This window comes from Hymenobacter sp. DG01 (assembly GCF_006352025.1).
Lineage (GTDB): Bacteria > Bacteroidota > Bacteroidia > Cytophagales > Hymenobacteraceae > Hymenobacter.
Window position 1 is genome coordinate 3,783,395 of sequence record NZ_CP040936.1, and the last position, 226,043, is coordinate 4,009,437.

The 226,043-nt window shown below is 60.0% G+C and carries 201 protein-coding genes, 2 tRNA genes, 1 pseudogene and 1 riboswitch (2 of these 205 running past the window's edge); of the genes and pseudogenes, 96 read left to right on the top strand and 108 right to left on the bottom strand.

From position 1 onward, the window contains the following. Positions 1-493: the 5' portion of a hypothetical protein gene (locus FGZ14_RS16065; RefSeq protein WP_139925223.1), read on the bottom strand. Its footprint begins 71 nt before the window's first position; 493 of the gene's 564 nt are visible here — the first part of the coding sequence; the start codon lies at positions 491-493; its stop codon lies off the left edge, out of view. A 511-nt stretch (positions 494-1,004) separates the two neighbouring features. Here FGZ14_RS16065 and FGZ14_RS16070 point away from each other — a divergent pair. Then, entirely contained in the window at positions 1,005-1,304 is a 300-nt protein-coding gene (locus tag FGZ14_RS16070) for a hypothetical protein (RefSeq protein WP_139925224.1), read from the top strand. Between the two features lie 139 nt (positions 1,305-1,443). On the opposite strand, the gene FGZ14_RS16075 is transcribed toward FGZ14_RS16070, so the two are convergent. The 6 genes from FGZ14_RS16075 to FGZ14_RS16100 form a co-directional block, all read right to left on the bottom strand. Then, positions 1,444-2,145 (bottom strand): hypothetical protein, encoded by a 702-nt coding sequence (locus FGZ14_RS16075; protein ID WP_139925225.1) that lies wholly within the window; start codon positions 2,143-2,145, stop codon positions 1,444-1,446. A gap of 225 nt (positions 2,146-2,370) precedes the next feature. Then, entirely contained in the window at positions 2,371-2,910 is a 540-nt protein-coding gene (locus FGZ14_RS16080; RefSeq protein ID WP_139925226.1) for an SHOCT domain-containing protein, read from the bottom strand. Between the two features lie 300 nt (positions 2,911-3,210). Next, positions 3,211-3,813: a hypothetical protein gene (locus FGZ14_RS16085; RefSeq protein ID WP_139925227.1), complete on the bottom strand. Its 603-nt coding sequence runs from the start codon at positions 3,811-3,813 to the stop codon at positions 3,211-3,213. Between the two features lie 173 nt (positions 3,814-3,986). After that, positions 3,987-5,165 carry a DUF4062 domain-containing protein gene (locus FGZ14_RS16090; RefSeq protein ID WP_139925228.1) on the bottom strand — a complete coding sequence of 393 codons (1,179 nt, stop codon included), beginning with the start codon at positions 5,163-5,165 and terminating at the stop codon, positions 3,987-3,989. An 80-nt stretch (positions 5,166-5,245) separates the two neighbouring features. Further along, entirely contained in the window at positions 5,246-7,627 is a 2,382-nt protein-coding gene (locus FGZ14_RS16095) for a ribonucleoside-diphosphate reductase subunit alpha (protein WP_139925229.1), read from the bottom strand. Positions 7,628-8,005: 378 nt separating this feature from the next. Continuing rightward, positions 8,006-9,724 (bottom strand): CotH kinase family protein, encoded by a 1,719-nt coding sequence (locus tag FGZ14_RS16100; RefSeq protein ID WP_139925230.1) that lies wholly within the window; start codon positions 9,722-9,724, stop codon positions 8,006-8,008. 434 nt (positions 9,725-10,158) lie between these two features. Between FGZ14_RS16100 and FGZ14_RS16105 the strand changes: the two genes are divergently transcribed. Beyond that, entirely contained in the window at positions 10,159-11,286 is a 1,128-nt protein-coding gene (locus tag FGZ14_RS16105) for a metallophosphoesterase (protein WP_139925231.1), read from the top strand. 84 nt (positions 11,287-11,370) lie between these two features. On the opposite strand, the gene FGZ14_RS16110 is transcribed toward FGZ14_RS16105, so the two are convergent. Beyond that, a complete protein-coding gene (locus FGZ14_RS16110; protein ID WP_139925232.1) occupies positions 11,371-12,333 on the bottom strand; it encodes a ribonucleoside-diphosphate reductase small subunit in 963 nt (320 codons plus the stop codon). A 448-nt stretch (positions 12,334-12,781) separates the two neighbouring features. Here FGZ14_RS16110 and rplU point away from each other — a divergent pair, with 448 nt between their 5' ends. From rplU to FGZ14_RS16160, 10 genes are all read left to right on the top strand, one after another. After that, a complete protein-coding gene (gene rplU, locus FGZ14_RS16115) occupies positions 12,782-13,087 on the top strand; it encodes a 50S ribosomal protein L21 (protein WP_110976236.1) in 306 nt (101 codons plus the stop codon). A 98-nt stretch (positions 13,088-13,185) separates the two neighbouring features. Beyond that, positions 13,186-13,470, top strand: coding sequence for a 50S ribosomal protein L27 (gene rpmA, locus FGZ14_RS16120; RefSeq protein ID WP_139925233.1), 285 nt, complete (start codon positions 13,186-13,188; stop codon positions 13,468-13,470). Between the two features lie 501 nt (positions 13,471-13,971). Continuing rightward, complete coding sequence (locus FGZ14_RS16125; RefSeq protein WP_139925234.1) at positions 13,972-15,255, top strand: site-specific integrase; 1,284 nt, start codon at positions 13,972-13,974, stop codon at positions 15,253-15,255. Continuing rightward, positions 15,248-16,348 carry a hypothetical protein gene (locus FGZ14_RS16130; RefSeq protein WP_139925235.1) on the top strand — a complete coding sequence of 367 codons (1,101 nt, stop codon included), beginning with the start codon at positions 15,248-15,250 and terminating at the stop codon, positions 16,346-16,348. The genes FGZ14_RS16125 and FGZ14_RS16130 overlap by 8 nt, the downstream gene beginning before the upstream one ends. A 126-nt stretch (positions 16,349-16,474) precedes the next feature. Beyond that, complete coding sequence (locus FGZ14_RS16135; protein WP_139925236.1) at positions 16,475-16,786, top strand: helix-turn-helix domain-containing protein; 312 nt, start codon at positions 16,475-16,477, stop codon at positions 16,784-16,786. A gap of 465 nt (positions 16,787-17,251) precedes the next feature. Beyond that, positions 17,252-17,716, top strand: coding sequence for a hypothetical protein (locus FGZ14_RS16140; RefSeq protein ID WP_139925237.1), 465 nt, complete (start codon positions 17,252-17,254; stop codon positions 17,714-17,716). A 252-nt stretch (positions 17,717-17,968) separates the two neighbouring features. Then, a complete protein-coding gene (locus FGZ14_RS16145) occupies positions 17,969-18,610 on the top strand; it encodes an HNH endonuclease (RefSeq protein WP_139925238.1) in 642 nt (213 codons plus the stop codon). A 2-nt stretch (positions 18,611-18,612) separates the two neighbouring features. Beyond that, on the top strand, positions 18,613-18,834 hold the full coding sequence (locus tag FGZ14_RS16150) for a hypothetical protein (RefSeq protein ID WP_139925239.1): 222 nt from the start codon (positions 18,613-18,615) through the stop codon (positions 18,832-18,834). A 202-nt stretch (positions 18,835-19,036) separates the two neighbouring features. Then, positions 19,037-19,321 (top strand): hypothetical protein, encoded by a 285-nt coding sequence (locus FGZ14_RS16155; protein ID WP_139925240.1) that lies wholly within the window; start codon positions 19,037-19,039, stop codon positions 19,319-19,321. Positions 19,322-19,618: 297 nt separating this feature from the next. Next, positions 19,619-19,978, top strand: coding sequence for a hypothetical protein (locus FGZ14_RS16160; RefSeq protein ID WP_139925241.1), 360 nt, complete (start codon positions 19,619-19,621; stop codon positions 19,976-19,978). Positions 19,979-20,349: 371 nt separating this feature from the next. Here FGZ14_RS16160 and FGZ14_RS16165 read toward each other — a convergent pair. Beyond that, positions 20,350-20,422: transfer RNA gene (locus FGZ14_RS16165), tRNA-Met, on the bottom strand. 215 nt (positions 20,423-20,637) lie between these two features. Between FGZ14_RS16165 and FGZ14_RS16170 the strand changes: the two genes are divergently transcribed. Continuing rightward, entirely contained in the window at positions 20,638-21,792 is a 1,155-nt protein-coding gene (locus FGZ14_RS16170) for an alpha/beta hydrolase (RefSeq protein WP_139925242.1), read from the top strand. 101 nt (positions 21,793-21,893) lie between these two features. Here the strand turns inward: FGZ14_RS16170 and FGZ14_RS16175 are convergent, their stop codons facing one another. Beyond that, positions 21,894-23,687 (bottom strand): BamA/TamA family outer membrane protein, encoded by a 1,794-nt coding sequence (locus FGZ14_RS16175; protein WP_139925243.1) that lies wholly within the window; start codon positions 23,685-23,687, stop codon positions 21,894-21,896. A gap of 359 nt (positions 23,688-24,046) precedes the next feature. On the opposite strand from FGZ14_RS16175, the gene hemW reads away from it, so the two are divergent. From hemW to FGZ14_RS16195, 4 genes are all read left to right on the top strand, one after another. Next, the gene (gene hemW, locus FGZ14_RS16180; protein WP_139925244.1) at positions 24,047-25,180 is read left to right on the top strand and encodes a radical SAM family heme chaperone HemW; all 1,134 of its coding nucleotides are present in this window, start codon (positions 24,047-24,049) and stop codon (positions 25,178-25,180) included. 183 nt (positions 25,181-25,363) lie between these two features. After that, a complete protein-coding gene (locus FGZ14_RS16185; protein WP_139925245.1) occupies positions 25,364-25,846 on the top strand; it encodes a hypothetical protein in 483 nt (160 codons plus the stop codon). 105 nt (positions 25,847-25,951) lie between these two features. After that, positions 25,952-26,611 carry an alpha/beta fold hydrolase gene (locus FGZ14_RS16190; protein WP_139925246.1) on the top strand — a complete coding sequence of 220 codons (660 nt, stop codon included), beginning with the start codon at positions 25,952-25,954 and terminating at the stop codon, positions 26,609-26,611. A gap of 46 nt (positions 26,612-26,657) precedes the next feature. Further along, positions 26,658-27,434 carry a cyclase family protein gene (locus FGZ14_RS16195; RefSeq protein ID WP_139925247.1) on the top strand — a complete coding sequence of 259 codons (777 nt, stop codon included), beginning with the start codon at positions 26,658-26,660 and terminating at the stop codon, positions 27,432-27,434. A gap of 146 nt (positions 27,435-27,580) precedes the next feature. Here FGZ14_RS16195 and FGZ14_RS16200 read toward each other — a convergent pair whose 3' ends face one another. The 7 genes from FGZ14_RS16200 to FGZ14_RS16230 all read right to left on the bottom strand — a co-directional run bounded on the left by FGZ14_RS16200 (position 27,581) and on the right by FGZ14_RS16230 (position 40,508). Beyond that, positions 27,581-27,856, bottom strand: a complete 276-nt coding sequence (locus FGZ14_RS16200; RefSeq protein WP_139925248.1) for a hypothetical protein — start codon at positions 27,854-27,856, stop codon at positions 27,581-27,583. A gap of 429 nt (positions 27,857-28,285) precedes the next feature. Continuing rightward, positions 28,286-29,455: a galactokinase gene (gene galK, locus FGZ14_RS16205; protein WP_139925249.1), complete on the bottom strand. Its 1,170-nt coding sequence runs from the start codon at positions 29,453-29,455 to the stop codon at positions 28,286-28,288. Positions 29,456-29,579: 124 nt separating this feature from the next. Next, on the bottom strand, positions 29,580-32,093 hold the full coding sequence (locus tag FGZ14_RS16210) for a DUF5686 and carboxypeptidase-like regulatory domain-containing protein (RefSeq protein ID WP_139925250.1): 2,514 nt from the start codon (positions 32,091-32,093) through the stop codon (positions 29,580-29,582). A gap of 311 nt (positions 32,094-32,404) precedes the next feature. Then, positions 32,405-33,358 carry an NAD(P)/FAD-dependent oxidoreductase gene (locus FGZ14_RS16215; protein WP_139925251.1) on the bottom strand — a complete coding sequence of 318 codons (954 nt, stop codon included), beginning with the start codon at positions 33,356-33,358 and terminating at the stop codon, positions 32,405-32,407. A 141-nt stretch (positions 33,359-33,499) separates the two neighbouring features. Continuing rightward, positions 33,500-36,823: a T9SS type A sorting domain-containing protein gene (locus FGZ14_RS16220; RefSeq protein WP_139925252.1), complete on the bottom strand. Its 3,324-nt coding sequence runs from the start codon at positions 36,821-36,823 to the stop codon at positions 33,500-33,502. Positions 36,824-37,155: 332 nt separating this feature from the next. Then, on the bottom strand, positions 37,156-39,894 hold the full coding sequence (locus FGZ14_RS16225) for a 4-alpha-glucanotransferase (protein ID WP_139925253.1): 2,739 nt from the start codon (positions 39,892-39,894) through the stop codon (positions 37,156-37,158). 188 nt (positions 39,895-40,082) lie between these two features. Further along, positions 40,083-40,508, bottom strand: a complete 426-nt coding sequence (locus FGZ14_RS16230) for a carboxypeptidase regulatory-like domain-containing protein (RefSeq protein WP_180754379.1) — start codon at positions 40,506-40,508, stop codon at positions 40,083-40,085. A 202-nt stretch (positions 40,509-40,710) separates the two neighbouring features. On the opposite strand from FGZ14_RS16230, the gene FGZ14_RS16235 reads away from it, so the two are divergent. After that, positions 40,711-46,206, top strand: coding sequence for a translocation/assembly module TamB domain-containing protein (locus FGZ14_RS16235; protein WP_139925255.1), 5,496 nt, complete (start codon positions 40,711-40,713; stop codon positions 46,204-46,206). Between the two features lie 69 nt (positions 46,207-46,275). Next, positions 46,276-48,714, top strand: a complete 2,439-nt coding sequence (locus FGZ14_RS16240) for a BamA/TamA family outer membrane protein (protein ID WP_139925256.1) — start codon at positions 46,276-46,278, stop codon at positions 48,712-48,714. 82 nt (positions 48,715-48,796) lie between these two features. Here the strand turns inward: FGZ14_RS16240 and FGZ14_RS16245 are convergent, their stop codons facing one another. The 3 genes from FGZ14_RS16245 to fdhD form a co-directional block, all read right to left on the bottom strand. After that, on the bottom strand, positions 48,797-51,349 hold the full coding sequence (locus tag FGZ14_RS16245) for an FdhF/YdeP family oxidoreductase (RefSeq protein ID WP_139925257.1): 2,553 nt from the start codon (positions 51,347-51,349) through the stop codon (positions 48,797-48,799). A 326-nt stretch (positions 51,350-51,675) separates the two neighbouring features. Next, positions 51,676-51,999 carry a hypothetical protein gene (locus FGZ14_RS16250; RefSeq protein ID WP_139925258.1) on the bottom strand — a complete coding sequence of 108 codons (324 nt, stop codon included), beginning with the start codon at positions 51,997-51,999 and terminating at the stop codon, positions 51,676-51,678. A gap of 104 nt (positions 52,000-52,103) precedes the next feature. Continuing rightward, positions 52,104-52,979: a formate dehydrogenase accessory sulfurtransferase FdhD gene (fdhD, locus tag FGZ14_RS16255; RefSeq protein WP_257883250.1), complete on the bottom strand. Its 876-nt coding sequence runs from the start codon at positions 52,977-52,979 to the stop codon at positions 52,104-52,106. A 414-nt stretch (positions 52,980-53,393) separates the two neighbouring features. Here fdhD and moeB point away from each other — a divergent pair, with 414 nt between their 5' ends. The 3 genes from moeB (at position 53,394) to FGZ14_RS16270 (ending at position 56,176) form a co-directional block, all read left to right on the top strand. Continuing rightward, positions 53,394-54,488: a molybdopterin-synthase adenylyltransferase MoeB gene (gene moeB / locus FGZ14_RS16260; RefSeq protein ID WP_139925259.1), complete on the top strand. Its 1,095-nt coding sequence runs from the start codon at positions 53,394-53,396 to the stop codon at positions 54,486-54,488. A gap of 179 nt (positions 54,489-54,667) precedes the next feature. Continuing rightward, positions 54,668-55,831 carry a putative sulfate/molybdate transporter gene (locus FGZ14_RS16265; protein ID WP_139925260.1) on the top strand — a complete coding sequence of 388 codons (1,164 nt, stop codon included), beginning with the start codon at positions 54,668-54,670 and terminating at the stop codon, positions 55,829-55,831. A 6-nt stretch (positions 55,832-55,837) separates the two neighbouring features. Further along, entirely contained in the window at positions 55,838-56,176 is a 339-nt protein-coding gene (locus tag FGZ14_RS16270; RefSeq protein ID WP_139925261.1) for a hypothetical protein, read from the top strand. A gap of 9 nt (positions 56,177-56,185) precedes the next feature. Here the strand turns inward: FGZ14_RS16270 and FGZ14_RS16275 are convergent, their stop codons facing one another. From FGZ14_RS16275 to moaA, 7 genes are all read right to left on the bottom strand, one after another. Next, positions 56,186-57,004 carry a DUF2490 domain-containing protein gene (locus FGZ14_RS16275; protein ID WP_139925262.1) on the bottom strand — a complete coding sequence of 273 codons (819 nt, stop codon included), beginning with the start codon at positions 57,002-57,004 and terminating at the stop codon, positions 56,186-56,188. A 77-nt stretch (positions 57,005-57,081) separates the two neighbouring features. Further along, entirely contained in the window at positions 57,082-58,272 is a 1,191-nt protein-coding gene (locus tag FGZ14_RS16280) for a glycoside hydrolase family 88 protein (RefSeq protein ID WP_139925263.1), read from the bottom strand. 68 nt (positions 58,273-58,340) lie between these two features. Then, on the bottom strand, positions 58,341-59,039 hold the full coding sequence (locus FGZ14_RS16285) for a ClpP family protease (RefSeq protein WP_139925264.1): 699 nt from the start codon (positions 59,037-59,039) through the stop codon (positions 58,341-58,343). A 90-nt stretch (positions 59,040-59,129) separates the two neighbouring features. Next, the gene (locus FGZ14_RS16290) at positions 59,130-59,426 is read right to left on the bottom strand and encodes a hypothetical protein (RefSeq protein WP_139925265.1); all 297 of its coding nucleotides are present in this window, start codon (positions 59,424-59,426) and stop codon (positions 59,130-59,132) included. 6 nt (positions 59,427-59,432) lie between these two features. Further along, positions 59,433-59,978, bottom strand: a complete 546-nt coding sequence (locus tag FGZ14_RS16295; RefSeq protein WP_139925266.1) for an RNA polymerase sigma factor — start codon at positions 59,976-59,978, stop codon at positions 59,433-59,435. Positions 59,979-60,079: 101 nt separating this feature from the next. Then, positions 60,080-60,886 (bottom strand): alpha/beta hydrolase, encoded by an 807-nt coding sequence (locus FGZ14_RS16300; RefSeq protein WP_139925267.1) that lies wholly within the window; start codon positions 60,884-60,886, stop codon positions 60,080-60,082. Between the two features lie 39 nt (positions 60,887-60,925). Continuing rightward, complete coding sequence (gene moaA, locus FGZ14_RS16305) at positions 60,926-61,933, bottom strand: GTP 3',8-cyclase MoaA (protein WP_139925268.1); 1,008 nt, start codon at positions 61,931-61,933, stop codon at positions 60,926-60,928. Positions 61,934-62,091: 158 nt separating this feature from the next. On the opposite strand from moaA, the gene FGZ14_RS16310 reads away from it, so the two are divergent. Both FGZ14_RS16310 and FGZ14_RS16315 read left to right on the top strand, forming a co-directional pair. After that, entirely contained in the window at positions 62,092-62,334 is a 243-nt protein-coding gene (locus FGZ14_RS16310; RefSeq protein WP_139925269.1) for a MoaD/ThiS family protein, read from the top strand. Positions 62,335-62,479: 145 nt separating this feature from the next. Beyond that, positions 62,480-62,899, top strand: a complete 420-nt coding sequence (locus FGZ14_RS16315) for a molybdenum cofactor biosynthesis protein MoaE (protein WP_139925270.1) — start codon at positions 62,480-62,482, stop codon at positions 62,897-62,899. 164 nt (positions 62,900-63,063) lie between these two features. Here FGZ14_RS16315 and FGZ14_RS16320 read toward each other — a convergent pair whose 3' ends face one another. Both FGZ14_RS16320 and moaC read right to left on the bottom strand, forming a co-directional pair. Continuing rightward, the gene (locus FGZ14_RS16320; protein WP_139925271.1) at positions 63,064-64,251 is read right to left on the bottom strand and encodes an NTP transferase domain-containing protein; all 1,188 of its coding nucleotides are present in this window, start codon (positions 64,249-64,251) and stop codon (positions 63,064-63,066) included. After that, complete coding sequence (gene moaC, locus FGZ14_RS16325) at positions 64,241-64,729, bottom strand: cyclic pyranopterin monophosphate synthase MoaC (protein WP_139925272.1); 489 nt, start codon at positions 64,727-64,729, stop codon at positions 64,241-64,243. The genes FGZ14_RS16320 and moaC overlap by 11 nt, the downstream gene beginning before the upstream one ends. 166 nt (positions 64,730-64,895) lie before the next feature. On the opposite strand from moaC, the gene FGZ14_RS16330 reads away from it, so the two are divergent. After that, entirely contained in the window at positions 64,896-65,990 is a 1,095-nt protein-coding gene (locus FGZ14_RS16330; protein ID WP_180754380.1) for an RtcB family protein, read from the top strand. A 109-nt stretch (positions 65,991-66,099) separates the two neighbouring features. Further along, positions 66,100-67,350, top strand: a complete 1,251-nt coding sequence (locus FGZ14_RS16335) for a molybdopterin molybdotransferase MoeA (RefSeq protein WP_139925274.1) — start codon at positions 66,100-66,102, stop codon at positions 67,348-67,350. Between the two features lie 23 nt (positions 67,351-67,373). Here the strand turns inward: FGZ14_RS16335 and FGZ14_RS16340 are convergent, their stop codons facing one another. After that, complete coding sequence (locus FGZ14_RS16340; protein WP_139925275.1) at positions 67,374-69,902, bottom strand: response regulator; 2,529 nt, start codon at positions 69,900-69,902, stop codon at positions 67,374-67,376. Between the two features lie 403 nt (positions 69,903-70,305). On the opposite strand from FGZ14_RS16340, the gene FGZ14_RS16345 reads away from it, so the two are divergent. Beyond that, the gene (locus tag FGZ14_RS16345) at positions 70,306-70,716 is read left to right on the top strand and encodes a hypothetical protein (RefSeq protein ID WP_139925276.1); all 411 of its coding nucleotides are present in this window, start codon (positions 70,306-70,308) and stop codon (positions 70,714-70,716) included. Positions 70,717-70,805: 89 nt separating this feature from the next. On the opposite strand, the gene FGZ14_RS16350 is transcribed toward FGZ14_RS16345, so the two are convergent. From FGZ14_RS16350 to metH, 11 genes are all read right to left on the bottom strand, one after another. Further along, positions 70,806-71,945 carry a DUF692 domain-containing protein gene (locus tag FGZ14_RS16350; protein WP_257883251.1) on the bottom strand — a complete coding sequence of 380 codons (1,140 nt, stop codon included), beginning with the start codon at positions 71,943-71,945 and terminating at the stop codon, positions 70,806-70,808. A 27-nt stretch (positions 71,946-71,972) separates the two neighbouring features. Continuing rightward, on the bottom strand, positions 71,973-72,137 hold the full coding sequence (locus tag FGZ14_RS21795) for a hypothetical protein (protein WP_180754381.1): 165 nt from the start codon (positions 72,135-72,137) through the stop codon (positions 71,973-71,975). A 168-nt stretch (positions 72,138-72,305) separates the two neighbouring features. Beyond that, positions 72,306-72,728, bottom strand: a complete 423-nt coding sequence (locus FGZ14_RS16355; protein ID WP_139925277.1) for a DUF2007 domain-containing protein — start codon at positions 72,726-72,728, stop codon at positions 72,306-72,308. Positions 72,729-72,830: 102 nt separating this feature from the next. Then, on the bottom strand, positions 72,831-72,986 hold the full coding sequence (locus FGZ14_RS21800) for a hypothetical protein (protein WP_180754320.1): 156 nt from the start codon (positions 72,984-72,986) through the stop codon (positions 72,831-72,833). Positions 72,987-73,021: 35 nt separating this feature from the next. Continuing rightward, positions 73,022-74,425, bottom strand: a complete 1,404-nt coding sequence (locus FGZ14_RS16360) for an OFA family MFS transporter (protein WP_139925278.1) — start codon at positions 74,423-74,425, stop codon at positions 73,022-73,024. Between the two features lie 413 nt (positions 74,426-74,838). Continuing rightward, positions 74,839-76,392: an N-acetylmuramoyl-L-alanine amidase gene (locus FGZ14_RS16365; protein ID WP_180754382.1), complete on the bottom strand. Its 1,554-nt coding sequence runs from the start codon at positions 76,390-76,392 to the stop codon at positions 74,839-74,841. A gap of 162 nt (positions 76,393-76,554) precedes the next feature. Further along, complete coding sequence (locus FGZ14_RS16370; protein WP_139925280.1) at positions 76,555-77,085, bottom strand: hypothetical protein; 531 nt, start codon at positions 77,083-77,085, stop codon at positions 76,555-76,557. 127 nt (positions 77,086-77,212) lie between these two features. Next, on the bottom strand, positions 77,213-77,779 hold the full coding sequence (locus FGZ14_RS16375; RefSeq protein ID WP_139925281.1) for an energy transducer TonB: 567 nt from the start codon (positions 77,777-77,779) through the stop codon (positions 77,213-77,215). A 287-nt stretch (positions 77,780-78,066) separates the two neighbouring features. Continuing rightward, the gene (locus FGZ14_RS16380; RefSeq protein ID WP_139925282.1) at positions 78,067-78,546 is read right to left on the bottom strand and encodes a hypothetical protein; all 480 of its coding nucleotides are present in this window, start codon (positions 78,544-78,546) and stop codon (positions 78,067-78,069) included. 108 nt (positions 78,547-78,654) lie between these two features. Beyond that, a complete protein-coding gene (metF, locus tag FGZ14_RS16385; protein ID WP_139925283.1) occupies positions 78,655-79,611 on the bottom strand; it encodes a methylenetetrahydrofolate reductase [NAD(P)H] in 957 nt (318 codons plus the stop codon). 219 nt (positions 79,612-79,830) lie between these two features. Then, positions 79,831-83,541: a methionine synthase gene (metH, locus tag FGZ14_RS16390; RefSeq protein ID WP_139925284.1), complete on the bottom strand. Its 3,711-nt coding sequence runs from the start codon at positions 83,539-83,541 to the stop codon at positions 79,831-79,833. 71 nt (positions 83,542-83,612) lie between these two features. Continuing rightward, positions 83,613-83,726: riboswitch (SAM riboswitch) on the bottom strand. A 225-nt stretch (positions 83,727-83,951) separates the two neighbouring features. Here metH and FGZ14_RS16395 point away from each other — a divergent pair. The 3 genes from FGZ14_RS16395 (at position 83,952) to FGZ14_RS16405 (ending at position 88,304) form a co-directional block, all read left to right on the top strand. Next, a complete protein-coding gene (locus FGZ14_RS16395) occupies positions 83,952-85,085 on the top strand; it encodes an alkene reductase (RefSeq protein WP_139925285.1) in 1,134 nt (377 codons plus the stop codon). 289 nt (positions 85,086-85,374) lie between these two features. Further along, positions 85,375-86,817 (top strand): pitrilysin family protein, encoded by a 1,443-nt coding sequence (locus FGZ14_RS16400; RefSeq protein ID WP_139925286.1) that lies wholly within the window; start codon positions 85,375-85,377, stop codon positions 86,815-86,817. 11 nt (positions 86,818-86,828) lie between these two features. Further along, the gene (locus FGZ14_RS16405; protein ID WP_139925287.1) at positions 86,829-88,304 is read left to right on the top strand and encodes a pitrilysin family protein; all 1,476 of its coding nucleotides are present in this window, start codon (positions 86,829-86,831) and stop codon (positions 88,302-88,304) included. A gap of 127 nt (positions 88,305-88,431) precedes the next feature. Here FGZ14_RS16405 and FGZ14_RS16410 read toward each other — a convergent pair whose 3' ends face one another. Then, the gene (locus FGZ14_RS16410; protein WP_139925288.1) at positions 88,432-89,949 is read right to left on the bottom strand and encodes a catalase; all 1,518 of its coding nucleotides are present in this window, start codon (positions 89,947-89,949) and stop codon (positions 88,432-88,434) included. Between the two features lie 139 nt (positions 89,950-90,088). On the opposite strand from FGZ14_RS16410, the gene FGZ14_RS16415 reads away from it, so the two are divergent. The 3 genes from FGZ14_RS16415 (at position 90,089) to pulA (ending at position 93,759) form a co-directional block, all read left to right on the top strand. Continuing rightward, complete coding sequence (locus FGZ14_RS16415; protein WP_139925289.1) at positions 90,089-91,018, top strand: LysR substrate-binding domain-containing protein; 930 nt, start codon at positions 90,089-90,091, stop codon at positions 91,016-91,018. A 65-nt stretch (positions 91,019-91,083) separates the two neighbouring features. After that, entirely contained in the window at positions 91,084-91,698 is a 615-nt protein-coding gene (locus FGZ14_RS16420) for a TlpA disulfide reductase family protein (protein WP_257883252.1), read from the top strand. 51 nt (positions 91,699-91,749) lie between these two features. After that, positions 91,750-93,759 (top strand): type I pullulanase, encoded by a 2,010-nt coding sequence (gene pulA, locus FGZ14_RS16425; RefSeq protein ID WP_139925290.1) that lies wholly within the window; start codon positions 91,750-91,752, stop codon positions 93,757-93,759. Between the two features lie 199 nt (positions 93,760-93,958). On the opposite strand, the gene FGZ14_RS16430 is transcribed toward pulA, so the two are convergent. From FGZ14_RS16430 to ruvX, 6 genes are all read right to left on the bottom strand, one after another. Then, on the bottom strand, positions 93,959-96,295 hold the full coding sequence (locus FGZ14_RS16430) for a patatin-like phospholipase family protein (RefSeq protein ID WP_139925291.1): 2,337 nt from the start codon (positions 96,293-96,295) through the stop codon (positions 93,959-93,961). Positions 96,296-96,488: 193 nt separating this feature from the next. Then, entirely contained in the window at positions 96,489-96,860 is a 372-nt protein-coding gene (locus tag FGZ14_RS16435) for a DMT family protein (RefSeq protein WP_139925292.1), read from the bottom strand. 308 nt (positions 96,861-97,168) lie between these two features. Further along, entirely contained in the window at positions 97,169-98,038 is an 870-nt protein-coding gene (locus FGZ14_RS16440) for a zinc dependent phospholipase C family protein (RefSeq protein ID WP_257883253.1), read from the bottom strand. Positions 98,039-98,179: 141 nt separating this feature from the next. Continuing rightward, on the bottom strand, positions 98,180-98,920 hold the full coding sequence (locus FGZ14_RS16445) for a DUF4241 domain-containing protein (protein ID WP_180754383.1): 741 nt from the start codon (positions 98,918-98,920) through the stop codon (positions 98,180-98,182). Positions 98,921-99,083: 163 nt separating this feature from the next. After that, on the bottom strand, positions 99,084-99,683 hold the full coding sequence (gene def / locus FGZ14_RS16450; RefSeq protein WP_139925294.1) for a peptide deformylase: 600 nt from the start codon (positions 99,681-99,683) through the stop codon (positions 99,084-99,086). Beyond that, complete coding sequence (gene ruvX, locus FGZ14_RS16455; protein ID WP_139925295.1) at positions 99,680-100,090, bottom strand: Holliday junction resolvase RuvX; 411 nt, start codon at positions 100,088-100,090, stop codon at positions 99,680-99,682. Before ruvX ends, def begins: the two co-directional genes overlap by 4 nt. A 423-nt stretch (positions 100,091-100,513) precedes the next feature. Here ruvX and FGZ14_RS16460 point away from each other — a divergent pair, with 423 nt between their 5' ends. After that, a complete protein-coding gene (locus FGZ14_RS16460) occupies positions 100,514-102,196 on the top strand; it encodes a S41 family peptidase (protein WP_139925296.1) in 1,683 nt (560 codons plus the stop codon). Positions 102,197-102,371: 175 nt separating this feature from the next. On the opposite strand, the gene FGZ14_RS16465 is transcribed toward FGZ14_RS16460, so the two are convergent. Continuing rightward, a complete protein-coding gene (locus tag FGZ14_RS16465) occupies positions 102,372-103,361 on the bottom strand; it encodes a transglutaminase-like domain-containing protein (RefSeq protein ID WP_139925297.1) in 990 nt (329 codons plus the stop codon). A 253-nt stretch (positions 103,362-103,614) separates the two neighbouring features. Between FGZ14_RS16465 and FGZ14_RS16470 the strand changes: the two genes are divergently transcribed. Together FGZ14_RS16470 and FGZ14_RS16475 are read left to right on the top strand one after the other, a co-directional pair. Further along, entirely contained in the window at positions 103,615-104,823 is a 1,209-nt protein-coding gene (locus FGZ14_RS16470; RefSeq protein ID WP_139925298.1) for a homogentisate 1,2-dioxygenase, read from the top strand. Positions 104,824-105,055: 232 nt separating this feature from the next. Beyond that, entirely contained in the window at positions 105,056-105,586 is a 531-nt protein-coding gene (locus FGZ14_RS16475) for a hypothetical protein (protein ID WP_139925299.1), read from the top strand. 182 nt (positions 105,587-105,768) lie between these two features. Here the strand turns inward: FGZ14_RS16475 and FGZ14_RS16480 are convergent, their stop codons facing one another. The 4 genes from FGZ14_RS16480 to FGZ14_RS16495 all read right to left on the bottom strand — a co-directional run bounded on the left by FGZ14_RS16480 (position 105,769) and on the right by FGZ14_RS16495 (position 109,584). Continuing rightward, positions 105,769-107,325, bottom strand: a complete 1,557-nt coding sequence (locus tag FGZ14_RS16480; protein ID WP_219601030.1) for a hydroxymethylglutaryl-CoA reductase — start codon at positions 107,323-107,325, stop codon at positions 105,769-105,771. An 84-nt stretch (positions 107,326-107,409) separates the two neighbouring features. Beyond that, a complete protein-coding gene (locus tag FGZ14_RS16485) occupies positions 107,410-107,940 on the bottom strand; it encodes an energy transducer TonB (protein ID WP_139925300.1) in 531 nt (176 codons plus the stop codon). Further along, positions 107,937-108,734 carry an energy transducer TonB gene (locus FGZ14_RS16490; RefSeq protein WP_139925301.1) on the bottom strand — a complete coding sequence of 266 codons (798 nt, stop codon included), beginning with the start codon at positions 108,732-108,734 and terminating at the stop codon, positions 107,937-107,939. The genes FGZ14_RS16485 and FGZ14_RS16490 overlap by 4 nt, the downstream gene beginning before the upstream one ends. A gap of 73 nt (positions 108,735-108,807) precedes the next feature. After that, positions 108,808-109,584 carry a WG repeat-containing protein gene (locus FGZ14_RS16495; protein WP_139925302.1) on the bottom strand — a complete coding sequence of 259 codons (777 nt, stop codon included), beginning with the start codon at positions 109,582-109,584 and terminating at the stop codon, positions 108,808-108,810. A 226-nt stretch (positions 109,585-109,810) separates the two neighbouring features. Between FGZ14_RS16495 and FGZ14_RS16500 the strand changes: the two genes are divergently transcribed. Together FGZ14_RS16500 and FGZ14_RS16505 are read left to right on the top strand one after the other, a co-directional pair. Next, complete coding sequence (locus FGZ14_RS16500) at positions 109,811-110,626, top strand: phytanoyl-CoA dioxygenase family protein (protein ID WP_139925303.1); 816 nt, start codon at positions 109,811-109,813, stop codon at positions 110,624-110,626. A gap of 170 nt (positions 110,627-110,796) precedes the next feature. Then, positions 110,797-111,582, top strand: coding sequence for an SDR family oxidoreductase (locus tag FGZ14_RS16505; RefSeq protein ID WP_139925304.1), 786 nt, complete (start codon positions 110,797-110,799; stop codon positions 111,580-111,582). Between the two features lie 71 nt (positions 111,583-111,653). Here the strand turns inward: FGZ14_RS16505 and FGZ14_RS16510 are convergent, their stop codons facing one another. Next, positions 111,654-112,289 carry a phosphatase PAP2-related protein gene (locus FGZ14_RS16510; RefSeq protein WP_139925305.1) on the bottom strand — a complete coding sequence of 212 codons (636 nt, stop codon included), beginning with the start codon at positions 112,287-112,289 and terminating at the stop codon, positions 111,654-111,656. Positions 112,290-112,459: 170 nt separating this feature from the next. On the opposite strand from FGZ14_RS16510, the gene FGZ14_RS16515 reads away from it, so the two are divergent. Both FGZ14_RS16515 and FGZ14_RS16520 read left to right on the top strand, forming a co-directional pair. Next, on the top strand, positions 112,460-113,773 hold the full coding sequence (locus FGZ14_RS16515; RefSeq protein WP_139925306.1) for an amidohydrolase: 1,314 nt from the start codon (positions 112,460-112,462) through the stop codon (positions 113,771-113,773). Positions 113,774-114,021: 248 nt separating this feature from the next. Then, positions 114,022-114,897 (top strand): RimK family alpha-L-glutamate ligase, encoded by an 876-nt coding sequence (locus FGZ14_RS16520; RefSeq protein WP_139925307.1) that lies wholly within the window; start codon positions 114,022-114,024, stop codon positions 114,895-114,897. Positions 114,898-115,072: 175 nt separating this feature from the next. Here the strand turns inward: FGZ14_RS16520 and FGZ14_RS16525 are convergent, their stop codons facing one another. Continuing rightward, positions 115,073-115,858 carry an SDR family oxidoreductase gene (locus tag FGZ14_RS16525; RefSeq protein WP_139925308.1) on the bottom strand — a complete coding sequence of 262 codons (786 nt, stop codon included), beginning with the start codon at positions 115,856-115,858 and terminating at the stop codon, positions 115,073-115,075. 288 nt (positions 115,859-116,146) lie between these two features. On the opposite strand from FGZ14_RS16525, the gene FGZ14_RS16530 reads away from it, so the two are divergent. Continuing rightward, positions 116,147-118,636 (top strand): M4 family metallopeptidase, encoded by a 2,490-nt coding sequence (locus tag FGZ14_RS16530; protein WP_139925309.1) that lies wholly within the window; start codon positions 116,147-116,149, stop codon positions 118,634-118,636. 137 nt (positions 118,637-118,773) lie between these two features. On the opposite strand, the gene FGZ14_RS16535 is transcribed toward FGZ14_RS16530, so the two are convergent. Both FGZ14_RS16535 and FGZ14_RS16540 read right to left on the bottom strand, forming a co-directional pair. After that, positions 118,774-119,529: an outer membrane beta-barrel protein gene (locus FGZ14_RS16535; RefSeq protein ID WP_180754384.1), complete on the bottom strand. Its 756-nt coding sequence runs from the start codon at positions 119,527-119,529 to the stop codon at positions 118,774-118,776. An 81-nt stretch (positions 119,530-119,610) separates the two neighbouring features. Beyond that, entirely contained in the window at positions 119,611-120,333 is a 723-nt protein-coding gene (locus tag FGZ14_RS16540; RefSeq protein ID WP_139925311.1) for a hypothetical protein, read from the bottom strand. Positions 120,334-120,499: 166 nt separating this feature from the next. Between FGZ14_RS16540 and FGZ14_RS16545 the strand changes: the two genes are divergently transcribed. Then, the gene (locus FGZ14_RS16545) at positions 120,500-121,399 is read left to right on the top strand and encodes an alpha/beta hydrolase (RefSeq protein ID WP_139925312.1); all 900 of its coding nucleotides are present in this window, start codon (positions 120,500-120,502) and stop codon (positions 121,397-121,399) included. 10 nt (positions 121,400-121,409) lie between these two features. Here FGZ14_RS16545 and FGZ14_RS16550 read toward each other — a convergent pair whose 3' ends face one another. Continuing rightward, on the bottom strand, positions 121,410-121,919 hold the full coding sequence (locus FGZ14_RS16550) for a methylated-DNA--[protein]-cysteine S-methyltransferase (protein WP_139925313.1): 510 nt from the start codon (positions 121,917-121,919) through the stop codon (positions 121,410-121,412). A 247-nt stretch (positions 121,920-122,166) separates the two neighbouring features. On the opposite strand from FGZ14_RS16550, the gene FGZ14_RS16555 reads away from it, so the two are divergent. Next, positions 122,167-123,774 carry a PA14 domain-containing protein gene (locus FGZ14_RS16555; RefSeq protein WP_180754385.1) on the top strand — a complete coding sequence of 536 codons (1,608 nt, stop codon included), beginning with the start codon at positions 122,167-122,169 and terminating at the stop codon, positions 123,772-123,774. A gap of 120 nt (positions 123,775-123,894) precedes the next feature. Here the strand turns inward: FGZ14_RS16555 and FGZ14_RS16560 are convergent, their stop codons facing one another. From FGZ14_RS16560 to FGZ14_RS16570, 3 genes are read right to left on the bottom strand one after another with little or no spacing between them, the layout of a single operon-like run. Continuing rightward, the gene (locus FGZ14_RS16560) at positions 123,895-124,617 is read right to left on the bottom strand and encodes a phospholipase D-like domain-containing protein (protein ID WP_180754386.1); all 723 of its coding nucleotides are present in this window, start codon (positions 124,615-124,617) and stop codon (positions 123,895-123,897) included. Between the two features lie 5 nt (positions 124,618-124,622). Continuing rightward, the gene (locus tag FGZ14_RS16565; RefSeq protein ID WP_139925316.1) at positions 124,623-125,822 is read right to left on the bottom strand and encodes an amine oxidase; all 1,200 of its coding nucleotides are present in this window, start codon (positions 125,820-125,822) and stop codon (positions 124,623-124,625) included. Positions 125,823-125,870: 48 nt separating this feature from the next. Continuing rightward, positions 125,871-126,827: a cation diffusion facilitator family transporter gene (locus FGZ14_RS16570; protein ID WP_139925317.1), complete on the bottom strand. Its 957-nt coding sequence runs from the start codon at positions 126,825-126,827 to the stop codon at positions 125,871-125,873. A gap of 97 nt (positions 126,828-126,924) precedes the next feature. Here FGZ14_RS16570 and FGZ14_RS16575 point away from each other — a divergent pair, with 97 nt between their 5' ends. Then, positions 126,925-128,322: an APC family permease gene (locus FGZ14_RS16575; RefSeq protein WP_257883254.1), complete on the top strand. Its 1,398-nt coding sequence runs from the start codon at positions 126,925-126,927 to the stop codon at positions 128,320-128,322. A 640-nt stretch (positions 128,323-128,962) separates the two neighbouring features. On the opposite strand, the gene FGZ14_RS16580 is transcribed toward FGZ14_RS16575, so the two are convergent. Both FGZ14_RS16580 and hemB read right to left on the bottom strand, forming a co-directional pair. Beyond that, positions 128,963-129,475 carry a GNAT family N-acetyltransferase gene (locus FGZ14_RS16580; protein WP_139925319.1) on the bottom strand — a complete coding sequence of 171 codons (513 nt, stop codon included), beginning with the start codon at positions 129,473-129,475 and terminating at the stop codon, positions 128,963-128,965. Positions 129,476-129,561: 86 nt separating this feature from the next. After that, a complete protein-coding gene (hemB, locus tag FGZ14_RS16585) occupies positions 129,562-130,554 on the bottom strand; it encodes a porphobilinogen synthase (RefSeq protein WP_180754387.1) in 993 nt (330 codons plus the stop codon). A 790-nt stretch (positions 130,555-131,344) separates the two neighbouring features. Between hemB and FGZ14_RS16590 the strand changes: the two genes are divergently transcribed. Beyond that, complete coding sequence (locus FGZ14_RS16590) at positions 131,345-131,665, top strand: hypothetical protein (protein ID WP_257883255.1); 321 nt, start codon at positions 131,345-131,347, stop codon at positions 131,663-131,665. 206 nt (positions 131,666-131,871) lie between these two features. Here FGZ14_RS16590 and FGZ14_RS16595 read toward each other — a convergent pair whose 3' ends face one another. The 3 genes from FGZ14_RS16595 to rocD form a co-directional block, all read right to left on the bottom strand. Continuing rightward, a complete protein-coding gene (locus FGZ14_RS16595) occupies positions 131,872-132,408 on the bottom strand; it encodes a hypothetical protein (RefSeq protein ID WP_139925320.1) in 537 nt (178 codons plus the stop codon). Between the two features lie 154 nt (positions 132,409-132,562). Next, on the bottom strand, positions 132,563-132,781 hold the full coding sequence (locus FGZ14_RS16600; protein ID WP_139925321.1) for a hypothetical protein: 219 nt from the start codon (positions 132,779-132,781) through the stop codon (positions 132,563-132,565). A gap of 212 nt (positions 132,782-132,993) precedes the next feature. Further along, positions 132,994-134,259 (bottom strand): ornithine--oxo-acid transaminase, encoded by a 1,266-nt coding sequence (gene rocD / locus FGZ14_RS16605; RefSeq protein WP_139925322.1) that lies wholly within the window; start codon positions 134,257-134,259, stop codon positions 132,994-132,996. Between the two features lie 217 nt (positions 134,260-134,476). Between rocD and FGZ14_RS16610 the strand changes: the two genes are divergently transcribed. After that, a complete protein-coding gene (locus FGZ14_RS16610) occupies positions 134,477-135,379 on the top strand; it encodes an LEA type 2 family protein (protein ID WP_139925323.1) in 903 nt (300 codons plus the stop codon). Between the two features lie 19 nt (positions 135,380-135,398). Here FGZ14_RS16610 and FGZ14_RS16615 read toward each other — a convergent pair whose 3' ends face one another. After that, positions 135,399-135,869 (bottom strand): hypothetical protein, encoded by a 471-nt coding sequence (locus FGZ14_RS16615; protein ID WP_139925324.1) that lies wholly within the window; start codon positions 135,867-135,869, stop codon positions 135,399-135,401. Between the two features lie 132 nt (positions 135,870-136,001). Here FGZ14_RS16615 and FGZ14_RS16620 point away from each other — a divergent pair, with 132 nt between their 5' ends. From FGZ14_RS16620 to rimO, 8 genes are all read left to right on the top strand, one after another. Continuing rightward, entirely contained in the window at positions 136,002-136,187 is a 186-nt protein-coding gene (locus tag FGZ14_RS16620; RefSeq protein WP_139925325.1) for a DUF5522 domain-containing protein, read from the top strand. Between the two features lie 96 nt (positions 136,188-136,283). Further along, complete coding sequence (gene rpmB / locus FGZ14_RS16625; RefSeq protein ID WP_110976335.1) at positions 136,284-136,523, top strand: 50S ribosomal protein L28; 240 nt, start codon at positions 136,284-136,286, stop codon at positions 136,521-136,523. 221 nt (positions 136,524-136,744) lie between these two features. Beyond that, a complete protein-coding gene (locus FGZ14_RS16630) occupies positions 136,745-138,394 on the top strand; it encodes an aminopeptidase P family protein (RefSeq protein WP_139925326.1) in 1,650 nt (549 codons plus the stop codon). Positions 138,395-138,562: 168 nt separating this feature from the next. After that, positions 138,563-138,745: a 50S ribosomal protein L33 gene (gene rpmG, locus FGZ14_RS16635; protein WP_045689232.1), complete on the top strand. Its 183-nt coding sequence runs from the start codon at positions 138,563-138,565 to the stop codon at positions 138,743-138,745. Positions 138,746-138,752: 7 nt separating this feature from the next. After that, complete coding sequence (locus FGZ14_RS16640; RefSeq protein ID WP_110976337.1) at positions 138,753-138,914, top strand: DUF4295 domain-containing protein; 162 nt, start codon at positions 138,753-138,755, stop codon at positions 138,912-138,914. Between the two features lie 176 nt (positions 138,915-139,090). Then, positions 139,091-140,068, top strand: coding sequence for a signal recognition particle-docking protein FtsY (gene ftsY, locus FGZ14_RS16645; RefSeq protein ID WP_110976338.1), 978 nt, complete (start codon positions 139,091-139,093; stop codon positions 140,066-140,068). A gap of 134 nt (positions 140,069-140,202) precedes the next feature. After that, positions 140,203-141,360, top strand: a complete 1,158-nt coding sequence (locus FGZ14_RS16650) for an acyltransferase (protein ID WP_139925327.1) — start codon at positions 140,203-140,205, stop codon at positions 141,358-141,360. 176 nt (positions 141,361-141,536) lie between these two features. Next, the gene (rimO, locus tag FGZ14_RS16655) at positions 141,537-142,850 is read left to right on the top strand and encodes a 30S ribosomal protein S12 methylthiotransferase RimO (RefSeq protein ID WP_139925328.1); all 1,314 of its coding nucleotides are present in this window, start codon (positions 141,537-141,539) and stop codon (positions 142,848-142,850) included. Positions 142,851-142,912: 62 nt separating this feature from the next. Here rimO and FGZ14_RS16660 read toward each other — a convergent pair whose 3' ends face one another. Next, positions 142,913-144,049: an acyltransferase gene (locus FGZ14_RS16660; RefSeq protein ID WP_139925329.1), complete on the bottom strand. Its 1,137-nt coding sequence runs from the start codon at positions 144,047-144,049 to the stop codon at positions 142,913-142,915. Between the two features lie 161 nt (positions 144,050-144,210). Here FGZ14_RS16660 and FGZ14_RS16665 point away from each other — a divergent pair, with 161 nt between their 5' ends. The 4 genes from FGZ14_RS16665 (at position 144,211) to FGZ14_RS16680 (ending at position 147,999) form a co-directional block, all read left to right on the top strand. Beyond that, complete coding sequence (locus tag FGZ14_RS16665) at positions 144,211-145,020, top strand: phytanoyl-CoA dioxygenase family protein (protein WP_139925330.1); 810 nt, start codon at positions 144,211-144,213, stop codon at positions 145,018-145,020. A gap of 104 nt (positions 145,021-145,124) precedes the next feature. After that, positions 145,125-146,717: a bacillithiol biosynthesis cysteine-adding enzyme BshC gene (gene bshC / locus FGZ14_RS16670; protein WP_139925331.1), complete on the top strand. Its 1,593-nt coding sequence runs from the start codon at positions 145,125-145,127 to the stop codon at positions 146,715-146,717. Positions 146,718-146,793: 76 nt separating this feature from the next. Next, the gene (locus FGZ14_RS16675; RefSeq protein WP_139925332.1) at positions 146,794-147,369 is read left to right on the top strand and encodes a 5-formyltetrahydrofolate cyclo-ligase; all 576 of its coding nucleotides are present in this window, start codon (positions 146,794-146,796) and stop codon (positions 147,367-147,369) included. Positions 147,370-147,465: 96 nt separating this feature from the next. Beyond that, positions 147,466-147,999, top strand: a complete 534-nt coding sequence (locus tag FGZ14_RS16680; protein WP_139925333.1) for a biopolymer transporter ExbD — start codon at positions 147,466-147,468, stop codon at positions 147,997-147,999. A 63-nt stretch (positions 148,000-148,062) separates the two neighbouring features. Here the strand turns inward: FGZ14_RS16680 and FGZ14_RS21805 are convergent, their stop codons facing one another. The 5 genes from FGZ14_RS21805 to mnmD form a co-directional block, all read right to left on the bottom strand. Continuing rightward, on the bottom strand, positions 148,063-148,206 hold the full coding sequence (locus FGZ14_RS21805) for a hypothetical protein (protein ID WP_180754388.1): 144 nt from the start codon (positions 148,204-148,206) through the stop codon (positions 148,063-148,065). A 108-nt stretch (positions 148,207-148,314) separates the two neighbouring features. Further along, positions 148,315-148,908, bottom strand: coding sequence for a GDYXXLXY domain-containing protein (locus FGZ14_RS16685; RefSeq protein ID WP_139925334.1), 594 nt, complete (start codon positions 148,906-148,908; stop codon positions 148,315-148,317). Beyond that, positions 148,905-150,125, bottom strand: a complete 1,221-nt coding sequence (locus FGZ14_RS16690; RefSeq protein WP_139925335.1) for a DUF2157 domain-containing protein — start codon at positions 150,123-150,125, stop codon at positions 148,905-148,907. The genes FGZ14_RS16685 and FGZ14_RS16690 overlap by 4 nt, the downstream gene beginning before the upstream one ends. A 46-nt stretch (positions 150,126-150,171) precedes the next feature. Further along, positions 150,172-150,720: a hypothetical protein gene (locus tag FGZ14_RS16695; RefSeq protein WP_180754389.1), complete on the bottom strand. Its 549-nt coding sequence runs from the start codon at positions 150,718-150,720 to the stop codon at positions 150,172-150,174. A gap of 15 nt (positions 150,721-150,735) precedes the next feature. Then, entirely contained in the window at positions 150,736-151,422 is a 687-nt protein-coding gene (mnmD, locus tag FGZ14_RS16700; protein ID WP_139925336.1) for a tRNA (5-methylaminomethyl-2-thiouridine)(34)-methyltransferase MnmD, read from the bottom strand. Between the two features lie 211 nt (positions 151,423-151,633). On the opposite strand from mnmD, the gene FGZ14_RS16705 reads away from it, so the two are divergent. Beyond that, positions 151,634-152,071, top strand: coding sequence for a thioesterase family protein (locus tag FGZ14_RS16705; RefSeq protein WP_139925337.1), 438 nt, complete (start codon positions 151,634-151,636; stop codon positions 152,069-152,071). A gap of 348 nt (positions 152,072-152,419) precedes the next feature. Further along, positions 152,420-153,487: a 23S rRNA (adenine(2503)-C(2))-methyltransferase RlmN gene (gene rlmN / locus FGZ14_RS16710; RefSeq protein WP_374221715.1), complete on the top strand. Its 1,068-nt coding sequence runs from the start codon at positions 152,420-152,422 to the stop codon at positions 153,485-153,487. Positions 153,488-153,573: 86 nt separating this feature from the next. On the opposite strand, the gene FGZ14_RS16715 is transcribed toward rlmN, so the two are convergent. The 5 genes from FGZ14_RS16715 to FGZ14_RS16735 form a co-directional block, all read right to left on the bottom strand. Beyond that, positions 153,574-154,284 carry a hypothetical protein gene (locus tag FGZ14_RS16715; protein WP_139925339.1) on the bottom strand — a complete coding sequence of 237 codons (711 nt, stop codon included), beginning with the start codon at positions 154,282-154,284 and terminating at the stop codon, positions 153,574-153,576. Positions 154,285-154,475: 191 nt separating this feature from the next. Next, positions 154,476-155,444: a YihY/virulence factor BrkB family protein gene (locus FGZ14_RS16720; protein ID WP_139925340.1), complete on the bottom strand. Its 969-nt coding sequence runs from the start codon at positions 155,442-155,444 to the stop codon at positions 154,476-154,478. A 142-nt stretch (positions 155,445-155,586) separates the two neighbouring features. Continuing rightward, positions 155,587-156,318: a DUF3891 family protein gene (locus FGZ14_RS16725; protein ID WP_139925341.1), complete on the bottom strand. Its 732-nt coding sequence runs from the start codon at positions 156,316-156,318 to the stop codon at positions 155,587-155,589. 130 nt (positions 156,319-156,448) lie between these two features. Continuing rightward, a complete protein-coding gene (locus FGZ14_RS16730; protein WP_139925342.1) occupies positions 156,449-156,934 on the bottom strand; it encodes a hypothetical protein in 486 nt (161 codons plus the stop codon). 32 nt (positions 156,935-156,966) lie between these two features. Further along, complete coding sequence (locus tag FGZ14_RS16735) at positions 156,967-157,959, bottom strand: NAD-dependent epimerase/dehydratase family protein (RefSeq protein WP_139925343.1); 993 nt, start codon at positions 157,957-157,959, stop codon at positions 156,967-156,969. A 240-nt stretch (positions 157,960-158,199) separates the two neighbouring features. Here FGZ14_RS16735 and FGZ14_RS16740 point away from each other — a divergent pair, with 240 nt between their 5' ends. Next, positions 158,200-159,252 (top strand): patatin-like phospholipase family protein, encoded by a 1,053-nt coding sequence (locus tag FGZ14_RS16740; protein WP_180754390.1) that lies wholly within the window; start codon positions 158,200-158,202, stop codon positions 159,250-159,252. Between the two features lie 13 nt (positions 159,253-159,265). On the opposite strand, the gene FGZ14_RS16745 is transcribed toward FGZ14_RS16740, so the two are convergent. Then, positions 159,266-159,760 carry a hypothetical protein gene (locus FGZ14_RS16745; RefSeq protein ID WP_139925345.1) on the bottom strand — a complete coding sequence of 165 codons (495 nt, stop codon included), beginning with the start codon at positions 159,758-159,760 and terminating at the stop codon, positions 159,266-159,268. Between the two features lie 100 nt (positions 159,761-159,860). Here FGZ14_RS16745 and FGZ14_RS16750 point away from each other — a divergent pair. Both FGZ14_RS16750 and kbl read left to right on the top strand, forming a co-directional pair. Then, positions 159,861-160,606: pseudogene (locus FGZ14_RS16750) on the top strand (IS5 family transposase). A 61-nt stretch (positions 160,607-160,667) separates the two neighbouring features. Then, entirely contained in the window at positions 160,668-161,915 is a 1,248-nt protein-coding gene (kbl, locus tag FGZ14_RS16755; RefSeq protein WP_139925346.1) for a glycine C-acetyltransferase, read from the top strand. 55 nt (positions 161,916-161,970) lie between these two features. Here kbl and FGZ14_RS16760 read toward each other — a convergent pair whose 3' ends face one another. Genes FGZ14_RS16760 through folP form a run of 3 tightly spaced genes read right to left on the bottom strand, consistent with a single transcriptional unit; the run spans position 161,971 to position 164,346 of the window. Next, positions 161,971-162,597 carry a hypothetical protein gene (locus FGZ14_RS16760; RefSeq protein ID WP_139925347.1) on the bottom strand — a complete coding sequence of 209 codons (627 nt, stop codon included), beginning with the start codon at positions 162,595-162,597 and terminating at the stop codon, positions 161,971-161,973. 25 nt (positions 162,598-162,622) lie between these two features. Beyond that, positions 162,623-163,462 carry a diadenylate cyclase CdaA gene (cdaA, locus tag FGZ14_RS16765; RefSeq protein ID WP_110976369.1) on the bottom strand — a complete coding sequence of 280 codons (840 nt, stop codon included), beginning with the start codon at positions 163,460-163,462 and terminating at the stop codon, positions 162,623-162,625. After that, a complete protein-coding gene (gene folP / locus FGZ14_RS16770) occupies positions 163,459-164,346 on the bottom strand; it encodes a dihydropteroate synthase (RefSeq protein WP_139925348.1) in 888 nt (295 codons plus the stop codon). Before folP ends, cdaA begins: the two co-directional genes overlap by 4 nt. Positions 164,347-164,501: 155 nt before the next feature. Here folP and FGZ14_RS16775 point away from each other — a divergent pair, with 155 nt between their 5' ends. The 7 genes from FGZ14_RS16775 (at position 164,502) to FGZ14_RS16805 (ending at position 171,804) form a co-directional block, all read left to right on the top strand. Then, positions 164,502-165,074, top strand: coding sequence for a DUF1599 domain-containing protein (locus tag FGZ14_RS16775; protein WP_139925349.1), 573 nt, complete (start codon positions 164,502-164,504; stop codon positions 165,072-165,074). Positions 165,075-165,202: 128 nt separating this feature from the next. Beyond that, positions 165,203-166,309, top strand: a complete 1,107-nt coding sequence (locus FGZ14_RS16780) for a BT_3928 family protein (RefSeq protein WP_139925350.1) — start codon at positions 165,203-165,205, stop codon at positions 166,307-166,309. An 87-nt stretch (positions 166,310-166,396) separates the two neighbouring features. Further along, on the top strand, positions 166,397-167,458 hold the full coding sequence (locus tag FGZ14_RS16785; RefSeq protein ID WP_139925351.1) for an ABC transporter permease: 1,062 nt from the start codon (positions 166,397-166,399) through the stop codon (positions 167,456-167,458). A gap of 82 nt (positions 167,459-167,540) precedes the next feature. Further along, positions 167,541-167,840: a hypothetical protein gene (locus FGZ14_RS16790; RefSeq protein ID WP_257883256.1), complete on the top strand. Its 300-nt coding sequence runs from the start codon at positions 167,541-167,543 to the stop codon at positions 167,838-167,840. Then, the gene (locus FGZ14_RS16795; RefSeq protein WP_139925352.1) at positions 167,830-168,414 is read left to right on the top strand and encodes a shikimate kinase; all 585 of its coding nucleotides are present in this window, start codon (positions 167,830-167,832) and stop codon (positions 168,412-168,414) included. Before FGZ14_RS16790 ends, FGZ14_RS16795 begins: the two co-directional genes overlap by 11 nt. A gap of 68 nt (positions 168,415-168,482) precedes the next feature. Continuing rightward, the gene (locus FGZ14_RS16800; RefSeq protein ID WP_139925353.1) at positions 168,483-169,157 is read left to right on the top strand and encodes a sterol desaturase family protein; all 675 of its coding nucleotides are present in this window, start codon (positions 168,483-168,485) and stop codon (positions 169,155-169,157) included. 214 nt (positions 169,158-169,371) lie between these two features. After that, on the top strand, positions 169,372-171,804 hold the full coding sequence (locus FGZ14_RS16805; protein WP_139925354.1) for a T9SS type A sorting domain-containing protein: 2,433 nt from the start codon (positions 169,372-169,374) through the stop codon (positions 171,802-171,804). Positions 171,805-171,889: 85 nt separating this feature from the next. On the opposite strand, the gene FGZ14_RS21810 is transcribed toward FGZ14_RS16805, so the two are convergent. From FGZ14_RS21810 to pheS, 7 genes are all read right to left on the bottom strand, one after another. Continuing rightward, positions 171,890-172,066, bottom strand: coding sequence for a hypothetical protein (locus FGZ14_RS21810; protein ID WP_180754391.1), 177 nt, complete (start codon positions 172,064-172,066; stop codon positions 171,890-171,892). Between the two features lie 373 nt (positions 172,067-172,439). After that, complete coding sequence (locus FGZ14_RS16810; RefSeq protein WP_139925355.1) at positions 172,440-172,850, bottom strand: response regulator; 411 nt, start codon at positions 172,848-172,850, stop codon at positions 172,440-172,442. Between the two features lie 38 nt (positions 172,851-172,888). After that, positions 172,889-175,162, bottom strand: a complete 2,274-nt coding sequence (locus FGZ14_RS16815) for a PAS domain-containing protein (protein ID WP_257883419.1) — start codon at positions 175,160-175,162, stop codon at positions 172,889-172,891. Further along, positions 175,107-175,421, bottom strand: coding sequence for a PAS domain-containing protein (locus FGZ14_RS22355; RefSeq protein WP_139925357.1), 315 nt, complete (start codon positions 175,419-175,421; stop codon positions 175,107-175,109). The genes FGZ14_RS16815 and FGZ14_RS22355 overlap by 56 nt, the downstream gene beginning before the upstream one ends. A gap of 553 nt (positions 175,422-175,974) precedes the next feature. After that, positions 175,975-176,048: transfer RNA gene (locus tag FGZ14_RS16825), tRNA-Asn, on the bottom strand. Between the two features lie 97 nt (positions 176,049-176,145). Beyond that, complete coding sequence (locus FGZ14_RS16830; RefSeq protein WP_139925358.1) at positions 176,146-176,583, bottom strand: hypothetical protein; 438 nt, start codon at positions 176,581-176,583, stop codon at positions 176,146-176,148. Positions 176,584-176,770: 187 nt separating this feature from the next. Then, positions 176,771-177,808 (bottom strand): phenylalanine--tRNA ligase subunit alpha, encoded by a 1,038-nt coding sequence (pheS, locus tag FGZ14_RS16835; RefSeq protein WP_139926146.1) that lies wholly within the window; start codon positions 177,806-177,808, stop codon positions 176,771-176,773. A gap of 278 nt (positions 177,809-178,086) precedes the next feature. Between pheS and FGZ14_RS16840 the strand changes: the two genes are divergently transcribed. From FGZ14_RS16840 to FGZ14_RS16850, 3 genes are all read left to right on the top strand, one after another. After that, the gene (locus FGZ14_RS16840) at positions 178,087-178,614 is read left to right on the top strand and encodes a hypothetical protein (protein ID WP_139925359.1); all 528 of its coding nucleotides are present in this window, start codon (positions 178,087-178,089) and stop codon (positions 178,612-178,614) included. A gap of 123 nt (positions 178,615-178,737) precedes the next feature. Next, entirely contained in the window at positions 178,738-179,082 is a 345-nt protein-coding gene (locus tag FGZ14_RS16845) for a hypothetical protein (RefSeq protein ID WP_139925360.1), read from the top strand. A 193-nt stretch (positions 179,083-179,275) separates the two neighbouring features. Then, entirely contained in the window at positions 179,276-179,929 is a 654-nt protein-coding gene (locus tag FGZ14_RS16850) for a hypothetical protein (RefSeq protein WP_139925361.1), read from the top strand. A 91-nt stretch (positions 179,930-180,020) separates the two neighbouring features. Here the strand turns inward: FGZ14_RS16850 and FGZ14_RS16855 are convergent, their stop codons facing one another. Both FGZ14_RS16855 and FGZ14_RS16860 read right to left on the bottom strand, forming a co-directional pair. Then, positions 180,021-181,307 (bottom strand): pitrilysin family protein, encoded by a 1,287-nt coding sequence (locus FGZ14_RS16855; RefSeq protein WP_139925362.1) that lies wholly within the window; start codon positions 181,305-181,307, stop codon positions 180,021-180,023. A gap of 123 nt (positions 181,308-181,430) precedes the next feature. After that, positions 181,431-183,932: a SusC/RagA family TonB-linked outer membrane protein gene (locus FGZ14_RS16860; protein ID WP_180754393.1), complete on the bottom strand. Its 2,502-nt coding sequence runs from the start codon at positions 183,930-183,932 to the stop codon at positions 181,431-181,433. Between the two features lie 293 nt (positions 183,933-184,225). Between FGZ14_RS16860 and FGZ14_RS16865 the strand changes: the two genes are divergently transcribed. The 4 genes from FGZ14_RS16865 to ytxJ all read left to right on the top strand — a co-directional run bounded on the left by FGZ14_RS16865 (position 184,226) and on the right by ytxJ (position 187,489). After that, on the top strand, positions 184,226-186,262 hold the full coding sequence (locus tag FGZ14_RS16865) for a thiamine pyrophosphate-dependent enzyme (RefSeq protein WP_139925364.1): 2,037 nt from the start codon (positions 184,226-184,228) through the stop codon (positions 186,260-186,262). 62 nt (positions 186,263-186,324) lie between these two features. After that, positions 186,325-186,642 carry a hypothetical protein gene (locus tag FGZ14_RS16870; RefSeq protein ID WP_139925365.1) on the top strand — a complete coding sequence of 106 codons (318 nt, stop codon included), beginning with the start codon at positions 186,325-186,327 and terminating at the stop codon, positions 186,640-186,642. A gap of 151 nt (positions 186,643-186,793) precedes the next feature. Beyond that, positions 186,794-187,132 (top strand): hypothetical protein, encoded by a 339-nt coding sequence (locus tag FGZ14_RS16875; protein WP_139925366.1) that lies wholly within the window; start codon positions 186,794-186,796, stop codon positions 187,130-187,132. A gap of 12 nt (positions 187,133-187,144) precedes the next feature. Then, positions 187,145-187,489: a bacillithiol system redox-active protein YtxJ gene (gene ytxJ, locus FGZ14_RS16880; protein WP_139925367.1), complete on the top strand. Its 345-nt coding sequence runs from the start codon at positions 187,145-187,147 to the stop codon at positions 187,487-187,489. Positions 187,490-187,753: 264 nt separating this feature from the next. Here the strand turns inward: ytxJ and FGZ14_RS16885 are convergent, their stop codons facing one another. Continuing rightward, complete coding sequence (locus FGZ14_RS16885) at positions 187,754-188,158, bottom strand: OsmC family protein (RefSeq protein WP_139925368.1); 405 nt, start codon at positions 188,156-188,158, stop codon at positions 187,754-187,756. 132 nt (positions 188,159-188,290) lie between these two features. Between FGZ14_RS16885 and FGZ14_RS16890 the strand changes: the two genes are divergently transcribed. Further along, positions 188,291-189,067: a hypothetical protein gene (locus tag FGZ14_RS16890; RefSeq protein ID WP_139925369.1), complete on the top strand. Its 777-nt coding sequence runs from the start codon at positions 188,291-188,293 to the stop codon at positions 189,065-189,067. A gap of 202 nt (positions 189,068-189,269) precedes the next feature. Then, positions 189,270-190,172 (top strand): lipoyl synthase, encoded by a 903-nt coding sequence (gene lipA / locus FGZ14_RS16895; RefSeq protein WP_180754630.1) that lies wholly within the window; start codon positions 189,270-189,272, stop codon positions 190,170-190,172. A gap of 127 nt (positions 190,173-190,299) precedes the next feature. Here the strand turns inward: lipA and FGZ14_RS16900 are convergent, their stop codons facing one another. Then, positions 190,300-190,908: a DUF4136 domain-containing protein gene (locus FGZ14_RS16900; RefSeq protein ID WP_139925370.1), complete on the bottom strand. Its 609-nt coding sequence runs from the start codon at positions 190,906-190,908 to the stop codon at positions 190,300-190,302. A gap of 213 nt (positions 190,909-191,121) precedes the next feature. Between FGZ14_RS16900 and FGZ14_RS16905 the strand changes: the two genes are divergently transcribed. After that, positions 191,122-191,418, top strand: a complete 297-nt coding sequence (locus tag FGZ14_RS16905; RefSeq protein WP_139925371.1) for a hypothetical protein — start codon at positions 191,122-191,124, stop codon at positions 191,416-191,418. 96 nt (positions 191,419-191,514) lie between these two features. On the opposite strand, the gene gcvP is transcribed toward FGZ14_RS16905, so the two are convergent. Beyond that, positions 191,515-194,430: an aminomethyl-transferring glycine dehydrogenase gene (gene gcvP / locus FGZ14_RS16910; protein WP_139925372.1), complete on the bottom strand. Its 2,916-nt coding sequence runs from the start codon at positions 194,428-194,430 to the stop codon at positions 191,515-191,517. A gap of 412 nt (positions 194,431-194,842) precedes the next feature. On the opposite strand from gcvP, the gene FGZ14_RS16915 reads away from it, so the two are divergent. Further along, the gene (locus FGZ14_RS16915; RefSeq protein WP_139925373.1) at positions 194,843-196,057 is read left to right on the top strand and encodes an NAD(P)-dependent oxidoreductase; all 1,215 of its coding nucleotides are present in this window, start codon (positions 194,843-194,845) and stop codon (positions 196,055-196,057) included. A 166-nt stretch (positions 196,058-196,223) separates the two neighbouring features. Here FGZ14_RS16915 and FGZ14_RS16920 read toward each other — a convergent pair whose 3' ends face one another. Further along, entirely contained in the window at positions 196,224-197,051 is an 828-nt protein-coding gene (locus FGZ14_RS16920; protein WP_139925374.1) for a DUF1206 domain-containing protein, read from the bottom strand. Positions 197,052-197,098: 47 nt separating this feature from the next. Further along, entirely contained in the window at positions 197,099-197,557 is a 459-nt protein-coding gene (locus FGZ14_RS16925) for a hypothetical protein (protein ID WP_139925375.1), read from the bottom strand. A 481-nt stretch (positions 197,558-198,038) separates the two neighbouring features. Here FGZ14_RS16925 and FGZ14_RS16930 point away from each other — a divergent pair, with 481 nt between their 5' ends. Next, positions 198,039-199,574: a hypothetical protein gene (locus FGZ14_RS16930; RefSeq protein WP_139925376.1), complete on the top strand. Its 1,536-nt coding sequence runs from the start codon at positions 198,039-198,041 to the stop codon at positions 199,572-199,574. Between the two features lie 231 nt (positions 199,575-199,805). On the opposite strand, the gene FGZ14_RS16935 is transcribed toward FGZ14_RS16930, so the two are convergent. Further along, entirely contained in the window at positions 199,806-200,135 is a 330-nt protein-coding gene (locus FGZ14_RS16935) for a hypothetical protein (protein WP_139925377.1), read from the bottom strand. A gap of 189 nt (positions 200,136-200,324) precedes the next feature. Between FGZ14_RS16935 and FGZ14_RS16940 the strand changes: the two genes are divergently transcribed. Continuing rightward, the gene (locus FGZ14_RS16940; protein ID WP_139925378.1) at positions 200,325-200,774 is read left to right on the top strand and encodes a DUF6799 domain-containing protein; all 450 of its coding nucleotides are present in this window, start codon (positions 200,325-200,327) and stop codon (positions 200,772-200,774) included. Between the two features lie 14 nt (positions 200,775-200,788). On the opposite strand, the gene FGZ14_RS16945 is transcribed toward FGZ14_RS16940, so the two are convergent. Continuing rightward, positions 200,789-202,861, bottom strand: coding sequence for a WG repeat-containing protein (locus FGZ14_RS16945; protein WP_180754394.1), 2,073 nt, complete (start codon positions 202,859-202,861; stop codon positions 200,789-200,791). A gap of 146 nt (positions 202,862-203,007) precedes the next feature. Between FGZ14_RS16945 and FGZ14_RS16950 the strand changes: the two genes are divergently transcribed. Together FGZ14_RS16950 and FGZ14_RS16955 are read left to right on the top strand one after the other, a co-directional pair. Further along, positions 203,008-203,409 (top strand): hypothetical protein, encoded by a 402-nt coding sequence (locus tag FGZ14_RS16950; RefSeq protein WP_139925380.1) that lies wholly within the window; start codon positions 203,008-203,010, stop codon positions 203,407-203,409. Between the two features lie 147 nt (positions 203,410-203,556). Then, positions 203,557-204,576, top strand: coding sequence for a hypothetical protein (locus FGZ14_RS16955; protein ID WP_139925381.1), 1,020 nt, complete (start codon positions 203,557-203,559; stop codon positions 204,574-204,576). A gap of 15 nt (positions 204,577-204,591) precedes the next feature. Here the strand turns inward: FGZ14_RS16955 and FGZ14_RS16960 are convergent, their stop codons facing one another. Continuing rightward, on the bottom strand, positions 204,592-205,119 hold the full coding sequence (locus tag FGZ14_RS16960) for a hypothetical protein (protein WP_139925382.1): 528 nt from the start codon (positions 205,117-205,119) through the stop codon (positions 204,592-204,594). Positions 205,120-205,569: 450 nt separating this feature from the next. On the opposite strand from FGZ14_RS16960, the gene FGZ14_RS16965 reads away from it, so the two are divergent. From FGZ14_RS16965 to odhB, 3 genes are all read left to right on the top strand, one after another. Then, entirely contained in the window at positions 205,570-206,769 is a 1,200-nt protein-coding gene (locus FGZ14_RS16965) for an SMP-30/gluconolactonase/LRE family protein (RefSeq protein ID WP_139925383.1), read from the top strand. Between the two features lie 206 nt (positions 206,770-206,975). Further along, a complete protein-coding gene (locus FGZ14_RS16970) occupies positions 206,976-209,822 on the top strand; it encodes a 2-oxoglutarate dehydrogenase E1 component (RefSeq protein WP_139925384.1) in 2,847 nt (948 codons plus the stop codon). 131 nt (positions 209,823-209,953) lie between these two features. Continuing rightward, entirely contained in the window at positions 209,954-211,639 is a 1,686-nt protein-coding gene (gene odhB, locus FGZ14_RS16975) for a 2-oxoglutarate dehydrogenase complex dihydrolipoyllysine-residue succinyltransferase (RefSeq protein WP_139925385.1), read from the top strand. Between the two features lie 231 nt (positions 211,640-211,870). Here odhB and FGZ14_RS16980 read toward each other — a convergent pair whose 3' ends face one another. The 3 genes from FGZ14_RS16980 to yedA form a co-directional block, all read right to left on the bottom strand. Continuing rightward, positions 211,871-212,239 (bottom strand): group III truncated hemoglobin, encoded by a 369-nt coding sequence (locus FGZ14_RS16980; RefSeq protein WP_139925386.1) that lies wholly within the window; start codon positions 212,237-212,239, stop codon positions 211,871-211,873. 150 nt (positions 212,240-212,389) lie between these two features. Continuing rightward, positions 212,390-212,782 (bottom strand): group III truncated hemoglobin, encoded by a 393-nt coding sequence (locus tag FGZ14_RS16985; protein WP_139925387.1) that lies wholly within the window; start codon positions 212,780-212,782, stop codon positions 212,390-212,392. Between the two features lie 182 nt (positions 212,783-212,964). Continuing rightward, the gene (yedA, locus tag FGZ14_RS16990) at positions 212,965-213,891 is read right to left on the bottom strand and encodes a drug/metabolite exporter YedA (protein WP_139925388.1); all 927 of its coding nucleotides are present in this window, start codon (positions 213,889-213,891) and stop codon (positions 212,965-212,967) included. A gap of 180 nt (positions 213,892-214,071) precedes the next feature. On the opposite strand from yedA, the gene FGZ14_RS16995 reads away from it, so the two are divergent. From FGZ14_RS16995 to FGZ14_RS17020, 6 genes are all read left to right on the top strand, one after another. Next, the gene (locus FGZ14_RS16995; RefSeq protein ID WP_257883258.1) at positions 214,072-215,736 is read left to right on the top strand and encodes a M1 family metallopeptidase; all 1,665 of its coding nucleotides are present in this window, start codon (positions 214,072-214,074) and stop codon (positions 215,734-215,736) included. Positions 215,737-216,086: 350 nt separating this feature from the next. Continuing rightward, a complete protein-coding gene (locus FGZ14_RS17000; protein WP_139925390.1) occupies positions 216,087-216,794 on the top strand; it encodes a Crp/Fnr family transcriptional regulator in 708 nt (235 codons plus the stop codon). Between the two features lie 448 nt (positions 216,795-217,242). Further along, complete coding sequence (locus FGZ14_RS17005; RefSeq protein WP_139925391.1) at positions 217,243-217,620, top strand: hypothetical protein; 378 nt, start codon at positions 217,243-217,245, stop codon at positions 217,618-217,620. Positions 217,621-217,789: 169 nt separating this feature from the next. Beyond that, positions 217,790-218,239, top strand: a complete 450-nt coding sequence (locus FGZ14_RS17010; protein WP_139925392.1) for a hypothetical protein — start codon at positions 217,790-217,792, stop codon at positions 218,237-218,239. 72 nt (positions 218,240-218,311) lie between these two features. Next, a complete protein-coding gene (locus FGZ14_RS17015) occupies positions 218,312-219,001 on the top strand; it encodes a carboxypeptidase-like regulatory domain-containing protein (RefSeq protein ID WP_139925393.1) in 690 nt (229 codons plus the stop codon). Between the two features lie 37 nt (positions 219,002-219,038). After that, complete coding sequence (locus tag FGZ14_RS17020) at positions 219,039-219,491, top strand: hypothetical protein (protein WP_257883259.1); 453 nt, start codon at positions 219,039-219,041, stop codon at positions 219,489-219,491. Positions 219,492-219,610: 119 nt separating this feature from the next. Here the strand turns inward: FGZ14_RS17020 and FGZ14_RS17025 are convergent, their stop codons facing one another. Next, positions 219,611-220,360, bottom strand: coding sequence for a glucose 1-dehydrogenase (locus FGZ14_RS17025; protein WP_139925394.1), 750 nt, complete (start codon positions 220,358-220,360; stop codon positions 219,611-219,613). 275 nt (positions 220,361-220,635) lie between these two features. On the opposite strand from FGZ14_RS17025, the gene FGZ14_RS17030 reads away from it, so the two are divergent. Then, the gene (locus tag FGZ14_RS17030; protein ID WP_139925395.1) at positions 220,636-221,001 is read left to right on the top strand and encodes a helix-turn-helix domain-containing protein; all 366 of its coding nucleotides are present in this window, start codon (positions 220,636-220,638) and stop codon (positions 220,999-221,001) included. Positions 221,002-221,364: 363 nt separating this feature from the next. Beyond that, positions 221,365-222,771: a dihydrolipoyl dehydrogenase gene (gene lpdA / locus FGZ14_RS17035; RefSeq protein ID WP_139925396.1), complete on the top strand. Its 1,407-nt coding sequence runs from the start codon at positions 221,365-221,367 to the stop codon at positions 222,769-222,771. 56 nt (positions 222,772-222,827) lie between these two features. Here the strand turns inward: lpdA and FGZ14_RS17040 are convergent, their stop codons facing one another. The 5 genes from FGZ14_RS17040 to FGZ14_RS17060 form a co-directional block, all read right to left on the bottom strand. Continuing rightward, on the bottom strand, positions 222,828-223,397 hold the full coding sequence (locus tag FGZ14_RS17040; RefSeq protein ID WP_139925397.1) for a hypothetical protein: 570 nt from the start codon (positions 223,395-223,397) through the stop codon (positions 222,828-222,830). Positions 223,398-223,690: 293 nt separating this feature from the next. After that, complete coding sequence (uraH, locus tag FGZ14_RS17045; protein WP_257883261.1) at positions 223,691-224,107, bottom strand: hydroxyisourate hydrolase; 417 nt, start codon at positions 224,105-224,107, stop codon at positions 223,691-223,693. A 99-nt stretch (positions 224,108-224,206) separates the two neighbouring features. Beyond that, positions 224,207-224,734, bottom strand: a complete 528-nt coding sequence (locus tag FGZ14_RS17050) for a heme-binding protein (protein ID WP_139925398.1) — start codon at positions 224,732-224,734, stop codon at positions 224,207-224,209. 340 nt (positions 224,735-225,074) lie between these two features. Then, positions 225,075-225,851 (bottom strand): suppressor of fused domain protein, encoded by a 777-nt coding sequence (locus FGZ14_RS17055; protein WP_139925399.1) that lies wholly within the window; start codon positions 225,849-225,851, stop codon positions 225,075-225,077. A gap of 171 nt (positions 225,852-226,022) precedes the next feature. Beyond that, positions 226,023-226,043: the 3' portion of a DUF5694 domain-containing protein gene (locus tag FGZ14_RS17060; RefSeq protein WP_139925400.1), read on the bottom strand. 828 nt of this gene lie beyond the right edge of the window; 21 of the gene's 849 nt are visible here — the last part of the coding sequence; its start codon lies beyond the right edge, outside the window — the gene reads right to left on this strand; it ends in the stop codon at positions 226,023-226,025.

Consider the following 226,043-nt stretch of genomic DNA (forward strand, 5'->3'; position numbering starts at 1 on the left):
GGTTATAAAGCACGTTCAGGACGCTCAGCAACACTGCCCAACCAGCCTGACCGCGCCCAACGGCGTAGCCGCTGATCAGCAGGAAAAACACGAACAGCACCACATGAAACCGCTCCATGTGGTAGCTACCCCCAACAAGCGCCCGCACCGATGCCCGCGTGCCCACGTGCCGATACCGGGGGTAGCGCGCCCGGATAAGCCGGTTAATGAAGGTGCCGTGCTGGGTGAAGTGGTTTACTGCCGGTACGCCCAGACGCCGGTAAGCCGCCGGCCCGCAACTGAGCTGCCACGTCGGGAACCAGCGCCTGGGTAGGCCGTACCCCAGCAGACTCACCGCCAGCAGGCCGTACAGCCACGGCCGCTCTACCTGCGTGTAGCAGAACCAGGCCAGCGGCGCCAGGCCCAGCACCGACCAGAACACGCTGGGCAGGGCGTTGTACAACGCCAGGACCGCTGGCGAAGGCATGGGAGTGGGCTTTCCGGGTGGCGACATCAGCAGAAGAGCTTATCCAGGAAGGAGCGGTATTGCCAAGCGGTAGTCGCCCGTTTGGCCTGTTCACAGCAGGCAGGTTTAGGCCTGGTGTTCTGCATATTAGCAAAAGAGTGCGACGCCTAAAATGAGCTGATGAAAGATTGAATAGCTTCCGATGAGCCCATCGGAGGGTCATGTAGAGCTTGCTGAGACATCTCTCGTGCTGACGTGGGGTAGGCGCGCAATGGCTCAGGCGCGCTGCTTTGCTTCTGGTCTGATGCGCCATCGGTGCCCCGGTGTGCTTATGCCGATTTCCGGAAGACCTGTGCCAGACCATCCCAGGGCGAAACAAGAGCACAACATGGCGTAAAGCGCAAGGCGCTGAAACACAGCACTACCACTATTCCAACAGGCGCTCTGGCTTAATCTTTGAAGACAACTGTTGAGCCGGCAACGCGGCGGGCTACCTGGCTTTAGGTTCCTCACGCAATCTGGCGGCTCCTTGTCTCTCTCCCACTTTACCAACTCCCACATGCTGAAAGCTCTTCCCTTTGCTGCCTTCCTTGCCGGCGCTACCCTGCTGCTGCTGGATGCGGCTCCGGCCCAGGCCCAGGTAACCATCAACATTGGGCGGCCTGCCCCGCCTCCGCCGGTAGTGGTGGTGCGCGAGGCCCGCCCGGCCCGCCACTGGAAGCACCGCCGCCACTACTACCAGCCCCGCCCCGTCATGCTCGTACCGGCTCAGCCCGTGTACTACGCCCCCCGCGGCCACGGACATGGCCACGGCCCCAAACATGGGCACGGCCGGGGCCACGGCCGCGGACGCCACTAGTCGCCTACCCCCCTCCAAAAGCCAAAAGGCTCCTGCACCAGCGGGAGCCTTTTTTATAGGCGCATCATCAGCCTCCGGAAGCTGCTGCAAGAGCCGGGCAAACCTGGGGCTTGCCTACCCCCTCGGATGGCCTGAACCCTTAGCCGGCGGGCTCCGCATCCGGAGGCGGAGAGGGCAGGCTATGCCGGACGCTGTCGAGGCGGGTGTGTTGGAAGCGGCCCTGGGGCGTGAGGCGGTAGGCCGTTACCACGGAATCCTGGTAGTCGGTAACGTAGCTGGAGGGCTCGGAGGCGTCCTGCACCAGGGCGGTAACCCGCAGCCGGCCATCCGGGTCCAGCCGCATGCCCGCCCGTGCGTACCAGCCTTCGTCGGCCCCGATGGTGGCTACCTGGGTCCAGTCGAGGAGCTGGCGCCCATCCGGGCTGAAGGTGACGTAGTAGAGGTAGGCATAGTAGTCGTACCCCTGGTAGAGGTAGGATACCAGCCGAAACTTCGGGCAGCTCACCGTATCGAGGGCGTAGAGGTTCAGGCCGTCCTCCGTTTTTCGGAACATCTCCGGCAGCCGAGGGTACTGGCGGACCAGCCGCGCCACCGCCTTATCGGGCAGACTCTGCTCCTCCGTCAGCCGGTTGTTCAGGGCCTCCATATCGTACACTGGCAAAGAGCAGGCGCCGGACGCGGGGGTAGGCGCCTCAGCGGTAGCCGGTTGCGCCACCGAAGCTGCCGAGGCCACCGGCGGCCCTTGCCCTATCTGCTGCTCCGGCGGCGAATTGCTACACCCCGCCGCTCCAAGCCCTGCCAGGTACAGCAGAAACCGCCTCGCCTTTGTCTGTATATTCATGGGAGGCAAGATATCCTGCGGCGGCAACAGTTGCCAAATGCCGTTGTGCCCGCGCACCAACTGTTTCTTATGGGTATTGGTAGTAAGTAAGGCACCAATGGTAAGCCACGTGACATAAGCAAAATAAGCCGCTAGGTGGCTACCACATTAAACAACAAAGCTCCTATAGACTACAGGAGCTTTGTTGTTTAATGTGGTAAGATTCCCCAAAGGACCAGGAGTCCCTTACTGTCCAGCCAGGATTTTTGCTTTCTCACTCTCATATTCTGTTTGAGTGAGGGTGCCATTATCCAATAAGGCTTTAATCTTGTTAAGCCGGTCGTATTTATCGGGTTGTGGTTGGGCTGCCGTTTCTGGTGCCGCTGATTTACAGGCAGCTACTTCGCATGAGGCTATAGCCTCCTCAATCAGGAGGTTGAAGTTGGTTATCGTTCCGGCCCCTACTGTAAACGTGGTGGTAGCTTGCCCATGTAACCGGCGGGTGTTTATTTTCTTTACCACCACCGCCAAACCCGCAAGGGAGCGTTTGGCATTGTAGAAGTCCCGGTTACCGGTGGGGTTATTGGCCATAGCCGCTCCCCAGCCACCTACCTGCAAATACCGAAAATCACCATTGGGTGCGGAGCCGCGGCCAAGGCGAATTGTGTCGCCGGGATGATAGGTTATGTTATTGGAGGCCTTATACTCTTCCGGTTTTTGAGCGTGCGCGTGGGTAGTAGCCAGCAGCCCTAAGCCGGCGGAGATGATAGTTCCCAGGAACTTCATAATCTGGATATAAATGAAATTGATTTACCTACTAAGTAAAGGTACTGTCCTGCTAACTTCCAAACAGCCTTCATTAAGGCTTCTGCGGGGCGCAGCAGGGCACTAAGTAGAATATCCGGCTGGTGCTGCCTGACCTACCTGCTGCTCCGGCGGCGAAGTGCTGCACCCCGCCGCCCCAGGCCCTGCCAGATAACAGAAGAAACGGCTATATCCGGCGGTGGCAATAGTTGCCAAACACTACTACACCCTCCAAGGAGGCACAAGTATCTCCTCCGGAGCGGTTAGAAGTGAGCTAACAGGCTATTCTACCTGCTTCAACGGCACGTTGGCGAAGGTGCCCGTGACGGTGATGTCGCACTTGCGCTTGGGGAAGGTACCGTAGGACACGGTTGGGTCGCTGGCCCCGGTTAGGGTGGCGGTATAGGTGCCGCTCAGGAGCTGCCGCTTGGCATCGTAGCTGCTGATGGCGAGGCTGCCCGTAACGTACTGCATGCTGCTGGGGTAGATGATGGTACCGCCGCCCCGGCTTTCGGGCAGGTCGTAGTAGTAGTTTACATCCGCATCCAGGGTCCCGTTACCGATGGTTTTGAGCGTATAACTTCCGGTGAGAGTGGCAGGCAGTTTGGTACGCTCCAGCGCGAAGTTGATACCCTCGGTAGTGGTGGCGGGTTGTACGCCTACGGATAGGCTCTGGGCGCTCTGGGTCACGAAGGCCTCTAACTGCTTCGCCTGAAACGTGGTATCCCGGTGCTGGCCGTTGTCCTGGTACACAATGGAGCGGCTATAGGTAACTGCGGGCTCCGGCAGTGGCTCGGGCGTCTGTTCCCGGTCATCCTTATCACAACCAGCGGTAAAGGTCAGCGTCAGGCCCAGCAGTAGCGAGAGAGTAGCGTTGTATTTCATAAGGAATAGAGCAGTGTAGAAACGCTATATAGACAATTGTGCCAAGTCGTGCCGCTGACTTTGTGGTTCCTTCTTGAATGAAAAACGCCGCCCGGATTTTTCCAAGCGGCGCGGTTTCGGTTTGCCGCGTTGCAAGTTACGCTACGTTATGTTAGAATCGTGCTAAATGGGTGTTAAAAAGGCAAGTCATTATCATCGTCTGTAGGAATATTTGCAGCATTATTTATTTTCATATATTCCCCTATTTTTATTTCCTGAAGTTTTAATGGTATTAAGAAGTGTTCTTTTGTTAAGTATAAATCTTCGATGGCATCGTATATTGATTCTCTTATCTTAAGATTTAATTGCTTGAAATCGTCCCACTCTTTTTCTATTCCATTTACTGTCATGTAATATATGCTTAAATAAAACTTATTGTCATTCCTTACTAATGCAACTCTTTTATTTGAATACCTGTCTAATACACGAATATCTGCAACTTCTTTCAATTCGATTATCTTGAAGTCGCCTAATAGTTCCGGTAAACTAATAATTGAAGTAGTAATTAATGATTTATAATTAATGTTTTCTTCTTTCAGTGATAGTAAAAACTCTATTACTCTTCTGAATTTAACAGCGCCTTTCGCTATTTCCTTTACATCAGTATTCTGAATTGAGGTCATGATTGCAGTTTGTATATCTGCTAGCTGACTAGACAAAAACTGAATTTGTTTTTCCTCATTGTGCTTTTGCCGTTGTTCAGCCAATAATCTTTGAAATAATCCTGACCATTGTTTTCGTAGATGATTCTCTATGTCCTCAGATTTAGAAAATCCCTGAATGCTATTATTATCCGTTAATTGGCGAATGAAGTTTATAAATTCGAATATGTATACAGCTGTTTCTGGTTTTTCTATTGAAGGAAATTCTATCTTAGATAAAATATTTTTATTCTTATTTTTTTCATAGACTAAATGATCATGCATTACTCTATTGTCTATGAATGTAAATATTGGTATTTTATGTTCGATAGCCTTCATTACTTCTAGTTGTGTAATAGATAACTCTGATGGATTTTCTAAAAGTTTTTTATTGCGACTAGCATCCCTTACCTTTTCAATATCAATATATTCAAGCGCTTTGGGTATTATTTTGCCGCCAAATCTAGATCCTATGATAACGATAGCTACATCGCAGTTAGAAACTTCCTGTACACAGCTTGTGTGAGTGTGCATCCTAGGGTCATATAGAACATCTGAGTTTTCGCTGGTTATTGGATCATAGCCTAAGCTGGAACAAAAGTTTCTTAGCTGTGAACGTAGTAACCCTAAATCATAAGAAGTAGAAGAAACAAATATCTTAAGGCTGGCCATTTAATTTCTTATTAAGAAGAACTAAATAAAAGAGAGGGCAACATAATTGCCCTCTCTTTTATTTGAATTTGCGAAAATATTTACGAACCACACGCCTCGCAGGCGTCTGGATTATCCAGGGAGCAGGCCATGTCGGAGGCGTTCTGGGCCGATACGTTCAGCGGCTCCAGGGTCTCGGCGGCTTGCTTTTGCACCGTGAACTTGATGGCATCCACGGCAGCTTTGGTGCGCAGGTAGTACATGCCGGTTTTCAGGCCCTTCTTCCAGCTGTGGAAGTGCATGCTGGTGAGCTTACCGAAGTTCACGTTCAGCACGTGCAGGTTCAGGCTCTGGCTCTGGCAGATGTACGCGCCGCGGTCGGCCGACATATCAATAATGCGGCGCTGCGAAATCTCCCACACCGTCTTGTACAAGTCCTTGATGTTCTGCGGAATGTTCGGGATGTCCTGCACCGAGCCGTTGGCGGCAATGATGGCGTTCTTCATCTGGTCGTTCCACAGGCCCAGCTTCACCAGGTCCTTGAGCAGGTGCTTGTTCACCACCATGAACTCCCCGCTCAGCACGCGGCGCACATAAATGTTGGAGGTGTAGGGCTCAAACGACTCGTTGTTACCCAGAATCTGGGCCGTAGAAGCTGTGGGCATGGGCGCTACCAGCAGGGAGTTACGTACGCCGTGCTCCATTACCTGAGCACGCAGCGTTTCCCAATCCCAGCGGCCCGACTCCGGCGTTACGCCCCACATATCGAACTGGAACTGGCCCTTGCTCAGCGGCGAGCCGGGGAAGGTTTCGTAGTGCCCGTCCTTGATGGCTAGGTCCTTGGAGGCCGTCATGGCCGCGAAGTAGATGGTCTCGAAGATATCCTTGTTCAGGCCCGCTGCCTCGTCGCTCTCGAAGGGCATGCGCAGGGCAATGAACGTATCGGCGAGCCCCTGCACGCCCAGCCCGATGGGGCGGTGGCGGCGGTTGCTGCGTTCAGCTTCGGCTACGGGGTAGTAGTTGATGTCGATGACCTTATTGAGGTTCATCGTGGCGTGGTAGGTTACCTCGTAGAGCTTCTGGTGGTCGAAGATCAGGTTACCGGCTTCGTCGGGGCGCACGTAGCGGGGCAGGGCCAACGAGGCCAGGTTGCACACGGCTACCTCGTCCTTGTCGGTGTACTCCATAATCTCGGTGCACAAGTTCGACGACTTAATGGTACCGAGGTTTTTCTGGTTGCTCTTGTTGTTGGCGGCGTCCTTGAACAGCATGTAGGGCGTGCCGGTCTCGGTCTGGCTTTCCAGAATGGCAAACCACAGGTCCTGGGCCTTAATGGTTTTGCGGCCGCGGCCCTCACGCTCATACTTCTGGTAGAGGCGCTCGAACTCCTCGCCGTAGCACTCATCGAGGCCGGGGCACTCGTTGGGGCACATCAGCGTCCAGTCGCCGTTGGCTTCCACGCGCTTCATGAACAGGTCGGGCGTCCAGAGGGCGTAGAACAAGTCGCGGGCGCGCATCTCCTCCTTGCCGTGGTTCTTTTTCAGGTCCAGGAAGTCGAAGATATCGGCGTGCCAAGGCTCCAGGTAAATAGCGAAAGCACCCTTGCGCTTGCCGCCGCCCTGGTCCACGTAGCGGGCCGTATCGTTGAACACCTTCAGCATGGGTGTGAGGCCGTTGGAGGTGCCGTTGGTGCCTTTGATGTAAGAGCCCGTGGCGCGCACGTTGTGCACGGCCAGGCCAATACCACCGGCGCTCTGCGAAATCAGGGCGCAATTCTTCAGCGTGTCGTAAATGCCCTCAATCGAGTCATCCTTCATCGTGAGCAGGAAGCACGAGCTGAGCTGGGGCTTGGGCGTACCGGCATTGAAGAGGGTAGGCGTAGCGTGGGTAAACCACCGCTCGCTCATCAGGTTATATGTTTCAATGGCCGACGCAATGTCTTCCTTGTGAATACCCACGGCCACGCGCATCAGCATGTGCTGGGGCCGCTCTACTACCTTGCCATCGAGGCGCAGCAGGTAGGAGCGCTCCAGGGTCTTGAAGCCGAAGTAGTCGTAGTTGTAGTCCCGGTCGTAGATAATGGCCGAGTCGAGGGTAGCCGCGTGGGCATGCACGATTTCCCATACGTCCTGGGCAATCAGCGAGGCGTTTTCGCCCGTCTTGGGGTCCTCGTAGGTGTGCAGCCGCTTCATGGTGCTGCTGAACGACTTGCTGGTGACCTTGTGCAGGTTGCTCACGGCAATGCGCGCGGCCAGAATGGCGTAGTCGGGGTGCTTGGTCGTGAGCGAGGCCGCCGTTTCGGCTGCCAGGTTATCCAGCTCCACGGTAGTTACGCCGTCGTAAATGCCGTCGATAACCTTCTTGGCTACCTCAATCGGGGAAATGAAGTTCTGGTTGAGCCCGTAGCAGAGCTTTTCGATGCGGGCCGTGACTTTATCGAATTTCACGGACTCGCGGCGGCCGTCGCGTTTGATTACCAACATAGGCGTAGCAGGTTGATGTGGTAGTAGAAGTATGAGTACGGCCGGAGCAGGCCAGCCAAACAATTCAGGTAAACACTCGGGCGCTTCCCTACCCCCGGAGGCAAGGTCAACGGTTCCGAAGATATCCGTCTGGAAAGGTCAGGACAAACCTATTCTTTGGAAGTTTTCCACATACCGCTAAAAGGCTAGTGCTTAGGCGGTTTTTGTTATTTGCACACGGCTATATAGCCGACTAAAACAGTTGGAAATTGAGTTGCTGATTTCCGGGAGAAGTGGTATTGGCGGTGGCCGCCACCAGGGCCCTGGGCGAAAACAGAACCGGCCCGCTCCTTCGGGAGCAGGCCGGTTAGGCAGGCGCGGCAGCGGCAGGGTGCGGCGCTAGTTAAGCACCAGCTTTTCCGTCCGGATCAGCGCCCCTGTTTTGATAGTAGCCACGTACAGGCCCTTGCGCAGAGCCCGGACATCTACCCGGTTGCGCGGGCCCTGCAGGGTAGCCTGCAGCACCACTCGCCCACTCAAATCCCGGATGCTCAACTCCTGGGTGCCTGCCCCGGCTTCCACCATCAGGTAGTCCTCGGCGGGGTTGGGGTAGAGCTTCAGGGCGTTGGCAGCCGCAGAGGGGGTAGCGGCCAGAGCCGGGCTGCACGACTGACTGAAAGTGGCATCCAGGAAGCGCAGGCGGTTCTGCAGCCAGGTAGCGGTGTACTCCAGCTGGTCTTCCTTGGCCTCGAACTGGGCCCAGGCCAGGTTTTCCCGCTCGTAGGCATTGTTGGCCGCCAGGTAGCCCATCGTCGTCCGGAACTTGTCCATGATGTGAGTCTCCGTGATAACCGAAGTCCGCAGCTCGGCCCAGCGGCTGCGCAGGCGCGCCCGGAATCCGTTGGGCGAGCAGTCTTGCTGCAGCCGGTCGTAGAAGCCGTTGGAGAGAATATCGTCCACGGTACCGGTTTCATAGCCCCGCCAGTCCGTGCCGAACACACCATCCAGGTCCCAGGGCACGTAGTAGTACGGCTCGCCCTGCTTGTACTTGGCGATGTAGAGGTTCTTGGCCGTGTTGTCGGTGGCCCGCGTCAGGTTCAGGAGAATGAAATAATCGACGGCGTTATTGAGGTTGAACTTCTGCTGGTAGCCGGCGAAGAAATCCTGGTCAGAACTCTTGTGCACAAACTCCACGAAGCGGTGGAGGTTGGTCCAGTCTATCTTTTCCTCAGGGTGCTTGTATTCAAATCCGCCCCAGATTTCGCTGGTGTTGCTGAACGGGGGCAGGCCCGTGAAATCAGTGCCTTCTTCGCGGGCTCCGCCCTTGTACAGCTCACCGGTAATACCGTTGTTGTATTTCTTAAGCTTGAGCTGCTTGCGGTCAATCCGCTCACTCAGGGCGTAAATGCCCCGGTACTCCTCGTTGATGAAGACCTCCACGTACTGAATGGCAATGCCGTTTTTGGCCTCGGGCTCCTGGTTCTTGTAGTAGATCTGGTGTATCTCCTGCCACAGCTCGTTGGCCACCTTGCTGCGTAGGCGCAGGGGCTCGTTGTACATGGCCTGCAGGTTGTACTTATTGTCGGTGCGCATGCCCAGCAGGCTCACGTCGGCCGAGCTGGCCCCCGTGGTGTCGGCCCAGAAGCTCAGCTCGAATGACTTTTTGGGGTAGGTCTGGCTCCAGCCCCCGCGTATTTCTATGCCCATGCCGGATTCCGTAACCTTGCCACTGGGCTCTACCAGCGAGAACTGCGCGTACACCGACGGGCTGTCCACGATATCCTTCCGGGTAGCAACGCGCAGAATCGGGAGCTGGGTAAAGTACACCGTATAGGCCGTGTTGGCCAGCCGGACTTTATAGGAAGAATCCGTCTGGATGCTTTGCACGGGCTGCTCAAACACGTACGCGTCATCCAGCGCGAGGTGGCTTTTGGTGTGGGTGCTTTCCGTGTTAATCAGGTCCGTGTTCTGATTAACGATGATGATTTTCTTTTTAGCGTCAATGTGATAAAACCGGGAGGCAATGGAGAGGGTGTCGGCCCCGTGTACGGCGCTGGTGCCCAATGCAGTGGCAATACCGGCAAGTAGAAATACACGTTTAGTAAAGAGTTGAAGCATACAATGGTTGATATGGTTAATTAATCTGAAATGAAACCCTACCCCCGTAGGGAGGGTAAAGGCCGGAACTTTGAGTTACGCAGGCTGTTTAGCTTTTCGGCAGAGGCTTCCGGCCGCTCACAGCCAGGCATACCGGCCGGTCAAAGGCTGCTCATCCTGAGCTGCCCCAGGCGGGAAGTAATGCCGAAAGTTTGGATTTAATTAGGGTGCTCCGCACAAGCCCCGCCGCTAGGGAGAAACCCGCCGCAATGGCGCGCAGCAGGTGGTGGCTTATCGGAGATGCTTATTGATTAAAGTGAAGTCAGGTGAAAAAAGAGCAAGTCAAATAGGATCTATTTTATAAATAGGGGGTGCGAATTACGTACAAAAAACCAGGAGTAGCTAAGACCGCGTCAGGTTCTTTGGCCAATAATATTTTTCATAGTTCAAGTCCAATGAATTTCCAGTTCCGCGGTATTTTCTGGTGCGTTTGGCTCCTGCTGGTTTCCGGCCTGCTGCCCCTTTCAGCCCACGCACAGCGCTTTGCCGCCATCGGGGATTATGGCTATGCCGGCCCGGCCGAGCGCGACGTAGCCGACCTGGTAAAAAGCTGGGACCCGGATTTCATCATTACCCTCGGCGACAACAACTATGATTATGGCGACTCTCTGACCATTGACCAGAACATTGGTCAATACTACCACGCCTACATTCATCAGTACAAGGGCCGCTACGGTCCCAGCGCTTCTACCAACCGGTTCTTTCCCTCCCTCGGCAACCACGACTACTACACGCGCAACGGCGAGGCCTACCGCGACTACTTTACGCTGCCCGGCAATGGCCGCTACTATGATTTTGTGCGGGGCAACGTACACTTCTTCGCGCTCAACAGCGACCCAAACGAGCCCGACGGCATTGATGCCGATTCACGGCAGGCACAATGGCTACGCACGGCGCTGGCGGCTTCCAAATCACGCTGGAAAGTGGTGTATCTGCACCACGCCCCCTACTCCTCCGGAGCACACGGCAGCTCCCAGGTAATGCAGTGGCCTTTCCAGCAGTGGGGCGCTTCCATGGTACTGGCTGGCCACGACCACCACTACGAGCGGCTGATGGTGGATGGGCTGCCCTACTTTGTGAATGGCCTTGGGGGCCGGAGCTTGTACCGGGTGAAAACCCAGCGCCTGCCGCAAAGCCAGCTTGTATTTAACGCCGATTACGGAGCCATGCTCCTGACCGCCACTTCCGACAGTCTGGCCCTGCAGTTCTTTACCCGCAAACGGACCCTGATTGACACCTACGTGCTGCACCGGGCCCCCAGTCCCGTTGCCAAGCTCTACCTTACTGGCCCCAACCCCTTCCAGACGGATACCCGCCTGGAGTTTTATCTGCCAGCGGCCTCCGTGGTTAAGCTGCGGGTTATCAATGCCATCGGGCAGGAAGTGGCCCGCCTCTACGATGGCCCCGCTACCCGGGGCTGGCACGAGCTAAACTGGCTGCGCAACTCCCTGCCGGCCGGGCTGTACTACCTGCAGCTAACGGGCAATGGCCTCTCGCAGGTAGAGCAGGTCGTTATACAGTAAACAACGAGGGCCGGCAGATAACTGCCGGCCCTCGTTGTTTATTTGGGTTTGGTGGAGCCGCTGTAATAAGCGGCCGCCCGACGGTTAAAAGTCCTCGTCCAGGGAAAAGGCGTTCGATGTCCGCTCGCTCAGGACGCCGGCCTTCTGGTACTCACCCACACGCTTCTCGAAGAAGTTGGTTTTGCCCTGCAGCGAAATCATCTCCATGAAGTCGAAGGGGTTGGTAGCACCGTAGATCTTGCTGTAGCCCAGGGCATCGAGCAGGCGGTCAGCCACAAACTCAATGTACTGCGACATGAGCTGGGCGTTCATGCCAATCAGGTTTACGGGCAGTGCGTCGGTCACGAACTCCTGCTCAATCTGCACCGCGTCGCGGATGATTTCGTGCACGCGGGCTTCGGGCAGCTTGTTTACCAGGTGGTCTTTGTAGAGCAGGCAGGCGAAGTCGCAGTGCAGTCCTTCGTCGCGGGAAATCAGCTCGTTAGAGAAAGTCAGCCCCGGCATCAGGCCACGCTTCTTCAGCCAGAAGATAGAGCAGAACGAGCCCGAGAAGAAGATACCTTCCACGGCAGCAAAGGCAATCAGGCGCTCTGTGAAGTTCTCCGAGTTGATCCATTTAATAGCCCACTCGCCTTTCTTTTTCACGCACGGTACTGTTTCCAGGGCGTTGAAGAGGTGGTCTTTCTGTTTGGCGTCCTTGATGTAGGTGTCAATCAGCAGGGAGTAGGTTTCCGAGTGGATGTTTTCCATCATCACCTGGAAGCCGTAGAAGCAGCGGGCCTCGGCCATCTGCACCTCCTGCATAAAATTCACGGCCAAGTTCTCGTTCACGATGCCGTCGGAGGCAGCGAAGAAGGCCAGCACATGGCTGATGAAGTGCCGCTCCCCGTCGTTGAGCGAATCCCAGTCCTTCTGGTCCTGACCCAGGTCAATTTCCTCAGCCGTCCAGAACGAGGCCTCGGCCTTCTTATACATCTGCCACACATCGTTGTGCTGAATGGGGAAGAGGACGAAGCGGTTAGGGTTCTCAGTAAGCAGAGGTTCCATGGCAACAAGAGTAAAATGATAAGTGCAAAAGCGTCCGGCCGCGAGGCCAGCGGTGGGCTAACCCACCCGCAAAGCCGAATGTTTAGACTGTTGCGGTCCAGCCGAAGCCAAAGATAAACCCCACTGTCGGGAAGCTAGGACGTAGCACCGCTTTTTTGTGTGTTAATTTTTGTGTATAACTCTAAGCTCCTGAACATTGACCCTAGGGCGTGCAAAGCGGCTTTTGGAGAGAACCGGCCTGGGATAAGAAAAGTTATCCACATTTTGCTTGTGGATAATTGCGGTTGTCCACAAAAAAATTATTCGCGTACCCGCCAGCGCGTTCCTGCTTATGCTCCGCAGAAGCCTCGGGAAGGCGGGAGCAATGAGGTTTAGTGAGTTAGGTTTGGATTTGTAAAATCATCCTTCTACTTTTGCCTTCCATTTTTCAGAAACCGCGAAGACGCCGATGTACGCAATTGTCAACATAGCTGGGAAGCAGACCAAGGTCGAAGCCAATAAATTTGTATACGCCCACCGTTTGGCTGGCAACGTCGGCGACACCGTGGAGCTGGGCAAGGCCCTGCTGACCGATAACGAAGGAACCATCACTATTGGCGCTCCTGAGCTGGACGTTACCGTAACCGGTACCATCCTGGCTCACGTGAAGGGCGACAAGGTTCTTGTATTCAAGAAGAAGCGCCGTAAGGGCTACAAGAAGCTGAACGGTCACCGTCAGCAGTTCACCAAAGTACTGATCAACAGCATCGGGTAATTAAGCTGCCTGTGTGTGTTGCTAGTTGCCAGTCTGTGTAAGATGTGGCAACAATAGCCTAGCAACCGGCAACTGATAACTCTCAACTTAACAATACCATGGCACACAAGAAAGGCGTAGGTAGCTCTAACAACGGTCGTGAATCGCATTCCAAGCGTCTCGGCGTGAAAATCTTCGGTGGTCAAGGCATCATCGCCGGCAACATCATCGTTCGTCAGCGTGGCACCAAGCACCACCCCGGCCAGAACGTGGGCATCGGCAAAGACCACACCCTGTTCGCTATGATTGACGGCACGGTAGAGTTCCGTAAGGGCCGCAAAGACCGTTCGTTCGTATCGGTAGTTCCCGTTACAGAAGTAGCTGAGGCAGCCGTAGCCGAGTAGTCGCGGAGCGACTGATAGAACCTTCGGATTATCCGGAATTTTGAGCAGAAGGGACCGTCCGCAAGGGCTGTCCCTTTTTGCGTTGAGCTTCCTTCATCGGGTGCTGTAGGGAATTTTCTCCTGCGTTGGAAACCACAGGGTAGCCTTTGCGCAGGGGCCTAGAAGTAGGCAACCTTGCACGGGTAGTGTGTTAAGACCAAGCATAGAGCCGTGCCCAATCGTACTCCGCCTCTCTGGGATAGGGGTAAAAAACAGCGACCCGGCTGCCGTGGAGGCAACCGGGTCGCTTGAGGTAGCGGGGACTGGATTGCAACCTATAATCTAGCCCTATACCAAGTCAGACATAAAAACGCTTTCAAGCCGCTATAAAGGCTGTTTTGTGTGTTTGCGTTGTCGGAATAAGTGGGACAAAATCGGATTAAATCGGATTTATTGTCCTATATACTGTCCTACATAGGACAAAGCCACATACCTTAGGAGTGGCAATAAAGCTGCTCCAATATGTCTAAAATATCGTTCCTGCTCTCTGCTCCCGGTGCAGACAAACCTACCCCTATCTTCTGCTTCCTCAGCTTCAATGGGCGACGTGTGAAGGTATACGCCAACCGCTCTATTCACCCCAAACAGTGGGACGCGAAGGAACGCCGCGCCCTGACTAGAGGCTACCCACGCAACGGCGCAATAAACGATTGGCTGGAACTGCTGACGAAGCGGCTTACTACCTGCTACGATACCCACGCCGCCGCTGGCACCGCACCCACGGCGGCCGAGTTGCGGGCACTTGCCGAAACTGAGGAAGCAGAAGAACCCGCGCCGCTAGCTGATGCACCTCAGAAGTTCTGGCAGCAGTACGACGAATGGGTAGCCTACACTCGCGCCGCTGGCACCGTGCGTACAGCACAAGCTCACGCCACGGCGGGCCGCCACCTTCGGGAGTTTGCCGAGGCCAACGGCTACGCTATTGACTTTGATACCCTCACCCCAGCAATGGGTGACCGTTGGTCTGCTTACCTGCTGAACGTGGCCCGCCTGACTGATAACACCATCAACAAGCATCTAGGGCGGCTCAAAGCCTTTATGAAGTGGGCCGGTAAGCGGGGCTATACCGAAAGCACCGCACTTGACCGGGTAAGTTGGGCACGTAGGGAGCCAGACGTAATAGCCCTGAGTGCCGCCGAGCTGGCTGCTTTGGAATCCTTACCGCTGCCTGCTGGCTCCCGGCTGGAAAAGGGCCGTGCTTGGTTTCTGCTGGCCTGCTACACTGGCCTGCGGTATTCCGACCTAGTGAGCATCCGGCCCCAGCACCTACGGCCCGCCACCGAGAAGCTGCCGGCTCATCTGCGCCTGACTGCCAAGAAAACCCGCGCCGTGGTGAACGTGCCCCTGAGCGCCGCCGCCCTGGCAATCGTAAACCGGCTGCTGGCAGGCGAACTAGATACGCTGAAAAATCAGCCTATCACCAACCCGGTACTGAACCGCTTTCTGAAAGAGTTGGGCCAACTGGCCGGGATTGATTCGCCGGTAGAGGTTATCCGCTACCGGGGAGGGGTGGCGGATGTGACGACGTGCCCTAAGTATGAGAAGCTGACGGTACACACGGCCCGCCGTACGTTCGTAACCCTAAACTTGGGCAAGGGTATGAGTGCCGAGTTCGTAATGAAGCTGACCGGCCACACGTCGTACAAATCATTCCAGCGGTACGTGAACCTCACGCCTCAGCGAGTGGCTGAGGAGTTTGCCCGATTCCACGAAATGCCAGCTTTGAAAACGTCTCCCAATGAGTGATTACCTGCAAAGGCTACAAGAGCGGCAAGCTGTTGCGGAGGATTTCGACCGGGCAATGGTTGAACGCTATGGAACTGCCGCGCACGACTGTACCACTTGGGAGGATTTTGCAGCGCAGGATTATTTGGACTGGCGAAGCAACGCCGTTAATCCAAACTTCAACCAAGCAAAAGGACGTCCTTTTGAATTTTGTATAGATGAATACACAGGCAAATTAGCTGAATTCCCGTCCCCACTGCCACACAGCCCCAAGTTCTTGCACCGCTTCTGTGAGTTGATAACTGGCCGTTCCGTAGATATTATCCCGACGCTGGAATGGCTATTTGACGCGAAAGACGAAGCGGATACAGACTATATCTTGGGGTTAGTGTCTGATATAGAGAAGGCGGTGAGAGATTCCCAATGGCTTTATTCTGCTAATGGGCTGGGAAGGCTTTGCCCTATTATAATGGACTTTTCAGGCGAATTGAGCCCGTTGCCAACTCGTGCAAAAGCATCTTTAGTCTTGAGTAAGACAGCCGCTGAGGACAAGCGGAATAAAGACAGTATTGGGGCTGCTTATGCTTGGCAGTATATGCAAAGCGGGGTGCCGTTGTTCGATTGTCAGGAGTTGAGGGACGGGATAGGAACCGTACGCAATTGGCTGAGTAGACAAAAGAAGGAATCAACTATACCGGATTCTACCGATGCTCCAAGCTCAGGCCCGACTTACGGAAACTTCTACGATGCGCTTATAGGTGGATTTACTCCCGAACTCCTGAACGCATTATTAGGCAGCCAGCACTTAGGCATGTATGACTTTGAAAATCATCGACCTACACTCGCCGCAAAATCGGGGGCTTGGGCTAGTTTGTTTTGGGCATTAAAGCTTCGGAGTCTAATATCTTGGGAGCTGTCTGCTGCGGAAGGCGCAAACCTACTTAAAAGTACGTTTGGAACTGGTCCAAGTAAGACTAGGATTACTGATGTAGGCCGCGACAATGTTGATACTGTAACCCAGTCCCCAGTCAAAGGCACAAAGGTTGACCAGATATATACAAAGCTGGGAGAGCCAGCAATGCAACCGCAAAAAACACCCTCATCCGATAAGTAAACAGGCCGGAACAGGTCTTTTCAGTTCGGCCCATTTTGACCCATTGGATGGGCTCAGATTGCGTCGTCATTACTGCACAGCCCTACCGGACGCTCCGAACGGGTATTCCTCAGGATGACGGTATAAATGCAAACTGTGATTACGGCCGGTATCACCCCGGCAGAATTAGTAGAGCTATTCCGCCCGATGTTGCGGTTTGAGCTGGGTCAGCTTCTGGCAGAATCTGCGGCCCCAGCCCCCGAGGTCGAAGAATTGCTTACGGTACGCGAAGCTGCAAAGCTGCTCGACGTGTGCCAGCAAACGGTACACGATTGGAAGCGTCGTGGGATGCTGCCGTACCACAAGATGGGCGGGCGCACCTACCTGAAACGCGCCGACCTGCTGAACGCGCTGCAAAGCCACCAGCGCACGGTGAAGCCTAGCCGCAAGTCTGCGTAAAGGCCGATGTACGACAACCTGAACGCCCGTTCTTCCTTGCCCGACGAGGAAGCGGAAAAGGCCCTTGCTTGCTCCCCTGCCTTTGCGGGCCACGATGGGGAAGCCAACGCCAAAGGCTGGCTTACAACGGAGTACAGAGGGTTACGGATTGGCTACAGACGGGAAAACAGGATGGTTCGAATCCGTGGCTCTCTACAGACTTTCCACCACGGCCACAACATGGGCCAGTTCTCTGCCGATCAAGTGCGGCAAGCCTGCACCGAACTAGCCGCAGTCGTAGGACTGGCACCGGAGGCGCTGCAAATTGCGGGGCTGGAAGCGGGTGTAAATCTACCTTCTGCCGTTTCCCCGAGGCCGTTTCTAGAAAACCTAGCCAGTCACAAACGCTCCCCCTTTACCGCGACCAAGCCACCAAGAGGGGTCACGCGCCCGCTGGAATACGGGGCCTTTCACGGCGACTACTGGGTGAAGGCATACGACAAAGGCAGGTATAGCCAGCTACAGGGCCGGCCACTGCCCGCCACGGCCCCGCCGCACCTGCTACGCTTCGAGGTAGTGTATACCCGCGCCCGGCCCCTGCTACGCCTGACAGGGTTGCCCGTCCTCACGCTGGCCGACCTGCCAAAGCCCGAGGTAATGGCAGCTATCCGGGAGAACATTCTTATCCACTGGAACGCCACCGAACACCGACACCTGATGCAAGAATCCGATTTTACTGGCCTGAGCCTCTCAGATGCTGCGCTGCTGGCCCTCGCTGATAACACCGCCTTCTGGGAAGCCATGAAGAAGGAGCAGCCCGAAAGCACTTACAAGCGCAACCGGCGACGGGCAAAGGACCTGCTAGGGCAGCGGGCAACGGCCAGCCCCTACACCGACACGCTACACCAGGAGCTGGCTGGTATGGCACCTACCCCCGAGGCTCATATTTGACCCCTGTTTCCACGCATGTAATCATCTGGAATCCCTCACCCTCCGCTACCCCGGCTAAGCCCTTCCCACAGCAAGGAGAATGGGCCACCCACAGCGCAGCGAGTACGTGGTAAGCGCAGCGTAAAGGCTTGCTGACTTTGCTTCCGTTGTGTAATCCGCCCCCGTAGCCCACGCGCTACACCCCATCCCCTGATTTATTGATTCACCCATCGGAGCCCCCAAAACGGGCACCCTGGCCTAACCATGCCTTTTATGTACCTACTTCCCAATGTTCCCAGCATTACCCACAAGGGCCGCACCTTCTACCAAATAGACGAGGCCAAAAGCTACTACGTCAGCTCCTGCGGGGCCGTGTATTCCTCGCTCAAAGAACGCTGCCTAGCCGTTGCAGATAATGGCATTGGGTATCAGCAAGTCTTTTTAAAGCTGGATAATGGCCTAGATAAGTGGCGAAAACTGCACCGCTTGGTTGCTGGCCGGTTCATTCCCAACCCAGAGAACAAGCCTGACGCGAACCACTTGGACGGCAACAAGAAAAACAACGACGTGAGTAATCTGGAATGGGTGACCAAGAGCGAGAACACCCGCCATGCTTACGCCACCGGCCTGATGAAAGCAAAGAAAGGCCCAGCCCACCACCATTACGGCAAGTCATTCAGCGCAGAAACCAAAGCCAAGATGTCAGCCCAAAAGCAGGGAGAGAATCACCCCAAGTTCACCGGCTGGTATGTAACGCCGCTTGATACCTTCCCATCCGCCCGCGCAGCGGCCGAAGCAATGGGTACCTACGCAAAGCAGATTGACCGCTGGTGCAAAAGCGGGAAGAAGCGGGCCGAGGGTTATGACTTTATTCCAGCCACCTCAGAGGGCCAACAGTCAGCCCTAGCCGCCTAAGCATGAAAACGCCTATGCTACTGCCCTGCCCATTCTGTGGTGGCCCTGCCGCCGAGGATAACAACCTGCACCCGTTGACCTTCCCAAAGGTGCCTGCTGAACACTTCGTGAGCTGTGCCAACGAGGGCCACACCTGCCCGGCTACCGTGGCCTTTGTTGGCCCTTGCCCTACGCTTGAAGAGGCCACCAGCCGCTGGAATACTCGCGCCAAGCCGCCCGATTAGGAGGACGCCCCAAAAGTGGACCGTCTAAAGGTGATGGGCGCCGATTAAATTCCGAAGCGAGCAAGCTACACACAGGCAATAGGCCATACAGCCCGAAACACCCTTTCGCTACCTGCCACCCAACAAGGCCCTAAGCCTATCCAGAATAATGATAAACAGCCACTTAAAATTATTGGCCGTGTGTTTGGGGGCTCAGGCTGCCATGCAGAAAACATCCATTGAGCACGGGGTGAAACCGGGCCAGGTGCGGGTGTTGTGGGCTCTGCAACTGCTTACCCGCTACACTACCGTCCCGGTAGCCGAGCTATACGCGACCCGCCTACAAGCTCCCACACGGCTGCGGGCGGCGGTTGGGGCCTTGGTGGCGGCCGGGCTGGTTGCCCGCTCCCGGAATCGCCAGCGTCAGCACGTAGTGCGCATCACGCCGAAGGGGGAGAAGCTGCTACAGGATTCGGTAGCTCACTTACTGAACCATGTATGGGGGTAATTGCCGGGTTTTGCAAACGGCCTACACTCAGGTACCTCACGGCCAGTTGACCACCCCTTGCCTCATTAACCCGAAACGGAACCTAATAAACCGGGTAGGGTCGCGAAGCCACGCCCCCGGCCTAGTATTATATGAATTTATCCCTGCGCAGCCAGTGATGCCGGCGAGAAGTATTAGCGCAGATGCTACCAAAGAATCTTCGATAGCAATTTGATTATTGGGAGAAGATGCAAAACAGGCTTGGGTTTCATCATCCAAGCCGCCACCTTTGAGCCACGTCGCTATATCACCTTTTCTATGCTCACGCTCCCCTCTTCCTGGCCGGCCCACACCCCCAGACAGTACGCGCCGTGGTGGCGTCGGTGGCAGTTGAAAACGAATGCAATGGCCCCAACCATCCCGGCCGACGCTGAGTTCTTTGCCGAAGAAGCGCACCCCCACGACTGGGCACAGGTGCAAGACCGGGTAGTGGTAGTGCAAACCGTCGAAGGCTCTATGCTTTGCGGCCGGGTGCTGGAAAACGAACTTGCCACAACCAGCGGGCTGCTGCTGCATTTCGACGGGGCGCACAAGCCACGGCAGCAATACTTGCCGGCCGAACAGATAGCGGGCCTGTGGGTGGCGGTCTGCTTGGTTGAGCGGCAGAAAGTCCGGTAGCCAGCGTAAATCTGCGTCCGCGCGGAGCACCAGCAGTGCCCCCTTCTTTTGCTTACCCCAACACAACACCGAACTATGATAGAGCGCGTTTACAGAACCTTATTGTTATTGCTGCTGGCTGGGCTGCTCATTGTCTGCTATCGTTGGTCAGAGAATGGCAGATACCTACAGATGAACGATACAATAGGCCTGCTTGATACTCGAACGGGTATAATGTATGCGCCGAGAGCAGCGGGAGAAGGCCCCAGCCAATGGAAGCCCGTAACAGCGCAAGTCCAGTGATAAAGTGGTGAGGTAGTCCCAATTTGTCCTACAAACTGTCCCAAGCATAAAAGAAAAGGGCGTTTCCAATATGGAAACGCCCTTTTAGGTAGCGGGGACTGGACTCGAACCAGTGACCTTTGGGTTATGAGCCCAACGAGCTACCAACTGCTCCACCCCGCACTGTTTGGTAATACAAATGTAGGAGGGTTTTCGGGATATTGGTGCGAACGACCCGAAAATAATGCTTGCCAGGGTGCTTTGTGCTGATAATCAGAAGTAAAATTTTATCAAAGCGTAACAGCTGCCCTGGAACTGTGTAGGATTTGGTGCGAGCATGGCCTTTCTGGAAGCTCAAGCGTAGAAGCAGCCTCTACCTGCCTTACTAAAGTAACCTGATGAACCTTCTGCCTTTCTCCCAGCGGCTGCGCTGGGCCCTGCCTGCGCTGGCTGCCGTGGCACTGACTTCTTGCAACGCCTCCCAAACCACTGAGGCTACCACTAGCACCGCCACAGTGGCCGATTCTATGATGACGGCACCGGCAACTGCCTCGGCGGCTACCGCGCCCAAAGCCGTGCAGCCTACGGGGGCCAAGCCTGCTTGGGGGCCAACCATAGCCCCGGAGATGCAGACGGTGATAGAGGCCCTGGCCAGCCTGAACCCCAAGCCCATTGAAACACTGTCGGCCCAGGAAGCGCGCCAGCAGCCCACCCCGGCCGACGCCGTGATGAAAGTAATGCGCGACAGCAACATACCCGTGCCGCCTTCCAGCGCCGATACCATGAGCCGCCAGGTGATGCCCGGGGTGAAGGTGCGCATTTACACGCCCAAAAATGCCAGCGGCACGTTGCCGGTGGTGGTGTACTACCATGGCGGGGGCTGGGTGATTGCCAACCTCGATACATATGATGCCTCCGTGCGCGGCCTGGTGGAGAAAACCGGCGCTATTGTGGTATCGGTGGCGTATCGGCAGGGGCCGGAGCACAAGTATCCAATGGCCCACAACGATTCGTTTGCCGCCTACCAGTGGGTGCTCCGAAATGCAGCTTCCTTCAATGGCGACCCGCAAAAGGTAGCCGTGGCCGGGGAAAGTGCCGGCGGTAACCTGGCAGCGGCCGTGAGTATGATGGCCCGCGACAAGAAAATAGCGCTACCCCGCCACGAACTGCTGGTGTACCCCATTGCCGGCTACGACCTGAACACGCCCTCCTACCAGAAAAACGCCCAAGCCAAGCCCCTCAACAAGCCCATGATGGCGTGGTTCTTTGAGAAATACCTGCGCGGCACGGCTGATGGCAAGAGCCCGATGATTTCATTGGTAAACGCCAACCTGAAGGGGCTGCCGCCAACTACCATCATCACGGCCGAAATTGACCCGCTGATGAGTGACGGCAGCCTGCTGGCCGATAGGCTGAAGGCCGCCGGCGTACCGACCAAGTACCAGAACTATACCGGTGTAACCCACGAGTTCTTCGGGATGGCCGCAGTAGTACCCCAGGCCGCCCAGGCCCAGGACCTGGGTGCAGCGGAGCTGAAAAAAGCCTTGCAGTAAACAGCCCTGGCATAATGTAAGGCCTGCCCTGTACTCAGGGCAGGCTTTTTCTTGTATGAACACTTTTGCCTGGGGGCAGGCGCTGCGCAGGGTGGCGAGAACTAAAACCGGCTAGTGATGCCGAAGTGAATTTTGCCGGCGTTCAGCGCGAACTTCTGCTGCTGGTCGCGGCCGAGGGCATACACGAACTGGAACTGTCCGGCGCCGGTACGAAAGCTCAGGCCCGCGCCCAGGCCCGTGGGCGTATCGTGGGGAAGCGGGTCGGCCGGCAGGTCGCGGCGCAGATAGCCCTGGTCCACGAACAGAAACACGTAGGCATCGGGGCCAGTGAACTGCCGGAACTCGGCCGTGCCTACCGCGTACTGGCTGGCGTAGTAATTCAGCTCATTGAAACCCCGGAGGGTGGCCAGCCCGCCTACCCGGAACAGGTCGTTGAGGAACAGGCGCTCATTCACGAGTGCTTCGCCGCGTAAGCGGGCCAGCAGCACTCCGCTCCGCCCTACCCGGAAATACTGCTCTACACGCAGCCCCAGGCTGACCTGGGTGGAGCGCAGGGCCAGCCCGTCGTAAAGAGCCTCGCTGAGGTTGGCGTTCTTGCTGATGCGCTTGGTTCCGATAGAGCCCTGCCCGGCAGCCAACAGGCCGCGCCGCGGAAAGTAGGGGTCGTCGAGGGTGCTCCAGGTGTAGGCGAGGCCGTAGGAGGTAAACCGGGAATCGATGTTGGCGGGCAGCTGCCGCAGGGTAGTATCGGTGGTGAGCAGGCGGGAATTGCGCCACTCCACAAAAAACGACAGCCGCCCGGCATTAGCCAGGGGGTAGGCCAGCTGCAGGCGGGGGCGCGAGGTCAGAAACAGGGTATCCTGCTTGAGCAAGTTAAAGGAGCCATCCAACTCCAGCGGGGTGCCAAAGAAGGCCGGGTGCGCATACTGGGCATCCAACAGCTGCGAGTTAGCATCGAGCTTACGCCACTGCACCCCAATGCCCTTGCCGCCCCCACTGATATTGCGCAGGTTAATGGTCACGTCGCCGGTAATCTGGATGCGCTTCTGGCCGATGCCCGGGTTGGGGTTGGGCAGCACGCCCACAATGGCATCAAACTGATTGGAGGTGCGGTCTTCGAGCAGGAAATACACCCGGGCCCGGCCGCGGGCAAAGCGCACTTCGGGTTCGGCCTTGAGCTGGAGGTAGGGCAGCTGGCGCAGGCGCCGGGCCGCTTCCTGCACGCGCTGCTGACTAAAGGGCTGGTTGGGCTCCAGCTGCAGATACTTGGTCAGGAACCGGGCCCGGGTTTTGGTTTTGCCCACTATCTGTAGGGAGTCGAACACCACGGCCGGGCCGCGCCGCAGCACAATGCGGCCCTCCACATCGGCCCCGCGCAAGGCCACGGAGTCCAGCCCGATGGTAGCGAAGGGGTAGCCCTGATTTTCGGCCTCATGGAGAATGTTCTGCTGCAGGCGGGCCCACTCCTGGGGCTGCAGGGGCTGCTCCCGAAACAGTTTCTCGCGGTAGCCGGCCCGGGTGAGCAGGCCGTCGCCGAGGTTGCCGTTGCGCAGGCGGGCCCAGCGGAATTTCTCGCCCACGTACAGCTGCACCCGCAGCGTGTCGCGGTGCCACTGCACCTCGTCGGCCGAGGCCGTGAGGTAGGCATCCGCCTGCAGGGCCAGCACCAGGGTCCGCACCTCGCGCAAAGCCGACAGCGAATCGGGTAGGGTGGTGCGGTAGCGGTATGGGCGCAGTAGGGAACGGTCGGAGGCCTCCGTCAGCAGCTGCACGACCACCGGCCGCGCCGGCCGTAGCACAGCGGCCGGAGCCGGCGGCATGGGCGGCGCGGGCAGGTTCAGGGCGGGCGCCTGCTGGGTCCGGGCGGCACTGCCGGGGCATAGCGCAACAAGCAACAACCAGAAAACGAGGACGCGGGCGTACATTTGAAGTCTGAAACGCGAAACCCCGCGTTTAATTTCCCGAAAGTACGGGGCTGGAGAACTTACTGCCTGAAATGAAGCGGCCCCGGGCGGAACCACTGTTTTGAGTGGCCCGCAACTTCTTCGGGGCGGCCCGGGTTGTGAGTGGCTGCCCTTCAACCAGAAAACGGCGGGCGTGTTCCCGTCTTGAGGTCGGAACCGGTTAAGTTGATGCCCGCGCCGACCGCCTACCCCCCGCTGCAGGCCCAACCCTGCCGGCTGGGCATTGGCCTGCCCGGACGGCTACGCCATGAGACTGGGGTAGGGAGCAACGCTTTTATTGATTTTCGCGCATGTCTGGTCTGTACCTTCATATTCCCTTCTGCAAGCAAGCCTGCCACTACTGCGACTTCCATTTCAGTACCTCCATGGCCCTGAAAAGTCGGTTTGTGGAAGCCCTGACCCGGGAGCTGGCCCTGCGTCGCGACTACCTTGGCGCCGATGCTACGCTCAGCACCATCTACCTGGGCGGAGGAACACCCTCCTTGCTGACGGAGGCCGAGCTGAATACGATTTTCGAGGCGATACACCGGTACTTCCGCGTGGCGCCCGAGGCCGAAATTACCCTGGAGGCCAACCCCGACGACCTGACCCCAACCAAGGTGCGCGAGCTGGCCGCCTCGCCGGTTAACCGCCTGAGTATAGGGCTGCAGAGCTTCCATGAGCCTCACCTGCGCCTAATGAACCGCGCCCACTCGGCTGAGGAGTCGAGGGCGGGGGTGTTACGGGCCCAGGACGCGGGCTTCCAGAATATTTCCGTGGATCTGATTTACGGCGTGCCGGCCCCTGACCACGGGCTGTGGGAGGCTGATATGGCCGCTGCCTTTGCGCTTGACGTGCCCCACCTTTCCTGCTATGCCCTTACCATTGAGCCTGACACAGTATTCGGGCGGCAGCTGAAGAAGGGCCGTTTTGTGGCCCCGCCCGACGACTTTGTGGCCCGGCAGTTTGAGTTGCTGCTTCAGGAAATGCACCGCCACGGCTACGAGCAGTACGAAATCAGTAACTTCTGTCGGCCCGGCCACGAGTCGCGCCACAACTCGGCGTACTGGCGCGGGGTGCCCTACCTGGGTCTGGGCCCCAGTGCCCACTCCTTCAACGGTCATAGCCGGCAGTACACCGTTGCCAACAACCCGCAGTACGTGGCCGCCGTGCTGGAGCGGGGCGAGGTACCGGCCACCGTAGAAATCCTCAGCCCTCAGGACCGCGCCAACGAGTACCTGATGACCAGCCTGCGCACGGCCCGGGGTTGCGACCTGGCTCACCTGCGCGACGCCCTGGGTACCGATGTGTCGGGGCAGCGCGCTGCCTACCTGCAGGAGTTGCAGCAAACCGGGCTGGCCACGCTCCGGGGCGAGGTGCTGCAGCTTACGGATGCGGGCAAGCTCCTGGCCGACCACATTACCCTGGAGCTATTTCAGGGGTAGGATGGAAAAACGCGGGTCCGGAAAGTGTCAAAATGGGCCAGTGGGTGCCAGACTCCGGCCGGAAACTGCTAATTTCCCGGCCTACCCATTCCTTATCCCCTGCACCGGTAGGCAGGCTACTACTCCCTCGCTTCGGGCAGCAGACTGGGTAGCCGCCTGTTTAGCTTGTTTAAATCCGTGATTATGAGACGACTGATTGACGCCCTGGCCGACGACACGGATTTTTTTATCGAACAGGTACAAATCACGGCCATCGTGTTCGATACCTCTGACGACGTAACCATCTGGGCTACCACATACTTCGACCAGGAACCCCACTTTTTTCATTTGGGACTCCCATTTCAGCAGCTTGATTTGTTGCTGCGCCTGGCTGGTTCCCGGGCCGAAGCCCTGCAGGAAGACGTAGCCGATGCCCTGGCTACCGTGCGCGAGTGGCCTTGCCTGCTGGAGTACACCACCGACGCCGACCCGCCCGTGCCCTTGCCCAACGTGGCCCTTAAGCTTTCCTGTACCTACCCCGCCGACGAGCCCTACGAGGAAGGCGAAGAGGATGAAACCTTCGATATCAGCATGGCCGCCGATACCGAGGAAGGTGAAGACTACGAAGGCAGCCAGCCCCATAACATTTTCTACCTGGAAGGCGTGTTCCTGCGCGTTGAGCCGTAGAGGCGTAATGGTGAGATGGTGAAATAGGGAGTTTGACGTTCGGCTACCCTCTCACGACCAACGGAACCTCAACCGCACCCTTTCACTATCTTCCTACTTCACCACATGTTCTACCTTCTTCCCGGGCTGGGGGCCGATGAGCGGGTGTTCCGGAACCTGCTACCCCGGCTGCACGGCCAAACCCGGGTGATGCCCTGGCTGACGCCGACACCTGATGAAACCCTGCCCCACTATGCGGCCCGGATGGCTGCCGACATTCCTCCGGAGGCCGAAGGCCTGCTGGTGGGCGTGTCGTTTGGGGGCGTAGTGGGGCTGGAAATCAACCGCCTGCGGCCCCGGCTGAGGACTGTGCTCATCAGCAGTATCCCCGACTCCAGCTGCCTGCCGCCTCTGCTCCGCCTGATCCGGGCCAGCGGGGTGTACCGGCTGTTTCCGCCGCAGTGGCTGAAGCTGTTTCCGCGGGCGGGGCAGTGGTATTTCGGGGTGAAGGATGGGGAGGAGTACCGCCTGTTCAAGGAAATTCTGCGTGATATGGAGCCCGTGTACACCCGTTGGGCCATTCACCGCCTGCTGCACTGGGACAGTACCCACGTAGGACGCAGCATCCAGATTCTGGGCACCCAAGACCGGGTTTTTCCGCCCGGCCCTACCCCCGTGGAGTACCTGATTAGGGGTGGCGGCCACTTTATGGTGCTAAGCCACGCCGAGGAAATCAGCCAGATTCTGAACCGGTTAGCGCAGCAGGAGAGGGTAGCAGCATTCTAGCCCACCCTCACGCCCGCCTACCCTCTTATCCTCACACCCCATCCTTATGCTCGCTACATACCCGTACCAGGGCCGCACGTTTGCCTTCGACCCGGCGGCACCGCTGGATATTTCTTTGCCCCTGGCTCCCGGCGCGGGGCAGGTGAACTGCTTCTGGGCCGAGCCGGTGCAGTTCGAGGTGATTCGGGTGGGTAGCTTCGTGGGCAGCGTGGCGCAGGGCGGCAGCACCAACTACCAGCGCGTGCACCTCACGCCCCACGGCAACGGCACCCATACCGAGTGCTACGGCCACATTTCCGCTGACCCCCAGGCCACCCTTGACCGGTGCCTGCGGCGGTTTCTGTTCGTGGCCCGGCTGGTATCGGTGCAGGCCCGGCCCCAGCCCAACGGCGACGAGGTGGTGCTGCTGGAAGACGTGCGCCGGGAGTTGAAAAGTGGCCCCGATGCTCACCTGCGGCCCGAAGCCCTGGTGCTGCGCACCCTACCCAACCATAAAAGCAAGCGTAGCCGGCAGTACTCGGGTACCAACCCTACCTACCTGGAGCCCGCCCTGTCGGAGTATCTGGCCGCTCACCACATCGAGCACCTGCTGCTGGATTTGCCCAGCGTGGACCGGGAAGAGGACGGCGGGCAGCTGCTGGCGCACCACGCCTTCTGGCAGTACCCAGCGGCCACCCGCACTGCGGCCACCATCACGGAGCTCATCTTCGTACCCGACGAGGTGGAGGATGGCCTCTACCTGCTCAACCTGCAGGTTACAAGCCTGACGCTGGATGCCAGCCCCAGCAAGCCCATCCTGTACGCGTTGTATAGTGGTGGGTAGTAGGTAGCTGGATTGGTGATGAAAGCGTCGTTCTGATAAGCAGGTCCTTGTTCACATTCTACTACCAATTACGCATCACCCTACAACGTTAACGGCCTCCGCTGCAGCTGCAGCGGAGGCCGTTAACGTTGTAGGGTGATGGGGGCTTAGTTCAGCCACACCGTCAGGAGCATTTCGAAGCGGTGCGGGCCGTAGGCGTTGTAGTAGGGCGCCTCGCCCTCGAAGCCGAGCACGTGCACCAAGGGCATGCCCTCGGTGCGCGAATCAACTATACGCACGGGGTAAAGCCGACCTTCCTCGGGCCAGTCGCCCACGTGGTTGTAGGGGCGCTGGCTGGCGTCGATGCAGCGGGCGTAATCGATGAAAGGAGCATGGCGGGTAGCTTCCGCCAGCGTCAGGTTGGCAACTTCGTACTTAGGCATACGTGGGTCGGGATGGAGAAAACAGCTGCTACCCCACGGTGTCCGGCCAAAGCCGGGTGAGCAGGGGAGCCATTCGGTGAGAAGAGCTGAAAACGATGCGCTCAATATGCCAAAGGTACAGTCTCCAAACAAGACCTAGTACCTTGGCCGATGCTAGTTGTCCAACGCCCGGCACTTTCGGATTGTTCTATTAAAGAGTAAGAAAATGCCTACCCCACGCCAGAACCCTTGTATTGTGCAAGCGGCTCTTTGCTAATGTAAACTGGTGAATATACGGGCGCAGCATCCAGTCCCGGTACGCCCCGAAAAGTTGCCGTCGCGCGGCTTAAACCAAGCTAGCTCTACGTAGGTTTAGTGTGGTAAAACCCTGTGCTGGATATGGTTAGCTAATGCGCTGGCGCCTTTCGTTCCTGCATCCCGGCAGGGTGCCTACCCCTCCGCCGGAGCCGGATACTCACTGACGCCGGCCACGATGGAGGCCGTGTAAGTTTCGAGGGAAAGGCCCAGCTGCTGCTGGTAGGCCGCCGTTTGGTGGGCAATAAAGGACTCTACCTGGGCCGGCGCCACCAAGTTAATAGTACAGCCCCCGAAGCCACCACCCATCATGCGGGCCCCGTACACGCCGGGCGCCGATTGGGCCGTAGCCACCAGCACGTCTAGCTCCCGACAGCTTACCTCGTACTGGTCGCGCAGGCCGGCATGGGAGGCGTACATTTCCTGGCCAAAAGCCTGCAGATCGCCGGCCAGCAGGTGCCGCCCGGCTGCCTCTACCCGCCGGTTTTCCTCCGTCACGTAGCGGCAGCGCCGGTACACCACGTCGCCCAGCTCGGCCGCGTGCTGCTGCACCTGCTCGGGGGTAGCGTCGCGCAGGGTTTCAAGGGTAGGGTAGTGCTGGCGCAGTACAGCCACGCCCTGCTCGCACTCTTGGCGGCGGGTGTTGTACTCGGAGCTGGCCAGGGAGTGTTTCACGCCCGAGTTGCAGAGCACCACCTGTGCCGCCGTCGTGTCGAAGGGGAAGTACTCGTACTCTAAAGAGCGGCAGTCGAGGCGCACCACCTGGCCTTGGCGGCCGAAGAGGCTGGCAAACTGGTCCATGAGGCCACACTGCACCAGGGCAAACTCGTGCTCGGCTTTCTGGGCCATGTGGGCCAGAGTCATACGGTCGAGCTGCGTACCCAGCAGGTGGTCCAGGGCAAAAGCCAGCCCGCACTCTACCGCCGCCGACGACGACATACCCGCTCCCATCGGAATATTGCCCCCGAACACGCAGTCGAAGCCTGGCACCACTATGCCCCGTTTCTGAAACTGCGCCACCACGCCCAACAAGTAGTTAGCCCAGCCCGTGGAGGAGCGCTGCACCCCGGCCGCCGCTACCGAAAACCGCTTGTTCAGGTCGTGGGCTACCAGCCGGATGGTGTCGGTCTGGTTCAGGCCCACGGCAAAGAAAATTTCCTTGTCCACGGCTGCTGGCAGCACGAAGCCGGCGTTGTAGTCGGTGTGTTCCCCAATTAGGTTGACGCGGCCGGGTGCCCGCACCAGCAGGGGCTCATGCTGAAACTGTTGGCGAAACGAGGTGGCAATGGCGTGGGCTAGCTGCATAGCAAGACGGGGGCTGAAGTTCGGGGAAGAGGTAGGGCCGCTGCCTGCAGCGGTGAAGATATTGGTACGAAGACCAGCTATTTTTTGCCGTGGAAGATGTTGGCCTCGCGGCTCGCACCTCATCTTATAGCTTGAACTGAAAGCTCACCTTTACGCCGAAGGTGCGGGCGCCGGGCGCATCACGGTAGGTAAGCCGGTGCAGGAAATCGACCCGCGCCACCTTGAAGATGTTCTCGATGCCGTAGCCTACCTCGGCATAGGGCGTGCGGCCCAAGGGCCGAAACGAGGGGAGGGGTCCGCCATTGACGGGGTCTTCCTGGGGAATGATGCGCCGGTTGGCCTCCCGGACGCTGCCCCAAAGCAGGTTGCCGGTAGCCACCAGCCGCCAGTTCAGCTGCTTAATGGCCGGCAGGGAGTTTAGCAGAAAGCCATCGAACTGGTTTTCCAGCCGGAAAGCCACGTACTGGTCGCTCACGAACTCAAAGTAGCGCATCAGGTTGAAGGCCCCGGAGTTGTAGAAGGGCGACTGATTGCCCAGATGAGTTTTCAGCACGGGGTAGGGCACTGTGCTCGGGATGTAGCCCGCGTCGAGGCGGTAATCGGTGCGGCCCAACTGGCCCAGCCGGATGCTCTGGTCGATGAGCAGGTTGAATTTCTGGTAGCGGAAATCCGAGCCCAGCACGTCGTCCACGCCCAGGGTGTAGCGCAGGGTAAACACCGGCCAGCGCTTCAGGCCAATGGCCGTGCGGCGGTTCTGGTTGTTTTCTACCAGCACCTCGTCGCGGGCGTAGCGCGATTCCAGCACGATTTCCGACAGGTCGAAGTGGTCGTTGGTGGGCGCGCCGGGGCGAGTTTCCTGGGTGTAGTAGGCAAACGGGTACAGGGGCCGGAACTGCTGGTGGCGCAGCATCACGCGCTGGGTGAACCCCCGGAACAGGTCTGACTGCAAAGCCACCGTGGTCAGGTCGCGGCGCAGGGGCCGGCTGCTGCTGATATTGCCCAGGCGGGCCGAAGCCTCAAACAATGGGTTTTCCAAGGCATAATCGTTGTCGAGCAGGGCTACCTGGTCCAGGTCCTGGCGGTGCTCGAAGTTGGCTACGGTCCAGCGGCGCCGGTCCAGCACGCGCTGCACCCGCAGGCCGTACTTAAAGCGCCCGTCGCGGGTACCATAGGCCAGGTAGGTACGCAATAGCCAGTCGCGGCTCAGCTCGGGGGTAGTCCGGAAGCCCACCCGGAAGCGGTGGCCCTCAATGCTGTTGAAGCTATACGCCGTCAGGATAGGGCCCAGGTCCACCTTGCCCACGCGGTAGTAGCCGTTCACGGCCACATCGGCCAGCTCCAGCAAGGAGCGTACGGCCGGCAGCTGCCGCACCGAGTCGAGCACCATCAGGGTCGCCTGCTCCTCGCGGCTCAGGGAGTCGGGGCGGTTCTGGTCAAAGAAATCCTTCGGGCCATTAAAGGCCGAGGCCAGGGTTTCCAGGGGCCGGTCGTAGAACGGCAGGGGCTTGGGCTGATTCACCACGAAGCCCGAGTTGACCGTCGTGAACCGGGCCAGTACACCCGTGCTGCCCTTGGTGGGCTTGATGCCGATAACCACCCGGGTACGGCGGGGCAGCTCGCCGCCCGCAGGGGTAGGGGCCATTTCCTGGTACACCCGTACCTGCTCCACGAAGTTAAGATTGGCCTCGGGGCTAACGGCCAGGTCCAGCCGGCGCAGGGCGTAGGTATCGGTGGTAATCCAGATGGTGCCCGTGAAGGCCAGATCCTGGGGCCGCCGCGGCTTCACCCCAATCTGGTAGCAAAAGTTCGGCCCGAGCATTACGGAGTCCTGCAGCTCGTACTCGTACGTGAACTTCCAGCCGTCGGCAATGGGTGAAATAAAGTCCTTACCCAGCAGCTGCTGCCAGTTGCGGTAGAAGTCCCAGTCCTGAAACGAGGAGCCCATAATCTGCGACACCACTGAGCCCTCGCGGGGAGCCGCACCGCGCATCTGGGTGCGCACAATTTCTTCGCGCTTGCGCAGAGGCTCGTTGTTCTGGTAAAAGCGTGAGAGAACTTCGGAGGCGAAGATGGGCACCACGGGCTTGCCCTGAGCATCACGCGAAATGCCCAGGCTGTCAGCTACCTGGGTCATCTGGCGCAGCACCTTGCGGCGACTAATCTGGTCGGGCAGGTTGTTGAGTGATACTTCCGTACGGTTGTAGCTCTCAAACTCGAAAGCCCGCAGGTTGCGCTTATCGTTGCGGGCCTTGTGCTGCTGTACCCGGCGCAGAATAACGTAGGCCGGATTCTCGCGGGGCCGTACTACTACCTCTCCCAGTGATACGCTGCCGCTGCCCAGGCTGAAGTGGACAGTTTGCTGCGCGGGGGCAGAGGCTACCCCACGCTTCTGAGCCGCGAAGCCGATGGCGGAGGCTACCAGGGTATCAACCGGGCCGGTTACAATCAGCTGGTAGCGTCCGTGGTCGTCGGCGGTGGTGCCCTGGCTGGTGCCGCGCACAAACACGGAAGCAAACGGTACAGGCTGCCCAGTGGCTGCTTCTGTTACGCGGCCGCTGAATAGTATTTTCTGCGCCCAGGCCACCGGCGCGCCCAGCAGGAGCAGGAGCAGACAAAGCAGCAAAGACACGGATTTCATACACACAGCTTATACGGACACTCAGGCGCAGGTTCGGTAACAAGATACTGCTAACCCCGCACCAAACGCATGGGCCGCCAAAACTTGCTCCTGCAGGCACGGTGCGTGCCTCCCCGGTCCAACGCCGCAGGCCTCCGATCAGTTAACGTTGCTGGCCTCCGGCTAGATTTGGCGCTCCTAAAGGGGGAGGCTACTTCGTGGAGGCACCGCCGGTATCAACCGGCCGGATACCTACGGCGTCGGACTGGGGTAGGGGCGCAGGTGTCTTTATGAAATGGCGCAGTAGTATAGGCCAAGGCATCAAGCTTAGGCTACTTCGGACATTCTTCCCGGGTCAGAGTCTCATTGATGCTGATGGCGGTGGCGCTACCCTCGGCGGCAGCCAGAATGGCCTGCTGGGTACCTGGCGTAATGTCACCGGCGGCGTAGAGGCCGCGCACTGTAGTCTGCTGCTTTTTATCAACCCAGATGGCGCCCTTGCTGGTCAGGCGGCACCCCATCTGCTCGGCCAGGGTGCTGCGCTGGTGCTGATGGGCATGGATGAACACAGCTGTGCGGGCCAGCTTCTCGCCCGAGGCGAATACAATGTACCGCAGCTCACCCTCCGTGGTACCTTCCAGCCGTACAACCGGCTCTTCGCGCACCTGGATTTTCTGCTGGCGCAGGCGGCGGCGGGCATTTTCGGTCAGGAAGCCAGGCCCATCAATACAGGCCACCACATCCTTGCTCCAGCGACTCACCAGCAAAGCCAGGCCGGTTACCATTTTGGCGCGGCCGTACACGGCCAGCGGCTGGTCGCGCACTTCCCAACCGTGGCAGTAGGGGCAGTGTAGCACCCCACGTCCCCACAGGTCGCGCATACCGTCAATGGGTGGTAGCTCATCTTCCACGCCCGTAGCCAGCAGTACCTTCCGGGCCGTGAGGGTGGAGGTGCGGCCTGTGGTGCCTTCCAGGGTCAGCTCGAAGAAAGGGCCTAGTGGGGTCAAGCTCACCACCCGAGCTTCCCGGATTTCGACGGTAGCATAGGCCGCCAGCTGTTCCCGACCCAGGCGTAGTAAATCGGCGGGCTGGGTTCCGTCACGGGTGAAGAAGCCCTGCACGGCGGGCGAGGGCGTGTTGCGCGGGGCACCCCCATCCAGCACCACCACCTTGCGCAGGCAGCGACCCAGCACCAGCGCGGCGCTAAGGCCGGCGCTGCCGGCACCTATAATAGCAACGTCGATATCGGGGAGAGACTGGGCAGGCAGGCGGTGACGGGGAGGCATACGCAGAGTATTTTCGTCTGCCTATACCGGCAAAGCTGCCTGGGGGTTAGGCTCAGGTTTAGGGATACGAGTAAGTAGTCCAACAAAAAAGCCTTTCCCGGCTGGGAAAGGCTTTTTTGTTGGACTGACTGATTTCGCAGACTACTCTTTGATCAAACGCTTAGTGAAGGTTTGACCATTGCCCTGAATGGTGAGCAGGTAAGTGCCTTTGGGCAGGTTGTCGAGTCGGATAGACTGAGTAGTACTGCCTTGCTGCGAGAGGATACGTACGGTGCGGCCTGCCAGGTCAGTTATCTTAACCTGATAGGTACCACTCGACAAAGCTGTCAAGTTCAGGAACGTGGTAATGGTAGCAGCCGCTGGGTTGGGGTACACGGTTACATCGGTAGCGGACGTGAAGCGCACCGTTTGCACATCGCTGAGGATAGAGCTACCATCAAAGTCAACTTGACGCAAGCGGTAGTACATCGTGCCCCGGGCCTGATTAGCTGCCTTGGCATCCACGAAGCTGTAGTCGTGCGCGGATGTAGTAGTCCCTTGGCCTTTCACCTCGCCAACCTTCTGGAAGGTAGTACCGTCCAGGCTACGCTCCACTACAAACCGGTCGTTGTTGAGTTCCTGGCTCGTGTTCCATAATAGTCTGGCGTCCTGACCGTTAGTCTGAGCCTTGAAGCTTACCAGAGTTACGGGCAGAGGGGCAGCCGCAGTGTTTCGACGGAAGAAAGCATCGGTTGTTGCGTTCAGGTAGCCGGGGCCCGTAGAAGCGCTACCGCTGTAGGCAGGGTCATAGATATCAACTAGGCCGTTGAAGTTATCGTCATGATAATACGGAGAGGTGATATCGAGGAAGTTCGGAATACCGTTACTGTTAGCGTCCTGTAGGAATTGTGAGAGTGTGGTAGCACCGTAGCCGGAGCCATTGGTAGTCACCGGATAATAAGCGCTTTTCTCCGGGTTATTGAGGGCAAACTGGCGGGCCAATGCTACGATGTCATCGCCGGCAGCTCCACTGCCATTCAAATCAAATCCTTCCGACCAGTCAGACGTTTGAGCATAAATGGGACGAGTTGTGCGGGTAGCGTTGTCGTTGTCAGAGTCCAGATCGAACATATCTGGCGTGCTATCCCCATCGGTATCAGCCCGGAGGGTAATGGAGTTGCCCCCCGAAACGTTACCATCATAAGCATCACGGATACCGTCTCTGTCAGAATCAGTGTTGAAGTTAGCCTGATTCTTACGGGTATTATAGGTAACAGAGGGTAATGCCTCCATTTCATCCGTAATGCCATCATTATCAGAGTCTAGGTCCAGGAAGTTGTAGTTACGTGCCGTCTGACCGTTGGCCGTGAAAGCTTCTTGGTCATTGTCAGGCAGAGTGTAACGCACGGTGTTTACTTCTGTGCCTCCCACTCGGGCGTTAGCTGTTCCTCCCGTACCACGGTTTTCTACGGCGTTAGGTAGTCCGTTGGCACCAACTGAGTTGGCTATTGTCCCGACAGAAGTAGTGCCGTTAGTGATGGAGTTGATGAAACGACCTTGAGCGGTGCTATAACCGCTAGACTGCGTGGCAGTAGCGTCGTTGGTCCAAATAAGGGAGGTCAAACCCGCTTCAAACGAGTCTGTTAGCCCATCATTATCAGAATCTAGGTCGAAGTGATTGGGGATTCCATCTCCGTCTGTATCGAAAATATCGTTCACCCCATTGTTATTCAGGTCGCGGAATGCTCCGAAGATTGGGTGCACGTAATCTACGTCTAGGTAGCGAACAGGGGAGTTGGCGTCAGCAAATGCACTGGGGTCAACGCTGGTGGTCCCTGAAAACGACTCGACTACATCCAAAATACCATCATTATCGTCGTCAATATCTGTATCATCGGTTACGCCATCACCATCATTGTCGCACACATAGATGGTAGTATAAGTGAGGTTGTTAGCGGCACTTACGAAACCATATGTCCATGTGTTTACTGTTACCGCGTTGCCGGGCGTGGAGGTAGTATTGTTACCCCAGGCATGAGCCGGGCTGACAGTACCATTCAAACTAGAAGTGTTTAGCGCTGCGATGTTTGTATCATCCCAGTACAAAACATCTGTTCCTGCAGAAGAAGGGCGAACATTCCGAACAGAAAATCCACCTTCATTATTCTCAGCGTCGTAGAGTGGGAAATTGACTGCGGCCCCTCGGTTGGTGAAACTGTAGGTGATAGGCTGGCCTGCTGGTACCCGAACATTGTTTACTAATCCGTCCCAAATGATGGTCGCCGATGAACCACCAATTACATCAGTAGTCAACGTGCGGGTGTTGCCACTGTAGGTGATAGTTATATCAAAGCGGCCAGTTTCGGAAGAGGTAGTAGTAAAAGCTACTTCGGTATTACCACTGCGGCAATAAGGCTGGGGTGTAATGGATACTGTCGGAACAGTAGTGCTGGGCCAGATGCTAGGGTCAGGGTCGTTAACAAAGCTAGGATACTGTAAGTAAGCCTTATTGCCATTCTGGCTTTTACGCCGCTCCGCTATGGTATTACGGGTTGCATTGGCTGTAGAGCCGAACTCATTGGTAACGAAAAAGAAGGCATAAGGACGGAGCCCTGCCAAATCGATGGCTTTTATATAGTACGTGTTAGGGTTGCTGCGGCTTTCCACAAGTGGGTACAGCGTGAATTTGCTGGAAAGCAGGTTAGCGGCAGACAACGTAGAAAACGACCAGAACTTGCTGAATAAGCGGCCATTTTTCACCAGATTATCGGTGCCCGTTACGGTAAAGTCCCATATGTCGTATACACTGTACAACTTGTTATTGGTCGTTCCGTTGCCGAACGTGGTACTAGGAGTTTTTAGGTCATTAAAACTACCTTGAGTGCCTTGGCTCGTATATTCACCTACCTGAGTGAATTCAACGAAGAAGTCCTGGGTGGAGCCTGTGTTGTTCGTGTAAATCAGTGGGATATATCCACCGGCAGCAGGACTTGGGCCCGCCGCCGCTTGCGCATATGTATCAATCACCCCTGCTTGACCTGACCGTAGTTGATACGTATTCGTGGTGGTACTATTGCGAGCAAGGGTAGTTTGCTGCACAATAGTACCATCGCCTACGCCATAGCGGAGCGTAAGTATTAAATCTTTATACGTGTATCCAGCAAGTACCGGATCAGCCCGCCGTACACCATACGACAACTTCTCTCCAGGCTTCAAGCGTATGAACATACGGTAATCAGCCTTGAAAGGAGCACCCGCTGGGCTTACCCAACTAGCAGGTTTGAGAAAGCCGTAGGAAATATCTACCCCTCCTGAAAGGGAATCAGAATTGTGAACAAGAAAGCCGGCTCGGTCATTGGTAGCGGTAGTGAGGCCGTCTGTATTGGTGCCAGGTGTTAGATTTTTAGAACCTTCAGCCTTTGCTTGGCCCCAACCGAGCATCAGCCACGCTAACAGCAAGACTGCTAATCGTAAGTGTGTTTTCATGCAAAAAATGTGAGTATGGAAAGTGTTAAAAAGCGGATGTGGTTGGTGGCGGGCGCCTTATCCTAGCGCGCGATTACAAAGCTAGAATGGCCTGGAAGCGTACTGCCGGGTTTTCGCCGAATGGCCGAATCATCTCGGTGAATGCTCTGGATCCAGGCTCTAAGACCTTGCCTGGAATTATCCTATGTTGAGCGCATTGTACAAAGGCGCAAAGGTCCGTGAGCTAGTACGAAGTGAGCGGTTGCGTTGGATTTTGTGGGCAGGGAACGGAATGCTACCAACCGGTAGCACTCCGTTCTTTGAACAGAAATCACCTCCTGCTACCGACCCCACTAATACACCCGGTCCCGGCCGCTTTGCTGCACTAGCTGGCCTACTTCCTGGTTGAAGCCGGCTTCCTCGCGCAGGTCTTCCAGGGGGATGTGGAAGCGGTACTTCCAGAAGTGGGTGGGGTTGGCGGGCACGTTGATTTGCTCCTCCAACGGGTCGGGGCGGCGCAGGCGCTGGTCCATGGCCAGCAGGTCCTGGAGGGGGAAGATGGCCCACATGGCGGGGGAATGCAGGTGCTGCACCGTTACCTCGCGGGCTACCCAGGGCTCACAGTGCAGGGGCGCCTGCTGGCCCCAGTGGCCCAGCAGATGCTCGAAGAAGCGCTGGGTTTTCTCGCGGTCCTCTTCCCACCAGCCGCGTACCGTGCTCATGTCGTGCGAGCCGGGGCTGACTACGGAGAGGTAGGGGGCTACGGCCGGGTTGCCAAACTCCACGCTGGGGTCAGAAGGCATGCGCTGGATGTTCAGGCCCAGAATCCCCAGGGCCTTCATTACGCCCGGCACCGATTCGGGCACCATGCCCAGGTCTTCGCCGCAGATCAGCATGTCGGTGGCCCAGCGCACGGCCGGCAGCTTAACTAGGCCCTGCCGCCGCCAGAAGTCCTCGTGGCGGCGGTAGAAGAAGTCGATATAAACCTCGTGCAGGCGGGCACGCGTCTGGTCGTCAAGCTCCCGGAACGAGCGGCTCAGGTGCAGGGTAATGCGCGGGTGGTAGAAGTCGGGCTGCTGGTCGTCGGGTACCAGCAGCACTTCGTTCACCAGCTTGTATAAGCTCGTGCGCAGCCAGCGGTAGTGTTCGGCATTGGCCGGGTCCTGGCTGATCTTCGACTCGATAACTGCCTCAATCTGGCGCTGGGTCCGGACGTGCTGCTGCAGGCGGATAGCCCCGTAGCCAGCGTCCTCCATAAACTCATCGAACACAGATTGGGCCTGGCCGTGGAAAATTTCCTGCACGATGTGCCAGCGGATGTAGGGCTCGCAGAGGCGAGCGTAGTCAAACCAGCCGATGCGCTCCTCGATTTCGTGGCGGTGCAGGGGTAGGGCCGGGGAGAAGTGGCCGAGCAGACCCTCCACCGAGTGGCCTGGAATTTCCCAGATACGAAAGAAGCCCAGGATGTGGTCGATGCGGAGAGCATCGAAGTAGCGGGCCAAGTGGCCCATCCGCTGCTGCCACCACTGGTAGCCGTCCTCAGCCATCCGCTCCCAATTGTAAGTAGGGAAGCGCCAGTTCTGGCCCGTTACCGAGAAATCGTCGGGCGGGGCGCCGGCTTGCTGGTGCATATGGTAGAGCTCGGGCTGGGTCCAGGCATCCACGGAGTGGCGGTAGATGCCGATGGGCAGGTCGCCTTTCACCACTACCCCCCGCTGCCGGGCGTACTCTACGGCCTCCAGCAGCTGCTTATCGAGGTGGAACTGCGTGAACAGGTGCAGGCCGAACTCATCAAACTCCGGGCTGTCTTCGCGCAGCAGCTCGGCTACCCGGGTCGGGGTGCGGAACTCCTCGGGCCACTGGGTAAAATCGGCCGTGCCAAACCGGTCGCGCAGGCCGGAGAAGGCGGCGTAGGGCAGGAGCCAGGCCTGCTGCTCTTGGCGGAAGGCCCGGAAGGCCGGGTCGGCCAGGAAGGCGGCTTTCTCCTGCTGATACAGCTGCCGGATAAACTTCCACTTGGCGTTCATGACCGGCTCGTAATCCACGAAATCCCGACCATTCAGCTCCTCGCGCAGCTGCGCCAGCTCCTGGCGGGCGGCGGCATCGCGCAACTCAGCCACGGCATCGAGGTTGAGATACTGCGGGTGCAGGGCAAACACCGAAATGGCGGCGTAGGGGTAGCTGTCCACCCAGGTGTGGGTAGCCACAGTGTCGTTGATGGGCAGCACTTGCACCAGCTTGAGGCCGGTAGCCACGGCCCAGTCCACAAGCAGCTTCAAATCAGGAAACTCGCCCACGCCCAGGCCGCGGCGGCTGCGCAGGGCAAACACCGGCAGGGCCACACCTGCCCCGCGCCAATTACCGGTGGGGTAGCGGAAGTGGTCATCGGCCTTCACGCGCAGGGTGCGGCGGTCGGGCGAGCCGTAAATCAGGCGGTCTTCGCCGGCTTCCAGATGAATGATTTTCTGCTCCGCCGGGTCCCAGATACCATACTTATACTGGGTTGTCTGCTCGGGGTGGGCCAGGGCCACTTCCGCGCGCCAGGTGGGGTAGTCGGCATCGGACAACACAACGGCCTTGCGGGCATCCCAGCTGCCCAGGGCCGGGTCGGAGCCGAGCACGCATAGCTGGTGGTTGGAATCGACGCGCGGGGCCGAGAGCTGAAAGCGCACTACGCCGTTGGCCTCACCCGCTGGGGCAGGTGCCGGCGCAGTCGGGGCCGGGCGGCGCATCAGGGCTTTGGTGAAGGCGGCCGTATGCAGCTCGTTTTCGGGGAGGGCCGGGGCCCGCCAGAAGTCTTCCAGCACGATGCGGGTAAAGCCGCCGGCCGCGTTGAGGCCGATGGTGCGGTTAGGGCCCCACTCCCAGTGCTGGCCTCCGTCGGCCTCGTCCAGCAGCACATACTTATACTCCACGCTACCCACCTCATCATCGGGCAGGCTGATTTCCTGGGTCCAGAGGCCTTTTTCGGGGAGGTAGTGCAGGTTCAGAGCTTGATTGAGGTTCCAGTGGCCCAGGCTGGGCAGGGAACCGCAAACTACCAGGCGCTGGCCCCAGGCCGTGCGGAAGGGTAGCGTAAAGCGAAGAATCATTGAGGGCTGAGTTACTTGGGAAGTGGGGCCGAAGATACGGCGTAAACCGCGGACCCGAAGCCGCTCTGAGAGCCTTATCCGGTGCAATGCAGGCTATTTTTTGGCGGTTTTCATGCGGCTAATGGCGGGTTGACCGTTGGTTGGTGCCCGATTGATTCGGGGCCGTAGGCTCACCTGCTCGCGGCACTTCAGCCCCGCCGACCTTTGCTCCGCTTCCGGCTCGTTTTGGTTGGCTCGGCCTGCTGTTGCTGCAGGGTAACCACCAGGTTCTTCTCAGCCTCGGGTGCCCGCAGCTCTACCTGCTGGGGCAGGTGGCCGGGGTAGGCAACCAGAAACCGGACCGGCACGCCCGCCGGCAGGGGCAGCAGAAAAAAGCCCTCGGCGTTGGTAGTGGCCAGCTGGGTGGGTTTGCCTACCACCGAGACGGTAGCGCCGGGCAAAGGCTGCCCTGCCTCGCTGAACACGGCCCCGGTGAACTGCACAAGGCGCGGTGTGGTGGCCGAAACGGTTTGGGCCGCGGCCAAGGGTAGGCCCCCACCCGGCAGTACCCCCCAGCTTGCCAGGGCAAACAGGCAGGCAGCAGCCCGGTACCGAAAGAAACAGGTCAGAAGCAAGGCGGGCAGGGATAAAGCGGAAGGAAAACCAAATGGTATTCGGAAACTACGCTATTTCCGCGAGGCCACCGCATGTTCCTCGATAAGGCTGGGCCGCAGGCCGGTAGAGCCGGACAATGCACCGGTAAAAACAAAGCAAGGCCAACCTGAGCGGGCATTTTCCCGTTTGGCTGACTGAGTTTCATTTCTACCGGTCTGTCGTTTGCCTCTCTACCTGCGTCGTATTCTGTACGCCCTGCTCGGGCTCATTGGGCTGGTGCTGCTGCTCGTGGCCGGCATCTTCGTGTTCCTGCAAACCAATGCGGGCCAGGATTTTGCCGCCCGCAAGGCTGAGCAATACTTACGGGATAAACTGCAAACCGACGTGCGAATCGCCAAATTTCGCACGGACCTCAAGCACGTCATCAGCCTCGATGGGGTCTATATCGAGGACCAGAAAGGCGATACGCTGCTCTCGGTGGGGCACCTGGGCGTTGACCTGGATTTGTGGGCCCTCACCAAGTCGCAGATTAACCTGAAGAGCCTGGAGCTGAACAACGGGCGCCTGGCCATCACGCGCACTGAGCCCGACAGCATCTCGAACTACGATTTCATTGTAAACGCCTTTGCCAGCGGCGACACCAGCACCGTGGCGACTACCCCCGCCGACACTACGGGCGCGGGCTTTCAGTACAACATCGGCGACCTGCGCCTGACCAATGTGCTGCTGACCTACAACGACCAGGTGGACGGCATGAACGTGCGCACCCGGGTAGGCGAGCTGGCCGTGAATATGGACGAGGTAAACGTGGACGGCTCCACGTACCGCATTGATCAGGCGGCCCTGCGCAACACGGGCATCAACATCCGGCAAACCAAGGTGCCGCCAGATACCCCCCAGGATACGGCCGCCCTCAAGCTGGAATTCGGCCTGAACCGGGCCCAGCTGGAAAACGTCAGCCTCACCTACCGCAACGACCCCTCGGCCCAGTTTATCAGTACCCGCATTGGGGAAGCCGACGTAACGGCCGACAACATTGACCTGGTGAACAGCCGGGTAGCCCTGAACACCCTGAAGCTGCGCAACACCAGCTTTGCCTACGCCCAGAACGAGAACGTACCAGTAGAGCAGCGGGTAGTAAACCCCGCCGAAGCCGTGCGCGACCTGAACAAGTCGGTGGAAAACGCTACCGGCCAGGAGGCCAGCTGGGTAGTAACCCTGAAGCAGTCCGACATCAGCGGCGTGGACGTAGCCTTCGACAACTTCAACCAGCCCCGGCAGAAGACGCGCATCCAGGGCATGGACTACAATCACCTGAAGTTCACGAACCTGGTACTTAACACCGAGAACCTGCGCTACTCCGCCGATAGCACCACCGGCCGCATCACGCAGCTGGCGGGCCAGGAGCAGAGCGGCTTTGCCATTACCCGCGCCGCCGCTCAGCTGCACTACGACGACCACCGTATTCAGCTTAATGACCTGGACCTGGTGACGCCCCACAGCCACCTGCGCCGCCGCATCGGCATTGGCTACAAGGACCTGGCCGGCATTGCCGACGACCTGCCCAACCTGCAGCTGAACGGCGACCTGCGCCAGACCCGCCTGGGCTTCCGCGACGTGCTCTACATCACCCCCAGCCTCATCGACACGCCCCCGTTCAGCAGCGGCCCCAACCAGTCATTCCTGATTTCGGGACTGGTAAACGGGCGCCTGGGTGATTTGCGTGTGCAGAACCTCGACTTCGTGGGCTTCCGCAACACCGTGGTACGGGGTGGGGGCCGCATTCAGGGCCTGCCCAACACCGATGACCGCCTGATTCTGGATCTGAACCTGGGCTACGTGCGCACCACTGAGGCGGACATGCGCAGCCTGCTGCCGGCCGGCACCCTGCCTGAGCTGGGCATCGACCCCAATGACCCCATTACCATGAGCGGGCAGATCCGGGGTCGTATCAGCAACCTGGCTCTCAACAACATCACCCTGCAAGGGCTGAACGGCACCCGCCTCCGCACTACGGGCCGCATCCAGGGCCTGCCCAACACCGACCGCCGCCTCTACGCCGATTTCAACGTGCAGGAGTTTACTTCCACGGCCGCCGATATCAAGGGCCTGCTACCGCCCGGCACTCTGCCTGCTGGCTACTCCCTACCCCCGCGCATGTCGGTAACCGGCACGTTCCGGGGCCGGCCCACGGCGCTGGTGTTTGATACCGATTTGCGGGCCACAACTTCCTACGGCAACGTAGCGGCCAAAGTCAACGTGGGCGAAGGGCCCGTGGGGCAGGAGCCGGTGCGTGCTACTTTCAGCACCCAAAGCCTGGACCTCGGCAAGTTCATGGGGGATCCTACTATTGGTAAGATAACGGCCAATGGCACCCTCACCGGCCGTGGTGGCCTCGACCCCAACCAGCTGCGCGGCCAGCTCAACGCCCGGGTGCAGCAGGCTACCTACAACGGCTATACCTACCGCGGCATCACGGCGAAGGTGGATATTGACCGCAACCGTTACGTGGTGGACGCCAGCAGCAAGGATGACCCCAACCTCAACCTCGATTTGCTGGCCACCATTGACCTGCGCAATGCTGCCAACCCCACTTATACCGTGGACCGCCTGAACCTGCGCGGGGCCAACCTGACGGCCCTGGGTTTCTATACCGGCGGCGACCTGCGCGTGCAGGGCGACCTGACGGCCAACATCAGCGGCTCTGACCTGAATACCATCAACGGGACCTTCTCGGGCAACCGCATCGTCATTGTGAATAATAACCGGCCCTTTGCCCTCGACTCGGTGAGCGGGCGCATTGTGCAGCGCACCGGCCGCACCGAGGTGGACTTTGCTTCCAGCGTAGCCGACCTGACCTTGCGCGGTAATACCCGCCTCGGCGACCTGGCCACGGAGCTGCAGCGCCACATTGACCGGTACTTTGATTTGCCGGGTGTGCAGTACCGGCCCAGCTCGGAGTATCGGCAGTTTACCTTTGAGGCCAACCTGAAGCAGCCGCGCCTGGTGCAGCAGCTGGTGCCCGACCTCAAGCGCCTCACGCCCTTCAAGCTCACTGGCTCCTACGACAGCCGCCAGGCCGACCTGCGCCTGAACACCCGCATTGGCCGCATTGTGTACCTGGGCTACGCCCTGGACTCTCTGAAGCTGGCCGTGCAGTCGGACCCCCAGAAGCTGGACTATGCCCTGGGTCTGCGCCAGATCAGCCAGGACACCAGCCTGGTTATCCCCAACCCCAGCCTGCAGGGCAGCATTCAGAACAACGAAATCGGGACGCGCCTGCGCATAGCGGAGTCGGATAGTGCCGAGAAGCTGAACCTGGCCGGCGTGTTGCGGGTGCTGAACGGCGGGGCTACCTACGCCTTTAGCTTCGACCCTCGCCTGATGCTGGACCAGAAGCAGTGGGACATTACGCCGGGCAACGAAATCCGCTATAACTCGGCCACCGGGGCTATTTTTGCTCAGAATCTGGTCATCAGCCGCAACCAGCGCCGCCTGACCCTGCAAACCCTACCCGGGGCACAGTACCCGCTGCAGGTGTCCATGCAGGAGCTGGATATCAACGGGCTGGGTCGGGCCGCCGGCTTCCAGGATTCCCTGATTGCGGGCACCCTGAACGGGCAGGCCGTGGCTTACAGTCTGGGCCAGCCCCGGCAGGCGTTTACGGCCAACGCCAACCTTACCGGCTTCGTGTTCAATAAGGCGGCCATCGGCGACCTGGCCGTGCAGGCTACCAACCCCACCCCTGACCGCTTCAACGTAGATGCCCGCCTGACCAACCAGCAGGGCATGGACGTGCGGGCCGTGGGCTACTACCTGGCTACCCCGCCTTCGCCTATTCAGTTTGATGTGAACGTGAACCGGCTCGACCTCCGGATTATTGAGCCGTTTGCCCTGGGCCAGCTTCAGCAGATGGGCGGGGGCGTGACCGGGCAACTGGCCGTAACGGGCAGCGTGGCCCAGCCTACCATCAACGGCACGCTCACCACTACCCCCGACGCCACCTTTACCCTCACCCAGCTGGGCGCCCCCTACTTCCTGGCTTCCCAGGACATCCGTTTCAGCAACGAGGGCATTGGGTTCCGCAACTTTGTGGTGAAGGACTCGGTGGGCAACGAAGCCGTGATTAACGGGGCAGTGCGCACCACCAATTACACTTCTGACTTCCGCTTCGATCTGCAGGCCACTACCACCAACTTCCTGGCCATCCAAAGCTCCCAACGCGAAAACAACCTGTTCTGGGGCAAGCTGCTGGTTGATTCCGACTCCCGTATTACCGGCACTCTGGATCTGCCCATTGTGCGCACCCGCGCCCGGGTGGCCGATGGCTCCAACTTCTTTGTGGGTATCCCGAACGAGGACCCGGTGGAAGTGGCCCGCGAAGGCATTGTGGAGTTTGTGGATAAGAGTGCCCCCATTAACCCCATGCTGGCCGAGCAGGTTGCCGTGGATTCCGCTGAAACCACCGCTGGCTACGATATCCAGGCCATTGTGACGGTTACCGACAACACGCCCTTCACTATTGTGGTGGACGAGGCCTCCGGCGATAACCTGCGCGTGCAGGCCAACGGCACCCTGAATACGGCCATTGATGCCACGGGCAACATCACCCTCACCGGCCGCCTCGACGTGGCCAAGGGCAAGTACCAGATGTCGCTCTATGACCTGGCGGCCCGCGAGTTCGATATTGCGCCCGGCTCTTCCATCACCTGGAGCGGCGACCCCTATAACGGGCAGGCTGACGTAACAGCCATTTACAAGGTGCGCGCCGCGCCCGCCGAGCTGATTTCGTCGCAGGGCGGCACCGATGAAACCCAGAACGCCCTGGCCCGCAACCAGCTGCCTTTTGAGGTGGATCTGAAGGTAGCTGGTCAGCTGCTCAAGCCCGTTATCAGCTTTGATATTCGCCTGCCCGAGGAAGCTCGTTCCGATTTGCGCGGCCCCATTGAAGCCCGCCTTACCCAGCTGCGCCAGCCTTCGCAGGAGAGCGAGCTAAACAAGCAGGTATTCTCCCTGCTGGTGCTTAACCGCTTCCTCGCCGACGACCCCTTCCGCAGCAGCAGCGGCAACCTGGTAGCCGAGCAGCTGCGCGGCTCCGCCAGCCAGGTGCTCACCCAGCAGCTCAACAACCTCACCGGCTCCTACCTGTCTAACCTGGGTGTAGAGCTGGGCGTGAACTCCTACGCCGACTTCAGCAGCGGAGCCGAGAAAACCCGCACCGACCTGAACGTGGCCGTGCGCCGCCAGCTGCTCAACAACCGCCTCACCGTACGCCTGGGTACCGATGTGCCCCTGGGCGGCGGCAACCAGGGCAGCACCGGCCAGAGCCAGTCGGGGGTAAGCGCCTTTGCCGGCGACGTGAGCGTGGAATACAATGTGCTGGCTAACGGCCGCATCCGCCTGCAGGCCTTCCGCAACAATGCCTATGGCGACATCGACGGGCAATTTGTGCGGACCGGCGCTTCCCTCATCTTCCAGCGCGACTACCGCGACCTGGCCGACCTGTTCCGGGGGATTGATGAGAACGTGAAGGAGGAAGTGAAGCTGGAGCGCCAACAGCGCCGCCGCGACCGGAAAGCCGGTCGCGACTCGACCAACGCTGCCCCCAATGCTCCGCGCCGCGACTCCACCCGCCTTCGCCCGAACGCGGCCCGGCCCGATTCGGTGCGGCGCACCAGTGCCCGCGCTGCGGCTCGCCCCGACTCTACCCGGCGCTAACATCTACCGGCTTCCTACCCCCTCGCGCTACGCCAACCTTCCGCTTTTCCTTTTCCGAAATAGTTCTTCATGCTGCCTCATCTGCCCTTCTTTCCGAATACCAAGGACGCCGCCGATACCCATCGTCAGGCTTCCCCGCCGGGCCGGGGTAGGGGCTGGGGGGTAGGGCTGTCGCTGCTGGCGCTGCTGGCTTCCTGCTCCGGCCTCAAGTACATTCCGGAGGGTAGCAAGCTCTACACCGGCAGCACCGTGAAAGTGAAGTCGGAGAGCCCCGTTCCGCGGGAGGCCGAGCTGACCACGGAGCTGGAATCGGTGATTACGCCCAAGCCGAACACGTCCTTCCTGGGCATTCGGCCCAAGCTGTATTTCTGGCACCTGGGCGAGGGCAAAACCAAGGGCCTGGGCCACTGGCTGGCCAATAAGTACGGCGAGAAGCCCGTGCTGCTCAGTGAGGTAGATACCCAGAGGGTGAAAGGCCTGATGACCAACCGCCTCTACAACAACGGTTACTTTCAGCCGGTGGTGCACAGCCGCATCCAAACCAAAGGCCAGGCCGCCAGCGTCGATTATACTGCTACGGTGGGCAAGCCCTACACCATCAAGGAGATTTTCTTTCCCGAAGGCGACTCCTTGCTACCCCAGGCGGTGCGCGCAACCCAGCCCGGCTCCCTGCTGAAAGTGGGGGAGCCCTACAACCTGCAGACGTTTACCAACGAGCGCATCCGCATTGATGGGGCGCTGAAAAACCAGGGCTTCTACTTCTTTAACCCCGACTACATCCTGTTTCAGGTGGACAGCACCCTGAACAACCAGGTGAACGTGTACCTGAAGATTAAGGAGCGTACCCCGGAGCAGGCCGCCAAGCCCTACATTCTGAACCGCATCCGCCTCAATACCAGCTACTCGCTGAATGATACTACGCTGAGCGAGCAGCCCATCCGGTACCGGGGCTACATTTACTACCCTGATGAAAAGGTGTTCAAGGCCAAGGCCATTACCAACGCCACCTTCATCTACCCCGACAGCCTCTACCGCCGCCGCCGCCAGGACCAGACCCTGAGCCGCCTGATGAGCCTGGGTACTTTTAAGTACGTGGACGTGGGCTTCCGGCCCGCCCGCCAAAAACCCGACTCGGCAGGCTACGGCTTCCTGAACTCCTACGTGCGCATGACCCAGCTACCCAAGAAAAGCCTGCGGGCCGAGGTGCTGCTGGTGAGTAAGTCGAACGGGTTTGTGGGGCCGGGCTTCCGGGTGCAGTTCCGTAACCGCTCGGCCCTGCGCGGAGCCGAGCAGCTGCTGATTAACCTGACGGGCTCCTTCGAAAACCAGCGCCGCAGCAACCAGAACACCATCGGCCTGACCAGTTACGAGCTTGGCGCCGATGCCCAACTGCTGGTACCCCGCCTCATTACGCCGCCCTTCGATATCCGGCTGGTAAACTCTGACTTCCAGCCGCGTACTACCTTCGGGGTAGGCGTACGGTCGGTAACCCGCGTCGATGCCTTTACCCAACAGGGCTTCAACCTGAACTACGGCTACACCTGGAAAACCAAGCTCACCAACGAGCAGGAGCTGCGACCCATTGATATTCAGTACCTACGCCTCTCGGATACCAGTAGCACCTTCAGCGCCCTGTTGCGTGAACGGCCTTTCCTGAACAACTCCTTCCGGCAGCAGTTCGTGCTGGCCAGCTCCTACCGCTACACCTATAACCAGCAGACCCAGGAGCAGCGCCGCAACCAGATTTACTTTAGCGGTGGCATTGAAGTAGCCGGCAATCTGGCCTACCTGGTCAGCTCCCTGACGGGCCAGCAGAGGGTAACCAATCCGGATGGTAGCCAGTCGTACACCATTCTGAACCAGCCTTTCTCGCAGTACACCAAAGTTGATCTGGAGCTGCGCAACTACTTCCGCACCAGCTCCAACCCCAGCAGCGGTAACAAGTTTGCTACCCGCCTGCTGCTTGGAGTGGGCCTGCCTTACCAGAACGCCCGGGTGCTGCCCTACCTGAAGCAGTACGGCATTGGCGGCCCCAACAGCGTGCGGGCCTTTGCCGCCCGGGGCCTCGGGCCCGGCACCTACCGCACCCCCGCCAACCGGGAGAACAGTTCCTTCTACGACCAGGTGGGCGATATGCGCATTGAGGCCAACGCCGAGTACCGCCAGGACCTGTTTCCGTACGTGAAAGGCGCCTTGTTCATTGACGCCGGCAACATCTGGCTGATCAATGACGACCCCAGCCGCCGAACCATTGATGAAAACGGCAACCCCGACGGCAAAAACGGACAGTTCTCCTTTAACTCCTTCCTCAAGGAGCTGGCTGTGGGCGCCGGCGCCGGCCTGCGCATCGACGTGCAGTTCTTCGTGCTGCGCTTCGACTACGCATACCCCCTGCGCCTGCCTTATAGCAACACGGAAATCCGGAATCCGCTGAACACGGAGGAGGTGTTGTACAGAAAAACCCCCGATACTGGCCGCTTCAACATTGCCATTGGCTACCCCTTCTGAACCAGCCAACCCAACAAAAAAGCCCGACCGTGTAAACGGTCGGGCTTTTTTAGGTTTAGCGAAACCAGAGGGGTAGGGCGCGTTACGCCTCTACCGCCAGACGCTCTTCCAGGGGGGCACCTACGGTCTTGCGCGTGGGTACTACAGTTACTACCACGTACTTGGAAGTAGGCGTGTTGCTGACTTTGGCCACGCTGCCCACCGGCACCAATGGGTTGGCCTCGGGGAAGTAGGCAGCCACGTTGCCTTTCGGAATTTCATAGGGCACGGCAATGAACTTCTCCACAGTGCGCTTCTCGCCCTTGAAGTGGCTGGTAATGTCGATGAAGTCCTTGGCTTTGATGCCCCGGTCGGCCATGTCCTGAGGGTTCATAAACAGCACCCGCCGTTCGCCGTACACGCCCCGGTACCGGTCGTTGTAGTCGTAGATGGTGGTGTTGAACTGGTCGTGGCTGCGCACGGTCATCAGAATCAGCTGGTCGGGCTCCACCTGGTATTTCTCCAGCTCGGTGGTGGTGAAGTTGGCCTTACCGTTCTTGGTCGTGAATTTCCGCTCGCGGGGGCCGTTGGGCAGGTAGAAGCCGCCGGGCTGCCGCAGCTGCTCATTAAACTTCTCGAAGCCCGGAATTACCCGCGAAATATGGTCCCGGATAACGTCGTAGTTCTCCGTCATGGCCACCCAGTCGGCAATGTTGGTCCGCTCTCCGAGGGTAGCAATGGCCACCCCGCAGAGAATAGCTACTTCGCTCATCATCTGGCCCTCCACGGGTACCAGCACGCCTTTGTTCTGGCTTACTACCCCCATGGAGTTCTCGCAGGAAGTCATCTGGTGCCCCGACTTCTGCATGTCGATGTCGGCGTGTGCGAAGCAGGGCAGTAGCAGGCTGGTTTCGCCGGTGGTCAGGTGGCCGCGGTTGAGTTTGGTGCCCACAAACACGGTCAGCTTTTGCTTGCGCATGCCTTCGGCAATAATCTCGGTATCGGGGCCGGCCGCCAGCAGGTTGCCGCCCAGACTGAAGAACACCTTGGTCTTGCCTTTGTACATGGCCTTGATGGCCTCTACGGTATCGTAGCCGTGCTCGTAGGGCGGGGTGAAGTTGAACTCCTTGCCCAAGGCATCCTGGAATTCCTTGGTGGGCTGCTCCCAGATGCCCATGGTCCGGTCGCCCTGCACGTTGGAGTGGCCGCGCACCGGGCAGGTGCCCGCGCCGGGCTTGCCGATGGCGCCCTTCATCAGGTGCAGGTTCACGATTTCCTGGATGGTTTGCACGCCTTGGCGCTGCTGCGTTACGCCCATGGCCCAGCAGGTAATAATCTTCTGCTTGCGGGCAATCAGGTTGGCCGCTTCCAGCAGCTTCTCGCGCGAAATGCCGCTCAGCTCCTCAATGTCTTCCCAGGCCGTGTTGCGGATGTTCTGCTCAAACGACTCGAAGCCCGTGGTGTGCTCCTTGATAAAGCCACGGTCCACTACCTGGCCGGGGTTCATATCCTCGGCCTCAAACAGATGCTTCATGATGCCGCGCAGCAGGGCCATGTCACCATCTACGCGCACCTGCAGGAACAGGTCGGTAATCTGAGTGCCGTCGCCGAGCAAAGCCCCCAGGGCCTTGATGGGGTTCATGAAGTCCTGCGGGTTCTTGAAGTTCATCAGGCCGGCTTCCAGCAGCGGGTTCACGCTGATGATTTTGGCCCCGTTCTTCTTGGCCTTCTGCAGGGCCGTGAGCATGCGCGGGTGGTTGGTGCCGGGGTTCTGCCCGATAATCAGGATGACCTCGGCCTCATAAATGTCATTGAGCGTGACGGAGCCTTTGCCTAGGCCCAGGGTAGGGCTAAGGGCGGCGCCGCTGCTCTCGTGGCACATGTTGGAGCAGTCGGGCAGGTTGTTGGTGCCCAGCATCTTGGCGAAAAGCTGGAACAGGAAAGCCGGCTCATTCGGTACCTTGCCCGAGGTGTAGAACACCGCCTCGTTAGGCGAGTCCAAGGCGTTCAGGTTGTCGGCAATAATCTGGAAAGCCTCGGGCCAGGCAATGGGCGAGTAGTGGTTGTCGCCGGGGCGCTTTACCAGGGGGTGAGTCAGGCGGCCGGCGTTGTTCTGGTCGCGGTCCGTCATCTTGGAAAGCTCCGCCAGACTATGCCGGGCAAAAAACTCCGGACCGGCTGGCTTGCTGTCAGCATCAGAAGCGGAAGCTTTAGCCCCGTTCTCGCAGAACTCGGCTACCGAGCGGTGGTCGTCGGGGTCAGGCCAGGCGCAGGAAGAGCAGTCGAAACCGTCCTTCTGGTTCATCTTCAGCAGCACCTGCGTGCCGCGCGAAACGCCGCTTTCGCCCCAGCTAAACTCCATGGATTTCAGTACGGCCGTGACGCCGGCCGCTACCGTGGCGCGCTGCTCCAACCGGATGCCGGTGGGCGCCTCCGGGGGCTGGGCCAGAATGGGGTGGTGATATTTCGCGTTTGCCACGTCGGGAGCAGGAATTACCGACTCGTCGCGCTCGTGCTGCGGATCGGGACGGTAGTGGTCGTTGGTAGGCGCCGTGCCCTGGTCGGGGCGCTGTCCGCTTTGCGGGGCGTTCTTCTCTGCGGCCTGCTGGTGAGTTTTGCCAGCTTTGCCGGGGTCGTTGATGGGGGAATCTTCCATGACAAGCAGAACAGAGGGAAAGGGAAAAGGCCGGGGCGTTCAACGTATGGGTTGGGGTAGCCGGGTTCTTTTCAATGAGAATTCAGAAAGCAGGTAAGCCAGGGCAGGCTGTGAGGCACGGTTTACAAATCAGGAAAGTCGTACGTTATAGAAACTTCCCTCTTGCTCAACCAATCGGGCTGGTTTATGTTGGTTTTCAGCCCGAACGCTACTCTCTGTCAGACGCAGAACAGCCCGTTGGGGTTACTCTGTAATGTAATTCAATCGGAGGCTTTAGCACCTGCAGTGGGGGTAGGGGCCCGCGCCGCAAAAAGTCGCGGCTGCTACTAGTGTCGGCAGTCCAGGTCCTTTTCAATCAGGATTTTCAGGGGCTGGTCTTCGGCTACCATCAGGGTGGCGGAAATACCGTTCTGGTCGGTGGTGGTCCAGTGCGAAGCCAAGGCAGCGGGCACTTTCACGGTAATGGCCCCGGCTCCGTAGGTTACCCGAAACTCTTCGGTTTCGGCGCGCTCCAGGGCGTAGGTCAGGTGGTCGGTTTCGGTGGGGCCCAGGGGCACCACGGCCGCTACCCGGCCGGCGTCGGCAAACTGTTTAACTTCATCTTCGGAAAGGCGGAGGCGGAGCGAGTTGTCTTCGATGCGGAGCTTCATGAGGCAATAAAGGGTTTACCTGTCAGACGGGGTAGGCGGAAGCGAGGTTGCGGTGGCGTTTAGAGTAAATCAGCCTCCGGGCCAGCTTCCGGGCGGGGCGGACGTTACTTTTCCGGCTGCTGCAGCCGCCACTCGTGGCAATACACGTTGTAGCGGTTCTGGCGCACGAAGCCGCAGAGCGTCATGCCGAAATCCTGGGCGGCGGAAACGGCCAAGGAGGAGGGCGCGCCCACGGCCGCCAGCACGGGAATGCCTGCCACGGCGGCCTTCTGCACCAGCTCAAATGAGGCCCGGCCGCTCACGAGCAATACGGTATTGTGCAGGGGTAGCAGCTCCTGAAACAGGGCCGCGCCAATCACTTTGTCCAGGGCATTGTGCCGGCCCACATCTTCGCGCAGCAGCAGCAGTTCGCCTTCCGGCGAAAACAGCGCCGCCGCATGCAGGCCTCCGGTTTGCTCAAACAATGCCTGGGCCGCCCGCTGCCGCTCGGGCAGCTGATGGATGACGGCCGGATCAAGGTAGGGGCCGGCCTTGGGCAGCACCGGACAGGCCGCGGCGTGCACGGCCTCTATACTGGTTTTACCGCAGACCCCGCAGCTGCTGCTGGTGTAAAAGTGACGCTCCAGCCGGGGCAAATCGGGGGTGGTGGTAGGGGCCAGCTCGGCGCGCACTACGTTTTCGCGCTCCTCGTCCTTTTCCACATCGGGGCAGTAAATGACGCCGTGCAGATCCTGCCTACCCCGAATAATGCCCTCCGTGAGCAGAAAACCAGCCGCCAGCTCAAAGTCGTGGCCCGGCGTGCGCATGGTGATGGACAGCGTGCGATGCTCCCGTTGGTCGGTGGGGCCGTAGCCCACTCTGATTTCCAGGGGCTCTTCGGCGGCCAGCACATCGGAGGCCGTGGTCACGTCGGGGCCCTGCACTTTGTGCACGGTGACGTAGTCGTAGGAGGTAGGGGGCAGGAAAACGGGAGCAGACACGGCAGGAATCGGAAAGGAGCGAGAGAGAAGCGGGCCGCCAGCGTTGGCGCCCGGAAAGGCAGACGCAGGCGCGGCGGCATTTGTTTAACCTTATGGCCGGGAAGTAGGTTTGAGGTAGGTGAAGGGGTAGGGAGGTTTCCCCTCATCTGTCACCCTGACGAAGGAAGGGCGTTGAATGCTCAGAACATCATCAAAACGTCATTCCGAGCGGAGCCGAGGAATCTTGCGTGCTGATGCTGGCCTCACCCCCGGCGCCCCTCTTCAGGGGAAGAGGAGGAGTAGATATCATTACAATGACCGCACGCGAGGTGCTTCGCTGCGCTCTGCATGATGCTCTTCCACCTGTTGTTCAAGGCGAAACCTCCAATTCGGCGCCCTCTCACCTCATTGCCCGCTTACCTGTTATCTTCCGTTATGCTTACTTCCGAAGAACGCCAGATTTACCGCCGCCACCTGCAGCTGCCCGAAATAGGCGAGGCCGGGCAGGAGAAGTTGAAAAACGCCCGCGTGCTGGTGGTGGGTGCCGGCGGGCTGGGCTGCCCCATTCTGCAGTATCTGGCCGCGGCCGGGGTAGGCACCCTGGGCATCGTGGACGCCGATAAGGTGGACCTCAGCAACCTGCAGCGCCAGATTCTGTATGGTCCCGCCGACCTGGGCCAGCTGAAAGCCGAAACTGCCGCCCGCGCCGTGAAGCGCATCAACCCGCTGGTGCACACTGAGGTGCACAGCTGCCGGGTCCGGCTGGGTAACGTGCGCGAGCTGGTGAGCAAGTACGATGTGGTGGTGGACGGCTCCGACAACTTCCCGACCCGCTACCTGCTCAACGATGCCTGCGTGAGCCTCGGCCGGCCGCTGGTGTCGGGGGCCATTTACAAGTTCGAGGGGCAGGTTTCGGTATTTAACTACCAGGGTGGGCCCACCTACCGCTGCCTGTTTCCGCAGCCGCCTTCGGTCCAGGAAGCCCCCAACTGCGACGCTACCGGTGTGCTGGGTGTGCTGCCCGGCCTGGTGGGCACGGCCCAGGCCACTGAAACCCTGAAAGTTATTCTGGGCCTCGGCGAGGTGCTTTCGGGGCGGCTGTGGATGTTTGATGCGCTGACCTTCCAGACGCGCACCCTCAAGTTTGCCCGCCGCCCCGAGCAGGCCGCCATCCACCTCGGCACCGCCGACACCCGCGACTACGCCGACCTCTGCGGAGCTGGCATGCGCACCATTTCGGTGGCCGAGCTGCAGGCGCAGCTGGAATCGGGGCAGCCGCCCTTCCTGCTTGATGTGCGGGAGCCCCACGAGTTTGCCGCCGGCCACCTTCCCGGTGCTACCTCCCTACCCCTCAGCAGCCTCGAAAAGGGCGTGGCCACTCTGCCTAAGCAGCACCCGGTAGTGGTGTATTGCCGCTCCGGCCGCCGCAGCCAGCAAGCCGTAGAGCGCCTGCAAACCGAGTTCGGATTTGCCAACCTCATCAACCTCGACGGCGGGATTCTGGCTTGGGAGGAAACTGCCGTGGCGTAAAGCCTCCCGCCTATCCCCTGTAACGGTCCAAACCCGGCCGGACGGAAGTCAGTACGAAGCCAACTGGTCGGCCGTCTTCAGCGTCGAGCGGGGGTAGGGCGAAACGCCAACCCTGCCAGTCGGGCTACTATTATTGATTACCGCTCTGTTTCCCTACCCCTTCCACCCTTTTGAACCGCATGCCGCTTACCGCTACCCCTCCGTCTCGCCCCCGTATTCGTTTTGACCGCAACGAGCTGGCCGGGGCGTTTGGGGATTTAGGAACGGACTTGCCCCTGCTCATCGGCATCATCGCCGCCTCGGGCGTGGACAGTGCCGGGGTGCTGATCATGTTCGGGCTGATGCAGCTGTTTTCGGGGCTGTGGTATGGCATGCCCATGCCGGTGCAGCCCCTCAAAGCTTTTGCTGCCCTGGTTATTGCCCAGAAAATTCCCGGCCGCGTGATTTTCGGGGGCGGGCTGGCCATTGGCGTGAGCATGCTGGCTTTATCGGTTTCGGGACTGATTGACGCGCTGGCCCGGCTGGTACCCAAGCCTGTAATCCGGGGCATACAGTTCGGGCTGGCTTTGCAGCTGGCTACCCTCGCCCTGAAAGAATACGTGCCCGCCGATGGCCTGCCGGGCTACGCGCTGGCCGCGGCAGGCTTCCTCGTGACGGTGGTGCTGTTGGGCAACCGTCGCTGGCCCGCTGCCCTCATCGTCTTGACGTTGGGCGTAATCTATGGCCTGCTGTTTAAGCTGGATGTAGCCACGGCCCACCGCGCCATTGGCCTGCACCTGCCGGGATGGCAGGTACCTACCTGGGACAACGTGAAGTACGGGGCTATTCTGCTGGCCCTGCCCCAGATTCCGCTTTCCCTCGGCAACTCCGTGCTAGCTACCCGGCAGGTAGTAGAAGACTACTTCCCGGAGCGTCGGCTGTCGGTGCGGCAAATCAGCTTTACTTATGGACTGATGAACCTGGTGAATCCGTTTTTCGGGGGCTTTCCGGTGTGCCACGGCTCGGGCGGCATGGTGGGGCACTACACGTTTGGCGGGCGCACCGGGGGCTCGGTGGTGCTGTATGGGCTGCTGTTTCTGGTGCTGGGGTTGGGATTCAGCCAGGGTTTCCAGCAGATTGTGCACATCTTTCCCCTGCCTATTTTGGGGGTGCTCCTGCTGTTCGAGGCCCTGACCCTGGCCACCCTGCTGCGCGACATCAGCGGCTCCCGCTCCGATTTACTGCTGGCCCTGCTGGTGGGGTTGTTGTGCAGCGGCCTGCCCTATGGTTACCTTGTGGGCCTGGTAGTAGGAACCGCGCTGTATTATGCCATGCAGCGGGGGTGGGTCGGACTAGGAAAGTAGCTGCATATGGAAGAACACGTACTCTGTCAGATCTGGAAAACCGTGCGGGTAGAAGCGGGCCCTCAGCCGTTTCAGGGCTACTACAGCATCGGGGAGAGCATGCTCTTCGACTTTCGCTACCTCGATGCCCCTGCATCTGCCCACCCCAATAACCCGCCAGGCCACTGGACCCGGCAGGCCGAAAAAATCCAGCATCCGGGCCAGGAAGACGCCCTGTACCTGCTGGTGCAGGCTGCTACCGAGGAATATCTGGTATTGGAGCTGCACATGCTCTACGCCGGCCAGCCCCGGCACACCCTCACCCTAAGTTTGATACCTGCCGCCGCGGATGCTTCTGCCGCGTAGGCCTGCTGGTTAGTCGGGCTGCGAGGGCACGTATTCCGGGGCGGGGCCTTCGGTGTTGCGGCGGCCGAGGCGGTACATCACGGAGAGGACCAGGTTGTTTTTGCTGACGGTGCCCTGGGGCGTGAATACGTTTTGCTGGTAGCTGGCGGGCGTGTAGTTCGACTGCCGCAACCAGCCGGCCTGTACCGTCCAATGCGAATCAAACTGGTAACCCGCGCCGCCGTACACGCGGTTGCGCTCCAAAAACGGCCCTTTCGGGTTGAAGAAAACCTCGTCGTAAAGGGAGAGAAAGGCCGTTTTGTTGGTGACAGTGCTGTTGTTGAGTGGAATAAAGGCGTTCAGGCGGTACCGGATGCGGTTGCGGTAGCGTGAGGAATTGGCCGGGACTATCCCGTCGCGGAAGGTGAACCAGCGCTGCTCTACCCGGTAGCGGTGCTCCACCTTCAGGCGGGCGTTGTAGTGCGTGAACGTCACCTGCTCCCAAAGGCGCTTTTCTGCGTTCAGCGGCCCCTCGCTCAGGTCGCGGTAGTCAGAGGTAGCGTAGCGGCCCCCAGCCACCATAAAGGTGAAGTTCTTGGCCACATCGTAGCTCACCCCACCTTTCACTTCGGTGTAGAAATACTGCCGAAACAGCCCGTTGGAGCGGGCCTGCAGCTCTACGTAGCCGCCCCAGTGTTTGGGTCCGCCCGGCAGCACCACCGTCGCAATGTGCCAGGTTCCAGTCTGGCGGTCCTGCACGGCGTTGGTCTGAGCTTGGGCAGCTTGGCCGACCAGGCCACTCAGAGCAGCTGTCAGAAATAAAGTAACGCGGGTTGTGGCAGCAGACATGGGGTAGGGCGCAATGAGATGCGAAAGTAGGCACGCCGAGGCAGAGCTAGCCTACAGCATCCTGTCATTGTGGGCCCTTATTTCAGTTGATTGTAGCGCAGCAACGCCTCCAGGTAGTAATAATCGGCGTAGGTCAGGGGCGCATCCACCTCCGACTTCGCCGGTTTGTGGGCCACGCAATGCTTGATGAGGAAGTTGTTGTTCTCGCCCACGGCAGCCCGGTAAGCGGGGCTGCTCAAACTCACCAGCATCTGCTCGGCGGCCTGGCGGTAGCGCTTGGCATCGGGGGCGGGGCAGTATTGTTGCAGCTCCAGCAGGGCCGAGGCCACAATGGCCGCTGCGGAAGCGTCGCGCTCCTCCTGGGGGATATCGGGGGCGTTGAAATCCCAGTACGGAATCTTATCGGCGGGCAAGTTGGGGTGGTTGAGGAAGAAGTCGGCGGTTTTGCAGGCCTGGTCCCGGTAGCGCGCCAACTTGGTGTCGCGAAACAGGGTAGTGTAACCGTAGATGGCCCAGGCCTGGCCCCGCGCCCACGCCGAGTTGTCGGCGGCACCCTGGGCGGTTTTCTTGGTCAGTACCTGGCCGTGCTCATCGTAGCAGACGACGTGGTAAGTGCTGCCATCGGGCCGGAAGTGGTTTTTGAGCGTGTTGTCGGCGTGGGTGATGCTGAGGCGGCGCAGGGTAGAGTCGCCGGAGGTGCGGGCCGCCCAGCACAGCAGCTCCAGGTTCATCATGTTATCAATAATGACCGGGTAGTGGTAGCCCGCAAACTCATTCCACGACTTAATCAGGCCAACTTCTGGGTTGAACCGCGTGGCCAACGACTTAGTTCCAGTGAGCAGAATGGGTTGGTAGGCGGGATTTTTGGTCAGCCGAAGCCCATTTCCGAAGGGGCAATAGAGCATAAAGCCCAGGTCGTGGGTGCCGGTGTTGGTTTGCTCCTTCGCCATAGCCATCGTCCAACGGTCGGCGGCCTGTTGCCACTGGGGCTGCTTGGTGTACTCATATAGGTACCAGAGCGTCCCCCCGAAAAAGCCGCTGGTCCACCACTCCGAGGGCATGTCTTTGAACGAGCCATCGGGCCGGCTGGAGTAAGGAAACTTGGTTACGTTGGGGTGGGTCTGGAGCAGGCGCGTGAGCTGCTGACCGGCACGATCAAACTCCTGCCTGACGTTGATTTTGCGCTGCTGCGCGTGCGTAGTCAGCGTAACAGATAGGCCCAGGAAAAGGGCGGCCAGCAAACGGGGGTAGGAAGTTGAAGGGAGCATGGCCGTCAAGCTACGGGAAATCAGCAAACTAGCATCCTCGCTGCCACCAGCCTTAAGCTACGGATGAGCTAGGCCGACTTGCGCTCCAACACTTCGTCAATGAGACCATACTCTTTGGCCTCATCGGCGCGCATCCAGTAGTCGCGGTCCGAGTCGTGGTGGATTTGCTCGTAGGTTTTGCCGGTGCGGGTCGCGTAAATGTCGTACAGCTCCCGCCGCAGCTTCACCACCTCCCGGGCCGTAATCTCAATATCAGCCGAGGGGCCCTGCACCCCGCCGCTGGGCTGGTGAATCATGACGCGGGCATGGGGTAGGGCAGAGCGTTTGCCCAGCGCCCCGCCGCACAACAGAAACGCGCCCATACTAGCCGCCAGTCCGGTACAAATGGTAGCCACGTCCGGAGCCACGTATTGCATGGTGTCGTACATGCCCAGGCCGGCGTACACTGAGCCCCCCGGCGAGTTGATGTAAAGCAGGATGTCCTTGCGGTTGTCCACTGATTCCAGAAACAGCAGCTGGGCGTTGATGATGTTGGCTATCTGGTCATCCACGGCCTGCCCCAGGAAGATGATACGGTCCATGATCAGGCGCGAAAACACGTCGATTTCCGCGAAGCGGGTGGGGCGCTCCTCAATCACGGAACGGGTCATGCCCATCACGCCGGGGTAGGCAACGCCTTCAAACTGGTGGAAGTAGCGGTCAACGGTCAGGCCGTTCAGGCCGCGGCCCTGCACGGCAAACTTGCGGAATTCTTGCTGGAATAGCATGGCAAATGGGGAAAGAAAAGGGTGTAGCGGTTCGGCCTCCTTCCGGGGGTAGGAAGAGGTAGGGGAGAAATCAGAAAATAGGGAAGGGCGCTAGCGGCTTTTGCGGCGGGCGGCTAACAGGCTGCGCAGGGGCCCAGTGGCCGATTGCCACCACGTATGCCGACGGGCCGGACGTTCCAGGCGGGCATGAATCAGCTCCAACTCCTGGCGCAGCTGCTGGCGGCCGGCTAGTTGCAGGCCTTGGTAGAGGAGCTGTTGGGTAGCAACATCGGCGGCTAGTTCGGCATCTACCAGCTGGCGTACGCGCCACGCCTCGGCTTCAGCGGCCGTGGGCTGGCCGAGCAGGTAGCGCTCTAGCTGGCGCAGGTAGTCGAGGGCGGGGCGCATGGCAGGCTAAGCAGTAACCGTGGATACTAGGGCCCGAACGGAGTTGCGCAGACGCTCCAGGCACTTAAACTTCTGTACCGTAGCTGAGCGCACCGTGCGGTATTGGTGCGTGGCCGCAATCTGCTCCAGCGGCTGCTGGAAGTAGTAGAAAGCCAGGAGAATATCCTTGCACCGCTCGCCTAGCCGCTCCACCTGCTCCAGCACCGAAAGCGTGGGCTGATCTGCCAATTCGGCTTCCGCTACCTCCGCGTGTTCGTCGGCAAGGGAAACAAGCGGCTGCCGGGTGCGGCGACTCAACTCCTGCCGCCATAGGTTGCGGCACACGGCCACCAAATAGGTACTGGCCGAAGCAGACAGTAAGAGCGTTTCGCCTACTACCTTCTCGTAGAAGGCAATAAGGGCATCATGAAATACGTCCTTGGCATCCTGGGCTGTGCCGCCGTGCTGCTGCACGTAGCGCCGCACCATCGGGAAGGTGTACTGGTAGAGGTGCGTAAGGGTTCGTGCCCGGTCCGCGAGAAGCGCCTGCCGCAAAGCTGCTGTAGTTTCCATGAGATGTGGGAGCCGAGGTGAGGTTCAGAAGTCGTTCTGATAGTTAATCCGTTTTCTCGTCAACTATCACCCGGCTTCAATAAAATAATTAATTACCGGGGCTACGGCTTTGCCAGGACCTCTTGGATAACAGCCAGGTAGTCGGGGTTGTCTGTCATGCCATTATGGCCGGCGCCGCGCAGGGTAATAAACTGGTCCTGAGGCTTCAGTAGAGTTTTTAGCTTCAGGGCTGATTCGCAGCTGATTACCTCGTCCTGGTCGCCGTGGAAGATGACGATGGGCGCCTGCATGCGGGGTAGCACTTGGTCGGTGTGCAGGGGGTAGCGCACAATAAAGCCTGGCACCCAGGGATAGTGCTGTCGGGCCATGGCGCGCATGCTGGGGTAGGGAGCCTGCAAAATTAGTTGTTTCGGGTGGTGCTGGGCGGCCAGCCACGCCGCCGCGCCCGTGCCCAGCGAATAGCCTAGGATAACCGTTTGGTTTTCGGAGTAGTGCGCACCTATCTGCTGGTAAGCCGCTTCCACATCGGCCAGCAGCTGCGCCTGACTAGTTATGCGGCCCTCGCTTTTGCCGTAGCCCCGGTAGTCGAGCAGGAATACATCGTAGCCCATGCGCGTGTAGATAGGTGCTACCTCACCCCAACTATCCAAGGCCCCACCATTGCCGTGCAGGTAGAAAATGAGGCCTTTCGCGTGTGCCGAATCGGCCCGGAACAGCAACCCATTGAGGCGGGTACCATCAGACGTGGTAATCCAGCGCTCCTCAAACCGGCCGGGAAACTGAAAACGGTAGTTCGGGGCCAGTCGGGTCGGGAAGAACAGTAGCCGCTCCTGCTGGAAATACAGCAGCAGGCAGACCGCTACGTATAGCGCGGCTCCCAAGCTCAGAATCCACAGCAGAGCTTTCATGGCTTAGGAGGTCGAATGATGAAGACTGGTGTAGTTTCCCTACCCCCCAATCGTGCTCATGGACTCGAAGCTGAGCTGGTGCAAGGGTCGCTGCTGCTCGGCCTCGAAGCCGTTGGCGGCGCGGTTGCGGAAGGCGGAAGTAAGGGCAGCTACAAGTTCGGCGTCGGAGGCACCGCCGCGCAGCAGGGCCCGGATGTCGAGCACGCCCTGGTCGTAGAGGCAGGTTTTGAGGCCACCTTCAGCCGTGAGGCGGATGCGGTTGCAGGTGCCGCAGAAGGTGCGCGAGTAAGCCGCAATAATGCCCAGGCGGCCCTGGTGGCCGGCTACGGTGTAGTGCGAGGCCGTGTCGCCGGGACGGGTGGCTACCGGCGTCAGCTCACCCAGGTTCAGGGCCAGGTGCTCCCGGATGCGGGTGTGGTTCCAGGGAAGGGTAGCGGCGTGGCTGCCTCCGTTAAAGGGCATTTCCTCAATGAACCGTACATCCACGGGTAGGTCGCGGGTTAGTTCAGCTAGGGGAAGAATGTCCTGAGTATTCTGCCCGTCCATTACCACCGCGTTGATTTTTACTCGGATTCCAGCGGCCAAGAGGGCGTAGAACGTGTCCATGACGCGCGGCAGCTCGTCGCGGCGGGTGATGCTGGCGAAGCGGGCCCGGTCCATGGTATCGAGACTCAGGTTCACGGCTTTCACGCCCATACGGGCCAGTTCCGGTACGTGGGGCGCCGTGAGTACGCCGTTGGTGGTCAGAGTCAATTCCTCGATGCCCGGAATTTCAGTGAGCCGGCTCATGAAGGGCACCAGGTCGCGGCGCACGAAGGGCTCCCCGCCCGTCAGGCGTACCTTGCGCACGCCCAGCCCGGCCATCACCGCCACCAGCCGCTCCATTTCCTCGTAGGTCAGCAGCTGTTGCTTGGGCAGGTACTGAATGCCTTCCTCGGGCATGCAGTAGAAGCAGCGCAGGTTGCAGCGGTCCGTAACGGCCAGGCGCAGGTATTCCAGCGGGCGGCCGTGGTTATCAAACAAAACGGACGGTACAGGAGCAGACATACTCAGAGAGAAAGAAAACACAGGCTTCGGGTGAAGCCATGAAACAAACAACGTAAATCAGACTTTTCCGTTCGGGTGAAGGGCGCGGCCGCTCGCCCGGGTACTACCCCTACCGGGCGGCCCAACCCATTCCACCCAGACGAACACCTAGATAACCAATGAACTTGAAAATTGCTTTGTTCGGCATTGCCCGCGAAATCGTAGGGCAGTCGTCGCTGGAAGTTACGGCGCCCGAAGGCCAGTCGGTGCAAGCGCTGCTGGCGGGGCTGCGGGAGCAGTATCCGGCCCTGGGCGGCCTTTCCAGCCTGGCCGTAGCCGTAAACAACGAGTACGCCGAAGAAGGGACGACCCTCACGGAGCGCGACGAAATTGCCCTGATTCCGCCGGTAAGCGGGGGGTAGGAGCCCTAACAGCTCACCCCCGGCCCCTTCTCCAAAGGGAGAGGGGAGCCTAGCGATTGGCAGTTGGCAGCTCTGTTTTCGGCTCACCTGTCATTCGTTACGATTTACCTCATCCCTTCATCATCCTATTACCTCTGCACCTCCTTTGATCCACATCGACTTAACCGACCAGCCCATTGACGTAGCCGCAGCCCTGCGCACGGTGGAAGACGATGGGGCCGGCGCCATCAACACGTTCATTGGCGCGGTGCGTAACAAAAGCACCGGCCGCCCCGTGGTGCGCCTGGAGTATGAGGCCTACGACAGCATGGCCCTGCACCAGCTCCGCAAAGTAGCAGAGCAGGCCGTGGAGCAGTGGCCGATGCTGAAGAAGGTTACCGTCATTCACCGCAAAGGCACCCTCTACATTGGCGACGTAGCCGTAGTAGTGACCGTGTCAACGCCCCACCGCGCCGAGAGCTTCGCCGCCTGCCAGTACATCATTGACACGCTGAAGCAGGTAGTAACCATCTGGAAGAAGGAGTTTTATGAAGACGGTGACGTGTGGGTAGCCGCGCATCCGTAATAAAATAGATAAACGAAGCTCCCGTTACCTGGAACGACTTCTTAGGAATTACTCCTGACCGTCATGTCGAGCTTGCCGAGACATCTCGCGTGCTGATGTTGCAATGGCAGCTCAACGTCAGCACGCGAGATGTCTCGACAAGCTCGACATGACGTTCTATTATCCTACCTCAGCTCCTGGCGGGCTTGCTCGGCTTCCTCCGGCGTGTTCACGTTGCGTAGCTCCTGGGGCGCGGGTGGGGGTAGCAGCTCGATGTCGGAGTTGATGAGGGACTTGCGGGGGCAGCTGTAGCCCAGGCTCAGGAAGCGCAGGAGGGTAGCGTAGCTGCCGGGCTCCCAGATGGTGATGAGCGGCTCGGGCCACTCGTTTTCGGGGCTTTGGAAGGCTGTGGCCATGCGGGCCGGCTGGCGATGCGCTACTAGGTGGCCTAGCGTGCTTTCGGAGAGGAAGGGCAGGTCGCAGGCCACTACCAGCCAGGCAGCGTTGGGGTCGAGGCGGAAAGCGGAAAGCAGGCCGCTGAGCGGGCCCAGGTCGGTGAAGGTATCGGGCAGGGGGCGCAGGCCGGCGTACTCCAGCTCCATCACCTGGTCGGGGCGGCAGGAAACGTGCACATCCTGGCAGAATTGGGCCAGCAACTCGGCGGCGTGGGCGCGCTGCTCCCGGCCTTCGTGGTAGCTGAGCTTGCCTTTGTCCTGGCCCATGCGCTGGCTGCGGCCGCCCGCCAACACGAGGCCCCGCAAGGGCGGCGCGGCGGCGTGCCACTCCCGCAGAATCAAGTCGGCCAGGGCTTCCGTGTCGTGGAGGGGTAGGACGGGCACGTTAGCCTCGGCGAGGTGGGCGAGCAGGTAGGCGGGTACTTCGGTTACGCCCTCGGGCAAAAGCAGGGCGCGCACGTCGGTAAGGCGGTCGAGCTTTTTCTCTACAGGCTTGGCCGGGTCCAGAATCACGAGCTGCTGCCGGGCCCGGAAGTGGTTGCCGTTCACCAGTACCAGGCTTTGATGCTGCAGCCACTCCTGCTGGCTAAACTTGTCGATGCTGCGCTTCACATCCAGGCGCGTGAAGGTTATCTTGTCGGTCAGCTCCGCGGCCGCGCCGGCTTGCAGCACGGCATCCTGGCCGCCGCTGCCGCCCTGGGCCGCGTCGTCGCCGGCGGCGTGGTCGGCATCCACGTAGGCCACTCGCAATGAGGTCGAAAGCAAGGGCAGCAGCCGAGCCGTCAGCTCCTTAATCTTGCCGCAGGGCGCCCCCAGAATGGCCAACTCGTGGCGGCCGAACTCGCCCAGGTCGGGTCGGGCTAGCTGGGCGTGTTTGGTGCGGGGCGCGGGGGTAGCAGAAGGCTGATTATCCGGCATGATGAAAGTCCTGTTTGCCGCCGGTTTTCTCCAGCAGGCGCGTTTCCTGAATCACAATGTTGTGCGACAGCGCCTTGCACATGTCATAGATGGTAAGGGCGGCCACCGAAGCCCCGGTCAGGGCCTCCATTTCCACGCCGGTTTTGCCGGTTACGGTGGCCGTGCACTCAATCAGCACCGCATCGTCCCCATCGGGTTCAATACGAACCTGGCAGTCGTCGAGGCCCAGGGGGTGGCAGAGCGGAATCAGCTCCGACGTGCGCTTGGCCCCCATGATACCGGCCAGAATAGCCGTTTGGAATACCGGGCCCTTGCGGGTGGGAAGGTCGCCTTCTTTCACGAGGGCCATGATGTCGGGGCCAAGGATGACGCGGCTGCGGGCCCGGGCCACGCGGCGGGTGGGCGTTTTCTGGCCCACGTCAACCATGGCCGGCTGCCCGGCGGCATTGAGGTGGGTGAGTTTGGGAGAGTCAGACATAAGGAAAGGGTAAGAACGCAGCGGCGAAGGTAGGCATGGGCAAGACGGCTTTACGGCCCACCTGCCGCCTTGGCGTGAGCTTCAATAACAGGCCTGGCAGCCCGGTTGATTAAATTTCATAATCTTTGTGGCGGTCTGAGCTCAGACCGTGAACATGGCGCGCCTTATGCGGCTGCTTCCCGACGTGCGCCCCGCTTATTTATCTCGTAAAGAAGACCTCGTGAAGACAGTCTATTTTACGGATCGTAGCGCCGTGGAGCAGAACGCGCTACAGTCCCTTCTCGCCTTCGAGAAAAAAGAGAACATCGGGCAGATTGCCGTATTTCCCGATATCCATTATTGCTCCGAACGTGCCATACCCGTAGGAGTTGCCTTTCAAACCACGGAAGTTTTCTACCCCCTGGTGACGGGCAAGGATATGGGCTGCGGGGTTGCCTACCTGCGCATTCCCCGGTCCGAAGTGCTTCGGCCCTTCGACAAAGCCAAACACTACCCCGTGCTGGAGCGGGAAGTGCATCGCATGACCGATGAAGGCCTGGGCGGCGGCAACCACTTCCTGTCCCTGGAGGAGTCGGCGGCTTATCTGTATATCATCGTGCACACCGGGAGCCGTAATCTGGGCGTGTATATGCACCAGGAAAACAGCAGATTGCTGCAGCTTCATAACCCCGGGCAGGAGTGGCTGCCTGGCGAAGTAGCTACGCCTGCCTACCGCCGAGAGTATCAGCGGGTACTAGCGTATGCGGCCAGCCGGCGCCGGGAGTTTCTGGAGAAAACCTGCGACTTTCTGCGGCGCAATCAGTACGTGGCGGCTGGCACGCCCGTCGTGGCTGATAGCTGCCACAACCTGCTGGAGTTCGGGCCGGAGGGCGTCATTCACCGTAAGGGTAGCACGCAGCTAGTGGCCGGCCACGAGGTAGTCATTCCGCTTTCCATGAGCAGGGGCTCCCTCATCGTGAAGCCTAACCCGTGGCAGGAGGCCACAGAAACGGCGCTCTGGAGCTGCGCGCACGGGGCCGGTCGGCAGTACAGCCGCACTGATACCCTCAAATTCTGGCACTCACTGAAAAAGGCGGAAAAGGATGCTTACCGGCAGCGTTTTCCAGAATTGCTCAACCGCCGGGGCGACTTTGACAGCAGTATTCTGCAGGAATTCGACTTCGCCTACAAAGATTCTGCGGCGCTGCTGGCCACTCAGCCCCACCTGATTTGGTGCGATGAGACAACTCCGCTGGTTACCGTAAAGTCGGTGGGTGTATAACGCCGTCTTGGTGGCACCGGGGCTGGGCGGGCAAGTAGCCGGCCTGGCCCCGGTGCTACCGGTAACCCGTTCAAGCAATACGAAACCAAGCCACGCTACATTCGCAGTTATGATTTCCGTTGAAGAAGCCACCCGCCTTGTTGCCGCCACCGTCCGCCCGCTGACCGTGGAGTTCCTTTCGCTACCCCTCGCGGCGGGCCGCATCCTGCGCGAAGACCTACGGGCCGACCGGGACTTTCCGCCTTTCAACCGAGTAGCCATGGATGGCATTGCCCTGCGCTTCGCCGCCTTGGAGGCCGGACAAACGGAGTTTCGCATCGAAAGCACCCAGTTTGCCGGCCAGCCGCCTACCCCCCTGCTTGACCCCGAAGCCGCCGTGGAAATCATGACCGGGGCCGCCCTGCCCGAGGGCGTGGATACTGTCATTCGCTACGAAGACCTCACCTTTCTTACCGATGACGCCGGGCAGCGCCACGCTACCCTGCAGACCCTACCCCCCCGGCCAGGCCACAACGTACACGCCCGCGCCGCCGACCGCCGTCAGGGCGACTTGCTAGTGCCCGCCGGCACCCGTCTGGAGCCCGCCGAAGTGGCGGTGGCTGCCACCATTGGGGCGGCCACGGTGGCTGTCACGCGCCGCCCGCGGGTGGCCGTGGTCAGCACCGGCGACGAGCTGGTGCCTATTGCGGAGCAGCCCGCCGCCCATCAGATCCGCCGCTCCAACGCCCTGATGCTGCAAGCCGCCGCCTGGCAGGCTGGGGCTGAGGCCGAAACCTTCCACTTCAACGATGACCCCGAAGCCCTGCGTCTAGGTCTGCCTGCCTTGCTAGAAGGTTATGACGCGGTGATTCTGAGCGGGGGCGTATCCAAGGGCAAGGCCGATTTCCTGCCCGAAACCCTGCGGGAGCTAGGCGTGGAGCAGGTGTTTCATGAGGTGCAGCAGCGGCCGGGCAAGCCGTTCTGGTTTGGCCGGCAGCCGGGCGGCGCGGTAGTATTTGCCCTGCCCGGCAACCCGGTTTCCACCTTCGTAAACTTCTACCGCTACGTCCGCCCCTGGCTGCTGGCCGTGCAGCAACCCGAAACTACCGAAACTTCCGGTTTACCGGCTACGGCCTTGCTCGGTGGCCCGGTAGCGGCAGTGCTTACCGAAGATGTGCAGTTCAAGCCCCGCCTCACCCACTTCCTGCTGGTGAGCCTAGAGCCTGGCCCCGATGGACGCCTGCTGGCTACCCCCGAGCGGGCCGGCGGCTCCGGCGACATGGCCAGTCTGCTGACCTCGGCGGGCTTTCTGGAACTGCCGCCGGAACAAGAGCAGTTTCCGGCGGGCACAGTGCTGCCGGCATGGCGGTTTCGCTGCTAAGCGCTGCCGGGTGGCCACGCGGCTTATTCGGTGGCCGAAACGGGAGCGGCGGCCAGCTCCGCCTGCATCTGGCTGATAACCTCCCGCAGCTGCTGCATAATGGTAGCTACCAGTGCCCCCACGGCTTCCGGCTGAAACTCGCCCGGCCACTGGTCAAGCTCCGTAACCACCGGAATCAGGTGCTGCACCCGCAGGTGAGCCAGGCTTGGCTTGAGCGTGTGAGCCGCCGTTTTCAGCTGCCGGATGTTGCCTTCCTGTAGGCCCTGGGCCAGTTCCTGCAGCAGCTCTTCGCTGCTTTCCACAAAGGTTTCCAGCATGAAGTTCACGAAGCTCTGGTCGCCCTGGCCCACTTTCAGCAGCTCATCGGTCTGGTAAAGGGCTGCCGACGCGGGAGTAGCCGCCGAGGGTAGGGCAGGGGCAGGCGCGGTGACCTGGGCCTGGGGCACTACCCACTCGCTCACCACCTTCAGCAGCTCGGCTTCCTGGAAGGGCTTGGCCAGATAGGCGTTCATGCCCGCGGCCAGGCACTTTTCCCGCTCGCCTTTGATGGCGTTGGCCGTGAGAGCCACAATGGGCGTAGTCAGCTGCAGCTGCTGGCGCAGGGCAGCCGTGGCCCCGTATCCATCCAGCACGGGCATCTGAATGTCCATCAGAATCAGGTCGAAGGACTGTTCCTGGGCCAGGGTTACGGCCTGTTCGCCGTGTTCGGCCTCGGTAACCTGTACCTGGGCCTGCTGCAGGAAAGTTTTGGCAATCTGGCGGTTAAATCGGTTGTCTTCTACCAGTAGCACGTGCTTATGGCGAAGATGCTGGCGCAGGGGGCTGTCCTCGGTCAAAACTACCTGGGGCAGCAGGTCCTGCTCCGTGCCGATGGGCAGGCGCAGGGTAAACTGCGTTACCGTGCCCCGGTGCTTTTCGCTTTCCAGCTGCACGTCGCCGCCCATGAGCTTTACCAGGTTGCGGCAAATGGGCAGGCCCAGGCCGGTGCCGCCAAACTTGCGCGTGACGGAGGCATCTTCCTGGCTGAACTCCTGGAAGATATGAGCCAGAAACTCGGGCTCAATGCCCACGCCCGTATCACTTACCCGGAACAGCACGTCGGCGGTTCCGGCGGGCGCGTCGGCCTCCACTAACTGGCACGAAATGACTACCCTTCCCTTCTCCGTGAACTTAATGGCATTACCGGCCAGGTTCAGCAGCACCTGCGTGATGCGGTAGGGGTCGCCGAGCAGTACGGCCGGCAGCCCGGATCCGGCCTGCGTGCTCAGGCACAGCCCTTTTTCGGCCGCCTTGTAGTGGAGGGTCTGCTCTACCTGGGCCAGCAGCTGGGCCGGGGCGAAGCCAACCTGCTCCAGCACCATTTTGCCTGCCTCCAGCTTGGAGAGGTCCAGAATATCGTTGATGATGACCAGCAGGTTGTCGGCAGAAGTGGTAATGGCTTGCTGGTAGCTGCTCTGCAGGGGCGTCAGCTCGGTTTTGGCCAGTAGCTGGCCCATGCCCAGAATGGCGTTCATGGGCGTGCGGATTTCGTGGCTCATGTTGGCCAGAAACAGCTCCCGGGCCCGCACCGCCGACTCGGCGGCCAGCTTGGCGTGGCGCAGGGCGCGCTCCGTGGCTACCCGCTCCGTCACGTCGAGACCGTAGCCCAGAATCATGTGCAGGGAGCCATCGGGGTGGAAAACTGGCTGCAGGCAGCGGTACTGATGCCGGTCGCCATCGGGCCGCAGAAACGTTTCCTCGTAGGTAACCAGGCGTCGCTCCCGGGCCACCTGCTCCAGCTGGGCGTGTCGCTCCTCGGCCATGGAGGCCGGGTAGTTGGTGCGGGAAAAGTAGTCGAAGTTGTCTTTGCCGATAATCCAGCGGCGCATTTCCGGGTCCTTGATACCGCTGGCATTCACGAACAGGTAGCGGAATTTATCGTCGAACACGCCCACATCGCAGGGCAGCTGGTCCAGCACAAACTCATAGAAAGCCCGCTGGTCGGCCAGCTGCTTTTCTACCTGCCGGCGCTCGGTAATATCCACACCCATGCCTACCATCATGCGCAGGGTGCCATCGGGGGCAAACACCGGCAGAAAGTGCCGCCGCATGTGCTGGGGCCCGGCCTCGGTTTCCTGCACTTCCTCCCAGGCCACGGCGGCGCGGGTCTGTACGGCCTGCTCGAAGCACTGGCGGCGCTGCACGGCCAGCTCCTGGGGGCGCTGAAACTGGGCGCAATAGGCAAAGTCATCGTGGCCGATAACCCAGCCGCGGGTATCGGAGTCCGAAATGCCGTTCGTATTTACAAAACGGTAGCGGTGCCCGGCATCGAAAACGGCAACTTCCACGGGAAGCTGCTGCAGAATGGTTTCATAAAAATCGGGCTGCTGCGCGGGCTGTTCTGGCGCGGGTTGCTCGGCCGCGCTGCGTGCTTCCGCCAGCTGGGCCTGGGTTGTTTCCAGGGCCTGTTGCAGCGTGGCTATCTGATTCTCGGCCCAGGCCCGCCAGGCCCGTTCGTCGGCGGGGGGACTGGCGAAATTAACGGTAAAGCCAAGAGACGCAGTAGCAGCCATTTAATTCAAGTACACCGGGTGGTAAAAGAACAAATATAGCCAATTAGGTTAGTGTAATATACCTATTAATAGATGACTGATTTTTGAATAAACAGGATGATTTCAATACAAAATGTCTGCAATGTACCCCAAACATCTTTTCGCGTAGGCCTATGCCAACGTGCGCGGGCAGGCTGGCAACGGACCTCTATGGTAGATTCCGGGGATTCTGGATGGTAAATGGGGTGCTGATACGGTACACTGGGGGAGCCACGGTAGCGGCGAAAATGCAAAATGTGCAGGCGACTCAACACCTGGTTTGTGGCCCTCGGGCAGTAGCTGCCTTCCGGAAGGCGGTTGCATGTGTTCGGACAGAGGTGTATCTTCCTGTTTCAGAGCAACTACTGCTTCTGAATTTCTATGCATGCTCTACTTTGAGAATACGGCCGGTCATCTTGAGGTAGAGCCCACGGGCTTCCTGCGCCTGACCTGGCACTCGGTGCATACCCAACAGCGGGAGGGAGTGCGTCCACTGCTGGAGGCCGCGCTGCAGGCGCTGCGGGATACCGGGCTGGAACGGGTTCTGGTAGATCAGCGCGCCCGCCTGATTCATCGGGAAGAGGACACGATATGGATGCTGCTCGACTTCTTTCCCCGCCTGATGGACCAGACTCATTACCGCTACGGGGCTTACCTGGAATCGGCGGAGTTTTTTACCCGCAGCGAAACCCGCCACCTGATGGCCGAAGCCCATACCCGCTATGGGGTGCCGTGCCGGTATTTTGGTACTGAAGACGAGGCGGTTGCTTGGTTGCTAAAGCAAGTTGATAAGTGAGTGCGTTCCTCCCGAAAAATACCGCCGCGAAACGGCAAGCCTGAGCTGAAAGCTGGCTGAGCGAGGTCCGCGGCTGCCAAAGCGCGGCGCTACTTCTTCCACTTCTGGGCAATGCCGACGGCCGTTTCCAGCATGTAGGGCTCCCACTGCTCAATTTTCCAGGCCGTGGCGCTGAGTTGGGGGCAGGTGTGCAGAAGCTGCCGGGCCTCGGCTACGGAGGGGGCCGTTTCCAGGATGCGGGACAGGTGCTGCTGCTGCTCGTGCAGGGCGGGGTCTTCCAGAACGGGACCCCGCCGCGGGGGCTGGAGCGGCAGAAATGCCTGTTCGGCAGCAGAAACCGTCAGGCTGGCCCGATGCTCTTGCACCAGGGTTTCCATTCTTCCGAAATCGAGGCGGAACCGGGCCCGGTTTTCCTCGGTCCGCAGACTGTTGCCCAACTGCTCCAGCACTACAAAGCGCAGGCGGGGGCACTGGGGCATGGTGCGTTGCAGCAGTTGAAATACCTCCTCCGGCACGCCCTGGTCGTGGGTGTCGCGGCGCACCTTCTGCTCCGGAGCCAATGCCGAGGGCTCCCAGCTACCCCCGGAAATATGGATTTCCCGCACCCGGTGCAGCGGATACAGGCGGATCAGCTCCTCGTAGGAAACCGAGAAATTGTGCAGCTGGCAGTACAGGTTATGCAAATCCAGAATCAGGAACCCATTGACGGGCTCCAGCAGCTTATCCAGAAACTCGCCGTGGCGCTTCACCTCATCCAGACTGTAGGCAAAGGCCAGGTTCTCTAGTCCTACCGGGCACCGGCAGGCCTCGTAAAGGCGGCTGAGGCGGTCCTGGCCCAGGCGCAGGGTAGCGGGCGTGTAGGGTACGGGCAGGGGCGCACCCGAGTGGAAGTTCTGGCCCGTGAAAAAGCCGAAATGCTCGGTTATGTGGGCGAAGGGCAGCTCGGCGGCTACCTTCCGCAGCTGGCTTAGCCACTGCTGCTGCTCCGGGCTCAACCTGCCCGAGAGCAGGGAAAAGAATACGCCGTGGCCCAGCAGCCGGTTACCGGCGCTGTAGGTGCGCAGCAGCTCCGAAAACCAGTCGGGCATCTGCTCGGTCCAGAACAGAGTATCAAACGACCACTCCACGGCCTCCACCCGGCCCTCGGCCAGCAAAGGCAGGGCCGCCGACAGAATATCGACGTCCAGGTTGCAGGCCAGGGCCGAGCAGATGGCAGGGTTTGCTTGCACCGTGCGTGGTGAGTTAAGTGCCGGTGCTTAGCCCAGGCCGCAGCCGGGGCAGTTGGCGGGCGTTTGGCCGCTTTCCTTTTCCGTTTTCTTGCCCTTCTCGCCCGAGGGGGTAGGGTCGTTGTCTTTACAGCCTGAGGCCTGAACGGTCAGGCCTACCACAATAGCACCGAGCAAGGCTTTGGATAGTTTCATGGGGGTAGGGTAGTGGTTGGACAAATGAGCTGGCTTTCCGGGAAGAGCCCCCGCCTCCCGGAAAGGTTGCATGCGAAAATCAGTGTCCGTCTCCAGTCATAGCCTGAAACTTTGCCGCTGGGCAATGCCTGGTGGGCAGAAGCCGGTGGGGTATTGGCGGGCCGGAGGCTACTCCCGCTCAAACTCCAGCCCGCAGGTAAAGCAGTGGCACTGGGGCTTTTCGGGAGCTAACAGCCACAGGCGTAGCTTCACAAAAAGGTTGTCGGTGGGCTGGGGCAGGTGGCGGCATACTACATCGGTGTGGTGGCAGCGCGGGCAGCGCAGGCCGGCCTCCGGTTCTTCATCGGGCGCCTCGGGAGGCATGGGGTGCATGGGAGCCCGCTGGGCGTGCAGCAGCTCCTGGGCCGCCGCTACGTCGGTGGCGCGCACGAACAGGCGCACGGAGCCCAGCACCGGGCCGTAGGGGCGGTTTTCGTTGCCGAGAAAGCACGGAATGCCGGCCGCATCCAGCTGGTTTTTGGCCAGATGGGCCGCAATGGTATCCCGAAAGGAATCGAGCAGAACGATGGAAGAAGTGGAATCAGAAGACATAAGCCATACGCAGGGAGGCAGAGCCAGCCGGCTCCGTTAAGCCAAAAACAACAGAAGCACCCGATTGGGTGCTTCTGAAGCCGATAAAAACGGGTTTTGGTCTTACTTAAACAAGGCCAGCGCTTTAATAAACGTCTGCGACACGCCCCAGGCCAGGGGAATGCCCACGTACAGCCAGGCCAGAATGGCCGAGCCACCCACGGCCGCCGGCTCCTGGGCGGGCGGCGTGGCCGAAGAAGAATTAGCGGGAGTGCTCATAGTTGCAAAGAAGTTAGGGGGTAGGAAAACCGGGCTTAGTGCCCACCGGCCTCAATAGTTACGGGTCCTTTTTCGTAGTATTCTTCTTTTACGGGGCGCACTGCCAGGTTAGCCAGCAGCCCCAGTACCAGCACGCCGGCCATGGTGTAGAATACGTTCTGGTAGGCCGCGGCACCCTTCAGGCCCTGCTCCTTGGCGTGCTCGTGCAGGGTATGCACAATCAGGGGGCCCAGTACCCCGGCCGTACTCCAGGCCGTGAGCAGGCGGCCATGAATGGCGCCTACCTGGTACTTGCCAAACATATCGGAGAGGTAAGCCGGAATGGTCGCGAAGCCACCTCCGTACATGCTGATAATCACGCAGGCCACTACCACGAATAAGGTCAGCTGCAGGCTGCGGCCCAGGGTAGGCACCAGGGCGTAGAGCAGGATGCCCAACCCAAAATAGATGGCATACGTGGTCTTACGACCCAGCTTATCGGAAGCCGATGACCAAAAAAAGCGGCCCAGCAGGTTAAACAGGCTCAGCAAACCCACGAAGCCGGCCGCTGCCGCCGCCGTTACGCCGCGCCCCGTGCCCATGGCCCCATCCGAAAAGGTTTCCTGTACCAGCGGCGAGGCCGTTTCCAGCACCCCGATACCGGCCGTTACGTTGGTGAGCAGCACCACCCACAGCAGCCAGAACTGTGGGGTCTTAATGGCATTATCGGCCGAAACGTTGGCCGTAGTTATCATGTCGTTGTGCTCGGTGCTGGGCACGTAGCCGGCTGGTTTCCAGTCGTCGGCAGGCACCCGGATGGTCCAGACGCCGAACTGCATGAACAGCAGGTAAATCAGGCCCATCACAATGAACGTAGGCGCCACGCCCTGGGGCGCCGAGTCCTTGAAGTGCGTCATGAGGTTGTTGGCCAAAGGCGAGCCAATCATGGCCCCGCCGCCAAAGCCCATGATGGCCATGCCCGTGGCTACCCCCTTGCGGTCCGGAAACCACTTAATCAGGGTGCTGACCGGCGAAATGTAGCCGATGCCCAGCCCGATTCCGCCCACAAAGCCGTAGCCGAAGTAAAGCAGCCAGATGTTGTGCAAATGAATCCCAAGGGAGGCAATCAGGAAGCCACCGCCGAAGCATAGGGCCGAAGCCAGCATGGCCTTGCGCGGACCCACCCGCTCCAGCCACTTCCCAAACACGGCCGCCGAAAGCCCCAGCAGCACAATGGCAATGGAAAAGGTAATGCCGATTTGTGTGGGTGTCCAGTCGTCGGGGGCGGGGTTGTTTACGTCGCCACTGATCAGGGCGCCCAGCGGTTTATTGAACACGCTGAAGGCGTAGGCCTGCCCAATGGCGAGGTGAATAGCCAGCGCGGCCGGCGGAACCAGCCACCGGTTGTAGCCCGGCCCGGCAACAGTGCGACTACGGTCCAGTAAGGAGTCATTTGCCATAAGTGGAATGGGTGTTTGGGAGTGAAAGAACGGTCCGACCAGCTAGCCGATGCCATGCAATGCTCGGCTGTACGAGTTGGTAACCAATAAGGTAGAAGTTCGGGTGGGGGTTTCTACTGGGCACCTCAACTATTTTTTGGTAAAAAGCTATAGTTGACTTTTGCCTTGCTGGTCCCATTCGGCCTTCGCTATATACCAGAGTACCTGTCTTACGTGAATAATGGATGTAGGTACACATCAGCCGCCGTTCTTTCGCGCGGGAAAGCACCCGTACTACAGCCCGGGAGCTGCGGTGTGTGCTTAATGAGGTGTGCAAGAATAAGTTATTGATATACGCGACCTTCTTCCTCGCTGCCTGTTGCCGCTGCCTTATCAGTAAGGCAGTTTAGTCCGGTAGCCCGGGGTAGGAAGCACTATTGGGTTTCCGCTGCCGGCTCGTGTAGTAGCCAGCCCCGGGGGCCGCGGGCCCGGCTGCGTTTCAGGAATACCTCCAGCCCACGCCTCATGGCCTCTGCCATCCGCTGCTGAAACTGTGGGTCTGTGAGGCGCTTCTCATCCTCGGGGTTCGATACGAAAGCCGTTTCCACCAGGGCGTTGGGGTACTCCGTAGGCCCGTTCAGCCCGAAGTTGAAGCCACCTACGTTGCCAAACCCCGCCAGCCCGGTGCCACGCATCTGCTCGTACAAAGCCACCGACAGCGGCCGAAACGCCACGTAGCGGTAGTACGTGCTGGTGCCGTGGGCCGTGGCGCTACCCGAGGAATTCACATGAATGCTGATCAGCAAATCGGGGTTGAGGCGGCGCAAAAGCAGCACCCGGTCGCCGTTATCCACGGTGGCATCGGTCTCGCGGGTCATGAGCACGCGGGCCCCAGCCTGCTCCAGCTCCTGGCGCAATTTCAGGGCAATGGCCAGGGTCAGGTCTTTCTCGCGGGCCCCGCTGGCGCCGGTAGCGCCCACGTTGGTGCCGCCGTGCCCGGCATCAATAGCCACCCGCAGGCCCTGCAGCCGCATCTTTCGGGGCGGGCACTTTACTCTAATTTCCAGAGTATTGCCACGGTAACCGATGTGGTAGCCCCAGCTTTGGCGGTGGCGGAGGGGTAGTACCAGCCGGAACACATCGGGCTGCACCTGCTCGTAGGTCACGTCGCCCAACTCCTGCAGGCCGTCGCGCTGGGTTATCCAGTTGGTGTTGGATGTCGCCCCGAAAATATCAACCACCAGGTGGCTGGGGTCTGTGAGCAGCTGGGAGCGGTAGGGCAGGCGCTGACTGAGCGCCACCCGCACGTAATCATATATGGAGTCGCCCTGCACGCTCCAGGAGCCCGTGAGCGAGCTGGGCACGAAGCCACCCGGCGGCAGCAGACGCACTACCTCCTGAGGTACCCAGGCCGTTTGGGATTCGCTGAGCTGCACCCGGTACTGGTTGCCCACCCGCCCCGTGAGGTGCAGCACCACCGCCGAGTCGAGGTAGCCGAGCTTGGCCCCGCCCAACCGGTCTTCGCCCAGCCCGTAGTTCAGGTACGCCAGCTGGCCCTTCGTAACGGCCAGCTGGGGCTGGTTGGGGTTCATGAACCGAACCCGGCTCTTGCTGAAGGCAGTGGTAATAAGGCTGTCGGGCGTCAGGAGTTGGAACGAAATGCGCCGGTTGTGCAGGGTGTCGCCGGGCTGCACTACGTAAGTACCCTGGTACACCCCGCGCTTGCCCTGGGTCTGGGCGGGCGGCAATTCCGTGAGGGGCTGTCCATTCAGGAAGCTAGCCCTCTGGCCCGGCGTACCCGTCAGGCGCACCTGCAGCCGGTCGCCGGGCCGGAGCCACTGGTCGGCGGCGGGCACAGTTTCGGCGCTGTTGATAACCGGAGGGGTAGGGGCCGGCGGGCGGCGCTGCTGGGCCAGTGCGGTAGAAGCATGGTTCAGAAAGGCACCCAGCCCAATCAGGCCGGCAAAAAGAGTCCGAAAAATCTGCATACGTGAAAAGTACAGCCGCATAAGCGGCTTCGGGCGTTACGAGGGGGTAGGGAATAGCAGGGGCCCTACCCCTGCGCTCATGCAAAAGCCCCACCAGCGGCGGGGCTTGCAACCAACGGCGGGCACAGATAATGGCCGCGCCAAGTGTCCTGGCGGGGCGGGTTAATCGGGCTGCTTCACGGCCTGACCCAGGTCCTTCACGTCGCGGCCGGTTTCCAGGGCTGTAAACTCGGTCTGCAGGGCCCGAATGTGCAGCTCGTCGCGGCCCTTAATATCGAGGCGGATGGCCCGGAACTGGGCGTTGAGGCGGCGGCTGATGGCGGTAGCATAGTCCCAGTCGCGCTGGGTCCACTGTTTGCGCTGGGCGCGCACCTGCTGCATAAACTGCACGAAGGCCGGCTCAATGGTCTGGGGCGTGAGCTGCTCTACGGCCGCGTAGGTACCTAGCAGCTCATTAGTAAAGGCCGTTTCAGCGGCTTTGTCGAGGGGCTGGCGGGTGCGGGCCCGGGAAGTGGAGTCGAAGCGGGCGGCCCGGCGGCCGGCCACGCGCAGCTTGGCGGCGGCGCGGTCGGCTGCGGTATCAAGCCGGCGTGCTTCCTGCTTTACCATTTCCTGCCGCTCGCGCGGAGTAGTGTCGCAGGCTGCCAGCAGCAGTCCGGCCGCGGGCAGCAAAAACAAACGGATAGATTTCATGTCGGCAAGGTATTGATTGTGGCGTGACGAAGCGTGCCCCGCGCTGCAGCTCATACGCAGCGCCGCCCGCCTTTGTACGAGGCGGGCGGCGGTAGTTGTTCAGGCTAGAAGGGGGTAGGGGCTAGGATTAGGGCCGCATCCGGAACGTAAAAGGAATTTCGTACTTGGAAACCACGGCGCGGCTGCCAATGCGGGCCGGAATCCACTGGGCCGGAATACTGCGGGCTACGCGCAGGGCTTCCTCGTCGCAGCCGGAGCCAATGCCGAGCACCACCTGGTAGTTGCTGGCTTGCCCCAGGGTATCCACCACAAACGATACCAGCACCCGGTCCTGCACGTTTTTGTTCTGGGCCGCCGCCGGGTAGTTGAGCTTGGAAACATACTGGGCCAGGGTGGCGTCGCCACCAATAAAGAACACTGGGTGCGCTACCCGCTGGCGCGTCCAGTCGCCGGCAGCATTTTGCACGGGGTAGGGCACATCATCAAACGGACGATAGAAAATCAACTTCTTGGTGGTGTGGTCGTACTTCTGCGCCACCACCTGGCTGCCGTCGCGGGTGTAGGAGTAGTATTCCCAGACTCCCACTTTTTCGCCCTTTTCCAGCATGCCGCTTTCCAGGTCGTTTTTGCGCATTTTCTGAGCCTCCGCCGTGAAGCAGGCCAGCAGTAGTAATAAGAGTACAAGTTGTTTCATAGGAGAAACGGGAGGTGGGAGGTAGGGGGTAGAGCAAGGTAACCCGGGGATTGGCCTGATTGATGGCTCCGGGCGGGAAATTAAATCTTTGCTTTGTTATAAAGCGCGGGCCCTTCAGAATAGAAAGGCACCAGAAAAAAGGCTGAGAAAGTACCGTAAAAGCAGTAAAAAAAGACGCTACTGACACTGGGGTGAGTAACCACACACGTAGTATGGTCCGGGAAATTTACCAATTTCCTTTCAGCCTCCCAAAATAGAGCAGGATAAATGCCGCTGAAGCAGTCGGTTTACTCGGCGAGGTCGTCGAGCTGGTCGCGCAGGTCGCGCAGCTGCGTTTGCAGGCCGGGCCAGGCCGGACATAGTTTCTCCAGGCGCCCGAGTACGCGGAGTGCCCCCCGGGCATCGCCGAGCATCCGTAGCATGGTGGCCCACCCCGAGAGGGCCCCGAAATGGCGGGGCTCCAGGCGCAGGGTTTCGCGCACGTCGCGCAGGGAGGCATTGTACTCACCCCGCAGGTAGTAGGCGGTGGCGCGCTTGTTCCAGCCCTCGGCATAGTCGGGGCTGGTTTCCGTGAGCAAGGTAAACTGCTGAATGGCCAGGGTATAGTCGCCGGCGGCCAGGGCGCGCATGCCCGCCTCCAGGTACTTGTCGAGTAGCGGATGGCCGGCCGTGAGCCAGATCTGCCAGATGCCGTCCTGCAGGGCCTCAATTTCGGCCGGAGCCGTGGCCTCCCGCAGGCGTGCAAACAGGTCGTTGAGGGAATTCAAAAGGTGAATTGGTGAGATGGTGAAATAGTGAGTTCTACGTTTTCAAAGGCGCAAGTGGCGCAGTCTGAACGAAAAACTCACCGTCTCACCAATTCACCATCTTGCCACTTAAAACAAAGCCGCCGCTACCCGCCGGATGCTCTCCGACTTGCCCATGCTGTAGTAGTGCAACACCGGCACGCCGTGGGCCATCAGCTCGCGGCTCTGGTTGATGCACCACTCAATGCCAATTTCGCGGGCCGCCGCGTTGTCGGGGGCCAGGTGCACGGCGTCGGCCAGGGCTTCCGGAATGTTGAGGTAGAAGGCCCGGGGCAGCATGGTGAGCTGGCTTTTGGTGGTCAGGGGCTTGAGGCCGGGAATGATGGGCACGGTAATGCCCGCCTCGCGGCAGCGCTTCTCAAAGTTGAAGAACTGCTCGTTGTCGAAAAACATCTGGGTCACGATGTAGTCGGCTCCGCGGTCCACCTTGTGCTTGAGGTAACGCAAGTCGGCCCCGTAATTCGGCGACTCAAAGTGCTTCTCGGGGTAGCCGGCCGTGCCGATGCAAAAGTCGGTGGCCCAAGTGTCATCCTGCTCCTCATCCAAGTATTCGCCCTTGTTCAGGTTGGCCACTTGCCCAATCAGGTCGGCGGCGTAGGCGTGCCCATCAGGGTCGGGCTTGAAGTGACCTTCACTCTTGATCGGGTCGCCGCGCAGGGCCAGCACGTTGTCAATGCCAAGAAAGTGCAGGTCGATGAGGGCGTTTTCGGTTTCTTCTTTCGAGAAGCCTCCGCAAATCAGGTGGGGCACCGTGTCCACATCAAACCTGTTCTTGATGGCCGCGCAAATACCTACCGTGCCGGGACGCTTCCGCACCGTTTTCTTCTCCAGAAACCCGTTGGGATGCTGACGGTACACGTACTCCTCCCGGTGGTAGGTCACGTCGATAAACGGCGGCTTGAACTCCATCAGAGGCTCAATGTTAGAGAATAGGTTCTGAATGTTCTCGCCCTTTTTCGGGGGTAGCACCTCGAAGGAAAACAGCGTCTTGCCGTCGGCGCGGGTCAGGTGTTCAGTTACTTTCATATAGAGCACCAGCGGGTAGCCAGTGAGTCGTAGGAGTAGTAAGCTCTCGTCCTCAAATGAGGAGGGGGATGGTTGATAGGCCTTGAACTATTACACCAGACCGTCATGTCGAGCTTGTCGAGACATCTCGCTCGAATCGTTGGGCTGACATTGGAACGTCAGTACGCGAGATGTCTCGACAAGCTCGGCATGACGGCCTATTGTGGCGTTTTAGACTCTCTACAGCGCCGTTACCGGCACGCTAGCGGGGTCGTAGTTCAGGTTGGGGGCCAGCCAGCGCTCTAGTTCCGGCAGCGGCATGTTCTTGCGCTCGGCAATGTCCTCCACTTGGTCCTTGCTGATGCGGCCGAGGCCGAAGTAGCGGGAATCGGGGTGGGCGTAGTAGAGGCCGCTGACGGAGGAGGCAGGGTACATGGCCAGGTTCTCGGTGAGACGGATGCCCGTAGTGTTTTCTGCGTCGAGGAGTTCAAACAGGGTAACTTTCTCGGTGTGGTCGGGGCAGCCTGGGTAGCCGGGAGCGGGGCGCACACCTTTGTATTTCTCCTGAATGAGATCTTCGTTGGAGAGGTTCTCGGCAGGGTCGTAGCCCCAGAACTCTTCGCGCACGCGCTGGTGCAGGCGCTCCGCAAATGCCTCAGCTAGGCGGTCAGCCAGGGCTTTCACCATGATGCTGGAGTAGTCGTCGTGCTCTTGCTCGTACTTTTCTAGCAGCTTCTCAATGCCTAGGCCAGCCGTTACGGCAAACCCGCCAATGTAATCTTCGCGGCCGGTTTCGCGCGGAGCCACAAAGTCGGAGAAGGCCAGGTTGGGCACGCCGGGTGCTTTCTCGCTCTGCTGGCGCAGGGTAAAGAACTCCGTCTGGATTTCCTCGCGGGTGTCGTCCTTGAAGATCTGGATGGTGTCGTGGCCGACGGTGTTGGCGGGCCAGAAGCCCAGCACGGCGCGGGCCGTGAGCAGCTTCTCGTCGATGATTTGCTTGAGCAGCTTCTGGGCGTCGTTGAAGAGCTGGGTGGCGGCTTCGCCCACGTTCTCGTCGGTGAGGATGCGAGGGTAGCGGCCTTTGAGCTCCCAGGTCTGGAAGAAGGGCGTCCAGTCGATGTACTCAGCCAACTCCGCCAGTGGGTAGTCTTCCAGTGTTTTGGTGCCCAGGAAGCTCGGCTTCACGATGCGGCTGGTTTCCCAATCGGCTTTGAAACCGTTTTCGCGGGCGGCTTCGATGGTCAGGTAGTTCTTCTCGCGCTGGCGTCCGGCATAGTCCTCACGGAGCTGGCGGTATTCCTCACGCACCGTGCGGGCGTACTCCACATCAGCGGTGCCTAGCAGGGCCGCAGCTACACCCACCGAGCGGGACGCATCATTCACGTGCACGATGGGGCCAGAATAGTTGGGCGCAATTTTCACCGCGGCGTGCAGACGGGAGGTAGTGGCACCACCAATGAGCAGCGGCGTTTTAAGGCCGCGCTTTTCCATTTCCTGAGCCACGTACACCATTTCATCCAGACTCGGGGTGATGAGGCCACTGAGGCCAATTACGTCCACTTGCTGCTTCACGGCTTCGTCCAGAATCTTTTCCAGGGGCACCATTACGCCCAGGTCCACAATATCGAAGTTGTTGCAGGCCAGTACCACGCCCACGATGTTCTTGCCGATGTCGTGCACGTCGCCTTTCACCGTGGCCAGCAGGATTTTACCGGCGGTTTGCCGGTCGCCGCTTTGCTTGTCGGCCAGCAGGTAGGGCTCCAGGTAGGCCACAGCCTTCTTCATCACGCGGGCCGACTTCACCACCTGGGGTAGGAACATCTTGCCCGCGCCAAACAGGTCACCAACTACGTTCATGCCAGCCATCAGGGGGCCTTCAATTACTTCGAGTGGCCTAGCGACCTGCTGACGCACCTGTTCAGTGTCTTCGTCGATGAACTCCGTGATGCCTTTCACCAATGCGTGCTGCAGGCGCTCGGCTACGGGCAGGCTGCGCCAGGCGTCGGCTACTACTTCGGTTTTGTCCTTCTGCTTTACTGTGTCGGCGAATTCCACGAGGCGCTCGGTGGCATCGGGGCGGCGGTTCAGGAGCACATCTTCTACCAGCTCTAGCAGGTCCTTGGGTACTTCGTCGTACACGGCTAGCTGGCTGGGGTTCACGATGCCCATATCCAGGCCGGCCCGGATGGCGTGGTAAAGGAAGGCCGAGTGCATGGCTTCGCGCACCACGTCGTTGCCGCGGAATGAGAAGCTGATGTTGCTGACGCCGCCGCTGGTGAGGGCGCCGGGCAGGTTTTGCTTGATCCAGCGGACGGCCTCAATGAAGTCGAGGGCGTAGGTGCGGTGCTCCTCCATGCCGGTGCCCACCGTCAGGATGTTGGGGTCGAAGATGATGTCCTCGGCCGGAAAGCCCACTTCGTTCACCAGAATGTCGTAGCTGCGCCGGCAGATTTCGATGCGCTTCTCGTAGTTGTCGGCCTGGCCGTTCTCATCGAAGGCCATTACCACCACGGCGGCGCCGTACTGGCGCACGGTGCGGGCGCGCTCCTTAAAGGTTTCCTCGCCCTCTTTCAAGGAAATGGAGTTGACAATGCTCTTGCCTTGTACGCATTTCAGGCCGGCTTCCAGCACGCTCCACTTCGAGGAGTCAATCATAATCGGCACCCGCGAAATGTCGGGCTCCGAGGCAATCAGGTTCAGGAACGTGGTCATGGCCTGCTCCGAGTCGAGCATGCCTTCGTCCATGTTCACGTCGATGACCTGGGCGCCGCCTTCTACCTGGTCGCGGGCTACTTGCAGGGCGGCTTCGTAGTTGCCGGTTCGGATGAGGCGGGCAAAGGCGCGGGAACCGGTTACGTTGCACCGCTCGCCCACGTTCACGAAGAGGCTGTCGGGGTAGATACCGAAGGGCTCTAGGCCACTCAGGCGGGTAGCTTTCGGCAGCTCGGGCAGCTTACGCGGCTCATACTTGTCGGCCAAGCGGGCCAGCTCACCGATGTGCTGAGGCGTGGTGCCACAACAACCACCCACCACCGTCACGAGACCTTCCTTGAGGTAGTTTTCTACCACGCCCGCAAATTCCTGGGCCGACTCATCGTAACCGCCAAACGCATTCGGCAAACCGGCATTCGGGTAAGCCGAGATGTGCACGTCGGCAATACGGCTCAGCTCCTTGATGTACACCTGCAACTGATCGGCGCCGAGGGCACAGTTCAGGCCCACGCTCAGCAGGGGCAGGTGGCGAATCGAGTTCCAGAACGCCTCTACCGTCTGCCCCGAGAGGGTGCGGCCGGAAGCGTCGGTAATGGTGCCGGAAATCATGACGGGCACCACGCGGCCGCCTTCATCGAAGAACTTCTGAACGGCATACAGTGCTGCTTTGGCGTTCAGTGTGTCGAAGATGGTTTCGATGAGTAGCGCGTCGGAACCGCCGTCAATGAGGCCGCGCACCTGCTCGTGGTAGGCAGTGGCTAGCTCGTCAAACGTCACGGCCCGGAAGCCGGGGCGGTTCACGTCGGGGGAGAGGCTAGCGGTACGGTTGGTGGGCCCAATGGCGCCGGCCACGAAGCGGGGCTTATCGGGGTTCTGGGCCGTAAACTCGTCGGCTACTTCCTTGGCAATGCGCGCCGACTCGTAGTTGAGCTCATACACGATGTCCTCCAGGGCGTAGTCTGCCTGGGCAATGGTGGTGCCGCTGAAGGTGTTGGTTTCCACCATGTCAGCCCCAGCCGCGAAGTAATCGGCGTGGATGCCTTTGATGATATCGGGGCGGGTGATGCTGAGCAGGTCGTTGTTGCCGCGCAGAGGCTTGGGGTGGTCGGCGAAGCGCGTGCCGCGGAAGTCAGCCTCTTCCAGCTTGTGGCGCTGAATCATGGTGCCCATGGCGCCATCCAGAATCAGGACACGTTTGGCAAGGATATCGTGCAGCGGGGAGTCAGTGACGGTCGGCATATCGGCTCTTCAAGTAATTCGGCAGCGAAAAAGTGCCTATCCAGAGAGAGCCGTGCGGGAAGCGCGTCCTGTTCTTATCTTCTTCCAGACCGCCTAAGCAGCTCGGAAAGGGAATTAGCACCTTGTTTTATTTCAGGTTGCTAAGACGTCATCGGGCCCAATCCCTCGGTCTTTCTGGATAAGTAACTCTGCGAAGATACAACCGGAATCTTCGAAATTCAATTCGGGAAGCCGGGAGCGGGGCTGGCTCACCGATTTTGGGCCGAAGAGCCTCTCGGCAGCGCAAAGGCAGCGCGCCTCCACCAGCCTAGCAGGAAAATAAATGTAACCGCGGCGGAAACATATATGTAGGTACCCGAGTTGCTACGCGCTGGATCCGCAGGTAGCGGGTTCTCTATATAGACTTCATCATGAGCCAAACCACCAATCTGTTTACGCCCGTGCAAGTGGGTGCCCTCACGCTGGCCAACCGCTTCGCCATGGCTCCCATGACACGCAGCCGCGCTACCAACGAGGCTACCGCCCCCACCGACTCCGTGGTGAAATACTACGTGCAGCGCGCCTCAGCCGGCCTCATCATCTCCGAAGGCTCTCAGGTATCGCCCCAGGGCGTGGGCTATATCAATACGCCCGGTATCTACTCGGAGGAGCAGGTAGCCGGCTGGAAAAAAGTGACGGATGCCGTGCACGCTGCCGGGGGCCGCATTTTCATTCAGCTCTGGCACGTAGGGCGCGTATCGCACCCCTTCTTCCACAACGGGGAGCTACCCGTAGGGCCCTCGGCCATCAAGCCCGAAGGCGCCAAAGCCTTTACCGGTCAGGGCTTTGAAGATGTGCCAACGCCGCGCGCTCTGGAGTTGAGCGAAATCCCGGGGGTAGTAGATCAGTTCCGCCAGGCCGCCCGCAATGCCAAGCTCGCCGGTTTCGATGGGGCTGAAATTCACGGTGCCAACGGCTACCTGCTTGATCAGTTTATTCAGGACGGCTCCAACCAGCGCGCCGATGAGTACGGCGGCAGCCTGGAAAACCGCAGCCGCTTCGTGCTGGAAGTGGTAAAGGCTGTGGTGGATGAGCTGGGCGCCGACCGTGTAGGCATCCGCCTCTCGCCCCAGGGTAGCGCCAGCATCAAGGACTCTGATCCGGTGAAAACCTTCAGCTACGTAACCGAGCAGCTCAACCAGTTCAACCTGGCCTACCTGCACGTCATTGAGGCCCTGCCCGGCCACCCCATGGCCCAGCCTCAGGCTCCGGCCGTAGCGGCCCACCTGCGCAAAATCTTCAACGGCACCTTCATCCTGAACGGCGGCTACACCCAGGAAACCGCCGATAAGGCCCTGGCCAACAACGAAGCCGACGTTATTGCCTTCGGGGTGCCTTTCATTGCCAACCCCGATCTGGTGGAGCGCTTCCGCATCGGGGCCGCCCTTAATACCCCCGACCCCAGCACGTTCTACGTGCCCGGCGACAAAGGCTATATCGACTACCCCTCTCTGCAGGAGCAAGGTGTAGATACGAAAGAGCCCGTGGATTACCAGAACAACTAAGCCGACCCCGCCTGGCTTACAGAAACCCGCTTCGGCCCCGGCCGAAGCGGGTTTCTTTGTAATGGGCCTCACCCTGGCTTTGCTACCCAGGGAGAAAGGTGCCAGACGATAAAGCTGTTGGCGGCTACCAGCGCGGGCGAGCATTTATTGACCGAAACCGGGCGTAAGTGCTCAGGTTAGACCGGTTCGTTGATAATTTGCTTTTCTTATATAGAGTAGGATTAATTCTTTGCAGCAGAATGTGTAGGTTGAGGGCCATTTCGGACCCATGCTTTCCTATCTTCTGACTATGAAGCCACTACCTCCGGTAAGTCGCGCGCTGGGCTTGAGCGCGGCCCTGCTGCTGGCCCTGAGCGCCTGCAGCCCCAAAACCGCATCGGTTACCACCACCAGCCCTACCCCCCCACCCACCGCCGAAGCCGCCCCGGCCCAGCCGGCCGTGGCCTCGTTTCAGATTCCGGTGGAGTACTACACTCTGCCCAACGGCCTGAAGGTGGTACTTTCGCCCGACCACACGGCGCCCACAGCTACCGTAGCAGCCTATTACAACATCGGCTTCCGCAACGAGCCCCGCAACCGCACCGGGTTTGCCCACCTGTTTGAGCACCTTATGTTTCAGGGCTCCCAGAACCTGGGCAAGATGGAGTTCATTCAACTGATTCAGAAAAACGGCGGTATCCTGAACGGCTCTACCCGCTTCGACTTCACCAACTATTTCGAGGTAGTGCCCTCGCACAAGCTGGAAACTATGCTCTGGGCCGAAGCCGACCGGATGCGCGGCCTCGCCATCAACCAGGCCAACCTCACCAATCAGCAGGGGGTAGTGAAAAACGAGGTGCGCGTGAACGTGCTCAACCAGCCCTACGGCGGCTTTCCGTGGCTGGACATGCCCCAGTACGCCAACAAAAACTGGAACAACGCCCACAACTTCTACGGCGACCTGAAGGACCTTGACGCCGCTACCCTGGAGGATGCGCAGGCTTTCTTCAAGACCTACTACGCCCCCAACAATGCCGCCCTGGCAGTAGTCGGCGACTTCGAGCCGGCGCAGGCCAAAGCGTGGGTCGAGAAATACTTCGGCAACATTCCGGCCGCTACCCAGCCGCCCAAGCCAGACCTTACGGAGCCCCGTCAGGAAAAGGAGCAGCGCTTCACCAAGGACGACAAGCTGGCGACCAAGCCAGCCCTGGCCTTCGCCTACCACATGCCCGACCGTAATACGCCCGAGTACTACGCCCTCATCCTGCTCGACCAGATTCTGCTGCAGGGCAAAGACTCGCGCCTCTACCAGGCCATGGTGCAGAAGCGCGGCCTCACCGATGACGTGAGCGGGGGCATCAACTACCTCGGCAATGCCTTCAACTACGCCGGCCCCATGCTCTGGATGGGCAACCTGACCTACGACCAAACCGTGAAATCAGACTCCGTGGTGAGCGTGCTGGATCAGGAAATCAACCGCTTAGCCAAAGGAGGCATCGATCAAGCTACCCTGGATCTGGCCGTGGTAAAGCTGCGCTCCAACCTCTACGACCAGCTTTCCGGCTCCGACAACTTCGGCCGCGCCGACATGCTGGCGTCCTTTGCGTTGTTCGATAACGACCCCTCGCGCATCAATAAGCTGGAAGGCGAGTTCCGCAAAATCACGCCCGATGTGATGCAGCGCACCATTCAGGAGTACCTGCGGCCTACTAATCGCACTATTCTCATTGTAAACCCGCTGGCAAAAAGCTAACCCGATACCGTATGAAAACTTCCTACCTCGGGTTGCTCAGCGCAGCCCTCTTCCTGACTGCTTCAGCAGTCCAGGCCCAAACCAAGCCTACCCCCAAGCCAGCCAGCAAAGCTACTACAACGGCTAAACCGGCCGCTGCTCCGGCTGCTCCTGCTACCCCCAAGGAAACCCCGCCCCCCGGCGGCACGCCCCGCGACTTCGCCCTACCCGCCAAAGAAGAGTTCGAGCTGCCGAATGGCCTCTCGGCTAAGCTGGTGCCCTACGGCCAGGTGCCCAAAGTGACGATGATGGTGGCCATTCAGGCGGGCAACGTACACGAGGCTCCCGACCAGGTAGGCATTGCCGACTTGCTGGGTAAGCTAATGAATGAGGGCACTGCTACCCTTAACGCTACCCAACTGGCCGATAAGGTGGCCCGTATGGGTGGCTCTCTCAACATCTCGGTAGGCCAAGACCAGACCATGCTGTGGGCTTCCTGCCTCTCGGAGTATGCGCCGGAGCTGGCTACCCTGCTGGCCGATGTGGTGCAGCACCCGGCTTTGCCTGCCAGCGAGCTACCCCGCATCAAAACCGATTTTAAGCGGCAAATGAACTTGGCCCGGGCCCAGCCCAGCATGCAGGCCCGCCAGAAGTTCGTGGCCTCGCTGTACGGCAACCACCCCTACGGCCGGCCCCTACCCACCGACGCGGCCATTGATGCCCTGACCCTGGAGCAGGTGAAAGCCTTCTACCAGAATCAGTACGGCGCCCAGCGCACCAGCGTGTACGTGGCCGGTAAGTTCGATAAGGATGCCCTGCGCCAGGCCATTACCAAAAGCTGGAGCGAGTGGGCCAAGGGTCCGGTCCCCCGCATTGAAATTGCTAAAGCCCAGATTCGGCCTGATATCCTGACCCTGGACCGGCCCAGCGCCCCCCAATCAACCCTCATGATTGGCATGCCCGTAGTGGACCCCTCGCACCTCGACTACGTGCGCCTGCGCGTGATGAACTCCCTGCTGGGTGGCTCCTTCGGCTCACGCATCACGCGCAACATCCGGGAAGATAAGGGCTACACGTACTCGCCCTACAGCAACATCGAAACGCACTACCGCGCCGGCAACTGGACTCAGAACGCCGATGTGACCACCCAGGAAACGGGTAACTCGCTCAAGGAAATCATGTATGAGATTGAGCGCCTACAGAAAACCCCACCCACGGCCGAAGAGCTGAAAGGCATCCAGAACTACGAGTCGGGTTTGTTTGTGCTGCGCAACTCCACTCCCGGCGGCATCATCAGCCAGCTCAACAACCTGGACCTGCACGACCTCCCCGATTCCTACCTCACCGAGCAGGTCAGGAACATCAACGCCGTTACGCCCCAGCAAGTCTCGGAAACCGCCCGCAAGTACGTCCGCCCCGAAGCCATGACCATCGTAGTAGTCGGCGACAAAAAAATTATCGACCCCCAGATCAAGAAGTTTAAGGATAGCCGGAAGAAGGCGTTGTAAACTAAGGCTAATTCCTCTCCTCATCTGAAGAGGGGAACTAGTCCTAACCAGAAGCTCTAAATGAAAACAGCCGCCCCGGAAGCCGGGGCGGCTGTTTGTTGCAATAGGTGTGCGAGGTCGGGTGTATTTATACAGCTGCGGCAGCAGGCTGGGGGTGTTGGGTTGGCATTTCCACGTCCACGCCCAAGCCTTTGGCAATGGCCATACCTAGGCGGATATCGGCGCGGAACCAGTGGCAAAGCTGACGCTGGATAATGAGGTCTTTTTTCGAGCCTTCAACGCCGCTCATGGAGCCCACGATGTTCTCGATGAGGTTGCGCTGAGCCTGGGCATCCAGCAGGCGGAACAGGTTGCCGGGCTGGGTATAGTGGTCGTCGTCCCCGGGGCCTACATTGCGGTCAAAACGGTCCGCGAACAGGCCATCCAGCTCCTGGTCGGGCTCACCTACGGTCTTGTCTTCCACCGGGCCATCGAAGGAGTTGGGGAAGTAGTTCGGGCCGGGGCCGCCGTTGTCGCCGAGGGCCATCTGGCCGTCGCGCTGGTAGTTGCTGAAGCCGTAGGGGCAGGCATTTACGGGCAGGTGCTCGTAGTTGGCTCCCAAGCGGTAGCGCTGGGCATCGGGGTAGCTCAGGATGCGGCCCTGCAGCATTTTGTCGGGCGAGTAGCCAATACCATCTACTACGTGGGCAGGGACAAAGGCGGCTTGCTCTACGTGGGCGTGGTAATTCACGGGTACCTCGTTCAGCTCCAGCACACCTACTTCCTGCAGCGGAAACTCGCCCTGGGGCCACACCTTGGTCAGGTCGAAGGGGTTCCAGCGGAAGGTTTTGGCCTGCTCCTGGGTCATGGTCTGGATGAACATCTTCCAGCGGGGGAAATTGCCGTTGTCAATGGCATCTACCAGGTCATGCTGGGCGAAGTCGGCGTCTTGAGCCTTCATCTGGGCGGCGTCTTCGCTCGTGAAGTTCTTCACGCCCTGCTCGGTGCGGAAGTGAAACTTCACCCAAGTACGCTCATTGTCAGCGTTAATCAGGGAGAAGGTGTGCGAGCCGTAGCCGTGCATGTGGCGGTAGCCGTAGGGCGTGCCGCGGTCCGACATCAGGATGGTTACCTGGTGCAAGCTCTCGGGGTTCAGGCTCCAGAAGTCCCACATCATCGTAGCCGACTTCAGGTTGGAACGCGCCTCGCGCTTCTGGGTGTGAATGAAGTCGGGGAACTTCACCGGGTCTTTCACAAAGAACACCGGCGTGTTGTTGCCTACCACGTCCCAGTTGCCACCCTCAGTGTAAAACTTCAGGGCGAAGCCGCGGGGGTCGCGCTCCGTATCGGCCGAGCCTTTCTCACCGCCTACCGTGCTAAAGCGCAGGAAGATGCGGCACTGGTTGCCCACCCGGCTGAAAATCTGGGCGCGGCTGAGGCTAGTTATGTCGTGGGTGACGGTGAACGTACCGTAAGCACCCGAGCCTTTGGCGTGCACTACCCGCTCCGGAATTCGCTCCCGGTTGAAGTGGGCCAGCTTTTCCTGCAGGAAATAATCCTGGAGCAGGAGCGGCCCACGAGGACCCGCCGACAGGGAGTTCTGGTTGTCGAAAATGGGGCGACCGGCGGCAGTAGTTAGCTTCCGGGGTTGGGTTGATTCTTCCATGGGAGAAGTAGAGAATAGGGAGTGTCAGCGAAGGACCCGCGGCTTATGGCCGTTTGGGTTGCACAAAGGTTGAGCTTACTGGTTTATAAGTAAAATCGATTGTTTTTATAACAGTATAGATGCTATCTATATTTGCGACATGAATCTGCAGCAATTGGAATACCTAGTGGCACTCGATACTCACCGGCAGTTCGTGCTGGCCGCCGAGAAGTGCCACGTCACTCAGCCCACCCTGAGCATGCAGCTGCAGAAGCTGGAGGAGGAGTTGGGCGTACTACTTTTCGACCGCACAACTAAGGGAGTGCAGCCCACAGCCGTAGGGGAGAAAGTGGTGCAGCAGGCCCGGCAGGTGTTGCGGGAGGTGAGGCAACTGCGGGAGGTGGTGCAGGTAGAGAAAGGCGAGCTAGTGGGCGAACTGCGCTTGGGTATCATCCCGACCCTGGCGCCCTACTTAGTGCCGCTGTTTCTGGTAGATCTGGTGGAGCGCTACCCTCTGCTGCGCGTACAAGTCCAGGAACTCCAATCAGCCCAGATAATTCAGCAGCTCAAGGACAATCAGCTGGATGTGGGCCTGCTCGTCACGCCCCTCGACGACCGGCAGCTGCGCGAAGTGCCGGTGCTGGAGGAGCCTTTTCTGGGCTACATCTCAGAAAGCCATGAGCTGTACAGTCAGGCTACCATCAGCCCCCAGGACATGGGCGCGCCGGGGTTGTGGCTCTTGCAGCAGGGACACTGCTTCCGCCATCAGGTGCTCAACATTTGCGCCCCCGCGCCGGCCGCCACCAGCCGGCCCTTTACCTACGAAAGCGGCTCCATTGAAACACTCAAGGAGCTCGTGCGCCACAACCACGGCTACACACTGGTGCCGGAGTTGTCGGTGCTGCCGGAGCTGGATAATCCCATGGTGAAGCGCTTCGAGGCCCCCGAGCCAGTCCGGGAAATTAGCCTGGTAGTGCACCACGGTTTCGTGCGCCTACCCCTGCTGGAAACCTTGCGCGAGCTTATTCTGCGCAAGGTGCCCGAGCGGCTGCGGGCCGGCCAGGCTAAACAAAAGATTCGGTGGCGCTAAGCGTTGGGCTACACGCATCGTTCATGATGCCGCTATATCTTTCCATAGTCATTCAAAAACCAATCATGCAGTTTTCAAAGCCGAAGTGGGGCACTATTGCCCAATGGGGTGGGGTAGTGGCCTTTCTCATCATCCTGAGCACCGACCTTCGCACGCCGGTGCTGGGCGGCATGCAGCGGGCCTTGCTGGCGACGGGCTTGTGGCGGCCCACCCTACCCCCTGCTCCGGCCCCAACCCCGGTTCAGCCTACGGGCGGCGCCTACCCCCACAACCTGCCCCTGCTCACCCTGGATGGCAAGCCGGCCAACCTCCGCGACCTGCGGGGCAAAGTAGTATTGGTGAACCTGTGGGCCAGCTGGTGCCCTCCCTGCGTGGCCGAAATGCCCAGCTTGCAGAAGCTTTACAACCAGGTGGATAAGCAGAAGGTAGCCTTCGTGATGATTTCCCTGGACCAGAACCCCGAGAAGGCGCGGCGGCTGATGGCACGCAAAGGCTACACGTTCCCGGCCTACTTCCCTGCTGGGGCCCTACCCCCCGCGTTCGACTCCGAGGCCATTCCGACTACCGTGATTGTGGGGCCCGATGGGAAGATTGCCGCCCGCCACGAAGGCATGGCCGACTACGACACGCCGGAGTTCAAGGCCGCCCTGGAAAATCTGGCTGGCCCGGCCCGGCTCTGAGTGGCCGCCGCGGCTTCCTGTTCCGGCCCGAAACCCCGAACTTAGGGGCCTATGAAGCTCCCCGCCCTGCTTACGCTCGTGCTTACCCTGGCCTTCCTCACTACCTGTCGTACGGCCCGCGTTACGGACCCCTACGCGGCTTACCCCACCTACAACGGCCCCGATCTGGGCCTGACGTTTGCCAATGGGCAGGCCCGCCTGCGGGTGTGGGCGCCCACGGCCGAGAAGCTGCAGCTCAAGCTCTACGCCGAAGGCACGGGCGGCACCCCGGTAGCCGAGTACGCTATGCAGAAATCGGGGGGCGGTACCTGGGTGTACACGCTGCCGGCCCAGCCAGCCGGCCGGTTCTACGTGGTACAGGCCACCATCAAGGGCAAGCAGATGGCCGAAGTGCCCGACCCCTACGTGCACGCCGTGGGTCTGAACGGGCAGCGTGGGGCACTGCTCGATCCGGCTACCATCAGTCCCAGCCAGTGGGAGGATGACCTGCGCCCCCGTGTCCGGCAGGCTTCTGACATCGTTATTGGCGAAGCCCAGATCCGCGACCTGACCATGCACCCGCAGTCGGGCGTGCGGCACAAAGGCAAGTTTTTGGGCGTGGCCGAAGCCGGTACCCGCGGCCCCGAGGGCGTCAAAACCGGCCTCGACCACCTCGCGGAGCTGGGCATCACCCACCTGCACCTGCTGCCCACCAACGACTTTGCCTCCATTGATGAAAGTCGGCTGGCGGAAAACCGCTACAACTGGGGCTACGACCCGCTGCACTACTCCGCGCCCGAAGGCTCCTTCGCCACCGACCCCACCGACCCGGCGGCCCGCATTCGGGAGCTGAAGCAACTGGTACAAAGCCTGCACCGGCAAGGCTTGCGCCTGGTGCTCGATGTGGTGTACAACCACACCGCCGAGGCTGGCCGCAGCTCCTTCGAGCAGCTGGTGCCCGGCTACTACTACCGCCACACTCCCGACGGAGGCTACTCCAATGCTTCGGCCTGCGGCAACGAGGTAGCCTCCGAGCGGCCCATGGTGCGCAAGCTCATCGTGGAATCGGTGGCGTACTGGGCCCGCGAGTACCACGCCGATGGGTTCCGGTTTGACTTGATGGGCGTGCTGGACCTGCGTACCATGCGGGCCGTGCGCGTGGCCCTCGACCAGATTGACCACAGCATTCTGGTGTACGGTGAGGGCTGGGCCGCCGGAGCCAGCCCGTTGCCGGAAGCGGAACGGGCCCTTAAGGCCAACGTAGCAAAGCTGGACCGCGTGGCTGCCTTCAGTGATGAGCTGCGCGACGGCGTGAAAGGCCATTTCGCCCGCCGCACCGAGCCGGGGTTTGCCAGCGGGCAGCCGGGGCTGGAAGAAAGCGTCAAATTCGGGATTGTGGGCGCGGTGCAGCACCCTCAGCTCGACTACGCCAAGGTGAACTACTCCCAGGCGCCCTGGGCGGCCTCGCCCCTGCAAACCATCAACTACGTGGCCTGCCATGACGACCAGGTGCTTTGGGACAAGCTCCTGGCCTCCAACCCCGCCGCCCCCGAATCTGACCGAATAAAGATGGATCTGCTCAGCAATACCATCGTGTTTACCTCCCAGGGCATCCCGTTTCTACCCATCGGCGACGAGTTTCTGCGGACCAAAGGCGGCTCCCACAACTCCTTCAACGAGCCCGACGCCATCAATCAGATTGACTGGAGCCGCAAGACCCAGTACGCCCGCGTGTATGAGTTTTACCGCCAGCTGATAGCCATGCGCCGGGCCCACCCGGCCTTCCGCCTGCCCACCCAGGAGCTGGTGCAGCAGCACCTGGAGTTTCTGCCCTACCTGCCGGGCACTACCATCGGCTACCGCCTGAAAGACCACGCCGGCGGCGACGCCTGGCAGACGATTGTGGTCTTGTTTAATGGCAACCGCCAGCCCGCCCGCCAGCCCATTCCGGCCGCCCGCTACTCCGTGGTTCTGGCCGAAGACCAAATCAACCCCGCAGGCCTCCGGCAGCTGGAAGGCACCGGCGAAACCATGACCGTAGAAGTCCCCGCCTCCTCCGCCCTGGTATTAGTGGTGAAATAGTGAACCGGTGAGTGGTCATGGCGAGGACAAAGGACGAAGCCATCCATCCTGAACACCGTGCTACCCCCTTGAAACGTGATAAGCCCTTACCTCCGTGCTGGAAGTAAGGGCTTGTCTGTTTATTGGGTTCGGGCAGAAGAGAGGAACGATGGCGTCGGTGCCCTTGCTAGGACCACTCACCATCTCACTATTTCACCACCTACTCCAACGACCGTTCGCGGAACAGCACGTAGCCGATGTGGGCAAAGACACCGAAACGGTGGTTTTTGTCGTCGTAGTGGATGGCCTGCACGGAGAGAGGCCCGACGGGGGTCTGGTACACCAGGCCGGTCATAAGGGTGAGGTAGGGGCGGGTTACGCTATTGGAGCGGCGCACCAGTACGGGGTTGTCGTAGGCGGGGCGCCAGGGGCGCACCAGCACGTGGGTGAAGGCTTCGGCCCGCCACTCTACCCCCCGAAAAATGCCCTTCACGTAGCGCAGGCCCACGCCGGCATAGGCCGTGCCCCGGTAATTGTCCAGAAATAGGGTTCGGGAGTCAGGCAGGGGTAGGAAGGCTGCCGAGGTAGTGAGGGAGGAGCGGTAGGTAGCAAAGGCGCCCTGGGTGCTGGCCACGGCATCTACTAGGTAGCCCCAGGCATTGGTTTTGGCCCCTACGGAGTCGGTCTTGCTCAGAGAGAAATACTGCTCCGAGAACAGCGAGGCGCGCACCCAGCGCTGGTTTTTGGTCCGGCCTTCCACGCCGTTGGAGGTAGTGCCTGGGTCGTATTTTTCCTGGCCCGTAATGCCCCGGAAGGCAAACTCTACCCGGCGGCCTTTAGTGGCGTACTGGCGGCGGTCCAGGGAGTTGCGCTCGAAGCGGATGCCAGCCGTGAGGCCCTGGAAGCGGTTCAGGTCCAGCTCGTCGCTGCTGCTGACCTCGCTGGTATTGGCAAACCGGTCGCGGTTGGTAAAGGCCCCAATGTCCAGAATGTAGCGGCTGCGGTAGTTAGGGCTGATGCCGATGTTGATGCCCGTTTTCAGGTCGCGCTGCACTAGCTGGCTGGTTTCGGCATTCTGGCCCAGCAGCCCGCCCGTGTCCTGGTAGTTGAGGTTGTTGAAGGTGATAATCGGCTCGAAATACAGCGGAATCTGGCCCGGCACGCTTACCCGGAATGAGCCCTGCACGGCGTTGTAAAACCGGCCTATTGTGGCGTTGGCCCGCACTGTGTAGAGGTAGCGGCTTAGGTAACGGTAGGCCCCGCCCAGGTAAAAGTTACTCATGGAGCGCGAGGACAGCAGCACACCCAAATCGGCGGTAAGGTTATTGGCCTGGCGGGCATCAATGCTGAGGCCGTAGCCCTTCTGCTGCTCGGAGTAGCGCACCCGCGGGTACACGTTGGTGAAAAAGTCGTTGCTGACGAGGCGGAAATAGCCTTCCTCAATGTCGCTGGGGGTGTAGGTAGAGCCGGTGCGCTGGAAAAAGCGCCGCACGAACTCCTGCTGCTGCCGGGGCAGGCCCTGCACCGTTACGCTGGTGAAATCGGGCCGGGGCGCGCGCTCCTGAAACGCCCGGCGGCGCTGCTGCAGGGCCAGGGTGTCTTCGCGGCGCGGAATGCGCCGGAGCATCAGATCCAGCTTGTCTTCGGCGGCATTTTCGCCCAGGGCCACCAGGCGGCGCACCCGCCCGAAGTCGGCGGCGGTGTAGTCGGTCAGGTCGGGCTGAATGAAGATGCCATTCGGGCCCACCGACAGCGTATCGGCCCCATTCGAGCCAAGGAATATCAGGGTGCTGGTCAGTAGCTGGTCATCTTTTTCCTTGGGGTATTTGCGGTAGGCCACGTCGCCCACGTTCACCCCAATAATTATATCGGGCTTAAACTCGTCCTTGATAACGCCGGTCGGAAAGTTATCCACTACGGCCCCATCAAACAGGTAGCGGCCGTCTTCCTGCCGGATGGGGCGGAAGGCCAGTGGGAAGGCCATAGAGTTGCGTACGGCATCGGAGAGGGAGCCGCTGCGCTGAATTACCTTCTGGCGCGTGAACACCTCGGAGGCCACGGCCCGGTAAGGCACAAACAGGTTGTCGAAGTTATAATTAGCAATGGCGCCGGCCGGGGCTAGCATGGTCGCCAGCACATAGTTCAGGGTGGCATCGTTGATGATGCGCGGGGTCACGCGGGTGCGGAACGCCGAGTCGATAGACAGGCCCAGGTGCAGGGCCGCCGGAGAAGGGTCGGCATCGTAGAAATTGAACACCTTGCCCTCCAGCGGGCGGTTGGCCACCCAGTTCTGAAACTCCGGCTTGAGCACAATTTCCTCAATTTCATGGGGCGAGTAGCCGGCCGCGTACATGCCCCCCACAATGGCGCCCATGCTCGTGCCCACGATGTAGTCGATGGGGATGCGGTTCTTTTCCAGCACTTTCAGCACGCCTACGTGGGCCAGGCCCTTGGCCCCGCCCCCACTAAGCACCAGGCCTACTTTTTGGGCGTAAACAGCAGAAGAGGAGCCCAGCAGCCACAGCAGCAGGGCCAGCATACAGTATCTTTTTGGCATAAAACCAGCGAGGTAGAAAACGTGAAAAGCCCCGGCAGCGGGGCGCGTTTCCTACGCATACGCGAAAGGCAGGTTGTCGGCTGCCGAGCTAATTCGGTGGCCTTTTACTCTGGCGCCGCGCCTGCCGGGTTTTTCGGGCAAGCTCAACGCTACTCCAAGGGTTCAGGCCACGGCCGGGGGTAGGGATAATAGGCTACCACTTCTTAAAGATGACGTACACCGCGGCTACCAGCAGCCCGAAGCCCACCAGGTGGTTCCAGGCCAGCTTATCGGTTTTGAAGATGAACACGGCGCAGAGCGTGAACACCGTAAGCGAAATAACCTCCTGAATCACCTTTAGCTGAAACAGATTGAACGGCCCCCCATTCTCCTCGAACCCAATGCGGTTGGCCGGCACCTGAAACACGTACTCGAAAAACGCCAGCCCCCAGCTAATCAGAATCACGCCCACCAGCCCCAACCCATGCAGCCAGCTGATTTTCTTGAACTGCAGATGCCCGTACCAGGCAAACGTCATGAATAGGTTAGAAATCAGAAGCAGAACAATGGTACTGAGGCTCTTCATGTGAAGTGGTGAAATAGTGAGTTTGCCGTTCCCGCGATGCTGACGGGCAGGCGGCCCGGTAGGCTGGCCTATCGGTAGCAGGCCCTACCCCCTTAAAACGTCCAAACTCTGGTAAGGGCGGCATGTTGGTAGAAAGATAGCCTGATTACAAAACAAGCCCAGCGAGGCTATACCGGCCGTTCAACGGCCGGTATAGCCTCGCTGGGACCTTTATACGGCATGGCCCGCGGACTTCTGCCGACATGCCGCCCCGCTGGGGCTACCCCTCAGAACTGTCAGAACCGCTCACCATCTCACTATTTCACCACTTAGTCTTCGTGGCCGGCGATGGGAGTAGGGAGTGCCTGCTCGGCCTGCTTGGCTTCGAGGGCCAGGCGCTGTTGCTCCTTCTCGGAGGGCGTGCGGGGCAGAGCGTTGAGGTCGGGCTGACCGGCATCCACCCAGGCTGTGTACCAGAAGGCACCTACGAGGCGCAACGCCAGCCGCATTTGCCGCTCTACCTGTCCGTTCAGGCGCTGATGGTACTCGCGGGCGAAGTCGCGGGAATAGGTGCGCACCGTTAGGTTGCCGCGCTGCTCGAAGCCGTACTTGCGGTCCTCGGGCATCTTCCGGCTCAGTTCCCGCTCAAACCCCAGCACCGAATCGACGGCCGCGTACGAGCGGCCCACAGCACCCCAGATGGTTTGGGTCGGGCGGTCGAGGTAGGGCGCGGGGCCGGTAAAGAAGTCGTAGCCGGAGCTGAGCAGTTCGGGCAGGCGGCTTTCCCAGAGGGCATGAATACCGCGCTGCCCCGTTAGTTGCCCGTTGTAGTTGTGGGTGGTGTGCAGGGGCACGCAGGCATCGGCAATATAGTGACCCATATCGGCCGAGAGGTGCAGAATCCGGTCGGTATCGTGGGCCTGAAACGCGGCCGTCAGCTGGCCCTTCATGCGGGCTACCTGCCAGGGCACAATGCCGTGCCGCAGCAAAGAGTCTTCGCCGAGTTGGGCCACTGCATCGGGGTAGGAGCGGGGCAGCTTGTAGAGGGCCGAGTCGCCGTACACGTCCACATCCAGGAAGTGGCGCGGGGCCTCGCCGGGTACTACCGTGCGCCGCGAGTCGGGTCGGGTGGCGTTATCAGTCAGGTAGTCGATGTTGGCCTTGTAGAAGCCAATCATTTCGGGTGGAAGCGTAAACACGGCCAGCCGGTTGATCAATCGGTGACTGAAAAAGCCCCAGGCCTGTGCCGTGCCGGTAGAGGCTAACACAAGCACTCCCGTTATACTGAATAAGAATAAGCGTCGCACAAGAGGATGATAAATAAGTTGAAAATAAGCGCGTTACCAGGAAATAACCTGAAAATCGGTTAGCAGCCGGCAGGGTCGGCGCTGGGCGTCCAGGCCCACGTAAGTGGCGTAGCTACCGTCCCCGAAACCCGTCGAGAAGGCCGCTACCGTATCGGGCGGCATGGCATACAGGAAACCAGGGCTCGGCGACTCCGTGTCAAGCCGGAAACTGGTAACCATCAGATTGTCTGAGGCTGCCCGGTCGGCCAGATACCGGTTCAGGGGCTCCACGTTGGCCGCGTCCATAAACAAGGCCATACCCGCATCAACCGGGTAGCCGTAATACTCTTCACTGCGGAGCGGCAACGGCTTTTGACCGGGTAACAAGGCTGGCTCCCAACTCACTACAGGTGCCTCTGAGAACAGAATGCGAGCAAATGCTACCCGCTCGTCGCCGTTGAAGCGGGCCATAGCCAGCTCGACCGGAAACCGCCCCCGGGGAAAGAGGGTCGTAAACGGCTGAGTTTGCGAATGTAGCGAAACCGGATCGGCGGCTACTATCCGTCCCGATGGCACCGGCAGGTTGCCCAGAAAACGAGCGTGCAGCGTGAACTGCAGGCTGTCTTGGCTTATTTGGGTGTCAGGAAAAAAGCTGGTTTCAAAAAGGGCGGGCTCGGCCTGCACCGCATAGGGTTGCCGGCTGACCGTTGCCCGACCCGGTGAGAGCACATAGCCCGTAGCAACCGGCGAAGTAGAGGCTGTGGGGGTACTGCACCCACTCAGTAGCGCTGCCACTCCCAATAATCGAAGTAGAGTAGAAATAAACACCATGCAATATGATAAGGCAGAGCCAGGTAATCAGCTTACTCAGGCTACTATACAAACAGGTGGCAGCATAATGCCCGGTTGTCCCGAGCATCACCCTGCCACCTGTGCTTAGCTAACTCCCTTTTCGGGTTTACCGCCGGCCCTGGCCCACGAAGCGCATACGATAGTCGGCCGACACGTCGCCTTTACTGATGCGGGCCAGCTTGCCCTTTAGCAGCTGCTTTTTCAGACCCGAGGCATAATCCGTGAACAGGATGCCCTCCAGGTGGTCGTATTCGTGCTGAATAACGCGGGCTGTCATGCCCGAGAAGGTTTCCTCGTGCTGCTGACGCTCTTCGTCCTCGTAGCGCAACACAATGGTGGAGTGGCGCACCACTTTCTCCCGAATACCCGGAATGCTCAGGCAGCCTTCCTCAAAGCCCCACTCCTCGCCGGTTTCGCTCACCATGCGGGGGTTGATGAAAGCGCGCTTTACCGGGGCCGCCGTGGGCTCTTCCACAATAGGGTTGCCCTCCTCGTCCTCGTCCAGCATAGGTTCCGAGTCGATAACGAACAGGCGTATGCTTTTGCCGACCTGGGGCGCCGCCAACCCTACGCCGTGGGCGTGGTACATGGTGTCGTACATGTCGGCAATGATCTGTTTCAGCTCCGCGGCCGGGAAGTCAGCCGGAATGTCTTTGGCCGGCGTTTTCAGCACCGGGTCGCCGAAGGCAACAATGGGGTAAATCATCGGGATTCAAGGAAAGATTGCAGAATGATGGTGGCCGACACCTTATCTACGGTGGCTTTGTCGCGGCGGTCCTTTTTGCTTAGGCCTCCGGCCAGCATAGCGGCGTGGGCCATGCGGGAGGTAAACCGCTCATCTACTTCGTGCACCGGCACCCCCGGAAACTCCTTGCGCAGGCGCCGCACTACCCCCACCACGGCCGGCGTGGAGTCGGTAGCCTCGTTATTGAGGTTTTTGGGCATGCCAATTACCAGCGCCGCCAGCGGCTCGCGCAGGTGGTAGGCTTTCAGATAGGCCAGCAAGTCCTGGCTGTGCACCGTTTCGAGGGGGGTAGCAATGAGCTGAAGCGGGTCCGTAACGGCCAGCCCCACGCGCTTGTGCCCGTAGTCGATGGCAAGAATCCGGCCCATCGCAAAAACAAAAAGTAGAATGACAAGCGGCAACCATTCAGCTGGTTAGCCCGGCCGCGCCTCAAAGATACGATACCCGCCCGGAAAGGTGACGCCCCCGGAGCTGAACTGTGCAATCCGGTAATATGGCTAAGGCGTACGTTGGCCGGGGAAACCGACGGCTTGAGCCAGAGGGCTTCGTCTTTCTAAAATCATAAAATAACCTTTGCAGTATGTTCATCATCAGGTAATTCCGTGACCTTAAATAGAGCGGTTAAAATGAATTGGCTAGCGTTTAATTTATAAAAAATTGCATTGTTATTTGAAAATGCCTATCCCCCTATGTAAGGGGTGGTATTCTTGGAATAGTTTCAATAGTTTTGAAGACCTGTCCGTATTGACTTCTGTTGCGTATCGCCTGAACTTCTACTCTTTCAACGCTTTATGAACACCGAGCCGAACGACTCGCCGCTTACCGCGTCGGAGCCTGCCCCGCGAAATTCCCGCTGGCAGGTATGTCAGCCGTTGTTCCTCGCCCTGGCCTTAGCCTGCGGCGTGTTGCTGGGCGCTAACCCCTTTCGGCCTTCGGATCAGAACCCCGACCTCACGGCCCGCGGCTATCTAAAGTTCAAAGAAATCCTCAGCTACGTGGACCGCGACTACGTGGACTCTGTGAATGCAGAGGAGCTGTCGGATTACGCTATTAGCCGCATGCTGGAGCGCCTTGATCCGCACTCCGTGTTTATTCCGGCCAAGCAGCAGCAGCAGGCTTCCTCGTTTCTGCAGAGCGACTACGACGGCATCGGGGTTGAGTTCAATCTGTTCCGCGACACCGTAACGGTAGTGGCTCCGCTCAGCGACGGACCTGCCGAGCGGGCCGGCCTGCAGCCCGGCGACCGGATTCTCGCCGTGAACGGGCAGCGCGTTTCGGGCGTGCGTACCACCACCGAGCAAATGTTTGGCAAGCTACGCGGCCCCCGCGGCAGCGCCGTGCTGCTCCAGATTTTGCGCCGCGGCCAGCCCCGCCCCCTCAACGTGCAGGTAACCCGCAACCGTATTCCCAATACATCGGTGGAGGTGGCCTACATGGTGGACAACCAGACGGGCTATATCAAGGTAAGCCGCTTTGCCAGTGGTACCTACGATGAGTTTAAGTCGGCTCTGGGCGATTTGCGCCGGCAAGGCCTCTCGCGCCTTGTGCTGGATTTGCGTGGCAACCCCGGCGGCTACCTCGACCGGGCCACCAAAATGGCCGACGAGTTCATTGGGGGCACCAAAAAGATTGTTTATACCGACGGCAAGGGCGACCAGTACGACACCCAGACTTTTTCGCGGGTAGCTGGCGACTTTGAGGAAGGCTCCCTGGTTGTGCTGGTGGATGAAGGCAGTGCTTCGGCGGCCGAAGTGCTGGCCGGTGCGCTGCAGGACCATGACCGGGCCCTGCTGGTAGGGCGCCGCACCTTCGGGAAAGGCTTGGTGCAGCAGCCCATTGCCCTCAACGACGGTTCGGAGCTGCGCCTGACTATCGCGCGTTACTACACGCCCTCGGGCCGTAGCATTCAGAAGTCGTACCGCGGTGGCCTGGCCCAGTATGAGCAGGAACTGCAGAACCGGCAGCGCCACGGCGAGTTTTTTCACGCCGATAGCATTCACTTCGCGGATTCTTTGCGCTACCGCACGGCCCATGGCCGCACCGTGTACGGGGGCGGAGGCATCATGCCCGATCTGTTCGTACCGCGTGATACGACAGCCCACTCAGCCTACTATACCCGCTTGCAAAGCCTGAATCTGGTGCGCGAATACGCCCTCACGTACTATCAGGAGCACAAGGCCGAGCTGGACGGACTGCGCTTCGAGCACTTCAATCAATCCTTCCGGATCAGCGACGTGCAACTGCAGCAGCTGGCCGCCAAAGCCGCCCGCGACGGGGTGCAGCCGAATGCCGCGGATATGCGGCGCAGTGCATCCCTGCTCCGCAATCAGCTCAAGGCACTGATTGCCCGCAGCGCCTACGGCAAATCGGCTTACTACCAGGTGCTAAACCAGGAAGACGTGGAAATGCAGCAGGCGCTGCGAGCTATTCAGGAGCCGGGTACTACCGCTATGCTAGGCCTGTTGGGCAAGTAGCCTGCATCTGCACCACCTGATAGGTTTGGGCTTCTATTACAGAATGCTATAAAAAAGGCAGCCAGTACGATATGCTTGTACTGGCTGCCTTTTGATTTAGAAAAAGGGTAGGATGATGCAAGCAGCGCAGATGGCCCTTACGCGAGCTGGCCTCTGTGCGACAGGCAAACCAGACCTACTTCTTCGCAATATCCTGTACCCGAAACTCCTGCTTGATGTCGGTGAGGGGTTTGCCGTCGGCTTCGGCGTAGGGGTAGATAAAGTAGTTCAGGGCCGGGTTGTTTTGGCGGGGAACGAGCACTAGGTCACGGCCGCGGGTGAACTCCAGGCGGTTTTCGTCGTGAGCCCCGAAGAAGTAGTTGCGGCGGGCGGGGTTTTTAGCGGCTTCGGAGGCATCAACGGGCACCCAGCCGGTTTCCGGGGTATAAAACTCAGCCCAGCAGTGGTATCCTTTTATTTCGGCGGCGCCACGCTCAGGAGGTAGGGGAAAGCCAATGCTGAAGCGGGCCGGAATGCCCAGGGCCCGGCAGTAACCGATAAACACGGCGTGAAAATCGGTGCAGTTGCCGCGGCGGGCGTCGCAGGCGTAGTAGATGTCGCCGCGGCCCCAGCCCTGGCCCGTCTTGTCGTACTTCACGGTGCTCACAACGTGCTCATACACCGCCCGCGCTTTCTCCAGGTCGGTTTTGGCCTTGGCCTTGTTGGCTACCTCCAGGGCCCACAGCCGGATTTGCGGATCGAGGGGCACGAGGCTGTCGGCGGCTAGCCAGCGCTTCAGGTTAGGATCGGGGGCTTCCCGGGGCGGGCGCTGCCCGCTCAGGGCCAGGGCCAGATGTTCGCGCCGGGTGGCCTGCAGCTGCATATCTACGGTAAAGCCCTGCAGGGCCGCACCCGTAGCCCGCAGGTGCAGGATGCGGTTGCCGTACGCGCCCGTCTGAATGTCGTAGGGTACTGGTGATGTTACCTTCAAGTCGCGGATTTGCTGCGACTTATCATCGTGCGGAACGGGTAGCCACACATCTACCGCCTTGGTGCCGGCCGGCTGGGCCGGAATGGTAGCCGCATAATCGAAGGTGAAGGTGCGGCTGCGCGGGGTGGGGTCCGGGGCGGAAGGCTGAGCTATGGTAAGCAAAGCCAGCAAGGAAGGGAACAGAAATGAGAGCATAGCCAGAGTGAGCCGCCGCCACCTTTGGGGCTGGCAATCAAAGTACAAAGAAACAATGCGGAAAGTTGTTCGGGTTCACTCAGGCTCTGGGAAAGGCCGCCGGGAGCCGGAAATACGGGTTACTTGCCAGAGGCCGCCGCATTGCCGACTTTCTCCCGGAATGGCCCGAACCGAAGAAACACACGCCCGCCAAACTTAGTACCTTCACGCTACGGCATTCACCCCACAGTTCCTACCCCAACTTCCCACCCATATGCCTTTTTATCAACGATTAGGTCAGATTCCGCGCAAGCGGCATACCCAGTTCCGGCAGCCCGACGGCTCGCTCTATCACGAGCAGCTGGTGGGCACGCTGGGCTTCCACGGCGTTTCGTCTTTGCTTTACCATCGGCACGCGCCCACCGAAATCCGGAAGGTTGGGGAGCCCCAGCCCTACGCTCCCAAGCTGCTGAAAGACCGGCCGCTGGAGCCGGCTCACCTGCGCACCCTGGCCCAGACCAGCACCGGCGGCGACTACCTCCAGGCCCGCCAGACCGTGCTCGGCAACGCCGATGTAACCATGAGCATCTGCAACCCCACGGAGCAGCGCATGGACTACTACTATAAAAATGCCTTGGCCGATGAGGTGATTTTCGTGCACGAAGGCCGGGGGGAACTCTGGAGCCAGCTGGGCAAGGTAGCCTTCGAACCCGGCGACTATGTCGTGATTCCGCGCACCATCATTCACCAGCTGCACTTCGAGGAAGGGCCGGTGCGCCTGCTTATCATTGAGTCGTTTAGCCCGGTGGAAACCTGCCGCCGCTACCGCAACCACTTCGGGCAGCTGCTGGAGCACGCGCCCTACTGCGAGCGGGACTTCCGGGCCCCCTCGGAGCTGGTGGAAGGCGACGTGCGCGAATCGGGTGAGTACGTGGTGCGCGTGAAGAAAGACGGGCTCCTGCACACGCTGGTGTACGGCCACTCGCCTTTCGATGTGGTAGGCTGGGACGGCTACTTCTACCCCTACGCCACCAGCATCCACGATTTCGAGCCCATAACCGGCCGCATCCACCAGCCCCCACCCGTGCACCAGCAGTTCGAGGGCAATAACTTCGTGATCTGCTCCTTTGTGCCGCGCCTTTTCGACTACCACCCCCTGGCTATTCCGGCTCCTTATAACCACTCCAACGTCGATTCCGACGAGGTGCTGTACTACGTGGCCGGCAACTTCATGTCGCGACGGGGGGTAGATCTGGCCTCGTTTACCTGGCACCCAAGTGGTATTCCGCACGGCCCGCACCCGGGTACCGTGGAGGCTAGCATCGGCAAAAAGGAAACCCACGAGCTGGCCGTGATGGTCGATACCTTTCGCCCGCTCTACCTCACCGAGGCCGCCCTACCCTACGTGGACCCGCGCTACCCCATGAGCTGGCAGCCCGATTTCCAGCACGAGCCGCCCCGCGCCGCCGACATGATGGACTGAGGGCGAATCGGTGAGTTTACCGGTCTGTCATTCTGAGTCCTAAGCGAAGAACCTCTGCAGTTGGCAATTGCCTTCTGCATAGGTTCTTTGCCTAGGGCTCAGGAGGGGAGGTTTTCTTGCCAGCGTCCGGTTGGGCGCGGTGGGGCCTGAATAGCCGATTTTCTTACTTCATCGTTGCCGCCCAAAACCCTGCGCTGCCCGGATTTCGTAACTTCGGGAAAATTGCAATTCCATGAAGAAAATCCTGTTTCTGCTTCCGGCGCTGTTGATGCTGGCGGTGCTTACCAGTTGCGACAAAATCGACAAGCTGCTGACCTTTTACATTGAAGATTCGCAGTCGGTGAAAATTGCCAGCTCTTTTCCGCTGGGGCAGATTGTGCCGCTCACGCCCATTGCCGTTACCACCCGCTCCGACGAGAAGTTCAAGAACGAAAACACCAGCGCCAACCTGGTAAAGGACGTGAAGCTCGACCGGCTTACGCTTGCCATCACGGACCCCAGCTCCGAGAATTTCGATTTCCTGCAGAGCATCGACATCTACATCAGCACCGACCAGAACGACAAAGTTTTGCTGGCTTCTGCCGACAACATCCCGACCGGCGTAAACACCGTGCAGCTGACGCCTACCACCCAGAAGCTGGATAAGTACGTGAAAGCCAGTAGCTACACGCTGTCCACGACAGCCAAAATCCGCAAACCCATCAGCCGGGACATTACCATCCGCACGGACTCCCGTTTCAAAGTAACCGCCGACCCGCTGTAAATGGTGAATGAGTGAGTTGCCATGGTGAGGCACGAAGCCAGCTTTCCTCTCATATTCTCACAGCCTGCTAAACAGACAAGCCCTTGACGCTAGAACAGTCGTCAAGGGCTTGTCACGTTTCAAGGGGTAGGGCGTTGGGTCAGGACGGATGGCTTCGTGCCTCGCTATGACACTTCACTCATTCACCGGTTCCGGCCGTATTGCTCGTGGCTGCTCACCCAGTCGGAGGAGCTGATGGCGGAACCCAGGCTTAGCTCGCCGGCCAGCACCACGCCGGCCACTATTTCGGCCAGCTTGTTTACGGTGCCGCGGCCGGTGCAGCCCAGCATTCGGAGGTACTCGTTTTGGGTGGCCAGGCCGGTGCCGCCGCCGTGGGTGGCCACAATGAGGGAGGGAATGGTGATGCTGATGTACAGGTCGCCTTCCTTGGTCACTTCCGAGTACAGCACCCCCGCCGACGATTCCGATACGTTGGCGACATCCTGGCCGGTAGCAATAAACAAGGCCGTAATGGCATTGGCCGAGTGTGCGCCGTTGTTGTTGGCCCCCGACAAGAAAGCGCCTACGTTGCTTACCTGGCCGTGGTAAGCCAGCTGCTCGGGCTTCACGCGCATCCGCTGCTGCAGAATGTCGCGCTTGATGACGGCCTCGGCCACCACGCGCTTGCCACGGGTGCGCATCACGTTAATCTGGGACGCCTTTTTGTCGGTGGCGAAGTTGGATTCGAGGTAGAAGTGGCGGATGGGCGCGCCTTTGTAGTTTTCCAGAATCCAGGAGCAGGCGGCGAAGGTGGCCCGACCCACCATGTTCTGGCCGGCCGCGTCGCCGGTGCTGTAGTTGAAGCGCAGATAGGCAAACTTGCCCGCCAGATAGGTATCGATGTACTGCAGCTTGGCGATGCGCGAGGTACTTTCCGCCTCCGGTCGAATTCGCTCAATTTCTTCTTCTACCCAGCGGCCAAAGTCGCGGGCCCCGCGGGCATCATCGAACACAAACACCGGGGCCCGCTGCATGGCATCACCAATGACGGTGCATTTCACGCCCCCGCAGAGGTTGAGCAGTTGAATACCCCGGTTGTAGCTGGCTACCAGCGTGCCTTCGGTGGTGGCCAGCGGAATCAGGAAGTCGCCCTGGGCGTGCTCGCCGTTTACGTGCAGAGGGCCGGCCAGCCCCACCGGAATCTGGGCTACCCCCGTAAAATGCTCGCAGTTGCCCTTAAGCGTTTGGGCATCGAAGGAATATTGCTTGAGGTGCTCGAATTGCTCCCCCGTAAATTCCTCGGCAAACTGCTGCCGGGCCTGAATGGCGGCTTCGGAGTAGTCGTCGGTTTCGGAGCGCGGAATGCGGGTGCGGCTTTCGGGGCGGGCCGCAATGGCGTCTTCCACTTCCACCGTCAGCTCACCGAACGGCTCCGCCGCGAAGCGCACCCGGATGGTGTGCAGGCCTTCCGGCAGGGGCTTGGCGGCCAGGTGAAAGGTAGCCGACTGTCCCACCGGCAGGGTAAACCCCGTCCGCTCGGCATTGAACACCGAGGCCGGGCGCACGTCGCCATTGCCCAGGTCCAGGGCAATCTGCTCGGTGCCGATGCGCACATCGTCCAGCTCCACATACTCTATCCGCGTGATGCGCACGGTATCCAGGCGGTTCTTGATGCTGAAGGCTACCCCTTCGGGCGTATTACGCAGGCTGCCGCGGGTGTAAAGCAGCTTGAGCATCATGGCGCTGGGCGTGAAAATCATGGGCGGAAGGGTTGGTGAGCGGAAAGGGGGTAGGGTGTGTACGAACCAACAAAGAAAACAGTGCGCTTCCGGAACCCAGCAGACTTATTTCAGGGAGAAAAAAACCGGCAGAAAATATTCGTGCGCCTTTGCTACTCCACCGCAAAGGGCCGGTGTAAAGTGGCCGTCCAAGAGCTGCACAACCCGTAGCGCCTCAGCATCGAAAAGCGGATGCAGCCCTTTCAGCACCTTCGCATCATATACCTGCCCTTTCTCCCCTACAACGAAAGACACATATACCCGGCCATCAATGCACATTCGTCCCGTTTTATCAGGCCATTGAAGATTTTCCTTGACGAACAGCAGCAGGCTGTCCTTCCGATTGCGCTTCTTATATGCTGGCACGACTTCGCAACCTATAATAGAGGCAATGCCCCTAGCCGAACCTGCCTCGGCCGGAGTAGCACTTGGTAATCTGCTATCCTGTAGAACGTTGGCTTTGATCTTTGTTGATTGGCTTCGCAACCCAACAGTGTCCACCATGGCACTGGGTACCGCCGGCGCTACCTGGGCAATGGCAGTTATACTGACGCAACTCAAGGCGGCAAGACAAGCTGCGAGTATCAGTCTGTTCATCTTGGGTTGCGCTTGTGCTTTTCTGATGGAACGTCGGCTCCCTGAAATGTGATGGGTAGCGTGTAGCCTACGGCAATTGGCCGTTTATTTTGCGTGCCAGGACTGAATTGGCCATCCAATAGCTGAACTACACGCAAGGCCTCCGCATCTAAAGCTGGATGCAGGTGCTGCTTGACCCTGGCGTTACGAACGCCCCCGGTTTCGGTAACTTGAAATTCGATAAATACTCGTCCGCTGGTGGTTTGCGGTACCTCGTCGGGCCAGTGAATGTTCTGGGACAAGAAAGTAAGTAGTGCTTTCTGACCACCTTTAAAGACTGGCATCTGCTCAACATGGCCAACGAAGTATTGGGGAGCTTGCGTGGCCACCGTGTCTGGCTTAAGCTGCATAAGCTGGGCGCGGTCCGGCAGCTCTTCTGTATCACCGAGCAGTTCTGTCGGCTGGGCTAGGGCATGCTTCACGGCTGGGGCGCGCGTTGCCTTCCGCACCTGCGCCACCGCCTCCCGCCCCGACAGCCCTACCCCGTACACCAGCACCAAGGCCACCAGAAACCGCCGGAGCTTGGGGCGCAGCTGGGGAGTAGGGGCCAGCTGCCCGGCCCGGAACCGCCCGCAGACGCGGCCATCCGGAGAAGCCCGGAAAGCGGCATCCACATCGGCCTGGGTAGCGGCGGTGAAGTCGAGGACGGTGCGGTTGCACTGGGCGCAGTGGTGGCCCTGGGCCACGGGCGTCATCTGCTGCCAGTCTTCGTGGCAGGCGTTCAGGCGGATGTTGAGGATGGGGAGTGGCAGCATAGGTATAAGGATAACGGGTAAAGCGCCAGCCGGAATATACGCTACTCGCCCGGCAACTCACCAGCTCACTATCTCACCGTTCCTCCCAGAATTCCTGGCCGTTGGCGTTGAGGTAGCCGGGCTGGCCATCGGGGGCCAGTACGCGGGCCACGTCGCCGAGGAAGGGCTCAGCCTGGGGGTAGCGGATTTCCGTGAGGGTGTTGCCTTCCTCGTCGAGGTAGCCGAAGAGCTGGCCTAGCTGCACCACCGGAAACTGCAGGTTACCTGTGAGCCGGATGGCATCGTAGCGCACGGGCTGCACCAGCTTGCCGCTGCTGTTTACTACCCCCCACTTGGCGCCCTGGCGCACGAACAGGAGGCCGTTGTAATTCTCCCGGATTTCATCGTAGATGGCCGGCACGGACCCCGAGCCCACCGTGAAGCGGAAGCCCACTTTCCCGTCCCGGCGCACCAGGTCGCCGTGCTCCAGGGGCTCTTCCTCAGGCTCGGGGGCTGCGGGCTCGGTCAGGCGGCGGCCGGTGGGGCCAATATCAAAGGTTTCGCCGTTCAGCTCTACGGTGGCGCGGCCCAGCAGGAACGTGCTGGCGCGGGCGTACTGCAGGGGCGTAACGGGGTTGCCGCCGCTGTCGATGTAGCCGTAGCGCGGGCCCTGGCGCACCCAGGCAATTTCCTCCACGAAGGGCCCGGCTTCGTCGTAGCGCAGGGGTAGCACCAGGCGGCGGGCCTGGTCGGCGTAGCCCCATTTGCCGCCCTGCCGGAAGGGCACGAGGCGGGAGGCCGCCGTTTGGGCCCGCAGGAGGTTGCCGGTAGCCAGCAGCAGCAAAAACAAGAGCAGAAAAGGGCGTTTCATGCAAGATGAGGGCAGGAGGGCACCGGCTATTGCAGCTAAGGTACGCAGATGGGATAAACCAAATAGGCCCGGCGCGGTTGGTTCACTCGTTCTTCACGGACAATGGCTCATCTTGCCCGGCTGATTTGGAGGATTGTAGGGTTGATCATCACTTTTTCTGCGGCAAAAACCCTGGTATCGTATCTTTGCCTCCCCTTACTAGGCGTTTCGCTGACCGCCTTTGCTTATGTCATCACAACTAACCTATCCGCGTTTTACCTTAGGCGAGAGCCTCACGCCGGAGCAGCTGGCTTTCTTCCGCGAGCATGGATTTCTTCATTTCCGGGCTTTTATCTCCCCTGAAACCGTGCAAAGCCTGCTGCAAGCCTCTCAGGAGGTGCAGCGCCAGTGGCTGGCCGATGATGTGAAGAAGGTGAACGGCGTTCCGATTAAATATGGCAAGGATGTGGATGGCTCGCCCATTGTGCAGCGCTTCGCTTTTGCCTCACACCATAGCCCCGTGCTGCACGAGTTTCTGCAGGATCCGCGCTTCAGGGCCCTGTTTCCGTTGCTGGAAGCGGCCGGGGGCCGGGTAGGCGAAAACGAGAAGGATGGCCTGGTCATCAACCACTACGTGAACGTGGAGGGCTCGGAGTTTTCGCAGATGGGCTGGCACACCGACTCGCTGCGCGACGTGTTCTACGGTAAGAAAATTGGGCCGATGCTGAACGTGGGCGTACACCTGGATGGCACGCCCGCCACCAACGGCGGTCTGCGCCTGATTCCGGGCACCCACCGCCAGGGCCTGCGTGACATCCTGTTCCGCAAGAAGTACTACAAAGACGTAGGCCCCGACCCCCACGAGGTAGCCGTAGAAACCGAGCCCGGCGACCTGACCGTGCACGACGGCCGCATGTGGCACCGCGTGGCGCAGTCGCCGCTGGTAGGCGAGGCCTCGCGCCGCCGGGTGATGTACGTGCCCATTATTGCCGGCAAGTACGAGCCCAAGCACGAAAACAGCCCTACCCCCTTCTATCTCCGGTTTCTCCACTTGGTGAAATAGGGTGGAGAGGTGAAACGTGATGAGGTAAATGGTGACAGGTGACCAGTAAAGGGTAAGGGGTAAATAGCTACATTAGCTCCTTGCCTAGAACGATTTACCTCACCTCCATTCACTTCATTACCCGCTCACCTCCATTCACCTCATCACTTTTCACCCATCACCTCAAAGTCTTGCAAAAAGCTGCTCTGATTACTGGTGCTTCCCGTGGCATCGGCCGGGCCATGGCCCTGGACCTGGCCCGCCGTGGCCACGACGTGCTGTTGGTGGCCCGTTCGGCTGATCAGCTGGAACAGGTGGCTACGGAAATCCGGCAGCTGGGGCGAGAGGCGCGGTTTCTGGCCCTGGACCTGGCCGCGCCGGGTGCGGCTCAGCAGGTGGCCGCCTGGGTAGGGGCCCAAACCACGGAGCTGGCTGTGCTGGTAAATAACGCCGGTTATGGTCTATGGGGTCGCTTTGAGGAATTGCCGCTGACGGAGCAGCAGAACATGCTGCAACTCAATATGCACCTGCCCGTGGAACTGACCCACGCCCTGCTCCCTACCCTACGCCGACAGCCCAAAGCCTATATCCTGAACGTAGCCAGCACGGCCGCCTATCAGGCCGTGCCCACGCTCACGCTCTACGCGGCCAGCAAGGCCTTCCTCATCAGCTTTTCGCGGGGCCTGCGCTACGAGCTGCGCGACACCAGCGTATCGGTTACCTGCCTCAGTCCCGGCGCTACCACCACCGACTTCGCCGACCGCGCCGGCATGAACTCCGAGCTGCAGGCCGTAGCCAACAAAGTATCCATGACGCCCGCTCAGGTAGCCGAGTTCGGCATTGCCGCCATGCTCTCGGGTGAGGCTGAGGTAATTCCGGGGGCGCTAAACAAGGTGTCGGCGGCGCTTACCGCGCTGGTACCCAAGGGTATCACGGAGCGCATTGCGGCCGGCATCTACGAGAAACACCTGAAGTAGCATCTGCCGGCATTTCGGGCGGCAATAGGGGTAGGAGCAGGGCGGAGAGACCTTTCTCCTACCCCTTTCAGTTACCTAACGGGGGTAGGAATGAGCCGCCCCGCCAGCCAGAAACTCAGCCCCGCGAACAGGGGCGCGGCCAGCACATCGTAGCTATAATGAGCGCGCTGCACCATCACCAGCAAGCCAATAGCCACCGTGGCGGCCAGCAGCACGCGGCGCCGCCAGCCAGCGGGTACGGCCAGGGCCAGCAGCAACAGCGTGGCGGTGTGGCCGGAGAAGAACAGGTCCTTGGTGATAGGCGCGGGAGCCGCGTAGAACAGCTGCTCCACCAGCGGGTCGCGCAACATGATGAGGCCGATGGGCGGTTCCAGAGGGAGCAGAGCCAGCGTGGCGCAGCGCAGCAGATGCAGCAGCAAGTAAGCCGTTAGGGCCCGCAGCAGGGGGTAGGGCCGAGGCAGCAGCGTAGCTACCCCCAACCCAATACCCAAATAAATAACCGCAAACGTCAGCCCCGATACGTCGCGGGCCGGCAGTAGGGCCAGCAGCGGATCAGGGAAAATAGTACCGGGGCGGGCCTGCACCCAGGCAAAGAAGCGCGGCAGTAAGGCCGCCAACGTCAGGAGCAAAACCAGCACTACCCCCAGCCGCCCCCGGAAAGCCGGTTGCCGCCAGGCCTCGCGCCAGGTAAAAAAGTCAGCAGACATGTAAATGCGTAGTCGGGGCCGGAAGCCAGCCGTGAGATGACGCGCAAACCTACTAACAAAGGCAGGTAGGCTCACGGCTGAGTTTTTCTAACAGGGGCATTCCTTAGGAAACCGCTTTGCGGCGTACCTTTTCAGCCAACTATTCTCCGCAACCTCCTGACCTGCTTTCCATGAAGCCTTTTTACGCCGCTACCCTGGCTGCCGCTTTGCTTGCCGCCGCGCCTGCATTGGCCCAAACCAGCGCCCTCCACGGGCAAATTGCCAAACTCGCCGCTCAGCAGGAAAACAAGGTAATTGCCTGGCGCCGCGACATTCATGAGCACCCTGAGCTGGGCAACCAGGAAACCCGCACGGCCGCCCTCATTGCCGAGCAGCTGAAAAAGATGGGGATTGAGGTGCAAACCGGGGTAGCGCGTACGGGTGTGGTCGGCATCCTGAAGGGCGGCAAGCCCGGCCCCGTGGTAGCCCTGCGCGCCGATATGGACGCCCTACCCGTAACGGAAAGCAGCAGCCTGCCCTTCGCCTCCAAAGCCCGCACCACCTACAACGGGCAGGAAGTGGGCGTGATGCATGCCTGTGGCCACGACACCCACGTAGCCATGCTGCTGGGCGCGGCTGAAGTGCTCAGCCAGATGAAAAAGGACCTGAGTGGCACCGTAAAGTTTGTATTCCAGCCCGCCGAAGAAGGCTCCTTGCCGGGTGTGGTGGGCGGGGCCCGGCTCATGGTGCAGGAAGGCGTGCTCACCAACCCCAAGGTCGATGCCATTTTCGGGGTGCACATTCAGGCCCAGACCGAGGTAGGCAAGCTCTCCTACCGGCCCGGCGGCGAAATGGCCTCCTCCGATGTGTTTACTATTAAGGTGAAAGGTAAATCGGCCCATGGAGCCTACCCCTGGCTGGCCGTTGACCCCGTAGTAACTTCGGCCCAGATCATCATGGGCCTGCAAACCATCGTCAGCCGCCAGCTCCAGCTCACCGACGATGCCGCCGTGCTGACGGTGGGTATGGTGCACGGCGGGGTGCGCAACAACATCATTCCGGAGCAGGTGGAGCTGACGGGCACCATCCGCAGCCTGAGCAAGGAAATGCAGCAGCAGATCTGGGCTGCCGTGCGCCGCACCGCCACCAACATTGCCGAAAGCGCCGGAGCTACCGCCGAGGTCGAAATCGTGAACTACGCCCCCGTAACCTACAACGACCCGCGCCTCACGCAGCAGATGGTGCCCAGCCTGAACAGCGCCGCCGACGCCGCCAATGTGAGTGTGCAAAAGGCCGTGACCGGGGCCGAGGACTTTGCTTACTATCAGGAGAAAATTCCCGGCATGTTCGTATTCGTGGGTGGCATGCCCAAGGGGAAGAACCCCGCCGAAACGGCCCCGCACCACACCCCCGGCTTCTTCGTGGATGAAAGCGGCCTGACCCTGGGCGTAAAAACCCTGGCCACCCTGGCCTTCGACTACCTGGCGGCCGGCGGTAAGAAATAGCCGAAAGCCGATAGACCCAGCCAAAAGGCGTCATGCCGACCATTCTGCGCATCAAGCGGAGAAGAGGAATCTGGGTCTGACCTCTGTTGATGGTCCCGGATTCCTCCCTACAGTCGGAATGACAAACGCTGGGCCTCCTGTCTCCTGAACGCAACCCGGGCGGCCCTTTCCCGTCTAGTAGCCCATTCAGGCCGCCGGCTAACCCGCGCCTGCATCCGTGAAATTTGATTAATCCGTTTACATCCGTAATGAATATTGCCCTGGTTACCTGCGAGAGTCTCGCCCAGTATGCCGCCCCCAACGTCGATGACGAGGACAGCCTGCTCACCCGCTACCTGCGCGAGCAAGGCCACAGCGTAGAGCCCCGCGTCTGGAGCAACCCAGCCGTGGACTGGCTGCGCTACGATGTGGTGGTGGTGAAGTCGCCCTGGGACTATTTTGACCGGGTAGGCGAGTTCTACCAGTGGCTTGACCGTGTGGAGAGCCTCGGGGTGAAGCTGCTGAACCCAGCTACCACCGTGCGCTGGAACGCCGACAAAAAGTACCTGCTGGATATGGAGCGGGCCGGCGTGCGCATCGTGCCTACCCACTGGCTTAGCCGCGGCCAGACCGTTGAAACCGATTCGCTGTTTGATACCCTGGGCCACGACACACTGGTGGTGAAGCCGGCCGTGAGCGGCGGAGCCAAGAACACCTTCGTGCTGACCCGGCAGGAATCGTCGGTGCGCCAGCCCCAGCTGCAGGAGCTGCTCCGCGACGAAGATTTTCTGGTGCAGCCCTTCCAGCCCCAGATTCAGGAAGAAGGCGAATGGTCACTCATCTACTTCGGCGGCGAGTTCAGCCACTGCGTCCTGAAAACGCCTAAGTCCGGCGACTTCCGGGTGCAGCACTACCTCGGCGGTGGCATTGAACCCCGCGAGGCACCCGCCCACCTGCGCCAGGCCGCCGATGCCATTGTGCGCGAGTTTGCCACCGGCTGCCTCTACGCCCGCGTCGATGGCCTGGACCAGAACGGCGAGTTCCTGCTCATGGAGCTGGAGCTGATTGAGCCCTTCCTCTACCTTGCCTCCTCCGAAGGCTCCTTGCCGCGCTACGAACAAGCCCTGAAGCAGTTGAGTAACTGAGTAAGCTGTTCAAGAAGCGGGGAGGCTTAACCCGCCGACCAACTGCCTACCCCCTTCAAACCTGCGAAGCCCTTATCGTTCTACACGATAAGGGCTTCGTTGTTTATCAGCCTATCACACAAAGTAGGATGAGCCATAACAAGCCCTTCCTTTGAACAGCTTACTTAGCTGCTCTCTAGAAACTGTTCACTGAAAAGCCCCCATCCACGCTCAGGGTTTGACCGGTGATGTAGCTGGCGGCAGGTAGGCAGAGGAAAGCCACAGCGGCGGCCACCTCCTCCGGCTCCCCGATGCGGCGCATGGGGGTGCGGCTGAGCACATCGTTCAGGTAGGCCTCATTGCTGAGCACGCCGGCGGCCAGCGGCGTCTGAATGTACCAGGGAGCCACGCAGTTCACCCGTATGCCCAGACTGGACCATTCCACGGCCAGGTTGCGCGTAAGCTGCACCAGCGCGGCCTTGGTCATGCCATACACGGCCCCGGTCCGTACGTGCGCCAGCCCCGCCACCGACGAGATATTGACGATGCTACCCCCACCAGCGGCCGCAAGCCGGGGTTGCACCCCTCTGCTCAGCTCCCAGGCCGAATCGAGGTTGGTGGACAGAATGTGCCGGTATTCCTGTTCGGAGTACTCCAGCGTGGGCTTGCGGATGTTGGTACCCACATTATTCACCAGAATGTGCAGCCGGGGCCACCGCTCGGCCAGTGTTGCCAGCAGCTGGTTTCGGCCTTCCGGCGTGCTGATGTCGGCTGCTAACGCATGAGCATCCAGGCCCTGCTGCTGCCATTGGGCTACCTGCTGCTCCAGGACGGGGGCGGTGCGGGCTACGGCTATTACGGTAGCGCCCAGGGCCAGCAGCTCGGCGGCTACCGCGGCCCCAATTCCTTTAGATGCACCCGTAACCAGGGCCGTCTGGCCGGCTAGGCTCCAGCGTGTAGCCAGCGAAGATGAGTTTTGCATGAAGTATTTCTTGGAATGTTTAAAATTCTGTGGTGCTACCCCGGCTGCTGGTAAGCAGTAGCGCCAACAGCAAATCTAAACTCAATGATTTGCCGCATATTGCGTGTTTCTTAAAAGCTGGACTTATGAGTTGTGTATTTCATATCAATAAGCTTTTTGATTAAAAATTATTTCAAAAAACAGTGACATTATTAAAAATACTTTAATTTGCTGAACAAGCCGTTGCTCATTTTCCTGGCAATGGGGCGTACTGCTTCTGTTCAATTCCTCACAACCAACTTACACAGTATGATCAACAAATACGCTGCGGCAACTCTCTTGCTGCTTGGTGGGCTTTCTTCCACCGCCCTGGCACAGGATTATTCCCGGGTTCAGAGCCGCGCCCTGAATGATAACGGTACTCCCTATATGGTGCAGTTTCGGGCGGGCATGGCCTACAAGCTGAGTGAGGCCGGCAAGGCCCTACGCGAACAGCTGCAGCTTTCCGCCGACGACCAGCTGCTGCCCGCCAAAACCAGCGCCGACGACCTGAGCTTCGTGCACGAGAAGTACCAGCAGTACTACAAAGGCATTAAGGTAGAGCACGCCTCCTACACGGTGCACGCCCGCCAAGGCAACGTAACCAGCATCAGTGGGCAGTTTGAGCGCCTAGCGGCCCTCAATATTACCCCTTCCCTCAATGCCAGCGCTGCCCTGCAGCGGGCCCTGGCGTTTGTGGGCGCCAAAAAGTACATGTGGGAAGATGCCCGCGAAGAAGCCGGCCTGAAAGCCACGGAAAACAACCCTGCCGCTACCTACAAGCCTCAGGGCGAGCTGGTAATCGTGCGCAACCTACGCTCGGCTAACCCCCTGAAAGCCGGTAAGCCTACCCTGGCCTGGAAGTTCAACGTGTACGCCCAGCAGCCCCTGAGCCGCGCTTACATCTACGTTGATGCCGCCTCCGGGGAGGTGGTGCTGCAGGATGCCATCATCAAGCACGCGGCTACCACCGCTACGTTTGCCACCGCCTACAGCGGCACCCGCACCCTTGCCAACGAATCGACGACGACCGGGCAGTACCGCCTGCGCGAGTACACCCGTGGCCTGGGCATTGAAACCTATAACGCCAAGAAAGGCAGCAGCTACACCGCCGCCGTTGACTTCACCGACGCCGATAACAGCTGGACCGAGTACAACAACGCCAACTTCGACAACGTGGCCGGCGACGCCCACTTCGGGGCCCAGGCTACGTACGACTACTGGAAGCTGGTGCACGGTCGCAACTCCTACGACAACGCCGGTGCCAAAATCAAGAGCTACGTGCACTTCGATGATACCCCCGGCGACGGCGTGGGCTTCGAGAATGCCTACTGGAACGGCTCGGTAATGACCTACGGCGATGGCGCTACCCGCTTCCGCCCCCTGACCGCCCTCGATGTGTGCGGCCACGAAATTGGCCACGCCGTGTGCGAAAAAACCGCCAACCTGACTTACCAGAACGAATCGGGGGCCCTCAACGAAGGCTTCTCCGACATCTGGGGAGCCGCCATTGAGCAGTACACTGCCGCCAAGCTGGGCCTGACCAAATCGACCTGGCTTATTGGCGAAGACATTGACAAGCAGCAGCCCGGCCTGCGGTCCATGAGCGACCCGAACTCCCAGGGCCAGCCTGATACCTATAAAGGCACTTACTGGAGAGCTACTACCACCAACCCCACTTCCTCCAACGACTACGGCGGAGTGCACACCAACTCGGGCGTACTGAACCACTGGTTCTACATCCTGACGGTGGGCAAGAGCGGCACCAATGACATCGGCAGCGCGTACTCAGTTACCGGTATTGGCATTGATGCCGCCGCCAAAATTGCCTACCGCGCTGAGAGCGTGTACCTGACGGCTTCGGCTACTTACGCTACGGCCCGCACGGCTACCATTCAGGCCGCTACCGACCTATACGGCGCCGGCTCGGCCCAGGCAACGGCCGTTACCGATGCTTGGTACGCCGTAGGGGTAGGGGCTGCCTCGGGTGGTGGCACCACCACGCCTCCGCCCACTACCGTAACCTACTGCGCTTCCAAAGGCACCAGCGTAGCCTACGAGTGGATTGACTACGTGAAGCTGGGCACCATTGCCCGCACCTCGGCCGCTGATGGCGGCTACTACAATGGCACGGCAACTTCTACCTCGCTGGCCGCCGGCTCGTCGCAAACCATCAGCTTCTCGGCTGGCTTTGCTTCTACCGCCTACACCGAGTACTGGAAAGTCTATATCGACTACAACCAGAACGGCGTATTCACCGATGCCGGCGAGCTGGTAGTATCGGGGTCCTCGGCCAGCACGGGCACGCTCTCGGGCACCTTCACGGTACCGGCCACCGCTAAGTCGGGCGCTACCCGTTTGCGCGTTATCATGAGCGACGCCTCGGCTACCACCAGCTGCAACAGCTACAGCTACGGCGAAACCGAAGACTACACCGTGAACATTACGGGCGGCACGCTGGCTTCTACGGAAGTGGCTTCGCTCACGGGTGGCAGCACTACCCCCGCCGCTACGCTCAGCACCGCCATCGAAAAGGCCGTAACCCTGTTCCCGAACCCGGCCGCCGACGAGTTGAACGTGGTGCTGGCCAGCAAGGCTCCGGTGGTTTCGGCAGTGGTAACGGATCTGCGCGGCGCCCGCGTAGCTGCTGCCCGCTTCGAGAATGGCCGCCTCAACGTGAGCGGCCTGGCCAAAGGCACCTACCTGCTCTCCATCAGCGACGGACAGAAAACCTTCCACGAGCGTTTCGTGAAAGAGTAGTAGGAAAATACCTTCTCATCCTGAAAGGGCCCGCCAACCGGCGGGCCCTTTTTTGTGGCTTCCGCCTACCCCTCTCAACACAAAAAAGCCCGGCTTTTGCCGGGCTTTCGTAGGATAATACAACGCTGCCTGCCGGATTAGCGGCGCCAGGGAGCGTACTCCAGCTTCAGCTCTACCTGCCCGAACCCATCGTTGAGGTTGGAGCTGGAGCGGCCGCTGGCCGGGCTGATATCGTCTAGCTGGTCGGTAGTGGTAAAGGAATAGGCGCCTTCAATGGAGGCATTGAGCTTCGGCGTGAGGCGCAATGTAAGGCCTACCCCCACGGGGGCAATCAAAGCCATGGCGGGGTAGTCGTTGCGCTCTGAGGGCAAAAATGAAGTGTTATCGTCGGGGCGGAGCGTGCCATTGTAGGCCTTAGGGCTGTAGAGCAGAAAGCCGACCCCCGCTTTCAGGTAGGGCTTCACGAGGGCCGCGGGCCGGCGCGGGTCGGCAAAGGCTCCTTCGTCGCGCAGGGGCTCAAACCGCAGCAGTACCACGCCGGAGCCAGCCCGGGTCCGGAAGGCCAGGTTCCGCTCGGGCAGCTGGTCTTTGGCTCCCAGCTGCACGTAGGAGGCCTCGCCGCCTACCAGCCAATGCGGGCGCACCTTATACAGCAGGCCCGCGCTGAAGCTGGGTCCCACCAGCTGCTCGCCCAAGCCACTGGTCAGGTCGCCGCTGTAGAGGCCTACCCCCCCGCCCAGCGTAAACCGGACGGGCCCCCGATAGTAGGGGCGGGCGTTGCCATCGTAGTGCCGGCGGCGGCGCTCAGGGCCGCCATCTTGAGCCGCGGCAGGCTGGGTGGTGGCGGCCGTAACGGCCAGCAGCAGGGCAGGAAGCAGGGGGCGAGTGTTCACGCGGTCAGGCAGTAGAGTGGGTGAGCCCCCGGCATACGCGCGCCGGCAGGGAGTCGTTGTCTAACGTGGGGCCGGCCGGGTTTATTTGAACTTGCCCTGCGGATCGGGCAGGTGAGCCAGCAGATCGGAAACTAGGTTGAAGTCGATGGCGCTCATATCGGTGCTCTGAGCCTTATGAATGGCGGCCCAGGCCTGCTCGTACTTCTCCTGGTAGTAGTAGCCCCGTCCCAGCTGCTGCCAGGCCACGGCGTTGGCAGCATCCTGAGTGGTAGCTTTTTCCAGCAGCTCGATGCCCGTGGTCAGGTCTTTTTTCTTCTTGCCCTGCTCGTAGCGGATCAGGTAGCTGGTGCCTAGGTCGCTGAGCAGGTAGGAGTTGGTAGGAGCCAGGGGCAGGCCCTGCGTCAGGAGGCTGATGGCCTCGTCGGGGGTAGGGTTGCGGCTGGCCACAATGCCCAGGCCCCGGTAGGCATCGGGGTTTTTGGGGTCGAGCACCCAGGCCAGGTTAAAGCGGTAAGCGGCCGTATCGGGCTGGCTTTCCGAAAGGTACTCGTATCCCTTGGTGCTGAAAAAACGGCTGGCTTCGGCGCGCGAGGCAAAGCTGCTGGCCAGGCTGGTCAGGTAGGGTGCGCCCAGCAGCAGCTCGGCCTGGGCCGGAGTGAGCCCCCCAAACAGGGGCTGCAGACGCCGGGCGGCCACCGTCATTTCGGCGGCAGAGGTAGTGGCTTTGCCTTTGCGCTGGGCTTGCGCGGGAGCAGCGCCCCAAAGAAGCAGCGCGGTTGCTGCCAGTACAAACGTGGATTTCATAAAGATCTGGACCGTAACGGCCCGCCTACAGGCGGCCGGGAGTAATCAAAGATAAAACACGCCGGGCAACCTCCACGCGGGTTGTGCGTTGGCAGGGGGCGGGCCACCATCCCCAACCCGAAGCCTACTTGGGCTCGTAGCTGCCCCATCCGCCCTGCTACCTTATATGCACACCTTATTTTTCCGGGTTCTGCCCGCTGCCCTGGCCCTTGTTCTGCTGCTAATAGTGGCCACCGAGTACGCCGTAGCTCGCCCCAGTCGCCGCACCGCCGATATAGCCTACGTTCCCGTCACCGACCCGGCCTACCACCCCGAGCGACACCGCCTGGATGTGTACGCGCCCAAAGCCGCCAGCCCGCAGCCGCGCCCCGTGGTGGTGTTTATTCATGGCGGCAACTGGAACAGCGGCAGCAAAAACCTTTACACATTTATCGGGCGCCGGCTGGCCAAGCAGGGCGTGGTAGCGGTGGTGATAAACTACCGGCTGGCCCCGCAGGTACAGGTGCCCCAAATGGCCGACGACTGCGCCCGGGCCGTTGGCTGGACGGCCGCCCACATCCGGGAGTATGGCGGCGACCCGGACCGCATTTTCGTGATGGGCCACTCGGCCGGGGCGGGGCTGGCCGCCCTGCTTACCGCCGATGACCGCCTGTTTCAGCGCCGGGGCCTGGGGCAGAATCCCATCCGGGGGGCTATTCTGGATGATCCGGCCGGGCTGGATATGTACGATTACCTGCAGAAAAAGCAGTATCCCAACGACGCGCAGTACCTCACGTCCTTTGGGCAGGAGCCAGCCGGGTGGCGCGAGGTATCGGCCCTGTACCACGTTACGGCCGGTACGCCGCCCTACCTGCTCTTTGTTGGCGGCGAAACGTATCCTTCCATCAGCAGCAGCAGCGCCCGGTTCCGGCAAAAGCTCATTGAGCTGGGCCACAAGCCGTTCTATCAGGTGCTGCCGGGCAAAAAGCACATCCCGATGGTGCTGCAGCTGTACTGGTCCCACAACGTGATATACCAGGAGCTGCTGCGGTTTGTAGGGGCAGGCTCCCCGGTCACGGGCCGGTAGTCGGGTTTGGCTACCCGAACAGGCTGGTCTGAACTACCGGCTGCTCAAACTCCAGCAGCCACCGCTTGCGGTCCAGGCCCCCGGCGTAGCCCGTCAGCTGCCCGCTGGCGCCTATAATGCGGTGGCAAGGCCAGATAATGGTCAGCGGGTTCTGGCCGTTGGCTGCGCCTACCGCTCGCACGGCCGCCGGGTTGCCCAACTGCCGGGCCAGATCGAGGTAAGAGGCCGTGCGTCCGTACCCCACCGCAGGCAGGGTAGCCCACACGCGCCGCTGAAACTCCGTGCCGGCCACTACCGCCACCGCCAGCTCAAACTCTCGCAGCTCCCGCCCGAAGTACGCCCGCAGTTGCCGGTACGCATCCTGCAGGCAGTCCGGAACCTGTGCCGCCGGAGTTTCCAGGGCTGGGCTCAGGGCCTCAATGGCTGGCCTGACGAACTGCACGGCGCCCACTCCCATATCGGAACCTTGCAATTCCAGCAGGCCCAGCGGCGTCGATAAGTAAGCGGTGGCGTTGGTCATAGGGCAAAAGTAAAAACTCAAAAATACACAGTTAGTTCGCGGTACCTACGCCGCAAAGACCGATATTTGCGGGACTGTTCGGAAACGAAAAGTACAGACTGGCAGTGAGATGGGGGGATATCGTCGGAAAAGACATATCTTGTTGAAATAGGACAAACCCGGAAACGTCTAAAAAGCCTGGTTTTGCTGATGTCGTTCTTCGGCCGTGCTGCTTTCCCCTGATTTGTTCATTCAAAGCCTCTTATTTGTGCGATATCTACTCGTTTGTTCCGTTGCTTTGCTGGGCCTGACCAGCGGGGCGCCCGCCAGCGCGGCGCGCCGGCCTACCCCGCCAGCTCGGAGCGAAGCAGCCCGGCCGGTACAGGGCCTGGGCACCGGCCTGACGGCCTTTTACTTCACCAATGGCAGCCTGGCCGGTGCTCCGGCCCTGCAGCGGCTCGATCAGGTAATTGATTTCCAGTGGGGCGCCGGCGCACCGGCCGCCGGCCTGCCAGCCGATAACTTTTCGGTACGCTGGGAAGGCCTGCTGGCTGCCCCTGCCACGGGCCGCTACCGCTTTGTGGCCTCCACCTCCGACGAGGTACGCCTGTGGGTGAACGGCAAAAAGGTACTGGACACCTGGGACGGCAAGAAAAATAACACTCTTGACCCCAACGTGAGCCTGGCCGCCGGCGAGAAAACCACGATTCGACTGGAGTACAATGATGGGGGCGGCGAAGCCGGAATTCAGCTGCAGTGGGTGCCCCCAGGGCAGGCGGCGCAGGTTATTCCTATGGGTAACCTCTACCCCATGGGCTCGCCCACTACCCCCGACCCGGCTGGGTCGCGGCCCGCACCGGTAGCCAAGGCCGCTGCTCCTAAGCCTGCCGCTCCGAAAGCCCCGGCTGCGGCACCGCAGCCCGCAGCAAAACCGGCCGCCGCGCCTAAAGCAGTAGCCAAAACAGCCCCCACCAAGGCCGCTACTCCCAAGCCCGCCCCGGCTGCTCCGGCCGTTGCCGCCGCCAAGCCCAAAACCGATGAAAAAGCAGCGGCTAAAGCGGCCGCTGCCAAAGCCAAAGCCGCGGCCGCTACCCCCCCGGCCCCACTCACGCCCGGGGTGTATACCCTGAACGTGCGCACCACCGGGGCAGCCCTGGAAGTGCCCGACGAGGGACGCTATGCCAGCCGTATTCTCGACCCAGCTAAAAAAACCAAGGCTCCGCAGTGGAAAATTGAGTCCGTTGGCGAAGGGTTCTACCGTATTTCGGTGCAGGGCAGCAACAAAGTGCTGGAAGTGCTGGGCAGCTCTACCTCCAACGGCGCCCCCATGAGCCTCTGGAACTACTACAGCGGCAACAACCAGATCTGGCGGATTGAGGAAGTAGGCGATGGATACTACAAGCTGATTGCCAAGCACAGCCGCAAAGCACTTTCCGTGAAAGACTCGACGGACGCCGCGGAAGGCGGCAGCGTGGAGCAGCGCCGGTACTCGGGCAAGGAAGCCCAGCAGTGGAAACTGACGGCCGTAGCGCCGGCCGAGGCCCCGCCCGTAGCGGCTGCCATGAGCCTGCCCGGTGTTGGCGACAACCAGATGAGCGTTTACCCCAATCCCTCCAACGGGGTGGTGCAGATGTCGTATCAGCTGCGCGAAGAGAAGCCCCTGGGCTGGGTGCTCTACAACCAGCGCGGTATTGCCGTGCGCGTATCCGACTACCGCAAGCAGGCGGCCGGCGCCCACCACCAGTCCCTCGACTTCACCGACTTGCCCGCCGGCGACTACAACCTGAACCTGACAGTGGGGATTGTAACTACCAAGTTGCCCCTCATGATCCGGCGTCCTTCGGCCGAAGCTTCCCCGGCCCAGGCGGCCAAATAACCGGCGGCCCTGGCGGCTTCTGGTATTCCGAAAGTTAATCTGGCCCGGTGCTTACCTCGTTTAAGGGGGTGGCGCCGGGCCAGATGGCGTATTAGCGTTAAGCGGCGAAAGCGACAGATACTACCCCTTAAACTCCGACAAAGTCTGCCAGAGCCGCTCAAACTCAGTGGTGTAGCGCCCCACAATGGCCGGGTCGGGGGTGATGAGCAGGTTTTCGAGGTTGTACTGGGCCGCCGAGCGGGTCCAGTTGTAGCTGCCCGTCAGTACCAGCTGCCCATCGGCAATGGCAAACTTGTGGTGCATATGGTTGGTGGTGCAGTCAGTCCGCACCGGAATACCGGCAAAATGCAGCTCCCGCACATCGGAGCCCCGGTCCAGCACCTTGTCGTTGTCGGTGAGCAGGCGCAGGCGCACCCCCTGCTGGTGGGCCACCAGCAACGCCGCCGACAATCGGTCGTCAGCCACCGTGAACACGCACACATCCAGCGTATGGCGGGCGCTCTTGATAAAGCTCCGGATGGCCGCTACGCACTCTTCGCCCGGGCTGAAGTACACCTGGGCTCCCGCTGCCGCAGAGGCAGGAACCTGGGTGCCGAACTCGGGCAGCAGAATACTGGCCGCCTCCAGCCATTCCACCACAGCCTTGTCTTTGAACGTGTTGAACCGCTCCTTGGCCAGGCTAAATACCTGGTGGCGCAGCTCGGTTACGTCGCCGCCTCGCGCGGCGAAGTCGGTTAGCTGGTCGCGCAGCTGATGGGCTTCCGCCGGCGATAGGTTTACATCGGCAAAGGCCTGGCGGAATTGCCGCAGCAGTTCGGCCGCGGGGGAGGGGGTAGGGGGCATGGGCATCAGGAAACGGAAAGCAGCTCGCCCGGCTGGGGCAGGGCGCGGGCCACGAGGTGTTGGGCCTGGAGCAAAGCCTCGGCTGAGGGCTCGTGCAGCAAGCGGGTCAGGCCGGGGGCGGGCTGGGTCAGGTCGGCATCCCAGAGGCCGGCGCGGTGCCAGGGCGTGAGGTGGTCCCAGTCGGGCCGGTCAATAATGGGGTAGAGGCACACGCCCAGCAGGGGCACCCCAGCTTTCAGGGCCCGCGCCGACTCCCGGGCTACCATGCGCAGCCACTGGGGGCGGTCCTGGCCGGGGTGGCTGGTTTCAGTGAGCACCACCGGCCGGCCGTAGCGGCGGTAGGCTTGCTTCAGCAGCTGGCTCAGCGGGCGGAAGCGCGGGTCGTGGTGCTCATTGGCCCAGGGCAGGGTCTGGTGCGGGTCCAACTGCCACTGGTTGTCGTAGTAGAAGTTGAAGCCCAGCAAATCCAGGTACTCGGGCCGGCCTCCCAGCTCCGGGCACAGGCGGCCGGCCAGCATATCCACGCTCTGAAACTGGTTGTTGTGAAACTCGCGGGCCCGGCGCACCTCGCCGGCGCTGGCCCCGAGGCGGGGCACAATGTTAATCAGCGGCTCGGTGGTCAGGATGCGGATGCCCGGATCGGCCTCACGCAGAGCGGCTACTCCCTCAATGTAGGCCCGCATCAGCCCGCGCTTCACTTCCCAGCCCTGGCCCACGCAGTACGGCGAAGTGCCGCGCACATCGCCCCCCAGCCAGCTCATGAAGCTGACCTCATTTATAGGCGTGACGATTAGTACATCATCGGGGCGCTGACTGCGGTAGAACTCCACGAAGGCCCGGCAGAGGTGGGCAAAGCGGCGCGCGAACATAGGATGCAGGGGTGTCAGGTCGTCGGGGTAGCCAAAGTGGCACAGGTCCCAGATTTGCTGGATGTTGTGGCGCTGCCCTGCCTCCAGCAGCACCTGTACCGTGCTCCAGTCGTAGTGGTAGGGCGTGCGCTCCACCTGGCTCCAGCGGATGCCTTCGCGCACGCTACCCATGTTAAAGGACTGCACGGCCTGGTAGTCGTCGTCGAGTAGCTGCAGGTGGCCCGTCAGGGTCAGAAAATCGACGCGGTTGCCGAAGGCGTTCTGCTGGTCGGTGCACTCGAAGCCGGCCATCCAGAACGATTGAAACGGAGAAGTAGCGAAGAAATTTTTCGTCATAGCGTAGGGAAAAGAAGGAAATGCCGGGGCTGGCGCGGCAGCTGCTACTTAAATCTGGGGCGAGGTAGTGTTGGGCTCGGCGGGCTGGCGCTGCTTACCCGAAAGACCTTTGGCCTCAATAAAGATGCGCTTAAACTCCGGATACTGCGCCCGGATAGCGTCCTGAAGCTCGTCCACGGTTTTTTCCACCTCGCCGGCCGATAAGTGGTCGTGAAACTCTACATCCAGGGCCAGTACTACATCGTGGGGGCCCAGGTACATGGTAAGCGGGCGCCGCACCTGCTCCACGCCGCGCTGCTGCCGGGCCAGGGCCTCCAGGGCGTCGAGGGTTTCGGGCTCTACCCCTTCGCCTACCAGTAAGCCTTTGGTTTTGTAAATCAGGAAGATGGCTACCGACACCAGCAGCAGGCCAATGCAGATAGAGGCCGCCCCATCAAAGTACGGGTTGTTGAGCATGTGCCCAAAGTACACGCCGGCCAGGGCAATAACGAGGCCTACCAGGGCGGCCAGGTCTTCCATCATGATGGCGAATACGGAGGGGTCCTTGCTGCGGCGCAGGGTAGCCCAGAAGCCCGCGTCGCCGCGGCTCTTGTTGAACTCCCGGAACGCCAGGAAAAACGAAATGCCCTCGAACAGCATCGACAGGCCCAGCACCCAGTAGTTCCAGGTGGCATCGGTGATGGGGGCCGGGTTTTTCAGGTGCTCCACCCCCTCGTAGAACGACATGCCGCCGCCTACCGAAAATACCAGGATGGCCACAATCAGGGACCAGAAGTACAACTCTTTGCTGCGCCCGAAGGGGTAGCGGGCATCGGCGGGCTTTTCGGCCTGGTGCACCCCAAACAAAATCAGCAGACCATTGCCGCTGTCCACCAGGGAGTGAATACCCTCCGAGAGCATGGCCGAGCTGCCGGTAAAGAAGGCCGCCACGAATTTGCTGATGGCAATGGCGACGTTGGCCCCAATAGCGCCGTAAATAGCAATTTTAGACGAGCCTCCGGCCATACAGTTACGCGGTTAAACTCTGCTGGTACGCACCGGGGCCGGGCCGGGTTGGAACAGCCGCCTGAACAATCTGCCCTCAATGGGCTTTTACGCCTCTATGACCCCGACTACTACCCCTACCGCTCCCCTCAAACGCCGCCTCGGTCTGGTGCAAGCCACGGCCCTCAATATGATTGACATGGTGGGCATTGGGCCCTTCGTGACGCTCCCGCTGGTGATGGGGTTTATGGGGCCGAACTTCTTGCTGGCCTGGGTGGTAGGCGCGGCCCTGAGCTTGGTGGATGGCCTGATCTGGAGCGAGCTGGGTGCCGCCTACCCCGAGGCCGGCGGCTCGTACCGCTTCCTGAAGCTGGCCTACGGGGAGCAGAAGTGGGGCCGGCTGATGTCGTTTCTGTACGTGTGGCAAACGCTGGTGCAGGCCCCGCTGGTGGTAGCCTCCGGAGCCATTGGCTTCGCGCAGTATTTCGGCTACCTGGTGCCCCTCACGGAGTGGTGGCAACCCAAGCTGGTATCGGGCACGGTGGTGTTGCTGCTGCTGGCCCTGCTCTACCGCAAAATCGAGGACATTGGGCGGCTGGGCGTATTGCTGTGGATAGGGGTGTTGGGCCTGATGGGCTGGCTGATTGTGGGCGGCGTAACCCACGCCACGCATCCGGTGGCCTGGCTGCCGGCCGGAGGGGTAGGGGCCTTGCCTGGCGTGCTGCTATCGGCGGCCATGGGGCAGGCTACGGTTAAGACCATCTATAGTTACCTGGGCTACTACAACGTGTGTCACCTGGGCGGCGAGGTCCAGGCTCCTCATAAGATTATTCCGCGCAGCATCTTCCTGAGCATTCTGGGCATTATGGCCCTCTACCTGCTGCTGAACTGGAGCGTGGGCTCGGTTATTCCCTGGGCCGAAGCCAGCCACTCCGAGTTTATCGTCAGCACCTTCGTAGAGCGTATTTACGGGGCTACGGCCGCCAAAGCGGCCACGGCCTTGGTACTCTGGGTAGCCTTTGCCTCCCTGTTTGCCGTACTGCTGGGCTACTCGCGCATTCCCTACGCCGCCGCCGCCGATGGGGAGTTTCTACCCCTGTTTGCCCGTACCCACCCGACCAAGCACTTCCCGCACGTATCATTGCTGCTACTCGGTGGGGTAGGGTTTGTGTTCAGTCTGCTGTTTAAGCTGGGCGAGGTCATCAGCGCCATTCTGGCCATGCGTATTCTGGTGCAGTTCGTGGGCCAGGCTGTGGGGCTGGTGCTGCTGCGTCGTCGGCGCGGTACCCAGGGGCTGCCGTTCCGGATGCCGCTCTACCCCTTGCCCGTGGTGGTAGCCGTAGCTGTATGGCTCTGGGTGTTCTTCAGCATTCAGGATGGCGTTAAGCTCAGCCTCTCCGAAACGGTCACGCTGTTCCTGCCCTTCCAGGTAGGGGCCTTGCTGATGATGGCGCTGGGGGTAGGCGTGTTTCTGCTCTGGAGCCGCCGGCTAAAGCGCTGGCCGTTTGAGAAGTAGCTAACTGAAAACTTGCTTTGGCAATGTTAAGTGGGCTCGCATCTATCGGATAAATATTGAGCCGGGTGGATGCTTTACAGACTTGGCCTTCGCAAGTTCAATGGCAATTACAGACTCCGGGGCCTCAGGCGTAGCCGGCGTGACGCACACTTGCCCGATAGCGCCGGGTGCAATCCGCAGGTCCGATACCTGTTCGGCGCTGAGAGGTCGGCCATTTATCATCACCCGAAAAGGCCGCTGCACACCCTGCTGGTGAGCTATTTGCGCAAACGACCGACTGGGAATCTGTTTTTTGTAGTCAAAGGAAATAACGCCTCCCCAGGTTATACCTCTAAGCAAAGGAGGTACATTACTCTCCTTATGTATTTCAACACGAAGTATATCCTCGGGCATAATTGCGGGAAAGAGCCCGCCGCTTACGAGAATATTCGGCTTGATTAACATTAGCGGCTCCTGCACATTGTGATGAGTATTTCTAACGGCCACAGAATCCTGTCCGTAAGTGCACAAAGAGCCCGCTGTCAAGCTGATAAAAAGTAGGGAAGGGAATAGGTACTTAGTCATAGGTAGTAGATTTAGTAAAGGGCAATAACACGAAGCTGCAGTAATATAGTCTGTTTCCGGTATTACGCTGTCCGCGTTACCCAAGCAACTTCTCGTAGCAGAAGAATCGCAGCCCCGGCCGGAACGCCAGCGTGATTTCGCCGGCGTAGCGGTAGCCCAGTTTCGGGAACAGCCGCTGGGTAGCCTGGTTTTCCGAGTTGGTATCTACGCGCAGCACCCGCAGGCCCTGCTGCCGCGCCAGCAGCTCGGCCTGTTCCAGCAATGCCACGGCTAACCCGTGGCCCTGGGCGGCGGGGTCCACGGCCAGGCGGTGGGTAACTAGCGCCGGCTCCGCGACATCCCAGTCGGCTTGGGCATATTCGGCGTCCTGGTCGTTGTGGGTGAGGGCCGCCACGGCGGCTACCGCGCCGTTCAGTTCCGCTACCCAAAGGTGGCCTTTGGCAACATCCTGCTCGAACACTTCCGCATTGGGGTAGTCGGCGCTCCACTGCTGGTTGCCGCTGGCCTGCATCAGGGGCACTACCCGTCGGATGAGGGCAAGAATGGCAGGAATATCAGCAAGAGTAGCCGGGCGGAGCAGAGTAGTCATACAAGGCAGATGCGTTGAGGCGAAAAATTCCATAAAAAAAGCGGAACCAGCCGAAGCTGGCTCCGCTTTTTGCGGCCATCGGGCTTCTAGCCCCGGCGCAGCACCTCGGCCGCTTCCTTAGCGAAGTAGGTCAGAATGGCGTCGGCGCCGGCCCGTTTGATGCTGGTCAGCACTTCCATCATGGTTTTCTCGCCATCGAGCCAGCCCTGTTGGGCGGCGGCCTTCACCATGGCGTACTCGCCCGATACGTTGTAGGCCGTCACAGGCAGCTGGGTGTTGTCGCGCACTTCCCGAATCACGTCGAGGTAGCTCAGGGCGGGCTTAATCATCACCATATCGGCGCCTTCCTGCTCATCAAGGGCCAGCTCCAGTAGGGCCTCGCGACGGTTGGCGTAGTTCATCTGGTAGGTTTTCTTGTCGCCTTTCTTCGGCGCCGAGTCCAGGGCGTCGCGGAAGGGGCCGTAGAAAGCCGAGGCGTACTTAGCCGTGTAGCTCATGATGCTCACGCCCGAGAAACCGTTGCTGTCCAGCACCTCCCGAATCCAGGCCACGCGGCCGTCCATCATATCGGAAGGCCCGATGATGTCGGCGCCGGCGCGGGCCTGGGCCAGGGCCATCTGGCCCAGCACTTCCAGGGAAGCATCATTGAGAATCTCGCCTGAGTCGGGGTCCACAATACCGTCGTGTCCGTCAGAAGAATAGGGGTCCATGGCTACGTCGGTCATCAGCACCACCTCCGGAAACTGCCGCTTAATGTCGGCCACGGTTTTGAGGTAGAGACCTTCCATGTTGGCCGACTCGCGGGCCAGCCGATCTTTCAGCACCTCGTTCACCTGCGGAAACGGCGCGAAGCTCTTGATACCCAGCTCCACGCAGCGGCCAATTTCGTCGATAACCCGATCAGCGGAAAACCGGTGAATCCCCGGCATCGACTTAATCTCAATCTGTTGGTTCTGACCTTCCGTGATAAAAATCGGGTAGATAAAATCGTGCGTGGTAAGGCGAGTTTCCTGCACCATGTCGCGGATAACCTGAGACTTACGGTTGCGGCGCGGGCGGTGCGTGGGCAAAATAGGCATGGATTGCTTTCAGTTGGTAAGACGAGGTAGAACAACTGCGGCAAAGGTAAGGTTGCGGCCGAGGTAAAGGGTTTTCTACTTGATGCCTCCGTAAGCTGCTCCGGCCATAAGAAACCCTACCGCAAAAATGATAGCGCCTACGTTGAAGCCTGCACTTCCCCCGATTATGATGCCGATGACAAGTCCGGCTGGTATCAGGAGACTTCCGACCAGAAATAATACTTGACCAAGCGTTGCGGCCTTTCTCATTTCGAGGACACGGGATGCAGATGGCTGCCTGAGTAGAATAGTGCCCTTTGACATTTTTCTGGTACCAGCCTTGTAAAGTAGAGCACGCTGAGCCGAACGCGTGATAACTCGGTATAGCTGAGTTGGCTTACTTCGGGCAGAGGCTGACTGTTTGATTGATCTGAAAGGAAGCATTGCAGGTTGCGGAGCCTTTGGAGCAGTAACTCTGGCTGCCGCTAAGTCAGCATGCCGAGTTGTGTCAGCTCGCGCCGACAGCGGCTGAGTAGGTCGAAACTGAAAAGCTACCTTCTCGCTGCGGCAGCTGATTAGCAGCAGCAACAGCAACGAAGCATAGTAGATACTGGGTAGGGCAGGCATAATGATAGGATATTTGATAAGGGTAGATACTGCGTCAAAACTACTGTAGTTGCCTCACTATAAAGCTCAACCGCGACAGTCACTACCAAAATTTTTCTCGTCCCATCCGCCACATCCGCCGTAAAACGGGCAAAATGCTCGCCTCTAATTCCTGTTTTCCCATCCCATCTACCAACCGAAAGCCATGAAAGACAGCAAGCAAACCCCTAACTCGCCCAACAGCGCCGAAACCGGTAAGCATGCCCCAGGAGTAAGCGGCCAGCCTTCGGGCCCGCACGAAGGCCCCGTGGCCGGTGGCGCCGACAATACTCGCGGCGAAAATGTGCCCAGCCGGGAAGGCCACAGTGGCGGCGCCAAAAAAGGCAAATTCGACCCGGAAACCCACAGCCCGCAAGGCTCCCACGCCGCTCCCTCCGACGAGCGTGGTGCCGACAGCTCGGATAAGGAGTTCCGCAACAACCAGCCCAACGACAGCACCTCCCAGGCCGGCGGCTCTAATTCTTAAGCCCGCTGGCAACCATAGAACAACCCAAATGCCCCGCATTGCCAGGTAGCAGTGCGGGGCATTTGGGTTGTTGCCGTTGGTGTTATCAGGCAAGGGCTGAAGCCGGCCCGCATTTGACGCCGATATGCAAAGAAATAGAGTAGTGAACTTCCACCGTTTGCATCATGAAGCGTCTGCCGGGAGTAGGCTAGATGCTGTAGTGTGAGCTACATATTGAAGAATTCCTGGAAGATTTCCAGCCAGGCGTGCTGCCCGCCCATGCCCAGCACCAGAAAGTAGTAGCCCAGAATTACAATGAGCGCCCCCACGCCCAGGCCCAGCCAGCCGCCCAATACAAACCCGGCTACTACCCCCACCGCCACCAGCAACCCACCCAGCACCAGGTGAAAGGTGTCCCGCTTAATGGCCTGCCGGGGCGTGCGGCGCGCGGCTGTTTCCGGCCGCTTTTGCGCCGCCTGCCGCAGCAGCTTACTAACCGAACGAGCTGGCCGAACCACGGCGTGCGCTGCCTGCCGCGACTTTTGCGTAGGTGCGGAGCGTGCGGCCACCGTGGAGGCCGGTGGGGTTACCGGTGCTGGCTGGGGTAGGGGGGCGGGCTTAGCCGGCATTAAGGGGGTAGGCGGCGCGGGCACCAGCTTTGGCGGCCGCGCCGGAGTAAACTGAAACGCCACTTGCTCGCTGCGGCAGCCACAAAGTAGCAGCACACCTACTGCCCAGCTGCGGCCCCATCGGAATATTTGCATGCCCCAAAGTAAAACAAACCGGAGGCTACCTGGGCATTCCGGGCTTCGCGGCCGAAGCTCCACCAACAAACCGCCGCCGTAGCTTGCCCCATTCTGGAGCAGGCTACGGCGGCGCGGTGTGTGAAAATCAGGAGCGAAAAAGTGGGCTAGTGGCTTACTGCTGATGAAGCGTGGCAGCCTCGGCGGCGGTCATTTGCACGCGGGTAGCCTGCGGGCCCTGTGAGTCGTGCAACAGCAGCACGGTGCTGTCAGTGCTGGCCGAGAGGGCTGCTACCTGCCCGAAAGGCCGGGGCTGAAAAGCGGAGCGGCTGGTCTGGCAGCTGGCCATCAGGAATACTACACCACAGATCAAAAATAAACGAAGAGCGCGCATAACCAGTAGATTTCGAAGTAGTAATGGGTCAAAATTACTACCCCCGCCGCGCCCCCGAAGTCCTGCTCGACCAACCTCCAGCCCTGCGCTGCCAGCGGGCCTGTTTCGTCGGTAGGGGAGGGCCCAGCTGCCCGAACCTGCCGGTATAAACGACCAGCGGACTGCCCCATTAGGAGCAGTCCGCTGCTGTAATAACAGGCAAAAAATCAGGCCTAGAACTCCCGGATTACCTGCTCAATAATGTCGCAGACCTCATGAATCTGCTCCTCGGTAATCACCAATGGCGGCGCAAAGCGGATAATGTCGCCGTGGGTGGGTTTGGCCAGCACACCGCGCTCCATCAGGCTCACGCACACATCCCAGGCCGTGCGGCCGTCGGGGCGGGGCTTAATGACCACGGCGTTGAGCAGGCCTTTGCCGCGCACCAGCTCCACTACCTCGGGGCGCTGCTGCTGCACCCGGCGCATCCGCTCCCGGAACACCTCGCCCAGCATGCGGGCATTGTCGGTCAGCTTTTCCTCAATGAGTACGTCCAGGGCGGCCCGCAGCACCACCGAGGCCAGCGGGTTGCCCCCGAACGTAGAGCCGTGCTGTCCCGGCTGAATAGTCAGCATGATTTCGTTGCGGGCCAGCACCGCCGACACGGGTAGCACGCCCCCGCTCAGGGCCTTGCCCAGAATCAGAATATCGGCGTGTACGGCCTCGTAGCATACGGCCAGCAACTCCCCGGTGCGGCCCAGGCCCGTCTGAATCTCATCGGCAATAAACAGCACGTTGTGGGCCTTGCAGATGGCCGCCGCCTTCGCCAGGTAGCCTTCGGAGGGCACCATTACGCCGGCCTCTCCCTGAATTGGCTCCACCAGAAAACCACAGACGTGCGGGTCCTGCACGGCTTCTTCCAGCGCCGCCAAATCATCGTAGGGTACTACCTGATAGCCCGGCACGTAGGGTCCGAAGCCGCCCGTCGAATCGGGGTCGGTGCTAAAGGAAATGATGCCGGTGGTGCGGCCGTGGAAGTTATGCTCGGCCACGATGATGCGCGCCTGGTTCGGGGCAATGCCTTTCTCCTGATAGCCCCACTTGCGGGCCAGCTTCAGGGCGGTTTCTACGGCCTCGGCTCCGGAGTTCATTAGAAGGGCCTTATCGTAGTTGAACAGCTCGCAAAGCTGCTTTTCGGCCATACCCAGCTGGTCGTTGAAGAAGGCGCGGCTGGTCAGGGTCAGCTTTCGGGCCTGCTCCGTGAGGGCCCCGATAATGCGAGGGTGGCAGTGGCCCTGGTTTACTGCCGAGTAAGCCGAGAGAAAATCGTAGTAGTGCTTGCCCTCCACATCCCAAAGGTGCACGCCTTCGCCCCGGCTCAGCACCACGGGCAGCGGGTGGTAGTTGTGGGCACCGTACTGGTCTTCTAGGGCCATCAGCTCCTGGCTGCTGGTCGGTTGGGTCAGGGTATCGGAAGTGGGCTGGGTGGGCGCGTGCATAGTGGGCGGGTGGTTTAGATAAAGGGGCGAATCAACGAAATCAAAACTACGGAAAAAGCTTCCATCGGTAGAGCGCCAACAAGCGGCAGCTCGGCCATAACCCTTATGCCACACAAGGGAGTAGAGTAAAGGAGCTGCTTTGTAAATAATTGAAGATCAACCATGTAAACTGCGTGGCGGCATTCCTGATATCTTATCCAAAGTGGCTTCTAATGCTATGGCTGCTGCTTTTGCTCTTCGTCACCCTGCCTGGACCTTTGTAGCGGTAGCAGTAGTGCTGCTACTGATTGGAGGAGGATGGGCCTACTTTTCAACCGATAAGGGAAAAGAACTGTTGCCGACCCTGGAAAATACTTCCCTGGCCGTGAATAACATTACGGCCTCCCGGCTGCAGGCCCAGATGAAAGCCGATTTGCGCAACCGCATGCCCGTGACCCTGAAAGTGGACAGCATGAGCTACCAGACCCGGGTGGATGGCAAGCTGCTGGCCGAGGGTAGCAAAGACCAGCCACTGGTGCTGAAAGGCAACGATATCAACCACCTGCAGATTCCGATGTCGGTGGACCTGAGCAACGTGAAAAATACCCTGAAAAACAGCCAGCAGGACTGCGTGGACGTGCAGATGGCCATGACGCTTTACACCCGCCTGCCCGTGGCCGGCCCCCAGGAAATACCCGTGAAGCTGAGCAAGCGCGTCTATATCCCGAAGCTACCCAAAATTGAAGTGGCCGACGTGGACATCAAGGATCTGGGCCTAAAAAACGGGGAAGCCGTGGTGAGCCTGCGGGTGACCAACTATAACCCGTTCCCCGTGACGGTGCGGCGTGTTTCCTACGACTTCCGCATCAGCGACGACATGCAGGTGCAGGGTGTAGAGGAAAAAGACGTTTCCTTCCGCAAGAAAGGCACGGAGCTAATGCCCATTCGTGTCCGGTTTGAGCCCAAAGGCCTACCCAAGGTAGCCTTCAAGACCTTGTTCAAAGCCAAAAAAACCGATTACACCCTGAACGGCTCCGCCGTGGTAGCGGCCGGAGAGCACAACCCCAAGGACATGACCATGCGCTTCAATAGCGCCGGCACCCTGCAGGACCTCAAGGATATTCCTAAAAAAGGCGAGTAAGCGGCCGGGCGAGAGGCGCTTAGTCCTGCAGGGCGGCCAGCCGCTCTTCCAGGTCCAGGTACTTGCCCAGAAAATTGCCTTCCTCGGCGCCGTTTGCCCGGAGCAGAATCCAGTCCAGCACGGCCGTTTCCTCAAAGTCGGCCGTTGCGCCGGGGGTAGGCCGGCCATCAGGGGCCAGGCGCACAATCCGACCGCTGATGTGGGTGCCCTGCCAGGTATCTACCAGTATAACCACGGGCTCGGGGGTAGCGGCCTCGTTCAGCACCCGCGCCGTTAGGTAAAAACCGGTGCCGGCCGGCAGCCCCCGCAGGTAGCGCTGGCGGGCCTGCGGCAGCGTTCGGCGGGCCTCCTTCAGGGGTAGCGTCGGCAATGGCTCTGGAGTGTGTGCCAGTTGCTGCACCAGCAGAGGCAGGCTGGCTACGGCGGGTTGCTGGGCCCTGACTGGGCTGGCTAACAGCAGCGCCGGAAAAAGAAGTACAAAAGCGCGCATGGGCAAAGCTACGTCAGGGGCGCCATACACGCAGCGCTCGGTACAGGTAATACCGGGAAGGCGGCCGGCAGGTTTTAGCGAGAGGCGGACGCAGGGGCTTTCGTATCTTGCGCCTTTATCTGCTTTCGTATCGTGGCCCGTTCTGCTCCCCAGCCGCTTCAGCCCGGCGACTACTATCTGACCCCGGAAGGCTATATGGTTTTCACGGAACAGTACCATTTGCGACGGGGCAGCTGCTGCGGCAACGGGTGCCGGCACTGCCCGTGGCAACATGCCCGAGGTAAAAAGAAGCCTCGTACGGGCCCGGAAATAGGCTAACCCGCTATTTTTCAAGCCTTGGGTTTGCTTCTGTCAAAATACTTCGGATATTTGCGTCCCTTTTTCTAGCATTGAAACCTCTAAGCTCCTGATATCATGGCCCGAGTTTGTGATCTGACCGGCAAGCGTACCCGCGTAGGCAACAACGTTTCGCACGCCAACAACAAGACCAAGCGCAAGTTCTACCCGAACCTGCAGAAGAAGCGTTTCTACATCCCTGAGCAAGACGCCTGGGTTACGCTGAAAGTTGCCGCCAGCACCATCCGCACCATCAACAAGAACGGCATCATGTCGGTCCTGAAGAAGGCCAAGGAGCAGGGCTTTATCGTTTACTAGCTTTCAGCTAGGCTTCCGGCCTTGTGCCAGAGCGCGAAGCTTCCGCCACGCGCAGAATTTCAGCTACTTCCAGTATTGGAACGCTGGGCTCTGCGAGTAGCGGAAGCTTCGCGCTGTTGTTTGGTGCCGAGCACGGCCAACGCAGCAGGGTGCTGAGCTGCAGTAGATAAGGCCCTACCCCTGCTGCAACGTCGAGGTCCGAAGACAGTCTTTCCTGCGCTATGCCTTACTCCCTGCCTTCGCTCAGAAAATCAAGCGGTCTGCTGCTCCTGGCCGGCTGCCTTTTGCTCACGCCCACTGCCTACGCCCAGCGCGCCGCCGGCCCCGACCGCCCCACAGATTTGCTGTCGGCATCGTTTCATAAGCAGCGGCGGGAGTTGGTACGGCAGGCGCTGCCGGCTGGCTCCGTGGCCGTGCTGTTTGCCGCTCCGGTGCGCAACCGCGCCAACGACGTAGATTTTCTCTACCACCAAAGCCCCGACTTTTATTACCTCACCGGCTACACTGAGCCAGAGGCCGTGCTGGTGCTGTTTAAGGAGCCCCAGACTATCAAAGGGCAGAGTGGCATTACGGAAGCCCTGTTTGTGCAGCCCCGCAATGCCCGCGCCGAGCAGTGGACCGGCCGCCGGCTGGGTGCTGAAGGAGCCAGGCAGCAGCTGCAACTGCAGTTTGTAGCCGATAACAAGGAGTTTGCTGATGCCGGTATTAAGTGGGGCAGCTTCTCCCAGATAGCCTTCCAGTCCCTACCCACCGACGCGCGCGACAATCCCGAGGACCCGGCCGACCTGTACAACCTGGTAGCCACATTCCGCCAGCAGGCCGCCCTGCCCGCCGATTTCAGCCCCGCCGTTGCGGAGGCTCACCAGCTTATTCAGCAGCGCGGCGTTTCTGGTGCCGAGCGTCTGCAGCCCTATCTGCTGCGCCTCATTCAAACCCAGCCTGCCATAGCCCAGGACGCCTACGTGCAGGCGTATTTAGGTGCGAAAACCGAGGCGGATCGGCAAAAGGCTGTAGCCAACAAACCCGTCAGCCGCTATAACTCTCAGGCTCTGGAGGAGGCTTTGGCCCGGCTGCGAGAAGTGAAAACCGCCGAGGAAATAGCCCTGCTGCGCCGGGCCGTACGCATCAGCGCCATCGGGCAGCAGGAAGTCATGAAGGCTACCCGCCCCGACATGGGAGAAATGGAGCTGCAAGGCCTGCACGAGTACGTTTATAAAAAGTACGGAGCCGAGTTCGAGGGCTACCCCAGCATTGTGGGCGCCGGAAGCAACGCCTGCATCCTGCACTACACCGAAAACGACAAGACACAGGTTAAAAACGACCTGCTACTCATGGACTGCGGAGCTGAATACCACGGCTACTCCGCCGATGTCACCCGTACTATCCCGCCGTCCGGCAAGTTCAGTCCGGCCCAGCGCCAGATTTACGAGTTGGTATTAGCCGCTCAGGATGCCGGGTTTGCTGCCTGCAAACCCGGCAACGAGTTTCAGGCACCTCACAAAGCCGCCCAGAAAGTTATTACCGATGGTCTGCTGAGGCTGGGCATCATTAAGAAGCCGGAAGAAGTCCGCACCTACTTCCCCCACGGCACCAGCCACTACCTCGGCCTCGATGTGCATGATCCTGGCACGTACGGACCTCTGCAAGCAGGAGCTGTAATCACCGTGGAGCCCGGCATCTACATACCGGAGGGCAGCCCCTGCGACAAGAAGTGGTGGAACATCGGAGTGCGTATCGAAGACGATATTCTGATTACCCAGCAAGGCTACGAAAACCTCTCGCGGGAGGCCCCGCGCACGGTAGCGGAAGTAGAAAGCATGATGGCCAAGCCCAGCGCCCTCGACGATTTCAAGCTGCCGGAGTTAAACTAAAGAGGTAATGAGGGGAATGGTGCTGAAGTGAAAAGCGAGGCAGAAGCCGGTAGAAATAACGCTTTAAGGCGCCAACTCCTCAGCGCATCAACTAATTAGCCATATTCTATTTGACATTATCGAAAACCCTTGTACCTTTGCAGTCCTTAATCCCAAAACCCCGTCGAGATGGCTAAAAAAGGCAACCGGGTGCAGGTAATCCTTGAATGCACTGAGCATAAGAACTCGGGGCAGCCGGGCACCTCGCGCTACATCACCACCAAGAACCGTAAGAACACTCCTGAGCGCATCGAGCTGAAGAAGTTCAACCCCGTGCTCAAGAAGATGACCGTTCACAAGGAAATCAAGTAATTGAGCAATGGCTAAGAAAGTAGTAGCAACCCTGAAAACCGCTACCGGCAAGGACTGGGCTAAGGTCATCCGTGCGGTGAAATCGGAGAAAACCGGCGCTTACACCTTCAAAGAAGAGATGGTGCCCGTTGATAAAGTGCAGGATTACATCGCCACCGGCGTTAAGTAATTCGGCGCCCCCGTGGCATTCCTACCGAAGTGAAGAAGTCCCGCCACCGTGGGACTTTTTTGCGTTGTAGCACGAAGCTCCAGCTTCGTGCCTCGTTGAGCTACTTAGGGTAAGCCAAGGAGCTCAACCTCAGCAACGACGCGTGAAGCTGGAGCTTCGCGCTACATCCTGACCGCATGGGACTTTTCGATTTTTTCAAGAAGGATAAGGAAAGCAAGGAGCAGCAGCAGGCGCTTGATGAAGGCCTGCAGAAAACCAAAACCAGCTTCTTCGACCAGCTCAGCAAAGCCGTAGTAGGTAAAAGCACTGTGGATGAGGCCGTCCTGGACGACCTTGAAACGCTGCTCGTGCACGCCGACGTAGGGATTGACACCACCGTGAAGGTCATTGACCGGATTGAGAAGCGTGTAGCCCGCGACAAGTACGTGAGCACCTCGGAACTGGACCGTATTCTTCGCGAAGAAATTGCCGACCTGCTGGACCGCAACAGCGGCGCTACCGGCTCCCGCGCCATCCTCGACCGCCCCGACAACACCGGTTCACCCTTCGTGATTATGGTAGTGGGCGTGAACGGGGTAGGCAAAACTACCACGATTGGCAAGCTGGCTCACCGCTTTCACTCGGCAGGTAAGAAGGTGGTGCTGGGCGCAGCCGATACCTTCCGGGCAGCGGCCGTGGATCAGCTCATCATCTGGGGTGAGCGGGTAGGCGTCCCGGTTATTTCGCACGGCATGAACACCGACCCCGCTTCCGTGGCCTACGACGCGGTGAAGAAAGGCGTGGAGATGCAGGCTGACGTGGTGATTATTGACACCGCCGGCCGCCTGCACAATAAGGTCAACCTGATGAACGAGCTCAGCAAGATCAAGCGGGTGATGCAGAAGGTTATTCCAGATGCGCCCCACGAGGTGTTGCTAGTACTGGACGGTAGCACCGGCCAAAATGCTTTCCTACAGGCTAAGGAGTTTACCAAAGCCACCGAAGTATCGGCATTAGCGATTACCAAGCTCGACGGTACGGCGAAGGGCGGGGTAGTTATCGGAATTTCAGATCAGCTGCAGGTGCCGGTGCGCTACATTGGGGTAGGGGAGAAGATGACGGATTTGCAGCTCTTCGACCGACATACCTTCGTAAATTCTCTGTTCAAAAAATAAGCTGGCAGGATCCTGACCGCCGGTTGTAAAGCCCGCCGAAGCGTATGTTTCGGCGGGCTTTTTTGTTGCTGACGTGATGGGTGCCGCTCGGCCCTCAGTAAAAATCAGCATCTTGGATATATAAGCTGCTGCCTATGCTTGTGCCCTTACCCGATGTTGCCGTTGCACCTGCTGCCCTGGCGCCCTTGCCCGCCCGCCTCGATGCGTTCCTGAGCCAGAAGCTTCGGTTCTGGTCGCTCGTGGCCATGTTGCTGCTGGTGTACGTGCACGCCTACAACCTGCACCCGCGCTATCTGCAGCCCTGGACGCCCGTGGATGAGCCGCTGGCCGGCGGGACCTGGCTGCAGTACTTTCTGGCCAATGGGCTGCTGCGGTTCCGGATTCCCATTCTATTTGCCATATCCGGCTACCTTTTCGCCCACCACGAGGGTAGGGAGCCCCACGGCGTGCGGGTGAAACGGCGGGTGCGTTCCTTGCTGATACCGTACGTGGCCTGGAGCGCGCTGGGGCTGGCGCTTACGTGGGCGTTGGAGCAGTTTCCGGCTACACGTCAACTGGTGCTTTCGGCTGCGCTTAGCCCGTTTGGTCCCGATAATCCGTTGGTCAGCAACTACTCGCCGGGGCAGTTGCTTCTATGCTGGCTGCTGATTCCGCTGCCGTTTCAGCTGTGGTTTATTCGGAGTCTGTTCTTCTATAACCTGGGGTACCCGTGGCTGCGCAAAGCCATCGACCGGGCCCCGCTGGTGTACTTTGCCATAACCGGAGCTATGTGGGTGCTGGGCCTGGGCCTGCCCATGATAGAGGGAACCGGCTTATGCTTTTTCGGGCTGGGTGTGTGGCTGCGCCGCCGCGACATAGAGGTGCAAGTACCGCCGCGGTGGTTTAACGGGTGGCTCTTTGCGTTGGGGTGGCTGGTTATTGTCACGGTGAAAACCTGGCTGGCCTTTCACCTGGAACGGCCTTCGTTTAGCGTGATGTCGTTGCTGCACCGGGCCTCCGAGCTGCTGGGCATGCTGGTGATGTGGTACGGGGCCGATGGGCTGGTGCGGGTGGCTATGCGGCAACGGTGGTTTGTGTGGCTGACGAGCTTCTCCTTTATGATTTACGTGGTGCACGTGCCGCTGCTAAGCTACGCCACCGAGGCCGCGCTGTACTTCTGGCCGAGGCAACAGCTGCTGGTATTTCTGCTGCTGCCTCTGGTAATGTTTGCGGTTTCTGTGGGGGTAGGAGCTTTGCTACGCCGGGTAGCGCCGCCGGTGTATGAGCTACTGACCGGGGGTAGGGGCCTGTAGCGGATTGGGCCGAGCAAGCGGGGTAGGAAGTGCGGGCATCCGGGAAATGGAACATTCGGAGTAGGAAAAGGCGTTGCCGAGTTCGTACCTTTGCGGTCCTAAATTCGCCGCGGGCCCCAAGCGGGCAAGTTTCTCACTGCTAAGAAATTGCCCGGCCGCCTGCTTACTACCCCAGCATGAAAGTCAGAAGCCAACAGGCCAATAAAGTCAACGTCATTACCCTGGGCTGCTCCAAAAACCTCGTCGATTCGGAGGTGATGATGGGCCAGCTCCGTGCCAACGACTTCCAGGTAACCCACGAAGCCGACACGAGCGACGCCAACATCGTCATCATCAATACCTGCGGCTTTATCGACAACGCCAAGCAGGAAAGCATCGACACCATTCTGCGCTACGCCGACGAGAAGGAAGCCGGCCGCCTGGAAAAGCTCTACGTAACGGGTTGCCTTTCCCAGCGCTACAAAGACGACCTGGAGCAGGAAATTCCGCAGGTAGATGCCTACTTCGGCACTCTGGAGCTGCCCCAGCTGATGAAAAAGCTGGAAGCCGACTACAAGCACGAGCTGGTGGGTGAGCGGCTGCTGACTACCCCCGCCCACTACGCCTATTTCAAGATTGCCGAGGGCTGCAACCGCCCCTGCTCGTTCTGCGCCATTCCGCTGATGCGCGGCAAGCACCAGGACCGTCCCATTGAGGACCTGGTGAAGGAAGCCAAGCGCCTGGCCTCTATGGGAACCAAGGAACTGATTCTCATTGCCCAGGACCTGACTTACTATGGCCTGCAGCACTACGGCGAGCGGAAGCTGGCCGACCTGATGCGCCACCTCTCCGACGTGAACGGCATCGACTGGATCCGGCTGCAGTACGCCTACCCCTCGCAGTTCCCCATGGACGCCCTGGACGTAATGAACGAGCGGGAAAACATCTGCAAGTACCTGGATATGCCCCTGCAGCATATTTCGGATAACATGCTGAAAACCATGCGCCGGGGCATCAGCAAGCGCCGTACCGTAGAGCTGGTGGACACCATCCGGCAGCGCGTGCCCGACATTGCCCTGCGCACGACCCTGATTGCCGGCCACCCCGGCGAAACCCAGCAGGATTTCGAGGAGCTGTACCGTTTTGTGGAGGACACCCGCTTCGACCGCCTCGGCATCTTCACCTACTCGCACGAAGACAATACCCACTCCTTCACCCTGGAAGACAACGTGCCCGCCGAAGTAAAGCAGGACCGTGCCGACCAGATCATGGAGCTGCAGCAGGGTATTTCGATGGAGCTGAACGAGGAGCGCGTGGGCCAGACCTACAAAGTGCTGTTCGACCGCAAGGAAAGCGGCTACTTCGTGGGCCGCACCCAATACGACTCGCCCGAAGTGGACAACGAAGTGCTGGTGACCGCCACCAAGGATACCTACGTGCGCCTCGGCGACTTCGCCCAGGTGCAGGTAACCGAAGCCTCCGACTTCGACCTCTATGGCAAGCTGATCTAGCTTCGATCTTACAACTGATTAATGCGCAACGGCGCCTCCAAGCGGGGGCGCCGTTGCTTTGTTTATAAAGACGGAGCCGGCTCAGGTTCGGCGGCATACCGGTATTTGAGGCGCAGGAAGGGCTGTTCCCAGTAACGGTAGCTAAGCCAGGCAAGGGCCAGGCTAAAAGGTAAGCACAGCGCCGTGAGGGCCAGTACCGTAGGCAGCGTGTGCGGCAGATGAAGCCTGTCGAAGCAAAATAGGACCACGAAGATGCTGACCGGATGCAGACAGTAGAAACCGTACGTGAACCTGCCCCAGTACGTCAGGCTCCGGCTTTGGCCCGCCTTAAACCACGAGCGGGTAGCATAATTCTGCTCCAGGACCACAAACACAAAAAACAACCCACGCAGCAGGCGCTGAAATGTAATGCCAAGGGTGCTGTCGGCGAAGTACTTCTGCCCGACCAGCAGGCCGAGGCCCGCCAGGTAGCCGACTACAATAATACTCCGAGGCCAGCGGCTTACCCATGCCTGAAAACCGGGCCGCGAAAAGGCCAGCCAGGCCGCTCCCCCACCCAGCGCCATATCGGACACCACGGCCAGGGTGTGTTGGTACAGCACCACTGGGTCGGTGGCATGGGCGTAACGGAATAGCAGGGAGGCCAGCAAAACCAGTATAACCGCACCAGGGCGCCACCGGGTGAAGAGCAGCAGGAGGAGCGGCCACAGTGCGTAGAATTGCTCCTCCACCGCCACCGACCACAAAACGCCCAGGCTGAATGCTTTCGGATCTACCATATCGAGGTTGGCCAGGAACGTGAGGTAGAGCTCGGGGCGGGCCGTATCGTGCCAGGGCTGCCCGGCGGCGTGCATCCACCAGGGCACTACCCAAAAGCCAAAAGCCAGGCAGGCAAAGTAAACCGGCCAGATGCGAAGCACCCGGCGCCAGTAAAACCCCAGCAAGTTAATGTGACCCTGATAAGCTTCTTCGTGCAGCAACAGGTAGGTAATCAGAAAGCCTGACAGCACAAAAAAGAAGTTGACGCCCATAGTGCCCAGGCTCAGCAGCCGTAACCCATAATGATATACTGGCGCCTCGTGCGGCGTCCAGAGAAAGGCGTACATAAACAGCGTATGGTACAGAAATACGCCCGCGCAAGCCAGCGTGCGTAAGCCGTCGAGGTTCGGGAAGAAGGGGCGGGTAGCAGTAGTGCTCATACAAGGGGAGGGTAAAAGCAGCCTGGTTCAGTGAAGTAGATATATAATGTACAATATGATATGGTGATTAATGCTATTATGCAGCCGGTTTGTGACAACCTAGTGCAGGAGTAGCATGGTACCTTTGCGGCGACTGGCAACTAAATTTTCCGCGCCTGCTTATGAAAGCTCGCATTCAGCACCAACAAGTCGAGTATCAGATTGAAGGCGAAACCCAGCCGGCGGAACCCATTGTGCTGTTGTCTGCTGATGTTGACCTGACGGCCGGGCAACCCTGGAGCGCCGCCGGCTACACGGTAGCCAGCTTCTTGAGCCCGGAAGACAATGCCGCGTTGCGCGAAGGGTTGGCCGAAAAAGTGAGGGTAGCGCTGCGGGCAGCTGGCGTAGAAGTAGCTGCTGACTGGTCCGTTGAGCAATATCACCGGGTAGTCGGCGACGACCAGGCGCTGCATCTGGCCGTAGTAAACCAGACCAAAGAATACCCCCTGGAAGAGCTGCCCGTGCCAGTAGCCACGCTGGAAACCCGCATAAGCGAGCTATGCGGCCGCGCCGTGCGCGTGCATAACCCCCACAACGGGCAGCAGGCGTTTCATCTGCGCCTGGCCCGCCCTGGCCGCACCGACAACAACCCCCTGCACCGCGACGTGTGGCTGGACCGCCTGCGCAACGGCATCAACATTTACTTCCCCGTGGCCGGCAGCACCCCGGATTCGTCGCTGACCCTGGTGCCGGGCAGCCACTGGTGGCCCGAGGACCGCACCGAGCGCACGGCCGGCGGGGCTACCTACAACGGTACCACCTACAGCGTGCCGGCTCTGAAAAACAGCCCCGAGCCCCTGGAGCTGGTGCGCCCCAACCCCGGCCCCGGGCAGGTGCTGCTCTTCTCGCCCTACCTGCTGCACGGCGGCGCCCTGAATTTGAATTCCGACGCTACCCGAATTTCGCTGGAAATGCGGTTTTGGGCAGTTTGAGGACGGTTAGGGGGTAGGAAGCTGCGGGAAAAACAACCCATCCGGGAAATTGCCAGTTACTTTGTGCGAGCTGGCCGGTTATAGCCGAATATTCTTCTCCCCGTATGTCCGTCACGACTCTGCGCTACGCCGATACCGGCGCGTTTTCCTCCCTGCTGACCGATTACTTGGCCCGGCACGAGGCCCTGACTTCGTTTTATCACCGCTTCCCGACCCTCGACGCCTTTGCCGAGCAGATAGAAGAGAAGCGCGCCGCCTATACTCCCGAAGCCCGGCAGCGGCTGGTAGCGGCCCTGCGCGAGCAGTACGCCACCCTGCCCGCGGTGCACCCCGCCGTGGAGGCCAATCTGGCTTTGCTGGAAAAAGACACCACGTTCACCATCACCACCGGCCACCAGCTCAACCTGCTCACGGGCCCGCTGTACTTCATCTATAAGATTGTGTCGGCGGTGAAGTTGAGCCGGCAGCTCAAGGAAAAGTACCCGCAGTACGATTTCGTGCCGGTGTACTGGATGGCGACGGAAGACCACGACTTCGCGGAAATCAACCACTTCCACCTGTTTGGCAAGAAGTACGAGTGGAACGCGCCCGAAACCGGCGGACCGGTGGGCCGTCTGAAGCTCGACGGCATGAAAGAGGCCCTGCTTGACCAGCTGCCCGCCGACGTGCCTGCTTTGTTTCGTGAGGCCTACGAGCAGGCTGATACCCTGGCCGCCGCTACCCGCCGCCTCACCCACGACCTGTTTGGAGAGCTGGGTCTGGTGAGCCTGGATGCCGACGCACCCGCCCTCAAGCAAGCCCTGGTGCCGGTGCTGGAAAAGGAAATCCGGGAGCAAGCTTCGAACAGGGCGGTGCAGCAGGCCAACGCCCAGCTGGAAGCCGCCGGCTACAAGCCTCAGGTGTATTCGCGCCCGCTCAACCTGTTTTTCCTCACCGACGCCGGCAAGCGGGAGCGGCTGGAGTACGATGCCGCCCAGGACTGCGCCCAGATTACGGTGCGCAACACGGGCCGTTGCCACTCGCAGCAGGAGTTGCTGGAGCTGGTGCAGCAGCACCCCGAGCAGTTCAGCCCCAACGTAGTGCTGCGCCCGCTCTACCAGGAAATATTGCTGCCCAACCTCTGCTACATTGGCGGCGGGGCGGAAGTAGCCTACTGGTTCCAGCTAAAAGGCGTGTTCGAAGAAAACGGCGTGCCCTTCCCAATTCTGCTACCCCGCAACTCGGCCCAATACGTAGGCAAGGCCAACGCTGGCAAGCTGCGTAAGCTGGGCCTCACCTCCTTGGATATCTTCCGGCCGCTACCAGAGCTGAAAAAGCAGGTAGGCGCCACGCTGGGCCAAGAAGAAGTTAGCCTACAGGAGCAGCAGCAGCAACTGGCCGCCGCCTTCCAAGCTGTTTCTGACCTGGCCCAGCGCCTCGACCCAACCCTGGTACGCACCGTAGCGGCCGAGCAGCAGAAGGTAAGCGGCATTGTGCAGGGCCTCGAAAAACGCCTGAGTAAAGCCGCCGAAGCCAAGCATGAAACGGCCTACAGTCAGCTAACGGCTCTCAAAGACAAGCTCATGCCCGGCGGCCACCTGCAGGAACGCACCGATAACGTGCTCAGCATCCTCATCAATAACCCCCAATTCATTCAGCAGCTCCTCGACGCCTTCGACCCGCTGGCCCTGGAGTTCACCGTGCTGGAAGAAGAATAGAAGCAGCATTAACACCACTGAACAACCCAGCGGCCTGCCTCTATCCGAGGCAGGCCGTTTTGCTACCCCCTCTGCTATGCTGAAGTCTGAACTACGCCGGGAAGCCTTGGTCCGCCGCCGGGCCTTATCGGAAGAGGAAGTTACCCGCCGGAGCGAAGCGTTGTGGCGGCAGTTGCGGCAGTCGTTTCCGGTGCGGGAGTGGCGGTGGCTGCACCTGTTTCTGCCCATTGGCCGGCAGAAGGAGCCGGATACGTGGCCGCTGATTCGGCAGCTGTGGGCCGAGCAGCCGGCGTTGCAGCTGGCCGTGCCCGTGGTGCAGCCTGATGGGCACACCCTGCGGCACTTTCACCTCACGCCCGAAACCCAACTGGAAGCTAACCGCTGGGGCATTCCGGAGCCCGCAGGGGCCACCGAAGTCCTACCTCCCCAACTCGATGCCATCCTCATTCCCATGCTGGCTTTCGATGAGCGGGGCCAGCGCGTGGGCTACGGCAAAGGCTTCTACGACCAGTTTCTGCCCCAGTGCCGCCCCGACGCCCTGCGAATTGGCGTGAGTCTGGAGCCGCCGGTGGCCCGTATTGAGGACGCCTGGCCCGGCGACGTGCCCCTGCACGCCTGCCTCACGCCGGGGCGGGTATGGTGGTTTGGGTAGGGGTAGAAAGTAGACTTGCTGGCAGGAGACAGCAATATAGCGCCAGTGTATAGCGTTTCCTGAATACAACCGTATTCACCTAACCGCGAAACTATTATGGCCGAAATTCAAGCTGCCGCCGCCCCTCGCTCGGGTAAGCCCCGCGCCACCAAAAAAGCCTTCCACCTCGACATGACGCCCATGGTGGACCTGGCTTTTCTGCTCCTGACTTTCTTTATGCTCACTACTACTTTCGCCAAACCTACGGTGATGGAGGTAGCCATGCCCACAAAGCCCAAAACGCCTGATGTGGAAGCGCCAGTATCGGAAAAGCAGGCCCTGACGCTGATTCTGGGTGAAAAAGGGCAGGTCCGCTACTTTTTTGGCTTGAATGAGGCCGCCGTTAACCCCGCTGCGCCTCGCCCTACCCTTCATACTACAGACCTAAGCTCTAGCGGACTACGCCAAGTGTTGCTGCAGCGGCAACGCCAGCAGCCTGCACCGGTAGTACTCATTAAAACAGAGCCCGGCGCGAAATACCAGCATCTGGTAGATGCTTTGGACGAAATGAACATCACAGACCAGAAGAAGTACGCCCTGGTAGAGATGAACCGCTCCGATGAAGAGCTTTTGAAAGCCCAGCGACTATAAGCCAGGGCTGTATTTCAGCCAAAACGAAAAGGCCGCATCAACTAACTGATGCGGCCTTTCCTTTTATTTCTTGGCAGAGCCAGTGCCTGGTGCCTGCAGTGCGGAGTCGGGGCGGGCGACTGAGGCGTTTTTACGATTGACAGTGGGTTGAGCGGCCTGGCGCTGGGCTGCCAGCACCTGAGCCAGATTGGATAAACTGGTTTTCATGAAATAGAGAAGAAATGGAATTGAACATCACGCAATAGGATAGGTAGGTAGTGTCGGAACGTGAGGCTAAGATATATACTTCAGATCATATTTATTCTACTCTCGGCGCTATTCGGAGCTGGGCTCTACGCGGGTAATGCGGGCCTGGCCCCAGGGCGCCACGCTCACCTGCACGCGCAGGCTCTGGCGGCGCTCCAGCTGCCGGCCCTCACCCTCGGGCACATAGTAGCGCTCCAGGCCGTAGCGCAGGCGCAGGCCGCGGCGCCACACATCCTGCACCGAGCCGCGCAGCACGGCCTGGCGGCCAGTGGTAGCAGGCTTCTCCGGAAAGGCGGCTACGGCCTCGTAGGTACCATCAGGACGGGGCTCCAGCAGCACGTAGGCAGGTTGGTGGCGGCGGGGTAGGGTAGTACCCTTCCACAGCCGACCGGGTAGCTCGCTTACGCTGTAGCGCAGGTTCACGTAGTCGCCATAAAGAAGGTCGCGCGGGTCAACGGGGCTGGTGCGCAGCGTGATGGTGCGGCCCAGCGCAGCTGTGGCGTAACCAGCGGCGGCCACGCCCAGCACAAACAGCACCTGGGCCAGCACCAGTCCCTGTACCCACCGGCGGCGGCGCGGTTCGAGCAAATCGGGTAGAGGGGAGGCGCTACCCTCGGCCGGGCCCGGAACTGAAGGTAGAGGATCGGCGAGGGGCGTGCTCATGACTTAGGCGTGGTGGTGGAGGAAAACGTATGCGCGGCCCGGCGCCGGAGCCACCAGCTCAGGCCCAGCAGCAGCAAGCCCCCCAGCAGGAAAAACAACGACTTATCCAGGAAGCCCCAGGTCAGCTTGAAATAGGCTACGGCCGTGGTGATGATGAACAATACGGTGCCCAGCGTCACGCGGTCCGGGTTCTGCTCCTGATGGGCCCGCAGCAGCACGGCACCCGAGTAGGCATACAATACTACCAGCGTGGCAATAGCCAGGGGCAGGCCCCCCGTGAAGTAGAAGCCCGGCAACAGCAACAGCCAGTCGGTAAGGCTGCCGAGGCGGCCGCGCTGCCGCTTGCCAAGCACTGACAGGGCCAGCACCCCGGCCAAAGAAGCCAGGTAAGGCAGCAGGGGCGCCCGCAGCTGCCCCGCGTAAATATCAGACTCTCCGAACAAGGCCAGACCCAGCGTAAACAGGAAGGCTGCCACCAGCGGCGGGCCCTGCAAAGCCCGACCGGCCGGCCGGTCGGGCTGCCAGTCGCCGAAGGCATACACCAGCATGGCCGGAATAAAGAACCAGGTAATTTTAACGTGCAAATGGTTAATCAGCAAGGCTGCCTGCCAGAGCAGACCCGTGGCCAGCACTCCGCCCAGCAGGGCATCGGGGCGGCGCCACCAGTAGTAGCCCAGCCCCAAGGCCGTGCCGATGGCCGTGAGGTAGCTAAACGCGCCTAGCTGCCCCGTGTTATAGCCCTGCACGATGCCGCTGATAACAGCCGTCATCAGGAAAAGTAGCCGGCTGCGGTACAGCCACGTCAGGGCCATGCCGGCCACCGCCCAGGCCAGCAGACCCGTCAGGTCGTAGCCGATGAGCTGGTAAAGCTGGCTGGTCAGTACAATGCTGGCCCCGAACAGAATCAGCCCCAGGGCAATCAGGCCCATGCCCAGGTTGAGGTTGCCACGGCGCCGGAAATACTCGCCGCCGGCGTAGGCTCCGCACAAGGAGCCCAGCAGCAACGCCAGGCGCACCACCTCGGGTAGGCCCTGCCAGTTGGCCGCTACCACGCTCAGGGCGCTCAAACCTACCAGCAGGGAACCCAGCAGCGGCAGCAGTCCAATAGCGGTGGCATCAGTGGGGTAGAGGTCCAGCAGCTGCTCGCGCTGCGTCTCCGTAATAATGCCCTTCTGCACCCACTCGCGCCCGTCGGTATCCAGTAGCTTACGACTCATAATACCGGCAACTTACGCAGGATGCGGGAAGTGGGCAGAGGCTTAGTTATTCTTCCACGTGGTTTCGTCGGCTGGGCCAAGCTTTCCGCTCCCGGCGACGCTGCTCAGCGCGGTGGTCAACGTGACCCGCATAGCAAATTCGTCTGTCGGTGTCAAAACTCATAACGCCTTCCGCAAGACGTGCTCCTTGTCGAACCATCAGGCCGTTGAAGGGGCAGGTGTCGTAGCCACAGTTGTGCTTGGCGTACGTACCAAAATTGCGGTGCCGGATGCGCTTCTCGGTGAGGATGCGCTGCTGCGTCCGGCTGATTTCAACCCACGCTGCCCGCTCATCGGCCACGGTTAGCTTCTGCCCCAGGGTGCTGAGACGGAAGTAGGTGTCTGGGTCTTTCAGTTGTAGAAACTCGTAGAATTTCGGGAACACCGCTGCCGCCGCATCCCGCAGACGTAGCTGCTGCTCTAGATTCAGCTTCTCGTTTTCCAACAAACTGCGGAACAGCCCCAGCGAGTTAAAATCGGTATAGCGCCGATAGTGAGCGAGCAGGTAGTGATAATCAGCTTCCGTAAGTTGATTCAGCCGACGATTGAGCTTCATAGCAGATATATGTAGTTACTCCTGCTTCCGCGCCCGGGTCATTTCGCGCTTGCCGGGCGGGCCCGGCACCTTCTCCACCAGCCAGCCGGCCGCTTTCAGGCTGCGCCGAAACGAGCCCTTAGCGCAGTAGCTGACCAGCACGCCGCCGGGGGCAGCTGCTTCATAGAGTTGGGCAAACACCTCATCGGTCCACATATCGGGCTGCTTTTCCGGGGCAAAGGCGTCGAAGTAAATAACCTGGTAGGTATCCTGGGAAAGGGGTGTAGCCTGCAGCTCTCCGGAGCACTTCAGCAGCACGAAGTTGGGCGTGAGCGTAACGGGGCGGTTCCAGGCGGCGGCGTGCAGCTGGTGCTGGTAGTCCTGCAGCTCGGGGCCCGAGAGGTAACTTTCAGGGTGCATTTGACTGACTACCTCCCAGGGCAGCGGAAACTTCTCGATGGTGTCGTAGAAAATCTGCTGGCTGGCGCTGAGGCTGCGCTCCAGGGTCAACAGAGCATTCAGGCCCGTGCCAAAGCCTACCTCCAGCACCCAAACCAACTGGTTGGCCTCGGTCAGGGCCGGCTCCAGACCGGCGGCCAGATACACATGGCGCGCCTCCTGCAGGGCGCCGTGGGTGCTGTGGTAGTGCTCATTCAGGGCGGGCACGTACAGGGTACTGGAGCCGTCGGCGGTGGCGCGAACTTCAACGTGAGGTGTAAACATGGGAGGGAGCGGAGAGAAAGAAACCAGGCCCCAGAGCCGCGAGGGGCAGTGCAGAGCTTGGCTAATATACTGCGTTTGAGGTTTCGGCGGTAGCAGGGGGTAGGGTGGCTGTGGTGGCAGGCGCCATTCAAGGTGCAGGGGCTAAGCGGCCCTGGTTGCGCCAACCCCGAAAATCCGCCGTACTTTATCGGCTTCTCCATTGGCCTACCCCATGCCCCGCGTTAAAGTTCAGCTCCCCGAAACCTACCTGCTCACCGTCGAAATTCCGGTGCGCATCACCGACCTCAACTACGGCGCCCACCTCGGCAACGATGCCCTGCTCAGCATCCTGCACGAAGCGCGGGTGCAGTTTCTGCGCCACTTGGGCCACGCCGAATACGACCCGGCCACCGGCCTGGGCCACATCATGGCTGATGTAGCCATTGAGTACAAGGGCGAAGGGTTTTACGGCGACGTGCTGCACATTCAGATGGCCGCCACCGACCTCGGCAAGTACGGCTTCGATTTGGTGTACTGGGTGAAAAACCAGGCGGGTCGCGAAATTGCCCGCGCCAAAACCGGTATGCTCGGCTTCAACTACAACACCCGCCAGCTCCTACCCCTGAGCGAGGAGCAAGCTGCCCGCCTGCGTGGAGAGAAGGCAGGGTAGGAGGGTAAGAGGGTGTGGGGGTAGGAGGGGAGGAGAATCGGAAAGTTGGCCTTGCATGGCTGGGTGAGGGTGAGGCTGCCCCTGCCACAAGCTGAAAACCAAATTCTTTCTCACACCCTCCCGCCCCCACACCCTCCTACCCCCACACCCTCCTACCCCCATACCCTCCTACCCCCACACCCTCCTCCCCCCACACCCTCCTCCCCCCACACCCTCCTACCCCCATACCCTCCTACCCTCTTACCCTAATCCCTCGTCGGCACTTTTTTTGGGTTCAGCGGGTTGAGGGATGTTCTGGAAAAGAAGACCTAGGGGTTCGACTTTCCGCCTTGTATCTTTGCAGTTATGATGATTGACTTGCCCGTAGTTTCGAAGCGCGATATCCGCAAGCTCACCCCCGACGAGCTCAAGGCCTTTATGGTGGAGCACGGCGAGAAGCCTTTCCGGGCCAAGCAGGTACTGGAGTGGCTGTGGAAAAACACGGCTTCCTCGTTTGAGGAGATGAACAACATCTCCCTGGCTATGCGTGAGCTGCTGGCCCGGCACTTCGTCATCAATGGCGTGCAGGTGCAGAACTCCCAGCTTTCCAACGACGGTACCATCAAATCGGCCTTCCGCCTGCACGATGGCAACATTGTGGAGGGCGTGCTCATCCCGCACGATACGCGCATGACGGCCTGCATCAGCTCGCAGGTAGGCTGCTCCCTGACCTGCAAGTTCTGCGCTACCGGCTACATGGAGCGCAAGCGTAACCTCGATGCCGCCGAAATCTACGACCAGGTGGTACGCATCCGGGAGCAGTGCGAGGCTCAGTACGGCACCCCGCTCACCAACATCGTGTACATGGGCATGGGCGAGCCGCTGCTGAACTACGCCAACGTGGTAAAAAGTATTGAGCGCATCACGGCTCCCGACGGCCTCAACATGGCCCCGCGTCGCATCACCGTCAGCACCGCCGGTATTGCCAAGATGATCAAGAAGCTGGCCGACGACGGTGTAAAAGCTAATCTGGCCCTCTCCCTGCACGCGCCTAACGACGCCAAGCGCAACGAAATCATGCCCATCAACGAAGCCAACTCCCTGGCCTCTTTGAAGGACGCCCTCAAGCACTACCACCAGGTAACGGGCCGTAAGGTCACCTACGAGTACATCGTGTTCGAGAGCTTCAACGACACGCTGCAGGATGCCGAGGAGTTGTACCAGATTTCGAAGTGGATTCCCTGCAAGGTGAACCTCATCGAGTACAACCCCATCGAAAATGCCGACTACGTGAATACCGCCGATGACAAGCTGATGGCTTTTCACAAGTACTTGGCCGACCGGGGCGTGCAAACCAATGTGCGCCGCTCCCGGGGTAAGGACATAGATGCCGCCTGCGGGCAGCTGGCCGTGAAGGAAAAAGCCGAGGTAGCGTAGGCTTTCCTTCCTACCCCCTTCTAAACACAGAGACGCCGCAACCAGCTGGTTGCGGCGTCTCTGTGTTTAGAAGAGAAAACGGTGATTTACTTGTGTTTCATGTACTCGTCAATGCCGAGCTGGAGCATGTAGGTAGGGCATTGCTGAATAATAAGCAGGGCGATTTTCTGGCCTACACCTTCCATGAGCTTGTTGTTCTTCATGTTGTCCAGGCCGTAAAGGTTGGCCAGGGGCTCCATGTTCTTAAGCATACCTCCCTGCAGGGCCGTCATGATAACGGTGCGGCGTTCCTCCTGGGAGCGGCTGCTCATGAGGCGGGTCGCATTTTCGGCGTCGAGGCGCCGGCAAACGTCCTGGGTAATCAGCTGAAGTACGGGCCGCTCGGCCTCTGTAATGGGCAGCTTGGCCCCGAACTGCGACTGAATAACCCCCACCATCAGCTGCTGGCCCGCCGGGCAGCTCTCCACCAGGCGCAAAATCATGGTCACCTCGAGGGCTTCCCCGGCCTTGTGCGGATTGCTGACTTTATTAGCCTTCATCAGGGTGTTCATCTCGTCGGCATTGGCCAGGATGCTGCTTTCGATAGTGGCGGCCAATATGCTCTGCGCATCCACCTCCGACAGGGAAGCCAGGGGGCGTTTTTGATCTTCTGCCTGCAGCCGCTCACACATAGTGGCCGATACGCGCTGAATAAACCGATGCTGCCCACGCAGCGTGTCGCCGGCCAGAGGCGCGGCTGCCTGAGCAGCGGCACTCAGGCCCAGGCTGCTCACTAACAAAAGGATAATACGTTTCATATTGGCCGGAAATTACAACGAATTCCCCGGCTACAGCGGAGCTTGGGGCATTTTCCGGGGTAGGGTTCCGCGCCGGCTCATGGAGGGCCAGCGGCCGGTAAGGTGCCAACATGGCAACCCGGAATGTGAAAAAGCCAGCGGCCTCATGGGCTACTGGCTTTCCTGGTGCGTTCGGGCGTGCCGCAATAGGCTTAGCCTCTCCAGCGGCCTTCGGCGCGGGGGCGGCCGGTGCTGATTTCTTCCTTCGTCTCACCCTCGGGTACCTCGCGGGTTTCGATGCGCACGGCATGGGCCTTGGGCTGTACCTTCTGGCCGAAGGCATCGGCAAACTCCTGGGTAAACTCGGCCCCGAAGAAGATGATGAGCGAGGAGTAGTTTACCCACAGCAGCAGCACGATGGCCGAGCCCGCCGCTCCAAACGCCGAGCCGGGGTTAGATTGGGCAATGTAGAAGGCAATCAGATACTTACCCACCAAAAACAGTAGGGCCGTGATAACAGCGCCAATGCCCACGTCGCGCCACCGGATAATGGCGTCGGGCAGGAAGCGGTAGATCAGGCCAAACAGCAGGGAGGTAATGAAGAGGGAGAGGGCAAAGTCGATGAGGTGAATAAAGATGACGGCCACCTCCGGAAACCAGCGCTGCAGCTGATCGGTGAACACGCTGAGCAGGGCGCTAATCACGAAGGAAATAAGCAGCAGCAAAGCCACGCTCAGAATCAGGCCGAAGGACAGCAGCCGGTCGCGCACGAACTGCCAGATGCCGTTGCGGGGCTTCACCTTCAAGTTCCAGATGTCGTTGATGCTTTCCTGCAGGGTCACGAAGAAGGTGGTGGCCGCGAAAATCAGCGTGCCAATACCAATGATGGAAGCCACGCCGGTTTTCTGCTGCTTGGTAAACTCGGCAATGGAGTCCTGCAGGAACTTAGCCGAATCGGCACCCAGGAACCCGCGCATCTGCCCGTAAATCTGGCCCGTTACGGCTTCGGCCCCATACACGGAGCTGGCTACCGTAATAACAATCAGCAGCAGGGGCGGGAGCGAGAAGATAGTATAGTAGGACAGAGCCGCCGCGTGCCGGAACGAGTTGTTCACCATGAACTCGCTGGCCGTGGTTTTCAGAATATTAACAACGTCGGAGAAGCGGTAGTGCGTGGCCATAAGGCAGAGGTTTCGGAAGGGAAATGCTGGAGGTACTACGCACCGAGTAGGAGTGGCGTTCGGATCAGCCGGGAAATCCGCCTGATTTACGGCCTGCGCCAGTGCCGGTGCCGGGCCTGCTCCGGCTTTCGTGAAATGGCGGCTACCCCTTCGCCAGGTCCCAGGTCAGCCGCTCAATAGGGGCCTGGCGCAGGGCCTGGGCCAACTCCGCATCGTCTTTGAACTGCAACTGGTGCAGTACGGTAGCCTCCACGCTGACGGTGAACTGCTTGTCGCGGAAAGGCCAGGGCTGCACCCGTACCGGGCCCGGCGCCTGGGGCTGCAATACGTGGTAGGGCTGCCCATCGGGGCCTTGGTAAATTTCCAGGGCGCGGCCCATTTCCGGCAGCTCCTGCCGACAGAAAATCAGGCTGAGCCGGTCGCACCAGTGCAGCAGAGTGTATGCGCGCCCGGCATCGGCTTTTTTGATTTTCAGCTCCCGCAGCCAGCGCTTCTGGCAGGCTCGCTGCTCGTCCAGAAAGGCGTCGGTTTCCGGGTTCTGGCCCCGCAGGCTTTCATAAAGGGTACTCAGGTGCATGCTGGTCAGCAGGCTGCGCCAACGCCCCTGAAAGCGGGCCGCCTTCATCAGGCCGGTGGCTTGCTCCAAGGAAAACTCCTTCATAGTAAAGTTGGCGGGGGCTCCGGCGGGCGTAATGCCGTAGTGCCCGTCCCAATCCTGCTGCTCATCGTCGTGCTGGGCAGCGGCGGCCAGCAAGCCCACCCACTGGTCGCAGGGTAGGAAGGCAGGCCACTGGTGCAGCAGCTGGGCCGCCAGCAGGGCGTGGGCTTGCTGATAGATAATCTGCCAGCCGGCCGGGACATGGTTTACAATCATACAAACGGGCGGTATCGGGGTTCCCGCAGAGGAACGCAGAGCAAGCGCGGAGGTTCGCAGAGAGCAAGGGGGTAGCAAGCAAAACGCCCTACCGGATGGGGTAGGGCGCGGACGAGGCGGTAGGGGCGGCTTACTGGCCTAGCGAAGTAGTAGGCAGAAAGGATGGTGCGGCGGGAAGCCGCTTAATAATCTGAGCAGCCCAATAGGCCGGCAACTCTATTTCCACGCCGCCCGCACTAAGTAGGCCTGGCGTGTACTCCGGGTCACTAAAGCGAGTAACTCGAATCTGGGTGGGCGCTCTTAGTACCGTGATGTCAGCGTAAGGAATGCGCACCAGAGAGCTGAAGATCAGGTTTCTCTTAATCACCAGCTCCTGCGTGTCGAAGCCCAGGTGCAGCATTCCACTGTACGTCCCGGTACCAATGCGGGCCGATATTGCCTCGGTAGGGTGTACGTTGTGTACGCTTGCGTACTGGCTATGCAACTGCTTCCAGCCGGGCTGAAAAGGATTGCTCGGCCGGAAGCCGCCGTTGCGCCGAACCATTATTCGCAGGCAGAGAAAACCCAGATACATCATGCCCAGCTGGGCTACCACCTTGCCAATAACTAGCAGCATACTTCCCCGGCTTAGCAGGATAGAGGCAAAACCTACTTCAGTACTACGGCTTCCTTCAGGTGCAGCAGCATGTCGTCGGTCATGCGGTGCAGGTCGAACTGGGGCTGCCAGCCCCAATCCTGGCGGGCCTGGGTGTCGTCGATGCTGGCGGGCCAGGAGTCGGCAATCTGCTGGCGCTGGTCGGGGCGGTAGCTCACCTGAAACTCGGGGTAGTGGCGCTGAATACTGGCCGTAATTTCGCTGGGGCAGAAGCTCATGGCGCCCAGATTGTAGGAACTGCGCACCTTAATGGCCTCGGCCGGGGCGTGCATCAGGTCCAAGGTAGCTTTCAGCGCGTCGGGCATGTACATCATGGGCAGGTAGGTTTCCTCCGAGAGGAAGCACTCGTAGCTCTGGCCCGCCACGGCTTTGTGGTAGATGTCCACGGCGTAATCCGTAGTGCCGCCGCCGGGCAGGCTCTTGTAGCCGATGAGGCCGGGGTAGCGCAGACTGCGCACATCCAGGTCGTGCTTGCGGAAATACCACTCGCACCACTGCTCGCCGGCCAGCTTGCTGATGCCGTACACCGTGTTGGGGTTCATGATGGTCAGCTGGGGCGTGTTCTGGCGGGGCGTATCGGGGCCGAATACGGCAATAGAACTGGGCCAGTACACCTGCTTCACACCCAGGTCCACGGCCGCATCCAGCACATGAAACAGGCCGTCCATATTCAGCTGCCACCCAAACTTGGGGTTCTTCTCGGCCGTGGCCGACAGCAGGGCCGCCAGGTGGTACACCTGCTTGGGCTTGTACTGCCGGATTACTTCTTCCAGGCGGTTTTTATCCAGCACATCCAGCAGCTCAAACGGGCCGGCTTCCTGGGTTTCGGCATCCTGGGGCGCGCGCACGTCGGCGGCCACTACGTTGGAAGCGCCGTAGATCTGGCGCAGCTCGTGGGTGAGCTCCAGGCCCAGCTGTCCGCCGGCGCCGATAACAAGGATGGTGTCGCCGCTGGGGGTAGCGGCCGAAGTGCTGGAGGTGTCCATTCGGGGGTGGTTGAAGGGTAGGGGGTGGATGGGGCTGCAAAGATAACCGGACCGCCCGGTTCTGGGAGGATAACAGATAAAGGAAACCCAGACAACCAAGGCGCCCTCCAGGGTATCTGCTACCCGTAACCCCGACTTAAACCCGCCGCCTGCCGGTCCTGCGTTGGCCTTCTTTTTTGTGCGAACTCCCATCGGCACGACAGCTTGCCTCTATTCCGTATGTTCCGCTTCCTGCTTCTTATGGTTCTGTTTATCAGTCTGCTGGTTTCAGCGCAGGCCCAGGCACCTACCCCCGTTGTGTACCGCAACTTAGTAATGGAAGGGGGCGGCATCCGGGGCATTGCCTACGGCGGGGCGCTGCAGGAACTGGAGCAGCGCGGGGTACTATCCGGTTTGCGACGGGTAGGCGGCACCTCGGCGGGGGCCATTCAGGCGGCGCTGCTGGCTGTGGGCTATTCGCCGCAGGAAATCATTGAGGTGATAAACCACATGCCGGTGCAGCGCCTCAACGACGGTCGGCTCATCTTTTTCGGGGGCAGCACCCGGCTCATCAAGCAGTACGGCTGGTACCGCGGCGACCAGTTCTCGAAATACCTGAGCGAGCTGGTAGCCCGCAAAACCCAGCGCCCCGACCTCACCCTGGGCCAGTTGCACGCCTTGGCTCAGGAGGAGCCTACCCGCTACCGTGACCTGTACACTACCGGTACCAATCTCACCCGCCAGTGCGTGCAGGTGTTCAGCTACGAAACCCACCCCGACATGCGCGTAGCCGACGCCATGCGCATTTCCATGAGCATCCCGCTTTACTTCCGGGCCGTGTTGCTCAACAAGCAGGGCCACGTAGTGCGCCGTCCCGCCAAAGGCCAGGAGGTGGAGGTGCTGGTAGATGGGGGCCTGCTGGCGAATTACCCCATTAATTTGTTTGACCACCCGCGCTATCTGGCAGCGGGTGCCGCACCGGCCGCTACCCTCCCTACCCCCACCAAGTTCGTAAACCCCGAAACCCTGGGCCTGCGCCTCGACCGGGCCGAGCAGATTGCCTACGACACCCAACCCGGCGGCCGGCAGCAGCTGGCGCCCTACCCCATCCAAGACTTCAAATCCTACGTGGGGGCCCTGTACACCCTGGCCCTGGAAAACCTCAACCCTACGCAGCCGGAGGACTGGCCCCGCACCATCAGCATCAACACGCTCGGCTTCAACCCGAAAATCAAGCGCATGTCGGAGGGGCAGAAGCGGCAGTTGATGGAAAGCGGGAGGGTAGGAGCGCAGGCTTTTTTTGAGCGTCTGTAAAGCCGATGCTCGGTTACAAAGTATCGGTCCACAGCTCCGGATAGTAGGCCGGGCATACGCAGTGAGGAGCGAGCCAAGGTGGGTCGATGATCCGGGGCTGGCAAAAACCTAGAATCTTTTCTACTGCCTCGGCGGCCGCCACGGTACGGGTGGTTACTTCGTAGGGGTTATCCTGGTCGAACAGGCTGATTTCAAGCCGTGGCTCGGGAGGCTTCTGGGCTCTGAGCCAGACCTGCTGCCCGGCCAGCATTACGCGCCTCGCAAATTGAGGAAAGCCGGAGGAAGAATCGACGGCTACCCCCAGCTGAGCGAGCAACTGACGTATATCGGCCTCATCGGTGTAGTGCAGGGCCACCAGCAGCTGGTCGCCATCGTTGGCATGGCCCCCAATGGCTTTACAGAACCGGAAGTACTGCAAGCGCCGGGCCCAGGTGCCTAGCTCGGCGCGGGAGTGCCGCCGGAACAGGTAGTCAAGCCAGCGCGGGTCGTGCGTATCCTGAGATGCCATAGTGGGTAAAGATGAGCAAGATGGCTGACATGCGCGCTCCTCGGGGCGGCATTGGGCAACTAGGAAGTGTTAACAGTGAATATCTTGCGGTATGGAGCAGATGTTAACCGAGGCACAATGGGCGCGGCTAGCGCCGCTGCTGCCGGGCCGGCCGGGCACGAGCGGGGGGCGAGGGCGCGACAACCGGCAGTTCGTGGAGGCCGTGCTGTGGCTGGCGCGCAACGGGGCCCGGTGGCGGGCGCTGCCGAAAGAGCGCGGCAATTGGCACACGACGTACACGCGCTTCCAGCGCTGGGCCGCCTCGGGCGTGTGGCAACGCGTGTTCGAAGCCGTACAGGACGAGGCCGCCCTGCACACGCTGCTGGTGGACTCGACCACCGTGCGGGCGCACCAGCACGCGAGCGGCGCGCGCAAAAAAACGGGCCGCAAGCCCTCGGCCGTTCGCGCGGCGGGCTGACATGCAAGCTGCACCTGGCCGCCGATGCGCGCGGCCGGCCGCGGCGCTGCCGCCTGACGGCGGGCCACAGCCACGACGCCCCGCAGGCCTTGCCCTTGCTGGAGGGCCTGGCGCCGGCTTATGTGGTGGCCGACCGCGGCTACGACTCGGACCCGCTGGTGGCCGCGCTAGCCGCCCGCGGCACGCAGGCCGTGATTCCGCCCCGGCGAAACCGCCGCCAGCCGCGGGCCTACGACGCGGCCCGCTACGCCCAGCGCCACGCCGTGGAGCGGCTCTTCAGCCGCCTCAAGCAGTTTCGCCGCGTCGCCACGCGCTACGATAAGCTCGATGCCCATTTCTTGGCCTTCATCCATCTCGCGGCAACCGTCGTCTGGTTACGTGATTGTTAACACTTCCTAGTAGCTTCAGGCTAGTATCTTTGGGTTACTACTCAACTCTAGCTTTCCACCGATGTACACCACCCTCCAGCCGGACCTCGAAAAGCAGCTTCAGGAAATTAAGGATGCGGGCCTCTACAAAAAGGAGCGCGTGATTACCTCGCCCCAGGGCGCCGAAATTGAAACCACCGAGGCCGGTGAAGTGCTGAACTTCTGCGCCAACAACTACCTGGGGTTGTCGTCGCACCCGGAGGTAGTGCGGGCCGCCAAAGAAGCCATTGATACTCACGGCTACGGTATGTCGTCGGTGCGCTTTATCTGCGGCACTCAGGATATTCATAAGCAGCTGGAGCAGAAGCTGGCCGAGTTTCTGGGCACCGAGGATACCATTCTGTACGCAGCAGCTTTTGATGCTAACGGCGGCGTGTTCGAACCCCTGTTCAACGAGCAGGATGCCATTATTTCTGACGCTCTGAACCACGCTTCCATTATTGATGGCGTGCGCCTGTGCAAGGCTCAGCGCTACCGCTACGCCCACAACGACATGCAGGACCTGGAAAAGCAGCTCCAGGACGCCGTAGCCAAAGGCACCCGCCACCGCATCATCGTGACGGATGGCTCGTTCTCTATGGACGGCACCATTGCCCAGCTCGATAAAATCTGCGACCTGGCGGATAAGTACCAGGCCCTGGTGATGATTGACGAGTGCCATAGCATGGGTTTCTTGGGCAAAACCGGCCGCGGCACCCACGAGTACCGCAACGCCATGGGCCGCGTGGATATCATTACGGGCACGCTCGGCAAGGCCCTCGGCGGGGCTATGGGTGGCTTCACTTCGGGCCGCAAGGAAATTATTGACATGCTGCGTCAGCGCAGCCGCCCCTACCTGTTCAGCAACACCCTGGCTCCGGCCATTGTGGGCGCCTCACTACGGGTACTGGAGCTGCTCACGGAAAGCACCGAGCTGCGCGACCGGCTGGAAGAAAACACCAAATACTTCCGCGCCAAGATGACGGAAGCCGGCTTCGACATCAAGCCCGGCGAGCACCCCATCGTGCCCGTGATGCTCTACGATGCCAAGCTCAGCCAGGAGTTTGCCGCCAAAATGCTCGAAAAGGGTATTTATGTGGTGGGCTTTTACTACCCCGTGGTGCCCCAGGGCCAGGCCCGCATCCGGGTGCAGCTGAGCGCCGCCCACACCCGCGAGCATCTCGACAAGGCCATCAACGCTTTCATCGAGGTAGGCCGCGAGCTGGGCACCATCAAGGAGCCCTCGGCCCAGCAGCCGGAAGCCGGCCAGGTAGTGCAAAACACGCCGTAAGCAAGGAAATATTCACAAAAAGGCCCTACAGACTACTGTCGGGCCTTTTTGTGAGCTAATAGATATCAGGCAAGGGTACCTTTGGATAGCGCAGAAAATAGAGTTGCAGTGGCGTGAGTTGGACAGTAAAGATGGATGACCTTGCCACATGTTGCCCAATTCGGGCGACCAACATGCATTCCACTGGAATAGTACCGGCGTAGAGATTGCCCCCATCCAGGTTGATAGCAAAAGAGGAGTTGGAAGCCAGCGTGTCCTGCCAGAAACCGTTGCCGCAGCTGAATCCACTGGGGTAGGTAGGAAGCACCCACTGATTATCCAACCGGAGCACTACCTCAATACCGGGCACTGTTGCATCAGCGCGTTCAACTGGTACTGCCTGGGCCGTTGGGTTGAGTAAATACACACGAATGTGCTGCTTACGGGTAGATTGGGGACAGCAATCGGGCAGCATAACCAGCGCCAAGCTATCGGGTAACGGACGTGGTGCGGCGGCCCGCAATTCAGCTGTGAGGGGAGCTTTACCTTCAAACCATGCCCGAGAAGGCTGCAACCCAAAATAAGTATTCAGCCACCGGACTTCCCCCTTTTTTGGCCGTGACCCAGACAGCCCCTGCCCGCACGAGGGTTTGCTAAGCGAAAGAGATAATGCTCCTGCTATCCAGTAATAGAGTGCACGCATAACCAAACAATCTAGATAAAATCCTTTACGCCGCTACCTCGGCCTTTGACCCGGCCGAGGGGGTAGGGCGGGGGGCAGCGTCAAACAGAAATTCATTGAGGCGGGCGCGGAGGTCGGCGGGGGCGAGGTTGCGGAACACTTCGCCCCCGCGTACTAAGGAAATCTGGCTGGTTTCCTCGCTGACTACCAGTACAATGGCGTCGGTAACTTCGGTGAGGCCGATGGCGGCGCGGTGGCGCAACCCCATAGAAGCCGGTACATCGGGGTTTTCGCTGACGGGTAGAATGCAGCGGGCGGCCTTAATGCGGCCGTTGCTGATGATAACGGCCCCATCGTGCAGAGGGCTGGTTTTGTTGAAGATGCTCATGAGCAGGCGCTTGCTCACGGTGGCGTCGATCAGGTCGCCGGAGTCGGCGAAGAACTTCAGGTCGGAGGCCATGCTGAAGGCAATGAGGGCCCCGGTCTGCTTGCCGGCCAGACTTTTGGCCGCCTCAATAAACGGCGTGACGTTCATGCGCTCCTGGGTTTGCTCGCGCCGCCACGGAAACACGCGCAGGCGGTTGCCGAAGGAGGTAGCCTTGCCCACATTTAGCAAAAACCGCCTGATTTCCTGCTGGAAAAGGATGATGCCCGCTAACACCCCCACGCTCATAAACTGCCCCAAGATGCTGGTCAGCAGCTCCATGCCCAGGGCCTTCACTACCAGATAAAACAGGTAGAGCGACATAAAGCCCAGAAATACTTTCAGGGCCACGCTCCCTGTCAGCAGCTTATAGAGCTGGTAAAACAAGGCCGTGACCAGTAGCACGTCCACGACGTCTATCCAGCCAATGCGCAGGAAGCCGATGGTGAAAGCGCCAATCACGAAGCAGGGGGTAGGGAAAAGGTGTTCGAAACGAGCTGAATAGTCTGGACTGCTTCCGCAACATCATGTACGCGCAGCAGCCGGGCCCCGTTGAGCACGGCTAGGGTATTCACGGCAATGGTGCCGGTGAGGGCGGCCTCCGGCGTCAGGCCCAGGGGCTTATACACCATGCTTTTCCGCGAGAGGCCTGCCAGAATAGGCAGGCCCAGCACCTGCAGCTCCGGCAGCCGCCGCAGCAGCTCGTGGCTTTGGGCTGGGGTTTTGGCAAACCCGAAGCCGGGGTCCAGCACCACATCCACTACCCCGTGCTGGCGCAGCAAAGCCAGCTTGTCGCGGAAGTAGCGCACCAGCTCCAGCACCATGTCGCCCTCGTAGTGGGTGTGCTGGGTCATGGTTTGGGGTGTGCCGCGCATGTGCATCAGGATGTAGGGCACGCCCAGGCGGCCGGCGGTGGGTAGCATCTCCTCATCCAGAGTGCCCCCGCTGATGTCGTTAAGGATGTCGGCGCCAGCGGCTATGGCCTCGGTAGCTACCTCAGCCCGGAAGGTGTCCACGGAGAGAAAGGCTTGCGGAAACTCCCGACGCACGGCTTCTACGGCGGGCAGCAGGCGGCGCTTTTCCTCGTCTATAGGAATATGCTCGGCACCGGGGCGGGAAGAGTAGCCGCCTAAATCCAGCACGGCGGCCCCGGCTTGCAGCATCTGCTCGGCCCGGTGCAATAGCTCGTCTTCGCTACCCATGCGGTTGCCCGCAAAGAACGAATCAGGCGTCAGGTTCAGGATGCCTATCACCTGGGGCTGGCGCAGATCCAGCACCCGCCCGCCGGGGCAGCGCAGAGTTAGCCTCGGGGAAAAGCACGTATCTTGCGGGGCCTGGAGGAGCATGGTGGGAGCGGAAAGAGGGCGTCATGCTGACGGTAGTATTCGCGCGGCCGAGGCATTGCGCGGGCTGCCGGGGCAAGGCGCTGAACACCTTCCCGCGAGCCGCTTTCTCTGTCAGCATGACAATGGGCGGATTGCAACAAAATAGGCTGAAAAACTTGGAGAATCAAACCCAGCACGAATACGACCGGGTCATTGCGCGGTGCCGCCAGCTGTTTCTGGCTAAAACTCACGACTATGGCACGGCCTGGCGCATTATGCGCCTACCCTCCGTTACCGACCAAATCTATATTAAGGCCCAGCGCATCCGCAGCATTCAGGAAAAAGGCACGCAGCTGGTTGCCGATGGGGTAGAGGAGGAGTTCGTGGCCATCATCAACTACTGCATCATTGCCCTCATGCAGCTTGGGCTGCCCGCTGAAGCTCCGCTGGAACTGGAACCGGCCGCCGTGGCCCTGGCCTACGATGAGCAGGTAGCCGAAAACCGCCGCTTGCTGTTCGCCAAAAACCACGATTATGGCGAAGCCTGGCGGCAGATGCGCATTGAAAGCATCACCGACATTATTCTGATGAAGCTGCACCGCACCAAGCAGATTGAGGACCTGGGCGGCCTGACCCGCGTATCGGAAGGCGTGGAGGCCAACTACCGCGACATGCTGAACTACGCCGTGTTTGTGCTAATTAAGATGGGGTTTGCCGATGTTGAAGGGGGTAGCAGAATAGTTGGGTAAACAGCTCCTGAGCCTACATTTGCGTATCAGCCTCAGCCGCTTGTGTTGAAACCTTGCTTGCAAAGCAACTGCATCAGCGGTAGCGCGGTTACTTCGCTACTCACTTACTCTGCTACTCCCCGTAGTTCATGAAACAACTTACCCGTATTTGCTGGCTGCTGCTGGGCGTCGTGTTTATCTTCTCGGGGCTGGTCAAGCTCAACGACCCCGTTGGGACGGCCCTGAAGCTGGAAGAATATTTCGAGGTTTTCTCGAAGGACTTCGGCTCTTTCTTTGAAATCTTTATCCCGTATTCCCGCACCCTGAGCATCTTCTTGAGTTCCTTGGAGGTAGTGCTGGGGGTTGCCGTGCTGCTGCGCTGGATGCTGCGGCAAACCCTGTGGGTGCTGCTGGCCCTGCTGGTGTTCTTCGGGTTCCTGACTTTCTACTCGGCGGCCTTCAACAAGGTAACTGACTGCGGCTGCTTCGGCGACTTTATCAAGCTCACGCCCTGGACCTCGTTTGCCAAGGACCTGTTCCTGCTGCTGCTCTGGGCCGTGGTGTTTTATAACCAGCGCTACCTGCGCCGGGTGTTTGCCAAGGGCACGCTGGGCGTGATGTACATTACGCTGGCTTCGGCCGTGGCTATTGGCATTGGGGTACGCGCCCTGGGCCACCTGCCCTACTTCGATTTCCTGCCTTACAAGGAGGGCAACGACATTGCCAAGCTGATGAAGCCCCAGGAGCAGGCCAAGTATCAGTACGTGATGGAGCGCAACGGCGAAACCAAGACCTTCACGGAGTACCCTACTGACTCGACCTGGAAGTACAAGAGCATGGAGGTGCTAAACCCCCTGACGTCTAAGCCTGTCATTACGGACTTTGCCATTTTCGATGCGGAAGGGAAAGACCATACCCAGGAGGTGCTGACGGGTAACAAGCTGCTGCTGATTGTGCAGAGCGCCACCACCGCCGACCGGGACCGGTTCAAGGACATCACGCAACTGATGGAGGCCGCAGCCAAGTCGCGCAAGCAAATCCGGCCGCTCATCGTCACGAGCAGCAGCCCGCAGGATTTCGACGCTTTCCGCCACGATGTAAACCTGCCGGGTACCTACTACTTCGCCGATGCTACCGTGCTGAAGTCTATGATTCGCTCGAACCCCGGCTTTATTGTGCTGCAGAACGGGGTAGTAAAAGGCAAGTTCCACTACCACGACATTCCCGACGCTAGCAAGCTCGAAACGCTGCTGTAAATCAGTTGCCGGTTGCCGGTTGCCAGTTTTCAGGAATTTCCTGTTAATAACCGGCAACCGGCAACCGGCAACTGGCAACTGAACAAGATGCTAGGTTTTATTCTGAGCCGTTTGTGGCAGGGCGTGCTGGTGCTGGTGGGGGTTGCCCTCACGGTGTTCTTCCTGTTTCAAGTGTTGCCCGGCGACCCGGTTGCCCTGCTGGCCGGCCAACGCTCCGACGCCGCCACCCGCGCCGCCATTGCCGCCGACCTGGGCCTCGACCAGCCCCTGCCGGGCCAACTGCTGGGCTACCTCAACGACGTGTCGCCGGTGGGCGTGCACCCGCGCGACTCGGCGGGGGTAGCGAAATACGGCGGCGTGCAGGTCCTACCCCTCGGCGCGGAGCAAAGCCTGGTGCTGAAGACGCCCTACCTGCGCCGGTCCTTTCAAAGTAACAAAGAGGTGCTCAGCATCCTGCTCGACCACTTCACCGGCACCCTGTGGCTGGCTTTGGCCGCTATGCTGCTGGCGGCGGTGTTGGGCATCGGGCTGGGGGTAGTAGCTGCCCTTAAGCCGCACTCCTGGCTCGATCGGGCGTTGGTATCTACTTCGGTACTGGGTATTTCGGTGCCTTCCTTCGTGGCGGCCATCCTGATTGCTATGACGTTTGGGTTTTACTGGAGCTCTTGGACGGGCCTCAACCTGACCGGGCAGCTCTACGAAACCGACCCCTTCTCGGGACGCCATCTGGTCCTGAAAAACCTGCTGCTGCCGGCCTTTGCCCTCGGCATCCGGCCCCTGGCCGTTATTGTGCAGCTTACCCGCTCCTCCATGCTGGATGTGATGAGCCAGGACTACATCCGCACGGCCCGCGCCAAAGGCCTTTCGGGCTACCGCACGGTGGTAGGCCACGCCCTCAAAAACGCCCTGAACCCGGTAATTACGGCCGTGTCGGGCTGGCTGGCTTCTCTGATGGCCGGGGCGTTTTTTATCGAGTACATTTTCAACTGGAAGGGCCTGGGAACCGTTACGCTACGGGCCGTCGAGAACCTCGATTTTCCGGTGGTTATGGGCGCTACCATCTTTATTGCGGCCCTGTTCGTGCTCGTCAATATTGTGGTCGATGTGCTCTACGCCGTGCTTGACCCGCGGGTAAAGCTTTCTGCTTAAAGCAGATTTTTGATTAGTATATAATAAAGCGTATTTACGCAGGTATTATCATTTTCCTATTCATTCAAACACATCCTTTTTCATGGAGCAATCTTCTACTCCACCAGTTGTTCACCCCATTCATCAGCCCCAGTACGTACAAGTGCCTATGTACGCGCAGGTAGCTCCGCCCGTTAGCACCGGAGACTGGATTGGTACTTCTTTATTGATGATGATTCCGGTGGTTAATTTTGTTTTGCTGCTGGTGTGGGCTTTCAGCAGCGGTACTAATCCCAGTAAAGCGAATTGGGCCAAAGCCAATTTGATTTTTATGCTGGTATTTAGTGTTTTAGGACTCTTCTTCTTTCTTACCGTAGGTGCGGCTCTGATGAATGTCCGATAACCTTCTACCTTTCTCACTTACCTCAACCCATCCTGGCCAGCCGGCCGGGGTGGGTCGTTTGTTTCTTATAGGCATGCCGGGGGCGGGTAAAACTACCCTGGGCCGGGGCCTGGCCACGGCCTACCAGCTGCCTTTCCTGGACCTTGATGAAGAAATTGTGCGGCGCGAGCAGCGCAGCGTGTCCGAGATATTCGCCCAGGACGGGGAGGAGTACTTCCGGCAGCGTGAGGCCGATGTGCTGCGCGAGGTAGTGGCCGCCTATCCCTCCCTGGTGCTGGCAACCGGTGGGGGCACTCCCTGCTTTCATCACAACCTGGAAGTGCTGCTTGAAACTGGCCTGACCCTGTACCTGGCCGTGCCCGTGGAGGAACTGGTGCGGCGCCTGCAGGCCGTAGCGGCTTCCCGGCCCCTGCTGGCCAGCCTGCCCGATGCGGCCGGGCTCGAACTGCGCCTGCGCGAAACCTTAGCCGCCCGTCAGCGGTTTTACGACCGCGCGCCGCTGCGCTGCACGGCCCCTACCTGTTCTCTGGAAGCCGTGCAGCAGCTGGTGGCGCGTTACAACGCGCTGGCATAAGCGCCGGCGCTGGTCCGGCATTTGCGCTGGCATACGTATTTTTGCGTCCTCATCATTCCTGCATTGGTATGAACACTACCTCCGAACCTCTGGAAACCGACGTTAAGGTAACGGCGGTTAAAACGCCCGATGCCATCAAGCCCAAGCACAAAGGCTCGGCCCGCTTGTTTGAAAACCCGGTGCTGGAGCGCCTTACGCACACGCACATTGCGGCGCCGCTTTCCATTTTCTTCGCCGTGGCGGGCGTTAGCCTCTACTACGGGCTGAGCCGGGGGCTGCTGACGGGCCTGTCGGCGTTTGGCTTGTTCCTGGGCGGGTGGCTGCTCTTCACCCTGGCCGAGTACCTGATGCACCGCTTCGTGTATCATATGGACACGGATACGCCCCGCAAGGCCAAGTTTCAGTACACCATGCACGGGGTGCACCACGAGTTCCCCAAGGATGAAACCCGCCTAGCCATGCCCCCCATCCTGACGGTGTTCGTCACGTCGCTGTTGTTTTTCATCTTCCGCTTCACCTTCGGTAACGCGGGCTTTGGTATTCTGGCGGGCTTTGTGTTCGGCTATGCATTGTATCTGTTCGTGCACTACGCCATTCACGTATATGCCCCCCCGAAGAACTTCCTGAAGTTCTGGTGGCACCACCACGCCCAGCACCATTACCGCCAGGATGAAATTGCTTTTGGGGTAAGTACCACGCTCTGGGACCACATCATTGGTACTATGCCGGAGAAAAAACGGTAAACGCTTTCTAGAAAAGCAAACATTACATTTGATAAACACAAAAGACCGGTATATTTATGCCGGTCTTTTGTGTTTATTCTAGATGTTATGTATTTCCTCCAGTATTGTAATGCTATGTGTGAGAAGGAAGCAAGTGGGGCTGGCTTATACCCGTGTATGCCTGATATGAGTACCCCGCGTCTGCCCATTCCTGCCTTCCTCATACGTTCACCCTATGCTAAAAAATTACTTGCGCAAAGGCCTGCTGGTGGCCCTGTTAACCAGCTCCGTGGCTGCCAAGGCCCAGTATTTATTTAAAAGTGCTGCCGTAAACGGGCTGGGCCCCTACATCCAGAACTTCGACGCGCTGGCCGGCACCAACGCCACATTTGTCAGCAACACCACGCTGGTGGGAGTGTACGCCCGCACCACCTTCGACAATCCTTCAATCCCCGGGGAGTACGAATCGGGGGTGCGGACGTATGGAACGGTACCACTAAGCGCCGACGACGGATCGAGAGGCGAGTCGAGGGATGTGTATGGCCAGCCCGATGGGGCGGCGTGGTACCATTTCGGGGCGCCTGGTTCCACCGACCGAGCCCTGGGCGGCATTGCGGCTACCAACACCTCCCCGGGCATCGGCTACGTGGGCATCCGGCTCAAGAACACCTCGGGGGTACCCATCAAGAACCTGGAGGTACAGTATGCCATGGAGCAGTGGTACAACTCCAGCCAGACCTTGGCCGCGCAGGTAAGCGTCGATTATCAGCGCAGCGCCGCCGCCATTACAAGCCTCAAGAACGGAACATGGACTTCGGTGCCCGAACTGGGGGTAGTGGCGCCATCTACTTCTACGGCCATTGCGGCCCGCGACGGTAACGCAGCCACCAACCGCCGGGTGCTGCGAACCACCCTCGTGGGCCTGAACCTAGCTAACAACGAGGAAATCATGATCCGGTGGTCGTACGTGTTCAACACCCAAACCAACGGCAACGGCTTGTCTATTGATGACGTGGTCATCACTCCGCAAACCAACGTGTTTTACTCCGATCTGGCCGGCGACATTGATAAAACCAACAGCTGGGGCACTACCATTGGCAGCAATGGGCAGGTAGGCGGAGCCAAGCCCAGTAACTTTTCTGCCCCCGACCAGACCTTTTACGTGCGCGGCACGGATGGCACCGCCAACCGGGTGCAGCAAGGCAACGCCTGGACCGTGAGTGGTCAGAACTCCAAGATTATCGTGGGTATTCCGGCCTCGCCGGCCATTGGCTCTACCCCGGCCATGCCCGCCGTTCCAGCTACTCTGGTCGTGGCCGATGGGAACCGAACGGTAGTAGGTACCGTGGATGTAGCCGAGGGCTCAACCCTACGTATTCTGCGCCCCGATGCTACCAACATGACCCTGGGGGCTCTGGCCACGACCAGCACAGTGGAGTACGTGGGCGACGCGACCATAGCCCATACCATCCGGCCGGCCAGCTACGGCAACCTGGTGCTTGCGGGGGAGGGTAGCAAAACCCTGGGCGGCGACATTCTGGTGAATGGTACCCTGGACCTGGGCAACACCGCCAAGCTGACCCTGGGAGCCTACAACGTAACCCTTACCCGTCCCGACCTTGCCGCCGATTACCAGGGTAGCATCCGCAATGCCGGTAGCTCGGCCTACATCGTTACCAACGGGCTGGGGGCTTTGCGCCAAACGGTACCCAATACCGGCCTGGATGTACTGTACCCTATCGGAACCGCCACCAGCTATACCCCGGCCAGTCTGAAGCAGTCGGCGGCGCAAAGCGAGGATGTGTTTGCCGTGCGTGTAGCCGATGGTACGTACACCCAGTACAATGCCAACGGCACCGGTGCCGGCACGGTGGTAGCCTACCAGAACGTAAAGAAAACCTGGCATGTGGCGGAAGAGGTAGCCGGCAACTCCGATGTAACCCTGACTCTGCAGTGGAACGCCGCCGATGCTACTCCGGATTTTGTGCCGGCCGCGGCCCATATCAACCACTATAGAGGCGGCGCCTGGGACCGGTACATCTCCGTCGCGCCCCCCACTACCGTGGCCCCGAACGTGTACGCCATCAGCCGTCCGGGCATTACCAGCTTTTCACCTTTCGGTGTTTCCTCCCGCAGCCCCGGGGTGTTGCCGGTACAGCTGACCAGCTTCACGGCCGCGCCGGTGGGCTCTGTGGTCCGCTGCGTGTGGCAAACCGCCGCTGAGCTCAACAACGCGCGGTTTGTGGTAGAGCGCAGCGCAACGGGCCAGTCGTTCCAGGCCATTGGTACCGTAGCCGGCCGTGGCACTGCCAACACCAGCCACCACTACCAGTTCACCGATGCTACCCCCCTGGCAGGGGTCAACTATTACCGGTTGCGCCAGGTAGATACCGATGGCACCGAAACCCTTTCCGACGTAGCGGTGGTAACTACTGCCGGGGCCAGCGTTGCCCACGTAACGCCCAACCCAGGCGTTAGCAAGTTCCGGGTGGTAGTGCCGGCCGGAGCCGGTTCAGAGCAAGGCGAAGTCCTCAACATCCTCGGAGCTACCGTGGCGATGGTTGGGCCTGATGGCCACTTCGAGCTGGCCGGCCAGCCAGCAGGCGTTTATCTGGTGCGCGTCCGCACTCCTCAGGGCGTACAAACGGCTCGGGTTATTAAAGAGTAAGAAACGAGAGCCTTTTACACGAAAAAGCCGCGCCCGGATATTGGACGCGGCTTTTTCGCGTGTATGGGTGTGAGCGTTGCGGTCCTTAGGAGCGGCGGAAACGATTCACGATAAACCACAGCAGCAGTACAATCAAAAACACACCGATCAGGCCGGTCCAGGCGCCCGCCTTGAAGATGGTGCCAATAGCGTCGCAGCTGCTCAGCGAAAAGGTAAGCAGCACCAGAAAAGCAAGCGTGAGGGGAAAGCGTAAGGTAGTCATGGCATAGGGAGAGAAGGTGGAACGTGAGCCACTCAATACAGCTCTTATGGCATGTACTACTCCTCCCGGAAAAAGGTTGATGCCCAAGCCCTATCCCCAGCCGCAAATCAAACATACAAAGGCTTGAATGCCCCCGTCGGGTTGAAGCAGATTTCCGGCTCCTGCTTGCCTGGCTGCCAACCGGCCAATATTCCTTAGTAGCCTAACAGCTGTAGCTGGCCCGCCTTAACTTTTTGGTGCCTACCGCTTACCCGGCTGCCCTTGCCAATAGGTACAGCCACAGTGCAGGCTAACCGGAAACGGTAGAGAATCAGAAAAAACGCTCAAAATCGTCTAGAAACAAAGAAGCCCGCCGGGTATTGACGGGCATGCCCTAGGCCGGAAAATGCTGGTCGAGCAGCTGTTGGAGTTTAGCGGCCGTCAGGGGCTTTTCTATTACGCCGTTGAAGGGCAGGCCCCGCAGCAGGTCCAGGTCCCGCTCAACGGAGGCGCTGGTGAGCAGTAGCACCACAATGCCCTGCCGCTGGGTGGAGGGCAGGTGCTGGTAGGCCTGAAGAAACTCAATGCCGTTCAGCACCGGCATGTTCAGGTCAAGTAGAATCAGCTGTGGGCACTGCGCCTTATCCGGCCCCTGGCATGCGTCGGCCAGCGTGCGTAGGGCCTGTGCCCCGTCCTCGGCCACCAACAGGTACTCGGTCAGGCCGGCGCGCTGAATCAGCATCTTATGGAGAAAATTGGCGGTCGTGTCATCATCGACCAGCAGCACACTCGATAGGCGAGGCATGGAGAGGGTAGTAGGAAAGAAGGTAGAGACGCCCGCTTCTAGGCCGGAAAGGTGAGGGTGAACGTGGTGCCTACGTTCTTCTGGCTGGCGACAGCCACGGTCCCGCCCGCATTTTCCACAATCTTTTTGACCGCATAAAGCCCCACGCCCGAGCCCTCGACGTGGGTGTGCAGGCGTTGGAAGAGTTGAAACAGGCGATGCTGCTGCTGGTCGCTCAGCCCAAGGCCGTTGTCTTGCACCGTGAGCACCAGTGAGTCGTCGGCTGGCTGGCAGCTGATGCGCACGCGGGGCGTCCGCTCGGGGTGGCGGTACTTTAGGGCGTTGCTCAACAGGTTATACACCAGGCTGCGCAGGTTCTTGGGCGAAAACACCCGCGGCTGCGTGTTCTGAACGGCTACCTCGAGCACAGCGCCGGTGGCCTGAAACTGGAAGTGCAGATCCTCTTGCACATCCTCGATGATGGCGGCCAGCGACACGGGCTCGGCGGGCTGGGCAAACTCGGCTTGCAGCCGGCTTACGTCGGTCAGGTGGGCGATGGTGCGCTTAAAGCGCTCAATGGACTCCTGCATTCGGGCCAGCACCGGTGCTACCTGCTCGTCGGCGCGCACGGCAGCGGGCAGCAACTCCGGCAAGAGCGCCAGCAGGCCCTCAATATTGCTAATCGGAGACTTCAAGTCGTGAGAGGCCGTGTAAACGAAGTTGTCCAGGTCCACGTTGGTGCGCACCAACTGGCTGTTGCTTGCGTGCAGCTCCTCGTTACTGGTCTGCAACTCCTGATTAAGGTGCTGCACCTGCTGGCGCGCCAGTACCTGGTCGGTCACATCTACGGCCACGCAGGCAATGCGGTGCACCTGCCCCTGTGCATCACGTAGGGGCTCAAATACAAAATTAAAGTAGCTTATTTGCCCCGCCTCGTGGTAGGCTAAGTGCGCACCCAGCTCCTTCACTGTTACTTGCTCGCCCTCCCAGGCCCGGCGCAGCAACTCGGGCAGGCCCTGGCTCACCAGTTCCGGCAACGCCTGCAGATAGGGCCGGCCGAGGAGTTGCGCCTGGGAATGGCCCAGAATGTGTTCCATGAGCGGGTTCACCAGCTCAAATACATAGTGGGGCCCCTGCACCACCCAAATGGCCGTGGGTGCCTGCTCAAACAGAGCTTCGACTAAGCGCTGCTGGACCTCGCGCTGCTGGCGGGCCAGCACCTGCTCCGTGACGTCGTAGGCATAGGTAACAAAGCCATCAATCTGCCCGGCCTCATTGCGGCGAGCCTGGTAGGTGAGGTCGAAGTAAATGTCCTCTACAGGGCCTTCCGCCGTGCGGGCCAGGGGCACCAGCACCTCGTTGGCTTCAAAGGGCTCCCCCGTGTCGTAAACGTGATGCAGAATAGCCATTAAGGGCTGGTCGGCTACTTCAGGCAAGGCATCCACCAGGCGCTTGCCCAGCAGCTCGCGGCCCGGAAACATGGCTTGGTAGCGCGGATTAACAAACTCATAGACCCACTCCGGCCCGTCGAAAATGCAGATGCTGGCCGGGGCCCGCATAAAGAGCTCGTGCCACTGGCGGCGCTGGCGCTCGGCGGCCGACTGCGCCGCTTCCAGCTGGCGGGTCCGCTCCTGCACCCGGGTTTCCAATTCCTGATTGAGCTGCTGCGCCTGTTGCCGCTGGGCTTCGAGCTGCTGGCGGGCCAGCACGTGCTCGGTCACGTCCACCACCATCGTTATAATCCCAATGACGTCGGCCCTTTCGTTGCGCCAGGGCTGGTAGACCGCGCGGTAATACCCGAGTTCCTTCCGCTCCGAATGAGTGCGGTCGAAGAGGACCGGTAGGTCGTTGTAAACGAACGCTTCGCCTTGCAGCACGCGCCGGAAAGCCTCGTCCAAGCCTTGTTCGCGCAGCAGCGGCAAAGCCTCAAACAAGGGCTTGTTCAGAAGCTGGGCCCGCGGCAGGCCCATAATGGCGGCTCCTTCCTCGTTGAGGAACTCCACCACAAAGTCCGGGCCCCGCATGACGTTAATGCCCATGGGGGCCTGCTGTAGAATGCTTTGCAGACTCTCCATCTGCCGCCGGGTCGCCTCTTCCAGCGCTTGGGCTTGCGCGCGCTCACGGGTTTGGCTGGCCGCCAGCTCGGCCTCGGCCTGCACCCGCTCGGTCACGTTGACGATGCTGTGCACGAGGCCGGTGACGGTGCCCTGCGCGTCGCGGATGGCGCTGTTAGTGGGGTCCCAATAGCGCCCCATGAGCTGACCGGGGGCGGCTGGGTTAGGCACGTTGTAGTGCTGCACGGCCATGTGGTGCGGCTCCCCCGTGGCCAGCACCTGCTGCAAAGAGGCCCGCAGGCGTGCCGGGCGTGCCAGGAAACACCTCGAACAGCGTGCGCCCCAGCAGCTGCGCCCGCGTCAGGCCAAAAATGTCCAGGTAAGTGTCGCTGGCGGCAGCGACGTGCAGCGTGGGCGTGAGCAAAACGCACGCAGCCGGCAGGCTGGCCACGACCTCGGGCAGACTCCAGGCGCCGGGAAGAGCGATGGGAGGCGGGCAAGAGGAATTGGTGCCCGAGTCCGGAAGTGGTGAAGCCATAGCGTACGTGTAGTAGCACGAGACGTGCAATTAGTCTCGAATATAATGCTAATGGCTGGCAACGTCAGGCATTGTAACATGGTTCGTCCTGCCACCCGGAGTAGGATTTCAAAAGTCGCGGGAAGCATCGTGGAAGGTGGCTACAACGTCCTGCTCCCAATCGTTCAGGCGACTGATCAAACGTAAGTAGTGTGGATGCTGACTAGTAGCGCGGTCAGCTGCATAGTCCCAGAGAGCGAGAGTACTTCGCCCTTTCTTCCTGCCTTTTAGGGCGGTACTCGCTCCCCGGTACGCGGAAGAAGAGTTTCTCCATGCCAGTGAGCAATAATGCTAAGGGCGCACCAACCTTGTTTATCGGCCCCGAAATGAATGGGGGTGAAAGTGGACACGAATGTTGCGTGTAGACGACAGGTCTCTTTGTCATCAGTCACTAGCGGAACGTGTACCAGTTTGCGTACCACTATAACTATAGTTTCCGGCTGATGGATCAAGGCCTAGAATAGTCTAAAAACGAAGAAGCCCGCCGGATGTCGGCGGGCTTCTTCAACTTGAGCGCTCCCTCCTGGGCTCGAACCAGGGACCCTCTGATTAACAGTCAGATGCTCTAACCGGCTGAGCTAAGGAAGCGGTTATGGCGGCGTCTTTTTCGCCGTTGCTGGTGCAATATTAGAGCAAAGTTTTCGAACGTGCAAACATGGTTTTCGAAAAAAATCAGAAAAAACAGTTAGTTCGTGATTGTCAGGGTATTGCCGGAAAGGGCAGTATTGTATTGGCGGAGCGGACGGGTGGCAGGGCCGGCTTGTGGCTGTCCCTGCAGGCTAAACTGCGACTGGCAGCACGGATCATAAAGCCGCAAAAATGGATCAATTTTAAGCCGGGCGCAGGTGTCGAGGGGTTGGTAGGGGCAGTTGCGGTCGAAGGCGAGGTAGCTGTTGGCATTCTGCCGAACGATAATCAGGCCCCGGACTCCGCCCTTGTGGTACACCGCCCCATTATCGAAGCGCAGGTTGCTGTTCTGCTGGTCGGTGAGGAAGAGGATTTCGTTGACGGCAGCCAGCGGAATCTGCGGCTGCCCATCATTGGAAGAGGAGTTGCAGCCTGCAAGTAGGGTAGCAGCTGAACCGCAAAACAGCATCAGCACGAAGAAAAGGGAAAAGCGCATAGGGTTGGGGCAGAAGCAGGGGGTAAGGAAACTGCCCTCAGGGATGGTAATGCAGCTTACCAGCTTGAGGAACCATGTCCGGAAAGCAGTCAGAAGCACAGTAGTTTCCTGGAGTTGCTATAAACGTCAACTCCCACCTGCGTGGTACGCAAATGGGAGTTGAGGTGCTATCATTGGGGTAGCAGATCTACTGGGCGCTTTCAAACTGCCGCAGGAAGCGGGCGTCGTTTTCCGTGAACAAGCGCAAATCTTTGATCTGGTATTTGAGCATGGTAATACGCTCAATCCCCATGCCCCAGGCGTAGCCGGAGTAGCGCTCGGGGTCAATGCCGGACTGCTCCAGCACGGCGGGGTCCACCATGCCGCAGCCCCCGATTTCTACCCAGCCGGTTTGTTTGCAGATGTTGCAGCCCGTGCCCTTGCAGATCAGGCAGGTAATGTCAATTTCGGCCGAGGGCTCGGTGAAGGGGAAAAAGGAGGGACGGAACCGCACCTGCATATCCTGCCCGAAAAGCTCCTGCACGAAGTAGTAGACTGTTTGCTTCAGGTCGGCGAAGCTCACGTTCTCATCCACGAACAGGGCCTCCACCTGATGAAACATCATGTGGGCGCGGGCCGAAATAGCCTCGTTGCGGTACACGCGGCCCGGCATGATGCTGCGGATGGGCGGCTTTTGGGTTTGCATCACGCGCACCTGCACCGGGCTAGTATGCGTGCGCAGTACCCACTCCTGCTCCCCGGGCGTGCGGCGCACAAAGAACGTGTCCTGCATGTCGCGAGCCGGGTGGTTCTCGGGGAAGTTCAGGGCCGTGAAGTTGTGCCAGTCGTCCTCGATTTCCGGGCCTTCCTCTACATTGAAGCCAATACGGGCCAGAATCCGCACGATTTCCTCGCGCACCAAACTCAGGGGATGGCGCGTGCCCAAGGCATTCGGGATGGTAGGCAGGGTGTAGTCGAAGGTGGGGTCGGCGGGGGCGTTGGCCGCGGCAGCTTCCAGTTCCTGCTGGCGCTGCTCGAAGCGGGCCAGAGCGGCTTGCTTCAGCTGGTTCAGCTCCTGCCCAACGGCCCGGCGGTCTTCCTGCGGAACGGTTTTCAACTGGTCGAAGAGGTCGGCCAGCTGGCCCTTACGGCCGGTATAGGCAATCCGGAACTGGTCGAGTTGTTCCGCGGTGGTAAGGTCGTAGGCGTCGATTTCGGCGCGCAGCCGCGCGATGTTATCCTGCATCATAAGGCAAAGGTAACTTGATTGGGGCTAGATGCTTAGGGATTGAAGTGGGGTGCGTACAAGTATATGAATGTCAATAATATAAGATTTGAAAAATGCGAAATTTTACCAGTGGTCATCGTTGTGGGCAGCCTACGGTCAAAACTGGTACGGTTGCTGTAAATACCGATAGCACAAGCGGCAACTAAGGCTGAACGTGGGGCGCCACCCGTTAGCCAGCTGGCTGCAGGTCCGGCCAGAGCCGGGTATGGTATTCACCTCTTTGATCTGCCTTTCCGATGAAACGCTTACTTCTCTCCGCTGCCGTAGCAGTGGCCCTCTTCGGTGCGTCCGAAGCTCAGGCTCAAACCAAAGCCAAACCCGGTAAAACGGCCATCACCAGCGTAGCTCCCGCCGCGGAACCCGAGTGGCCGGCCCTGGAAACCTGGAACGAGCCCGCTACCCCCGCGCCTACCAGCAACGGCTGGGAAACCGCCGCCGCTCCGGATGATGACCCCATGATGCGCTCCTCGGGGGTAATGGTGGCGCCCGGCATGAGCTCCTCGCCCTACCGTGGTACCAGTACCGATTACAATGGCCGGCCGGTAGCCAAGGCCAAATCGAAGCGGCCCCGCTCCGTGGACGTAGCCCAGAACGACGACCCCATGATGCGTTCTTCGGGCGTGATGCTGGCCCCGGGCATGAACACTGCTCCCTACCGGGGCACCAGCACCGACTATAATGGCCGCCCTCTGCGTAAGCCGGCCGCCACTACGGCATCGGCGCAGGCCGATGTAGCCGATGAGCCAATGGCTGCGGGCTGGTAGGACTGCAAACATTATTTGAGCAGTGCCGGAGTGCAAACAGCCCGGGCGGTATAGCCGTTGCCGGGCTGTTGCCGTATGCAGGAGGGCGCATGGTAAACCGCTGAACCCCTTACTACTCCTGTAATGAAAGCACGACTCCTACCCCTGATGCTGCTGGGAATGGCCTGCCTGCTAACCGAGGTGCCGGCCCTGGGCCAGACCAAGCCCGCTACCCGTACCAAGGCTGCCTACCATCGGACCTCCAACCCGCGCGCCCGGGCCCGCGCCGGGGCCTACGCCCGCTACGACCGCAGCGGCCGGCGCGACGAGGAAAACCTGAAGCTGGCGCCCGGCTTGCGGCTGAACATGCCCAGCCCGCCCACCACCGACTACATGGGGCGTCCTCTCAAGAAAAAACCCGCTAAAAAACCCACCGGGCCTTCCACTATTTCATCGGGTGAGCCTAAGCGGGCCGTTAGCCGGCCCTGAGGGTAGGGCAGCCCGGAATCAGTTTCACAGTTATTAGAAAGACTATGTGACGAGGACGGCGCAAAATCCAGTAATTCCGGTCCGGGAAGGAACTTCCTGAAAAACGTCACGTTAGGGCAAAAAGTGAGGCGGGGGTTTCGGGCCCGCGCGGGGTGCCGTACCTTTGCGGTAAGAATCTGCTTTTATCTTTCTTATGACTCGTCAATTCTTCCCACTGTTGCTGCTTGGCGGCGTACTGCTGGCCGCACCAGCCGTAGCCCAGAAAAAGTCGTCCGACGGCTGGGATACCTCTTCCGATGGCTGGGGAGCTCCCGCGAAAAAGGCGGCTCCGGCCAAGAAATCAACACCGACTAAGGCTGCGGTAGCAGCTCCGGCTGCTGCGCCCGCGGCTACCCCGGCCCCTACCGCTACGGCTGCTCCGGCTTCGGGTAGCGGCGACTGGGGCGGGGCTTCGGGCGGGGCTGCTGCCATGGGCCCGGCTTCTGAGCCTCAGCCGATTGGAGCTAGCCTGGCTCCTGGCTTTTCCGCGGCTCCCTCGCGGCGCGTAACCACCGACTACCGGGGCCGCCCCCTGAAGCCGTATGTGCGTCGCACCGTACGTGCTTCTGACCCCGCGCCGATGGCCCCGGCTCCGGCCCCTATTATTCCGGCTCCTGAGCCCGAGCCCGCTCCCGTAGCGGCCACTCCGGCCCCAGCGGCGCCCAAAGCCAGCGCCGCTGGCGCGGCAGCAGGCACCAAAAGCGGCGGCGCTGCTGCCACTACCAAAAAAGCAGCCGCCCCAGTGAAAAAAGCTGCTCCCAAGAAAAAAGCTGATGATGGCTGGGGCAGCGGCGGCAGCGGCTGGTAAGCCCACCGTCCCTCCCATCCGATTCGGTTTAAAACAGCACAGCCCGCCTGAAGTATCAGGCGGGCTGTGCTGTTTTAGGTTAGAAAGGCAGCTACTGAGCCACTGCTGCCAGTACTGGTTCTGAGGCGGGTGCGGCAGCCGCTTCCTGGGCGCGGTAGTACAGGGTGCTGCAGTTATCGGGGCGCAGCACTTCGCGGGCGGCGGCCTGCACCTGGGCCGGGGTAATGGCCTGCACCCGGGCGCTTTCCTGATTCACGAGGTCAGCGTTGCCGAGCAGCTTGCTGAAGGCCAGATTCATGGCCCGGTTCAGCAGCTCAATCTCGCTGAAAACGATGCTGGCCTCGGCCTGGTTTTTAACTTTTTCCAGCTCGTCGGCTTCCAGCTCCGAGGTCAGGAACTCAGCCACCACGGCTTCCACAGCCGCGTCGGCTTCTTCCAGGGTAACCCCAACGTTCAGCTTACCGCTGACCACCAGCAGGCCCGGCTCGAAGGAGCCCATTACGGAGGCCGAAACGGAGTTGAACAGGGGCGTCTCCTTCACCAGTCGTTGGTACAGCCGCGACGATTTACCCCGTCCCAGCACGTCGCCCAGCAGGTCGGCGGCGTAGTAGCCCTCGTCGGCGCGGCCGGGCATGTGGTACACTTTATACAGGGCCGAGAGGGGCACATCGGCGGTTACTTCCAGGAAACGGGCTTCGGTTTGGCGCGGCTCCTGGGGTAGGCGCCGCTCGTAGCGGGTGCCGCCCGGAATGGGCCCGAACCACTTCTCGGCCAGGCGCCGGGCCTCAGCCACGGTCACGTCGCCGGCTACTACCAGAATGGCGTTGGCGGGCGAGTAGTGCTTGGCGAAAAAGTCGCGCACCTGCTGCATGGTGGCGTTTTCGATGTGGCTGACTTCCTTGCCGATAGTAGCCCACTGGTAGGGGTGGTGCTGGTAGGCCAGGGGCCGCAGCTTCAGCCACACGTCGCCGTAGGGCTGGTTGAGGTAGTTCTGCTTGAATTCCTCTACTACCACCTTGCGCTGCACCTCCAGGCCCTGCTCCGAGAAAGCCAGGTTCAGCATGCGGTCTGACTCCAGCCAGAAGCCGGTTTCGAGGTTGGCGGCGGGTAGGGTGAGGTAGTAGTTGGTGATGTCGGGGGAGGTGAAGGCGTTGTTCTCGCCGCCCACCAGCTGCAGGGGCTCGTCGTAGCTGGGGATGTTCACGGAGCCCGAAAACATCAGGTGCTCAAACAGGTGGGCAAAACCGGTGTGGGCGGGGTCTTCGTCGCGGGAGCCTACGTTGTAGAGCACGTTGAGCACCGCCATGGGCGTGCTGTGGTCTTCGTGCACGATGCAGCGCAGGCCGTTATCGAGGGTAAATTCTTCGAAATGAATCATAGGAAAAGGCAGGGAAGTAGGCCCCAACGGGGCAGTAAGATAAACAACCAGCCGCCCAAAACAGAAGTTTCGGGCGGCTGGCTGGGAAAGACCGGCGACGTACCGGGGTAGCCCCTTGGGCGCCTACAGGGTAGCCCGCAGGCCCACTAACAAGGTACGGGCCGTGGGGTAGGCCCCGGCATCGAGGCCGGCCTGCTGGTTGTCGGAGCCGGCGGAGCTGACGTTGGGGTCGTAGCCACGATATTTGCTAATTACCAGTAGGTTGTGTGCGCCCAGCCAGACCCGCACGCTGCGTGTTTCCCGCTCCCATACCTTATAGCTGAGCGTCAGGGCCGACAGCCGCGCGTGGTTGCCCGACTGCAGCGTGTAGTTGCTGAAAGCCGACACCTCGGAGCCGGCCGCGGGCACCTCGGCCGCTGGGTTGGCGGGCGTCCAGCGGGCGCGTATCCGCCCGGAGGCGTTGTTGTAGCCATTGGGGTCGTCGAGGTAAAGCAGGGCGGTATTCTGCACCTGGTAGCCCAGCATGGCATCGGCCTGCAGCTGGGCCTCCAGGCGGCCGAGCGTAAGCCGCTGGCTAAAGCTGAGCAGCTGCCGGGGCAGGCCACTGCCCAGCGGCTGGCGGTCCTGAAAATCGAGCTGGCCGTTGCCGTTGACATCCTCGTAGCGGAAGCTGCCATTGGCATCCAGGCCCTGGGTGCGGTAGCCGTAGAAGGTGCTCAGGGGCTGGCCGTCGAGGGTGCGCTGGTGGGTGAAAAAGTAAGCGGAAGTGCCTTGCTCGTAGCGGTTGCGGTTGGTAGCCGTCACCAGCCGGCTCACGCCCTGCAGCTTACCCGCTGTCCATATTCCTTGTAGCGTCAGCTCCAGACCCGAGTTGCGCAGGTAGTCATTGGGAGCAGGATCGTTCCAGCTCAGAAGGCCGGGTGCCCGACCCGTGCTGGCGGTGCGGCGCTTGTAGGCCTGGGCCGTTACGGTCAGGTGGTTGTTTAGGAGCCCGGCTTCAATCCCCACATCAATCTGCTGACTTTGCTCGGGTAGGAAAAGCGGGATTTGCTGGCTGCCGTTGCCCTGGCCGGGCACGAAAATCTGCAGGGAGTTGCGGCCCTGGTTGCCGGCGCCGGAGCTGCGCCCCCAGCCGGCCCATACATCCAGCCGGGCGGGCGCCGTGGCCCAGAACTTCTCCTTGGCCACGTGCCAGCGCACCTGCGCGCCCGGCAGCCAGTCCCAGCGGTCCTGGGAGGCAAACGTGCTGGAGCCGTCGCGGCGCAGGGTGCCCTGCACCTGGTAGCGCTCATCAAAAGTGTAGCTGCCCGTAAGCTGGTAGAAGCTCAGGGTAGCCTTCGACATGCTGGTGCTACTCCCGCGGTTGCCACCCGCCGTAGAGCCAGGGATGTAGCTGAACTGCTCGGCTGTAAACTCGCGGTACTGCTGCATGCTTTCCAGGCTGGCCGCTACGGCGTGCCGCTCACCGCCAATGGTGCGGGCGTAGCGCAGGGCCGGGTTGGCTATCCATTGGCGGTACGTGAACGTGAGGGAGCCATTTTCGCCGGCCGGAAAGTTGCTGAAAGCCGGCTGGTAGGAGCGGCTGCGCAGGGTAGCCCGCTCCAGATTGGCGCGCACATCCAGCGTAAGGCCCGTCACCAGCTCGTAGCGCGCCCCTGCCTGGGCCAGAAGCCGCTGCTGCTCGGGCGACTGGAAGCTTTGCCGGGCCTGGTCCACGGGGTTCACGTAGTAGCCGGGGTTGGGGTTGTCGGCCAGCGCCTGGGTAGGCGGGGCGAGCAGGGCGCTTTGCAGCGCGTAATAGTTTGGAATGCGCTGGGAGGTCTGGCTGAAGCTGCCGGTGGCATCTAGGCGCAGGCGCCGGCCAATTTGCTGGTTGAGGGCGGCGCGGGCCGCGTAGCGGCGCAGGCGCGAGTTGAGCATTACCCCCTCCTGGCCCAGATAGTCGGCGCCGGCGTAGTAGCGCGTGGCCGCCGTGCCGCCCGAAAGGCCCAGGTGGTGCTCCTGCACGGCAGCCGTGCGCAGCAGCTCGTTTTGCCAGTCGGTGCCGGCCCCGAGGGCGGCCAGCTGGGCAGGGCTGTACTCAAGGGGCCGCCCAATCCGTTGGGACACTTCATTGCGCAGGGTGGCGTACTCTCGGGCGTCGAGCAAATCGTAGTGGGTGCGGGCACGCTGTACGCCCCCGTAACCGGAGTAGCTCAGGCGCGGCTTGCCCACCTTGCCCCGGCGGGTGGTAATCCGGATAACGCCATTGAGACCCTGGGAGCCGTAGAGGGCTGTTTCGTACGCACCTTTCAGAATTTCTACCTGCTCAATATCCTCCTGAGGGATGCTCAGTAGCGGATTGTTATCCAGTTCCTGTACCTCGGCCGGCACCACACCTCCCGGCGAGTTTCTCGTGCCCAGCCGAAAGGTGTTCTGAAACACGGGCATACCGTCCACCACGTACAGTGGCTGGGCATTTGATGACAAGCTTGCTGCCCCCCGAATATGCACCGCCACCTGAGCCCCCGGCGCCCCGGAGTAGGGCGTAGCCTGCACCCCAGCTACTTGGCGGAGTTGCTCTTGGAGAGGGAGGTAGGATGTGAAGTCATATGATTTAACAGAAACACCGAATCCAACAGACACAAGCCGCCCCGAGATAAGAGGATAATCTACTTGTGGTATGCTGTCCGCTTTCGGTATTATTATCCTCACCCGCCGCGGAGCCAGCGTATCGGGCTGTTGGGCCTGGGCTGTGATTGAAAGCGGAAGAAACAAGCCGAGAGGTAATAGTCGAACCATATAGCAGGGGTAGGGAAGAAATCAGTCTCGAAGATAGATGCCCGGCGGCGGCCAATTCCATAAAGCTCAGCCAATAATTTCCCTTCCCCGCCAAACCCGTACTTTTGGCCCTACCCATCATTTCCTGCTGACTCCCGATGAACTTCGACCGGAAAGACTACTCCAACGACACCCTGCTTCACCTCTACCAGGGCCTGCTGAAACCGCGCATGATTGAGGAGAAAATGCTCATTCTGCTGCGCCAGGGCAAAGTAAGCAAGTGGTTTTCGGGTATCGGGCAGGAGGCTATTTCGGTGGGCAGCACCCTGGCCCTGGAGCCCGACGAGTACATTCTGCCCCTGCACCGCAACCTGGGCGTGTTTACGGGCCGCAACGTGCCTCTGGACCGGCTGTTTGCCCAGTGGCAGGGCAAAACCACGGGCTTCACCAAAGGCCGCGACCGGTCGTTTCACTTCGGTACCAACGAGCACCACATCGTGGGCATGATTTCGCACCTGGGCCCCCAACTGGCCGTAGCGGACGGTATTGCCCTGGCCGACAAGCTCGACGACCGGCCGAAAGTGACCATCACGTACTCGGGCGACGGCGGCGCCTCGGAAGGTGACTTCCATGAGGCTCTGAACGTGGCGGCGGTATGGCAGCTACCGGTCATCTTCATCATCGAAAACAACGGCTACGGCCTGAGCACGCCCTCCAACGAGCAGTTCCGCTTCCGCTACTTCGTGGATAAAGGCCCCGCCTATGGCATGGAGGCCGTGCAGGTAGATGGCAACAACGTGCTGGAAGTGTACGACACCGTGCGCCGCCTGGCCGAGGACCTGCGCCAGAACCCCCGCCCCGTATTGCTGGAGGCCCTCACCTTCCGGATGCGCGGGCACGAGGAAGCCAGCGGCACCAAGTACGTGCCCCAGGAGCTGTTTGAGCAGTGGGCGCAGAAAGACCCCGTTGAGAACTTCGAAAAGTGGCTGCTGCAGGAAGGCGTTCTGGATGAGGAAGCCCGCATGCGCTACCGCGAAACCATCAAGCGCGAAATTGAGGAAGGCCTGCGCATTGCCGATGCTACCCCCATGCCTACCGCCAACCCCCAGCAAGAACTGGCCGATATGTATGCGCCGGTTGGTGATAAGGTGAAAAGTAATGAGGTAACTAGTGATGAGGGGAGCCGGAACCAAGACACTTCATCACCCCATCACCCCATCACATCATCACCGCACACCGAAAAGCGCTACGTGGATGCCATTTCCGACGGGCTGCGCCAGAGCATGGAGCGCTACCCCGAGCTGGTACTCATGGGCCAGGATATTGCGGAGTACGGCGGCGTATTCAAGATTACCGAGGGCTTTGTGCAGCAGTTTGGCAAGGGCCGGGTGCGCAACACGCCCCTCTGCGAGTCGGCTATTGTAGGCGCGGGGCTAGGGCTGAGCATCAGGGGCAAAAAGGCCATGGTGGAAATGCAGTTCGCCGATTTCGTGACCTGCGGCTTCAACCAGATTGTAAACAACCTCGCCAAAAGCCACTACCGCTGGGGCCAGAACGCCGACGTGGTGGTGCGCATGCCCACCGGCGCGGGCACGGCCGCCGGGCCCTTCCACAGCCAAAGCAACGAGGCCTGGTTTACCCACACCCCCGGCCTGAAAGTGGTATTCCCGAGCAACCCCGTGGATGCCAAGGGGCTGCTCTGCGCCGCCTTCGAGGACCCCAACCCCGTTATGTACTTCGAGCACAAGCTGCTTTACCGCAGTATCACGGCGCCGGTGCCCGATGCCTACTACACCACGCCCATCGGGAAGGCAGCTTTGGTGCGCGAGGGTCAGGAAATGAGCATTATCACCTACGGGGCCGGCGTGCATTGGGCTTTGGCCCTGGCCGAGGAGGTAGGGCTTTCGGCCGACATCCTCGACCTGCGGACTCTGCTGCCCTGGGACACCGAGGCCGTGCGCCAGACCGTAGAGAAAACCGGCCGCGTCATCATTCTGCACGAGGACACCCTGATAGGTGGCCTGGGCGGCGAAATTGCGGCCTGGATTGCGGAGCACTGTTTCCGCCACCTTGATGCACCCGTGCACCGCGTGGCCTCCCTGGATACGGCCGTGCCCTTCGCGCCCCCGCTGGAAAAAGTGTTCCTGCCCCAGCAGCGCCTGCGCGAAACGGTGGCGAAACTGCGGAGCTACTAGCCCCTGAAATCCGTAATTTGCGCCTGCTGCCTTCCTGGGCAGAAAGTTGAATTCTACTCCGCATGAAGGTTTTTACTGCTTCCGGGTTGCGCCTGCCCCTGCTGGTGCTGGCGGTGCTGCTGGCTTCGGCCTGCCACCCCTACCGCATGCCCAGCCCGACGGGCCCACCCCAGCCCAAAGTCAAAAAAGCCAAAAACCCCGACAACCAGTCGGCCGACGGGCGGGCCCTGGACGTGGAAAAAGAGGCCGTAAAAACTCAGAAAAACAGCTACGATAAAAACGGCCTCCTGAAGAAGCCCAAGTACGAGCGCCGCCGCCTGAAGCACAAAGTGGGGCAGCGCAAATTCCTGGGCATCGTCCTTCCTGATTTTCTGCAGTAAGTTGGAGCCATAAACCGCCCGGCCCCACTGCCCACCAGAGGGTAGCCCTGCGTGGCGCTGGCCAAGGCTTGCTGCTTTCCGTAAGGGTAGGGGCGGCTGGCAGCAGTCTTGCTTTACTACCCGGCATCATCACCCTCTATTGTTTACTCCTATGCGGCGCTACTTCTTTATCGGAGCTTTTGTACTGGCGGGCCTGGCTATTGCCTCCGAGGCCCGGGCTCAGCTGGAATCTACTAGCCCGGCCCAGCAGCGGGCGGCCAACCGCCGCGCCCTGCGGGAAGCCGCGCGGGTTAAGGCAGAGTATAAAGAGTCGCACCTGACGGTAACCAAGGCCGAGCTCAAGCAGGGCGGCGCCGGCAAGCAGGCCACCATCAAACCCACGGGCGCGCAGGCTGCGTATCAGTTCGACCGCACCGGCACGCCGCGCGTCACCGAACCATCGCGCCTTAGTTTGCGTCTGCGAAAGAAGAAAGATTCCAACGCTCAGTAATTCCTTGCATCCATGACCCCCTGGCAACACCTAACCGAATCCGAGCAGCTCACCGACATCGTCCGCGAATCGTACGAGCACCCGGTTCTTATTTTCAAGCACAGTACCTCCTGCTCCATCAGCGCCGCCGCTAAAGGCAAGGTAGAGCGGCAGTGGGGCGACGCCGGGCTGGAGAGCACCAAGCTCTATTACCTCGATTTGCTGCGCTTCCGCCCCATCTCCAACGAAATTGCCGATAAGTTCGGTATCCGCCACGAGTCGCCCCAGTTGCTGCTCATCCAAAACGGTGAGTGCCGCTACAATGCCTCGCACATGGGCATCCGCCTCAACGAGGTAGCCCAAATGGTGAACGCATAGATAGATGAATAGTGACAGGTGAATGGGCTGGCAGCCGGAAATCTGCCGTACCGCTCAGGCCACCCGGGTCATCTAATCCGGCGTTCATCATCCTACCCCTGTCTGAAAACCAAAAGGGAGCCGGCGCACTGTTGTTGCGCCGGCTCCCTTTTGGTTTATGCGGTACTTTCAACCAGGTAGGGCAGGCAGCGGAAACGGGATGATACCAGTTGTCCGCCAGTCCGTTCCCCTCTTCACCATTCACCTCATCCCTTCATTCCCTCTTTACTCATAAAGGAACCGAACCTCCTGGCGGATTTCCGGGTTTAAGCTCAGGGCCACCGGGCAGGTGCGGGCGGCATTTTCCAGGATGGTCTGCTCCTTCTCTGTGAGGGTAGCGGGCAGGCGGAACGTAACGTCTATCTGCCCGATGCGGCGGGGTTCGGCCACCATGTGCTTGGTTACCTCCCAGCGTACGCCGGTCAGGTCCAGGGCGTGGCGCTCGGCCACAATGCCCATAATGGTCATCATGCAGGAGCCCAGGGCCGTTGCTACCAGGTCGGTGGGGGAGAAGGCCTCGCCCCGGCCGTGGTTGTCCACGGGAGCATCGGTCAGGATGGTATTGCCGGAGGCTACGTGGGTAGCTTCGGTACGCAGATTACCGGCGTATTGGGCGGTGGCAGTGCTCATAGGAAATCAAAATTAGCCAAGTGTATGCGGGTAAATTTACGTACTTTCGGTAGGGTTGACGGTCAGAAGCCGGTGCACCCGCAATTTCTCCACCGCCTCCTGCGTTTCTTCTCCGTGCGTACATCATTTGTCATGAGCTCCGGCCTGCTGTTGGCAGCACTGGGCGTGGTGCCGGCCGCGCAGGCCCAGCAAAGCCAGGCTACCTCTTCCAGCAACGACGAGCCTTCCTACCGCAAAGAGTTTACTTACGGCATCAACTTCAACACCCGCGGCGGCCTGATCGGGGGCGCTTCCGTGCGCTCTACCCGGGTGCTCAACCAGGACTGGGCCCGCTTCTGGAGCGTGGAGGCCGTGGAAATAAAGCACCCCAAGGAGCAGAAGCTTGGCTCGCGCTACGGGGGCTCATTCGTGTACGGCAAAAGCAATTACTTTTTTGCCCTCCGGCCTTCGGTGGGGCTGCAGCGCGTAATCTTTCGCAAGGCGCCCGACTCGGGGGTGCAGGTGAACGTGCTGGCTGGGGCGGGCCCTTCTATCGGCCTGCTCATGCCCTACTACATCAGCTACGACTATAGCAACGGCCGGACGGCGCCTACCACCGCCGACATTCATAACGAGCAGTACGACCCGGAAATTCACCGCGACCCGCTGGACTTGGTGGTAGATCGGGCCCCGTTGTTTTCCGGTGCCGGGCAAACCAAGCCTATTCTGGGTGCGCATCTGCGGGGTGCCCTCAGCTTTGAGTACGGGCGCTACCGTGATGCCGTAGCGGGCGTAGAGGTAGGGTTTCTGCTGGAGGCGTACACCAAGGACCCGGCCATCATCCGGGTAGCGCAGGTACCCGACAAAGACCTGAACGACCAGTTCCTGCCCTCCGTTTACCTGACTCTGTACCTGGGCAGCCGGAATTGAGGTAGGATGAGAAATTAGAGGGCATAGCAGCGGAGTAGATTACGGCTTGCCCTGTCCGTCATCTATAGTCCCTTATCTCTCGCTCTTTATCCTTTCATCCATGATCTATTCTTTTCCCTGAAACCACAAGGCCAGCGGAATTGTCTTAGGGGCTGAATACCCGCAACCTATTCCCCCTTACCTTTGCAGCATGGATGAACTGTTGCTGACCCTGCCCATCATTCAGCCCGAGGCGGCTGCCCCTGTTGCGCCCGCCAAACCGCGCAAGCCCGACTGGCTGCGCGTGAAGCTGCCAGTGGGCCCGGCCTACGCCAATGTCCGCCGCCTGGTGGACGAACATAAGCTGCACACCATCTGCGAAAGCGGCAACTGCCCCAACATGGGCGAGTGCTGGGGCGCCGGTACGGCTACCTTCATGATTCTGGGCAACGTGTGCACGCGCTCCTGCTCGTTCTGCGCTGTGGCCACCGGCCGCCCCACCGAGTACGACCTCGACGAGCCCCGCCGGGTGGCCGAAGCCATTCAGCTCATGGGCGTGAAGCACGCTGTTATTACCTCCGTAAACCGAGATGAACTCAAGGACCGGGGGGCCAGCGTGTGGTACGAGACTGTGGTGCAAACCAAGCTGCTCAGCCCCACTACCACCATCGAAACCCTGATTCCGGATGTGAAAGCCAACTGGGATGCCCTCGATACAATGATAGCCGGCGGCCAGGAGGTAGTATCGCACAACATGGAAACGGTGGGCAGCCTCTACCGCCTCGTGCGGCCCCAGGCCAAGTACGACCGTAGCCTGGAGCAGATCCGGCGCACTAAGCAGGCCGGCAAGCGCACCAAGTCGGGCATTATGCTGGGCCTGGGCGAAACCAAAGACGAAATGTACCAGGCCATGGACGACCTGGCTGCCAACGGCCTCGACATCCTGACCCTGGGCCAGTACCTGCAGCCCACCAAGCGCCACATTGAGGTAGCCGAATTCATTCACCCCGACCTGTTTGCTCACTACAAGGAAGAAGGCCTGAAGCGCGGCCTCAAGTACGTAGAAAGCGGCCCGCTGGTACGCTCCAGCTACCACGCCGAGCGCCACGTAAACGTACCCATCTAAGACTCATCAGATTACCACAACAGAAGGCCTGCTCCCTGCCCTGGGGGTAGGCCTTTTGCTGTTATAAGGGCATAAAAAAACCTGTCTCGCGCCACGCGAAACAGGTTTCTGAAAGCTTGCTGACCGGTTAGCGGCTGGCTTGCTCAGCTCCGGGAGGGTAGTTGCCCAGGATGCTGGTTACAATGCGCTGCACTTCAGGCTCCGAAATAGTCTGGTTATCTACCTGGGCCTGACCCTGGCCGCGCCAGGCTAGCTCCTTGCGGCGGGCATCCACGAAGTCGAGGATAACAGTGCCGGCTTTGTAATCTACTATGCCCTGGTTGAAGCCACGGTTGTAAAAGCCGCCGTAGCCGTACCAGTACGGGTAGCCGTAGGGGCCGTAAGCGCCGCCAGTGCTGCGCTGCTTGTCTTCCACGCGGGCACTGTAGGCCACAAACACATCGGGGTTTTTGTCAACCCTCGACAGTCCTTTGGCCGTGAGCTGCTGCTCCACGGCGGCCCGGATGCGCTTGTCCAGGAACGACTCGTAGCCCTTGGCCGGGCCACCCTCCGTATCGGTGGGCTGCTGCGGGTACCAGGCCCAGGTTTTGTAGCTGCGGAAGTTAACGGAGTGGTCGAAATCGGAGGTAACGCCCACGCGCGCCGTGGTGGCGCAGCCGCTGGCCCCCAGCAACAGGGTCAGCCCTAGCACCGACAGCGTCAGGGGACGGGTCAAGAATTTGGGAATGCGGTTCATAGGAAGAAATCAGTAGGGATGGATGCCCAGGCAGGGGCTGCAGTGCGCCGCTTCCTGCTCCCGGTCTGCTTAGTAAACAGTAGTCGCTCGCCGCTCGTTCCCGATGAAATAGACTGCATGCAGAATAATTATTCGAAGAATCCGACTTGGAAAATTCCTTTTCAGCTTAAAATCTCCCTATCTTTTGGGAGGCCTTTTTCTAGCTGATACTCAATGAAAAAAACTTTACTCTACCTGGGCATTGCCGGCTTGCTGGCTTCCTGCAGTGCCGCCAGCACTGAATCCCGCTCCAACAAAGCCTCCACGGGGCCCGTGGCCCACAACACCGTAGTGGAATGCGTACTATATGACGGTATGACCAAAACCTCGCCGCAACTGAGCACCATCAACTCGGGCAGCGAGGTGCAGGTGATGGACACAGTGGATGCCTACTTCGTGAAAGTGCGCGTAACGGCCGAGGGCAAAACCCAGAACGGCTACATGTACCGCACCTGCTTCGCGCAAAAGTAGCCGCGCCTACCCGTCGCACGCACCTATCGGACCACCACACGAAAAAAGGCCTGGAACCACTGGTTCCAGGCCTTTTTTCGTGTGGTGGTCCGTGCGTTAGTACGAAGGACCTTTATCAGTTTCTACCAGCTTCTCCTCGGCATCGGCGTACTGCTCCACGGGGGTGCAAGCGCAGATGAGGTTCCGGTCGCCGTAGGCAGAGTCGATGCGGGCCACGGCGGGCCAGAACTTGGCAGCGCGCACGTACTCGGTGGGGTACACAGCCTCTTCGCGGGTATAGGGGCGGTTCCAGTCGGCGGTGAGCACGGCTGCCGCGGTGTGCGGCGCGTGCTTGAGCAGGTTGTCTTTCTGGTCAGCGCGGCCTTCTTCCACGGCGGCAATTTCCTTGCGGATGCCAATCATGGCCTCAATGAAGCGGTCCAACTCTTCTTTGCTTTCTGACTCCGTGGGCTCCACCATCAGCGTGCCCGCTACCGGGAACGATACGGTGGGCGCGTGGAAGCCGTAGTCCATCAGGCGCTTGGCAATGTCCTCTACCTCAATGCCGGCCTTCTTGAACTGGCGGCAGTCCAGAATCATTTCGTGGGCGCAGCGGCCGTTGGCTCCGGTGTACAGCACGGGGTAGTGCGCTTCCAGGCGGGCCTTGATGTAGTTGGCATTCAGGATAGCCGTGCGGGTAGCCTCCGTCAGCCCCTCGCCGCCCATCATCGAAATGTAGGCGTAGCTGATCGGCAGAATGCTGGCCGAGCCCCAGGGAGCCGAAGTAACCGCGCCGGCCGTGCGGCCATCGGCATCCACCAGCACGTGGCCGGGCAGGTAGGGAGCCAGGTCGGCAACTACGCCAATGGGGCCCACGCCGGGTCCGCCGCCGCCGTGCGGGATGCAGAAGGTTTTGTGCAGGTTCAGGTGGCACACGTCGGCCCCGATGGTGGCGGGCGAGGTCAGGCCTACCTGGGCATTCATGTTGGCGCCATCCATATACACGCGGCCGCCGTGGTTATGGATGGTCTGGCAGATGTCGATGATGGTTTCCTCGTACACGCCGTGCGTGCTGGGGTAGGTTACCATCAGGCAGCTAAGCTTGTCGGCATACTGCGCAGCTTTGGCCTTCAGGTCCTCCACGTCGATGTTACCTTCCTCGGTGCTCTTTACTACCACTACCTGCATACCGGCCATAACAGCCGAAGCGGGGTTGGTGCCGTGGGCCGAAGCCGGAATCAGGGCTACGTTGCGGTGCTGGTCGCCGCGGGCATCGTGGTAGCCTTTGATGGCTAGCAGACCAGCGTACTCGCCCTGAGCCCCGGAGTTGGGCTGCAGGCTCACGGCGGCAAAGCCAGTTACTTCGCAGAGCCACGCTTCCAGGTCGCGGAAGATTTCGGCGTAGCCCTGGGCTTGCTCGCGCGGAGCGAAGGGGTGTAAACCACCGATTTCTGGCCAGGTCACCGGAATCATCTCGGCGGTGGCGTTGAGCTTCATGGTGCATGAGCCCAGCGGAATCATGGAGTGAGCCAGGCTCAGGTCCTTGTTTTCCAGCTGCTTCATGTAGCGCAGCATCTCGTGCTCGGAGTGGTGCGAGTTGAAGATGGGGTGGGTCAGGTACTCGCTCTTACGGATCAGCTCGTCCGTCCAGTTTACCGATACTTCGGAGGGTAGGGAAACCGCAGCTGCCTCTTTGCCCAACACCTTGGCAAACACGGCCACGATGTCCTGCACATCCTCGATTTCGGTGTTCTGGTTCAGAGAAATGCCTACCTGGTTTTCGCCGAAGTAGCGGAAGTTAATGCCAGCGGCTTCGGCTTCCTGACGGATGGCCTGCTGCAGCTCGGCGCTTTCCAGCTGGATATCCAGCGTGTCGAAGTAGTGCTCGTTGGTTTGCTCCAGGCCCAGGCCGGTGAGGGCGCCGTTCAGCGTTTGGGTCAGGGCGTGCACGTTGGCGGCAAACTGACGGATGCGCTGAGGGCCGTGGTACACGGCGTACATGCCGGCCAGCACCGACAGCAGCACCTGGGCGGTGCAGATGTTGGAGGTAGCCTTTTCGCGGCGGATGTGCTGCTCGCGGGTTTGCAGGGCCATGCGGTAGGCCTTGTTGCCGGCCGCGTCAATGCTCTGACCGATAATACGGCCCGGGATTACGCGCTTGAAGGCATCTTTGGTAGCCAGGAAACCGGCGTGCGGTCCGCCGTAGCCCATGGGTACCCCGAAGCGCTGGGAGTTACCTACCACGGCATCAGCACCCATTTCGCCGGGAGGCGTGAGTAGCGTAAGGGCCAGCAGGTCGGCGGCCACGGTTACAAACAGGTTGTTGTCGTGGGCCTTCGAGATGAAGTCGGTGTAGCCGTACACGGCACCATCGGCGGCCGGGTATTGCAGGATGGCTCCGAACAGCGACTCATCGGTGAGGTCAACCGTGCGGTGGTCGCCTACTACCAGCTCAATGCCCAGGGGTGTGGCGCGGGTGCGCAGCACGTCAATGGTTTGGGGCAGCACCTGATCCGAAACGAAGTAGCGGGTAGCGTTCTTCTTTTTGGTCAGGGAATGGAACATGTGCAGGGTCTCGGCGGCGGCGGTGCCTTCGTCGAGCAGGGAAGCGTTGGCAATTTCCAGGCCCGTCAGGTCAATTACCATAGTCTGGTAGTTGATGAGGGCTTCGAGGCGGCCCTGGGCAATTTCGGCCTGGTAGGGGGTGTAGGCGGTGTACCAGCCCGGGTTTTCCAGAATGTTGCGCTGGATTACAGGCGGCAGCTGGGTGTCGTGGTAACCCAGACCGATGTAGTTTTTGAACAGCTTATTCTGGCCGGCAATACGCTTGAACTTCGCCAAAAAAGCCCGCTCCGTGAGGGCAGCGGGCAGGTTCAGCGGCTTCTTCAGGCGAATGGCGGCCGGCACAGTTTCGTCGATGAGCTGGTCAATCGACTCCACGCCAATGGTGCGCAGCATTTCAGCTACCGCAGCTTCGTCGGGGCCATTATGGCGGTCCACGAATACATCGGCGGGCTTGGGTTGAAGCAACATAAAAACAAGGGTGAGGGTGGCAACAGAGCAGGCCCCTAGGCAGAGCCCATACAAAGGTAGCGCGAAAAGCCTTCACGCTTCCGCCCTAAAACCAGCAAAAGTTGAGGGTTGTTCCAAGGAGTTTTTTCGCTCCGGTTTATGAGCATCTGGCTTGTGGGTGCCCTGCCAGGATTTAGGGTTGAGAAGGGGGTAGAAAGCTCGCATTCTGGAGCTTCCGGTCCGGCGCCAAAGGGGCCGAACGATTGGTTTCGGGCTGGCTTCCAGCCGATGGGGTTTGGGCGAGGAAGGGGGTAGGCGAACGGCACGAATGGTGCGGGCGTCGGAGCAGCCGGGCGCTGGAGCGCGGCGGGCGGGGGCAAGCTCAAGATATTTTCCGCAGATTTAGGCCCGATTCCCACCCATTCCTACCCCCATGCGTCACCTTACCATTGGCCTGATCCGCGAAGGCAAAGTCCCGCCTGATAAGCGCGTGCCGCTCACGCCCAAGAAATGCGCCGAAGCCGAAGCCCGCTTTCCGGGGCTGAAAGTGGTGGTGCAGGAAAGCGCCATCCGCTGCTTTTCTGACCAGGAATACCGCGACCTGGGCATTGAAGTGCGCCCCGATGTATCGGACTGCGACATTCTGATGGGCGTAAAGGAAGTGCCCGTGGCCCAGCTGATTCCCGACAAAACCTACCTCTTCTTCTCGCACACCGTGAAAAAGCAGCCCGCCAACCGGGAGCTGCTACGCCAGGTGCTGGCCCGAAACATCACTCTGATCGACTACGAAATGCTCACGAATGAGCAGGGGGAGCGGATTGTGGCGTTTGGGCGCTGGGCCGGCATTGTGGGCGCTTACAACGGCCTGCTCACGTATGGTCGCAAGCACAACCTCTTCCAGCTGAAGCCTGCCTACCAGTGCGTGGATATGGAGGATATGCAGGAGGAGTTCTTCAAGGTGAAGCGCCTGCCGCCCATCAAAATTGCTGTAACCGGCTCGGGGCGCGTGGCCCAGGGCGCGGTGGAGGTACTGAACATGATGCGCATCCGGCGCGTGAGCGTGTATGACTACCTCTATCTGGAGTTTAACGAGCCCGTGTACACCCAGCTGCGCAGCTCCGACTACAACCGCCGCCGCGACGGCCGCGTGTGGGATACGCCCGACTTTCACCGCAACCCGCACGAGTACGAAAGCACGTTTCAGAACTTCCTGCCCGTTACCCATTTGCTGATTGCCTGTGCCTACTGGCACCCCGCGGCCCCGCGGCTGTTCACCGAGGACGACATCTGCCAGCCGGGCTTCTGCATCAATACCATTGCCGACGTAACCTGCGACGTAAACGGCTCCATCCCGACGACCAAACGGGCCAGTAGCATTCAGGAGCCAGCCTTCGATTACAACTGCCAGACCCGGGAGCTGGAGCCAGCGTATTCGCGCCCCGACAACATTACCGTCATGGCCGTGGATAACCTGCCCTGCGAGCTGCCCCGCAACGCCAGCCGTGACTTTGGCCGCCAGCTCATCGACAACGTGCTACCCCATCTGGTGCACGAAGGCGGTGCCGATGAGGTAGTAGAACGCGCCACCATTGCCCGCCATGGCCAGCTCACCGAGCGGTACCAGTACCTGACGGATTACGTGGCATAGTTATCCGAGTAAGAAAACTGTCCCCAGCCCACTACTCCCTACCCCTTTATATGCCATGAACCCTTACCTCCACCGCGGAAGTAAGGGTTCATGGCATATAAAGGGGTAGAAAGTAAGAGAATCAGTGTGGTTCTACACTCTCTATTGTCCTTACTCGGAAGGAGGATCACACCCGCAGCACCGGGAAGCGGGCCTGCACCAGCATGTATAGGCCGTAGGCCATGAGCCCCAGAGCTACCACGGCCAGCACGACCGGACCCATGGAGGCTAGCAGGTCGAAGGCTTCGTCGGTGGTGCCCACGGCCTCGGCGCGCGACTGTTGGCCCGCCTGCAGGAAAAAGTAGCCGATAATGCCCATTACGATGCCCCGGGCCGTGTACCCTACCTGACCCGTGCGATATACTACCTGCTGTTGGTTTGCAGGCAACCCGCTGGCATTCACATGCTTATGAAACTTGCCGGAATAAGCCCGATAGATCTGATAGATGCCGCCCCCGATGATAGCCAGGCCGAGGGCCATGATGATCCACTCGCCGCCGGGCCAGCCCAGCACCTTGGCCGTGAAAGTTTGCTGCCCGTTGCCGCCGGAGCTGGCCGTGCCGTCCATGGCTAGCTGGGCGGCAAACCAGGCCAGGCTACCATATAGCAGGCCGCTGCCTGCGTAGCCTAGGCGCCGCCCGATGCCTTTCGCGCCGGAGCCTTTGTCTTCGGTGTCCATTAGGGCCTGCGTGAAGCGCCACACGATGTAGCCCACCAAGCCAAACGCCACTAAACCAAGCAGCACCTGGCCGCCGGGTAGGTCCTGCAAGGTCTGGACGGCTTGTTTTTTATCGGCGGTCTGGCCGCCTTTCTGGCCCGAAGCGGCCAGCAGGGCCAGCAGGCCCATTAGGAGGTACACGATGCCTTTGGCCGCGAAGCCAAAGCGGGCCAGGGCCCGAATGCCCGAGGAAGGCGAGGTCGGGACGGCGGAAAGAATAGAGTTGGAAGTAGTCATGGAATGGCAGGGTTGGATGAAGTACAGCCAACTCTACGCACGAAAGCTCAGCCAGGGTTAGTTTGCGCCGCGGCAGAGTGCGCCAGCAGCCCCGGCGGCTGATAAATACGGGCACCCCGCCGGATAAGCCCCGCATTTTCAGGCAGGTTCAGGGTCACGATGGGCTTATTGCGAGCCGCCTCGCTCTGCAGCAGCCGCTCCAGGTTGCCGCCCGGCCTGACGTAAGGAATGAAAAAACGGTCGGCCAGGTCGGCCAGGAGCAAGTCCCGAATGTCGGAGGTTTCCTGGGTAACGGTGCTGACGCTGGGCTCAAAGGGTGATACGAACAGCAATCGGCCTAGCTGAATATCCCGCTCGTACTCAAACTGCACCGTAGGCTGAATGCCCCGCCCCAGCACATACACAATGGGCTGCAGCACATCCTGCCGCAAAAACCGAAATACCGATTGCTCCATCCGGGAGTTAAAGCCCGATACCACGCAGTAGCCTAGCTGACGCTGCTCCATGGCCCATAGGTAAGTGGTACGCTCAATACTGACGGGGTACTGACGGGAGCACAAAAGCGCCGTTTTCGGCAACCGCAGCAGCGCCGTATTTCCCACCATCCGAAGTTCTTCCGCCGACGTCCTCATAACACCTGTCTGATGTTAAGTTATAAATTATTATTCAATTAATTATATAAATGTGTTAAATAGAGGGTAGTAACTAAGGAGTGAAACAAAGACTTCGGGCGATGGAAAAACAGATAATGAGCAGAGAACCGGCTCGGGTACCACTGATCAGTACGTTGACTTTCCATTAACAGCGAATTTCACTGGCAAACCGAGTCGGCCCTCAGGCTAGTGGCAAGGCTGGTGAAGCAGCACAGGAGAAGTGCCGGGCTGCCGGGTTGCAGGCTACGGCGGGGGTAGCAAAAAGCAGCTGGCGCACAGGAGTAATCTGCCCTGCATTCAGTATCATTGACTATTGCTGTGGACCTCTATTCCGATGGATGATTTAAGAACTACCCTGAGTACATTTTCTACTGATGAGCGCAAAGAGTTTCGGCAATTTATTCAGCGGCAGCGGCGTAAGCAGAAAGGCCGCATGGATGTGCGCCTCTGCGACTTGCTGCTGCACCAGAAGGAATACACCACCGAGGAGCTGCTGACCCGACTCTACCCCGAGGAGCCCAACGCAGTGGCCTACTACGCCCTGCGCAAGCGCCTCATGCGCCACCTCACCGACTACCTGCTGCTGCGCCAGCGCCAGCAAGACCCCACGGCGGCCTCCTCAGTACGCGGGCTGCTTACCCTGGCCCAGTATCTGTTCGAGGTGGGCGTGCCGCGCCTGGCCTGGAGCACGGCGCGCAAGGCCGAAAAGCTGGCCTGCCAGAACGAACAGTACGAACTGCTGAACACCGTATATAACCTCCAGATTGCCCAGGCCGGCAGCAAGTACGCCGATGACCTGCTGGACATTATTCAGCGCCGCAACCTCAACAAAAAAGCCGCCGACGAGGAGGAGCGCGCCAACATTGCCGATAGCCTCATTCGGCAGCGGCTGCGGCAGGCGCGAGTAAAAGGCCGGGCCGGCGAGTCGTTTGATACCATTCTGCAGGACGTGTTGCGCGAGTATGATCTGCAGGAAGCCTTTGCCCGGCGCCCGGCCCTGCTTTACCGGCTCATGTCCATTGCCCGGGCGGCCATGCTGGTGCGCCGCGACTACCTCTCGTTTGCGCCCTTCGTGATGCGCTGCTACCACCTCATGGAGAAGCGCCACGGCTTTCAGCCGGCCCACCGTGAGGCCCAGCTGGGGCTGCTCTACATGATTGCGCACTCCCTGTACCGCACCCGCCGTTTCCGCGAATCGGTGGAGTACCTGGAGCGGCTGCGGGCGGTGCTGGAAAGCGGACCCAAGCTGGAATCGACGGGGCTGCGGGCGCGCTACACCTTCCTGCTGGCCGCCAACTACGCCTTCCTGCGCCGCAACGCCGACAGCATCCGGCTGCTGGAAGACATTCTGCGCACTCCGCTGGCACCCCGCGACCAGCTCACGGCCCGGCTGGGCTTGGGCTTTCATTACTTCGCCGAAGGGCAGTTTCAGAAAACCAACCAGGCCTTGCTGGGCATCGGCCGCACCGACCACTGGTGCGAGCAGGAAATGGGGGTAGAGTGGGTGCTCAACCGCAACATGGGCGAGATGCTGACCCAACTGGAGCTTGGTAACCCCGATCTGGCCCTGAACCGCCTGCGCGCCATTGAGCGGCTGATTAAAGAACGGTTCGGGCCCGATGGCGGCGGCTACGCCGCTGTGCTCTACTACCTGCAGCTGGTACGCGACATCGTGGATGAGCCAGAGCTAGCCCGCACGTCGGCCTTTGCCGAGCGGGCCGCTCAAATTCCGTCCTTCGTGCCCCTGGAGCAGGAAGACTTACAGGCCCTGAGCTTCTACAGCTGGCTTAAAGCCCGTATTCAGTCCCGGCCTTACTATGAGGTGCTGCTGGAACTGGCCGGCGCCACTGAAGCGGTGCCAGCGGGGTAGTAAGTATTCTAAGAACGTCATGTCGAGACATCTTGCGTGCTGGTGTTCGCCTCACCCCCGGCCCCCTCTCCAAGGGGAGAGGGGGAGTGAGTAGCACTGCAACGTCAGCCAAGCGAGATGTCTCGACAAGCTCGACATGACGTTCTTTGAGCAGTATCTGCCTACCCCTAAAAACCCAAAAGCCCCGGCTGGTAGCAACCGGGGCTTTTTCTAATAATCCGAAACGAAGAGCTAGTCGTTCTTGGTAGCGGCGTTGATTTCAGCTTTGGCGTCGGCGGCAGCTTCTTTCGATTCGGCTTTCACTTCGGCAGCGGCGGCTTCGGTTTTGGCTTCGGCTTTATCAGCGGCGTTTTCGATGGCGTCACCGGCTTTGTCGGCGGCAGCTTCGGTTTCGTTAGCGGCGTTGGTGGCTTCAGCCGAGGCAGCGTCGCCTACGTGTTCAGCGGCAGCTTCGGTGTGCTCACCAGCGGCTTCAGCGTTTTCTTTGCCTTCCTGGGTGCAGGAAGTGGCGGAGAAAGCAACGGCGGCAGCAACAAACAGGGACTTGAAGAGGGTTTTCATGAGGGTGTGTAGAAGAAGGTAAGTGGAGATGAAGCACAACAGCTGGCGTTGTACAGAGCTTAATAGCTGAGCTTTGGGAAGGTAACCCGCACCTCATCGAAAGATTTCTTCCGTGCTTTGCGGCCCCAACTTCCGGCCTGGTGGCGCGTACTGCCGCCTACCCCTTTTCCTTGCTCAAAGCCGCCTTTCATGCGTTTTCGATTTCTCCTGCTGGCCTGTTTGCTCTTCGCTACCCACTTGGCCGTGGCCCAGGCCAACGACGGCTTTCAGCGGCGCGACGGCAGCATGTACCTCATCCGAAACGGTGAAACCCGCCCCATGACCCGCGACGTGCGCCTGCCCAACGGCCGCCTCATCACCCGCGACGGTTTTGTGGTAGCCCGCGATGGGAAGCGCACGGAGCTGAAGGATGGGCAAGGCTGCACCCTACTCGGCGAGCCGGTAACCATCCGGCCGCAGCCCGATGGCCGGCTGCTATTGGCCACCAGTGTGGCCCCGCGCCCTGTCGCTCCGGCAGCCCCTGTCAGCTACTCAGAGGCTGTTTGGCGCTGGCTGGAGGGTAGGGGAAAAGGCAAAGGACGGGGCAGAGGCAAAGGCCACGAGAAGTTTAAGCATAAGCACAAACACGACGATGATTGAGCCCTGGCGGTAGGTCAGTCTTTCACTTCGTCGCCGTCCCTATCAATAAAGAACGTGCGCCCTTGCTGCGTTACGCGGGCCCGGCCCTGGGCGTCAAAGTCGGTGGCGCTGGCGTATCGCCCAAAAGGAGCCGTTCCCACGGTAGTATCCGCTAAGTATTCGGGCCGGATGAAGGTGAAGTAGCCTTTGGTTTTTATCCGGGCCAAGTCTTGGTCAAACGAATACGCTTCCTGAAAGATGACCGGGCTGGAAGCCGGCTCATCGGGGCCGCTGATGTAGTGCCAGCCCCGGTAGTCGAGCACGGCGGCGTAACCCCCGGCGAAGTCGCGGGCAGCGTAGTAGTAAGCCCCGAATTCCTCACCCCCTGTGTCTATAAAGGTGTAGGCTTTGCCGACCCGGGCCCGGGCGAAACCGCCTGAGTACGGGTATAGGGCATCGTAGGCGGGCTTGATGATTTCCGTGCCATCATCCTGCACGAAGCCAAACACTCCGTTCAGTTCTACCACCGCCTTCCCCTGGTGGAAAGTATCAATGCGGGCGTAGCGGGCCGGTAACAGGGTATCACCATCGGGTGTGAGCAGGCCATAGCGACCCTGCTGCTGAAAAGGAACCGGCGCTTCCGGGTCTCCGCAACGGGTAATGCCCACGGCCAATAGCACGGCCAGCAGCCCACCACCTGCTACATAGGCAAGCTGGCGCGGCTGGCGGCGTACCTGAGCTGCCCAGGGCGCTATACCGCTGCTCAGTCGGCGCAGGGCCGGCCGCCACCGGTTGAGACCAGCCAGAAACTGCTGCCGCGCTTCGGCGGGCCGCCCAAACTGCGGGCGGCGGGGCGGCGCTGCCGGACCGGTAGGGTTTGCCGGACTAACGGGGGTAGCACTGGTAGCAGGTTCTTCAACAGCTGCTGGCATTGGTGAGGTTGCAGCTGGTTCAGGGGGTAGGGTGGGGGGATGCGGTACCGGCGGGACGGTAGCGGCGCTGCCCGGCGGCAGCACGGTTGGGGCCGAAGAAAGGCGCTCAATCAGGTTTTCCAGCTGTTGAATCTTGCTGCCCAGCTCCTGGTTGCGGCGCTCCAACTCCTGTCGATACGCCTGAATAGATGCTTCCAGCGCGGCTTTCTCGCGTTTTTCGGCGGCCAGTTGTTGCTGCAGGTCGGGGGCTTCGGTGGCGGCCACGGGGGTAGCGGCCAGCTGCTGCTGCAGTTGGGCAATGCGCTGCTCCCGCTCGGTTTCGCGGGTTTCCATGGCCTGTAGCTGCTGGCTGAGGTCGGCCTGCAGGCTAGTGCGCAGCTGTTCCAGCTCCTGCTTTTCCTGGCTGCGCGCTTCCAGGTCCACCTCATAACCGGTGGTGCGCCGGTCCAGCTCATCCACATCCTCCGCCCCCAGCCACCGCCACAACTGCCCCGCCTTCTGCCGAAACAACGTTGCGGGTCCTGCCGCCTCAGCTAGCGAGGCGGTAGGGGGTAGGGGGCTGTCAACCGGTGCTACCTCGTTATCCAAAGCAAACCCCAGGCTCTGACACAGCTGCTCCAAGTCAGTGGGCGTCAGGTCGATTTCGGGGGAAGCCAGCTGGGCCAGGCGGCGGGTGAAACGGGCCGGGTCGGGCAGCAAATGGAAGGTAGAAGCAGCGGGCACGGCGGCCATGCGCGCTTCTACCTCCGGCCCAAACCGCACGGGGGCGCCAAACAGCACCAGCCCGGTAGTAAACTGCAGGTTGGCGGCCTCAGGCGGGAGGTGCGGCGTGAGGTAGGCAACCAAAGCGGCCCGCTGCTGCTCGAAGCGGTTGAAGGGGTTTTCGGCGTCGTCGGGGAGTTCCAGCGGAGCGCCATCGAGCAGCCACGTACCCGTGCGTAAATCCGGAATGTGGAGCAGGCCGCCCGTAGGTATCAGCTGCAGAACCGTAATACTGCGCGGGCGTACCACCACGGCATCCAGCCGGTAGTCGGGGCGGGTGGCATCGGGGGCTATGTTGCCCAGCAGCACCGTGTACGGCGCTCCGGCCTCGGCGCGCAGGGCGGCGGCCACCGCCTCAAACTGCTGCTGTCGGGTGGGAGAAGAAAAAGGAGCCGATAGGTAGGTGTGCAGCATAGGGTAATAGAAGAAGCGCAATAACGCGGCCATAACTGGCCGCGCCGGGTTGTACGACCGTTTCCTGATTGGGGTGTGCCAACTTTTCCGCGCCGGGGCAAGTATAGACGTTTACCTCTCCCTCAACCCTAGCTTTCCCTTTTATTATGGATTCCACCGCCTCAACTCCCCAAACTCCGCCTACCCCTTCCGTGCCGCTCGACGTTACGGATCAGCAAAATTCGGCCCTGCTGGAAGATACCCTGAACCTGCTCAACGCCGGCGCCCCCGACAAAGCTGGGGAAAAAGGCCTGGCCGAAATTGACCGGTGGGCCGAAGTGCTGCGCGCCTCTGAGCGCCCCGGCCTGGCCAAAATCATTCAGGAGCTTTCTAACCTGCGCGAGCAACTCAGCTCCTCCGATGCCGAGGCACACGACATAGCCGAAACGCTGGCTACCCTGGGCGCCGAAACCTCCAAAGTAGCCGACGAAACCTCCGACGGCTACAGCGCCCCGCTGGCTCAGCTGGGCAAACTGCTCATCAAGCTCGGCTCCACCCTCTCGCGCTAAGCCGCTTCCGCCGAAGTCTGACAACGTAAAAAGCCCTGACTTACACGGTCAGGGCTTTTTGGGTTCAGGCCAAACAATAGGGTAGGCGAAAGGTATTCACCTCTTCCGGCGGGTGCGCCGTACTTTTGCAGCCTTATTCCAGTACCTATGTCTGAAATTCAGCCTCTCGACGACCTCACGCTGTACGACCCCTTCGAGGGGATGCGCTTCACGATGCACCGCTGCTTCCTGTGCGGCACGCCCACTACCCCCCCGCAGGACACCATACCGGTTTTCGCCGATTGGCTGATGACGCGCTACAACCTGCGGGAGCGGCAGATGAAGCTACTGGATATGAGCATTGTGCAGTATCAGGATCTGCGGATTGCCTGCTGCCCCAAGTGCCGGACCCAGCACGTTGAGCCCCTGGAAGCCCGCATGGAAGTGGCCGCCGAGAAGGGGGTAGCCGGTTTTCGGGAGGTGGATGAGCAGACCCTGTTTTTGTGGCTGGGCAAGATGTTCTATGGTATTCTGGTCACGGAACTGCTCACAGAGCTCGATCCGTTGGCCAAGCCGCAGTATCCGCTGGCCGAAAACGCCCTGCTGCTGAGGCGCTTCCAGGCGTTCTTTCAGCCCTTACAGGCCTTGCGGGTGCCCATGGAGTACGATGATTTCACGCCCGCTTCCATCTTTGTTCTGGAAGCCGACCCGCGCGAGGATACCATGCCCTTTGAGTATGATGACGACCTGAGTACCATGGGGTTCAGCATCAAGCTCGGGAATGCCGTGCTGGTAGCCTGCCTTGTCGATAACGGTATTATTCAGCAGGCCATGCGCCGCGTGTACCAGGATGCTTACCGCCCCCTGCACCCCGTGCAGATTGCGGAGTTCAAGGCCCGGGTGTACTATGCCGCGTACATCCTCAACGTCATCCCCGACTACTACCCCCGCGCCGTGCGGCCGGGTGATACGGAAGTCGTGATGGACACGCTGATAGACGACGTAACGACCTCTATTTTCAACCCTTGGGAAAATAGCGCCTACGGACAATCGTTGCTGGAAATGTGGAAACGGTGGCAGATCCCGCTGGAGGAAATTCTGCGCAACCCGGCCGAGCCGCTTACCTTCCTGTATGATGCGGATGGGCAGCCCCAGGTGCTGGAGCACTTCCCTCGGAAGGCCGGGTAGGAAAAGGAGTGTCGCCTAACCCGGTTGCCAGGTGGGTTCTTCGGCGTACTTGGTAAGCTTGATGTTGGTCCAGCGTCCTTCGAAGCCGGCTTTTTTCTTGCATTCCCGCTCACTCACCAGCACATCTACGGCGTGGCGGTGGCGGCGGTTCATGGTGTCGTGAATGACGTACACGCCGTCGAGGTCGGCAGAAATACCGCGTACACGGACCTTTTCGCCGTAGCGGAAGGGGCCACCCCACTTGTCAAGCAGGTCGCGGGAAACGGCCAGCCAGCGGGTTTTGCTGGAGTGGCGCTCTGGAATGATGGAGCCGTCAGCGGTTTCCATCGGGTTGTCATCGGTCTGGGCCTGTTCGGGCCAGTAGGTAGTAGCCGTAACGCGGTACGACAGCGTCTTGGGCGTCTTTTTTACGGACATCACCGGCAGCGCAATGGCTACCGGACGGGGGCTAAGCGTTGCCACGGTTGAAGGCAAGGCCAAGGCAGGGACAGAAATAGTGCGGGGCGGGAATAGGAAGGTCAGTAGGAATAAGGCAATGGACATGACGTTTGGGTTCGTGAACTCTCGCTTTGGTCCGGAGAGGATGGACAGCCGGCCCGACTCGGCTAAGGGTAGAGCGCCATCTGGATTAGCAGAAGAAAAACGCCCTTAAGAGTATAGTAAGCGGCTTTATAGGCCGAAAACAGACGCAAATAGCAGGTGAAACGGAGTTAAATATAGATAATTATAATAATTATTTGTACTTACAACATGATGTCATTTTGAAGGGCTCAAAGGTAAGGACTTTTTTCTAAATGGGTTTTTCAGGTATTGCTAATAAATTTAGTCAAAAAAGTATCAAGTAATTCCGATATAGTTTGGCCGCTTACGGTGGTTGCCGGTTCAGGGTTATAGACGGGGTAGGAACCTGCCCATGATCAGGACGTATGGGAAAGCGGGGGAGCCTGACGGCTTCTCGTCTGCTCTCTTTTCCTTAACCAACCCTTACTGTTCATGCTATATCGTTTCCTGCCTACTCCTGCTACCCAGGCCCTGGGCCTAAGCCTGCTGGCGGGCCTGCTGCTCAGCGCCTGCTCCTCGCCCGACAAACCCGCCCAAGGCGCTGCGGTAGCTTCAGGTTCCTCCGACTCAGCGGCTACGGCCGCGCCAGTAGCCCCGGCCAACTCGCCCCTACAAGTGGTGGCGCAGTTCCGGGAGCCCCAGATTGTAGGCGTGGCCGTGACGCCCGATGGCCGGGTGTTCGGCGACTTTCCGCGCTGGGACGATAACCCGGTAAACGCCATTGCCGAAATCATGCCCGATGGCTCCGTGAAAGGCTACCCCGATGCCAACTGGAACCTCTGGAACGAAACCGTCCGCAACGAGCCCCAGAAGCACTGGATCTGCCCCCAGAGCGTACACGCCGATAAAACCGGCATGCTGTGGGTGCTCGATCCGGCCTCGCCCGGCATCAAAGGCACGGTGCCCGGCGGCCCCAAGCTGGTCAAAATCGACCCCAAGACCGATAAGGTGGTGCAAAACATCAGCATCCCGGAAAGTGTGGCCTCGCGCAAGTCCTACCTCAACGATGTCCGCATTGATACCCAGAATCAGTACGCTTACATCACCGAGTCGGGGGTAGGGAGCCTAGTGGTCGTGGATCTGAAGTCGGGGAAGTCGCGCAAGCTGCTGGCCCAGCACCCTTCCATGCTGGCCGATACTACCCTCAACATCAAGGCCGACGGGCACGAATTGATTGACCCCAGCGGCAATAAGGCCCGCTTCAACGCCGACGGCATTGCCCTGAGCCAGGACCTGCAGTATCTCTACTGGAAGCCCCTGACCAGCTACAAGCTCTACCGCATCAAAACTGAAGCCCTGCGCAATCCGGCTCTGTCGGATGCCCAGCTGGCCAAGCAGATTGAGGATCTGGGCAAGGTTCCCGCCTGCGACGGAATGGAAATTGATGCGGCTAATAACGTGTATCTGACCGCTTTTGAGGATCACTCCATCAAGCGCCGCACCCCCGATGGCAAGATTGAAACGGTAGTGCAGGACCCGCGCCTGGAATGGCCCGATACGTTTGCCTTCTCCGGCGATGGTAAAACTCTGTACATCACCAACTCGGCCATTCACAATACGCCTACCTGGAACAGAGGCATTGGCAAGCAGGATCAGCCGTACCACATCTTCAAGATGGCTCTTTTCAAGTAGCCCTACCCCATAATTCTGTGAAAAGCCGTTCCGGATAAAAGGGGGCGGCTTTTCTTTTTATCCCTAGATTAGGCGTTTCGGTTCACTTAAAAACTATAAATCATTTTATGTGGTTGATAGATAGGTTTATTTGAACATGCGCATATCAGTTTTAGCTTTTTAATCAACCTATTTACATTTGCTCTGACACCACCAGCTCCCACCGCATGGATGCTTACTCTTACATCGCCAATGCACATGGCGAATACATTGACCAGCTTTATCAGTCGTACAAAGCCGATCCACAATCGGTTGACGTAAGCTGGCAGAAATTCTTTGAAGGCTTCGACTTCGCCCAGCAGTACCCCGAAGGTGGGGTAGGGCAGGCCGATGGCGAAGGCGTACTGACTACGCCCGCAAGCACCAATGGCGCTCCGCAGGTGCGTGCCGTGGATACGGTTGCCGCCGACAAGGAAACGCAGGTACGCAACCTGATTCATGCCTACCGCAGCCGCGGCCACCTGGTGGCCCGCACCAACCCGGTGCGTGAGCGAAAAGACCGCAAAGCCCGCCTGAACCTGCAGGACTTTGGCCTGAGCGACGCCGACCTGGACACTAAGTTCAAGAACGGCGAAGTGCTGGGCCTGGGCACCGAAGCCACCCTGCGCGACATCGTATCGGCGCTGCAGAAGATTTACACGCGCACCATCGGGTTCGAGTACATGTACATCCGCGACCCGCAGGTGCTCGACTGGTTCCGCACGAAGGTGGAGAAGGACTCGCTGAGCTTCAATCCTGGCGTGGAGTACAAGAAGCGCATCCTGAGCAAGCTCAACGAGGCCGTTGTCTTCGAGAACTTCCTGCATACTAAATTTCTGGGCCAGAAGCGCTTTTCGCTGGAAGGCGGTGAAACTACTATTCCGGCCCTCGACGCCATCATTCGGAAGGGTGCTGAGCTGGGCGTGGAGGAAGTGATGATTGGTATGGCCCACCGCGGCCGCCTGAACGTGCTGGCCAACATCATGGGTAAAACCTACGAGCAGATCTTCTCGGAATTCGAGGGCACTGCCGTACCGGACCTGACCATGGGCGACGGCGACGTGAAGTACCACATGGGCTACAGTAGCCAGGTAGATGCCGGTGGCCGCAGCGTGAACCTGAAACTGGCGCCTAACCCCTCCCACCTAGAGGCGGTGAACCCGGTAGTAGAAGGCTTCGTGCGCGCCAAGCTCGACCACGGCTACCAGAACGACTATAATAAGGTGTTGCCCATCCTGATTCACGGCGATGCCGCCGTGGCCGGGCAGGGCATTGGGTACGAGGTAACGCAGATGTCGCAGCTGGAAGGCTACAAGACGGGCGGCACCGTACACTTTGTCATCAACAACCAGGTAGGCTTTACCACCGACTTCGAAGACGCCCGCTCCTCTATCTACAGCACCGACCTAGCGAAGATTATCGACGCGCCGGTGGTGCACGTAAACGGCGACGACCCCGAAGCCGTGGTATTTGCCGTGCAACTCGCCACTGAGTACCGGCAGCAGTTTCACGCCGATATCTTTATTGATATGGTGTGCTACCGTCGCCACGGTCACAACGAGTCCGACGAGCCTAAATTCACCCAGCCCACGCTGTACAACCTCATCAGCAAGCACCAGAACCCCCGCGAGGTGTACAATGCTATGCTGGTAGAGCGCGGCGACGTGGACAAGGAGCTAGCTAACCAGATGGACCGCGAGTTCCGCGACCTGCTCCAGGCCCGCCTCGATATGGTGAAGCAGAAGCCCCTGCCCTACAACTACCAGGCCCTCGAAAACGAATGGCGCAGCCTGCGCCGCTCCAAGCCCGAGGACTTCGACCAGTCGCCGGCTACCGGTATCAGTGAGGAGCTGGTGCAGAAGGTAGGCACGGCGCTTACTACCCTGCCCGAGGGCTTCAAACCCCTGAAGCAGATTGACAACCTGATGAAGGAGCGTAAGAAGATGTTCTTCGAAACGCGCGTCCTCAACTGGGCCGCCGGCGAGCTGCTGGCTTATGGTTCGTTGCTGGCCGAAAAGCACATTGTGCGCCTAAGTGGCCAGGATGTGCAGCGCGGCACGTTCTCGCATCGCCACGCCGTCCTGCACGACGCCGAAACCTCCGCGCCCTACAACTCTTTGAACTACATCGAGGAGGGTCAGGAGAAGCTGAACATCTACAACTCGCTGCTGAGTGAGTATGGGGTGTTGGGCTTTGAGTTCGGCTACGCCATGGCCAACCCCACGGCCCTTGTGATTTGGGAAGCTCAGTTCGGCGACTTCGCCAACGGCGCCCAGACCATGATTGACCAGTTCGTGGTGTCGTCGGAAAGTAAGTGGCAGCGCATGAACGGCCTGGTAATGCTCCTGCCCCACGGCTACGAAGGCCAGGGCCCGGAGCACTCCAACGCCCGCCCCGAGCGTTTCCTGCAGCTGGCGGCCGAAAACAACATCGTGGTAGCCAACATGACCACGCCGGCCAACTTCTTCCACGCCCTGCGTCGTCAGCTGACCTGGGAGTTCCGCAAGCCGCTGGTGGTAATGTCGCCCAAGTCCATGCTGCGCCACCCGCTGTGCGTGTCGCCGGTGGAGGAGTTCACCTCCGGTACTTTCCGCGAAGTGCTCGGTGACGTGTACGCCGAGGACAAGAAGGTGAAGCGCGTATTGCTGTGCTCGGGCAAGGTATATTTTGATTTGCTGGAAGAGCAGCAGAACTCGCAGCGTAAGGATGTGGCCATCGTGCGCCTGGAACAGCTGCACCCCTTCCCCAAAAAGCAACTGGACGCTGAGCTAGCAAAGTATCCCAAAGCCAAGGTGTACTGGGTACAAGAGGAGCCCGAAAACATGGGTTACTGGAACTACCTGCTCCGCTTCATGCGCCGCGAGCTGGAAGATGTGATTTCGCGCAAGCCTTCGGCCTCGCCGGCTACCGGCTACAACAAGGTGCACGTGAAGGAGCAAAAGGACCTCGTGGCCCGCGCCTTCGACAAGCCCCGCGAAGAGGTAGCCGATACCGTTATCAAGGAAACCGCCGCCAACGCGCAAAAAACCGATTAAGCAGGCAGCCTGCCGGCCCCAGAGGCGTATGCTGATAAGGCCGGCAGGCAACGCAGAGTCGATAGTCGTTCAGGAACGTAAGCTGCCTGGCTTGCGCTACTACCCACCGAAACCCTTCAAAATTCCCACCTATGGGTCTGGAAATTAAAATCCCCGCCGTCGGCGAGTCTATCACCGAAGTTACTATTGCCAAATGGCTGAAAGCTGATGGCGACACGGTAAAGCGCGACGAAATTATTGCCGAGCTGGAGTCGGATAAGGCTACCTTCGAGCTGCCCGCCGAAGCCGATGGCGTATTGCAAATCCGCGTGGCGGAAGGTGAAACCATTGGCATTGGGACTACCATTGCTGAGATTAGCGGCGATGGCGCCGCTAGCGCCCCGGCTGCACCTGCAGCCGCGCCAGCAGCCAGTGCTCCTGCCCAAAGCAGCGCTGACCCTGTGACCCAAGGCGAGCAAAACCCCCAAGCCAGCAACCAAAGCGGCTACGGCGGCTCGCAGGCTGGTTCGGCTGATATGGCTACGGCCGCTGCTCCAGCCGCTGGCGGCGCAACTTCGGGTGGCGGTGCTACGGTGGAAATGAAGATTCCGGCCGTGGGTGAGTCCATCACGGAAGTGACGGTTGCCAAGTGGCTGAAGGAAGACGGCGCCCAAGTACAGCGCGACGAAATTATTGCTGAGCTGGAATCGGACAAGGCTACGTTTGAGCTGCCTGCCGAGGGTAGCGGTACCCTGCGCCACGCCGCCAAGGAAGGCGAAACCATTGGTATTGGGGCTACCATTGCCCGCATTGAAGGGGGTAGCGGTGCTGCTCCGGCTGCTTCGGCCCCGGCCGCTGCACCTGCTGCCACCAGCCAGGCTGCTTCGTCGGCTCCGGCTACCTCCAGCGCTACGAGCTACGCTACCGGCACGCCGTCGCCGGCCGCTGGTAAAATCCTGGGTGAGAAAGGCATCAACCCCGCCGACGTGCAAGGCTCCGGTCGGGATGGTCGCATCACGAAGGAAGACGCCCAGAATGCCCTGGCTAAGCCGGCTGCCCCGGCTCCGGCTGCTACCCCTGCCGCGCCGGCCAAAGCTCCTGCAGCTCCTGCCCAGGCGGCTCCGGCTGCTAGTGGCAACCGCAACCAGCGCCGCGAGCGGATGAGCAACCTGCGCAAAACGGTGTCGCGCCGTCTGGTGTCAGTGAAGAATGAGACGGCTATGCTGACCACCTTCAACGAGGTGAACATGCAGCCCATCATGGATCTGCGCAACAAGTTCAAGGACAAGTTCAAGGAGAAGCACTCGGTAGGCCTCGGCTTCATGTCCTTCTTCACCAAGGCCGTGTGCGTAGCCCTGAAAGAATGGCCCGCCGTGAATGCCCAGATTGATGGCACTGACATCGTGTACAACGACTTCTGCGACATCAGCATTGCCGTATCGGCCCCGAAAGGGCTGGTGGTGCCGGTAATCCGCAATGCCGAGGAATTGTCATTCGACGGTATCGAGAAAGAAATTGTGCGTCTGGCTACCCTGGCCCGCGACAACAAGCTCACCATCGAGCAGATGACCGGCGGCACGTTCACCATCACCAACGGTGGTGTGTTCGGTTCTATGATGAGCACCCCGATCATCAACGCGCCGCAGTCGGCTATTCTGGGTATGCACAACATCGTGCAGCGCCCCGTAGCCGAAAACGGTCAGGTGGTAATCCGCCCCATGATGTACCTGGCCCTGAGCTACGACCACCGCATCATCGACGGCCGCGAGTCGGTGTCGTTCCTGGTGCGCGTGAAAGAACTGCTCGAAGACCCCACCCGTCTGCTGCTGGGCGTGTAAGTTGATTCGCTTGTAGAAAAGCCGTGTTTCCAACTGGAAGCACGGCTTTTTTATGTGATGCACCCACGGTACACCACGCCCGCAAGAACTTTACTGGCCGGCGGTAGCCTCTTGCCATAACGCAAAAAAGCCCTCTGGGACAAACCAGGGGGCTTTTCAGCGGGTGGGTGGGGTGGGTGGGAAGTGCGGAAGGAGTGGGAAACGGGATGGATGTAAAAGCGGGGTAGGAGGCTATGCGCCGCGGGACGAAGAAGCCAGCGTAGCCACTTTGTGCTTAGCTTCCTCAGCCTTGGAACCGGCGAATTTCTCGTCAACGGTGCGCTTCAGCAAAGAAACCCAACGCTGGAAAAGCGGGCCCTGGGCCGGCAGCGCCGAGTGCAGGGGTACCATTTCGCCTTCCTGGTAGCGGGTGGTGCCCAGCAGCGCCGTGCTCCAATAGTCGTACATGGAGGTGAGGTGGCGGGGCCAGTGCACGCGTGCTACGGCGTTGCACAGGGGGCCCAGCAGCTCGTCTTCATTGGCCATGCTGAAGGCGGTATCCACCAGCGTCTTGATGTCACCTTCGGTGCGCAGATCGGGGAGGGTAGGGGTAGTAGCCATACGGTTTTGGTAGGACTGGTGGATACGCAGCGAATTTACGCAAGTTGCGTGATATTCGCCGTGTAGCGAAAAATATTTTTCTGATTCTGCGAAAGAATGTTTCTTCGCCCTGATTGACAGCCTGCTAAGGTACTTTACCGATAAAAAGTTTCATAACAGATTCAGCGGATTTTGGGCTTGCTGGATACGATACTCGAAAATGGAAGCAAGGTTACCCGCTTTGTGCAAGGCTTCATCAGCTTTCGGGCCACTGAAGTGAGCCTCAATGGTTTCCACAAATAAATTCAGCCACCGGTGGAAATGGCGGCTGTCCACGGGCAGGGCCAGGTGCTTCGGGAAGGGCCGACCCCGGTAGCGGCCGGTGCCCAGCAGCAGGCTGCTCCAGAAATCGTACATAGTAGCCAGGTGGCGCGGCCAGTGGTCCTGCACTACGCCTTCGAAGATGGGCCCTATGAGGTCATCGGATTGTACGCGGCTGTAAAAAGCATCAACCAGCAGCCGGATGTCGTCTTCGGTTTGGATATCGGGCAGGTTTTCAGACATGGTACTTCTAACGCAAAAGGCCCGGTTGCGGCTAGTCAGGCGGGCAAGGGATGGTGGATGGATGGTATCACTCGTTTAGTAAGGCTGTCATTCCTCGGCTACGCTCGGAATGACGTTCCCTCTTTACCATTCGCTAAGCCTAATGAGGTTTGGGCACACGAAGGGGGTAGGAGGCCAGCTGCTTAGGTAGTTTTTACGGGTCGGCGGCCGCCCAGCACCACCAGGGCCACGGCCAGCACGATCAGGCCGGCACCGCCCAGCATGCCCGCGTTCAGGGTTTCGCCGGCGAAGGCCCAGCCCAGCAGCACGGCCACCACTGGGTTTACGAAAGCGTAAGTGCCGGCCAGAGCAGGCTCCACGACCCGCAGCAGCCAGATATAAGCCGTGAAAGCCACAATCGACCCGAACGTAACCAGGTAGGCGTAGGCCCCCCACGATTTGGCCGTTACCTGAGCCAGTTGGAAGCCTTGTGCCTCACCGCGCAGCAGGCCTACCACCAGCATCACCAGCCCGCCGCACAGCATCTGCATTCCGCCCGAGAGGAAGGGCGAGGGGGTGGGCTGGTGCCGTTTGGAGTAGAGGGAGCCAATGGCCCACACCAGCGCGGCCGTAAGTACCAGCCCCATGCCCAGGGCCTCGTGGCCGGGCAGGGCTACGTGGCTGGCGCCCGGAGTGCGGGCCAGCAGGTACACGCCACCCATGCCGCACACCAGGCCCAGGACCACGGCCGGGGTAGGGCGCTGGGCTACCCCGCTCCACCAGCCCAATACCGCCAGAAACATGGGCACCGTGGCTACCAGCAGGGCCGCCAGCCCCGAGGGAACGTACTGCTCGCCCAGGGTCACGCCGCCGTTGCCGAAAGCCAGCAGACAGATACCGATAACCAGCGCCACGCCCCAGCCCCGCCAGGTAGGGGCCGGCTCGCCGCGCAGGCGCATAAAGATGTAGAGCACGGCTCCGGCCAGGGCATAGCGGCTGCCAGCCATCAGCAGGGGCGGCATCGAGTCGATGGCGAAGCGGATGCCCAGGTAGGTTGAGCCCCAGATCAGGTACACGGCGGCAAAGGCCAGCAGCAGGGAAACGCGGGAAGGAGTGGTATTGACAGACATAGCCAGAAGAGAAACCGGCCGCAAACCTACGGGAAGTAAGAACAAGGTTTGGCCTCGGTAGGGGGGTAGGCCGCCGAACTGGGTTTCTGCCGGGGCCTGATGGAGCGTAGCCGCTCCGGCCTTATGCGGCGCTTCCTTCGGAATACCGTTCTTTACTTTCTCTACCCTTACTGTTTGCCCGTGCGTTTCTTTTCTGCTTTGCTTACGGCCGGCCTGCTCGGTCTGGCCCCCGCTTCCTCGGCGCAGCTCATGCAGCCGAAGTCGTTGTTTACCCGCGCCGATTCGCTGCGGGGGCACCTCTCGCCCCTGCGCGCCTGCTACGACGTTAACTACTACCACCTCGATGTGCAGCTGGACGTGGCCCGCAAGACCCTCCGGGGCTCCAACCTGTTCCGCTTCACGGCCACCCAGGATTTCAGCCGCCTGCAGTTCGATCTGTTTGCCAACCTGAAGGTGGAGAAGGTGGAATACCAGGGCAAGCCTGTGCCGTTTACCCGCGAGGCTAATGCCGTGTTCGTCACGTTTCCTACCCCCATCCGGCAGGGCAACCGCGCCGAGTTTACGGTGTACTATGCCGGCCAGCCCACCGAGGCCAAGAACGCACCCTGGGACGGTGGCCTCGTCTTCACTCAGGACAGCAAGGGCAAGCCTTGGGTTGCCACGGCCTGCCAGGGGGTAGGGGCCAGCATCTGGTGGCCCACCAAAGACCACCAATCCGACGAGCCAGACTCCATGCTCATCAGCGTGACGGTGCCCAAGGGCCTGAAAGACATTTCGAACGGACGCCTGCGCAAAACCACTTCGCTCAGGGGCGGTGCCACCCGCTTCGACTGGTTTGTGAGTAACCCCATCAACAACTACGATGTGGCCCTGAACGTGGGCGACTACACCCACTTCGCCGATGAGTACGCCGGCGAGAAAGGCAAGCTCACGCTCGACTATTGGGTGCTGCCAGAAAACCTGGCCAAAGCCAAAACCCAGTTTGCGGCCAACGTAAAGCCTATGCTCAAATCAATGGAGAACTGGTTCGGGCCCTACCCCTTCTACGAAGACGGATTCAAACTGGTAGAAACGCCTCACCTGGGCATGGAGCACCAGAGCGCCGTAGCCTACGGTAACAAGTACCTGAACGGCTACCTGGGCAAAGACCGCTCAGAAACCGGCTGGGGCCTGAAGTGGGACTTCATCATTATCCATGAAAGCGGGCACGAGTGGTTCGGCAACAACATCACCGCCCAGGACATTGCCGATATGTGGATTCACGAGAGCTTCACTACCTACTCCGAGGCCCTGTTCGTGGAAAGCCAGTTCGGCAAGGATGCGACCCACCAGTACATCCACGGCCAGCGCCGCAACATCCAGAACGATGGGCCCATCATTGGGCCTTATGAGGTAAACAAGGAGGGCTCATCCGACATGTACGACAAGGGCAGCAACCTGCTCCACCTCATCCGGACGGCTTACGTACCCGACGATGCCCGGTGGGGGGAGCTACTGCGCGGTCTTTCGCGCACCTTCTACCACCAAACCGTAACTACGGCACAAGTAGTAGGCTACTTCAACCAGCAGCTCGGCCAGGACCTGACGCCCATCTTCGACCAGTACCTGCGCCACGCCGGCCTCCCTACCCTGGAGGTGCGCTTCAATGCCCAGGGTCAGCCCCTGGCCCGTTGGGTTGCCAGCGTGCCCGGGTTCAACCTGCCTGCCCGCTTGCGTACGGCCGGCGGCGAGTACCGTACCGTGCCCCTCACTACCTCCTTCCAGCCCCTGAACCTGCCCGGCCTCACCCGCACCAACCTGGAAGTGGACACCCTGAACTATTACATCGGAGTGCTGGTGGAATAGCCGGCTCCTCATCGAAACCAAGAAAACAGAGCTATTCTCAAATTGGATTTAGTTAATCCGAATTTGGGACAGGGCGTTGGCTTGACTTGAAGTGGATAGATTAAAAATAGGTTAATTTTACAGTTGAAGCCGCACTAATTCTGCTGGCGTGTGGTTTGCTTGGCTTCCTGGCTCAGCTGTACTGTCCGCAAGCGCTAGGCTTTGGGTCGGATATTGTAAGTAGATTTTGAATTTTATCTGGCTGTCTGATGCTACCGCCGGCCTGCTGAGCACTGAGCTCAGAAGCGGGCGGGGAGTAGGCCTCCGGTAAGTAACAGGTTTTTAGCGAAGCAATTCTATTCCGTCAGACTATGGTAGCACCGTCAGTCCCGATCAATTGCCAGGGCTGTCCGCATCACGGGCAGTCGTTGCTAGGAGCCTGCCAACACAATGAGCTGAACCTGATTGCCGCCGGTAAGCTCCACCAGTCGTACCATAAGGGCCAGGTGATTTTCCAGCAAGGCAGCCGTCCGGGCGGGATTTACTGCATACACCAGGGGAAGGTGAAAATCTCAAAGATCAGCGCCGACGGGAAGGAGCAGATTGTGCGCCTGGCCAAGGAGGGTGATGTGCTGGGCTACCGGTCCCTGATGATGGGCGGCAACTTCTCTACCGCCGCTACCGCTCTCACCGACTGTGTGGTGTGCCTGGTGCCCCGCGCCGATTTCTTCAGCATCATCAGCCAGAATCCGCAGTTTTCTCAGGCCCTCATGCGCCTGCTGGCCCAGGCCCTGGGCGAAACCGAGGAGCGCCTGCTGCACACGGCCTATAAGCCCGTGCGCGAGCGGCTGGCCGAGGCCCTGCTGATGCTGCACAGCCTGTTTCACCCTGGCACCGACGCCCGCTTCAGCATCCCTATCTCCCGCGACGACCTGGCTGCCCTGATGGGTACGGCCAAAGAAACCGCCAGCCGCCTGCTCTCGGAGCTGCGGGAAGAGGGGCTGGTTGTAACACAAGGCAGCCGAATCACGGTGCTGGATGTGGCACGCCTGCGCCAGGTAGCCACTATGTACAGCTAGTTTTGGGCAAGTCCGCGAAAAATTGTTGCAGAGGCAAAACCAGAAATTATCCAAATCCGTATAGCCCCACGCAAATAAAAAAGCGTGGGGCTATTTGTTTTAGCCGGGGATAGAGAGTAAGTTAGAGGAAATTGTATTATAGTGTTCCTAAAATGGGTTCCCAGTATGGAAAGCGTGGGAATAATTTAATAAATATCATTTTTTAAGTTGATGTCAATCATTTTTTAGAGGGGTGAATCAGGGGAAATTTGTGGAGTAAGTCAGCCTGTGTTCGGTTATGTTTTGCCGGGTTCAAGGCGTCTCACACAAGTTTTATTACTACTTCTTTTACGTCGCCGGATAGCAGGCCAACGCGTGGGCTGGGGCAGGGTGGCAGAAGAGGAACAGGCGGCTTGTGCGGAATGGCTTTTTCACTTCCTCATCTCCATAGTTTCATCAACTTAATAGCATGGCTTACTCAGTTAACAACCCCGCCGGAAAAGTAATTGACGGTATTCTGCAGGATCTGCCGGGCCTGATGGCCGTGGCCGTGGTAGATACGAACTCAGGCATGAGCCTGGCCTCGCACTCCAACACGCCCTCCATCAACCCTGACACGGCCGCTGCTTACAACACCGAAGTAGTAAAGCAAAAGCAGAAGGCCATGGCCGCCCTCAAGCTTCAGGGCGAAGCCATTGAGGACATCCTCATTACCCTCTCCAACCAGATTCACCTGCTGAAACTGACCGAGAACAACAAGTTTATCTACTTGGTAGTGAACTCCCGCGACACCAACCTGGCTATTGCCCGCGAGGTGCTGCGCTCCCACGCCGGCAACCTCAACTAAACCCCACGCAGCGGCTAACGCAACGGCACGGGAGCGGCAGGCCCACCAGCGGCCTGCCGCTCCGGATGCCGACCTGTAGTGGTGGGCGGCGGCCCGGTAACCGGTTGACATCTGGCGGCAGCGTATGGCTGCGCGGCCGGATGGCAACGCTTTTCGTGGGCAAATCTTCATGCAACTACCCTTTCTGAATCGGCTACAAGGCCTGACCGGGCCGGTAGTCAACAAGATTGTCTCGTCTGGGGGGGCGGCGGGACCCGAGCGGCTGACCGCCGAGCGGATTCTGCAGCACGTGCTGGCAGGGCTGCCAGAGCTGGTCGCGGCCGCCGTGGTGCAGGTAGAGAGCAGCCAGGCCCTGGCTACTTATACCACCGCCCGCGAGTTCAACTTAAGCAAAGTGCTCGGCCACAACGCCGAGGTTATCCGGCAGCAGCGCCTGGCGCTGGCTGCCTTGCGCCTGCCAGCCGAGGAGCAGCTGGAAGAAGTGCTGATTACGCTCCAGACCCAACTACACTTATTGCGGCTGCTCCCCGACGGGCGCCGGTTTCTCTATGTGGTCGTGGATTGCCGAGACACCAACCTGGGTATTGCCCGGGAAGTGATGCGCACCTGCGAGGACTAAGGCAACCCGGGACGGGTAGGGGTGGTAGCGGCTATCTTTTTCATCTCTCACCCTTTTATCCCACTGCATGTCATGAAACTTACTGCTTCTCCTTTTGATCCGCAAACCGGCGAGCTGTTGCCCGTGTACCAGGATGCCTACCTGCGCGGCGACCTGAGCAAGGCCTCGGCCCGGGCCGTGGAAGAATACCTGCGCCGCGACGCCGACCAGGCCCACGGTACGCTCACGCGCTGGCAGCAGCTGCAGGCCGCCGAAGAGGCTGGCTCGGCTCCTACCTGGGTGCAGAAACAGATTCAGTATATCCGGGCCGAGCCCGTACGCTTCCGCCGCCGCGCTACCACGCTGGTTGCCTCGGCCGTGCTGGTAGGCACCGTGGTTTTCGCGGGCACCAGCCTGCCCACCGAGCGCACCCCCACCGACAACCTGCCCACCGACGTAGCTACTACGGAAGTGCTGGAAGCCGGCGCTTCGGCTGAAATGGCCTCCTCGGCGGCTTCTATGCGCATGATTACCGTGCGTGGCATCATTAAGGGCGAAAACGGTAAGCCCCTGGTAGGCGCTACCGTAATCCAGCCCGGCAGCCTGCGTGGGGTATCAACCAACGCTGAGGGCGAGTACGTGCTGGCCGTTCCGGCCGGTACTACCTCCCTGAAGTATGGCTATGGTGGCTACCAGGATGAAGAAGTGGCCGTAAAGGGCTCCCGCACCGCCGACGTAACCCTGCTGCCCCGCCAGCAGAAAAAGCGCTGGCTGATTTTCTAGGCGTTTTCTGCGCCTGGGTACTTAGTAGATAGAGTTAGTGAAGCCGAAATCCTACCGCCGAAAAGCCTCTCACCGTACGCTGCGCAAACCCGTTCCGGAGTTCAACGTCCCGGACCCGGTAGCCACTGAAGTAGTGGAAAACGTACGGGCTGAGCTGCCCCAGCTGCTGGCCGTGGCCGTGGTGGACGTGGAGTCGGGAGCCTGCCTGGCGGCCCATTCCAACTCGCCCGCCATCGACCCCAGCACGGCCGCGGCCTACAACGCGGAAGTGGTCAGGCAGAAGCAGAAAGCCATGGCGGCCCTGGCGCTGGTCGATGAGCACATCGAGGACATTCTCGTGACGCTTTCCAGCCAGCTGCATCTGCTCCAGCTGACTGCCACCGGCGACCGGCTGATTTACCTCGTGGTGAAGGCCCAGGATACCAGCCTGGCCCTGGCCCGCGAGGTGCTGCGCGGGCAGGTAAGCCAGCTGGAGCTGGTAGCCGGCTAAATTAACGGAGGTATGATGATGCAAAAGCTCCTCTTCTGGATTCAGAAGAGGAGCTTTTGCGCTTAGAAACTATCAGGCTGCGGCTCTACCGCTAAGCAGATCAGGAACCAGGCCCGAGCTTAGATCTGGGCCGCGCCCCCATCTACAAACAGCTCAATGCCCGTGATAAAGCTGCTCTCATCGGAGGCGAGGAAGGAGGCGGCTTTAGCTATTTCGTCGGGGTCGCCGAGGCGGCCGAGGGGTACGGTACTCGCCAGGTTGGCTTTGAGCTGTTCCGTTTCCTGGGGCGTGCTGACCAGACTATCCAGGGCGGGCGTAGCAATAGGACCGGGGCTGAGGGCATTCACCCGAATCTTACGCTGCTTCAGGTCTGTTGTCCAGGTGCGGGCGAAGGAGCGGACCGCCGCCTTGGTAGCGCTGTACACGCTAAAGGCCTCACTGCCCTTGATGGACGTAATGGAGGCGTTCAGGATAATGGAGCTTCCATCCTTGAGCAGGGGTAGGGCCTTCTGCACTGTGAACACCAGCCCCTTTACATTGCTGTTAAAGGTCTTGTCGTAGTGCTCTTCCGTGATGGCGCCCAGGGGAACGAACTCGCCGCCCCCGGCATTGGCAAACACAATATCGAGGGTGCCTTTCTCGGCTTGTACGGTAGCGAATAGGCGGTCAAGGTCGGCGAGGTTGGCTACGTCGCCCTGCACGCCTGTTACGTTGCGGCCTATTTGCCGCACGGCGGCATCCAGCTCCTGCTGGCGGCGGCCGGTAATGAACACGTAGGCACCTTCTTCTACGAATCGTTTGGCCGTAGCCAGGCCAATACCGCTGTTTCCGCCCGTGATAACGGCAACTTTTCCTTCTAGCTTTTTCATGTAGGTGTCCTCAGGAATGAGGAAATGATCTGGGAGTTTGGTAACCCGCGGGCTTAATTTCCGCAGGGAATAAAAGCGGGTGGCGTAACCACCCATCCGCAGTCAGCCGCTGATCAGGTCGGCTTTCCGTGGCAAACAAAGCAGGGGTTACTAGCAGCTTGAATGCGTTTGTTACGCAAAGGAACTGCTGATAGTGTACATTAGTTACTAATGGATAGTAAGTTTGCGTAGAAACTAGTTACAAGCACGTTACTAGTAACCTCAAGGTAACCAGCATGAAAAACGACCAGATGCTAAGCTCCTCCTGCTCCATGACGCGCACCATGGGCATCCTCGGCGGAAAATGGAAACCCCTCATTATTTGGGGCATAGGCCAGCGCCGTATCCGGTTCGGGCAGCTGGCGGCGCACATCCCGCTCATATCGCGCAAGGTGCTGGCCGAGCAGCTGAAGGAGCTGGAAGAATCTGGCCTGATTCTGCGCGAAGCCTTCAATGAGGTGCCGCCCCGCGTGGACTATTCCCTCACCGAAAACGGCCTGCGCCTGCTGCCCATCCTCAAATCCCTCAGCGACTGGACCAGCAGCTGTGAGGCTACTACCGCGTCAGCTACACCGATTGTCTTGGCTAAACAAGGCAACTAAGCATTGATGCGGGTTGCTCTCCTTAGGAGGGGTAGGGGCGATAGATAATTGTTAAATGGTTTACTTCTGCCCGTCATGTCGAGCTTGCCGAGACATCTCGCGTGCTGATGTTGCTTTAGTAATCCAACGTCAGCACGCGAGATGTCTCGACAAGCTCGACATGACGTTCTGGTTGGTCGTGATGTTCCGGTCGTTTTACTGTCACCGTTTCAGGCTAGTCAACTACCCTACCCCCCCTTCTTAGCTCTAACCTCTCAATCTAGTAGAACCTGACCTTGGTCAGCATTTCACAATTTCTCTACCTCACAACTTCGGCTTGCCTACCTTTGCCCTGTTGATTTCCACCGAATTCACTCGTTGAATATGAACCAATACGACGTTACCGTCATCGGCTCCGGGCCGGGCGGTTATGTGGCGGCCATCCGCTGCGCCCAGCTAGGTCTCAAAACTGCCCTGATTGAGAAGTACGACACCCTGGGCGGCACCTGCCTCAACGTAGGCTGCATCCCCAGCAAGGCACTGCTCGACTCGACGGAGCACTTCCACAATGCCGGCCACACCTTCAAGGAGCATGGCATTGAGCTGAGCGACCTGCAGATCAACATGAACCAGCTCATCGACCGTAAAAACGGGGTGGTGAAGGCCAATACCGACGGCATTCAGTTCCTGATGAAGAAGAACAAGATCGACGTGCTGCACGGCGTCGGTTCGTTCGTAGATAAAAACCACATCAAAATTCAGCCTACCGCGGGCGGCGAGGAGCAGCAGATCGAGACGAAAAACGTCATCATCGCTACCGGCTCTAAGCCTACTGTACTACCCTTCATCAAGCAGGACAAGCAGCGCATCATTACCAGCACCGAGGCCCTGAACATCCGCGAGGTGCCCAAGCACATGATTGTAATTGGTGGCGGCGTAATCGGGCTGGAAATGGCTTCGGTGTACGCCCGCCTGGGCGCGAAAGTGTCCGTAATTGAGTTCATGGACTCGCTCATCCCGACCATGGACCGCGCCCTCGGCAAGGAGCTGAAGCGCATCCTGGGCAAAATTGGCATTGAGTTCTTCCTGAGCCACAAAGTAACCGGCGCTACCCGCGAGGGCGACGCCGTGACCGTAACCGCTACCAACCCGAAAGGCGAGGAAGTGAAGTTTGAAGGCGACTACTGCCTGGTAGCCGTGGGCCGCGTGCCTTACACCGCAGGCCTGAATCTGGAAGCGGCCGGCGTTGAAATGGAAGAGCGCGGCCGCATTAAGGTTGATGAGCACCTGCAAACCAATGTGCCCGGCATCTACGCCATCGGCGACGTGATTCGGGGCGCTATGCTGGCGCACAAGGCCGAGGAAGAAGGCGTGTTCGTGGCCGAAACCATTGTGGGCCAGAAGCCGCACATCAACTACCTGCTCATCCCGGGGGTAGTGTACACCTGGCCGGAAGTGGCCGGCGTAGGCTACACCGAAGAGCAGTTGAAGGAGCAGGGCAAGGCCTACAAAACCGGCTCGTTCCCCTTCCGTGCCTCGGGCCGCGCCCGCGCCTCCATGGACCTCGACGGCTTCGTGAAAGTGCTGGCCGACAAGGAAACCGACGAAATCCTGGGGGTGCACATGATCGGCCCCCGCATCGCCGACCTCATTGCCGAAGCCGTAACGGCCATGGAGTTCCGCGCCTCCGCTGAGGACGTAGCCCGCATGAGCCACGCCCACCCCACCTACGCCGAAGCCATGAAGGAAGCCTGCCTCGCTGCTACCGAGAACCGGGCTATTCATATGTAATTCTTTTCGGAGGAATAAAAATAAAAGGGCTCTTGCTAGAAATAGTAGGATCCCTTTTATTTTTTATTCATAAATGGTAATAATACTAAAATTTCTGCTAGGATTATTAATAACATATTAACCCAAATCTGATAAATAACCGGTATGAATATCGATATTGTTCCAAAAATGAATATAAATGCAATTGATCCTATTATTGTACTAGAATTATCTTTGTCTTTTAAACTGCTTATGATTGCGATAATTGGTATGATGCAAGCCGCAAGTATTTTTAGAAGACTTTCTAATAATCTGTTTGTGAATACATTTTTAATGCTATTCGAATAATTTGTTTTGATACGCGTGTAATTAATGTCCTTTATTATTGAAAGTAGTGCCGAATCGCTTGCTTTCTTTATTTCTTCATTGTCAGTACTGATCCTTTTTATCTCTTCTATTATTTTTATTTGTTTTTCAAGTTTTGAATAGAAGAAATAAGAGCTAAAATATTCGTACATAAATGCGAACATAATAGCTATTATAGCCAATGAGATTACGCTTTTGAAAAACTTTCCAAATGTTATGCCGGAAATAAGTTCTTTTAAGCTAAACGATAACGCTGATATGCTGTCTAGATACTCCTTCATTGGTATGTAGAAAACAGTTAGTGGTGTCAATGGATATATTGAATTAGCGTAGCCTGTGACTATCTTCTATCGATTTACACAGATAATAGTGTTGAACCAAATCATTTTGCCAAATCTACGTCTTCTGCACCAGCTTAAACCCGTCCTTAGTCACTTGATACTGTTGGCCCTAGATGGTGATGGTTTCGCCTTCCAGCAACTTGCTTAGGTTCTCGATGTCACCCTCGATGGTGTGGAGGGTGAAGCCGTGCTGGCGATAGGCTTTGGCGTTGGGTAGGAAACCGGCCGGGGCCTCAGCTGCCGCGGTAGGTGGAGTAGCCGTAGGGCGAGAGGGTGATAGGCACGTGGTAGTGCGCGCCGTCCTTGATTTCGAATACTACCTCCACGAAGGGGTAGAAGGACTGCTGCTTCTTGCTCTCGAAGTAGGGTTGGGTGAGGAAGGTGAGCTTATAGGTGCCGGGCGTACCAGTTGCGCTGGTAGCGGGCAGGAAATCGGCGATGCGGCCGGCGGCGTCGGTTTTCTTCTCGGCTACGGCGGTCCAGGTTTTCTGGGCGGCGTTGTAGCGGGAGAGGCTCACCGTCACGCTGGGGGCCGGCTGGCCCGTGCTGATGTCGAGGATGTGGGTGCTGAGCTGGTTTTTGGCTGGGGTGGCCTGGGCCATGCCCAGCAGGGGCAGCAAACTCAGCAGGCAAACGAGGAGCGTTTTCAACGGGTAAAGGGCATTAGGTGAAAAAAGACTGCGCCTGGTTGGACGCGGCATATTAAGGAGCAACCTCATCAGGGGCCAAAGGTTGCGCAGAGCGGCCGGCTAAGGCGTGCTGATGCCGGCCTCGGGCAGCGCAGCGGCCTTCCCGATTAGGTCGTCGTTGTCGGGGCTGCCGCCGCCGGCTACGCCAATGCCGCCAATCACCTGCCCGTTGTGCAGCAGGGGCACGCCTCCGCTAAGCAGCAGTAGCTCGGGCAGGGAGTTCAGGTTCTGGGTGTCAGGGTTGGCGCGGGCGTTGCGGCTCAGGGCCAGGGTAGGGGTTTTGGTGGAAAGGGCGGTGTAGGCTTTGCGGCGGGCGGCCTCAGTGTTGTGGGGACCCACGCCGTCGCCGCGCAGTAGCACAATGGTCTGGCCGCTGGCATCTACCACCGCCACCGATACCTGCTTGCCCAGGGTAGCGGCTTTGGCCTGGGCCCGGGCGCTCATTTCGAGGGCGGCCTGCAGCGTCAGCTGCTGGGTGGATGTGAGGTAGGTAGGGGCCGGAGCAGCAGCGGGTTTGGCGGCGCGGGTTTGGGCCACGCCCAGGCCGGGCAGTAGCAACAGGCCCAGAGACCAGGTGAATTTTCTCATCAGCACGAAAACGGAAACAGAGCAGTATTGCTCAACGGTAAACCAGCTACCGGGGTCGTTGTTACAGGCCACGAGCCCGCCACAAGGGCTGGCTAGGCGGCAGGGAAAGTGTGCAAATGTGCCGTGCTGTCACATTTCACCCGCCGCGGCCGGGCCCGCAACAACAAAGCGGCTGGCGCTACCAGAGCACCAGCCGCTTTGTTGTTAGGGTCCCGTTGATTTTCGGTCAGCCTACGGCTCTTCTACCGACTTGTGGCATGAGTTCAGTAGAAAACTTTAGCCAGCTCCGCCTAAGGGTTTGTGAAGCGGTGAAAATCAGGTGAGTTACTGTCCGTGGCGGCTACCACAACCCCAGGAAACCCTTCTTTTTGGCTACGTTGGGGCGGTTTAGGTCCATCACGTCGGTGATGCCGTGCTCCTCGAACTTCTCAATGAGGGCCTGTACCCCTTCGCGCATCTTCAGGTCCATTTCTTCCTGATAAATGGCGTAGAGCGAGTAGAAGTAGATGGTTTTCTCCTCGCTGATTTTCAGCGTCGTGAATTCTTCGGGCAGGCTCAGGGAGGGCAGTAGCAGCATACAGCCCAGCCTGGTGTTGGAGGCGAAGGGCTCGGCGGCTTCCCCGTTCGGGATGGTGTGGCCGGAGCCCAGCCAGGTGCGGTACTCGTGGGGGAAGCGGGCCAGGTACTTCAGCCACCGGATAGGCCAGTACTTATCTTCCATGGCGTCCTCATCCTCATATTCGGCATCGGGGCCCATGTCGGGGAACTCCCAGGTGCTGGGCAGCAAGATGCACAGCTCAGCGTAGCGCCACTCCTCGGCACCCTCGGGGGCAGCCATGGGTAGGTCGCTCATGCCGGAGGTTACCAGAACCTTGAACGGAAAATCGGCGCTGGGCTCCACGAAGTGCACATCAATGTGCACCTTATCGGAAATTAGCTCATGGAACACCCCGCTCACCGGGCCAATGTGGCGCTCAATGTGGTTGGATATAGCCTCAATAGTCTCGTCGTCGCCGGAGGCCAGGCTGAACTCGGCGGGCTCTACGCCCTCGTAGCGGTACACCGGCGCCCCGGAGGGCGACATTTCCTGTTCTGAATCGGGCTCTTGCTCGGTCATATAAAGTAAGATAGGGATGAATGGATGGAACAGTTACTACGGACGGGCTCACGAAATGTGCCAGCTGCCGGCTACGCAAATTGTCCGTTACCGGGGTAGCACAAGCCGTTTCCCTACCCCCGCCGGAAGGCTGAACCCCGGGCTACAGCTTCAGGGCGGAGCCGCCCGGGCTTACTTTTTCAGCACGTCCTT

What these genes read in the sequence shown, in the direction of transcription:
- FGZ14_RS16070 (WP_139925224.1), top strand. Translation starts at nt 1,005, where the DNA reads ATGCTGAAAGCTCTTCCCTTTGCTGCCTTCCTTGCCGGCGCTACCCTG.
- FGZ14_RS16075 (WP_139925225.1), bottom strand. Translation starts at nt 2,145, where the DNA reads ATGAATATACAGACAAAGGCGAGGCGGTTTCTGCTGTACCTGGCAGGG.
- FGZ14_RS16080 (WP_139925226.1), bottom strand. Translation starts at nt 2,910, where the DNA reads ATGAAGTTCCTGGGAACTATCATCTCCGCCGGCTTAGGGCTGCTGGCT.
- FGZ14_RS16085 (WP_139925227.1), bottom strand. Translation starts at nt 3,813, where the DNA reads ATGAAATACAACGCTACTCTCTCGCTACTGCTGGGCCTGACGCTGACC.
- FGZ14_RS16090 (WP_139925228.1), bottom strand. Translation starts at nt 5,165, where the DNA reads ATGGCCAGCCTTAAGATATTTGTTTCTTCTACTTCTTATGATTTAGGG.
- FGZ14_RS16095 (WP_139925229.1), bottom strand. Translation starts at nt 7,627, where the DNA reads ATGTTGGTAATCAAACGCGACGGCCGCCGCGAGTCCGTGAAATTCGAT.
- FGZ14_RS16100 (WP_139925230.1), bottom strand. Translation starts at nt 9,724, where the DNA reads ATGCTTCAACTCTTTACTAAACGTGTATTTCTACTTGCCGGTATTGCC.
- FGZ14_RS16105 (WP_139925231.1), top strand. Translation starts at nt 10,159, where the DNA reads ATGAATTTCCAGTTCCGCGGTATTTTCTGGTGCGTTTGGCTCCTGCTG.
- FGZ14_RS16110 (WP_139925232.1), bottom strand. Translation starts at nt 12,333, where the DNA reads ATGGAACCTCTGCTTACTGAGAACCCTAACCGCTTCGTCCTCTTCCCC.
- rplU (WP_110976236.1), top strand. Translation starts at nt 12,782, where the DNA reads ATGTACGCAATTGTCAACATAGCTGGGAAGCAGACCAAGGTCGAAGCC.
- rpmA (WP_139925233.1), top strand. Translation starts at nt 13,186, where the DNA reads ATGGCACACAAGAAAGGCGTAGGTAGCTCTAACAACGGTCGTGAATCG.
- FGZ14_RS16125 (WP_139925234.1), top strand. Translation starts at nt 13,972, where the DNA reads ATGTCTAAAATATCGTTCCTGCTCTCTGCTCCCGGTGCAGACAAACCT.
- FGZ14_RS16130 (WP_139925235.1), top strand. Translation starts at nt 15,248, where the DNA reads ATGAGTGATTACCTGCAAAGGCTACAAGAGCGGCAAGCTGTTGCGGAG.
- FGZ14_RS16135 (WP_139925236.1), top strand. Translation starts at nt 16,475, where the DNA reads ATGCAAACTGTGATTACGGCCGGTATCACCCCGGCAGAATTAGTAGAG.
- FGZ14_RS16145 (WP_139925238.1), top strand. Translation starts at nt 17,969, where the DNA reads ATGTACCTACTTCCCAATGTTCCCAGCATTACCCACAAGGGCCGCACC.
- FGZ14_RS16150 (WP_139925239.1), top strand. Translation starts at nt 18,613, where the DNA reads ATGAAAACGCCTATGCTACTGCCCTGCCCATTCTGTGGTGGCCCTGCC.
- FGZ14_RS16155 (WP_139925240.1), top strand. Translation starts at nt 19,037, where the DNA reads ATGCAGAAAACATCCATTGAGCACGGGGTGAAACCGGGCCAGGTGCGG.
- FGZ14_RS16160 (WP_139925241.1), top strand. Translation starts at nt 19,619, where the DNA reads ATGCTCACGCTCCCCTCTTCCTGGCCGGCCCACACCCCCAGACAGTAC.
- FGZ14_RS16170 (WP_139925242.1), top strand. Translation starts at nt 20,638, where the DNA reads ATGAACCTTCTGCCTTTCTCCCAGCGGCTGCGCTGGGCCCTGCCTGCG.
- hemW (WP_139925244.1), top strand. Translation starts at nt 24,047, where the DNA reads ATGTCTGGTCTGTACCTTCATATTCCCTTCTGCAAGCAAGCCTGCCAC.
- FGZ14_RS16185 (WP_139925245.1), top strand. Translation starts at nt 25,364, where the DNA reads ATGAGACGACTGATTGACGCCCTGGCCGACGACACGGATTTTTTTATC.
- FGZ14_RS16190 (WP_139925246.1), top strand. Translation starts at nt 25,952, where the DNA reads ATGTTCTACCTTCTTCCCGGGCTGGGGGCCGATGAGCGGGTGTTCCGG.
- FGZ14_RS16195 (WP_139925247.1), top strand. Translation starts at nt 26,658, where the DNA reads ATGCTCGCTACATACCCGTACCAGGGCCGCACGTTTGCCTTCGACCCG.
- FGZ14_RS16200 (WP_139925248.1), bottom strand. Translation starts at nt 27,856, where the DNA reads ATGCCTAAGTACGAAGTTGCCAACCTGACGCTGGCGGAAGCTACCCGC.
- galK (WP_139925249.1), bottom strand. Translation starts at nt 29,455, where the DNA reads ATGCAGCTAGCCCACGCCATTGCCACCTCGTTTCGCCAACAGTTTCAG.
- FGZ14_RS16210 (WP_139925250.1), bottom strand. Translation starts at nt 32,093, where the DNA reads ATGAAATCCGTGTCTTTGCTGCTTTGTCTGCTCCTGCTCCTGCTGGGC.
- FGZ14_RS16215 (WP_139925251.1), bottom strand. Translation starts at nt 33,358, where the DNA reads ATGCCTCCCCGTCACCGCCTGCCTGCCCAGTCTCTCCCCGATATCGAC.
- FGZ14_RS16220 (WP_139925252.1), bottom strand. Translation starts at nt 36,823, where the DNA reads ATGAAAACACACTTACGATTAGCAGTCTTGCTGTTAGCGTGGCTGATG.
- FGZ14_RS16225 (WP_139925253.1), bottom strand. Translation starts at nt 39,894, where the DNA reads ATGATTCTTCGCTTTACGCTACCCTTCCGCACGGCCTGGGGCCAGCGC.
- FGZ14_RS16240 (WP_139925256.1), top strand. Translation starts at nt 46,276, where the DNA reads ATGCTGCCTCATCTGCCCTTCTTTCCGAATACCAAGGACGCCGCCGAT.
- FGZ14_RS16245 (WP_139925257.1), bottom strand. Translation starts at nt 51,349, where the DNA reads ATGGAAGATTCCCCCATCAACGACCCCGGCAAAGCTGGCAAAACTCAC.
- FGZ14_RS16250 (WP_139925258.1), bottom strand. Translation starts at nt 51,999, where the DNA reads ATGAAGCTCCGCATCGAAGACAACTCGCTCCGCCTCCGCCTTTCCGAA.
- moeB (WP_139925259.1), top strand. Translation starts at nt 53,394, where the DNA reads ATGCTTACTTCCGAAGAACGCCAGATTTACCGCCGCCACCTGCAGCTG.
- FGZ14_RS16265 (WP_139925260.1), top strand. Translation starts at nt 54,668, where the DNA reads ATGCCGCTTACCGCTACCCCTCCGTCTCGCCCCCGTATTCGTTTTGAC.
- FGZ14_RS16270 (WP_139925261.1), top strand. Translation starts at nt 55,838, where the DNA reads ATGGAAGAACACGTACTCTGTCAGATCTGGAAAACCGTGCGGGTAGAA.
- FGZ14_RS16275 (WP_139925262.1), bottom strand. Translation starts at nt 57,004, where the DNA reads ATGTCTGCTGCCACAACCCGCGTTACTTTATTTCTGACAGCTGCTCTG.
- FGZ14_RS16280 (WP_139925263.1), bottom strand. Translation starts at nt 58,272, where the DNA reads ATGCTCCCTTCAACTTCCTACCCCCGTTTGCTGGCCGCCCTTTTCCTG.
- FGZ14_RS16285 (WP_139925264.1), bottom strand. Translation starts at nt 59,039, where the DNA reads ATGCTATTCCAGCAAGAATTCCGCAAGTTTGCCGTGCAGGGCCGCGGC.
- FGZ14_RS16290 (WP_139925265.1), bottom strand. Translation starts at nt 59,426, where the DNA reads ATGCGCCCCGCCCTCGACTACCTGCGCCAGCTAGAGCGCTACCTGCTC.
- FGZ14_RS16295 (WP_139925266.1), bottom strand. Translation starts at nt 59,978, where the DNA reads ATGGAAACTACAGCAGCTTTGCGGCAGGCGCTTCTCGCGGACCGGGCA.
- FGZ14_RS16300 (WP_139925267.1), bottom strand. Translation starts at nt 60,886, where the DNA reads ATGAAAGCTCTGCTGTGGATTCTGAGCTTGGGAGCCGCGCTATACGTA.
- moaA (WP_139925268.1), bottom strand. Translation starts at nt 61,933, where the DNA reads ATGTCTGCTCCTGTACCGTCCGTTTTGTTTGATAACCACGGCCGCCCG.
- FGZ14_RS16310 (WP_139925269.1), top strand. Translation starts at nt 62,092, where the DNA reads ATGAACTTGAAAATTGCTTTGTTCGGCATTGCCCGCGAAATCGTAGGG.
- FGZ14_RS16320 (WP_139925271.1), bottom strand. Translation starts at nt 64,251, where the DNA reads ATGCCGGATAATCAGCCTTCTGCTACCCCCGCGCCCCGCACCAAACAC.
- moaC (WP_139925272.1), bottom strand. Translation starts at nt 64,729, where the DNA reads ATGTCTGACTCTCCCAAACTCACCCACCTCAATGCCGCCGGGCAGCCG.
- FGZ14_RS16330 (WP_180754380.1), top strand. Translation starts at nt 64,896, where the DNA reads ATGCGGCTGCTTCCCGACGTGCGCCCCGCTTATTTATCTCGTAAAGAA.
- FGZ14_RS16335 (WP_139925274.1), top strand. Translation starts at nt 66,100, where the DNA reads ATGATTTCCGTTGAAGAAGCCACCCGCCTTGTTGCCGCCACCGTCCGC.
- FGZ14_RS16340 (WP_139925275.1), bottom strand. Translation starts at nt 69,902, where the DNA reads ATGGCTGCTACTGCGTCTCTTGGCTTTACCGTTAATTTCGCCAGTCCC.
- FGZ14_RS16345 (WP_139925276.1), top strand. Translation starts at nt 70,306, where the DNA reads ATGCTCTACTTTGAGAATACGGCCGGTCATCTTGAGGTAGAGCCCACG.
- FGZ14_RS21795 (WP_180754381.1), bottom strand. Translation starts at nt 72,137, where the DNA reads ATGAAACTATCCAAAGCCTTGCTCGGTGCTATTGTGGTAGGCCTGACC.
- FGZ14_RS16355 (WP_139925277.1), bottom strand. Translation starts at nt 72,728, where the DNA reads ATGTCTTCTGATTCCACTTCTTCCATCGTTCTGCTCGATTCCTTTCGG.
- FGZ14_RS21800 (WP_180754320.1), bottom strand. Translation starts at nt 72,986, where the DNA reads ATGAGCACTCCCGCTAATTCTTCTTCGGCCACGCCGCCCGCCCAGGAG.
- FGZ14_RS16360 (WP_139925278.1), bottom strand. Translation starts at nt 74,425, where the DNA reads ATGGCAAATGACTCCTTACTGGACCGTAGTCGCACTGTTGCCGGGCCG.
- FGZ14_RS16365 (WP_180754382.1), bottom strand. Translation starts at nt 76,392, where the DNA reads ATGCAGATTTTTCGGACTCTTTTTGCCGGCCTGATTGGGCTGGGTGCC.
- FGZ14_RS16370 (WP_139925280.1), bottom strand. Translation starts at nt 77,085, where the DNA reads ATGAAATCTATCCGTTTGTTTTTGCTGCCCGCGGCCGGACTGCTGCTG.
- FGZ14_RS16375 (WP_139925281.1), bottom strand. Translation starts at nt 77,779, where the DNA reads ATGAAACAACTTGTACTCTTATTACTACTGCTGGCCTGCTTCACGGCG.
- metF (WP_139925283.1), bottom strand. Translation starts at nt 79,611, where the DNA reads ATGAAAGTAACTGAACACCTGACCCGCGCCGACGGCAAGACGCTGTTT.
- metH (WP_139925284.1), bottom strand. Translation starts at nt 83,541, where the DNA reads ATGCCGACCGTCACTGACTCCCCGCTGCACGATATCCTTGCCAAACGT.
- FGZ14_RS16395 (WP_139925285.1), top strand. Translation starts at nt 83,952, where the DNA reads ATGAGCCAAACCACCAATCTGTTTACGCCCGTGCAAGTGGGTGCCCTC.
- FGZ14_RS16400 (WP_139925286.1), top strand. Translation starts at nt 85,375, where the DNA reads ATGAAGCCACTACCTCCGGTAAGTCGCGCGCTGGGCTTGAGCGCGGCC.
- FGZ14_RS16405 (WP_139925287.1), top strand. Translation starts at nt 86,829, where the DNA reads ATGAAAACTTCCTACCTCGGGTTGCTCAGCGCAGCCCTCTTCCTGACT.
- FGZ14_RS16410 (WP_139925288.1), bottom strand. Translation starts at nt 89,949, where the DNA reads ATGGAAGAATCAACCCAACCCCGGAAGCTAACTACTGCCGCCGGTCGC.
- FGZ14_RS16415 (WP_139925289.1), top strand. Translation starts at nt 90,089, where the DNA reads ATGAATCTGCAGCAATTGGAATACCTAGTGGCACTCGATACTCACCGG.
- FGZ14_RS16420 (WP_257883252.1), top strand. Translation starts at nt 91,084, where the DNA reads ATGCAGTTTTCAAAGCCGAAGTGGGGCACTATTGCCCAATGGGGTGGG.
- pulA (WP_139925290.1), top strand. Translation starts at nt 91,750, where the DNA reads ATGAAGCTCCCCGCCCTGCTTACGCTCGTGCTTACCCTGGCCTTCCTC.
- FGZ14_RS16430 (WP_139925291.1), bottom strand. Translation starts at nt 96,295, where the DNA reads ATGCCAAAAAGATACTGTATGCTGGCCCTGCTGCTGTGGCTGCTGGGC.
- FGZ14_RS16435 (WP_139925292.1), bottom strand. Translation starts at nt 96,860, where the DNA reads ATGAAGAGCCTCAGTACCATTGTTCTGCTTCTGATTTCTAACCTATTC.
- def (WP_139925294.1), bottom strand. Translation starts at nt 99,683, where the DNA reads ATGATTTACCCCATTGTTGCCTTCGGCGACCCGGTGCTGAAAACGCCG.
- ruvX (WP_139925295.1), bottom strand. Translation starts at nt 100,090, where the DNA reads ATGGGCCGGATTCTTGCCATCGACTACGGGCACAAGCGCGTGGGGCTG.
- FGZ14_RS16460 (WP_139925296.1), top strand. Translation starts at nt 100,514, where the DNA reads ATGAACACCGAGCCGAACGACTCGCCGCTTACCGCGTCGGAGCCTGCC.
- FGZ14_RS16465 (WP_139925297.1), bottom strand. Translation starts at nt 103,361, where the DNA reads ATGCTCTCATTTCTGTTCCCTTCCTTGCTGGCTTTGCTTACCATAGCT.
- FGZ14_RS16470 (WP_139925298.1), top strand. Translation starts at nt 103,615, where the DNA reads ATGCCTTTTTATCAACGATTAGGTCAGATTCCGCGCAAGCGGCATACC.
- FGZ14_RS16475 (WP_139925299.1), top strand. Translation starts at nt 105,056, where the DNA reads ATGAAGAAAATCCTGTTTCTGCTTCCGGCGCTGTTGATGCTGGCGGTG.
- FGZ14_RS16480 (WP_219601030.1), bottom strand. Translation starts at nt 107,325, where the DNA reads ATGATTTTCACGCCCAGCGCCATGATGCTCAAGCTGCTTTACACCCGC.
- FGZ14_RS16485 (WP_139925300.1), bottom strand. Translation starts at nt 107,940, where the DNA reads ATGAACAGACTGATACTCGCAGCTTGTCTTGCCGCCTTGAGTTGCGTC.
- FGZ14_RS16490 (WP_139925301.1), bottom strand. Translation starts at nt 108,734, where the DNA reads ATGCTGCCACTCCCCATCCTCAACATCCGCCTGAACGCCTGCCACGAA.
- FGZ14_RS16495 (WP_139925302.1), bottom strand. Translation starts at nt 109,584, where the DNA reads ATGAAACGCCCTTTTCTGCTCTTGTTTTTGCTGCTGCTGGCTACCGGC.
- FGZ14_RS16500 (WP_139925303.1), top strand. Translation starts at nt 109,811, where the DNA reads ATGTCATCACAACTAACCTATCCGCGTTTTACCTTAGGCGAGAGCCTC.
- FGZ14_RS16510 (WP_139925305.1), bottom strand. Translation starts at nt 112,289, where the DNA reads ATGTCTGCTGACTTTTTTACCTGGCGCGAGGCCTGGCGGCAACCGGCT.
- FGZ14_RS16515 (WP_139925306.1), top strand. Translation starts at nt 112,460, where the DNA reads ATGAAGCCTTTTTACGCCGCTACCCTGGCTGCCGCTTTGCTTGCCGCC.
- FGZ14_RS16520 (WP_139925307.1), top strand. Translation starts at nt 114,022, where the DNA reads ATGAATATTGCCCTGGTTACCTGCGAGAGTCTCGCCCAGTATGCCGCC.
- FGZ14_RS16525 (WP_139925308.1), bottom strand. Translation starts at nt 115,858, where the DNA reads ATGCAAAACTCATCTTCGCTGGCTACACGCTGGAGCCTAGCCGGCCAG.
- FGZ14_RS16530 (WP_139925309.1), top strand. Translation starts at nt 116,147, where the DNA reads ATGATCAACAAATACGCTGCGGCAACTCTCTTGCTGCTTGGTGGGCTT.
- FGZ14_RS16540 (WP_139925311.1), bottom strand. Translation starts at nt 120,333, where the DNA reads ATGAAATCCACGTTTGTACTGGCAGCAACCGCGCTGCTTCTTTGGGGC.
- FGZ14_RS16545 (WP_139925312.1), top strand. Translation starts at nt 120,500, where the DNA reads ATGCACACCTTATTTTTCCGGGTTCTGCCCGCTGCCCTGGCCCTTGTT.
- FGZ14_RS16550 (WP_139925313.1), bottom strand. Translation starts at nt 121,919, where the DNA reads ATGACCAACGCCACCGCTTACTTATCGACGCCGCTGGGCCTGCTGGAA.
- FGZ14_RS16560 (WP_180754386.1), bottom strand. Translation starts at nt 124,617, where the DNA reads ATGCCCCCTACCCCCTCCCCCGCGGCCGAACTGCTGCGGCAATTCCGC.
- FGZ14_RS16565 (WP_139925316.1), bottom strand. Translation starts at nt 125,822, where the DNA reads ATGACGAAAAATTTCTTCGCTACTTCTCCGTTTCAATCGTTCTGGATG.
- FGZ14_RS16570 (WP_139925317.1), bottom strand. Translation starts at nt 126,827, where the DNA reads ATGGCCGGAGGCTCGTCTAAAATTGCTATTTACGGCGCTATTGGGGCC.
- FGZ14_RS16575 (WP_257883254.1), top strand. Translation starts at nt 126,925, where the DNA reads ATGACCCCGACTACTACCCCTACCGCTCCCCTCAAACGCCGCCTCGGT.
- FGZ14_RS16580 (WP_139925319.1), bottom strand. Translation starts at nt 129,475, where the DNA reads ATGACTACTCTGCTCCGCCCGGCTACTCTTGCTGATATTCCTGCCATT.
- hemB (WP_180754387.1), bottom strand. Translation starts at nt 130,554, where the DNA reads ATGCCTATTTTGCCCACGCACCGCCCGCGCCGCAACCGTAAGTCTCAG.
- FGZ14_RS16590 (WP_257883255.1), top strand. Translation starts at nt 131,345, where the DNA reads ATGAAAGACAGCAAGCAAACCCCTAACTCGCCCAACAGCGCCGAAACC.
- FGZ14_RS16595 (WP_139925320.1), bottom strand. Translation starts at nt 132,408, where the DNA reads ATGCAAATATTCCGATGGGGCCGCAGCTGGGCAGTAGGTGTGCTGCTA.
- FGZ14_RS16600 (WP_139925321.1), bottom strand. Translation starts at nt 132,781, where the DNA reads ATGCGCGCTCTTCGTTTATTTTTGATCTGTGGTGTAGTATTCCTGATG.
- rocD (WP_139925322.1), bottom strand. Translation starts at nt 134,259, where the DNA reads ATGCACGCGCCCACCCAGCCCACTTCCGATACCCTGACCCAACCGACC.
- FGZ14_RS16610 (WP_139925323.1), top strand. Translation starts at nt 134,477, where the DNA reads ATGGCTGCTGCTTTTGCTCTTCGTCACCCTGCCTGGACCTTTGTAGCG.
- FGZ14_RS16615 (WP_139925324.1), bottom strand. Translation starts at nt 135,869, where the DNA reads ATGCGCGCTTTTGTACTTCTTTTTCCGGCGCTGCTGTTAGCCAGCCCA.
- rpmB (WP_110976335.1), top strand. Translation starts at nt 136,284, where the DNA reads ATGGCCCGAGTTTGTGATCTGACCGGCAAGCGTACCCGCGTAGGCAAC.
- FGZ14_RS16630 (WP_139925326.1), top strand. Translation starts at nt 136,745, where the DNA reads ATGCCTTACTCCCTGCCTTCGCTCAGAAAATCAAGCGGTCTGCTGCTC.
- rpmG (WP_045689232.1), top strand. Translation starts at nt 138,563, where the DNA reads ATGGCTAAAAAAGGCAACCGGGTGCAGGTAATCCTTGAATGCACTGAG.
- FGZ14_RS16640 (WP_110976337.1), top strand. Translation starts at nt 138,753, where the DNA reads ATGGCTAAGAAAGTAGTAGCAACCCTGAAAACCGCTACCGGCAAGGAC.
- ftsY (WP_110976338.1), top strand. Translation starts at nt 139,091, where the DNA reads ATGGGACTTTTCGATTTTTTCAAGAAGGATAAGGAAAGCAAGGAGCAG.
- FGZ14_RS16650 (WP_139925327.1), top strand. Translation starts at nt 140,203, where the DNA reads ATGCTTGTGCCCTTACCCGATGTTGCCGTTGCACCTGCTGCCCTGGCG.
- rimO (WP_139925328.1), top strand. Translation starts at nt 141,537, where the DNA reads ATGAAAGTCAGAAGCCAACAGGCCAATAAAGTCAACGTCATTACCCTG.
- FGZ14_RS16660 (WP_139925329.1), bottom strand. Translation starts at nt 144,049, where the DNA reads ATGAGCACTACTGCTACCCGCCCCTTCTTCCCGAACCTCGACGGCTTA.
- FGZ14_RS16665 (WP_139925330.1), top strand. Translation starts at nt 144,211, where the DNA reads ATGAAAGCTCGCATTCAGCACCAACAAGTCGAGTATCAGATTGAAGGC.
- bshC (WP_139925331.1), top strand. Translation starts at nt 145,125, where the DNA reads ATGTCCGTCACGACTCTGCGCTACGCCGATACCGGCGCGTTTTCCTCC.
- FGZ14_RS16675 (WP_139925332.1), top strand. Translation starts at nt 146,794, where the DNA reads ATGCTGAAGTCTGAACTACGCCGGGAAGCCTTGGTCCGCCGCCGGGCC.
- FGZ14_RS16680 (WP_139925333.1), top strand. Translation starts at nt 147,466, where the DNA reads ATGGCCGAAATTCAAGCTGCCGCCGCCCCTCGCTCGGGTAAGCCCCGC.
- FGZ14_RS21805 (WP_180754388.1), bottom strand. Translation starts at nt 148,206, where the DNA reads ATGAAAACCAGTTTATCCAATCTGGCTCAGGTGCTGGCAGCCCAGCGC.
- FGZ14_RS16685 (WP_139925334.1), bottom strand. Translation starts at nt 148,908, where the DNA reads ATGAGCACGCCCCTCGCCGATCCTCTACCTTCAGTTCCGGGCCCGGCC.
- FGZ14_RS16690 (WP_139925335.1), bottom strand. Translation starts at nt 150,125, where the DNA reads ATGAGTCGTAAGCTACTGGATACCGACGGGCGCGAGTGGGTGCAGAAG.
- FGZ14_RS16695 (WP_180754389.1), bottom strand. Translation starts at nt 150,720, where the DNA reads ATGAAGCTCAATCGTCGGCTGAATCAACTTACGGAAGCTGATTATCAC.
- mnmD (WP_139925336.1), bottom strand. Translation starts at nt 151,422, where the DNA reads ATGTTTACACCTCACGTTGAAGTTCGCGCCACCGCCGACGGCTCCAGT.
- FGZ14_RS16705 (WP_139925337.1), top strand. Translation starts at nt 151,634, where the DNA reads ATGCCCCGCGTTAAAGTTCAGCTCCCCGAAACCTACCTGCTCACCGTC.
- rlmN (WP_374221715.1), top strand. Translation starts at nt 152,420, where the DNA reads ATGATTGACTTGCCCGTAGTTTCGAAGCGCGATATCCGCAAGCTCACC.
- FGZ14_RS16715 (WP_139925339.1), bottom strand. Translation starts at nt 154,284, where the DNA reads ATGAAACGTATTATCCTTTTGTTAGTGAGCAGCCTGGGCCTGAGTGCC.
- FGZ14_RS16720 (WP_139925340.1), bottom strand. Translation starts at nt 155,444, where the DNA reads ATGGCCACGCACTACCGCTTCTCCGACGTTGTTAATATTCTGAAAACC.
- FGZ14_RS16725 (WP_139925341.1), bottom strand. Translation starts at nt 156,318, where the DNA reads ATGATTGTAAACCATGTCCCGGCCGGCTGGCAGATTATCTATCAGCAA.
- FGZ14_RS16730 (WP_139925342.1), bottom strand. Translation starts at nt 156,934, where the DNA reads ATGCTGCTAGTTATTGGCAAGGTGGTAGCCCAGCTGGGCATGATGTAT.
- FGZ14_RS16735 (WP_139925343.1), bottom strand. Translation starts at nt 157,959, where the DNA reads ATGGACACCTCCAGCACTTCGGCCGCTACCCCCAGCGGCGACACCATC.
- FGZ14_RS16740 (WP_180754390.1), top strand. Translation starts at nt 158,200, where the DNA reads ATGGTTCTGTTTATCAGTCTGCTGGTTTCAGCGCAGGCCCAGGCACCT.
- FGZ14_RS16745 (WP_139925345.1), bottom strand. Translation starts at nt 159,760, where the DNA reads ATGGCATCTCAGGATACGCACGACCCGCGCTGGCTTGACTACCTGTTC.
- kbl (WP_139925346.1), top strand. Translation starts at nt 160,668, where the DNA reads ATGTACACCACCCTCCAGCCGGACCTCGAAAAGCAGCTTCAGGAAATT.
- FGZ14_RS16760 (WP_139925347.1), bottom strand. Translation starts at nt 162,597, where the DNA reads ATGCGTGCACTCTATTACTGGATAGCAGGAGCATTATCTCTTTCGCTT.
- folP (WP_139925348.1), bottom strand. Translation starts at nt 164,346, where the DNA reads ATGCTCCTCCAGGCCCCGCAAGATACGTGCTTTTCCCCGAGGCTAACT.
- FGZ14_RS16780 (WP_139925350.1), top strand. Translation starts at nt 165,203, where the DNA reads ATGAAACAACTTACCCGTATTTGCTGGCTGCTGCTGGGCGTCGTGTTT.
- FGZ14_RS16785 (WP_139925351.1), top strand. Translation starts at nt 166,397, where the DNA reads ATGCTAGGTTTTATTCTGAGCCGTTTGTGGCAGGGCGTGCTGGTGCTG.
- FGZ14_RS16790 (WP_257883256.1), top strand. Translation starts at nt 167,541, where the DNA reads ATGGAGCAATCTTCTACTCCACCAGTTGTTCACCCCATTCATCAGCCC.
- FGZ14_RS16795 (WP_139925352.1), top strand. Translation starts at nt 167,830, where the DNA reads ATGTCCGATAACCTTCTACCTTTCTCACTTACCTCAACCCATCCTGGC.
- FGZ14_RS16800 (WP_139925353.1), top strand. Translation starts at nt 168,483, where the DNA reads ATGAACACTACCTCCGAACCTCTGGAAACCGACGTTAAGGTAACGGCG.
- FGZ14_RS16805 (WP_139925354.1), top strand. Translation starts at nt 169,372, where the DNA reads ATGCTAAAAAATTACTTGCGCAAAGGCCTGCTGGTGGCCCTGTTAACC.
- FGZ14_RS21810 (WP_180754391.1), bottom strand. Translation starts at nt 172,066, where the DNA reads ATGACTACCTTACGCTTTCCCCTCACGCTTGCTTTTCTGGTGCTGCTT.
- FGZ14_RS16810 (WP_139925355.1), bottom strand. Translation starts at nt 172,850, where the DNA reads ATGCCTCGCCTATCGAGTGTGCTGCTGGTCGATGATGACACGACCGCC.
- FGZ14_RS22355 (WP_139925357.1), bottom strand. Translation starts at nt 175,421, where the DNA reads ATGGCTTCACCACTTCCGGACTCGGGCACCAATTCCTCTTGCCCGCCT.
- FGZ14_RS16830 (WP_139925358.1), bottom strand. Translation starts at nt 176,583, where the DNA reads ATGCGCTTTTCCCTTTTCTTCGTGCTGATGCTGTTTTGCGGTTCAGCT.
- pheS (WP_139926146.1), bottom strand. Translation starts at nt 177,808, where the DNA reads ATGCAGGATAACATCGCGCGGCTGCGCGCCGAAATCGACGCCTACGAC.
- FGZ14_RS16840 (WP_139925359.1), top strand. Translation starts at nt 178,087, where the DNA reads ATGAAACGCTTACTTCTCTCCGCTGCCGTAGCAGTGGCCCTCTTCGGT.
- FGZ14_RS16845 (WP_139925360.1), top strand. Translation starts at nt 178,738, where the DNA reads ATGAAAGCACGACTCCTACCCCTGATGCTGCTGGGAATGGCCTGCCTG.
- FGZ14_RS16850 (WP_139925361.1), top strand. Translation starts at nt 179,276, where the DNA reads ATGACTCGTCAATTCTTCCCACTGTTGCTGCTTGGCGGCGTACTGCTG.
- FGZ14_RS16855 (WP_139925362.1), bottom strand. Translation starts at nt 181,307, where the DNA reads ATGATTCATTTCGAAGAATTTACCCTCGATAACGGCCTGCGCTGCATC.
- FGZ14_RS16865 (WP_139925364.1), top strand. Translation starts at nt 184,226, where the DNA reads ATGAACTTCGACCGGAAAGACTACTCCAACGACACCCTGCTTCACCTC.
- FGZ14_RS16870 (WP_139925365.1), top strand. Translation starts at nt 186,325, where the DNA reads ATGAAGGTTTTTACTGCTTCCGGGTTGCGCCTGCCCCTGCTGGTGCTG.
- FGZ14_RS16875 (WP_139925366.1), top strand. Translation starts at nt 186,794, where the DNA reads ATGCGGCGCTACTTCTTTATCGGAGCTTTTGTACTGGCGGGCCTGGCT.
- ytxJ (WP_139925367.1), top strand. Translation starts at nt 187,145, where the DNA reads ATGACCCCCTGGCAACACCTAACCGAATCCGAGCAGCTCACCGACATC.
- FGZ14_RS16885 (WP_139925368.1), bottom strand. Translation starts at nt 188,158, where the DNA reads ATGAGCACTGCCACCGCCCAATACGCCGGTAATCTGCGTACCGAAGCT.
- FGZ14_RS16890 (WP_139925369.1), top strand. Translation starts at nt 188,291, where the DNA reads ATGAGCTCCGGCCTGCTGTTGGCAGCACTGGGCGTGGTGCCGGCCGCG.
- FGZ14_RS16900 (WP_139925370.1), bottom strand. Translation starts at nt 190,908, where the DNA reads ATGAACCGCATTCCCAAATTCTTGACCCGTCCCCTGACGCTGTCGGTG.
- FGZ14_RS16905 (WP_139925371.1), top strand. Translation starts at nt 191,122, where the DNA reads ATGAAAAAAACTTTACTCTACCTGGGCATTGCCGGCTTGCTGGCTTCC.
- gcvP (WP_139925372.1), bottom strand. Translation starts at nt 194,430, where the DNA reads ATGTTGCTTCAACCCAAGCCCGCCGATGTATTCGTGGACCGCCATAAT.
- FGZ14_RS16915 (WP_139925373.1), top strand. Translation starts at nt 194,843, where the DNA reads ATGCGTCACCTTACCATTGGCCTGATCCGCGAAGGCAAAGTCCCGCCT.
- FGZ14_RS16920 (WP_139925374.1), bottom strand. Translation starts at nt 197,051, where the DNA reads ATGACTACTTCCAACTCTATTCTTTCCGCCGTCCCGACCTCGCCTTCC.
- FGZ14_RS16925 (WP_139925375.1), bottom strand. Translation starts at nt 197,557, where the DNA reads ATGGAGCAGCGTCAGCTAGGCTACTGCGTGGTATCGGGCTTTAACTCC.
- FGZ14_RS16930 (WP_139925376.1), top strand. Translation starts at nt 198,039, where the DNA reads ATGGATGATTTAAGAACTACCCTGAGTACATTTTCTACTGATGAGCGC.
- FGZ14_RS16935 (WP_139925377.1), bottom strand. Translation starts at nt 200,135, where the DNA reads ATGAAAACCCTCTTCAAGTCCCTGTTTGTTGCTGCCGCCGTTGCTTTC.
- FGZ14_RS16940 (WP_139925378.1), top strand. Translation starts at nt 200,325, where the DNA reads ATGCGTTTTCGATTTCTCCTGCTGGCCTGTTTGCTCTTCGCTACCCAC.
- FGZ14_RS16945 (WP_180754394.1), bottom strand. Translation starts at nt 202,861, where the DNA reads ATGCTGCACACCTACCTATCGGCTCCTTTTTCTTCTCCCACCCGACAG.
- FGZ14_RS16950 (WP_139925380.1), top strand. Translation starts at nt 203,008, where the DNA reads ATGGATTCCACCGCCTCAACTCCCCAAACTCCGCCTACCCCTTCCGTG.
- FGZ14_RS16955 (WP_139925381.1), top strand. Translation starts at nt 203,557, where the DNA reads ATGTCTGAAATTCAGCCTCTCGACGACCTCACGCTGTACGACCCCTTC.
- FGZ14_RS16960 (WP_139925382.1), bottom strand. Translation starts at nt 205,119, where the DNA reads ATGTCCATTGCCTTATTCCTACTGACCTTCCTATTCCCGCCCCGCACT.
- FGZ14_RS16965 (WP_139925383.1), top strand. Translation starts at nt 205,570, where the DNA reads ATGCTATATCGTTTCCTGCCTACTCCTGCTACCCAGGCCCTGGGCCTA.
- FGZ14_RS16970 (WP_139925384.1), top strand. Translation starts at nt 206,976, where the DNA reads ATGGATGCTTACTCTTACATCGCCAATGCACATGGCGAATACATTGAC.
- odhB (WP_139925385.1), top strand. Translation starts at nt 209,954, where the DNA reads ATGGGTCTGGAAATTAAAATCCCCGCCGTCGGCGAGTCTATCACCGAA.
- FGZ14_RS16980 (WP_139925386.1), bottom strand. Translation starts at nt 212,239, where the DNA reads ATGGCTACTACCCCTACCCTCCCCGATCTGCGCACCGAAGGTGACATC.
- FGZ14_RS16985 (WP_139925387.1), bottom strand. Translation starts at nt 212,782, where the DNA reads ATGTCTGAAAACCTGCCCGATATCCAAACCGAAGACGACATCCGGCTG.
- yedA (WP_139925388.1), bottom strand. Translation starts at nt 213,891, where the DNA reads ATGTCTGTCAATACCACTCCTTCCCGCGTTTCCCTGCTGCTGGCCTTT.
- FGZ14_RS17000 (WP_139925390.1), top strand. Translation starts at nt 216,087, where the DNA reads ATGGTAGCACCGTCAGTCCCGATCAATTGCCAGGGCTGTCCGCATCAC.
- FGZ14_RS17005 (WP_139925391.1), top strand. Translation starts at nt 217,243, where the DNA reads ATGGCTTACTCAGTTAACAACCCCGCCGGAAAAGTAATTGACGGTATT.
- FGZ14_RS17010 (WP_139925392.1), top strand. Translation starts at nt 217,790, where the DNA reads ATGCAACTACCCTTTCTGAATCGGCTACAAGGCCTGACCGGGCCGGTA.
- FGZ14_RS17015 (WP_139925393.1), top strand. Translation starts at nt 218,312, where the DNA reads ATGAAACTTACTGCTTCTCCTTTTGATCCGCAAACCGGCGAGCTGTTG.
- FGZ14_RS17025 (WP_139925394.1), bottom strand. Translation starts at nt 220,360, where the DNA reads ATGAAAAAGCTAGAAGGAAAAGTTGCCGTTATCACGGGCGGAAACAGC.
- FGZ14_RS17030 (WP_139925395.1), top strand. Translation starts at nt 220,636, where the DNA reads ATGAAAAACGACCAGATGCTAAGCTCCTCCTGCTCCATGACGCGCACC.
- lpdA (WP_139925396.1), top strand. Translation starts at nt 221,365, where the DNA reads ATGAACCAATACGACGTTACCGTCATCGGCTCCGGGCCGGGCGGTTAT.
- FGZ14_RS17040 (WP_139925397.1), bottom strand. Translation starts at nt 223,397, where the DNA reads ATGAAGGAGTATCTAGACAGCATATCAGCGTTATCGTTTAGCTTAAAA.
- FGZ14_RS17050 (WP_139925398.1), bottom strand. Translation starts at nt 224,734, where the DNA reads ATGAGAAAATTCACCTGGTCTCTGGGCCTGTTGCTACTGCCCGGCCTG.
- FGZ14_RS17055 (WP_139925399.1), bottom strand. Translation starts at nt 225,851, where the DNA reads ATGACCGAGCAAGAGCCCGATTCAGAACAGGAAATGTCGCCCTCCGGG.